Annotated in this window: 162 protein-coding genes and 3 pseudogenes; 65 read left to right on the plus strand and 100 right to left on the minus strand. The window is 40.4% G+C overall.

The window, feature by feature from the left end:
* Positions 1 to 124: 124 nt before the first annotated feature.
* Positions 125 to 1,063 (minus strand): porin, encoded by a 939-nt coding sequence (locus AAEZ18_RS03720; protein WP_350594183.1) that lies wholly within the window; start codon positions 1,061 to 1,063, stop codon positions 125 to 127.
* A 162-nt stretch (positions 1,064 to 1,225) separates the two neighbouring features.
* Positions 1,226 to 2,089: a LysR family transcriptional regulator gene (locus AAEZ18_RS03725; protein WP_011329216.1), complete on the minus strand. Its 864-nt coding sequence runs from the start codon at positions 2,087 to 2,089 to the stop codon at positions 1,226 to 1,228.
* A gap of 90 nt (positions 2,090 to 2,179) precedes the next feature.
* On the opposite strand from AAEZ18_RS03725, the gene AAEZ18_RS03730 reads away from it, so the two are divergent.
* On the plus strand, positions 2,180 to 2,554 hold the full coding sequence (locus tag AAEZ18_RS03730; protein WP_011329217.1) for a MaoP family protein: 375 nt from the start codon (positions 2,180 to 2,182) through the stop codon (positions 2,552 to 2,554).
* Positions 2,555 to 2,660: 106 nt separating this feature from the next.
* Here AAEZ18_RS03730 and rarD read toward each other — a convergent pair whose 3' ends face one another.
* Together rarD and AAEZ18_RS03740 are read right to left on the minus strand one after the other, a co-directional pair.
* Positions 2,661 to 3,581 (minus strand): EamA family transporter RarD, encoded by a 921-nt coding sequence (rarD, locus tag AAEZ18_RS03735; protein WP_011329218.1) that lies wholly within the window; start codon positions 3,579 to 3,581, stop codon positions 2,661 to 2,663.
* A 52-nt stretch (positions 3,582 to 3,633) separates the two neighbouring features.
* Positions 3,634 to 4,089 carry a thioesterase family protein gene (locus AAEZ18_RS03740; protein WP_172459223.1) on the minus strand — a complete coding sequence of 152 codons (456 nt, stop codon included), beginning with the start codon at positions 4,087 to 4,089 and terminating at the stop codon, positions 3,634 to 3,636.
* 203 nt (positions 4,090 to 4,292) lie between these two features.
* On the opposite strand from AAEZ18_RS03740, the gene recQ reads away from it, so the two are divergent.
* The 4 genes from recQ (at position 4,293) to AAEZ18_RS03760 (ending at position 8,860) form a co-directional block, all read left to right on the plus strand.
* Positions 4,293 to 6,116 carry a DNA helicase RecQ gene (recQ, locus tag AAEZ18_RS03745; protein ID WP_192532767.1) on the plus strand — a complete coding sequence of 608 codons (1,824 nt, stop codon included), beginning with the start codon at positions 4,293 to 4,295 and terminating at the stop codon, positions 6,114 to 6,116.
* A 7-nt stretch (positions 6,117 to 6,123) separates the two neighbouring features.
* Positions 6,124 to 6,408 (plus strand): DUF3630 family protein, encoded by a 285-nt coding sequence (locus AAEZ18_RS03750; RefSeq protein ID WP_011329221.1) that lies wholly within the window; start codon positions 6,124 to 6,126, stop codon positions 6,406 to 6,408.
* Between the two features lie 107 nt (positions 6,409 to 6,515).
* Positions 6,516 to 8,225, plus strand: coding sequence for a ShlB/FhaC/HecB family hemolysin secretion/activation protein (locus tag AAEZ18_RS03755; RefSeq protein WP_350594181.1), 1,710 nt, complete (start codon positions 6,516 to 6,518; stop codon positions 8,223 to 8,225).
* A gap of 65 nt (positions 8,226 to 8,290) precedes the next feature.
* Positions 8,291 to 8,860 carry a mechanosensitive ion channel domain-containing protein gene (locus AAEZ18_RS03760; protein ID WP_011329223.1) on the plus strand — a complete coding sequence of 190 codons (570 nt, stop codon included), beginning with the start codon at positions 8,291 to 8,293 and terminating at the stop codon, positions 8,858 to 8,860.
* 90 nt (positions 8,861 to 8,950) lie between these two features.
* On the opposite strand, the gene AAEZ18_RS03765 is transcribed toward AAEZ18_RS03760, so the two are convergent.
* From AAEZ18_RS03765 to AAEZ18_RS03775, 3 genes are all read right to left on the minus strand, one after another.
* Positions 8,951 to 10,009 carry a succinylglutamate desuccinylase/aspartoacylase family protein gene (locus tag AAEZ18_RS03765; RefSeq protein ID WP_011329224.1) on the minus strand — a complete coding sequence of 353 codons (1,059 nt, stop codon included), beginning with the start codon at positions 10,007 to 10,009 and terminating at the stop codon, positions 8,951 to 8,953.
* Entirely contained in the window at positions 9,996 to 10,901 is a 906-nt protein-coding gene (gene rimK, locus AAEZ18_RS03770; RefSeq protein WP_011329225.1) for a 30S ribosomal protein S6--L-glutamate ligase, read from the minus strand. Before rimK ends, AAEZ18_RS03765 begins: the two co-directional genes overlap by 14 nt.
* A gap of 64 nt (positions 10,902 to 10,965) precedes the next feature.
* Positions 10,966 to 11,388, minus strand: a complete 423-nt coding sequence (locus AAEZ18_RS03775) for an ATP-dependent zinc protease family protein (protein WP_086995212.1) — start codon at positions 11,386 to 11,388, stop codon at positions 10,966 to 10,968.
* A gap of 278 nt (positions 11,389 to 11,666) precedes the next feature.
* Here AAEZ18_RS03775 and AAEZ18_RS03780 point away from each other — a divergent pair, with 278 nt between their 5' ends.
* Positions 11,667 to 12,638, plus strand: a complete 972-nt coding sequence (locus tag AAEZ18_RS03780; protein ID WP_350594179.1) for a zinc transporter ZntB — start codon at positions 11,667 to 11,669, stop codon at positions 12,636 to 12,638.
* 162 nt (positions 12,639 to 12,800) lie between these two features.
* On the opposite strand, the gene rraB is transcribed toward AAEZ18_RS03780, so the two are convergent.
* From rraB to AAEZ18_RS03825, 9 genes are all read right to left on the minus strand, one after another.
* Positions 12,801 to 13,136 carry a ribonuclease E inhibitor RraB gene (rraB, locus tag AAEZ18_RS03785; protein ID WP_011329231.1) on the minus strand — a complete coding sequence of 112 codons (336 nt, stop codon included), beginning with the start codon at positions 13,134 to 13,136 and terminating at the stop codon, positions 12,801 to 12,803.
* On the minus strand, positions 13,136 to 13,849 hold the full coding sequence (locus AAEZ18_RS03790) for a 1-acylglycerol-3-phosphate O-acyltransferase (protein ID WP_350594177.1): 714 nt from the start codon (positions 13,847 to 13,849) through the stop codon (positions 13,136 to 13,138). Before AAEZ18_RS03790 ends, rraB begins: the two co-directional genes overlap by 1 nt.
* A 175-nt stretch (positions 13,850 to 14,024) precedes the next feature.
* The gene (gene parC / locus AAEZ18_RS03795) at positions 14,025 to 16,319 is read right to left on the minus strand and encodes a DNA topoisomerase IV subunit A (RefSeq protein ID WP_011329233.1); all 2,295 of its coding nucleotides are present in this window, start codon (positions 16,317 to 16,319) and stop codon (positions 14,025 to 14,027) included.
* Between the two features lie 10 nt (positions 16,320 to 16,329).
* The gene (locus AAEZ18_RS03800; protein ID WP_086995204.1) at positions 16,330 to 17,424 is read right to left on the minus strand and encodes a PQQ-dependent sugar dehydrogenase; all 1,095 of its coding nucleotides are present in this window, start codon (positions 17,422 to 17,424) and stop codon (positions 16,330 to 16,332) included.
* 34 nt (positions 17,425 to 17,458) lie between these two features.
* Positions 17,459 to 19,348, minus strand: coding sequence for a DNA topoisomerase IV subunit B (parE, locus tag AAEZ18_RS03805; protein WP_350594174.1), 1,890 nt, complete (start codon positions 19,346 to 19,348; stop codon positions 17,459 to 17,461).
* A gap of 20 nt (positions 19,349 to 19,368) precedes the next feature.
* Positions 19,369 to 19,938: a YqiA/YcfP family alpha/beta fold hydrolase gene (locus AAEZ18_RS03810; protein WP_011329236.1), complete on the minus strand. Its 570-nt coding sequence runs from the start codon at positions 19,936 to 19,938 to the stop codon at positions 19,369 to 19,371.
* Positions 19,923 to 20,732, minus strand: a complete 810-nt coding sequence (locus AAEZ18_RS03815) for a metallophosphoesterase (protein ID WP_350594172.1) — start codon at positions 20,730 to 20,732, stop codon at positions 19,923 to 19,925. Before AAEZ18_RS03815 ends, AAEZ18_RS03810 begins: the two co-directional genes overlap by 16 nt.
* On the minus strand, positions 20,719 to 21,177 hold the full coding sequence (locus tag AAEZ18_RS03820) for a DUF1249 domain-containing protein (protein WP_058374175.1): 459 nt from the start codon (positions 21,175 to 21,177) through the stop codon (positions 20,719 to 20,721). Before AAEZ18_RS03820 ends, AAEZ18_RS03815 begins: the two co-directional genes overlap by 14 nt.
* Before the next feature lie 44 nt (positions 21,178 to 21,221).
* On the minus strand, positions 21,222 to 21,848 hold the full coding sequence (locus tag AAEZ18_RS03825) for an NUDIX domain-containing protein (protein ID WP_011329239.1): 627 nt from the start codon (positions 21,846 to 21,848) through the stop codon (positions 21,222 to 21,224).
* A 153-nt stretch (positions 21,849 to 22,001) separates the two neighbouring features.
* Between AAEZ18_RS03825 and tolC the strand changes: the two genes are divergently transcribed.
* From tolC to AAEZ18_RS03840, 3 genes are all read left to right on the plus strand, one after another.
* Positions 22,002 to 23,357 (plus strand): outer membrane channel protein TolC, encoded by a 1,356-nt coding sequence (gene tolC, locus AAEZ18_RS03830; protein WP_350594170.1) that lies wholly within the window; start codon positions 22,002 to 22,004, stop codon positions 23,355 to 23,357.
* A 101-nt stretch (positions 23,358 to 23,458) separates the two neighbouring features.
* On the plus strand, positions 23,459 to 24,382 hold the full coding sequence (gene lpxL, locus AAEZ18_RS03835; protein ID WP_193038449.1) for an LpxL/LpxP family Kdo(2)-lipid IV(A) lauroyl/palmitoleoyl acyltransferase: 924 nt from the start codon (positions 23,459 to 23,461) through the stop codon (positions 24,380 to 24,382).
* A gap of 54 nt (positions 24,383 to 24,436) precedes the next feature.
* The gene (locus tag AAEZ18_RS03840; protein ID WP_179806956.1) at positions 24,437 to 25,003 is read left to right on the plus strand and encodes a toxin co-regulated pilus biosynthesis Q family protein; all 567 of its coding nucleotides are present in this window, start codon (positions 24,437 to 24,439) and stop codon (positions 25,001 to 25,003) included.
* Positions 25,004 to 25,070: 67 nt separating this feature from the next.
* On the opposite strand, the gene glnE is transcribed toward AAEZ18_RS03840, so the two are convergent.
* Positions 25,071 to 27,866: a bifunctional [glutamate--ammonia ligase]-adenylyl-L-tyrosine phosphorylase/[glutamate--ammonia-ligase] adenylyltransferase gene (glnE, locus tag AAEZ18_RS03845; RefSeq protein WP_011329243.1), complete on the minus strand. Its 2,796-nt coding sequence runs from the start codon at positions 27,864 to 27,866 to the stop codon at positions 25,071 to 25,073.
* 79 nt (positions 27,867 to 27,945) lie between these two features.
* Here glnE and AAEZ18_RS03850 point away from each other — a divergent pair, with 79 nt between their 5' ends.
* The 6 genes from AAEZ18_RS03850 to ruvX all read left to right on the plus strand — a co-directional run bounded on the left by AAEZ18_RS03850 (position 27,946) and on the right by ruvX (position 32,358).
* Entirely contained in the window at positions 27,946 to 28,839 is an 894-nt protein-coding gene (locus AAEZ18_RS03850) for a DUF350 domain-containing protein (protein ID WP_011329244.1), read from the plus strand.
* A 67-nt stretch (positions 28,840 to 28,906) separates the two neighbouring features.
* Positions 28,907 to 29,386 carry a hypothetical protein gene (locus tag AAEZ18_RS03855; protein ID WP_089368757.1) on the plus strand — a complete coding sequence of 160 codons (480 nt, stop codon included), beginning with the start codon at positions 28,907 to 28,909 and terminating at the stop codon, positions 29,384 to 29,386.
* Positions 29,387 to 29,458: 72 nt separating this feature from the next.
* Entirely contained in the window at positions 29,459 to 30,193 is a 735-nt protein-coding gene (gene rsmE, locus AAEZ18_RS03860; protein WP_011329246.1) for a 16S rRNA (uracil(1498)-N(3))-methyltransferase, read from the plus strand.
* A 54-nt stretch (positions 30,194 to 30,247) separates the two neighbouring features.
* Positions 30,248 to 31,198 carry a glutathione synthase gene (gene gshB, locus AAEZ18_RS03865; protein ID WP_089368758.1) on the plus strand — a complete coding sequence of 317 codons (951 nt, stop codon included), beginning with the start codon at positions 30,248 to 30,250 and terminating at the stop codon, positions 31,196 to 31,198.
* 140 nt (positions 31,199 to 31,338) lie between these two features.
* Positions 31,339 to 31,896, plus strand: a complete 558-nt coding sequence (locus AAEZ18_RS03870) for a YqgE/AlgH family protein (RefSeq protein WP_058374183.1) — start codon at positions 31,339 to 31,341, stop codon at positions 31,894 to 31,896.
* Between the two features lie 12 nt (positions 31,897 to 31,908).
* A complete protein-coding gene (gene ruvX, locus AAEZ18_RS03875; protein ID WP_350594168.1) occupies positions 31,909 to 32,358 on the plus strand; it encodes a Holliday junction resolvase RuvX in 450 nt (149 codons plus the stop codon).
* Positions 32,359 to 32,424: 66 nt separating this feature from the next.
* Here ruvX and AAEZ18_RS03880 read toward each other — a convergent pair whose 3' ends face one another.
* Together AAEZ18_RS03880 and AAEZ18_RS03885 are read right to left on the minus strand one after the other, a co-directional pair.
* The gene (locus AAEZ18_RS03880; protein ID WP_011329250.1) at positions 32,425 to 33,561 is read right to left on the minus strand and encodes a PilT/PilU family type 4a pilus ATPase; all 1,137 of its coding nucleotides are present in this window, start codon (positions 33,559 to 33,561) and stop codon (positions 32,425 to 32,427) included.
* A 9-nt stretch (positions 33,562 to 33,570) separates the two neighbouring features.
* A complete protein-coding gene (locus AAEZ18_RS03885) occupies positions 33,571 to 34,611 on the minus strand; it encodes a type IV pilus twitching motility protein PilT (protein ID WP_041454575.1) in 1,041 nt (346 codons plus the stop codon).
* Between the two features lie 2 nt (positions 34,612 to 34,613).
* Between AAEZ18_RS03885 and AAEZ18_RS03890 the strand changes: the two genes are divergently transcribed.
* From AAEZ18_RS03890 to AAEZ18_RS03925, 8 genes are all read left to right on the plus strand, one after another.
* Positions 34,614 to 35,327 (plus strand): YggS family pyridoxal phosphate-dependent enzyme, encoded by a 714-nt coding sequence (locus AAEZ18_RS03890; protein WP_011329252.1) that lies wholly within the window; start codon positions 34,614 to 34,616, stop codon positions 35,325 to 35,327.
* 17 nt (positions 35,328 to 35,344) lie between these two features.
* Positions 35,345 to 36,166, plus strand: coding sequence for a pyrroline-5-carboxylate reductase (gene proC / locus AAEZ18_RS03895; RefSeq protein WP_011329253.1), 822 nt, complete (start codon positions 35,345 to 35,347; stop codon positions 36,164 to 36,166).
* A 12-nt stretch (positions 36,167 to 36,178) separates the two neighbouring features.
* Complete coding sequence (locus AAEZ18_RS03900; RefSeq protein ID WP_089368759.1) at positions 36,179 to 36,712, plus strand: YggT family protein; 534 nt, start codon at positions 36,179 to 36,181, stop codon at positions 36,710 to 36,712.
* 58 nt (positions 36,713 to 36,770) lie between these two features.
* The gene (locus tag AAEZ18_RS03905) at positions 36,771 to 37,214 is read left to right on the plus strand and encodes a DUF4426 domain-containing protein (protein WP_011329255.1); all 444 of its coding nucleotides are present in this window, start codon (positions 36,771 to 36,773) and stop codon (positions 37,212 to 37,214) included.
* A gap of 7 nt (positions 37,215 to 37,221) precedes the next feature.
* Complete coding sequence (gene rdgB, locus AAEZ18_RS03910; protein WP_041454577.1) at positions 37,222 to 37,821, plus strand: RdgB/HAM1 family non-canonical purine NTP pyrophosphatase; 600 nt, start codon at positions 37,222 to 37,224, stop codon at positions 37,819 to 37,821.
* Positions 37,818 to 38,954 carry a radical SAM family heme chaperone HemW gene (gene hemW / locus AAEZ18_RS03915; protein WP_350594164.1) on the plus strand — a complete coding sequence of 379 codons (1,137 nt, stop codon included), beginning with the start codon at positions 37,818 to 37,820 and terminating at the stop codon, positions 38,952 to 38,954. Before rdgB ends, hemW begins: the two co-directional genes overlap by 4 nt.
* Before the next feature lie 54 nt (positions 38,955 to 39,008).
* A complete protein-coding gene (locus AAEZ18_RS03920; protein WP_179806949.1) occupies positions 39,009 to 40,841 on the plus strand; it encodes a DUF885 domain-containing protein in 1,833 nt (610 codons plus the stop codon).
* 109 nt (positions 40,842 to 40,950) lie between these two features.
* Positions 40,951 to 41,637, plus strand: coding sequence for a hypothetical protein (locus AAEZ18_RS03925; protein ID WP_182676529.1), 687 nt, complete (start codon positions 40,951 to 40,953; stop codon positions 41,635 to 41,637).
* Here AAEZ18_RS03925 and AAEZ18_RS03930 read toward each other — a convergent pair.
* Positions 41,606 to 42,322, minus strand: a complete 717-nt coding sequence (locus AAEZ18_RS03930; RefSeq protein ID WP_350594161.1) for an SIMPL domain-containing protein — start codon at positions 42,320 to 42,322, stop codon at positions 41,606 to 41,608. The two genes, AAEZ18_RS03925 and AAEZ18_RS03930, sit on opposite strands and share 32 nt — an antisense overlap.
* A gap of 112 nt (positions 42,323 to 42,434) precedes the next feature.
* On the opposite strand from AAEZ18_RS03930, the gene AAEZ18_RS03935 reads away from it, so the two are divergent.
* Both AAEZ18_RS03935 and AAEZ18_RS03940 read left to right on the plus strand, forming a co-directional pair.
* A complete protein-coding gene (locus tag AAEZ18_RS03935; RefSeq protein WP_350594158.1) occupies positions 42,435 to 45,101 on the plus strand; it encodes a GNAT family N-acetyltransferase in 2,667 nt (888 codons plus the stop codon).
* Positions 45,102 to 46,055, plus strand: a complete 954-nt coding sequence (locus tag AAEZ18_RS03940) for an ion transporter (RefSeq protein WP_011329262.1) — start codon at positions 45,102 to 45,104, stop codon at positions 46,053 to 46,055.
* Between the two features lie 57 nt (positions 46,056 to 46,112).
* Here the strand turns inward: AAEZ18_RS03940 and AAEZ18_RS03945 are convergent, their stop codons facing one another.
* The 4 genes from AAEZ18_RS03945 to AAEZ18_RS03960 all read right to left on the minus strand — a co-directional run bounded on the left by AAEZ18_RS03945 (position 46,113) and on the right by AAEZ18_RS03960 (position 52,823).
* Entirely contained in the window at positions 46,113 to 50,618 is a 4,506-nt protein-coding gene (locus AAEZ18_RS03945; protein WP_350594156.1) for an EAL domain-containing protein, read from the minus strand.
* 220 nt (positions 50,619 to 50,838) lie between these two features.
* Entirely contained in the window at positions 50,839 to 51,042 is a 204-nt protein-coding gene (locus AAEZ18_RS03950; RefSeq protein ID WP_011329264.1) for a DUF3283 family protein, read from the minus strand.
* 181 nt (positions 51,043 to 51,223) lie between these two features.
* Positions 51,224 to 51,469, minus strand: coding sequence for a DUF1289 domain-containing protein (locus tag AAEZ18_RS03955; protein WP_011329265.1), 246 nt, complete (start codon positions 51,467 to 51,469; stop codon positions 51,224 to 51,226).
* A 220-nt stretch (positions 51,470 to 51,689) separates the two neighbouring features.
* Entirely contained in the window at positions 51,690 to 52,823 is a 1,134-nt protein-coding gene (locus tag AAEZ18_RS03960; protein WP_011329266.1) for a 1-acyl-sn-glycerol-3-phosphate acyltransferase, read from the minus strand.
* 502 nt (positions 52,824 to 53,325) lie between these two features.
* Here AAEZ18_RS03960 and AAEZ18_RS03965 point away from each other — a divergent pair.
* A complete protein-coding gene (locus AAEZ18_RS03965) occupies positions 53,326 to 54,270 on the plus strand; it encodes a D-2-hydroxyacid dehydrogenase (RefSeq protein ID WP_350594154.1) in 945 nt (314 codons plus the stop codon).
* A gap of 137 nt (positions 54,271 to 54,407) precedes the next feature.
* Here the strand turns inward: AAEZ18_RS03965 and AAEZ18_RS03970 are convergent, their stop codons facing one another.
* The 3 genes from AAEZ18_RS03970 to AAEZ18_RS03980 form a co-directional block, all read right to left on the minus strand.
* Complete coding sequence (locus AAEZ18_RS03970; RefSeq protein WP_011329268.1) at positions 54,408 to 55,307, minus strand: GGDEF domain-containing response regulator; 900 nt, start codon at positions 55,305 to 55,307, stop codon at positions 54,408 to 54,410.
* A complete protein-coding gene (locus tag AAEZ18_RS03975; RefSeq protein ID WP_350594151.1) occupies positions 55,291 to 59,061 on the minus strand; it encodes a PAS domain-containing hybrid sensor histidine kinase/response regulator in 3,771 nt (1,256 codons plus the stop codon). Before AAEZ18_RS03975 ends, AAEZ18_RS03970 begins: the two co-directional genes overlap by 17 nt.
* 66 nt (positions 59,062 to 59,127) lie before the next feature.
* Complete coding sequence (locus AAEZ18_RS03980) at positions 59,128 to 60,525, minus strand: PhoH family protein (RefSeq protein ID WP_086997728.1); 1,398 nt, start codon at positions 60,523 to 60,525, stop codon at positions 59,128 to 59,130.
* 444 nt (positions 60,526 to 60,969) lie between these two features.
* Between AAEZ18_RS03980 and rapA the strand changes: the two genes are divergently transcribed.
* Complete coding sequence (rapA, locus tag AAEZ18_RS03985) at positions 60,970 to 63,864, plus strand: RNA polymerase-associated protein RapA (protein WP_350594149.1); 2,895 nt, start codon at positions 60,970 to 60,972, stop codon at positions 63,862 to 63,864.
* Between the two features lie 279 nt (positions 63,865 to 64,143).
* On the opposite strand, the gene AAEZ18_RS03995 is transcribed toward rapA, so the two are convergent.
* On the minus strand, positions 64,144 to 64,431 hold the full coding sequence (locus AAEZ18_RS03995; RefSeq protein ID WP_011329273.1) for a type II toxin-antitoxin system RelE/ParE family toxin: 288 nt from the start codon (positions 64,429 to 64,431) through the stop codon (positions 64,144 to 64,146).
* Positions 64,431 to 64,658: a ribbon-helix-helix domain-containing protein gene (locus AAEZ18_RS04000; protein ID WP_011329274.1), complete on the minus strand. Its 228-nt coding sequence runs from the start codon at positions 64,656 to 64,658 to the stop codon at positions 64,431 to 64,433. The genes AAEZ18_RS03995 and AAEZ18_RS04000 overlap by 1 nt, the downstream gene beginning before the upstream one ends.
* Positions 64,659 to 64,795: 137 nt before the next feature.
* On the opposite strand from AAEZ18_RS04000, the gene rluA reads away from it, so the two are divergent.
* Both rluA and AAEZ18_RS04010 read left to right on the plus strand, forming a co-directional pair.
* A complete protein-coding gene (gene rluA / locus AAEZ18_RS04005; RefSeq protein WP_089368765.1) occupies positions 64,796 to 65,449 on the plus strand; it encodes a bifunctional tRNA pseudouridine(32) synthase/23S rRNA pseudouridine(746) synthase RluA in 654 nt (217 codons plus the stop codon).
* A gap of 92 nt (positions 65,450 to 65,541) precedes the next feature.
* Positions 65,542 to 66,552, plus strand: a complete 1,011-nt coding sequence (locus tag AAEZ18_RS04010; protein WP_089368766.1) for a DUF3530 family protein — start codon at positions 65,542 to 65,544, stop codon at positions 66,550 to 66,552.
* Here AAEZ18_RS04010 and djlA read toward each other — a convergent pair.
* The 3 genes from djlA to AAEZ18_RS04025 are packed head-to-tail and all read right to left on the minus strand — an operon-like array spanning position 66,535 to position 69,061.
* The gene (djlA, locus tag AAEZ18_RS04015; protein ID WP_350549957.1) at positions 66,535 to 67,392 is read right to left on the minus strand and encodes a co-chaperone DjlA; all 858 of its coding nucleotides are present in this window, start codon (positions 67,390 to 67,392) and stop codon (positions 66,535 to 66,537) included. The two genes, AAEZ18_RS04010 and djlA, sit on opposite strands and share 18 nt — an antisense overlap.
* A gap of 17 nt (positions 67,393 to 67,409) precedes the next feature.
* Complete coding sequence (gene murU / locus AAEZ18_RS04020) at positions 67,410 to 68,063, minus strand: N-acetylmuramate alpha-1-phosphate uridylyltransferase MurU (RefSeq protein ID WP_058374205.1); 654 nt, start codon at positions 68,061 to 68,063, stop codon at positions 67,410 to 67,412.
* On the minus strand, positions 68,060 to 69,061 hold the full coding sequence (locus AAEZ18_RS04025) for an aminoglycoside phosphotransferase family protein (RefSeq protein WP_089368768.1): 1,002 nt from the start codon (positions 69,059 to 69,061) through the stop codon (positions 68,060 to 68,062). Before AAEZ18_RS04025 ends, murU begins: the two co-directional genes overlap by 4 nt.
* A 93-nt stretch (positions 69,062 to 69,154) precedes the next feature.
* Here AAEZ18_RS04025 and lptD point away from each other — a divergent pair, with 93 nt between their 5' ends.
* From lptD to AAEZ18_RS04060, 7 genes and pseudogenes are all read left to right on the plus strand, one after another.
* Positions 69,155 to 71,401 (plus strand): LPS assembly protein LptD, encoded by a 2,247-nt coding sequence (gene lptD / locus AAEZ18_RS04030; protein ID WP_041454580.1) that lies wholly within the window; start codon positions 69,155 to 69,157, stop codon positions 71,399 to 71,401.
* Positions 71,402 to 71,499: 98 nt separating this feature from the next.
* Entirely contained in the window at positions 71,500 to 72,795 is a 1,296-nt protein-coding gene (gene surA, locus AAEZ18_RS04035; RefSeq protein WP_011329281.1) for a peptidylprolyl isomerase SurA, read from the plus strand.
* Positions 72,796 to 72,797: 2 nt separating this feature from the next.
* Positions 72,798 to 73,790 carry a 4-hydroxythreonine-4-phosphate dehydrogenase PdxA gene (pdxA, locus tag AAEZ18_RS04040; RefSeq protein ID WP_011329282.1) on the plus strand — a complete coding sequence of 331 codons (993 nt, stop codon included), beginning with the start codon at positions 72,798 to 72,800 and terminating at the stop codon, positions 73,788 to 73,790.
* Entirely contained in the window at positions 73,787 to 74,593 is an 807-nt protein-coding gene (gene rsmA / locus AAEZ18_RS04045) for a 16S rRNA (adenine(1518)-N(6)/adenine(1519)-N(6))-dimethyltransferase RsmA (RefSeq protein ID WP_011329283.1), read from the plus strand. The genes pdxA and rsmA overlap by 4 nt, the downstream gene beginning before the upstream one ends.
* The gene (gene apaG / locus AAEZ18_RS04050) at positions 74,577 to 74,966 is read left to right on the plus strand and encodes a Co2+/Mg2+ efflux facilitator ApaG/CorD (protein WP_011329284.1); all 390 of its coding nucleotides are present in this window, start codon (positions 74,577 to 74,579) and stop codon (positions 74,964 to 74,966) included. The genes rsmA and apaG overlap by 17 nt, the downstream gene beginning before the upstream one ends.
* 12 nt (positions 74,967 to 74,978) lie before the next feature.
* Positions 74,979 to 75,784 (plus strand): annotated as a pseudogene (locus AAEZ18_RS04055) (symmetrical bis(5'-nucleosyl)-tetraphosphatase).
* 252 nt (positions 75,785 to 76,036) lie between these two features.
* The gene (locus tag AAEZ18_RS04060) at positions 76,037 to 78,052 is read left to right on the plus strand and encodes a methyl-accepting chemotaxis protein (protein WP_089368770.1); all 2,016 of its coding nucleotides are present in this window, start codon (positions 76,037 to 76,039) and stop codon (positions 78,050 to 78,052) included.
* Positions 78,053 to 78,108: 56 nt separating this feature from the next.
* On the opposite strand, the gene rfaH is transcribed toward AAEZ18_RS04060, so the two are convergent.
* From rfaH to radC, 4 genes are all read right to left on the minus strand, one after another.
* Positions 78,109 to 78,594, minus strand: coding sequence for a transcription/translation regulatory transformer protein RfaH (rfaH, locus tag AAEZ18_RS04065; protein ID WP_197107650.1), 486 nt, complete (start codon positions 78,592 to 78,594; stop codon positions 78,109 to 78,111).
* A 316-nt stretch (positions 78,595 to 78,910) separates the two neighbouring features.
* The gene (rpmG, locus tag AAEZ18_RS04070) at positions 78,911 to 79,066 is read right to left on the minus strand and encodes a 50S ribosomal protein L33 (protein ID WP_004335545.1); all 156 of its coding nucleotides are present in this window, start codon (positions 79,064 to 79,066) and stop codon (positions 78,911 to 78,913) included.
* An 11-nt stretch (positions 79,067 to 79,077) separates the two neighbouring features.
* A complete protein-coding gene (gene rpmB / locus AAEZ18_RS04075) occupies positions 79,078 to 79,314 on the minus strand; it encodes a 50S ribosomal protein L28 (protein ID WP_041454777.1) in 237 nt (78 codons plus the stop codon).
* A 273-nt stretch (positions 79,315 to 79,587) separates the two neighbouring features.
* Positions 79,588 to 80,262, minus strand: a complete 675-nt coding sequence (gene radC / locus AAEZ18_RS04080; protein WP_011329290.1) for a RadC family protein — start codon at positions 80,260 to 80,262, stop codon at positions 79,588 to 79,590.
* Between the two features lie 143 nt (positions 80,263 to 80,405).
* On the opposite strand from radC, the gene coaBC reads away from it, so the two are divergent.
* The 4 genes from coaBC to AAEZ18_RS04100 all read left to right on the plus strand — a co-directional run bounded on the left by coaBC (position 80,406) and on the right by AAEZ18_RS04100 (position 86,513).
* On the plus strand, positions 80,406 to 81,599 hold the full coding sequence (gene coaBC, locus AAEZ18_RS04085; protein WP_011329291.1) for a bifunctional phosphopantothenoylcysteine decarboxylase/phosphopantothenate--cysteine ligase CoaBC: 1,194 nt from the start codon (positions 80,406 to 80,408) through the stop codon (positions 81,597 to 81,599).
* Positions 81,600 to 81,757: 158 nt separating this feature from the next.
* Positions 81,758 to 82,345, plus strand: a complete 588-nt coding sequence (slmA, locus tag AAEZ18_RS04090; protein WP_011329292.1) for a nucleoid occlusion factor SlmA — start codon at positions 81,758 to 81,760, stop codon at positions 82,343 to 82,345.
* A gap of 161 nt (positions 82,346 to 82,506) precedes the next feature.
* Entirely contained in the window at positions 82,507 to 85,287 is a 2,781-nt protein-coding gene (locus AAEZ18_RS04095; protein ID WP_089368772.1) for an alpha/beta hydrolase family protein, read from the plus strand.
* A 119-nt stretch (positions 85,288 to 85,406) separates the two neighbouring features.
* Positions 85,407 to 86,513: a GGDEF domain-containing protein gene (locus tag AAEZ18_RS04100; protein WP_179806931.1), complete on the plus strand. Its 1,107-nt coding sequence runs from the start codon at positions 85,407 to 85,409 to the stop codon at positions 86,511 to 86,513.
* A gap of 80 nt (positions 86,514 to 86,593) precedes the next feature.
* Here AAEZ18_RS04100 and AAEZ18_RS04105 read toward each other — a convergent pair whose 3' ends face one another.
* Positions 86,594 to 87,778 carry a BaiN/RdsA family NAD(P)/FAD-dependent oxidoreductase gene (locus AAEZ18_RS04105; RefSeq protein WP_011329295.1) on the minus strand — a complete coding sequence of 395 codons (1,185 nt, stop codon included), beginning with the start codon at positions 87,776 to 87,778 and terminating at the stop codon, positions 86,594 to 86,596.
* A gap of 312 nt (positions 87,779 to 88,090) precedes the next feature.
* Here AAEZ18_RS04105 and AAEZ18_RS04110 point away from each other — a divergent pair, with 312 nt between their 5' ends.
* On the plus strand, positions 88,091 to 90,226 hold the full coding sequence (locus tag AAEZ18_RS04110; RefSeq protein WP_011329296.1) for a S8 family peptidase: 2,136 nt from the start codon (positions 88,091 to 88,093) through the stop codon (positions 90,224 to 90,226).
* Between the two features lie 70 nt (positions 90,227 to 90,296).
* Here the strand turns inward: AAEZ18_RS04110 and AAEZ18_RS04115 are convergent, their stop codons facing one another.
* The 7 genes from AAEZ18_RS04115 to rplU form a co-directional block, all read right to left on the minus strand.
* The gene (locus AAEZ18_RS04115) at positions 90,297 to 90,770 is read right to left on the minus strand and encodes a peroxiredoxin (RefSeq protein ID WP_086997685.1); all 474 of its coding nucleotides are present in this window, start codon (positions 90,768 to 90,770) and stop codon (positions 90,297 to 90,299) included.
* A 92-nt stretch (positions 90,771 to 90,862) separates the two neighbouring features.
* The gene (locus AAEZ18_RS04120) at positions 90,863 to 92,788 is read right to left on the minus strand and encodes a methyl-accepting chemotaxis protein (RefSeq protein ID WP_089368779.1); all 1,926 of its coding nucleotides are present in this window, start codon (positions 92,786 to 92,788) and stop codon (positions 90,863 to 90,865) included.
* Between the two features lie 382 nt (positions 92,789 to 93,170).
* Complete coding sequence (locus AAEZ18_RS04125) at positions 93,171 to 93,548, minus strand: DUF3718 domain-containing protein (protein WP_011329299.1); 378 nt, start codon at positions 93,546 to 93,548, stop codon at positions 93,171 to 93,173.
* Between the two features lie 79 nt (positions 93,549 to 93,627).
* Entirely contained in the window at positions 93,628 to 94,119 is a 492-nt protein-coding gene (folA, locus tag AAEZ18_RS04130; protein WP_172459222.1) for a type 3 dihydrofolate reductase, read from the minus strand.
* A gap of 73 nt (positions 94,120 to 94,192) precedes the next feature.
* The gene (gene cgtA / locus AAEZ18_RS04135) at positions 94,193 to 95,350 is read right to left on the minus strand and encodes an Obg family GTPase CgtA (protein ID WP_011329301.1); all 1,158 of its coding nucleotides are present in this window, start codon (positions 95,348 to 95,350) and stop codon (positions 94,193 to 94,195) included.
* A 230-nt stretch (positions 95,351 to 95,580) separates the two neighbouring features.
* A complete protein-coding gene (gene rpmA, locus AAEZ18_RS04140) occupies positions 95,581 to 95,838 on the minus strand; it encodes a 50S ribosomal protein L27 (RefSeq protein ID WP_002957747.1) in 258 nt (85 codons plus the stop codon).
* A 16-nt stretch (positions 95,839 to 95,854) separates the two neighbouring features.
* The gene (rplU, locus tag AAEZ18_RS04145; RefSeq protein ID WP_006794538.1) at positions 95,855 to 96,166 is read right to left on the minus strand and encodes a 50S ribosomal protein L21; all 312 of its coding nucleotides are present in this window, start codon (positions 96,164 to 96,166) and stop codon (positions 95,855 to 95,857) included.
* 422 nt (positions 96,167 to 96,588) lie between these two features.
* On the opposite strand from rplU, the gene ispB reads away from it, so the two are divergent.
* Positions 96,589 to 97,560 (plus strand): octaprenyl diphosphate synthase, encoded by a 972-nt coding sequence (gene ispB / locus AAEZ18_RS04150; protein ID WP_011329302.1) that lies wholly within the window; start codon positions 96,589 to 96,591, stop codon positions 97,558 to 97,560.
* A 103-nt stretch (positions 97,561 to 97,663) separates the two neighbouring features.
* Here ispB and mdh read toward each other — a convergent pair whose 3' ends face one another.
* Positions 97,664 to 98,596, minus strand: a complete 933-nt coding sequence (gene mdh / locus AAEZ18_RS04155) for a malate dehydrogenase (RefSeq protein WP_011329303.1) — start codon at positions 98,594 to 98,596, stop codon at positions 97,664 to 97,666.
* A gap of 226 nt (positions 98,597 to 98,822) precedes the next feature.
* On the opposite strand from mdh, the gene argR reads away from it, so the two are divergent.
* Positions 98,823 to 99,290: a transcriptional regulator ArgR gene (gene argR, locus AAEZ18_RS04160; protein WP_041454781.1), complete on the plus strand. Its 468-nt coding sequence runs from the start codon at positions 98,823 to 98,825 to the stop codon at positions 99,288 to 99,290.
* 15 nt (positions 99,291 to 99,305) lie between these two features.
* On the opposite strand, the gene AAEZ18_RS04165 is transcribed toward argR, so the two are convergent.
* The 25 genes and pseudogenes from AAEZ18_RS04165 to AAEZ18_RS04280 all read right to left on the minus strand — a co-directional run bounded on the left by AAEZ18_RS04165 (position 99,306) and on the right by AAEZ18_RS04280 (position 127,524).
* Positions 99,306 to 100,205, minus strand: a complete 900-nt coding sequence (locus AAEZ18_RS04165; RefSeq protein WP_011329305.1) for a Dyp-type peroxidase — start codon at positions 100,203 to 100,205, stop codon at positions 99,306 to 99,308.
* A gap of 50 nt (positions 100,206 to 100,255) precedes the next feature.
* Positions 100,256 to 101,305, minus strand: a complete 1,050-nt coding sequence (locus tag AAEZ18_RS04170; protein ID WP_086997672.1) for an ABC transporter ATP-binding protein — start codon at positions 101,303 to 101,305, stop codon at positions 100,256 to 100,258.
* Positions 101,306 to 102,937, minus strand: coding sequence for an ABC transporter permease (locus AAEZ18_RS04175; protein ID WP_350549978.1), 1,632 nt, complete (start codon positions 102,935 to 102,937; stop codon positions 101,306 to 101,308).
* Positions 102,938 to 103,942 (minus strand): Fe(3+) ABC transporter substrate-binding protein, encoded by a 1,005-nt coding sequence (locus AAEZ18_RS04180; RefSeq protein WP_089368781.1) that lies wholly within the window; start codon positions 103,940 to 103,942, stop codon positions 102,938 to 102,940. It lies immediately after the preceding gene.
* Positions 103,943 to 104,669: 727 nt separating this feature from the next.
* Entirely contained in the window at positions 104,670 to 106,097 is a 1,428-nt protein-coding gene (locus AAEZ18_RS04185) for an NAD-dependent succinate-semialdehyde dehydrogenase (protein WP_011329310.1), read from the minus strand.
* A 236-nt stretch (positions 106,098 to 106,333) separates the two neighbouring features.
* Positions 106,334 to 106,672 (minus strand): ISC system 2Fe-2S type ferredoxin, encoded by a 339-nt coding sequence (gene fdx / locus AAEZ18_RS04190; RefSeq protein WP_011329311.1) that lies wholly within the window; start codon positions 106,670 to 106,672, stop codon positions 106,334 to 106,336.
* Between the two features lie 11 nt (positions 106,673 to 106,683).
* Positions 106,684 to 108,546 (minus strand): Fe-S protein assembly chaperone HscA, encoded by a 1,863-nt coding sequence (gene hscA, locus AAEZ18_RS04195; protein ID WP_350594145.1) that lies wholly within the window; start codon positions 108,544 to 108,546, stop codon positions 106,684 to 106,686.
* A gap of 52 nt (positions 108,547 to 108,598) precedes the next feature.
* Entirely contained in the window at positions 108,599 to 109,126 is a 528-nt protein-coding gene (gene hscB / locus AAEZ18_RS04200; RefSeq protein WP_041454584.1) for a co-chaperone HscB, read from the minus strand.
* Positions 109,127 to 109,238: 112 nt separating this feature from the next.
* Complete coding sequence (iscA, locus tag AAEZ18_RS04205; protein ID WP_197181820.1) at positions 109,239 to 109,562, minus strand: iron-sulfur cluster assembly protein IscA; 324 nt, start codon at positions 109,560 to 109,562, stop codon at positions 109,239 to 109,241.
* A 9-nt stretch (positions 109,563 to 109,571) separates the two neighbouring features.
* The gene (gene iscU, locus AAEZ18_RS04210; protein ID WP_011329315.1) at positions 109,572 to 109,955 is read right to left on the minus strand and encodes a Fe-S cluster assembly scaffold IscU; all 384 of its coding nucleotides are present in this window, start codon (positions 109,953 to 109,955) and stop codon (positions 109,572 to 109,574) included.
* A 43-nt stretch (positions 109,956 to 109,998) separates the two neighbouring features.
* On the minus strand, positions 109,999 to 111,216 hold the full coding sequence (locus AAEZ18_RS04215) for an IscS subfamily cysteine desulfurase (protein WP_011329316.1): 1,218 nt from the start codon (positions 111,214 to 111,216) through the stop codon (positions 109,999 to 110,001).
* Positions 111,217 to 111,240: 24 nt separating this feature from the next.
* The gene (iscR, locus tag AAEZ18_RS04220; RefSeq protein ID WP_011329317.1) at positions 111,241 to 111,732 is read right to left on the minus strand and encodes a Fe-S cluster assembly transcriptional regulator IscR; all 492 of its coding nucleotides are present in this window, start codon (positions 111,730 to 111,732) and stop codon (positions 111,241 to 111,243) included.
* A 207-nt stretch (positions 111,733 to 111,939) separates the two neighbouring features.
* A complete protein-coding gene (gene trmJ / locus AAEZ18_RS04225; RefSeq protein WP_011329318.1) occupies positions 111,940 to 112,665 on the minus strand; it encodes a tRNA (cytosine(32)/uridine(32)-2'-O)-methyltransferase TrmJ in 726 nt (241 codons plus the stop codon).
* Positions 112,666 to 112,895: 230 nt separating this feature from the next.
* Complete coding sequence (gene tldD, locus AAEZ18_RS04230; protein ID WP_011329320.1) at positions 112,896 to 114,335, minus strand: metalloprotease TldD; 1,440 nt, start codon at positions 114,333 to 114,335, stop codon at positions 112,896 to 112,898.
* Positions 114,332 to 115,159, minus strand: coding sequence for a carbon-nitrogen hydrolase family protein (locus tag AAEZ18_RS04235; protein ID WP_192531540.1), 828 nt, complete (start codon positions 115,157 to 115,159; stop codon positions 114,332 to 114,334). The genes tldD and AAEZ18_RS04235 overlap by 4 nt, the downstream gene beginning before the upstream one ends.
* A 24-nt stretch (positions 115,160 to 115,183) precedes the next feature.
* On the minus strand, positions 115,184 to 119,035 hold the full coding sequence (locus tag AAEZ18_RS04240) for a YhdP family protein (protein WP_350594143.1): 3,852 nt from the start codon (positions 119,033 to 119,035) through the stop codon (positions 115,184 to 115,186).
* Positions 119,035 to 120,507, minus strand: coding sequence for a ribonuclease G (gene rng, locus AAEZ18_RS04245; protein WP_011329323.1), 1,473 nt, complete (start codon positions 120,505 to 120,507; stop codon positions 119,035 to 119,037). Before rng ends, AAEZ18_RS04240 begins: the two co-directional genes overlap by 1 nt.
* Before the next feature lies 1 nt (position 120,508).
* Positions 120,509 to 121,078, minus strand: a complete 570-nt coding sequence (locus AAEZ18_RS04250) for a Maf family protein (RefSeq protein WP_350594140.1) — start codon at positions 121,076 to 121,078, stop codon at positions 120,509 to 120,511.
* A complete protein-coding gene (gene mreD, locus AAEZ18_RS04255; RefSeq protein ID WP_089368784.1) occupies positions 121,078 to 121,557 on the minus strand; it encodes a rod shape-determining protein MreD in 480 nt (159 codons plus the stop codon). The genes AAEZ18_RS04250 and mreD overlap by 1 nt, the downstream gene beginning before the upstream one ends.
* Positions 121,550 to 122,392 (minus strand): rod shape-determining protein MreC, encoded by an 843-nt coding sequence (gene mreC, locus AAEZ18_RS04260; protein WP_350594138.1) that lies wholly within the window; start codon positions 122,390 to 122,392, stop codon positions 121,550 to 121,552. Before mreC ends, mreD begins: the two co-directional genes overlap by 8 nt.
* Entirely contained in the window at positions 122,392 to 123,435 is a 1,044-nt protein-coding gene (locus AAEZ18_RS04265) for a rod shape-determining protein (RefSeq protein WP_011329327.1), read from the minus strand. The genes mreC and AAEZ18_RS04265 overlap by 1 nt, the downstream gene beginning before the upstream one ends.
* A gap of 127 nt (positions 123,436 to 123,562) precedes the next feature.
* Complete coding sequence (locus tag AAEZ18_RS04270) at positions 123,563 to 125,602, minus strand: SUMF1/EgtB/PvdO family nonheme iron enzyme (protein ID WP_350549990.1); 2,040 nt, start codon at positions 125,600 to 125,602, stop codon at positions 123,563 to 123,565.
* A 120-nt stretch (positions 125,603 to 125,722) separates the two neighbouring features.
* Positions 125,723 to 125,779 (minus strand): annotated as a pseudogene (locus AAEZ18_RS19915) (hypothetical protein); the annotation flags it as partial.
* Positions 125,780 to 125,788: 9 nt separating this feature from the next.
* Positions 125,789 to 126,706 (minus strand): annotated as a pseudogene (locus tag AAEZ18_RS04275) (ISAs1 family transposase); the annotation flags it as partial.
* Between the two features lie 113 nt (positions 126,707 to 126,819).
* Positions 126,820 to 127,524: an MSHA biogenesis protein MshI gene (locus AAEZ18_RS04280; RefSeq protein WP_306288429.1), complete on the minus strand. Its 705-nt coding sequence runs from the start codon at positions 127,522 to 127,524 to the stop codon at positions 126,820 to 126,822.
* 304 nt (positions 127,525 to 127,828) lie between these two features.
* Between AAEZ18_RS04280 and AAEZ18_RS04285 the strand changes: the two genes are divergently transcribed.
* Positions 127,829 to 128,737, plus strand: coding sequence for a 1-aminocyclopropane-1-carboxylate deaminase/D-cysteine desulfhydrase (locus tag AAEZ18_RS04285; RefSeq protein WP_011329345.1), 909 nt, complete (start codon positions 127,829 to 127,831; stop codon positions 128,735 to 128,737).
* A gap of 2 nt (positions 128,738 to 128,739) precedes the next feature.
* Here the strand turns inward: AAEZ18_RS04285 and AAEZ18_RS04290 are convergent, their stop codons facing one another.
* The 4 genes from AAEZ18_RS04290 to AAEZ18_RS04305 form a co-directional block, all read right to left on the minus strand.
* A complete protein-coding gene (locus AAEZ18_RS04290) occupies positions 128,740 to 130,095 on the minus strand; it encodes an EAL domain-containing protein (protein ID WP_350549995.1) in 1,356 nt (451 codons plus the stop codon).
* Positions 130,096 to 130,230: 135 nt separating this feature from the next.
* Positions 130,231 to 130,488, minus strand: a complete 258-nt coding sequence (locus tag AAEZ18_RS04295; protein WP_350549998.1) for a hypothetical protein — start codon at positions 130,486 to 130,488, stop codon at positions 130,231 to 130,233.
* Positions 130,489 to 130,685: 197 nt separating this feature from the next.
* Positions 130,686 to 131,420, minus strand: coding sequence for a single-stranded DNA-binding protein (gene ssb / locus AAEZ18_RS04300; RefSeq protein ID WP_350550001.1), 735 nt, complete (start codon positions 131,418 to 131,420; stop codon positions 130,686 to 130,688).
* Positions 131,421 to 131,440: 20 nt separating this feature from the next.
* Positions 131,441 to 132,808, minus strand: a complete 1,368-nt coding sequence (locus tag AAEZ18_RS04305) for an MFS transporter (protein WP_089368797.1) — start codon at positions 132,806 to 132,808, stop codon at positions 131,441 to 131,443.
* A 161-nt stretch (positions 132,809 to 132,969) separates the two neighbouring features.
* Between AAEZ18_RS04305 and uvrA the strand changes: the two genes are divergently transcribed.
* Positions 132,970 to 135,792 carry an excinuclease ABC subunit UvrA gene (uvrA, locus tag AAEZ18_RS04310; RefSeq protein ID WP_182677587.1) on the plus strand — a complete coding sequence of 941 codons (2,823 nt, stop codon included), beginning with the start codon at positions 132,970 to 132,972 and terminating at the stop codon, positions 135,790 to 135,792.
* Positions 135,793 to 135,938: 146 nt separating this feature from the next.
* On the opposite strand, the gene trpS is transcribed toward uvrA, so the two are convergent.
* The 3 genes from trpS to rpe are packed head-to-tail and all read right to left on the minus strand — an operon-like array spanning position 135,939 to position 138,324.
* On the minus strand, positions 135,939 to 136,943 hold the full coding sequence (gene trpS / locus AAEZ18_RS04315) for a tryptophan--tRNA ligase (protein WP_011329353.1): 1,005 nt from the start codon (positions 136,941 to 136,943) through the stop codon (positions 135,939 to 135,941).
* A 32-nt stretch (positions 136,944 to 136,975) separates the two neighbouring features.
* Positions 136,976 to 137,641, minus strand: coding sequence for a phosphoglycolate phosphatase (locus tag AAEZ18_RS04320; protein WP_011329354.1), 666 nt, complete (start codon positions 137,639 to 137,641; stop codon positions 136,976 to 136,978).
* On the minus strand, positions 137,641 to 138,324 hold the full coding sequence (gene rpe, locus AAEZ18_RS04325; protein ID WP_089368799.1) for a ribulose-phosphate 3-epimerase: 684 nt from the start codon (positions 138,322 to 138,324) through the stop codon (positions 137,641 to 137,643). The genes AAEZ18_RS04320 and rpe overlap by 1 nt, the downstream gene beginning before the upstream one ends.
* Before the next feature lie 215 nt (positions 138,325 to 138,539).
* Here rpe and AAEZ18_RS04330 point away from each other — a divergent pair, with 215 nt between their 5' ends.
* Together AAEZ18_RS04330 and AAEZ18_RS04335 are read left to right on the plus strand one after the other, a co-directional pair.
* Positions 138,540 to 138,836, plus strand: a complete 297-nt coding sequence (locus AAEZ18_RS04330) for a hypothetical protein (RefSeq protein WP_182683870.1) — start codon at positions 138,540 to 138,542, stop codon at positions 138,834 to 138,836.
* A 2-nt stretch (positions 138,837 to 138,838) separates the two neighbouring features.
* Positions 138,839 to 139,024, plus strand: a complete 186-nt coding sequence (locus tag AAEZ18_RS04335) for a DUF2970 domain-containing protein (protein ID WP_041454590.1) — start codon at positions 138,839 to 138,841, stop codon at positions 139,022 to 139,024.
* Here AAEZ18_RS04335 and AAEZ18_RS04340 read toward each other — a convergent pair.
* The 9 genes from AAEZ18_RS04340 to AAEZ18_RS04380 form a co-directional block, all read right to left on the minus strand.
* Positions 138,981 to 139,838 carry a Dam family site-specific DNA-(adenine-N6)-methyltransferase gene (locus AAEZ18_RS04340; protein WP_011329357.1) on the minus strand — a complete coding sequence of 286 codons (858 nt, stop codon included), beginning with the start codon at positions 139,836 to 139,838 and terminating at the stop codon, positions 138,981 to 138,983. The genes AAEZ18_RS04335 and AAEZ18_RS04340 overlap by 44 nt on opposite strands.
* Before the next feature lie 53 nt (positions 139,839 to 139,891).
* Positions 139,892 to 141,211: an AAA family ATPase gene (locus AAEZ18_RS04345; protein ID WP_350550007.1), complete on the minus strand. Its 1,320-nt coding sequence runs from the start codon at positions 141,209 to 141,211 to the stop codon at positions 139,892 to 139,894.
* Entirely contained in the window at positions 141,211 to 142,281 is a 1,071-nt protein-coding gene (gene aroB / locus AAEZ18_RS04350; RefSeq protein WP_089368802.1) for a 3-dehydroquinate synthase, read from the minus strand. The genes AAEZ18_RS04345 and aroB overlap by 1 nt, the downstream gene beginning before the upstream one ends.
* 28 nt (positions 142,282 to 142,309) lie before the next feature.
* Entirely contained in the window at positions 142,310 to 142,828 is a 519-nt protein-coding gene (gene aroK / locus AAEZ18_RS04355; protein ID WP_008466255.1) for a shikimate kinase AroK, read from the minus strand.
* 442 nt (positions 142,829 to 143,270) lie between these two features.
* A complete protein-coding gene (locus tag AAEZ18_RS04360) occupies positions 143,271 to 145,361 on the minus strand; it encodes a type IV pilus secretin PilQ (protein WP_089368803.1) in 2,091 nt (696 codons plus the stop codon).
* The gene (locus AAEZ18_RS04365; protein WP_179808009.1) at positions 145,348 to 145,884 is read right to left on the minus strand and encodes a pilus assembly protein PilP; all 537 of its coding nucleotides are present in this window, start codon (positions 145,882 to 145,884) and stop codon (positions 145,348 to 145,350) included. The genes AAEZ18_RS04360 and AAEZ18_RS04365 overlap by 14 nt, the downstream gene beginning before the upstream one ends.
* Positions 145,884 to 146,486, minus strand: a complete 603-nt coding sequence (locus tag AAEZ18_RS04370) for a type IV pilus inner membrane component PilO (RefSeq protein WP_179808011.1) — start codon at positions 146,484 to 146,486, stop codon at positions 145,884 to 145,886. Before AAEZ18_RS04370 ends, AAEZ18_RS04365 begins: the two co-directional genes overlap by 1 nt.
* Positions 146,476 to 147,048, minus strand: coding sequence for a PilN domain-containing protein (locus tag AAEZ18_RS04375; RefSeq protein WP_179808008.1), 573 nt, complete (start codon positions 147,046 to 147,048; stop codon positions 146,476 to 146,478). The genes AAEZ18_RS04370 and AAEZ18_RS04375 overlap by 11 nt, the downstream gene beginning before the upstream one ends.
* Positions 147,036 to 148,115, minus strand: a complete 1,080-nt coding sequence (locus tag AAEZ18_RS04380) for a pilus assembly protein PilM (protein ID WP_011329364.1) — start codon at positions 148,113 to 148,115, stop codon at positions 147,036 to 147,038. Before AAEZ18_RS04380 ends, AAEZ18_RS04375 begins: the two co-directional genes overlap by 13 nt.
* 131 nt (positions 148,116 to 148,246) lie before the next feature.
* On the opposite strand from AAEZ18_RS04380, the gene AAEZ18_RS04385 reads away from it, so the two are divergent.
* Positions 148,247 to 150,757, plus strand: coding sequence for a penicillin-binding protein 1A (locus AAEZ18_RS04385; RefSeq protein WP_011329365.1), 2,511 nt, complete (start codon positions 148,247 to 148,249; stop codon positions 150,755 to 150,757).
* Between the two features lie 89 nt (positions 150,758 to 150,846).
* On the opposite strand, the gene AAEZ18_RS04390 is transcribed toward AAEZ18_RS04385, so the two are convergent.
* Positions 150,847 to 153,192: a bifunctional aspartate kinase/homoserine dehydrogenase II gene (locus tag AAEZ18_RS04390; RefSeq protein WP_086997288.1), complete on the minus strand. Its 2,346-nt coding sequence runs from the start codon at positions 153,190 to 153,192 to the stop codon at positions 150,847 to 150,849.
* Positions 153,193 to 153,197: 5 nt separating this feature from the next.
* Positions 153,198 to 154,436 (minus strand): cystathionine gamma-synthase, encoded by a 1,239-nt coding sequence (gene metB / locus AAEZ18_RS04395; protein WP_011329367.1) that lies wholly within the window; start codon positions 154,434 to 154,436, stop codon positions 153,198 to 153,200.
* A 199-nt stretch (positions 154,437 to 154,635) separates the two neighbouring features.
* Between metB and metJ the strand changes: the two genes are divergently transcribed.
* Complete coding sequence (gene metJ / locus AAEZ18_RS04400) at positions 154,636 to 154,956, plus strand: met regulon transcriptional regulator MetJ (RefSeq protein WP_006793094.1); 321 nt, start codon at positions 154,636 to 154,638, stop codon at positions 154,954 to 154,956.
* 98 nt (positions 154,957 to 155,054) lie between these two features.
* Here the strand turns inward: metJ and AAEZ18_RS04405 are convergent, their stop codons facing one another.
* Both AAEZ18_RS04405 and rpmE read right to left on the minus strand, forming a co-directional pair.
* Positions 155,055 to 156,296, minus strand: a complete 1,242-nt coding sequence (locus AAEZ18_RS04405) for a malic enzyme-like NAD(P)-binding protein (RefSeq protein WP_011329368.1) — start codon at positions 156,294 to 156,296, stop codon at positions 155,055 to 155,057.
* A 544-nt stretch (positions 156,297 to 156,840) separates the two neighbouring features.
* Positions 156,841 to 157,056 carry a 50S ribosomal protein L31 gene (rpmE, locus tag AAEZ18_RS04410; protein ID WP_011329369.1) on the minus strand — a complete coding sequence of 72 codons (216 nt, stop codon included), beginning with the start codon at positions 157,054 to 157,056 and terminating at the stop codon, positions 156,841 to 156,843.
* 256 nt (positions 157,057 to 157,312) lie between these two features.
* Here rpmE and priA point away from each other — a divergent pair, with 256 nt between their 5' ends.
* The 5 genes from priA (at position 157,313) to AAEZ18_RS04435 (ending at position 162,427) form a co-directional block, all read left to right on the plus strand.
* Positions 157,313 to 159,499, plus strand: a complete 2,187-nt coding sequence (priA, locus tag AAEZ18_RS04415; protein WP_011329371.1) for a primosomal protein N' — start codon at positions 157,313 to 157,315, stop codon at positions 159,497 to 159,499.
* A gap of 20 nt (positions 159,500 to 159,519) precedes the next feature.
* Positions 159,520 to 160,047, plus strand: a complete 528-nt coding sequence (locus AAEZ18_RS04420; protein WP_011329372.1) for an SPOR domain-containing protein — start codon at positions 159,520 to 159,522, stop codon at positions 160,045 to 160,047.
* A gap of 79 nt (positions 160,048 to 160,126) precedes the next feature.
* Complete coding sequence (gene hslV / locus AAEZ18_RS04425) at positions 160,127 to 160,645, plus strand: ATP-dependent protease subunit HslV (RefSeq protein ID WP_011329373.1); 519 nt, start codon at positions 160,127 to 160,129, stop codon at positions 160,643 to 160,645.
* 11 nt (positions 160,646 to 160,656) lie between these two features.
* The gene (gene hslU / locus AAEZ18_RS04430) at positions 160,657 to 161,985 is read left to right on the plus strand and encodes an ATP-dependent protease ATPase subunit HslU (protein WP_011329374.1); all 1,329 of its coding nucleotides are present in this window, start codon (positions 160,657 to 160,659) and stop codon (positions 161,983 to 161,985) included.
* 67 nt (positions 161,986 to 162,052) lie between these two features.
* Entirely contained in the window at positions 162,053 to 162,427 is a 375-nt protein-coding gene (locus tag AAEZ18_RS04435) for a gamma-butyrobetaine hydroxylase family protein (protein WP_011329375.1), read from the plus strand.
* Positions 162,428 to 162,454: 27 nt separating this feature from the next.
* Here the strand turns inward: AAEZ18_RS04435 and AAEZ18_RS04440 are convergent, their stop codons facing one another.
* Entirely contained in the window at positions 162,455 to 164,335 is a 1,881-nt protein-coding gene (locus tag AAEZ18_RS04440; protein ID WP_182677559.1) for a methyl-accepting chemotaxis protein, read from the minus strand.
* 334 nt (positions 164,336 to 164,669) lie between these two features.
* Between AAEZ18_RS04440 and rraA the strand changes: the two genes are divergently transcribed.
* Together rraA and AAEZ18_RS04450 are read left to right on the plus strand one after the other, a co-directional pair.
* A complete protein-coding gene (gene rraA / locus AAEZ18_RS04445; RefSeq protein ID WP_011329377.1) occupies positions 164,670 to 165,167 on the plus strand; it encodes a ribonuclease E activity regulator RraA in 498 nt (165 codons plus the stop codon).
* A 1-nt stretch (position 165,168) separates the two neighbouring features.
* On the plus strand, positions 165,169 to 166,218 hold the full coding sequence (locus AAEZ18_RS04450) for a formimidoylglutamase (RefSeq protein ID WP_179808229.1): 1,050 nt from the start codon (positions 165,169 to 165,171) through the stop codon (positions 166,216 to 166,218).
* Here AAEZ18_RS04450 and AAEZ18_RS04455 read toward each other — a convergent pair.
* Together AAEZ18_RS04455 and hutI are read right to left on the minus strand one after the other, a co-directional pair.
* The gene (locus tag AAEZ18_RS04455) at positions 166,215 to 167,984 is read right to left on the minus strand and encodes an EAL domain-containing protein (RefSeq protein WP_502935382.1); all 1,770 of its coding nucleotides are present in this window, start codon (positions 167,982 to 167,984) and stop codon (positions 166,215 to 166,217) included. The genes AAEZ18_RS04450 and AAEZ18_RS04455 overlap by 4 nt on opposite strands.
* A gap of 41 nt (positions 167,985 to 168,025) precedes the next feature.
* Complete coding sequence (hutI, locus tag AAEZ18_RS04460) at positions 168,026 to 169,273, minus strand: imidazolonepropionase (protein ID WP_089368813.1); 1,248 nt, start codon at positions 169,271 to 169,273, stop codon at positions 168,026 to 168,028.
* 120 nt (positions 169,274 to 169,393) lie between these two features.
* Between hutI and hutC the strand changes: the two genes are divergently transcribed.
* Genes hutC through hutH form a run of 3 tightly spaced genes read left to right on the plus strand, consistent with a single transcriptional unit; the run spans position 169,394 to position 173,336 of the window.
* A complete protein-coding gene (gene hutC, locus AAEZ18_RS04465; RefSeq protein WP_350594891.1) occupies positions 169,394 to 170,095 on the plus strand; it encodes a histidine utilization transcriptional repressor HutC in 702 nt (233 codons plus the stop codon).
* Positions 170,096 to 170,127: 32 nt separating this feature from the next.
* Positions 170,128 to 171,801, plus strand: a complete 1,674-nt coding sequence (hutU, locus tag AAEZ18_RS04470) for a urocanate hydratase (RefSeq protein ID WP_089368815.1) — start codon at positions 170,128 to 170,130, stop codon at positions 171,799 to 171,801.
* A 2-nt stretch (positions 171,802 to 171,803) separates the two neighbouring features.
* Positions 171,804 to 173,336, plus strand: a complete 1,533-nt coding sequence (gene hutH / locus AAEZ18_RS04475) for a histidine ammonia-lyase (RefSeq protein ID WP_179808237.1) — start codon at positions 171,804 to 171,806, stop codon at positions 173,334 to 173,336.
* Here the strand turns inward: hutH and AAEZ18_RS04480 are convergent.
* Positions 173,333 to 174,103 carry an NAD-dependent epimerase/dehydratase family protein gene (locus AAEZ18_RS04480; RefSeq protein ID WP_041454596.1) on the minus strand — a complete coding sequence of 257 codons (771 nt, stop codon included), beginning with the start codon at positions 174,101 to 174,103 and terminating at the stop codon, positions 173,333 to 173,335. The genes hutH and AAEZ18_RS04480 overlap by 4 nt on opposite strands.
* A gap of 110 nt (positions 174,104 to 174,213) precedes the next feature.
* On the opposite strand from AAEZ18_RS04480, the gene AAEZ18_RS04485 reads away from it, so the two are divergent.
* From AAEZ18_RS04485 to mutT, 3 genes are all read left to right on the plus strand, one after another.
* Positions 174,214 to 176,241: a methyl-accepting chemotaxis protein gene (locus AAEZ18_RS04485; protein WP_089368817.1), complete on the plus strand. Its 2,028-nt coding sequence runs from the start codon at positions 174,214 to 174,216 to the stop codon at positions 176,239 to 176,241.
* Between the two features lie 418 nt (positions 176,242 to 176,659).
* Positions 176,660 to 179,368 carry a preprotein translocase subunit SecA gene (secA, locus tag AAEZ18_RS04490; protein ID WP_089368818.1) on the plus strand — a complete coding sequence of 903 codons (2,709 nt, stop codon included), beginning with the start codon at positions 176,660 to 176,662 and terminating at the stop codon, positions 179,366 to 179,368.
* 72 nt (positions 179,369 to 179,440) lie between these two features.
* Positions 179,441 to 179,839, plus strand: a complete 399-nt coding sequence (gene mutT / locus AAEZ18_RS04495; protein WP_011329387.1) for an 8-oxo-dGTP diphosphatase MutT — start codon at positions 179,441 to 179,443, stop codon at positions 179,837 to 179,839.
* Positions 179,840 to 180,005: 166 nt separating this feature from the next.
* On the opposite strand, the gene AAEZ18_RS04500 is transcribed toward mutT, so the two are convergent.
* From AAEZ18_RS04500 to pmbA, 3 genes are all read right to left on the minus strand, one after another.
* Complete coding sequence (locus AAEZ18_RS04500) at positions 180,006 to 182,078, minus strand: M13 family metallopeptidase (RefSeq protein ID WP_350594889.1); 2,073 nt, start codon at positions 182,076 to 182,078, stop codon at positions 180,006 to 180,008.
* A 267-nt stretch (positions 182,079 to 182,345) separates the two neighbouring features.
* Positions 182,346 to 182,825, minus strand: coding sequence for a DUF721 domain-containing protein (locus AAEZ18_RS04505; protein WP_011329389.1), 480 nt, complete (start codon positions 182,823 to 182,825; stop codon positions 182,346 to 182,348).
* Positions 182,826 to 182,905: 80 nt separating this feature from the next.
* Positions 182,906 to 184,255 (minus strand): metalloprotease PmbA, encoded by a 1,350-nt coding sequence (pmbA, locus tag AAEZ18_RS04510; protein WP_350594887.1) that lies wholly within the window; start codon positions 184,253 to 184,255, stop codon positions 182,906 to 182,908.
* Positions 184,256 to 184,400: 145 nt separating this feature from the next.
* Between pmbA and yjgA the strand changes: the two genes are divergently transcribed.
* Together yjgA and hemN are read left to right on the plus strand one after the other, a co-directional pair.
* On the plus strand, positions 184,401 to 184,934 hold the full coding sequence (gene yjgA / locus AAEZ18_RS04515; protein ID WP_011329391.1) for a ribosome biogenesis factor YjgA: 534 nt from the start codon (positions 184,401 to 184,403) through the stop codon (positions 184,932 to 184,934).
* A 118-nt stretch (positions 184,935 to 185,052) separates the two neighbouring features.
* Positions 185,053 to 186,426 (plus strand): oxygen-independent coproporphyrinogen III oxidase, encoded by a 1,374-nt coding sequence (gene hemN, locus AAEZ18_RS04520; protein WP_350594885.1) that lies wholly within the window; start codon positions 185,053 to 185,055, stop codon positions 186,424 to 186,426.
* An 87-nt stretch (positions 186,427 to 186,513) separates the two neighbouring features.
* Here hemN and AAEZ18_RS04525 read toward each other — a convergent pair whose 3' ends face one another.
* From AAEZ18_RS04525 to AAEZ18_RS04535, 3 genes are all read right to left on the minus strand, one after another.
* Positions 186,514 to 187,029: a DUF2489 domain-containing protein gene (locus AAEZ18_RS04525; protein WP_350594882.1), complete on the minus strand. Its 516-nt coding sequence runs from the start codon at positions 187,027 to 187,029 to the stop codon at positions 186,514 to 186,516.
* Between the two features lie 13 nt (positions 187,030 to 187,042).
* Positions 187,043 to 187,627 (minus strand): Der GTPase-activating protein YihI, encoded by a 585-nt coding sequence (gene yihI / locus AAEZ18_RS04530; protein WP_011329394.1) that lies wholly within the window; start codon positions 187,625 to 187,627, stop codon positions 187,043 to 187,045.
* Positions 187,628 to 188,377: 750 nt separating this feature from the next.
* Complete coding sequence (locus AAEZ18_RS04535; RefSeq protein WP_011329395.1) at positions 188,378 to 189,010, minus strand: c-type cytochrome; 633 nt, start codon at positions 189,008 to 189,010, stop codon at positions 188,378 to 188,380.
* 267 nt (positions 189,011 to 189,277) lie between these two features.
* Between AAEZ18_RS04535 and yihA the strand changes: the two genes are divergently transcribed.
* Positions 189,278 to 189,946: a ribosome biogenesis GTP-binding protein YihA/YsxC gene (yihA, locus tag AAEZ18_RS04540; protein WP_011329396.1), complete on the plus strand. Its 669-nt coding sequence runs from the start codon at positions 189,278 to 189,280 to the stop codon at positions 189,944 to 189,946.
* Positions 189,947 to 190,150 lie beyond the last annotated feature (204 nt).

The following is a 190,150-nucleotide window of genomic DNA, read 5'->3' on the forward strand; positions in this document are numbered from 1 at the left end:
TTATCTTCCCCTTAGTCAGGGTGATAAGGCATCTTTCAGCCTATCGGGTTTGCCAGCTTCGCTGGGCAAACAAAAAAACCGCACTTAACAAAGTACGGCTTAAAAAGGCAGTGCTAAGCGCTGCTTAAAATTTATATTCTATACCTACACCTAAGTAGTCTTGGTCAACGTTGTTGTCCATATCGAAATTAGAATAAAAACCAAATAATTTAGTGTTTTTATTTAACTGATGATCAACACCTGCCGAAATAGCCGTTTTGTCATCACTGCCTTTAAAATTCATTGCCTGGTACTGCAATTTAAAGGTATTGCTAGCCATAGTGTAAGCCGCACTTAATAAATAACCGTCGGCCTCACTACTGCCATCAACTTTTTCTTGCGTTTGATACATAGCGCCTAATTTAAAATCGGCTACTTTACCTTGTACTGATGCGCGCACTACATCGTAGCCGTTCACTTCACTATCGGCAGCAATAGCGGCATATATTGCGCTCTTTTTAAGGGCTGCGTCACCATAAGTTACTGCCATTGAATAGCCATTTTTAGCACCTGCTGCATCGCTATCCTCTGCAACAAACGTAGCCAAAAGCTTAAAACCTTGGTAAGAATTAGAGGCATAAGAAACACTACTGCCCATTCTATTTTCACCTTTAAAGGCATTTTTAATGTCGCCTTCAAGGTCGTTAAATAAATCAACTTTACCTTGTGACTGCTTAAGCGCGGTATCGTTACGGCCAATAACAACTTGGCCAAACGCGCCTTTTAAACCTATATACTGATTACGAGCAGAGATATTGTCGTCATTATCACCTTTTGAGTCGGCGTCAGAAACATCAACTTGAAATTCAAACTTATAAACAGCTTCTAAGCCATCAGATATTTTTTCAGACCCTTTTAAGCCCAAACGTGATTTGTTACTTTTAATTTCGGTAAAAGACCCCTCACCATCATCCGACGACTGTAGTGTTACGTTCGCTTTACCGTAAAAATCCACTTCAGCAAGCGCATTAAAAGACAAACCACCTAATAAAGCTATACATAAGCTCGACTTTACAAATTTCATGTTATTTCCTCGATAATCACAACAGACTCGTTTTTAATGCAACAGGAGTTTGGCACTGTTAAATGACAAAAATATTACAGCCGTCATATTTTTACACTTTTAAATTCATAAAAACACATAATAGTTGCAATCAAACGTACATATACAGCAAAACCATTGGCCTTACTCAACGGGTAACTTAGGAGTCATTTGGGTTAATAAATTTACTAATGTTTCTATTAACTCTTTTTGCTCATTGTCTCTGTGATAGGCAACAAATATATCGCGCGAGGTGGTTTCTACGTCTTTCACATGAAATAACTCGCCTTTTTCTAAATGCGCTGCAACAAGTACTTGAGGAATGAATGCACTCCCTCCGCATTGCAATATTAAATCAAGTGCTATACGCCCTGTACTTGTTCTAAAGTAAGGTGGGGTTTTGCCAGTAAACTGGCGAGCATGCCACAGTGAGAATGTCGTGCCCCAGTCAACATATACGTACTGGTTATCAAAAAAGTTATCGTAACTGGCAGTATCAAACGCGCTTACCGGTATAATGGGTAGTTCGCAAATTCGCTCAACCACCAGCTCATCAACTTTTGGTGGATCAAATAAAATAGCTAAATCTAAGGTGCGCTCTAATAGCAGGCGGGTACTTTCTTGTTGTGCTTTTACCTCAGCCACCAAAGACACACCGGGCATTGCCGATACAATATTAGTAATACCAAACTGTAAAAATGCATCCCAAATGTTTGGTGTACCCGCTAGGCAAATTTGTTTATGCATATTATCGGCAAGTGCCACATCTACTTTTGCTCTTTGCATGCCAGTAATGATCATTTGTGCATGGGGTAATAAACGCTCACCTGGCGCTGTTAGTTGAATATTATTGCGCTGGCGAATAAACAAATTAACACCAAGCCCTTGCTCTAATTGACGAATTCTAAAGCTTACTGCAGACTGCGTGATATAAAGGTTTTCAGCCGCTTTGCCAAAGTGACGAGTGCGTACTACCTCAACAAATGTTTTTAATAAATCGATATCCAATTTTTTATCCTCACGATAAAAATAACTTGTTTAAAATATTTGCAAACTTGCCGCATACTCCAGCAATTACCAAGGTATGAGGGTACAACAATGAGCAATGATATTTCACTACTTCGCCAAGCATTTGTTAGTCAACGTCAGTTTTTTGATGATCAAAACTTCCCACGCGGATTTGGTCGCAGCGGAAACTTTACCTTATTAGAAGCCAGTATATTAGAGCAACACGGTGTTGTTTTAAAAGGCTTACATAATAAAGCCCTAGAGCCACAAAATGAACATCAGCAACAATTTGTCGCTGTTATTAGTGGTGCTTTAGAGCCAACCAATGCAATTGAGCGCGCTTGGGTTAAATACTTAAAGTTAACAACCAGCAAAGCAAAGTTCCATACATTATTTGGCCGCTCAAAAATAGCGACCCCAGCACCAATAAGCCAAGACTATTACGCCGAGTCAGACAGTATGTAATTGCTTTAACTATTTAATTTTTACATTTTAAATAGTTAAACATACACCAAGCCTAGCGCGAGTACAAAATACATCGCGCTACGTGCTTACTTAAGTTAACTAACTTTTAAACCACGCCTGAGGCCACAATAGCGGCTTTTTTACGTTTACGAGATTGCCTAAAAGAGTCCCAACTAAAAATAGCCAATGCACTCCAAATACAAACAAATGTAACTACTCGCTCGGCATCAAACACTTCACCGTAAAGCATCACAGCTAATATAAACATCAAACTTGGCCCTATGTACTGAAAAAAGCCTAAAGTGGTGTATTGCAAACGCTTAGCAGCGCCGGTAAAGCACAGTAGTGGTAAGGTGGTAATGATCCCGGCACTAATGAGTAACACATTGGTATGCCAGTCATTAGCAGGCAAGCTTGACGTTGCTGTAGGCACCATTAAATACCAATAAATAAGCGCTACGGGCAAGAGTATAAATGCTTCTATTGAAATACCGGACAATGCTTCCACTGGCAGTTTCTTACGCAGTAAACCATATATTGCAAATGATATAGCTAGCGAAAAAGCAACCACAGGAAATGAGCCAAAACTTATTAATTGCAGCAGTACACCGGTAAATGCTAAAGCAACAGCAACCATTTGAAACTTACGTAAACGTTCGCCTAAAAATAACACTCCCAGTAATACATTTAGTAACGGATTAATGTAATAACCTAAACTGGCATCAAGCATATGATTATTATTAACCGCCCATATAAACAAGCCCCAGTTAAACCCCAGTATCGACGAGGTTAAAACCAGCATTAACAATAACTTAGGCTGTACTATAATGCGTTTAATTCTATCCCACTGGCCTAAAATACTCACAATAATAATTAAAAACATCACCGACCACACAACACGATGCGTTAAAATTTCAAATGCAGTAACATGCTGGAGTTGCTTAAAGTATATAGGTGCTAAACCCCATATAGTAAAAGCGATGCAAGCCAAAATGGCGCCCTTGCGCTTCTCGGTATCAATCGGCATAAATAAACACTTAGTTATTCAAAAGGTCGCCAGTTTACTCCGCAAACTTTTATTAGCCAACTAAATACGTACCCGTACCAAATGCTATTTGTACTGCTTGCTCATTATGCAATTCCATCCTACAAACACATACTTTATTGCCCGAGCGAATTAAAGTGGCACTGGCTATAAATTTCTCGCCTTTGCCTGGGCGTAGGTAATCGGTGCGCATATCTATAGTGCCCAAGGTGGCTAGTTTTTGCTGCACAGATAAAATATCAACATCGTTTAGCTTATCTATTACACTTGCTGCAGCTAACATACCACCTACGTTATCGAGCACTGCCGAAATAACGCCGCCATGGAGTATTTTTTGTGCCGGATTACCTATGAGTATATCCTGCCAAGGAAACGATATTTTTGCTTGTTCTGGGCTAAGTGATTCTACCGATATTTTTAAAAACTGATTAAACGGCATATTATTTACAAACAGCGAGCCTACATGCTCTATTAACATTTCTTTATTCATTATTATTCTCTATGTTATATCTGGTAAGAGGAGTAAAGCATAACTAGGATAAAACTAGCAACACAGTTAAATTTATTAGCCGCTTAAAGTCAGCTAATATCCCCCCCTCCTGAGCGAGTAAATTCACACGTTATAAATTTATTCAAAAAACATTCAACACTCGCTAAAGACATCCTGTACAAAAAACACTAAAATACCCCGCAATGAATACATTAACACCACCCTCTAGCTCACTTGTGCGCACCCCTGAAGCTGTACTCAAACAAGTGTTTGGTTATAGTGAATTTCGCGACGGCCAAAAAACGGTTATTGATGCAGCCATTAACGGCCAAGATTCGTTGGTATTGCTGCCAACCGGTGGCGGTAAATCTGTGTGCTATCAAATACCCGCTTTAGTGCTTGAAGGGGTAACTATTGTTATTTCTCCGCTAATATCGCTAATGCAAGATCAGGTAACTCAACTACAAGCGCTGGGCGTTAAAGCCGCATATATAAATAATAGCTTAGCCCGCGAAGAGCAGCAGCAGGTATACCAACAACTCCATCAGGGATTAATTAAACTACTGTATGTTGCCCCTGAAAAAGTGCTGCAGCGCGAGTTTTTAGAGCGCTTATCGCATTTAAAAATCAGCTTATTTGCTATTGACGAAGCGCATTGTGTATCGCATTGGGGGCACGATTTTAGACCCCATTACTTTCGTTTAAACGAATTAAAACAGCGCTTTGCTCATGTACCTATGATGGCCCTTACTGCAACTGCCGATAAAGCCACTCGTTTTGATATTGTTGAGCAATTAAAGTTACAACAACCCTATATTCATACCGGCAGCTTTGATCGCCCTAATATTCGCTACACCATAGAAGAAAAATTTAAACCTATGGTGCAACTGCTGCGCTATTTAAAAGAACAAAAAAGCCAAAGCGGCATAATTTATTGCACCAGCCGTAAGCGCGTAGACGACATAGCCGAAAAGTTAGCCGACGCGGGACTTAACGCCGCCGCCTATCATGCAGGTATGAGTAACGAGCAGCGCCAATTTGTGCAAACCGGCTTTGCCCGCGACGATATACAAATAGTGGTTGCTACAGTGGCCTTTGGTATGGGTATAAATAAACCCAATGTGCGCTTTGTATTGCATTACGATATTCCCAAAAGCATAGAGTCGTACTATCAAGAAACTGGCCGCGCTGGGCGAGATGGCCTTGCCGCTGAGGCTATAATGTATTTTGATCCGGCTGATATAGGCCGCGTAAGACGCTTTTTTGAAGATATTGACGACGAGCAACGTCGCCGCGTCGAAGAGCAGCGCTTTAATGCCATGGCCAGTTTTGCCGAAGCACAAACCTGCCGTCGACAAATCCTGCTTAACTATTTTAGTGAGTATCAACGTGAGCCATGCGGTAACTGCGATATTTGCTTAAATCCGCCCAAAAGCTTTGATGGCACTTTAGTAGCGCAGCAGGCACTATCGTGTGTATACAGAGCAGAGCAACGCTTTGGCCTTGGATATATTGTTGAGTTACTACGCGGTGCAAACACCAGTCGTATTCGCGATAATAACCATCATCAACTCAGCACCTACGGCATTGGCAAAGACAAAAGCAGTGAATTTTGGCTAAGTATTTTACGCCAACTTATTCATCAAGGCTTATTAAGCCAAGATATAACCCAAGGTGCATCACTGCGTTTAACCGAAGCCGCGCGCGCTATTTTAAAAAGCGAATATGCGTTGCAACTCGCAGAGCCTCGCCTGCAAGCTAAGCATGTTTATCAAGATAAATTAGCTCAGTTTAATTACGACAAAAAGCTATTTGCTCGCTTAAGGGCGCTGCGAAAAGAGTTAGCCGATGCCGACGATGTACCGCCGTACGTGGTATTTAACGACAAAACGCTTGCAGAAATGGCGCAGCTAATGCCGACCAACGACAGCGAATTTTTAAAGGTGTCGGGTGTTGGCTTTACTAAATTAAATAAGTATGGCGGTGAGTTTTTAACTGCAATTCGCAACTACCTTGCTACTAACTAAGAGCATTATGACCATAATAGAATATCACCACACGCATCAATGCATTATTATTACGCCGGTAGAGCCGCCCCACGACGAAGACTTTGAACTGTGGAGTCGCTTGTTTTTACACCACGATGAAATAACCATTAATGAGTACTCTGCTGGTGCCGATCGTCATCAACTGCGCTTCACTTATCAGCAGCAAACATTTAATTTAAACTTTGAACACTACAGCCAAAGTATTTGGATTAACGGTGAAGGCCATGACGCTGAACATTTATTAGCCGCACTTACTTTTTACCTAAGTTAATAGCAATTAAATAACTTCAAGCTCTCTACTTTTAACTTACATTTTAGTAACAATGATGTAGGCTGATATTACGGTAGTAATTTGCTACGTAGCAGTAAAGGGTTTGAATGATTACTAAAAAATGGATTTCATCTTGTTGTTTTAGCCTCTGTATTCCAAGCTTTTTTATGTTCAGTTTAGCTGCGCAAGAAACCCCTCATGCGCAAAATGATTGCGCAAGCGAGCAACCAACGCCATCAAGTAGTAATAATTTACGCCGTCAACTAGATCAACCAACGCCACTGTTAAAGCAAAGTAGTAATGCAAAAATTGCCAATATTACTTTGCAGCAACTTAACGTATTTAATACTGAACTCGAAGCCGAAAATAACGCCCTATTTCGCTTTGCTAACCGCGCGCATATTCAAACTGAGCCAGAGGTTATTAAAAGTATTTTATTGTTTGAGAGCGGTGATAATTTTGATCCTAAAATGCTCGCCGAATCAGAACGCTTACTGCGTAAACAAAACTATTTATACGATGCTCAAGTCATTGCCACCGAAAACTGCGAAGGGAACGTTAATGTTACCGTCGTTACGCGTGACTTATGGACACTGCTACCAGAAATAAGCTTTAGCCGCAGTGGCGGAGAAAACAAGTCGAGTATTGGTTTTCGCGAATCTAACTTATTTGGCTGGGGTAAGCGTTTGTCGTTGTCGCGCACTACAGATAGCGATCGTAATGGTTATTTATTTGTATACGACGATCCTAATATTTTATCAACCCGCTATCGTGGGCGTTTAGAGTACGCCGATAATAACGATGGTAAACGCCATCTGCTAGAGCTTACCTATCCGTTTTTTGCTATAGACACCCCTTTTAGCTACGGTATTTTAAGCTATTCAGAGCAACGCGAAGAAGCGCTATATCAGCGCGGTGAAAAGTTTAGTGAATTTGATCAAACGACCGACTACAACAGCTTTTTTGTTGGTCACTCCAAATCATTAAGCCGTAACTGGACCCAGCGCCTCAGCCTGGGCTACGTTGATGAGCAACATACTTTTGCTGCAATAGATTCAACCTTTGCCCCCTTAGCTGTCGATCGCAGTTTAAGCTACCCCTATGTAAGCGGACACTGGTTTGAAGATAACTTTATAAAAGTACGCAATTTCGACAGTATTTATCGTACTGAGGACTTAAACTTAGGTTGGAACATAAAAGCCTTACTGGGTTACTCCGATGAATCTGTTAGTAACGATGATAGCCGCGCGGTTTACTCTTTTAACTTTAAAAAAGCTCACTTTAGTGGCGATAATACCTTATGGCGCTTTAGTGCAGACATTGATGGTTACTGGAATAAAGAGCAGGACAAATTTGAAAACCTGATCTCCACCAGCCAAATACAATATTATTTAAATACCAGCATTGATCAGTCTTGGTATGTAAAAGCTCGGGTGCAGTACGCTAAAAACCTCACTAACGATAAACAACTTACACTCGGCGGCGAAACCGGCCTGCGTGGCTATCCTATGGATTATCAGCATGGAGATCGCAGCTTTTTAGTGAGTTTAGAAAAGCGCTACTATTGGGAATATGATTTACTACAATTATTTAAAGTAGGCGGCGCTGCTTTTCTTGATGTTGGCCGAGCATGGTCTAACACCCCAAACAATATTGAAGATAGCCGCGTTCTTAAAAATGTAGGTATAGGCCTGCGCTTAGCACCAAGCCGTGCTAATGCCGGCACCATGATCCATATAGATATAGCTGCACCGCTAGATAGTGCCGATGGCGTAGATTCGGTACAGTGGCTGGTAAATGTTAAAAATTCTTTTTAAATGGCTATTTCGTCGCACCCTAAAGCGTTAAACTGGGCATATATAATTATTGTGAGACTATAACTTTGGAATTGTTAGCTCTGCTTGGCACCCAATATAAACTGGTCGTTACCCTTATTGCGTTATTACTTTTTCCGATACTGTTAAAAGGTACTAAAAAGCTTCTCGAAAAAGCTATTAAAGGAAAAATAGACCTACACCGAAAATATCGTGCTGAGCTATTACTTAAAATTATCCTCGCATTTGTGATGTTATGTTTAGTGCTGGTATTTTGGGGTATTGAGCTACGCGGACTCCTAGTACTAGGTTCGTCGCTATTTGCTATGCTAGGTGTTGCACTGTTTGCCGCTTGGTCATTACTTAGTAATCTCACCGCTTTTTTACTGATGTTTATTCAAAATGACTGCCGCGTTGGCTATTGGGTACGTATTGTTGATGGCGCAAATAGTATTGAAGGGCGCATTATAGAAATGGGCTTAATGAATGTAGTGCTTGAGCACATTGACGGGCATAGAGTTATTTATCCCAATAACTTATTTGTAACTCGTCCGGTACTGGTTTTAAACAAAGAACCTAAGCCAACAAAAGCACCGGTAATTAGGCGTATTATTGGCCCCAAAAAGCCAAATAAATAGTAATAAAAAAGCCGTTTTGTTATCCCAACTGGGTTAACTAAAACGGCTTTACAATTTATTCTATCTATATTTAGTAGCTTACTATTATAACTAGTTATTTAACTCAGCTGTTTTAAGCTCATCATCTAAATCATTTATTTCATCAATAAAAGTGCCAAGCTGTTGTTCAACCAAGCTATTTGCATGAGCAAAATACGCAATATGAAACACCGCATCACCCTCATTTACTAATGGCATAGTTTGCTGGCCAATAATAATTCCACTGCGTGGTGCTGGTAGCTCAAGTTCAGAGTCGCCAAGTGGGCTGCTAATATAAGCAAGTACTTGCCCCTTAGTAACACGCTCTCCAAGCGATACCTGCGCACGCACAATGCCATCTACATTAGCACGCACCCAACTTGTAGAGCTGGCTATAATAGGCTCAGGAAGCTTTCTAGGACGCTTACCACGGATCATTTTTAAATGACGCATAACATAGTCAACGCCTTGTACACCTGCAGCAATCGCAAATGGGTCAAAACGCAGTGCTTCACCGGCTTCATAAGTAATAACCGGGATCCCTAAGTTAGCGGCTTCGCTGCGCAGTGAGCCATTACGTAACGAGGCATCTATCACTGCGGGTGTACCAAATGCTTTAGCCATTTGTGCGGTGGCTTCATCGGCTAAATTAGCGCGTATTTGCGGTAAGTTAGTGCGGTGAATAGCTCCCGTATGTAAATCAATAATATGGGTACAATGTACTGCCACTTGATTAAAAAACATATACGCCATACGACCAGCCAGCGAGCCACGCTCTGAACCCGGAAAACTGCGGTTCATATCGCGTCTATCAGGTAAGTAGCGCGACTTATGTATAAAGCCAAACACATTTACAATCGGCACCGCAATCAGCGTGCCGCGCAACTGGTTAGGATCTATTTTAGCAAGTAATTGCCGCACCACTTCTACGCCATTGAGCTCATCGCCATGAATAGCCGCACACACCATAAGTACCGGCCCTTCCATAACACCATTAACCACTTCAATTGGAATATTAAGTGGAGAGTGGGTATAAAGTTTTGCCGCTTCTAAGGCCAGCGTTTTACGCTCGCCTACGCCAACACTTTCACCTAATAAGGTAAAAGAACGGTTAATTTTAACCTTTGCCACGAGTTGCTGTTCCTTTACTTGATGCTGTTTTTTCAATGAAATCAATCACCATGCCTGCAATATCTTTACCTGTTGCTATTTCAATGCCCTCAAGGCCTGGTGATGAGTTAACTTCCATCACTAAAGGACCACGTGATGAGCGAAGTAAATCAACACCGGCTACATTTAAGCCCATCGCTTTAGCAGCTGCAACGGCTGTTTTACGTTCTTCTGGCGTAATACGCACTAATGTAGCGCTACCACCACGGTGAAGGTTTGAGCGGAACTCACCTTCTTGTGCTTGGCGTTTCATTGCTGCAATCACTTTGTCACCTAAAACAAAACAACGGATGTCAGCACCACCGGCTTCTTTAATGTATTCTTGCACCATAATGTTAGCTTTTAAGCCCATAAATGCTTCAATAACACTCTCAGCCGCTTTACGCGTTTCAGCCAATACCACACCAATACCTTGCGTGCCTTCTAGTAGTTTAATTACTACCGGCGCACCGCCTACCATTTCGAGCAAGTCTTTTACATCATCTGGTTTACTAGCAAAACCAGTCACTGGCATACCTACACCTTTACGAGATAAAAGCTGTAATGAGCGCAACTTATCGCGAGAGCGAGAAATAGCAACCGACTCGTTTACTGGATACACGCCCATCATTTCAAATTGACGCAGCACCGAACAGCCGTAAAACGTAACTGATGCGCCAATACGCGGAATAACTGCATCAAAGCCTTTTAAGTTTTCACCACGATAGTGAATTTCTGGTAGCTCAGAGTTTATATTCATATAACAACGCAGTGCATCTACTACTTTAACTTCGTGACCACGAGCTTCAGCCGCCTCAATTAAACGACGCGTTGAATACAATTTTTTGTTGCGAGATAAAATACCAATTTTCATAATTTAAACCTTAATAAGTACGTATTATTTTAGAAGCTTAGTCCCTCTAAAAGTTAATACATCCTTATAATAAATGAGATAAAGCCGGGTCAACGACTATACGATTTTCCATGGCTGTACGCCCGAGTAACATTCTAAACTTCATTGTTGCGCGGCTAGTTAAGGTAATTTCTATAGGCCAGCTATATTTACCCGCATGCAATGTTGTTTCTATAAAGTAACGTAACTCTTTTTGCCCGCCAGAGCTGGTTACGTGCTTCTTCTTTTTAACTTTTGCATTGCAAACAACTTGTGTTTCTTCATCTTCTTGCAATGGCTGGGTAATAAATTTAACCCACTTTTCGCCATCAACTTCATACTCTTCTATATTAAGTGCATGAATACATGAGGTGCGGGCACCGGTATCAATTTTTGCTTTTACTTTCTCGATGCCTAGCTCTGGTAAACTCAACCACTCACGCCAACCAACGGTAATCTTTGCTGTCATAAATGTGCCCTTAATAAAAAAGTGTCTTATACGCTACCGGAAAAAAAACACCAACAAAATAAATTTATCAAGTCGACAAATTGATTTGATTGATCTTTATAGCCGACTAGTTTAACAATATAAGCGTAACAAACTAGTCAACTTTAAGGGCCAAAAACCCCCTTGTTCGAAGCGCTAAATAAATTTAACTTCTTAAAAAAGAAAGATAAGTTTAATTTACTAAAGTAAATACACTATAGTAAACGGTATTAAAAACACACCATCTATGAGAAATTATTATGATTAATGGCTTACTTCACGCCCTTGTACTTGATGAGCAAGGCGGTGCGCGCACTATAGAAAACAGCGCCGAACTACATAATTGGCAACCAGAGCAAGGCAAGCTTTGGGTGCACATGGATTATAGCCAAGCTGACGTTGTCACTTGGCTAAAAGGCTGTGAATTTTTAACCGACTACGAATTAGAGTCGCTAACTGCAGACGAAACTCGCCCACGTATCACCCCTGCTACAAACGGCCATATGTTATTTTTACGCGGTATTAATTTAAATCCGGCACAAAGCCCTGAAGACATGGTTTCAATTCGCCTTTTTATTAACGATGATATTGTTATTACTACCCGAAAGCGTCGCTTACTATCTATTCAAGATATTTTAGCTTCATTTAGTAACAATACCGGTCCGCGCAGTATTTCTGAACTCGTCTGCACTATCACCCAAAAACTCACTTCCCGTATGGAAAGTGTTATTGATGCTTTAGATGAAACCCTAGATGAATTTGAAGAAGAAATAGATGAGCCAAGCAAAAAGTTTGATAATCAAGGTTTGTCGCAATTACGTCGGCAAACTATTGCTTTAAAACGCTATTTAAAGCCACAAAAAGAAGCGCTTATTAGCATGGTTAATCATCACTATTCATGGCTCTTCGATGAGGATAAAGCAAAGCTTAATGAAACCACTAATTTACTAACTCGTTACCTTGAAGAATTAGACAGCTCAATAGATCGGGCGCAAATTATTCAACAAACAGTCACTAACCAAGTATCTGAGCAGCTAAATCAGCGTATGTATGTTATGTCGGTGGTGGCTGCATTATTTTTGCCACTGGGCTTTTTAACCGGCTTATTAGGCGTAAACGTAGGCGGCATACCTGGCACAGAAAGCCCTTATGCGTTCACCTTATTCGTAGTATTTTTAGTTGTGCTTACCGGCAGTATTGGCGTGTACTTTAAAAATAAAAAATGGTTGTAACAGTATAAATTAAAATTTTAGGAATGAGATACTAGTGCGGGAGTTGATAAATCGTGTCGCTTTTGACCCGCAGAGCCGCGGTACTTTTAATTTCAAGCCAGATGGCTTTTAAACAAAAAAGGCGAACATTTTACAATGTTCGCCTTTTTATAGCTGCTACGCTTACTCTTGAAAGTAAGTGCCCCAACCGTCGTACTCAACTTCGCATTCAACAGCAAGTGCTGCCAGCTTATCAACGTCTTCCATTATTACGTCAACATCAAGCTCTGACTCTACAACTATGTCAAAACTCCAAATTTTTGCACCGTCTTCAAGCTCAAGCTCTGCTGGCTCTTCCACATCGTAGCCTAATTTAAAAGCGGCTAATGCGGCCTGCTCTAACTTAGGGAAGTCTTCACATACAAAGTGATGTTCTACTTCGTAAAGTATTTCAGGGTCTGAACCATCTTCGAGTAATGAAGATACGATGTCTTCACTTATTTCACGCCAGTTTTCCATTAATTTTCTCTCACTTGAGCATCTAATTCAGTTATTTTAGCAGCCATAATACTGTGCACACTTTTAGCGTGCTCGCGCGCGCTGATGTTTTTATCAAGCGATATGAGGGCTAACATTTCAATATAAATTGTACCATTATCCCAACGATTTAGTTTAATGGTTTTATGCGTTGTGCTCATACATACGGGCACTATGGGTACTTGCGCACTTAAAGCGGTATGAAATGCGCCTGTTTTTAAAGGTAATAAACCGCGTCCGTAACTGCGTGTACCTTCTGCAAACATCCATACTGATAAGCCATTTTTCTTTATTTTTTCAGCGGCTTTAGAAATAGTTCCCGCAGCTTTTGAGCGGTTTGTACGATCAATTAAAATATTCCCCGAAAGCCAATACAACTGACCAAAAAATGGCACCCACTTTAAGCTTTTTTTACCTACGCTCACGCAGTTTTTAGGCACCATTGCAGGAATAGTAAATAAGTCATAACTATTTTGATGATTTGCCACATAAACCGCAGGACCAAGATTTACGCTATCCGGATGATGTTTTAGTACAACTTTAACGCCCAGCATTTTTGCTACTGAGCCAAACCAGCTCGCTATAATATGCACATTATTAGGATGAAATGGCCTCACTATTGATAACAGTAACCCAAAAATACAACTTAATAATATAAACAACAGCATAATAAAAATACGTATAACAGCAAGCAACAGAGCGTCTCCAAATATAATCGCGTTAAGCCAGCGGCTATTATAACGTTATTTTATGATCTACACGAGAAAATAGCGCACAAGTGTACGCTCAATTTTACAACAAACTAAATTTATAACAAAAAAATGGCCTGCATAAGCAAGCCGTTTAATATGAGCGAATGTGAATTAATCGCTACTCATCAATAGCATTTTCAATTGGCTCGTCGTTTTGCGGGCTAAACTCTACAACAGCTTCGTCTACTCTTTGTAGGCCTCGTGGTAGTTTATTACCCCTACGCCCTCGCTCGCCATAATAATGCTCTAGATCACTTGGTTTAAGCGTTAGTTTTCGCTTACCTGCATGCAGCGTTACACTACTGCCCTCAGGCACTACTGCTAATACTTTTACAAACTCTTCGCGGGCTTGTACTTTAGCCCCCGGAATAGAAATTATTTTATTACCTTTACCTTTACCTAATTTTGGTAAGTCGCGCAGCGGAAATAACAACATCCGCCCTTCGTTGGAAATGGCCATACAATAATCACTAGCGACCTCGTTAACCCTAATTGGCGACAGTAATAAACCGCCTTTAGGTACGCTCACCAATGCTTTGCCGTTTTTGTTTTTACTCACTAAGTCTTTAAAGTCAGTAATAAAGCCATAACCTGCGTCTGATGCCATAAGTAATACTTGGTTATCTTCACCCATTACTACGTGCTCAAAGTTAGCGCCTGCACTAAGGTTAAAACGCCCTGTCATGGGCTCACCTTGGCTACGTGCTGAGGGCAGGCTATGCGCATCGGTTGCAAACGCTCGTCCTGCTGAATCTAAAAACACGGCGGGCTGGTTACTCTTACCCCGAGCTGAGGCTCTATATGCATCACCGGCTCGATAACTTAACCCTTGCACATCTAAATCATGTCCTTTGCCAACGCGTGCCCAGCCCTTGTCTGAAAGCACCACAGTGACCGACTCTGATGGGATTAAATCTTTTTCATTTAACGCTTTTGCTTCTAAGCGCTCAACAACTGGCGAGCGACGGTCGTCGCCATATATTTCAGCCGCCTCTTGAATTTCTTTTTTAAGCAACGTTGACATACGACGATCTGAGCCTAGCGTTTGCTGCAATTTATCACGCTCTTTAGCGAGTTCATCTTGCTCACCACGTATTTTAAATTCTTCTAACTTGGCTAAATGACGAAGTTTTAGCTCTAAAATAGCTTCTGCTTGTATGTCTGTTAAATCAAAGCGCTCCATTAATACTGGCTTTGGTTTATCTTCGCTGCGAATAATTTCAATCACTTCGTCAATATTTAAAAAGGCTGCTAATAAGCCTTCTAAAATATGTAAACGCGCTAACACTTTATCTAAACGATATTGTAGGCGTCGACGTACTGTTTCGCGTCTAAACACTAACCACTCGGTTAAAATAGTCAGTAAATTTTTAACTTGCGGACGCCCATCTAGGCCAAGCATATTTAAGTTTACACGATAGCTTTTTTCTAGATCTGTGGTGGCAAATAAGTGCGCCATTAATGGCTCAGCTTTAATACGGTTTGAACGCGGAATAATGACGATTCGAGTCGGGTTTTCGTGATCTGACTCATCGCGTAAATCGGCTACCATTGGCAGTTTTTTAGCGTTCATTTGCGCTGCAATTTGCTCCAGTACTTTACCACCAGAGCACTGATGTGGCAGTGCGGTAATAACTATATCACCCTGTTCTTGCGTATAAACTGCACGCATTTTGATTGAACCACGCCCAGTTTTATATATTTTGTGAATATCGGCTTTTGGGGTAATTATTTCTGCGTCTGTAGGGTAATCTGGCGCATGTACCAAGGTGAGTAATTCTTCAAGCTCAGTTTTTGGTTTATCAAGTAATAAGCAACAGGCACTGGCTACTTCACGCACATTATGAGGCGGAATATCGGTTGCCATACCAACTGCAATACCCGTTATACCATTGAGTAATATATGCGGTAAACGCGATGGCAGTACCACAGGCTCATCCATGGTGCCGTCAAAGTTTGGCGTCCAATCTACCGTCCCTTGGCCTAGCTCTTTGAGGAGTATTTCAGAGAACTTAGATAAACGTGCTTCGGTATAACGCATTGCCGCAAACGATTTAGGATCGTCGGCCGCGCCCCAGTTTCCTTGCCCGTCAACCAATGGATAACGATAAGAAAACGGCTGCGCCATTAATACCATGGCTTCATAACAGGCACTATCACCATGGGGATGGTATTTACCTAGTACGTCACCTACGGTACGGGCTGATTTTTTATACTTGGCATTAGCCGATAACCCCAGCTCGCTCATGGCATAAATAATACGTCGCTGTACTGGTTTTAAGCCATCGCCCACATGGGGTAATGCCCTATCCATAATTACGTACATAGAATAGTTTAAGTAGGCGTCTTCGGTAAAACGACCCATTGTTTGTTGCTCAATTCCTTGCATTAGCAAGGTATCTGTATCACTCATTAAAGCTTACCTAGTTTTTCTTATAGCTTACACGGTAGATCACATTGGCGTAATCATCGCTTACCAATAGACTGCCGTCACCTAATTCTGCAAATGCAACAGGGCGTCCATATGTTGTTTCGTCTTGCATAAAGCCTGTAATAAATGGCGTATATTTAGTTACACGGCCTTGCTCAATGCTCGCTAATGCCACTTTATAACCTGACTTTTTAGAACGGTTCCACGAGCCATGTTCAGCAACAAATAACTGCTGCTTATAGCTTGCTGGAAATTGCTTACCGTTATAAAAATGAATACCCAAAGGCGCTACATGCGCCGGTAAGGCTAGTGCAGGTGAAGTATAGTCGGCAATTTTTTTACCTTTTCCAAATTCAGGGTCAATAATCGCGCCTGCGTGAACATACGGAAAACCAAAATGCTCGCCCTCTTTAGTGACTCTATTTAACTCATCTGGCGGAATGTCATCCCCCATCATGTCGCGACCATTGTCGCTAAACCATAACGCTTGTGTGCTAGGGTGAAAGTCAAATCCTACTGAGTTACGTACGCCTTGCGCCAGTGTAGTAATTTGCTTGGTTTCTACGTTTAACGCAAAAATACGGCCAAAACGCTCGTCTTCAGCGCAAATATTACAAGGTACACCAACCGGAATTATTAGCTCGCCAGTTGGGGCAAAGCGTAAAAATTTCCAACCATGATGGCGCTCTGATGGCAGCGCATCGTAAAGCACCTCAAACTGTGGGTTTTTTAGTTGCGTATCAATATTTTTAAAACGAATGATGCGGTGTACTTCACCAACATATAAATCGCCATCTTTAATTGCTAAACCTGAAGGCATATTTAAGCCCTCTGCAACCAGCATTTTTTTATCTGCTACGCCATCGCTGTTATGATCAATAAGTGCATATACATTGCCTGCTTTACGCGAGCCAACATATACTATGCCTTTTTTTGATACTACAACTTGCCGTGCATTTTCAACATCACTGGCAAATAAGCTAAGCTCAAACCCCGGGGCTACCGTGAGTTTATCTAATATATTTTTAGCCATTACGGTATTGCTAGTTAAACCTAGTAATAGCACTATTTTTAGTACCGTATTCATATATTCTCCTTGTTTATTTAAACGCAGACGCTAATTAAACTTGTGCCTTGTTACCGTGATCCTCTAGCCATTGACGCCTATCTGCAGAGCGCTTTTTAGCCAGTAACATATCCATCATTTCCATGGTTAATTCTTCTTCATCCAAGGTGAGTTGCACTAAACGCCGGGTATTTGGATCCATAGTAGTTTCACGCAGTTGCAACGGGTTCATTTCACCCAAGCCTTTAAATCGCTGTACGTTTACTTTACCGCGTTTTTTCTCAGCTTCAATGCGCGCTAAAATACCGGTTTTTTCGTCTTCATCTAGTGCGTAATAAACATCTTTACCAATATCGATTCTAAAAAGTGGTGGCATAGCAACATACACATGCCCTGCTTTTACTAGTGGCTTAAAGTGGCGCACAAATAAGGCGCACAATAGGGTAGCTATGTGTAACCCATCCGAGTCAGCATCGGCTAATATACATATTTTATTATAGCGCAGCGCTGTTAAATCGTCTGAATCTGGGTCTATACCTAATGCCACGGAAATATCGTGCACCTCTTGCGATGCTAATATTTGCCCCGAATCAACTTCCCAGGTATTTAATATTTTACCACGCAGCGGCATTATTGCTTGAAACTCACGATCTCGCGCTTGCTTAGCCGAGCCACCTGCCGAGTCACCTTCTACTAAAAATAGCTCGGTGCGATCGTTATCTGCGGCACTACAATCGGTTAATTTTCCCGGAAGTGCAGGCCCTGCGGTTACGCGTTTACGGATCACTTTTTTAGCAGCACGTAAACGTCGCTGCGCATTAGAAATACACAATTCAGAGAGTTGCTCTGCAATATCGGTATGCTCGTTTAGCCATAAACTAAAGGAGTCTTTTACTACGCCCGATACAAATGCCGCACATGAGCGCGACGATAACTTTTCTTTAGTTTGACCGGCAAACTGCGGATCTTGCATTTTAACTGAAAGCACATAGCTACAACGCTCCCAAATATCATCTGGGGTGAGTTTTACACCTCGTGGTAATAAATTTCTAAACTCACAAAACTCACGCATTGCCTCAAGTAAACCTTGGCGTAAACCGTTTACATGAGTACCGCCTTGTGCGGTAGGTATTAAGTTTACGTAACTTTCAGCTATTGACTCGCCCCCTTCAGGTAGCCAAATCAATGCCCAGTCAGCACCTTCAATTGAGCTTGAAAACTCACCTACAAAGGGCACATCTGGTAATGTTTCGTAGCCTTTAATGGCTTCAATTAAGTAATCTTTTAAACCCGTTTCGTAAAACCATTCTTGGGTTTCTTTAGTTTGCTTATTAACAAACTTAATGCGTAAGCCTGGGCATAACACGGCTTTAGCTTTTAATAAGTGATTTAGTTTAGTGATTGAATAGTTAGGCGAATCAAAGTAGCTAACGTCTGGCCAAAAACGTACTGTGGTACCGGTATTGCGCTTACCCACCACGCCAATTACGCTTAAGTCTTCAACTTTTTCGCCATTTTCAAATGCCATTCTGTATTGCTGGGCATCTCGTCTAACGGTCACTTCTACGCGGGTTGATAGCGCATTTACAACCGAAATACCAACGCCGTGTAAACCACCCGAAAACTGATAGTTTTTGTTAGAAAACTTACCACCAGCATGCAGTTTGGTAAATATTAGCTCAACCCCGGGAATACCTTCCTCAGGGTGAATATCAATAGGCATACCACGGCCATTGTCACTCACTTCGAGCGAGTTATCTTCGTGTAAGATCACATCTATTCGAGTGGCATGGCCGGCCATTGCTTCATCGACACTATTATCGATAACTTCTTGGCCTAAATGATTTGGCCGCGAGGTATCTGTATACATACCGGGGCGGCGTTTTACCGGATCTAACCCATTGAGTACTTCAATAGCTTCGGCGTTATAATTTTGCTGACTCATAATTTTTATCTTTATATGCGCTAACTAGTTTTATTTAATTTAAGAAAATCGACAATGCTTGCAATAGTGCGCTCAAAGCCAATAAAGCTGTGATCACCACCAAATTCTATTAATTGCTTACAGTGTGAATAATAATTTACTGCGTGTTGAAAATTTAACACTTCATCACCCGTTTGTTGCAACAAGTACAACAACTCAGGGTGCTTTAACTCGCTCAATGTTAATACTTTTAAAGCATCTATATGACGGTTATTTAGTTCATAATTATAATCTTGATACGGATTATAATTTGCCCCAAGTAAAGGCTGTAATAAATTGCCCGGTGCTACCGCTGGGTTAATAACCACCGCAGGAATATGATAACGCTGCGATAAATAGGTGGCAAAAAAACCGCCTAATGAACTACCTAATAACGCGGTATTAGGTGTGATTAACTGCTCTAACTCGATAATAGCTTGCAGAGGTTCGTGGTTTAAACGTGGCACATAATAGTCAACATCATAGTGTGCCATAAGCTCACCAAAGCGCACAGCTTTATATGATTTTTCAGAACTATTAAAACCGTGAATATAAATTACGCGCTTAACCATATCACGTCCGTATTTATATGCACTTGCCCTTGCGATGAGTTTATATAAAGCATTCTATAAGCTGGGCCATTATTTTGCTGTTGCCACGCTTTACTGTGCTTAGTAAATTGCACTGAGCTTGCCGGCGTAGCGTAAATATCAAGCTCTCTAAAACATTGCGTATAATCATTATGCACATGACCATGAATAAGCGCAGCAACATTACCATTATTAACCAACGTATTTAATAGTTGTGGGCCATTTTCGAGCATATGTTTATCTAAATAACCGTTTATTGGCAACGGATTATGATGGCAAAATACCAGTTGCTTGCTAACTGACTGCGCTAAACAATCGGATATTTCATTTAAATGCTCACTTGTCACCCAACCGGCTGGAGTGAGCCCTTTGGAGTTAATAAGTAATAGCTCAATATCAGTGCTTGCGTTATTAGTTAGGTTATTAGCCACTAAGCGTTTTGCCACTTTTATTTGTCCACCACTGATTTGCTCAAGCAAGGCAATTTCGTCATGATTACCTGGTAGCCAAAATACTGGGCAAGTAAGTGTACTGTTGCTTATAAGCTCACTAAATAATAAGTAAGATTCCACACTATGATCTTGTGTTAAATCACCGCCAAATACCACTGCATCTAGTTGTTGTAACGCCATATGTTCAAGCGCTTGTTGAAAATATGTGGCTGTATTTACCCCAAAGTACTCAGCATTTCTATCGGCAAATAAATGGCAATCTGTAACATGAGCAATACGTAAAGATGGCTTATTAAAAGTATAAGTATCATCAAACCAAGCCATTATTTACATCCCAATTTAGCGTGGCTTGGCCATGTTCAACACACGCCACAAGCCAATCATATAAAAAGGCGTTAAGTTGATATTTTTCATCTTTTTGATGCATTTTAGGATTAGGATAACCGTAAGAAGGTTTTATGCGCTGATGATAGTCGTGATGAATAATTTCGGCCACTTTCGCATCATTATAAAGCCTAACGGTTAAGTATAATGGGGTAATGCCTTTTACCATTCCTGATAGCTGTTTAATGGACACATCCATAGTGTATTTAGCCATGTCATCTATTTTTACAGCAAACTCACTGTTACCCAACTTTACCTCGCGAATACTTTGTTTAGTTTGCTCGCTTGGTAATAACTTTAAAAGCCGCACGTAATTATGCTCGCAAAGTGTTAAATACTTTGGAAGGTTTTGAATATATCTTTGGGTTGCTAAAAGTGCTGTCAAAGTACCGCCATTACAATTTATAAATTACTATTTATGTATAAAATTTATGCCCACTTGTTGATCATACCATCACGATTGAGCGCTAACCATTGCAAACAAATAACCGTTGCAGCATTGTCTATTTCCCCACTATTAAGCCGTGCCAGTGCATCATCTAGTGTTAATATATGGGTTTTAATATCCTCCCCTTCCGTTTCTAAACCGTAAACTCCGCTGTTTACTTGGCTTAAATCGGCGCGGGCTAAATATAAATGTAACCGCTCAGTAGTGCCGCCGGGGCTTGAAAGATACGAAAGCATAAACTCGAGCTCGGTTAAATTAAGTCCGGCTTCTTCATAGGCTTCTTTTTTTACTACCGCTGCATAATCCTCACTGCCATCGGTCATACCTGCAATACATTCTAACAGCCATGGCGAATGTTTGCTTTTTATTGCACCAATGCGTATTTGCTCTATTAATAACACTGTATCGGTTACAGGGTCGTAAGGCAGCACGGCAATAGCATCGCCGCGTTCTAAAATTTCACGGCTAATGAGTTGCGACTCGCCACCGGCAAATAATGCATGTTCAAATTGATATAAGTTAATTTTAAAAAAACCATCGTAAAGGTTAGTAATAGGTTTTAATCTCACATCTTGGTGAGTAAATTCGATCAACTTTTTATTGGTCATATAACTACCTCTTACTTATTTTAATAAACTAAAGTGGATTAATATATTCTGTTACACTTACAAACATTGTTTTACTCATTTTTTTTTTAGTTATGAGCCAAAACAGGTTAACATGCCCAATAGTATAAAATTTGTCTAAGGACCGAACCACACATGAAAAAGAACATCCTTGCGGCGCTGGTTAGTTTATCATGCGCAATTGGCGCTACAGCTGCTCACGCTGAAGATTTACTGCAAGTTTTTGAAATTGCGACAGCAAACGATCCTACCGTGTTAAAGGCAAAAGCCCAAGCGGATGCACAATCTTATCAAAGTGATCGTGCGATGAGCGCATTATTACCTCAAATAGGTTTAAGCTTAGGCTACGAAAAAAGTGACTCTACCTCTTTTCGAAGTGTTGCCGATTTATCAAATCAAGTTAAAGTAGAAAGCGATACTGACCAATTCACTCGTGGTGTTAGCTTAAGCCAAACACTGTTTGATTTAGGCGCATGGAATAACCTAGGTATTGCTGATAAACAAGCTCTACAAGCCAGTGCACAGTACGATTTTGCCAAGCAAGATTTAATAGTACGTGTTGCCGATGGTTACTTTAATGTATTAAGTGCTATCGATAGCCTTGAATTTGTTAAAGCTGAAAAGCGCGCTATTGAACGCCAATTAGAGCAAACAAAGCAACGCTACGCGGTAGGCCTAACTGCTATTACCGACGTACACGAAGCCCAAGCTCAGTTTGATAACTCAGTAGCACAAGAAATTGTTGCCGGTAATGCCGTAGAAACAGCACGTGAACTACTGCGCGAAATAACAGGTAAGTACCACGCAAAACTTGACGTTTTAAATACCGAAACATTTTCAACTGTAAAGCCAAATAAACCCTCTAGCGACTTAGTTAAAGTGGCTGAAGAAAAGAACTTAAATTTACAAGTAGCAAAAGTCACAGTTGATATAGCTAAAGATCAAATTGAGCTAGCGAAAGCAGGCCACTACCCAAAATTAACACTTGATGCGCGTTACGGTGATTCTTTAACCAATCGCGACATAAACGGTGTAAGTTTTGATAACCAACCTCGTGTCGATTCGACCACTATAGGTATCAACTTTAGTGTGCCTCTTTACTCAGGTGGTGCCACGGTTGCTGCAACTAATCAAGCACGTGCATTTTACGTCGCTGCAAGCCAAGATTACGAAACTAACTATCGCGCAGTTACACGCACAGTTATTACTTCTTATAATCAAGTGGTTTCAGATATAGCGACCTTTAGAGCGCTAGAGCAAGCGGTTATATCTGCCGAGAGTGCACTTAAAGCAACTGAAGCAGGTTTTGAAGTAGGTACTCGTACTATTGTTGATGTACTTGTTAGCACACAAAACTTGTACAATGCAAAACGTAACCTTGCCAATGTTCGCTATCGCTACGTGGTATCTACGCTGCGTTTAAAGCAAGCAACAGGAACACTGACAAATGCTGACTTAATGGCGATTAATAAAGGTTTAAACGCAATTTAACACAGCTTAGTCTAGTAACTAAAAAGCCAGCATTTTGCTGGCTTTTTGTGTTTTATAGCGCTTAGCGTTAAACTAGCGTTTTTATTATTAGAGAATTTTTTGTGGTTACCTCATCTCCTTTTAAAATATCTTTTTTGGGTCCTCGTTACTGGTTAACTTGGGTGGGTGTTTTCTTTTTATATTTAATTTCGTGGCTACCACAAAAGCTACAACTAGCAATGGGCAAGCAGCTTGGCCGATTAGTGCATAAATATATGAAACGACGCCGCCATATTGCTGAGGTAAATATAAAACACTGCTTCCCAGATATGAGCGAAGCAGACCAGCAAGCATTAGTATTAAAAAACATGGAAAATACCGGAATGGCTATGGTCGAAACTGGTATGGCATGGTGGTGGCCAAAGTGGCGAGTACAAAAAGCTTACGGCTCAATTAAAGGGCTTGAGCACTTTGAGCGCATTCAAGCGTCGGGCAAAGGCGTGTTAATGCTAGTTCCGCATATTTTGCATCTTGAAATGGCGAGCCGTGTAATGGGATTAAAATACCAAGGCTTAGGTTTTTATCGCCCGCACAACAATCCGCTTATGGAATACTTTACTACCAATGGTCGCTTGCGCTCTAACGAATATTTAATTGGCCGAAAAGACGTAAAAGGTTTATTAAAAGCGCTTAAAAACAAAAAAATATGTTACTACTTACCTGATCAAGATTATGGTCGTAAGCATTGTGAATTTGTGCCATTTTTTGCCGTACCAGACACAGCAACAACCACAGGAACGCTAATGTTTGCAGCCAGTAAACACTGTGAAACAGTTAGTTTAGTTAGCCGTCGCGACGAACACGGTAAATACCACTTAGAGGTATTACCTGAACTTGAAAACTTCCCCAGTGGCGACAACAGAGCCGATGTCACTCGTGTTAACCAACGCATAGAGCAAGCAATTAATGCCGCTCCTGAGCAATATATGTGGCTACACCGCCGTTTTAAAACACGCCCCGATGAAAATAGCACTTCTTTTTATTAAAAGTAATGGTATAACAATAGATAATAAAAATAAAAATAAAAATGAGTACCAACTATGTGGTTCTGGATTAAACATTTATCACTGGCTGCGGGGCTAATAATTCTCGCAGTCTACTTTTTATTAGGTGATGGTCCAGTATTTGATTTTAAAGAATCAAACAATGCAGCGGCGCAAGGATTAAGTCGGTTTTACTCTTCAATTCGTAATAAAGTGAGCGACGAGCAAGGTAAGTTTGTATTGCAGCTTAAAAAGCCAGAACAAACTCTTGAGCGTGTTTTAGCTGAGCGCATGCGTATTATTGAACCGATTCCAAAAACCTGGACAGGTAAAATTGAGCCTCGACGCTTTGAAAACGGGTCAACACTAAAAAAGGCGTTATCGCAATATGCCAGTAATGAAGGCATAGAGTTATATTGGTATTTAAGTAAAGATTACGTCGTTAAAGATCATTTTAGAGTCGATAGCAATTTCACTTCTACCTTGTATCAAGTAGGGCGTGCAATTAACGACGACTTTGAAAACGAAGTATACACTTACTTATGTCATAAACAGCGCGCGGCCGTAATTACTGAACTACCTTCTGAATTTGTTCGCACTAACTGCTTACAACTTAAAACTTGAACTTAATAATTAGCACTTTGATACTCATCTGAGTATCAAAGTGACGCGCGCTTAACCAAAGTTCAAGTTAACTTAATTCAAACACAGTTTGCCAGATTGCAGTTACATTTTTAATGTCATCACTAAATTGTGCACGCTCTGCGCGGCGCCCTTGCTGATCTAAACTCAACACATGATAGCGCGAACGGTAATTAATATACGCCTGAATTAATTGCTGCTTTTGCGCCTTGGTAATGCAGCCAAGCTTTGCAGCATCAGTTAAAATTCTGACGTTATCGGAATACACACATAGCTCTTCAAATTGTTGCGCATAATTTAGCACTAAGTACTGAGTAATAAATTCAATATCTGTCATTGCGCCAACATCTTGCTTTAAATCAAATTGCTGCTCATTTCCTGTTGCTAAATGTTCACGCATTTTTTCACGCATTTTTATTACATCGTCTTTGAGCACTTTTTTATCGCGCGGCTGACACAGTATATTTTTACGAATTTGCGCAAAACGCTCAACAAATTCAGCTTGCCCTAAAATCAGCCTAGCTCGCACTAGCGCTTGATGCTCCCACGTCCATGCCTGTGTTTGTTGGTAATGATTAAAGCTCTCTAGGTTAATTGCCAGCAACCCCGATGCGCCTTCAGGGCGTAGTCGTGTATCAAGCTCATATAAAATCCCCGAAGCGGTTCGGGTATTAAATAAATGCATTAAACGTTGCGCCAATTTTAAATAAAATTGCCTTGAATCTATTGGCTTTACACCATTAGTTTGGCTGCTGCCATCGTGGTTATGTACAAAGACTAAATCTAAATCAGAGTCATAACCCACTTCAAAGCCACCGGTTTTACCATAGGCAATAACCGCAAAACCTTTGCTTTCGTCGTTAGTACTAGGTGGCATACCAAAGCGTTTTACACAATTGTGCCATGCAATATTAACGGCCTGATCGACAATAGCCTCCGCCAGTGCCGTTAAATGATCGCTCACCTTCATTACATCCATAACATCGGTGGCATCGGCAGCGGCAATTCGTAACTGATGCGTTTGTTTAAACTGTCGTAACGCCTCCATTTGCATTTCTAAGTCGTCGGGCTCAATACGTAAAAAATATTGCCTAATTTCGTCTTTATAGGCGCTTAAAGGTGTTGGCTTATAAAGTACTGCGGGGTCTATTAGCTCATCAAGCAAAATAGGGTAAAGCGAAATATGCTCACCTATCCATTTACTATAACAACACAATAATACTAACTGCTTTAAGGCACCTGGGTTTTCGTATAACAGCTCTAAATAGGCGGTACGCGAAATTATTTTATTGAGTATTTGGCAAATAACATTAAATGTTTCGGCAGTGGCATTAAAGTCGTTCATTTGTTTGAGTAAAACCGGCATTAATTTATCAAGAATATTACGCCCTCGATTACCCACTTTTGCTTTAGATATACGTTGTTTAAAGTCGTGTAGTGGTGTTTGCCAATCTTCCCTGGGATCATTTAAAAAACTCACATCACCATGATCCCAAGTACTAATAAATGCGCCTTCGCAAGTATCTAGCGGCTCGGTTTCCTCCCCTATTACATGATTAAACTCATTATGAATTTGCCCCATTACATGCTCTAAATAGCTTAACGTAGCGCTAAAGTCGGGCTGATTGAGTAAATAGTTTAAACGTTGCTGATTTAGCTCCTCATCCGGGAGGGTTTGCGTTTGTTGGTCATCAAATATTTGTAGGTACTGCTCTACTTTACGCAGGTATAAGTAGTTTTTTTGCAGATCTTTTGCTTCAAGCTCATCAATTACTTGGCTTAAGCTAAGCTCTTTAAGGGCGTGTAATAATGATTGAGTTTGCAAATTAGCCTCTCGCCCACCACGTACCATTTGTAGTGCTTGTACAATAAATTCAACTTCTCGTATTCCGCCTGCGCCTAGTTTTATATTGTTGGTTAGGCGCTTACGACGTACTTCTTGAGCAATCATCAACTTCATTTTTCGCAGCGACTCAATCACCGAAAAGTCAATATAGCGTCTATATACAAACGGCTTTAATAGCTGGTTAAACTCGCTAAAATAAATGTTAGGCGTGCCAATTAAGCGCCCTTTTAACATGGCATAACGTTCCCAATCACGGCCTTGCTCTTGGTAATAATCTTCAATTGCATTAAAGCTCATAACTAACGGGCCACTTTCACCAAAAGGTCGCAGTCGCATATCTACTCTAAATACTTGGCCGTCAACGGTCACTTGATTAAGTGCGGTTATTAACTTTTGCGCCACTTTGGTATAAAACACTTGGGCTTCGAGCGAGCGACGCCCGCCTTGGGTTTTAATATTGCGAGGATAGGCAAAAATAAGATCTATATCTGATGAGTAATTTAGCTCTTGTCCGCCAAGCTTACCCATTCCTAACACCATTAAAGGCAATGGCTGACCTTGTTCATTTAAAGGCTCACCATTGGTTTTTGCCACCTGTGTATAAGCCCACTGATTTGCACTTTCTATTAGGTTATCTGCTAATTGGCTTACATACTTGATACTATCGGCAATTGGGTTGTCGCAACATAAATCTAAAAAAGCCACTTTAAGCCAGTACTTTTCTCGGTATTGCCGCAGTAATTTATGGCAATCGCGCTCATCAATATTATTTAGGTCTAAGTCAATAAAAGGAGCTGCAATCACCCTATTTTTAATTTCGGTGTTACATAATAACCAGTTTTTTAGCTCAGGTTGCGATGTTAAACAGCGCCATGCAAAGTCACTCAAGGCTAATAACCGTACCAGCGCTAATTCTTGCTTTTGTTGTGGATAAAGCTGTTCGAAGCGTGTTTCGCCAAGTTTTTGTAATTGAATGGGAAGTTGCTTTACGTTACTCATCAATACTCTCTTTTATATCATCAATAACCGTACTAGAATGATTAAAAACCTATTAAGGTAAATACTACTTAGGAAAACCATGTCATATTTGTCATTATCTAACACTAGTTTACTTGCGATTGCTATTAGTTTTATTGTTATTTGCGTGATCATAATGAGCTTAAGAATAACCACTCAACTAAAAGCAAAACAAGCGCTTAAAGATGAGTTAGCGCAGCATGATAACTTTGCAATGGGGATTAGTTTTGCCTCAGAAATATCGGTGGTGATTGCCTCAGTAGCATTTTTATTTGATGAAATAAGCATAAGCACAGCGCAATCGAACCCATTAAAAGTGATCTTTTTAATCGTTTTATTATTTTTATTTATTAAAGTAGGTCACTTAATTCATCGCAAATGGATTTTGCATCGCTTTAATGAAGAAGCCGCTATTTTAAAACAAAATGTCTGCGCCGCACTGGTCGACTCAGGTATGTTAATTGCAAACTGTATTATTACTTTAGGGCTTTACACTTGGACTCACACTCAAGGTTTTAGCAGTTTACTCATTGCCTTTGTAAGTTTTTTTGTACTACAAGGTATGTTTGCTTTTGATAGTAAAATACGTGAATACCACTTTGCCAAAGCTAACCAAGGCGCATCGCTACAAAGTAACTTTGGCCTTGAAAATACCTCTATTGGTATTCGTTACGCGGGTAAATCAATTGGTTTATCGCTGGCCGCGTATGCTGGTTTGTCCAGCGCAGCGTTTCAAAATGGTAAGATGGTCGAAAATTTATTTACACTCGTGATGCATTGCGGTGTAATGTGGGTGCTACTTTACAGTTTAACTTATGTAATAAAAAAGATTTCGTTACCAAATATCGATACTTCGCTGGAAATTGATCATCAAGATAATATTGGTATTGCTTGTATCGAATTTGCGGTTTTTTGTGCTGTAGGTTATTTGCTTATTAGTATGTTTTCAATTTAACACCAAGCTGATTAAATATAATATTTAATCAGCTTGTGAACACTTTGCTTAAGTGTAATGGGGCCTTATGCTATTTGATGTAACCAATTATCTGTTAGTTGATATAGATAATGAGTTTAGCAGAGCATTTGCTGAGTACTCTTTTAATCATGCTCAGAGCCAATCACCCAGCGGGTTAATAGCAGCTGGTAGCCACACCCGGCAGTTAGTAAAAATGATGTTTGATGAACTTATAAAAGATTACTGCTATTGCGACTTTGAAAATGAAATTAGTGTATCAGAGCTCGCTACCTACTTGCATGATCATCATAAAATTAAAGGCGTATTATTTAACCGTGTTGATTACTTACTTGGCGATGATAAACAGCGCTTTATTTATAACTCACTACACAAAAGTCGCTTTTTAGTTAGCCAAGACGAAAATGGCTTTTCGTTTAGCCCAGTAACAGACCCAGGGCATTCAAATCACTTATCGTGCCATACCGATATAGCACAAGCGTCACTAAACCTAATAGAGACTGATGAGCAATTTAATAAAAATAAATAATTGCACCTAGCTCACAGCTTACTTACCATAGCGGCATATAACTTTTATGCACTAACCAATAAGTGACACCACATGCGAGTTCCTCATATTTATCAGGCATCGAGTATTGCCTTAAACACTCCCGTTACATTAGATGACGACGCTGCAGGGCATATTGGCCGAGTATTGCGAATGAAAGTAGGCGAGCACGTGTCTATTTTTAATGGTGAAGGCGGTGAATACCTTAGTGAAATTATTGAGGTGACTAAAAAAAATGTCGTGGTTATGCCACAACAGCTAAATACTCATGATGTAGAGTCGCCCTTAAAAATTCACTTAGGCCAATGCGTATCGCGTGGCGATAAAATGGATTTTACCATTCAAAAATCGGTGGAACTGGGTATTACCGAAATCACCCCTATTTTTAGTCAGCGTTGCGGCGTTAAATTGATGGGCGATCGACTTGATAAAAAACACCAACAATGGCAAAAAATAGCCATAGCCGCCGCAGAGCAATCTGGGCGTAATTTTGTACCTGTTGTTCATCCGCCGGTAGATCTAAAGCAATGGCTTGCACAGCAAAGTGCAGCAATTAAGCTCACTTTGCATCCACGTGCCGAGCACAGTATCAAAACAATTACCGTCCCAAAAGATGGCGTACGCTTTTTAGTTGGCCCTGAAGGCGGCTTTACTGATGAGGAAATGGCGCAAACAAAGCAACAAAACTTTGTAGATATTCGCTTAGGCCCGCGCGTATTACGCACCGAAACAGCAGCATTAACTGTTTTAAGTGCATTACAGCTGCAGTTTGGCGACTTAGCTAATTGAAATAACTAAAAGTACCCACATATATATATTAATATTCATATTAAGGCACAGCGCATGGCAATTAAGTTAGGCATTATTTCAGATCCTATTAGCGGATTTAATATTAAAAAAGACACTGGTTTTGCAATGATGATGCAAGCGCAAGCACGTGGCTATGAAATTTACTATATGGAAATGGATGATCTTTCACTACGCCAAGGTCAGGCATATGCTACAGCTGCAAAAGCACAGGTTTTTGACGATCCAAACAATTGGTACCAGCTTGAGCAAAAAACCACTATTGCACTTGGCGATTTAGACGTTATTTTAATGCGTAAAGATCCCCCTTTTGATACCGAATACATATACGCAACGTATATTTTAGAGCGTGCCGAACAAGCAGGTACACTCATAGTTAACAAGCCACAAAGCCTGCGCGACGCAAACGAAAAGCTGTTTACAGCTTGGTTTAGCGAACACACGCCCGACACTTTAGTAACGCGCAGCCAAAAGCAAATTCGTGAGTTTTTAGCGCAGCATAAAGACATTATTTTAAAACCGCTTGATGGCATGGGTGGCGCGTCGATTTTTAGAGTTAAAGCAGACGATGCTAACATTGGTGTAATTTGTGAAACATTAACCGAGCACGGCAGTCGCTTTGCCATGGTACAAAATTATGTTCCAGAGATCACTCAAGGCGATAAGCGCGTATTGGTTGTTGATGGCGAAGTAATTCCATATTGCTTGGCGCGTATTCCACAAAACGGAGAAACACGCGGTAACTTAGCCGTAGGTGGACGCGGCGAAGCACGTCCTTTAAGTGAATCCGATTTAAAAATTGCACAAGCTGTGGCACCAACACTTAAAGAAAAAGGCCTAATTTTTGTCGGCTTAGATATTATTGGCGACAAATTAACCGAAATTAACGTAACCGCACCAACCTGTGTTAAAGAAATTGAAGCGGCGTACGATATTTCAATTACGGGTATTTTATTTGACGCAATTGAAAAACGACTCGCTAAATAAGTTAGCGTTATTAAAAGCGCTTTCATATTGTAAGGTTTAAGGTATTCATTATTTTTAAATCGTATGAAAGTGCTTATTTTGTTTTAAAAACATGGGTATGTGCCATACTAAAAATTCATTAACTAAAAAGGGTGAAATCTATGCAGTCATTAGAAAATCATTTTTTAATCGCAATGCCGTCGATGCAAGACCCTTTTTTTAAACGTGCTGTTACCTATATTTGTGAGCACAATGAAGACGGGGCTATGGGCTTGGTAATCAACCAACCTATTAATATTACCGTAGGTGAGTTACTCGATAAAATAGAAATTGATAACGACAAAACTCAGCAAGCAGCGCAAGTTAGCGTATATGCTGGCGGGCCGGTTAAAACCGACCGTGGTTTTGTACTGCACTCTCCAAAGCATGGTTACTCTGCGAGCCAAACGCTCAGCAGTGATATCATGATCACCACCTCTAAAGATGTACTCGCTTCGTTAACCACAGCACAAGCACCTGAACAATTTATTATTACTTTGGGCTACTCTGGCTGGGAGCAAGGTCAATTAGAACAAGAGCTATTGGATAATAGCTGGCTGATAATTAAAGCTGATCCGAAAATTATTTTTGACACCCCCGTTGAAAAACGCTGGGAAAAAGCAGTTTCTATGCTGGGCTTTGATATAAGTCAACTCAGCCCTGAAGCTGGTCATGCTTAACAAGATAAACTTATGACAAAAAAAAACTTCAAGCCGCAAGGCCAGCGTACTGTAATGGGCTTTGACTTTGGCACCAAAAGTATTGGTATTGCTATAGGTCAAGAGCTCACTGGCAGCGCATCGAGCCTTAAAGCTGTAAAAGCACAAGATGGCATTCCTAATTGGGATGACATAGCAGTACAAGTAAACGAATGGCAGCCCGATTTAATGGTGGTAGGTTTACCGCTAAATATGAATGGCACCGCCCAAGAGGTAACTTTTAAAGCTAAAAAGTTTGCTAATCGATTACACAATCACTATGCCATACCGGTAGAAACACAAGATGAGCGCTTAACCACCGCCGATGCTAAAGCGCGCTTGTTTGAGCAAGGCGGTTATAAAAACTTAGGCAAAGGCAAAGTAGATAACATGTCTGCGGTGATTATTTTAGAGAGCTTTTTTGAAACAAGTTACGGTGAGTAAAAATATTAGGTGTTAGGCTTTGAATATCAGAGCTTTTAAGCTGATACCCAAAGCCTTCTCTTTAACTTAACTAATATTGCCTTTATCATCAAGGCCATCAATAGTGACCCCTTGTAAAAAGCCCGCCCCTTGCTGCTCATTGTTGCGCAGCTTTATCATTAAGCGCAAATCGTTCGCCGAATCTGCATGGTGCAATGCATCTGCATAATTGATTCGTTGCTGTTTATACAACTCAAATAAGGCCTGATCAAAGGTCTGCATGCCCATTTCTTTCGATTTAGCCATGGTTTCTTTTATACCGCCTATATCACCATTTTTAATTAGCTCTGCAACCATAGGTGAATTAAGCAATATTTCAATAGCAGCAACTCGACCTTGCCCGTCAGATGTGGGGATCAGCTGCTGGGCAATAATAGCGCGTAAATTTAATGCTAGATCGTACTTAAGCTTATCGTGCTTTTCTTTTGGCACTAAATGCATGATCCGATCTATCGCTTGGTTAGCGTTGTTTGCATGCAAGGTAGCCACACATAAATGCCCTGTTTCTGCAAAGCTTAATGCATACTCCATGGTTTCTTGTGAGCGTATTTCGCCTATTAATATTACGTCGGGTGCTTGGCGTAACGAGCTTTTAAGCGCTGACTCAAAACTTTCGGTATCTAGCCCTACTTCGCGTTGAGTAATAATACTTTTACGGTGTTCGTGTACAAACTCAATCGGGTCTTCAATGGTTAATATATGTCCGCGCTGATTACGGTTTCTATAGCCAATAAGTGCAGCAAGTGAGGTTGACTTACCCGTACCGGTTCCCCCCACAAATAGCACTAAACCACGTTTCGACATAATCACATCGGTAAGTGTAGACGGCAGCCCAAGTTCGCCAATTTCAGGTATTTTAGTAACAATACGACGAATAACCATGCCCGCTTTATCGCGCTGCCAAAATGCCGAAACACGAAAACGACCTTCGTCAGTGGCAATCGCAAAGTTGCATTCTTTCGTTGTATGAAACTCGGCTTTTTGTTTTTCACTCATTGCCGATTCAACCAACTCAAGTGATTGCTCATCGCTGAGCGGCTCATCATCAAGCGGGGTTAATTCACCATTAATTTTAGCGCTGATAGGCAGTTGGCTTGAAACAAATAAATCAGAGCCTTTTTTATCTATCATTATTTGTAAAAAGTTATTTAAAGATAAAGCCATTAGTATTCCTTAACCACCGAACTGAGTTTTGTCTTGCGCTTTAGCTTGCGCTGCAATATTGGTAACAATGCCATGATTAACTAAGTTTGTTAAACATTGATCCATTGTTTGCATTCCATGCGAAGCGCCAGTTTGAATAGACGAGTACATTTGCGCCACTTTATCTTCACGAATTAAGTTACGAATAGCAGGTACTGCAAGCATAATTTCGTGAGCAGCTACTCGCCCACCGCCAATTTTTTTAAGCAGGGTTTGCGAAATTACCGCACGTAATGATTCCGAGAGCATAGAGCGGATCATAGCTTTTTCTTCACCTGGGAATACATCTATAATACGGTCAATGGTTTTAGGTGCAGAGGTGGTGTGCAAAGTGCCAAATACTAAGTGACCAGTTTCGGCTGCTGTCATTGCCAGGCGAATGGTTTCCAGATCACGTAATTCACCAACTAATATTACATCTGGATCTTCACGAAGTGCACTGCGTAGCGCATTTTTAAAGCTATGTGTGTCGCGATGTACTTCTCGCTGGTTAATCAGACTTAATTTGTTATCGTGGACAAACTCTATTGGATCTTCAATAGTGAGAATATGGTGATGTTTTGTTTGATTTATATAATCAACCATAGCCGCTAATGTTGTCGACTTACCTGACCCTGTAGGGCCAGTTACTAATACTAAGCCGCGAGGATTATCGGCAATGGTTTTAAAAATATCGGGAGCACCTAAATCATCTAGTGTGAGCACTTCACTGGGGATCGTACGAAATACAGCGGCTGGGCCACGATGAGTATTAAAGGCATTAACACGAAAACGTGCTAAATTAGGCACTTCAAATGAAAAATCCACTTCGAGATTTTGTTCGTAGTCCTTGCGCTGGTTATCGTTCATAATATCGTAAACTAGGTTGTTTACATCTTTGTCTCCTAGTGCTGGTATATTAATACGCCGCACATCGCCGTCTACGCGTATCATAGGTGAAACCCCTGATGATAAATGTAAATCGGATGCTTTGTGTTGCACACTAAACGCCAATAATTCGGTAATATCCATTTATGACTCCACAACTAACTGATAAATATATGGTTACAATAGCAGAACGACTCACATCCGCCTACGCTAGAATTGCAGTAGCGGCAAAAAACGCCCAACGAAATAGTAACGAAATAACCTTACTTGCAGTATCAAAAACCAAACCAAGTGCCGATATTATTGCTGCCTACAAGCATGGCCAACGCCAATTTGGTGAGTCTTATGTTCAAGAGGCTGTAGATAAAATAGCGCAACTACACGCATATAGCGATATCATTTGGCATTTCATTGGCCCTATTCAATCAAATAAAAGCGCATTAGTGGCCGCCAATTTTGCTTGGGTACAAAGTGTTGATCGGATTAAAATAGCGAAACGCTTAAACAGCCAACGACCAGCCGATAAAGCCGCGCTTAATGTGCTTATTCAAGTAAATATTAGTAATGAAGAGGCTAAGTCGGGTTGCCAGCTTAATGAAGTAGCCGAACTGGCCAGTTTTATTAACCAATGTGAACAATTAACTTTACGCGGACTAATGGCTATTCCGGCTAAAAGCGATGATATTACAACGCAAACTCAATATTTTAAGCAATTACAAACTTGCTTTGATAAACTACAGACCCAATATCCTCAAGTAGATACTTTGTCGATGGGGATGAGCAATGATGTTGAAGCTGCAATTAGTGCAGGCTCAACCATGGTGAGGATCGGCACAGACATTTTTGGCACACGAACTTAAAAGGTGATAACAGATATATGTCAGATAAAACAATCGCATTTATAGGCACAGGTAATATGAGCTACGCCATTATTGGTGGCATGGTAAAAAATGGGTTTAATGCAAACAATATTATTGCCACAAACCGTAACCAAGAAAAGCTGGCCAAAGTGGCAGCCGATTTCAAGGTGAAAACCACCAGTGACAATAACGAAGCCCTGCGCGATGCTGACGTAATTGTACTTTCTGTTAAACCACAAATGATGGGCGATTTATGTAAATCGTTTCAAGAGTCGGGTGTCGACTTTAGCGATAAACTGTTTATTTCAGTAGCAGCTGGTTTAACCGTAAAACGTTTGCGCGAAATGCTTGGCCAAGACGTGAAAATGATACGTTGTATGCCTAATACACCTTCGCTACTTGGCCGTGGTGTATCCGGTTTATATGGCGCTGGCGAAACGCCAAGCGAGCACGAATTTGTACAACAAGTTTTTGAATGCACTGGCATTGTAGTGTGGGTTGAGCAAGAATCGCAAATTAACGATATTATTGCAGTTACAGGCTCATCGCCTGCTTATTTTTTCTTATTTATGGAAGCCATAGAAGAGAAAGCCAAAGCACTGGGCTTTAACGATGCAGATGCACGTCGCTTAGTACAACAAACAGCACTTGGCGCTGCCGAAATGGCACTAAGCCAACCCGATATAACCATTTCGCAGTTACGCTCAAACGTAACATCTAAAGGTGGTACTACGCATGCAGCCGTTGAACATTTAAAAGATAAAGGCTTAACCCAAACCGTTGCCGATGCCATGGATGCGTGTATTACGCGTGCACAGCAAATGGAACAAGAACTTTAAGAAGGTTAAATTATGAATGCCATGCAATTTTTAATCAGTACCCTGTTTGATCTATTTTTAATGGTGGTATTACTGCGTTTTTGGCTACAGTGGGCAAAAGCCGACTTTTACAACCCAATGAGCCAATTTGTGGTTAAAGCCACCTCTTTCGCAGTAAAGCCACTGCGTAAAGTTATTCCTGGGTTTGGAGGCCTTGATTTAGCCTCGCTATTGCTGGCATTTTTTGTTGCCGCAGCCAAAATAAGTGTGCTTATGTGGCTTATTTATAAGTCATGGGCTATACAACCTGTACTTATTCAAGCATTAATCACCGTACTAAAAGAAGGTTTAAACTTAGTTTTTTGGGTACTTATTATTCGCGCTATTCTAAGCTGGGTTAGCCAAGGCTACAACCCAATAGAAGCGGTATTCCACCAGCTGACTGAACCTATGTTAAAACCTATTCGTAAAATTCTACCATCGCTAGGTGGCTTAGATTTATCGGTTTTAGTGCTTATTATTGGTATTCAGTTTTTACAAATGCTGCTTATGGATCTGTTAGTTTAAGCGCTTATTTTAGCTAAAGAGGTCACAAGACCTCTTTTTTATGTTTTAGGAGTTAATTATGCAACGGTTAATTAAATTGTTTTTTATTACCTGTTTAGCTTTTACCTTTAATGCCCACAGTGAGCAAGTTTCCGGCGCGCAGTACAAAGAGTTAGGTCAGTGGCAAGTACATTACATCGCTTTTCCTTCAACCTTTGTGCAACCTAAAATAGCCCAAGCTTATGGCCTTGAGCGTAGCGGCTACAAAGGGATTGTTAATATATCTATATTAGCTAATGATACCAATAACACGGCGCAAAAGGCCGTGCTAAAAGGCACAGCTAAAAATCTACTCGGCAATAAACAAACGCTTAACTTTAAAGAAGTAATTGAAGGCGATGCAATTTATTACCTTGCTCAAGTTAACTACACTAACGAAGAAGTTTTACGTTTTGAGATTGAAATACAGCAAGACTCACAATTTCAAAAATTACAGTTTCAGCAAAAATTTTACGTAGATTAAATAACTTATGATAAAAACTTTAGTACTTGCCACAGGCAACCCTGGCAAAGTAAATGAACTTGCAAACATGCTCAGCCCACTCAATATTAATGTTGTGCCGCAAAGCGACTTTAACGTAGGTGAGGTGGCCGAAACCGGTACCACTTTTGTAGAAAATGCCATTATTAAAGCCCGCCATGCTGCCCTAATTACCGGTATGCCTGCTATTGCTGATGACTCGGGATTAGAAGTAGATGGTTTAAATGGTGCGCCAGGTGTGTACTCGGCGCGCTTTGCCGGTGCAGGTGCAACCGATCAAGATAACATAGATAAGCTACTACTTGAGCTGGGTAATAACCCAATTAGAACCGCACGCTTTTGGTGTGTACTGGTATTAATGCGCCATGCTAATGACCCAACTCCGCTTATTTGTAGTGCCAGTTGGGAAGGTGAAATAACCCTAACCCAAAATGGCGAAGGCGGCTTTGGTTACGACCCGGTATTTTTTGTACCAACGCTTAATTGCACCAGTGCCGAGCTTACAAAAGAGCAAAAAAATGCCATTAGCCATCGCGGTCAAGCATTACAAAATTTACTACAGCAACTTAAGCTAAAAGGCGGCCTGTGAACCTACCACCACTAAGCTTATATGTGCACGTACCTTGGTGCGTGCAAAAATGCCCATATTGCGACTTTAATAGCCACGGACAAAAAGGTGAAATTCCTGAAGCTGAATATGTGCAGCATTTAATTGATGATTTAAAAGCCGACCTGCATTTAGTCCAAGGGCGTAAAATTCATAGTATTTTTATTGGTGGTGGCACACCTAGCTTATTAACTGGCGCAGCTTACACACGCCTACTTAGTGAAGTTAAAAGCCTTATTGGGCTTGAAGATAACTGCGAAATAACTCTTGAAGCAAACCCTGGCACTGTTGAAACTGGCCGCTTTAAAGATTATGTAAAAGCAGGTATTAACCGCATTTCTATTGGTGTGCAAAGCATGCAAAACGACAAGCTTAAAGCGCTTGGCCGTATTCATGGCAGCGACGAGGCAAACTACGCCGCAGAGCAAGCCAAAGAAGCGGGGTTAAATAGCTTTAATCTTGATTTAATGCATGGCTTACCTGGGCAAACACTCGATGATGCACTGGGTGATTTAAAGCAAATTATTGCCCTTAACCCGCCGCATATTTCTTGGTATCAGCTAACTATTGAGCCCAATACACAATTTGCTTCTAAGCCGCCTACCCTGCCACAAGACGAAACGCTGTGGGACATTCAAGAGCAAGGCCAAGAGTTACTCGCGCAAGCAGGTTACCTGCAATACGAAATATCAGGCTATGCAAAGCCTGGCTATCAATGCCAACACAACTTAAATTATTGGCGTTTTGGCGATTATATCGGTATTGGTTGTGGCGCGCATGGTAAGGTAACTGATGCAAATACAGGCATAATAACCCGCACCGAAAAAGTTAAGCACCCGCGTGGTTACATGGATCTGATCAAACCTTACTTGTTTAAAAGCTGGCAGGTTGAACAAGACGATTTAGCATTTGAGTTTTTTATGAACCGCTTTCGTCTAGTAGAGCCGTGCCCTATTAACAACTTTAATGCGCTTACACAGCAACCATTACAAAGCCAACAACACGCGCTACAACAGGCAATTAAATTGGGCTTATTAATACAAACTAATAGCCATTGGCAAGTAACACTAAAAGGTCAGCGCTTTTTAAATGATCTGCTAGAGTTATTCGTTTAACGCTAGGTTCTACAAAATTATAATAATAAATTTCTAACATCAAGAGGATAAATAATGCGTAAATTTACTTTTATTGCAGCTGCAGTAAGTGTTGCACTACTTGCTGGTTGCCAGCAAGCTACACAACAAGTAACAACAGCACCAGCAGTACAAGCACAACCAGTACAAAATGAAATAGACAAAGCGAATGCTTTTTTTGAAGATACCTTTAACCGCGACGTAATGAGCAGCCCTGTGTATCAAACTTACATGGGTATTAAGCAAGATTACGACAAGTGGGACGATGGTAGCGAAGCTAAAAAATTAAAAGATTTTGCACAAACCAAAGCTGACTTAGTAACGCTTAATAGCATTAATCGTGCTCAGCTTGATGATGCAACTAAAGTAAGTTACGACTTAAAAAAACAAGATCTTGAAAACTCAATTGCTGACTTCAAATGGCGTTACCACAGTTACCCGGTAAACCAAATGTACGGCACTCATTCTATGATCGCTGCATTTTTAATTAATCAACACTCAATTAGTGATGTAAAAGACGCTAAAGCGTATATATCTCGCTTAAACGGTGTGCCAGCAGTATTTGATCAGTTAATTACTGATTTAGAAGTACGTGCTGAAAAAGGTATTATTGCCCCTAAGTTTGTATTCCCGCATGTTATCGACTCAAGCAAAAATATTATTAAAGGCGCTCCATTTGAGCAAGACGACGACTCTACTTTACTTAGCGACTTTAAACGTAAAGTTAATAAACTAGAGATCAGTCAAAGCGAAAAAGACAGCCTAACCGCTGATGCAGTAGATGCTTTAAAGTCGGCTGTTAAACCGGCTTACTCTAAACTGATTAATTACATAGCCCAACTTGAAAAGCGCGCAGATAACCGCGACGGCGCATGGAAATTTCCTGACGGCGAAGCGTTTTATAACAATGCGTTAAAGCGCACTACTACAACAGACCTAACAGCAAAAGAAATACACGCTATTGGCCTTGCTGAAGTAGCTCGTATTCATGACGAAATGCGCGCCATAAAAGATAAAGTAGGTTTTAAAGGCGATTTAGCTGCTTTCATGCAGTTTATGAAAACCGACAAGCAGTTTTATTTACCAAATACTGATGCCGCTAAAGAGCAATATATTAGCCAAGCAACCGACCTAATTAATAATATGAAGTCGCGTCTTGATGAGTTATTTATTGTAAAACCAAAAGCCGATATGATTGTAAAACGCGTTGAAGCATTTCGTGAAAAAGCAGCTGGCAAAGCGTTTTATCAACAACCGGCACCAGATGGCTCTCGCCCAGGTGTTTACTACGCTAACCTTTACGACATGGAAGCTATGCCTACTTACCAAATGGAAGCACTAGCCTATCATGAAGGCATTCCGGGACATCATATGCAAATTGCTATTTCGCAAGAGCTAGAAGGCGTGCCTAAGTTTCGTAAATTTGGTGGCTACACTGCTTATATTGAAGGTTGGGGCTTATACTCTGAGCTAGTACCAAAAGAAATGGGCTTATACGAAGACCCATATTCTGACTTTGGTCGTCTTTCGATGGAATTATGGCGCGCAGCACGTTTAGTGGTTGATACAGGTATTCACGCTATGCAGTGGAACCGCCAACAAGGTATTGATTACTACGTAAATAACACGCCTAATGCGACCTCTGACGGGGTTAAAATGGTTGAGCGTCACATTGTAATGCCATCGCAAGCAACTGCTTATAAAGTGGGTATGCTGAAGATTTTAGAACTGCGTGAAAATGCAAAGCAGCAACTAGGTGATAAGTTTGATATTCGCCAGTTCCACGACGTAGTGCTTAAAAATGGCCCAGTACCACTTAACGTACTAGAAAACTTTGTTAATCAGTGGATAGCAAGTAAACAAGCTTAACTTGCTATAACTCAGTAACAATATAGAAGGTCGCTTATGCGGCCTTTTTTTGTTTTATAAGCCAATTGTTTAAGCTAGAGTAGGTAATAATAAACTAAGGAGATAAGCCATGGAATTATGCATACAATTACTTAACGCACGCCTTGCTAAGTATCAACTCGACGAGCTTGATAACGACTTTAAGCAGTTAACGCCTGCTCAGCAAGCAAGCCAATTAATGCACTTGTATCAAAGCGCGCAGCGAATGAGTGTTAAATATAACTTTATGCAAAATGTGGCAATCCGTATTTTAACCAGTAACCCTTTACCAACATCGTTTATTAGCCAACTAAGCACCCTAGACGCATTAAGCTTTTTTACACCTGCGCTTAAAGTTAACAAGGGTTTTTTGGCGCAAAATGAGGCCGGTAACACTGTGTTGCATACTGTATTTAAACACCCTGATGCAAATAATTTACCGTTTAACTATGTACGTTCGTTAATGTTATTTGAATCTAACGATGACTTATTCAAAGCGCTGGCGCAGCCTAACCTGCAAGGGTTAACGCCAGTTGCCTGTTATATTGCTTATGCAAATAAACCGACTACGCCAATAAAGCATGAGTTTTCGGCGCTACTCGCATTAATGGAAATGGAGCAAAAGCAAAATGCACAAGCAAAACAGCAATTATTAAATGTATTACAAAGCAATACGGTAAACGAAACCACGCTTTTATTAAGCGCTGCCTATTTACAGCGCTCAATAACTCAAGTGATTAATTTACTTAGTCAGAAAGATAATATTCCACACTCGTAACCACGCGAATATTTTTGATTTGCGGCGTATTAGAGTCACGATCACTAATGCTAAATTGCCCTTGGCGAGCCGTTTTTATTTTACCTAATTTTGAATTTGAGTCTTTGGCAAATTTAGTCGCAACTTCACGGGCTTTTTCGGTGGCCTCTTGTACCATTGCTGGTTTAATGTCGTTTAAACCAGTGAACATATACTCCACACGGGTTTCGTAGTTATCTTGCACTATGGCAATATTTTGCTTAGCCAGCTGACTTACCTTGCTCAGGGCATTTTTTACTTTGTCGGGCGCATTTGAATAAACAATAATATTAGAGCGCACTATATATCTAAATTGTTGATTTTCGCTGCCGTATTCGCGAGCTTGTTTATCTATAATTGATTGGCTGCCAGTGCTAATTTCTTCATCATCAAAGCCGTGTAACTTTAAAAATGCAATTACTGCATCGTTTTTACCCTCAACTCTACCCACTAACGCTTCTAAGTTATTGTCGGCATCACTAAATTGTAGTGGCCAGATCACGGTATCGGCCAGCACTTCTTGCTCAGCCAATCCTTTTACTTGTACGGTACGTTCCATACCTTTGATATCAAGCGCAGCACCTTTTAAAATAAATCCTAAGCTAATTAGGCCTATACTTAAACAAATAGCCGCAATAACAATATTAAAGTTAGATACTTTATTCATTAAAACTCCCTTGTTAAGCGCCTAAAACAACCCTAAACGCTCGAAAATATAATATAAACAGAGTACATTGTGAAATTACAGATAGCAAATATTAATCAGCATAGGAAAAGCCATGAGTCTCAAGCGTATCAGTCAGTTTTTTAACCCAAGCTCAGTAGCCGTTATTGGGGCATCTAACACGCCAACCCGTGCTGGCTACGTAGTTATGCGTAACTTATTGCAAAGTGGTTTTAAAGGGCCAATTATGCCAGTAACACCAAACCACACTGCGGTGCATGGTGTACTGGCATACCCTAGTATTGATGCCCTACCAAAAGTACCTGATCTCGCGGTTATTTGTACCAATAAAAACACCTTAGACCTTATTATTGAGCAACTTGGAAAACTGGGCTGTCATAATGCCATCATCATTGCTGACGGCTTAAGTAACGCACAAAAACAAACTTTAAAAGAGTGCGCACTTAGCCATCAAGTTACGCTGTTGGGCCCAAATTCTTTAGGGTTATTAATTCCTCATATTGGCCTAAATGCCAGCTTTTCACATACCGTAGCGAGCCCTGGCAAACTCGCTTTCGTTTCACAATCGGCGGCAGTGTGCTCAACCATTTTAGATTGGGCAAAAAATAAAGAAATTGGCTTTTCTTACTTTGTGTCAATGGGCGATTGTCTGGATATTAAATTTACTGAATTGCTCGACTTTTTAGGTCGCGATGCTAAAACTACGGCTATTTTGCTCTACATAGATAACATTGAGGACAGTCGCAGCTTTATTTCAGCTGCTCGAGCGGCTGCTTTTAGCAAACCCGTAATTGTAATTAAAACGGGCAGGACCCATGCGGGCGCTATTGCCGCTGAAGCTCAATCGGGAATAGCGCATAGCTCGGATGCGGTATACGATGCTCTATTTCAGCGCGCGGGTATGTTAAGAGTAAACGATTTACGCGAGCTATTTGCTGCAACGCAAACATTAGCCATGCACCCAAAATTATTAAAAATAGAGCAGCTCACTATTTTAACCAATGGTGGCGGCCCTGGCGTAATGGCAGTAGATGAGCTAATACAAAGTTCAGGTAAATTAACGCAATTGAGTGACGAGACATGTGATGCGCTCAATAAAGTAATTCCTCGCTCAGAGAAGGCCTCAAACCCGGTGGATATTTTTGGTGACTCAGCCCCGAGCCGCTATAAGCAGGCGTTAGAAATTCTACTTAAAGCTCCTGAAGTAAAAAACTTACTGATTATTCACACTCCATCTGCGCTAGCACCTAGCGAAGACTATGCAAATATTATTGTTAAAACCTTACAAGCACTCCCAAAAATGGCGCGCCCGTATGTTATTACTAACTTTACCGGTGAAGATGCCGCCTATGCTGCTAGGCGTGTTTGCGCTAATAACGCGATCCCAACTTATCGTACTCCCGAGGGCGCTGTTGGGGCCTTTATGCACTTAGTTAGTTATCGACGCAATCAAAAGCATTTAACCCAAACACCTGAGTCGAATACCGTAGATACAAAAATTAATAAGTCGGCAGCTAAAGCCTTAGTAAATGAATTTTTAGAAGAAGGACAAAGTTATTTACCGACCCATCAAGCGAGCCAAATTTTAAGTCATTACGGTATTGAGTGTATTCAAACCGAAGTGGCTTACACGCCAACAGAAGCAAAAGAGCAAGCCATTGAGTTAGGGTTTCCGGTGGCGCTAAAATTAATTAGCCCAAGCATTCCTTCAAAATCTGAAGTGGGTGGCGTAGTGCTTAACTTAAATGACGCTCAAGAAGTAGAGCAAACTGCTTTTTCGATGTTATTAAGAATAAAGAACACTTATCCCGATGCCGTTATTGATGGTTTTTCGCTACAAAAAATGGCGCCGCGTGCCGGAGCCAACGAGCTGCGAATAGCAATAAAAACAGAGCCTAATTTTGGTCCCGTTATTTTACTAGGAGAAGCAGGCACCGGCCTTGAATACGCACAAGCAGCAGTAGCTTTGCCCCCGCTAAATATGAACCTAGCAAAATACTTAATTGCCGCGGCGCACGATAAAGGCGTACTAAAGGATCGTATTCTACCTGAAAAAGTAGATAAATATCGGCTCTGCGCACTGCTTACTCGCATCTCGCAGTTAGTAATTGATCAGCCCGACATTAGTTCCTTAGAGCTCAACCCTATATTAGCCAGTAATGGGCAATTTTTAGTGCTGGACGCCACCATGACCATTAACCGCTATCGAGTGCAAACGCATCGTAAACGTTTATCTATTCGCCCCTACCCGATTGAATTGGTAGAGGCCGTAACGTTAAAAAATAATACCCAAGCGACGCTGCGCCCAATTAAACCAGAAGATGAGCAAGCACATCAGCAGTTCGATCAGTCTTTAACTAAAGAGGATCGCTATAAACGATTTTTTGGGGAGTTAAGGCAGTTTAATCACGACCAACTCGCTAAAATGACGCAAATAGATTACGACCGTGAAATGGCCTTTATTGTATCTCAAACATATCAAGGGCAGCCTCGCACTCTTGGCGTATCGCGCGTTATTATGGATCCTGATAATTTACAGGCCGAATTTGCCGTTGTAGTGCGCTCAGACTGCCAAGGCCTTGGCCTAGGTCGTATATTAATGACAGCCGCAATTGAGCACTGTAAGCGCCAAGGAGTTAAATCTATTGAAGGGATTACTTTACCAGAGAATACCGGCATGATTGAGCTTGCGCGTAAATTGGGCTTTAAAATAAGCCGCGACTTTGAAGAAGGCAGTATAAATATGGTACTTAAACTATAAATGAACTATATACGAAAACTTAGACAAAAAATTGCGCACACTTTTGAAGCCTCTGGAGAGTATCAGCGCGCGGGGCACATACTTGATGTAATGCTGGTTTGTCTCATAATGGTCAACGTAGTTGCCATTGTCCTTGAGTCTGTATCGAGTATTGCTAAGCAGTACCATGAAGAATTTTTCTTATTAGAAATTGTTTCCATAACTATATTTTCTATTGAATACATAATACGGCTTTGGACCTGTGTAGACAGAGTTAAATATGCAGCTATTGAGGGTTCAAATACCAAACGACGCTTGCACTATATTTTTTCGCCTTTAGCATTAATTGATTTAATTGCTATATTACCTAGCTTATTGATGTTTTTCTTTATGCTAGATTTGCGCTTTTTACGAGTTTTAAGGTTACTGCGAGTATTTAAGTTAACCCGTTATTCGCGTGCTATGCAGTTGCTGTTACAAGCATTTATTGATGAAGGCAGTACACTTTTAGCGGCATTTTTTATTATGGCCGTGGTGCTTATTTTAGCCTCTTGTGGTATTTACTTGCTTGAACACGATATACAGCCCGATAAATTTGGCTCTATCCCTGCAGCAATGTGGTGGGCTATGGCAACGCTAACTACCGTAGGTTACGGCGACGTAGTGCCCATAACACCTATTGGTAAACTATTTGGTGGGGTAATAACCCTAGTGAGTATGGGAATGGTTGCAGTGCCTACCGGTTTACTTGCATCGAGCTTTTCAGAGCAAGTACGCAAACGCCGTCAAGTATTCGAAAATGCAGTACATGAACAGATCACTAACGGCACTCTCAGCGAGGAGCACCTCAGTCACCTTGAAGATCTGCGTTACAAACTAGGGCTGAGTAAACTAGAGGCCAATAAAGCCATAAAAGTTCAGCTTAACGAGCGCAGCGAACACATGTTTTGTAGAAACTGTGGCAAGCGCCCATAAATAGGTTAAAAGTAGTTGTCAGCTTTTAGCTGGCAACTGCACACTAAGGGCTTTCCTTTAATCTTGCTTAAACACGTCGCTCCAATCGCGAGTAATTAAAGGAATAACAGCATTTGTGGGCACAGGTTTACTAAATAAATAACCTTGAAAATAGTCGCAACCAAGTGCTTTTAAAAATACTAATTGATGGGTACTTTCAATGCCTTCTGCCACACATTCTTTATTTAAGCTGTGGGCTAAAGTAAGCGTAGATTGGATAATTGCCTCATCATTAGAATCAACCCCTATATCTTGTACAAAACTACGGTCAATTTTTAATACATCAATAGGAAAGCGCTTCAAATAAGTTAACGATGCGTAACCTGTACCAAAGTCATCCATATAAAGCCTACAACCTAGTTGTTTTAACATATCCATACTCGATAAGGCCTGCTTTGAATCGCGCATTAATATTGATTCTGTTATTTCAAATACAATCGCCTTAGAAGGGATAGCTGCTTTAATTAATGCCTTTTTAATTTCAGGCACCAAGTGTTCAAATTCAAAATCGAGTGCCGATAAGTTAATCGACAAATATAACTCGGGAGCAATTTTGCGCCAAGCCACTAACTCTTCTAAAGCACGGCCCAATGTTTGCAGCATTATTTTTGTAATTAAACCAATACTCTCTGCCGCTAACGAAAACTCTTGAGTGTTCACTAATTGATTTTTTGGCCAGCGTAGCAATACTTCAAAGCCTTCGGTTTTTTGGCTATTAGCACTTATAATAGGTTGATAATAATTACAAAATTCATGCTCTTGATACGCTTTAGTTAACTGCGATTCTAGGTGCAGTGCTTTTTGCACCCGTTGATTCATCTCTTGCTTATAAAACTTATAGCTCCCTTCTAAATTATTTTTAGCGTGGTATAAAGCAATATTGGCAGCTTTTAATAGATCTTTATATTGCTGCGCATCACCTGGATATGTGGCAACACCAATGCTTAAATTAATATTAATTATTTGACCATTAAGGGCAATATTTTTATTAACACAGCCCATTAATTTAGTGCAAACGAGCAATACCTCTTCTATTTGCTGTATATCTTCAACCAACACAACAAATTCATCACCACCAAATCGAGCTACGCTATCGCTGGGGCGTAAGGTACTTTTTAATCGCTCAGCCACTGTTTTAATCAATTCATCGGCAACTTCTCGCCCTAACGAATCATTAAAGTGTTTAAAGCGTTTAATATTAATATGCAGCAAAGCAACCTTGCTGTTATGGCGCTGTGCTTGCTCAATGGCATGTATTACACGGTTATTAAATAATGCCCTATTTGGCAGGCTAGTTAGCTGATCGTAGTTGGCGAGTATATGCAGCTCATTTTCTGCTAATTTTTGTGCATTAATATCGGTTAAAATAACAACGTAACTGGTTAGTCTGTGTTCGTTATCGGCAACTGCACTTATTTTAACAAGCACGTGGCGTTGCTCGTTATTAACCAATGTTACTGTGTCTTCGCAAGAAAAGTGCTCCCCTACATTGAGCTTTTGCATAATGCGCAAGTAATCAAAGCGGCTGCTGCGCGAAATTCCTAAATTAAGTACTCGGCTAGATCGCGGCTCAGCTGGGAAGTTAAACGCAGTTTGCAAGGATTTATTAGAGGCGCGTATATTAAAGTTTTTATCGAGTATAAATACCCAATCGCGAGTTTGCTCAAAGGCTGCTGCGAATAAGCGAGCATGCTCTTCAAACACCATTTCACGGGTCATATTGGTGTAAGTTCCGGCCACTTTTTGCGGTAATTTATTATGCCACTCTACTACTTTGCCAAAATCTTTGTACCAGCGCCAATGCCCTTTTGCATGCCTAAGCCTGTAGGTACAATTAAAAGATCCTTTATCTGTAGATAAAAACTCTAACCACTCCAATCTAAATAAAGGTCTGTCTTGTGGGTGTATTTTTACTAAATAGTCATCTAAATTTACGCATTCAACGCTGTAGCCTAATTCATTTATTAACCGCGGTTGATAAATACTAAGGCTGCTTGACTGCCAGTCCCAAACCCCAGATTCACTGCCCTCTAGTGCCAGTTTTAAACGCGCTTCGCTTTCTTTACTTTCTTTGTGAGCTGCCAATAAAATACGCTGTATTTTATTGCGGCGCATTACCCAAGCAACCACTAAAGCAATTAACAATAATGCATATAGCACCACAAAATAAGGGGCACGCCATAGTGGGTATTTCACTTTTATTTTTAAACTAGCGGGCGACGTATATTCGCCGGTTAATGGGTCTTTAGCCCACACTTTTAATTGGTAGTTACCCGGATTTAATTTTGGAAATAACACTCTGTTGTTACGGGTATAACTTTTTTGCCCGTTATCGAGCTGATACTCATAAATAATCCGCTCTTGAAAACTAAACGACATTGCCGAAAAAGCTATTTCTAAACCTATATCGTCATGATTTAATGTTATTTCTTCAAGTGGTTGCTGTAAATTAAGCGACAAGTTTCGCGACATTAAATTGATCCGAGTAATATTAACGTGATCAATTAACGCTTTGGTGTTTTGATTGTTCATTGGGTGAAAATAGGTAAAGCCTTTTAGGCTACCATAAGCAATACGCCCATCTTTTAAATGTGCCATAGCGCCGCTGTTAAATTCTGCAGAGAGCAGCCCTTCTGACGTAGTAAATTGCTGAAAATGCAGTGTAGTCGGGTTTAAACGCCAAATGCCTTTATGACTACTCATCCAAATCATGCCATCGTCATCAAGCACCATATCGTACAATAAGGTACCCAATTTGTTTTTGTCTAAATCAATAGTATGAACAAGTTCATACGTTAAGGCATCAATGCCAATCAGGCCAAAGTTGGATAACGAGAGCCATAAAATATTATTACGATCAACTTCATACGACAGCACATTTATGGCAACATTTTCATGTTGTTTAGGAACCTTATATATTATTTTTAGAGTTAAACTGTGAGGATTAACTTGATATAAAATCCCACCACTAAAAAATAAAGGCTTATCTGGTTGTGTCGATAATGGTGGTAAAAACCCATGCGCTAAAAAAGGGTCAAACTGAGTAAACTCGCCCTCTAACTGGGTTAGTTGCTGGGTATTAATATTATACATAAGCATGCCATGATCTGAGTGCACATAGTACAAGTTACCATCGGGCATTAAAGTAACACCATGAACCCAGCCGGCGATCAGCTTTTGGTTGCTCGGATTTTGTGTTTGCGGCTCAGTTAATTGCAGGCTAACAGGGTCAAAAATAAATAAACCTCTGTTGGAGTGCAGCCATAATTTATTTTTATAAGGCATTATTTTATAAATAGTAAATTCAGTAGTTAGCAAATCAACTTTAAAATCTTGTAAATACGTTTTGCCTATATTTGTTTTTAAATCAACTTCAGTTAAACCATTATGCGTAGCTAGCCATAGCTTGTCTTTATACTCAGTAATACCCCAAATAGAATGATGCGATAAGCCGTCACCGCCAAGCATGCTGCCCTCAACATTGGTAAACTGATAGTTATTATTGGCTAAATAAAACGCCCCATCTGTTTTAGTGGCCACCCATGTTCCACCAGAATTATCTTTAACCATATCAATAATACTGGTATCGGCTAGGGTATATTTACTTTGGTTAATGCGGGTGTTTTTTATTATTTCCCCCGTTTTTAAATTAAACTTGAACAACCCTTTATCAGTGGCTAAATCAATTTTTTCATGGTCATTTGTAATTTGCCAAATGTTTAAATTATCAAGCAATACACTATTGTTAAATGCCACATCGGGGCGCTCAAACATGCTCGATAAATTGCTAATATCAACTTGGTACAACCCTTTAACAGCGCCCACTAATAGCTGATTATTGTTAGCAATAGCAAATGACTTCACATTATTTTGGTAAATATGCTCAGCCTCTGCGCGTAAATGCTCTAATGGCCGCACTTTTTCACTGGCAATATCAAACACATAAGCACCATGACTAGTACCAATAAATATATAGCCGTTATAATAAAATAGCTTTCTAACTAGGGTGCTTTTGTATTTACTCGGAAGCTCAAAAATAGTGGTTATTTCACCACTTTCAATATCAAGCTTTGCAAAGTCACGGCCTCGGCCAATCCAGAGGGTTTTATCATCTATTGCTAACATGCTAAAAACAGATTGATTAATTATCTGCTCTTCGCTTAGCGGCTTTTCTAAAAACTGTTTATAAGAATCGGTAGCTGGATCATAGCGAAATAGCCCTGCCAGCAGTGAGGCAATCCAAATATGCCCTTGGGTGTCTTGATATATGCGGTCAATAATAGCTTCTTCAAGCTCACCATTAGGCCCGTTAATTGGCATTACTTGGTAGCCATCATAACGGTTAAGGCCACCTTCTGTTGCCAGCCATAAGTAACCGTTATTATCAATAAGCATAGTATTAACATAGCTTTGAGATAGCCCCTCACTAGGAGATAAACGCTTCACTTGTGCGTTTATTTGGCTGCTCATTATTAGCATAAGTGCGAGCAAGCAACTTATTGTTCTGTTAATAGCTTTACCCATTCTTGATCCCACTTATTATGTTGCTTTTGATAGGTATTTGACAGCGACGATATACGATATTGGCACACACCAAAAGCACTACTAAGGAATGATTATATGTTAACATCGAGTTAAAACCAATAGTGCGGTATAAATCAGGTCTACTTTTAGAGATGAATGTATAAATCCTATAAACTAAAGAGGTTTTAAATCAACTCGAGCTGCTCAAGTAAGCACAACATTAGCCTAACATTAGTGCTAAATACCTTTCAAATTGTTGCTTTAAAGAAGCTTGCTCTGCAATAGGGCGGCTATGGAGGGTGTTATATATTTGCTCACGTGTTTTTTTCCCGCGCTTAATTTGATACGCCCAAAAAGAAGCCTCATAATCTAACTGAATTTGATACTTTTGTTCACGAGGTAAATTACATAAATTAAAACTCACAGTAACTCCTATTACTTACTAAAGATGTTTTATTATACTTATAAATAGTTATGAATGCTGCTTTAATAAAGCATCTAGGCCAACAAGCTTAGTCAGCTAAATGCTATATTATGTTTGGGGATTTAATAGCTTATTGGCTCAGATAATTACGAATTTAATCAACAAAGGGCACGCCCCCTAACTAAAAGTCAAAACCTTGCTGATTAATTAATTCGCTAGCGGCAGTAACGTCTAGTTTTTTTTGTATAAAACGCTTGTAGCGCTGCTGGCACAAATTTAATACTTTTTTCTTTTGTGCGTTGGTTAACGAATTCCATAAAAAACGCTCATCGCGGCTACGATAACAACCTTTACAATATCCCCTATTATTAACCAAACAAATACTCTTGCAAGGGCTTGGAATATCAAATATTTCAATTTGTTGCATTGCCCCTCCCCACACTTATAAAGATACAGGTTAAGTATAGCGTTATTTACTCAAAGAGCAGCTTTGTGAGTAATTAGCTCTGGACGTTTAGTAAATCTCTTAACCAGATAAAATGTAGGTATCAGCCGGGGCATAAACCACAGCCCAACATGCGCTGAAGCTGTAATACAAATTTACTTCGCTTTAGCTAAAGTGCCGTAACAAAAAGCAGCTTTAGCTTTTAATGCTCACAACTTTTAATATTTACTTCTGCTTTACGATGATATGGCTTTGCATACATAGCTAATACCAAAGGTTTAAGCTCTTCGGGCACTTTATCCATACGTTTTGCAAACTTTGCAGCGTCGGCTTTATTAATGACTGCTTCTGTACAGCCGCCTGCTATAAAGTTACCTGGGTGCAAATAAAATGAATCTATTATTTGTTTATCTATTGTTTTAGCCAGCTCATCTGCGCTGTCGCAATGTGACTCTATCGGCTGTCCAAAAGCTAAATGAATATGTCCTTTAGATGAGCTAAAACCTTCAACAATACTGGCTATGTCTTCACCTACAGATTTTACATATTGACCATGGTGTTGTTTATGATAAAGCTCTTTTGCTTTAGCAATTGCACAGGGTTCGTATTGATACGATATTGATACCGGCACTATTTTTAGCTCTTTAATATAATCGCCAAATTCTTTTTTTTGCTTACGCCCATTTAGTTGTAGCATTTTTAGTAGTGCCGGATCGGTTTGATCTACACCGTCTTTTGCTCGCCCTTCTTTTTGCGCTATCCAAATAGAGTTTCCTGCTGTTAGTGAGTCATAAATATAGGAAGATAACTGCGTTAATGCTTTAAGCATTTCTTTAGGCGCTTTTGCAGATCGCTTTACTATAAAGCTTTTATTTAATCGCATAAGCTCAGTGATATAGGGTCTTTGCAATAAATTATCTCCTATTGCAATGCGCACTGTTTTCATTTTATGTTGAAACAATCCCCAATTTACTAAAGCCGGATCGAGCACAATGTCACGATGATTCGATATAAATAAATAGGCCTGATTAGGGTCTAGTTTATCCAACCCTGAAAAAGTGACTTCTGACGTAGTGCGTTTTACTAACTTATTTAAATACTTTGCAACTTCATTTTGTACATCTTCAACGCTATTAATTTGGCCCCATTTTTTACGTAGTTGCTGTCTAATTAATGGTCGTGCAACAAATGGAATTGCCGATAAAATGCGTGGTAAATTGTACTTTGCAATTACATCAATAAATGCATTATCGTCAATTAAACGCTTCAGCGAAGTGGCAACTTCATCATCATTGTAAGGTCTTATGTCAGCGTACTTATCTTCTAATTCAATCATTTAGCGCATCTACAAAGTTAAAAACGGCACGCCAAAGCGCACCGTCGTGTCTAATTTTGATTATAACTCAATCAAAAATACGAAACTAGCAATACTAAAGTTCGATTTACCTAGTTCAAATAGAGTTATAGTTTAGTCGGCAAGTTTATAAGTTCGCACACTTGATGCAACTTACATTGCCCTGTTGTTATTTATAGTGAATATTAGTTAAAGCAAATAGCTTTACTAAAGCTGCATGGCGACGGCAGTACAACAAAATAGCCGTAAAGGGTAGCATGTAACAACTAACCTAGTGGGCAGACCACATTTAAGTTGGCCTACGTTTTTACGACTTTAAAATTAACAAAGTGTATGCTTTATAGTACTTTAGTGTATTAATCTTGTATACGTATGCTGCGCTGTATTTGCTTTCATTAGTACTGCAAATATTTCCAACCTCAAATCAAGCAATGCAAGCATTGCAAATAACTCTCTTAAATGGGGTTTAATTTTAGGAAAAAATATGAAAATTACTATTCTCGATAATGCGACTCTTGCTAAAACATCACTTGATTGTATTGCTCAATTAGGTGAGCTTACCGTTCATGAATTAACAAGTGCGGAGCAAGTTGTTGCTCATAGTAAAAATGCTGACGTTTTAATTACCAACAAAGCAGTTGTAAACCGTGAAACTATGAGCCAATTAAAATCACTAAAGCTAATTTGTGTTAGTGCCACTGGTACTAATAATGTAGATTTAGTAGCAGCTAAAGAGCTTGGTATTACAGTAACTAACGTTGCCGGCTATTCAACCCCCTCTGTAGTACAACATACCTTTTCTTTAATCACTAATTTATTAGGTAATACACATCGCTACCAAGCAGACTGCCAACAAGGTGCATGGCAAAAAAGTGAAATGTTTTGCCGCCTAGATTATAGCTTTAACGATTTACAAGACAAAACATTCGCTATTATTGGTGGTGGAACACTTGGTAGCGCGGTTGCAACGGTTGCTAGCGCTTTTGGCGCAAATGTAATTACTGCCGAGCGCAAAGGGACACAGTGCCGTGAAGGTCGTATCCCTTTTGAACAAGCAATTAAAACCGCCGATATAATTAGTGTGCACTGCCCATTAACCGATGAAACTCGCGATCTAATTACACTCAATGAGCTTAAAATGATGAAGCCAAGTAGCATTATCATTAATACTGCACGTGGCGGCATTATTAACGAAGCAGACTTAGCAACCGCTCTTGAGCAAAACTTAATTGCAGGTGCCGGGGTTGATGTGCTGACTAAAGAGCCCGCTGAACTAACTAACCCACTGGCTAATTATAAAGGCAATAACTTACTGCTTACGCCACATATTGCTTGGGCAAGCACAGAGTCAATTGTACGTTTGGTAAATGAGGTAAGTTTAAATATTATGGCGTTTACGCAGCAGCAATCACGTAATCGCTTAGTGTAATACCTTGCTGTAGTGCCCTGCTGTAATGCCCAGCTGTGTAGCTCTAAAAAGCGCTACACTTTTTAAAACGTGTTCATCCGAAAATTAACTATTAAACGCCAATAACGTTGGCGTTTACTTTACAAATAAAAGTTTAATTAGCGGGCAACAACTTGATTACGGCCACCCTCTTTCGCTGCATATAAACCTAAATCAGCTTCTTCTAAAAGTGCCTGCTCAGTTTCAATACTTGCGTTTTCAGTACTAGCTACACCAATACTAATAGTTACATGCTCAGCATTAAGCGATGCTTTATGCGCTATATTTAATGCATTAACAGCATTACGTAGCTTATTTGCAAAGCCTGTCGCTTCAGCTTTATCTACACCGGGTAAAACGGCTGCAAACTCTTCTCCGCCATAGCGTGCAATAAAGTCACTGCCACGCTCACATTGTGCCGCAAGTGCTTGAGCCACCGCTTTTAAGCAGTCATCGCCAGCTCGGTGCCCATAAGTATCGTTGTAACGCTTAAAGTGATCTATATCCATAAGTAGCACTGAAAGTGGTGTGTTGTTGCGCTTACTTTTACGCCATTCACGAGATAAGTTTTCGTCTAGGTTGCGTCTATTGGGTATTTCGGTTAGGCCATCAATCGAAGCTAACATTTCAAGCAAATCATTTTTTTGCTTAATAAGCAGTTGATTACGTACTCTTACGCGCACAATTGATGAACAAAATGGCTTAGTTATATAATCCATTGCACCTAGTTCTAAACCTTTAGACTCGTCATCATGGCTGCTATTTGCCGATATAAAAATAACCGGGATCATTTGCGTTGCTGAATCTTCTTTTAATTTAACCAGTACTTCGTAGCCATTCATTCCTGGCATAACAATATCGAGTATAATTAAATCAACTTGTGTTGTTTTTATAAAAGTAAGCGCTTCGTCACCACTTTTAACTAAAAACACCTCATGCTCATCGCTAAGTGTTTTTTCGAGTACAATTCGATTAAGAGCATCATCATCAACAATTAATACTTTAGCTTTTTTTGACATCCATTGCCCCTAAAACGTTTATAAAAACAACCACCTGTTCTAACTGCATAATAAGCTCTTTCGTTGTTATTTCAACAGCTTTATCGGTTGTTTTAAGATCTTTTTCAGTTTGCTGTGCACATTGCGACAGTCGACTAAAGCCTAAATTACCCGCTACGCCTTTAATACTATGCGCTATACGAATTAAGTCATCTTTATTATTACTTATTTTGAGCTGCGCTAATTGAGTTTTGCACACACTAGCAAATTTACCGATCATAGTGTTAAGCAGTGTTTCGTTTAAACTAAACTGAGTTAAAGCAAATGAGTACTCAAAAAAGCTCGGCTTATAAGGTGCTAAATCGGTTATTGCACCTATAAGCACTTCTGCAACCACAGGTTTAGTTAAATGCTTATTCATGCCACACGCTAAAGAGCGTTCAATATCTGCAGGCTCACAATGAGCGGTTAGTGCAAAAATAGGTAATTGCTCTGCACTATACTGCTGCCTAATTAAAGTTGTTGCTTGGCAACCATCTAAATGAGGCATTTGCACATCCATTAAAATTAAGTCTGGCATTAAATTCGGTAATAATGCCATACCATCAATGGCACTAGTGGCTGTAACCACATTAATTTTTGCTTGGCGTAACACGCTGCTAATTATTTCTAAGTTTAATTGATTATCGTCAATAGCTAACACTAACAGACCCGACACACTTGGGTTTAATTTCGTTGTATTCGTTATTTTTAAAGCTGACTCTAAATTTAAATTAAACAATCGCTGTGCAAGCGCTGACGTTTTAATATGCTGTACAGTTAAACCCATGCTGATCGGCAAATTTAACCTTGGTTGATTACTTACAACAATAAGCGTAATTGCTTTTGCAAATAAAATATCTTTAATTACAGCTACCGCTAATAAAGCAGGTAAATCTGCTGCACCTATAATTAATTGCTTGGCTTTTAAATGCTCCCGAGGAGATTTTAATAATTGCTCTAAATTAGTATAAGTTAGCGTAGGAAATGCATTTATAACCTGAGTTAATTCGTGACTATGCGCTGATAAAATAACTAATGTATTATCAGGTAGCTGCTTACAAGCAGGTACAACATCTAATAAAACACTAAAGTAAAACTCACACCCTTCGCCTTTTTCACTATTTAGCGCTATTTCGCCACCCATTAACAGCACTGCCGACTTTACAATAGCCAGCCCTAAGCCCACGCCATGATGAGTTCGCGTAGATGACTCATCCCCTTGGGTAAAGGCATCGAATAAGCGCCTTTGATCGGCTTTATCTATGCCAACTCCGGTATCTATTACCTTAAAGCAAATATGTTGTTGCTCTGAGGTATCGCTTGGTAATAAATCCATTTTAAGGGTAATACTACCGGTTTTAGTAAATTTAACGGCATTAGTTAATAAGTTACCTAATACTTGCTGTAAGCGAATGCTGTCGCATATAAGGTTGGGGGAAATTAAGGGATCAATATCAATAATTAATTCAATCCCTTTGTTTTCACATAAAGGTGCCGTTAAACTTTCACAAATATCAACCAACTCAACAATGCTAAATGGCGCGAGTTTTAACTGCGCTGCCACACTTTCTACCCGTGCAAAATCCAGCATTCTGTTAAGCATTAACAACAAGCTGTGTGCTGCGTGCTTAGCTTGCGCGGTTTGTTCTAATTGTTTTGGCGTAAGTCCTTGCTCAATAAGCATATCAAGTAAACCAAATACCGCATTTAGCGGTGTGCGGATCTCATGACTTAAATTAGCAATAAATCGACTTTTTGCTAATGTGGCGCGCTCTGCATCATGTTTTGCTTTGGTTAATATACTTATATCTTGAATATGAATAACATAATACAGCGGCTCGGCATTTTCATTCCACACTAACGACACGCTCAGCTGTAACCAATCTGCCAGTTCGCCGTGCGCTAAAGTTAAATGGTATACCCGTTTTTTATTATTTAGTAATTGCGCTAACGTGGCTTTAATTTCTTGCCATTGGGGGTTACTAAACACCCGATTTAAAGGCGCTCCCGCCAATAAATTTTGTTCAGAAGATAGCTCTCTAGCCGCTTTATTCGCTTGTAAAATAGTATGATCAAGCGAAAGTAACACCACTCCATTAGCCGCAAACTCTATCGCACTTCTAAATTTAGTTTCTGATTCTTTTAATGCATGTAGGGTTTGCTGTTGCTCGGTTATGTCGCGGCCAATCCCCATAACGCCTAACAGTTGTTGCTGTTCATTATAAAATGGCGCTATGGTTAATAAGTAAGAGCGTTCTGCGCTATCAATACGTTGTTGAATTTGCGTGCGATTGTGTAGTACTTGTTGCTCTAGCTTACTAATTTTTTTACTATCGCTGCTCTCATTTTCTATTAATTTACCAACTAGCTCAGCTTGCTTTTTACCAATAAATGTTTCAAAAGCTTTATTACAACCTAAAAATAAGCCATCAATACTTTTAAAATAAATAAAGTCAGGAACGTTATTAAGTACAGTATTAAGTAAAGCTAAATGACGCTCTTTGGCTTCGTAGCTGCTGGTTAGTTTTTCAGACTGTAGCTGCAATTTTTTATCTAAATCTTTATTAACGTTCTGTAGGGATTCGACCAGCTGAGTATTTTTAGCAAATATAGCTTTTACCTTTAAAAACCATGGCTGCCAATTTAAAGGAATTTTATAGTTTAACTGCTCGCCAGTTACAGTGTCGTTATGCTCTAGATAACGCATTAAAAAGGTCATCGGCTTGATAAAAATACGCTGGCTCAACCAAAAAAACACGCTAAACATAATGCTTAAAAACACGGTTAAAAATATAAATTCTATCGCTGTTTCGTAAATAATCGGCGCAGATAACTGCTCTATTGGCTCATGGTAGGCAGCATGTATAGGGTAGTTACCAATTGGCTGCATTAAAAACTGATTACCTTTAACTTCCTTAGTATTATTGTGCTCTATTAATACTGCCGGCCAATATTGATTTAACTTAACAGCTTTGTTTATCAACTTTTGTGAGCTGGCAATAACCTCATGATACTGATTTATAAATATATATTCGCCTTGCTGCGGCGATACTTTTTTTAGCCAATTAGAAATAGCTTGTAAGTCATAAATAAGAACTATGTAATCTTGGGAGTTAATATCTTGTTGTCGGCCAATGGCAAAGTAGGCTTTATTAGCAACTTTAATAATTTGGCTAGAGCTGAGTTGCTCGGTTAAAAGTGGTGGTTTAAATTTGCCTTTTAAAATATCAGTTAAAAAGGCACTTTGGCTACGATCTCGCCTGGCAACGTAAGCAAAACCTTGCTCATCAACATAAGCAACTGCACTTAATGACTGTATTAGCGCTAACGTGGTGTTAAATGAAGGGGCTAACATGACGACTTTTTGCCAGCGTAATAAGGCACTTTGCGATTGAGAAAATTCGCCAGCACCTACTATTTCGCCATTTAAATTACTTAAATAACGATAGTAATAGTCATCATACTGATTAACGTGCAATGGCATTGTGCTATCTGCTGAATGCGGCTTAGGTTGGTGATACAAATTAAACATAGCGGTAAATAAATTATTTACCCCAGCCATAGTATGTTCAATTTGCGCCGATACATTAGCAAAATCGCCATGGCGCTTTTCTATCGCACGTTCAACCTTAATATTGTAAAGGTGCAAACATAATAATAAAGCCACAAACAAAGGCACGGCCAAAGCCACAACTAAAGAGCGGTAATAATCTTTTAAGGGTAAAAACTTCAACTGTTTGCCTGTTTTATGGCTCAATAATCAGCTAATAGACTAGCGAGCCATAATGTTAAGCGCAAGTTATAAGTTTTCTTCAGCGAATGAAGCTAGGCGACTACGTACCACACCATTGAGGTTTATTGTTGCGCTACCTTCAAAGTTTTTAAAGCGCTCCACAATATAAGTTAAGCCCGAAGTAACCGGTGTTAAGTAGTTACTGTCTATTTGTGCCAAGTTACCGGTACAAATTAGCTTAGTACCTTCGCCGCAACGGGTAATAATGGTTTTTAATTGTGCCGCCGTTAAGTTTTGGCTTTCATCTAAAATAACTACTGCATTTTGAATACTGCGACCACGCATAAAATTTACCGACTTAAACTGAATATTGGCTTTTTCCATAATATAATTACGGCTTGAAATTGGATTTTCGTCGCCCTTATGTAATACCTCTAGGGTGTCGGTAATGGCCGCTAGCCATGGCGCCATTTTTTCTTCCTCAGTGCCGGGTAAAAAGCCAATTGACTCGGCTATTTCTGGCGTATTACGCGTTACTATTACTTTGTCGTAAATGCCTTTTTCGATCACCATTTCTAGTGCACTAGCAAGCGCCAATAAAGTTTTACCACACCCTGCAGGGCCGGTTAAAATAACCAGTTCTATGCTGGTATCTAATAAAGCATCGAGTGCCATACCTTGGTAAATATTTTTTGGTTTAATACCCCATGCACCTTGGTTCATTAATCGCTCATAACCTATATCTTTTAAGGTTATATGCTCCTCATCGTACGATTTAACTCGCGCTGCAAACTGATCCCCCTCATCAATTAAATACTCATTATAAAATACATCAGGGATTAAGTTTTTAGCCACATGATGCAAGGTCTCACGGCCATATTGCTCAGTATTACATTGGCCAACATGCTGCCAAAAGTCTCCGGCTATTTTTTTGTAGCCGCTGGTTAGTAAGCTAATGTCGTCTATAAGCTGATCGGTGCGGTAATCCTCAACATAATTAAGCCCTGCACCTTTGGCTTTTAAGCGCATGTTTATATCTTTAGTGACTAATATTACTTTGCTATTTGTGTGCTGCTTTTGTAAATGCACTGCACAGTTAATAATGCGATGATCGTTTTCATTGCCTGGCAGGCCAGAAATAGAGTCGGCAAATAAATGATCGTTTACAATAATTAAAGTGCCGTTTGATGCTGTTTTCGCTTTTTTATTGCTAGGAAGGGCTACGCCTTGGAGCATTTGCTCTGGTGTGGCATTTTTTAATATTTCATCTAAACCACGAATAGCCACGCGAGCATCACGGCTTACATCGTGTTTTCTATCTTTTATATGATCAAGCTCCTCTAACACTGTCATCGGAATAACTACATGGTGCTCTTGAAACGATAAATACGCGAGGGGTTCGTGAAGCAATACATTGGTATCTAGCACATACATTTTACTTTTAAGGTTCGAAGCATTTTCCATAGCACTTTCCTTACTTTTTATGATGAGTATGCTATACCAAACTAACTAAGTGCTTTTGAGTAGTGATGGCTCATTAGTTACTTAGGTATAATTTTAGTTTAGTCTATTTGTCATAAAAGTCCGTTTTATTACAAACTCGATTTTGTTTTAATTAAACCTTAAAACTAAAGTAATTGACTGACTAAAATAGTGCATTTTAAAAGTTAATTAAGTAGGTTTTGCTAAGGAAATATTTTTAATGCTGCTAACGCTCAAAGTAATAGCTGCAGAGCTATTTATTATCTTACTGTGTACTTATTTACCCAAAAAAGATCCAGATGTTAGCCGTTTTGTTAGGAATAATTCACACTTACCGAATTAATTAAAAGTGAGGCTAATAGCGCCTTGCAGTGGTGTTGTCTAACAGGTAACATAGCCGCCTTTTTCTTCATAGACGAGACATATATGAATTTTTCCTTAGGTCAGCGTTGGATCAGTGATACAGAGTCAGATTTAGGATTAGGCACAGTTGTTGCCATTGAGGGCCGTCAGGTCAGCATATTATTTCCTGCTAGTGGCGAAAGCCGCGTTTATTCTTGGGCAGAAGCACCCGTAACCCGTGTGTCATTTAATCCTGGCGATGTGATCAAAAGCGTTGAAGAGTGGGAATTAGAAGTTGAGTCTATTGAAGTGCAAGGCGAGCTACTTTGTTATCACGGTACTCGTGTTGATAATGGTGAAGCAGCCAAACTAAAAGAAACCTTTCTAGATCATTTTATTAAGTTTAACAAACCTCAAGATCGTTTATTTGCCGGCCAAGTAGATCGTTTTGATCGTTACACGCTACGCTACCAAACATGGTTACATAAATTTGAACGTGAACAGTCGCCTATAAAAGGCTTAATTGGTCAGCGTGCTAATCTTATTCCGCATCAGCTTTATATAGCCCAAGAAGTAGGTAAACGTTTTGCACCACGCGTACTTTTATCAGATGAAGTAGGCCTTGGTAAAACAATTGAAGCGGGAATGATTTTACATCAGCAAATTATTAGTGGCCGTGCCAGCCGTGTGCTTATTGTAGTACCCGAAAATCTGCAGCACCAATGGTTAGTAGAAATGCTGCGCCGCTTTAATTTACGTTTCTCTATTTTTGATGAAGATCGTTGCGACGAAGCGTTTGCCGACTCGCCAAATGTATTTGATACCGAACAACTGGTACTTTCCAGCCTAGAGTTTTTAACCAAGAAAAAACGTTGGTTCGAACAAGCAACTTTAGCTGACTGGGATTTACTAGTAATAGATGAAGCGCATCATTTAAGTATTAATAATGGCAAGCCAAGCTCAGAGTATCAACGTATGGCCGAGCTTAGCCAAGATATTCCGGGCCTTATTTTACTTACCGCCACGCCAGATCAACTTGGTCATAGCAGCCACTTTGCTCGCCTACAGCTACTCGATCCAGACAGGTTTTACGACTACGACGTATTTAAAGAAGAAGAAGCAAATTACAAAGACGTTGCCGAAGCTGCTAATCAATTACTCCAAGAGCAAGGCCTAGACGAGAGCGCTAAAGCGACTTTAATTGAGCTATTAAAAGAAACCGACATTACCGATATTCTGGCAAAAGCACAGCAAGGTGATTTACCCGCGCGTAAAGAAATACTTAACATGTTACTGGATCGCCACGGCACCGGCCGCATCTTATTTAGAAATAGCCGCAGCGGCATTGACGGCTACCCTAGCCGTATATTACACGCTTACCCTATGCCATTGCCAAAGCAATATAAAACAGCAATGACAGTACTGGGCAATATGAGCGGCATTCAAAACCCCGAACTTAGTGCACAGCGCGCACTATTCCCAGAAAAAATATTTCAAGAGTTTGAAGGCGAAAGCGCCAGCTGGGGAGCATTTGATCCTCGCGTAGGTTGGCTAATCGACACTCTTAAAACCCTTAAGCGTGAAAAAGTACTGCTAATATGTGCTAAAGCCGAAACAGCTATCAGCCTTGAGCAAATACTACGTGAACGCGAAGCAATTAAAGCCTCAGTGTTTCACGAAGGTATGTCGATTATTGAGCGTGACCGCGCCGCTGCATTTTTTGCAGACGAGTACGACAACGCGCAAATACTGCTGTGTTCTGAAATTGGCTCTGAAGGGCGTAACTTTCAGTTTTCACATCATTTAGTGTTATTTGATTTACCACTAAACCCAGATTTACTAGAGCAACGTATTGGCCGACTAGACCGCATTGGACAAACTCAAGATGTGAACATTCACGTGCCATATTTTGAAAACACCGCCCAAGAAGTATTACTACGTTGGTACAACGAAGGCCTAGACGCATTCGAATCTACCTCGTCGACGGGACAAATGTTGTATAAAGAATTCCGTGATGACCTACTTGATTACATTGCAGCGCATAACTGCGACGAAGACGAGTTAGATCCATTACTTGAGCAAGTAGCACAAAAAAATGCGGTACTGCGCAAGCAAATGGAAAGCGGACGCGACCGTTTACTTGAGCTGCATTCATCGGGCCAAGGCGCAGCCGACTCTTTGGTAGCTGATATTGAAAAACTAGACAATCAGTTTGAACTGCCTAGTTACATGATTAACGTATTTGACACCTTTGGCGTAAGCCAAGAAGATAAAGGCGAAAATACCATTATCTTAAAGCCAACCGAGCATATGTTAAACGCCTCGTTTCCGGCATTAAGAGAAGGTGGCATGACAGTTACATTTGACCGCGATACCGCGCTTTCGCAAGAAGACGTGCACTTTATTAGTTGGGATCATCCTATGGTGCAAGGCACCCTAGATATGATTTGTGACGACGATTTTGGTAGCGCATCGGTTGCTTTACTTAAAAACAAAAAACTACCACCAGGCACCTTTTTTGTTGAGCTTATTTTTGTAGCCGAAGCTATGGCACCAAAAGTATTACAAGTAGGACGCTTTTTACCACCTACGCCAATTCGTATTTTACTCGATAAAGCAGGTAATAACTTAGGTGAAAACGTCGCGTTTGACGGCTTTAATCAGCAGCTTTCTGCCGTTGGTCGCCAAACAGCCAGTAAACTAGCTGGCGCATTGCAAAGTGCTATTCACCCAATGATCAGCACCGCAAAAGACATGGCACAAGAAAAGCTTGAAGTTATTCGTGCTGCGTCACTGGCTAAAATGCAAACATCACTAAGTGAAGAGCAGCAACGATTAGTTGCTCTTAAGCAAATTAACCCTAATATTCGCCAAGAAGAAATTACCTTCTACGATAAGCAACGCACAGATTTGACTACCTACATTGAAAAAACCCAGTTAAAACTAGATGCGATACGCTTGATTGTGGTTTCGCACTAACGCTTTGGCGATAAGCTGACAGCCGTTAGTAAAAAATTGCTAATGTGCGAATGAAGAAAGCGCGGTATTTTGAAGTGACCCCATAAAGTTGGATTCATTTCTAAGCAGCTAATAAAGCCTGATTTCGGTAGTGTGTCGAACTCAGGCTTTTTATTTTCAACTTAATGCATGCGTTGTTGTAATAAAAAATTTATTACTGAGCTCACCTTAAAACTTGATAAAAACCCTATAAAACGATTAGTTAAGTGCTATTCAACTCTTTCTAAAATCACTTGTAAATCACAACCACTCTTCTATATCTTGCCCACCCAAAACAGCCATTATTTCAACATCAGTTTCATAAACTCTGTAATAAATACTATCTGAGCCACAAACGGCACGTCGATAACCTTTACGAATATGAGCAACTGATTGGTAGGGATAAGGATTTGCAGCTAGCTTTTCAAACAGAGTAAAAAAAGCATAAAAATAAGTATCTGCTTGCTGCTGTGAATACTCCTTACAGCCATACTGATAAATACGACGTAAGTCTTCTTTAGCATCATTTGAGAGTTTAAACTTTCGCATTACTTAACATTTAGTTTAAATTCAGTCAGGATTTCATCAGCAGATTGATTAGTAAAGCCACTTTTTTCAGATTTAAGCAGTTTACTATTGATAGCTTCAGCCCTTCTTGCACGTCGAATTAAGTCATTCACTAATTCGCTTTTATTCGCGTAATCACCTACATTTTCAATGTGATTACGCAGCCATAAATCATTTTTCTCAGTGAGCGAAATGCTTTGCCTTGCCATAATATATACCTCAAAAAATCATACTGGTGTAATTTTACACCAGTATGAAAAACATGCAATTAAACTTTAATCTTTTTCCTTGAGCCTTAGTGCTCGCTCCACTAAAATGGCGCCCTTGAAAATCACTGAGGTCGGCCGTGTTAATTAACTACAATCCCCCAACAGATCCGTATTTAACTATTCTGTATCAGGATGAGGATTTACTCATCGTTAATAAGCCTAGCGAGTTGTTAACCGTGCCAGGTAAAGACCCTAAACATGCCGATTGCTTAATAAGTCGTGTTAACCGAGTTTTTCCTACCGCTAAAATAGTGCATCGTTTAGATATGGCAACGTCGGGCATACTTTGCTTGGCAATGAATAAAGCTGCGCACCGCCATGTAAGTATGCAGTTTCAGGAGCGCGAAACCGCCAAGCGCTATATTGCCCGGATATATGGGCAACTTGAGGCGCAAACCGGCTCGGTTGATTTACCGCTTATTTGCGATTGGCCTAATCGCCCCAAGCAAATGGTTGATCACGAAAACGGTAAGCCGTCGCTTACGCACTTTAAAATACTTGAACGTGAACCACATGCAACCCGTGTAGAACTAACTCCTATTACAGGGCGCTCGCACCAGTTGCGTGTACATATGCTAAGCCTAGGCCATCCTATTTTAGGTGATAGGCTTTACGCGCACAAAGAGGCACTCGCTGCGGCGCCGCGCTTGCAATTACACGCACAAATGCTCAGCTTAAAACATCCCACTACTGAGCAAATACTTACATTTGAAGCTGCTCCTGATTTTTAGCGCTAACACTTAATATTAAAGTTTAGCCTGTTACGCTAAACTTTTTTGCTGCTGCGCCGATATCTAAATAATGTTTTTTATTTGAGTTGATTATGGTATTGGCGCAGTATTTAAAGGTAATTAAACTAAACGTACTGCTAAGCTGTGCGCTACTTTTGACTGTGCAAGTAACTGCAGCAGAGCATATTGCCCCCCCCTCGTATGCAAGTATTGAAAATAATGATATTCAACACTTACTTCCCAATGATGAAATAAAGCCTATATTAGCTGGCGATACTGAATTTTTAACCTTATACAGCGAGTATATGAGTGCTGATTTTAGAGGCACTGTACTGCTTATACCTGATTGGCAATCAAGCGCGACCAATAATGCCGGAATGAGCTTTTTACGCAAAGAACTGAATAATTTAGGCTACACTACCTACGCAATGACAGTACCTGATATTAACTGGCAGGCCAGTGAAATAGCCACTGCTGCAACTAACGAAAACACTGCAACTGAAAGCACCTCAGCTGAAAATATTCTTGCCCAAAGCTCTGACAATGCAAATACAGCTAATCAAAGCACTGATAATGAAAGTGCTGCTGTTGAAAGTGCTACTATTGAGGATACTGGTGTAAACAAAAGTGCTGAGCCACACCATGTTAATGCCATTGAAAAAGTGAGTGACGCGGTACTCGATAACTATAAAGTAAATTTAATCGCCCGCTATGAAGCACTGTATAATACAGCAATGGCGGAGCCGAATAATATTGTAGTAATTGCCCAGGGGATCAGTGCTGGCGTGCTACTTGAACATTATGCGCAATTTCCCGACTCAAGACTTAATGCATTTATAAGTTTAAGCAGTTATTTACCTAACAGTAAACGTAATCAAGACTTAAGCCAAACTTCGTCTTTAATTGCCCCACCATTACTGGATATTTACTACGCTAACGATAACAACGAGATTTTAATGAACCTTAAAAATCGTCAGCGCTGGGTTAACCGCAACGCAAAATTTGATTATCGCCAACGCCAGTTATTTGGTTTGCGCAATCAGCCCGATCAACATGCACGCCTAAGTAAAGAAATAGACGGCTTTTTACGCCGACTTTTTTAAATACTCGTAAGCAGCTTGAATATCTTGGCTTTTTTTGACCGCTAATTCCATCATATGTTTTGGTAAACCTTGCGATACCAATTTATCAGGGTGATGCTGCGCCATCAGTTTTCGATACGCGAGCTTTATTTCTCGCGCTGTTGCCGAGTCATTAAGCCCTAATAATGCCAACGCTTGTGCGCGGTTTATATTATTATTAGGTGGTACATGATGGCCTGAACCTTCACGGTAACTGCTACTTTGCCCTTGTTGTTGTTTATAACGCTGTTGCTGCTGCCTAAAGCTAAACTCTGCTTGGTAACGCTTTAATACAAAAGCAAAGTGCGCTCTAGATACGCCTAACTGTTTACTCACTTCTTGTAAAAGTAGTTTTTCTTGCTCAGCGAGTACACCATCTGAAAATGCCATTTGAATTTGAATTTCTAAAAATAGCTGTAATAAATCATAACGCTTAGCAAAACGTTCTTTAAAGTCTTGTACTGTTTCTTTTAATGAAAAATCATTTTCTTTACCCGACTGAAATGCATGTTGTGCTTCGCGGCGCTCTTCGCCTTGTAGGCCCATTTCGTCCATAAATAACGTTGCAGCTTTAATATGTACTTCGCTAATGCGCCCATTTGATTTAGCAATATGCCCCATAACTGCAAAACAGCTAGAAAAAAACAGCGCTTGACGCTCGTTGACGTCGTCACCTTTAAATAAGTTTGAAAAGCCACCGGCTTTATCAAAATCTTTTTTTAAGCTTTTATCAAACATATGGCCAAGATATAGGCCAAAAATAGCACCAAATATTTTGCCAAACATAAAACCGAAAATAAACCCGAGTATTTTTCCCCACATCTAAATTATTACCTCTATTAAATTTGTCGTTGATTAAGTGCTGATAATCGCTCAGGAGTACCTACATCATCCCATTGGCCTATGTAGAGTTCGGTAGAGACTAAATGTTCAGTTAATTTTTTAGCTAAAATAGGCCCAAGCGGACGAACACCTTGCTCAAAATCGTTAAAAAAATCGGCTTGATATCGGCCAATTCCAGAAAATGTATATTTTTGACTATCACTCGACAAATGACTGAGTGCAAAATCACCGTTAGGATTATGCGGTGGGTTTTCTATCAGCACTATGTGCGCCTCACCCGCTTGTAAATGCAGTTGAGTTAACGCGCTTACATCGTAATCGGTATATATGTCGCCATTTATAACAATAAAGGTATCGCCTAATAGGGGCAGCGCAGCAATAATGCCACCGGCCGTTTCAAGGCCACCTGCCACTTCTTGGCTATAACGTATATTTACGCCCCACTTGCTGCCATTGGCAAAATAATCTTTAATTTTATCACCTTGCCACGCAAGGTTTATTACTATTTCGGTAATACCCGCCGCTTTAAGATTAACAATATGATGCTCAATTAATGGCTTACCCGCTACTGCCAACATAGGTTTAGGCATATTTTGCGTTAGTGGCATCATACGTTGTCCGCGCCCGGCCGCTAAAATCATCGCCTTCATGTGCGCTCCTTAGCCAAGCGCTCAACCACTTTAGGAGCAATGGTATTTTGTATAAATAAGCCAAGGGCCTGTAGCTCTGAATAATTAGCAGCTACCTCTACAATGTATGCAAGTGTAGGAAGTATATTAGCCAAATAACCTTTTTTACCATCACGTAAATACAAACGACAAAAAATACCTGCCGCTTTTAAATGGCGCTGTAAACCGGTTAAATCAAACCAATATTTAAATTCATTAAAGGTAACATTAGCAATTAAACCTTGGCGATTAAATTCATCGTATCCGTATTTAACTAAATGAGTTAATTCGCTCTCTGGCAGTTTAAAATAGCAATCGCGTAACAAAGATACCAAGTCGTAACACAACGGCCCGCGTACAGCATCTTGATAATCTATGATCGCCCATTGCTGGTTGCAGCGCATAATATTACGACTATGGTAATCGCGGTGCATGGTAACGCTAGGCTGAGCAAGCATGGTATTACTAAGCAGATCACAGCTTGTTTGCCACAGCATTTGTTGCTCTGCTGTTAGTTCACAATCAATGAAGTCATGCATTAACCACTGGCTGAATATGCCAAGCTCAACAGCTATAAACTTTTTATCATAAGCTTGCATAGCAGCGGCTGCAGGTGTTTTTGCCCACTGTACGCTCAGCTTAATTAATTGCTGGTAATACTCGGTGCGGTGCTCATCATCAAGCATGTCTGCTAGGTGCGTGCTGCCTAAGTCACTTAAAATAAAAAAACCTTGCTGCTCGTCACTGGCAATAATAGCGGGCAATAAAAATCCTTGCTGCGTAAATACGCTATTAAGCGAGATATACGGCGCATTATTTACTTTAAGCGGATCGGAATCCATCACTATAAAGCTGTTATTAGCACAATTTAAGCGATAATAACGACGAAAACTCGCATCGGCAGTAATTGCCGCTAACGTGCATTGTTGCTCACTAAAGTGAGTATTTATAAAGAGTTGTAAGCGTTCAAAACGTGTCATTTTATAAGCTATCTATTTTTCACTAATTACTTTGCCATTGTTTTCCTTTATTATGTCTACTTGAAATTAATCACAGCGTATAAAGGTCGATAAATGAGCAAAACCTGGGGCATATTGATGCTAAGCGTACTGAGCGCACCATCGCTTGCCGAAACTGAACTGACACACAAGTTTTGTGGCACTTCAATGCAAACCAGAGCTTGGCAACCGCTTCCTGGCTTAAAGCTAGGTATGGTTGATATTCGCGCTAACGACGTAGAGCTTTTAGGCACACAAAGCGCTGAATTTACTGGTAATGTTGATATTAACACCGTTAATATGAGTTTGTCCGCACAAACTGCACTAATCGATAAACAACGCGGTTTACTCAATGCTACTGGGCCAATTACTTATCGCGACAAAATAAGCGAAGTTAACAGCACTGGCCTCAACGCCGATTTAAATAATTCAGCAATCAGCTTACTTGGTGCACAATATAGCCTAACACAACAGCTAGGCAAAGGTGGCGCTGAAAAACTCACCGTTGATGAGTCTGGCTTAATGCTAATGAATGCAAGCTTTACTGCTTGCCCTGGCGAAGTACCTGTGTGGGCCATTGAAGCCGACGAAATTAACCTTTCTCGCGAAGAAGGCTGGGGCGAAACCTATAATGCGGTTTTACGCATCCTAGATACGCCGGTTTTATATTTACCTTATTTTACCTTTCCGCTTGATGAGCGCCGTAAATCTGGGTTACTTACGCCTAGTTTTTCAAGCTCAGATCGCTATGGTTTAGAAACTATTACGCCTTACTACTGGAATATCGCTCCCAATTTAGATGCCACCATTACCCCGCGTTATATGTCGCGTAAAGGTTTACAACTGCAAACTGAATTTAGATATTTAACCCAAGAGCATGAAGGCTTAGTGGGTATTGAATATTTAAATAAAGATGATTCAGACCCCGATCTTGGCGATCGTTATATGTTTCATTGGCAACAAAAAAGCTATTTAGGTGAAAACTGGCGCGCTAATGTTGATATAACAAACGTGAGTGACGACAACTACTTAACTGATTTAGACTCTAATTATGCCAGTAAAACCGATACTCAATTGTACAGAACAGGCTCGCTTACTCATATGGGCGACACTTGGCGTACCGATATTACAGTACAAAACTTTGAAGTACTGGGAGATCACTTAGAGTCTTATACCGCTTTGCCACAAATTAGTTTTACCCAAACCGCACCTTGGCAATACGACAACTTTGATTTTAGTGTATCGGGAGAAGTGAGCCACTTTACTAATAGCTCAGCTATTATTGATCAAGCTACTCGAATACATATTGAGCCAAAAGCTCGCTTTGATTATAAAGAACATGCATGGTCGTTTTTATCAGAAGTAAGCATATTACAAACAAACTACAAACAGCATGGTGATTTAGAAGGTACTCAATACAGCGAAAGCGTATCGCGTACACTGCCAAAAGTACGTTTGTATACACAACTTAATTTTGAGCGCGAAACCTCCTACTTTATTGATGACGGTATTCAAACTTTAGAGCCACAGCTACAATATTTATATACCCCTAATGAAGATCAATCTGATATTGGCTTATTTGATACTGCCAAACTACAAGATGATTTTTTTGGTTTATTTAGAGACACACGCTTTTCAGGTGTTGATAGAATAGCTGCTGCTAACCAATTTACCTTAGGTGCAACGACTCGGTTATTTGACAAAAAACACCAAGAAGTATTTAATTTTAGCGCCGGACAAATATTTTATTTAAGCGATTCAGCCAAACCTACAGAGCAAGGATTAAACTCAGACACCAACTACAATGCCTTGTTTGCAGCACAAACCATGGTACATTGGCATCGTCGCTGGTATTTATCTGCGGGTATTCAGTATGATACTGACGGTAAACAAATTATTCAGTCTAACGTAACGCTCGACTATAAAGGCGACGATAATGAGCTAGTTCAATTGAACCATCGGTATTCAGATGATGTCTCAGGTAATGCAATTGAACAAACAGGCTTATTTACAAGCATTCCAGTGAGCGACGAATGGCAGTTTATTGCAAGCTATCACCGCGACCTTGAAAATAACCGCAGTATCGAAGTGTTAAGCGGACTACAGTATGAATCGTGCTGTTGGGCATTTCAAATTACTGGCCATCGCCAAATTGTTACCGACTTAAATCAGTCTATAGGGCAACAACAGGCGACTTTTGATTCAAGCATTCGTTTGAATTTTGTTTTAAAAGGGTTAGGTAGTAAAAGCCGTTATGATGCTAAAAAATTATTACAACAAGGTATTTTTGGTTATCGTAGACCGTATTTTCTTAATGACTAGGACACTATTTTTAAAGTTAAAGTAGTATTAATTAACGCTAAAAATTGAGTATTCCCTAGGATCACAACAGTACTATTAGCAAGAGTAGTAAAAAGAATATGAATTTAAAAAAATTATTAACATCAGCAGTTTTAAGTATTAGCTTATGCCAAAGCGCATTTGCAGCTCCGGTTGAAATCGACAAAGTTATTGGCATAGTCAACCAAGGAGTTATTTTAAAAAGTGAAGTGGACACCATAGTTAACCGTGTTAAAAAGCAAGCTGAAGAACAGAGTCAGGAGCTTCCTAAAGACGAAACATTACGTGTCCAGGCCGTAGAGCGATTAGTTAACCAAACACTCATGATGCAAATGGCTGAGCGTATGGGGTTAGAGATTTCAGACAGCCAACTAGATCAAACACTTGCAAGTATGGCTAAAGAGCAAGGCGGTAGCATTGCAGATTTACGTCGTACTATTGAGGGCTCGGGAGAAAGCTTTCAAGCATACCGTGAAGAAATTCGTAAAGAGATCACTACGCAACAAGTTATGCGCGCCAATGTTGATCGCCGTGTTTATGTAAGCGAGCAAGAAGTAGATAACTTACTAAAAATTATGGAAAGCCAAGGTCAAAACGCAGAAGAGTATGACATTGGCCATATTTTAATTGATATTCCTAGTGATGCTAGCGCCGATGAAATTGCGTCAGCTAAAACGCGCGCAGACAAAGTAATTGAATTACTTAATGACGAGCAAGAATTTAAACGCATTGCTATTTCATCATCAAGCGGCTCTCAAGCACTTGAAGGTGGACAACTAGGTTGGATGGGCATTAACGAAATGCCGTCGTTATTTGCTGAAGCCGTAAAAGGTAAAAAGCAAGGCGCTATTATTGGTCCGCTGCGCTCTGGTGCTGGTTTTCATATTATAAAAGTCCAAGATGTTCGTGGTCGTCAAGTTGTAGAAACAACTGAAACTCGCTCACGTCATATTTTAATAAAACCATCTATTATTTTAAGTGAAGAAAAAGCACGTAGTATGCTTGCCGGTTTTGTAAAAGACTTACGCGCTGATAAAGCCGACTTTGCAAAACTTGCTAAAGAATACTCAGAAGATCCAGGCTCAGCCCTTAAAGGTGGTGAGTACGATTGGGCTGATCCAACTAGCTATGTTCCTGCCTTTAGAGATACTTTATTATCACTTAAGCAAAATGAAATTAGCGAACCATTTAGAAGCCAATTCGGTTGGCATATTGTGCAGTTACTCGATACCCGTGTAGCTGATAAAACCGAGCAAGCTAAACGCAACCGCGCCCATGGCATGCTATTTAATCGTAAATTTAAAGAAGAAAGCTTTAACTGGCAGCAAGAAATGCGCGAACAAGCCCATGTTGAAATTTTCCCAATAGACGAATAACTATGACATTACGTATCGCAATTACCCCTGGTGAGCCTGCGGGCATTGGTCCAGATTTACTGTTAAAACTTGCCCAACAAACTTGGGACGCACAGCTTGTTGCCATTGCCGACGCGAATATGCTTAAGCAACGTGCTAAACATTTAGGCTTAAGTATAAAGCTAATAGAGTTTGATCAGCACGCTGCAGCAACGCCTGCACCAGCAGGAAGCCTTTACCTACATCAAGTAGATGTAGCTGAGCCTGTAGAGCTAGGTGTGCTTAACGATGCTAATGGCCAATACGTATTAGACACTTTGCGTATTGCCAGTGAAAAAAACATGGATGGCACTTTTGCAGCAGTTGTTACCGGCCCTGTACATAAAGGTATTATTAATAAAGCCGGTATTTCGTTTAGTGGCCACACCGAGTATTTTGCACAACAGTCGAATACCGCAGATGTAGTAATGATGCTTGCTACGCAAGGCCTAAGAGTAGCGCTGGTAACGACGCATATTCCACTTGCCTATGTATCGCGTGCTATTACAGAGGATCGGCTAATCAAAGTAGCGAGTATTTTAAACCACGACTTACAAACTAAGTTTGGTATAGAAAAGCCGCGTATTTTAGTCTGTGGTTTAAATCCTCATGCTGGTGAAGATGGCCATTTAGGCCGTGAAGAAATAGATACCATTATTCCAACACTTGAAATACTTAACAACCAAGGTATGAACCTGATTGGTCCACTCCCTGCCGACACTTTATTTCAAGATAAATACCTAAATGAAGCCGATGCCGTATTAGCTATGTATCACGATCAGGGGCTACCTGTGCTAAAATACAAGGGATTTGGTAACTCGGTAAATATTACCTTAGGTTTACCATTTATTCGCACCTCAGTAGATCATGGTACTGCTCTGGATTTGGCAGGCAAAGGTACTGCTGATGTTGGCAGTTTTGAATTAGCGATCCGCGAAGCAATTAAGCTCGCCCAAGAAAAAGCACAAAATCAATGACCGATAAAGTACATTTAGGACACCGCGCCCGTAAACGTTTTGGACAAAACTTTTTATTTGATGACATGATCATCGGTAAAATAGTGAGCGCAATCGATCCTAAACCAGAAGATAACCTAGTAGAGATTGGTCCAGGCCTTGGCGCAATTACTGAACCGGTAGCCGAATTAAGCGGCCATTTAACGGTTGTAGAATTAGATAAAGATTTGGCACAGCGTTTAATTGAACACCCATTTTTGGGACCTAAATTAACCGTAAACCAAGGCGATGCAATGACCTTTGATTTTGCAAGCTTGGTGAGAGATGACAAAAAACTAAAAGTGTTTGGTAACTTACCGTATAACATTTCGACTCCGTTATTATTTCATCTTTTTGAATTTGCAGACAATATTGAGCACATGCACTTTATGCTGCAAAAAGAAGTAGTAAAACGCATGGTTGCAGGCCCGGGGAGCAAAACCTTTGGTCGTTTAAGCGTAATGACTCAGTACTACTGTAATGCAATGCCGGTTATAGAAGTACCGCCTGAGTGCTTTAAACCTGCGCCTAAAGTAGATTCGGCGGTTATTCGCTTAATCCCTAAAAAGCCTGAACAACGCACTGCAAAAAGCGTGAAAATTTTAAATAACGTTTGCCTAGAAGCTTTTAACCAGCGTCGTAAAACACTACGCAATAGTTTAAGCAACTTACTAACTGCGGATGAGCTAACCAGCATTGGCATAGATGTTACTTTGCGTGCTGAGCGCTTATCGTTACAACAATTTATTGACATAGCAAATTGGATTTATGACAACAAGCAGTAATATTGGATCGCCTGTAAAGGTATCTGTTGAAACATTTTATGTAGAAGAGCAGTCGCAACCTGAACTCGAAAAGTTTGTATTTGCTTATTCTGTAACCATTAAAAACCACAGTTTGTGTAGCGCTAAATTACTGAGCCGTTATTGGTTAATTACCGATGCAAATGGCAAAGAAATTGAAGTGCAAGGCGAAGGTGTGGTCGGCGAAAACCCAGTTATAGCACCCGGCGAAAGTTATAAATATACCAGTGGGGCAATACTAGATACCCCGGTAGGTACTATGCAAGGGCACTATACGTTACGTAACGAGTTTGGCACTGAGTTTAAAGCGCCTATTAACGTGTTTCGTTTAGCCTGCCCTAACATACTGCACTAGTACACTATACACATGGCTGACTACGCAATAGGTGATTTGCAAGGCTGCTTTAACGAGTTTAACGCGTTAACTTTAATCCAAGTAAAGATCATCTCTACTTGGTGGGCGATATAGTCGCTCGAGGCGCTGACTCACTAGCCTGTTTAGAGTACTTATACAAACACCAAAATAGCATTACAGTTACGCTAGGCAATCATGACTTACACCTGATTGCCTGCTATCTACTTAATAAACCACCCAACCCTAATGATAAATTAGCAGCTGTATTCAATAGCACTAAACTCCCCCACTATATTGCATTTTTACAAACTCAGCCTTTGGCACTTTACCTTAAGCAGTACAATAGCTTTATATCCCATGCTGGGCTCAACCCTGACTGGTCGATAGCACAAGCCTTACAACATGCTCAGTTTGCTCAGCATTGTTACAGCTCGCCTAAAGCGCATGACTTTTTTGCAAACATGTACCAACCTCACCCCATTAATAACCCTAATGAACTTAATAACTATGAAAAGTTTAGATACATAGTTAACTACTTTACCCGTATGCGATTTTTAACTGCCGATAACCAACTCGACTTAAGTGCAAAAGGAGAAGTAACAAGTGGCAATAACTTAACCCCTTGGTTTATGCATCCAGCAATAACAACGGCTAAACAAACGCTTATTTTTGGCCACTGGGCAGCATTAAATGGTAAAACACCTCATAATCATTTATTAGCCTTAGACACCGGATGTGTTTGGGGAGGCGCCATGACCTTAATAGAATTAAAAAGCAAACAAAAAACTGTAGAAAAATCACAACTTTCGTCTAAATAAACTGAAATAAAGTAATACATCTGTTAAGTTTAATGTCGCATGTTGAAACTTTGTAACTACAACCTGTTCACATTAAGTTGGCATTATATTTAGTAGCAAAAATAGCACTCCTATAATTAGAGCTACGCATGGCCATTGCTTAATTAAAAATAATCAACACAGATTAAACAATTAAAATTAACTTTAATTACTTAACTTATTGCAATACAAGCCGATAAGTTTTAACTGATATACTTTAGAATGGAAATCCGTATGAATTTAACAGTGAGCCAGCGTATTTGGGGTGGATTTATTTTCATCACTCTACTGCTTTTAATAATTGGCGGTAACTCTTTAATAAAAATAGCAAATATTGATCGCTCCACCCAAAAAGTAAATCAGTTGTCGCTGCCCGCTTTAAATAAAAGCGCTGAATTACAAGCCGAGTTTATTTTAATGAGCAAAGCTGCTCAAGCTAGTTTTTATACCTCTTCTGCAGAGCAACTAGAACCAATAAAAAACCAAGTGCTCGAACAAAAGCAGTTATTCAATACGCTGCATAGTGAATTACAAGAAGTGGTTAAAAACGATCCACTATTGAGTAAAAGTAGCCAACAAGTTGAAACAACCTATTTAAGTTTTTTAAGCACGGTAGAGGGCTTACTTGCCGACAAAGCTAAACAGCTAGCACTGAATAAAATGTTAAAAGCGCAACTAGAAAGCATAGAGCTTGCCGCCGAAGATGCAAACTCAATTGTACTCGATATTATTGATATAAACGGCTTAGAGCAAAGTAACCCACGCGCTTACCAGGCTGCTAATAATCTTGAAAACAATTTTATGTCTGTAGTAAGCAACAGTACCGACATGCTAACGGTTAAAACGCTTAATACCTTAGATATTGTAAAAAATGAACAAGTATACTACTTCGAAGAAGTGACCCGCACCATAGCGCTAATTAAACCAGCCATAGAGCAAAGCCATAGTGGTTTATACAATAGTCTAAAAGAATACGTAGACACGCTAGAGAGCAACATTGTAGGTAACAATAGCCTTGCTGCGAATAAAAAACGCTTAATCGATGCAATTAGCCTTACTGAACGTGAACTTGCAGAGTCTGAGCAAGCAACTAAAACAGCGCTAAATCAAATTGACGTACTTGTAAAACAAGCCAGCGATGTTGCTTTTTCATTGCAAAAAGGGGTGCGCAGCGACGTAGATTCTGCAAACTTGTGGACTTGGATAGGCATGATAATAGCCACCATAATTGCAATTATCGTGGCAGTCGTTACAGTTAATCGTATTACTAAACCACTGGCTGAAGTTAACCGCATTTTAGATATTGTAGCAAGTGGCGATATGACACAGCGCTTAGATGACAGTGCCAAAGATGAGTTTGGTGAGCTATCTAAAAGCTGTAACACCTTAATTGATAGCCTTCGCAGTTTAATTAAAGGCATTATTTCACGCTCAACTCAGCTTGCAGCTGCATCAGAGCAAACCTCAACAATTACTGGCGAATCAAGTAAAGCAATTCGTAATCAGCAAGCACAAGTTGAACAGGCAGCTACAGCAACAACAGAAATGAGTAGTACATCACAAACGGTAAGTAATAGCGCTCAACAGGCGTTACATGAGATTAAAAATGCCGATAAAGAAGCCGAGCGCGTTAAAGACATTTCAAATCAAAATAAAGCCACTATCGAGCAACTAGCTTACGAAGTTGATGAAGCGTCGAATGTTATTAATAAGCTCCACAAAGACAGCGCATCGATTGGCAGTATATTAGATGTGATTCGCGGTATTGCTGATCAAACAAACTTATTGGCATTAAATGCCGCGATTGAAGCAGCGCGTGCAGGTGAGTATGGGCGAGGCTTTGCTGTAGTAGCAGATGAAGTACGCTCTCTGGCAAGTAAAACACAAGAATCAACCCAAGAGATTCAATCTATGATTGAGTCACTACAAAGCGGTGCAGAAGCCGCTGTATCGGCTATGGAAAAAGGTAAACAACAAGCCGTGTCGTGTGTTAAGCAAAGCGATTTAGCAAGCAGCGCTCTCGACTCGATTACTTTAGCCGTATCGCAAGCGCATAACGTGAGTGAAGAAATATCAACGGCAGCGCAAGAGCAACAACAAGTATCACAAGAAATAAGTGAGCGCTTAGAGTCCATTGTTGCTATAGCCGAGCAAACCGCTGAGGGCGCAATACAAACGACCATATCAAGTTCAGAAGTAGCAAAACTAGCAGAAGAACTTAGGTTATCAGTAGAGAACTTTAAGGTTTAATTACTGCTATAAACATTTATAAAAAGGGGAAGTAATTTATTACTTCCCCTTTTTTATTAAATTTTGCTTATTGCTTGATTACTCACGCTAATTTCTATTTGTTTGTTAAGCAAATTAATGAACAAAATACTGCGCATATCGCCATCAGGCTCTTTATAAATAGCGTCAATATTTTTAAATGACTCATTGTTTACACTCACCAAGTCACCGCTTTTAGGAACTTGCGATTCATGTGAGTGCGAACGCTCTGCTTTAAGCTGATTAATTAACTCAACGGGCACACGCTGATATGCAGCACCATAAGTTACAAAGCCACTTACTCCGCGGGTATTTTTTACCGCAAAAAAGTTACCATTCTCAGCTTCTAAACACACAAATACATAACCAGGAAATAAAGCAGACTGCTTAACAGTGCGGCGTCCTTTAACTAACTTTTCAGTAGTTAACTTTGGAAAAAATGACGCTATTCCTTGGTTTTTTAAATTAACCTGCGCACGCTCTTCTTGGCGAGGTTTACATACAACTAAATACCAACTTTCCATGGCAATTCCTACAGCCTGAGTTGAAGATAAGACAACCATAAACTAAATGAGCGCAGCATTATACTCCTATGCAAACCTTTATGTAAAATAGCCCCACAGTAAATAAGTACTCACTTAGAAAAAGTGATTTAATACGCTGATAATCAAACGAGAAGGTTTTAATTGAGGGGTAAGCGCTGATATATTACAGCTATTAGAAGCAAGCTCTAAGCGAAAGCCAAGGGCAATATTAAACAATTAAGCTATTATTTAACGTAAATCAAAAACAAAAAACCCAGCATAAGCTGGGTTTTTACATTCTAATAGAAAACTAAAATTACTTAATTTTAGCTTCTTTAAAAAGAACATGTTTACGAATCTTTGGATCAAACTTTTTGATTTCCATCTTCTCAGGCATGTTACGTTTGTTCTTGTCGGTAGTGTAGAAAAAACCAGTACCGGCAGTTGAAACTAAACGGATTTTATCGCGCATGATTCAGATCCTTAAACTTTTACGCCGCGAGCACGGATTTCTGTAAGAACCGTGTCGATGCCTTTTTTATCGATAATACGCATACCTTTAGTAGTAGTGCGTAATGTTACAAAACGTTTTTCACTTTCAACCCAAAAACGGTGTGTTTGTAGGTTAGGTAGGAAACGACGTTTAGTCGCGTTTCTCGCGTGTGAACGGTGATTACCAACCGCAGGACGCTTACCTGTAACTTGACATACTTTAGCCATGTCTATATATCTCCAATAACTTAGCTCGAGCTTAATTTTCCCTAAGGCCATGTAGTTGTGCCCTAGAGATAAATCGAAGGGCGCTCTTTATACAGCTTTTACAGGCGAAGATCAAATAACTGATCTCATCCAATCAGCTCATGTGCAAATTTGATAGCGGCTAATTATAAAGATCGAAAGCCCATAGGGAAAGTAAAAACTGCATTTAAATTAAACTAATTTGCCAAAACACACTAAACTGCTCGTTTTTAGTACTCTTCTGTAAAAGTAAAGCTAAATAAGACCTCGTTCAGCAAAAGAAACACAGGTTTCTCCTCCAACAATAATATGATCCAGCACATTTATATCTACCAATTGCAGTGCTTGTTGCAATTTATTAGTAATAAGTTTGTCGGCCTGACTCGGTTCGGCAATCCCGCTTGGGTGATTATGCGCAAAAATAACCGCTGCTGCATTATTTTTAAGTGCCGCTTTTACCACTTCTCGTGGATATACACTGGCAGAATTAATGGTGCCATAAAAAAGTATTTCATCTTTAATTAAGCGATTTTGACTATCAAGATACAGCACCATAAATACCTCCTGCTGCAAACCTCGCATTTGCAAGGTTAAATAATCATATACAGCGTTTGGCGAGTTAAATATAGCATCGCGCTGGCAACGCTCCTGCATATAACGCTGGCTGAGCTCAAGCACCGCTTGCAACTGCACATACTTAGCTGTACCTAACCCTTTTTGCGCACAAAACTCTTCCATACTGGCATTAAATAAATTGTGTAGCGTTTTGTTTTCATTAAGTAAATGTTGGGCAAGCTCAATCACATTCATACCCGGCAAACCGGTGCGTAAAAATATGGCAAGCAATTCAGCATCACTGAGCGCTTTTGCGCCTTTTTCGATTAGCTTTTCGCGGGGACGCTGCGAATTAGGAAGTGAGGTTAGTTGCATTATTCATCCTTGATAAATCGGCTTATATATTAACTGTAATGCAAATTTGAAAATTAGCCTGTTATTTTCATCTTAAAAGCTTAGCTGTACGGGTCAAGATTTGTTATTTTAGCCCTAATATTAAATAAGGCTGATGGACAACCATGATTAATTTAACTAATAAAAAAATAGTGCTGGGAATTAGCGGCGGTATAGCGGCCTATAAATGCGCAGAACTGGTTAGACGCTTAAAAGAGCATGGTTGTAGTGTTAAAGTAGTTATGACTGAATCAGCAAAACATTTTATAACCCCCTTAACTATGCAAGCTGTGAGCGGTGAAATGGTTGCAGACTCCTTACTCGACCCTTCAGCAGAAGCTGCTATGGGCCATATTGAGTTTGCCAAGTGGGCCGATTTAATTTTAGTTGCCCCAGCCACCAGCAACATTATTGCTAAAATGGCGGCGGGCATTGCTGATGACTTACTCACTACCTTATTACTTGCAACTCCGGCTAAAGTCGCTATCGCACCGGCTATGAATCAGCAAATGTATGCTCACCCTGCTACACAAGCTAATTTAGCCACACTTAAAGCACGTAACGTGCTTATTTGGGGCCCAGGAAAGGGTGAGCAAGCTTGTGGCGATGTAGGCGCTGGGCGCATGCTAGAGCCTCATGAGCTAGTTGCTTTATGTATTGCAAAAGAGCAACCTCAGTTACTTGCAGGTAAAACCATTACCATAACTGCAGGCCCGACCCGAGAAGCCATTGACCCGGTACGTTTTATATCTAATCACAGCTCAGGAAAAATGGGCTACGCACTTGCTGAGGCCGCTTTATTACTTGGCGCTAAAGTTAATTTAATTTCAGGCCCGGTGACTATAAAAGCCCCTACTGGCGTAAATTTGATCAACATAGAAAGCGCCGAGCAGCTATTAAACGAATCACTCAACTACGCACCGCGCTCAGATGCGTTTATTGGCTGCGCAGCTGTTGCCGACTACCGCGCAGCAACCGTTGCAGCACAAAAAATGAAAAAGCAAGGCGACGAGCTTACCCTTACTTTAGTTAAAAACCCGGATGTAATTGCACACGTAGCTAATTTACAGCAAAACCGCCCTTACACTGTTGGTTTTGCCGCAGAAACACAAAATGTAGCAAACTACGCAAAAGGCAAACTAAAAAATAAAAACCTGGATATGATTTGCGCTAACGATGTATCACAAAGTGATCTTGGGTTTAACGCTGACAATAATGCGCTAACCCTGTACTGGCATAATGAACAGCTTGAATTACCAACAAATAGCAAAACAGCAATTGCGCTAACAGTGATCCAACAGCTCGCTCAGAGAATATAAAAGAGCTGGAAACAAACTGAATAAAACATTAACATGCTAAACACGCGTTTACTTTTAAGAGTTTAAATTTGTTTAATTCTAAATATAAACGCGCCTTAAACATTTGAATCAAAATGACTAGCTCCTGCTAAAAGATAACTAATAAAAAAGGAATGTTCATGCCTGCGACAAAAAGAAGTAATCGCAAAGAGCAAATACTGCAAGCACTTGCACAAATGTTAGAAACCAGTCCCGGCCAGCGTATTACCACAGCAAAGCTAGCCGCTGAGGTTGGTGTATCGGAAGCAGCGTTGTATCGTCATTTTCCTAGTAAAGCACGTATGTTTGAGGGCTTAATAGAATTTATTGAAGACACGCTTTTATCTCGTATAAATCTTATTTTAGAAAACGAAAAAGAAAGCCAAGCCCGCGTTTATAATATTTTGCATTTACTACTAACGTTTGCTGAAAAGAACCCTGGTATTACCCGTATTTTAACCGGCGACGCATTGCAAGGTGAGCAAGAGCGGTTACGTGAACGAGTGCAAAGTTTCTTTGAAAAACTTGAGACCCAATTTAAACAAGTACTGCGCGAGAGAAAACTGCGTGAAGGTAAAAACTTTCAAAGTGACGAGCTAACCCTAGCCAACTTTTTACTTGCCTATGTTGAAGGTAAAATGAATCAGTTTGTACGCAGTAATTTTAGTACTAAGCCAAGCGCACAATTTGAAAAACAATGGCCGGAGCTACAAAAAATCTGGTTATAAACTCCAAATTCAACACACGTAACCTTGTGAGCCACGCTTGCAAGGTTTTTAAATTTTCACCTTCAGCCTTTCAACTCTGCTTTGCTACCACTTGTCGTATATACTCGAATTATAGACAAAACTCGTTACAATAAAATAACGCTAAAAAACGAGAACCTATAATGAAAACAAAGCTCACCCTTTTAAGCTCTGCGCTTATTGTCAGCGTAGCTAGCACCACAGTTTACGCTAAAGAGTCGCTACAATTTAACGATGTGTTTGATTTTAAATCAGCCAAAGCAACGCAGCTATCTGAAGATGGCCGTATTTTATCGCTCAGTGCAACCCCGTATCGTGGTGATGCCACTGGCCAAGTTTACTCGCTAAGCGGTAATAGCTTAATTGCAGAAGTACCGCGTGGTACTAAACCAGTTATTAATCAAGCTGCTAACTGGGTTGCATTTACCCAAGTACCCACGCTACTAGAACAAGAAACCACGAAGAAAAAAGATGCTCTAAAAAACAACCTGGTACTAGTAAATACCCAAACAGGCGAGCAACAAAGTTTTAGTAATGTGAAAGACTATAAGTTATCAAACGATGGAACTTGGCTTGCCTATCGCTTAAATCAAAAAGCAGCTAAAGGCGATGATGAAAAAGCCGAGGATGAAAGTGCCAGCACTCATGCTAATAAAAACGATAGCGCCATCACACCAGACAAAGATGATAAAACCTATCCACTGGTTATTGTAAATTTAAGCAATAAACGCAGCCACACAATTACAGATGTATTTAACTACAGTATTAGCGCAACTAACCAGCAACTATTAGTTAGCCAGAGTTACAGCGATGGTAACAACAATCAAATAGCACTGCTTAATTTAAATGACTTTGTAAGCAGCATACTCATAGATGAGCCTGGTGTTGTGGCCAGTAAAATAGCCTGGCACCCAACTGAGGCAAGCGTAGCATTTACGTTAGGTAACTATGTTAACGACGACATGCGCCGTCGTAACTACAGCTTACAACTTTGGCAAAATGAGCAGCTAACAACGATTAACTCCCCCAACAAAGATTGGGGAATAGGTAAAACCGCCGCGTTAATATGGTCTAAAAATGGCGAGCGTTTATATTTTGAAAATCGCCCTAAACTAGCCGCTAAAGTAAAAGCTAAAGAGTATAGCGACGAAGCCTCACTATACGACTTTGACACTATACGAGAGCATAAAGGCTTAAAAGTATGGCATAACAACGACGCGCAAATAAAACCGCGTGAACAGCAGCAGTGGAACGAAAAAAACAAAAACCGCCATTACAGCGCGGTGTACCACATAAATTCGCAAAAAGTTATCCAGCTAAGTACTGTGAGCATGCCAGAGGTTGCGCTTAATCCGCAGCGCGATACATCACTGCTTGGTTATACTGATATCCCATACCTTGAGAAAATAATGTATGGCGGCTTTTTTGCTGACTACTTTGCTGTAAATATTAATACAGGTAAACACACTCCCATTGTTAGTAACTACCCGTTTAAACCAAGTTTGGCACCTAATGGCGAGTTTGCCGCCTACTTTAGCGATAACCATATACAGCTAAAAGATTTAAAAAATAATAAAGTCACTACGCTTACACGTGCAATTCAAGCTACTTTTGCTGATGACAAGCACGACTACCCTTCAGCCCAACCAGGTTATGGTTTTGCCGGTTGGAATCAAGATAGCAGCCAACTACTTGCTTACAGTAAGTACGATATTTGGGCGTTTGATGTAAATAGCCAGCAGGCAAAACGTTTAACTAATGGTAAACAAACCAATACTCAATATCGCGTTATTAAACTTGATAAAAGCCAAGTTGGCTTTAAAAAAGACGAAACATTGCTTATATCGGCTATTAACTTACAAACTAAGCAAAGTGAAATAGCCAAGCTTGATTTAACCACCAACACAGTAACTAAAGTGCTCAGTGGTAATAAACGTTTTGATTTAGTTAAAAAAGCAAAAAATGCCGATAAATACCTATTTACTGAGCAAGCGTACCATCAGTTTCCAGACTTTTATCAAACTGACTTTAGTTTCAGTGCTCCGCAACAAGTGACTACACTTAACCCACAAATAAGTAACTTTGCCTGGGGCGAAAAGCCAGAACTCATAAGCTACAAAGGCTTTGATGGCGAAGACTTACAAGGCGTACTAATTAAACCTGCGAGTTACAAAAAAGGCGAAAAAGTACCAGTAATGGTGTATTTTTACCGTTATATGAGCCAACGCATGTACGACTTTCCTAAAATGGAATTAAACCACCGCCCTAATTTTCCTATGTTTACCTCAAACGGTTACGCGGTATTTTTACCCGACATTCGTTTTGAAATAGGCCACCCAGGTAAATCATCAACGCAAACCATGATCAACGCCACGCAAAAGCTCATTGATTTAGGCATTGCTGATAAAAATAAAATTGGTTTACAAGGTCATTCGTGGGCAGGCTACCAAAGTGCCTTTATGATCACTCAAACCGATATGTTTAAAGCGGTTGTATCGGGTGCTCCCGTGTCTAACATGACCAGCGCCTATAGTGGCATTCGTTTAAAATCGGGCTTAGCGCGTCAGTTTCAGTACGAAACAGGACAAAGCCGCATTGGTAAAAACCTTTTTGAAGCGCCAGAATTATACATAGAAAACTCACCGGTATTTTTTGCCGATAAAGTAAACACTCCTATTTTAATTATGTTTGGCGATAAAGACGACGCTGTACCTTGGCACGAAGGGGTACAGTATTACTTAGCCCTGCGCCGTGCGGGTAAAGATGCCACTTTTTTACAGTATGAAGGCGAACCTCATCACTTGAAAAAGTTTCCTAATCAAGTCGATTTTTCAATTCGTATGATGCAGTACTTTGATCATTACTTAAAAGGCAAACCCGCCGCAAAGTGGATGAAAGAAGGCGAAGCATTTATACAAGAGTAAAAATAAATGATAAAAACCCCGATAGATTTAAGTCTATCGGGGTTTTATAATTTATTACTACCCACTTTATAATAAATAGACAATACTGAATTAATTAATAATTATTAAGTCGTTATTTGATGCTACATTTTTGGTATAAAGAATTTCCGCAATACCCTAGAGATCATAAGGATTACTGGCGAACACGCTTAATTGCACATTCTTTATTAATCTGCTGCTGCTACTTTTTAATTTTAACCTTACTAAATGTTTTTTATTTTTCGAGTTACGATATTGCACTTATTGATGCCTTAGGACTTATAGCGTCATTAAGTATTTGTATATGGTTTAATAAAACAGCTCAGGTTAGTAAAGCTGCTTGGGTTGTTGCATTAATGATAGTTGGCTTAATAATGCTCTTTATAGTATCGGCAAAGGGTCATGCTCATTCATTATTTTGGGCAACACTTATTCCGCCTTTTACCTTTTTTTTAGTTGGGCGGAATTGGGGAAGTATATTAAGTAGCATTGCTTTTGGTATTTGTGCCTATCTAGTTTACTTACAGCAACAACTATCAATTACCATAGGTTTATCTGCATTATTTAATTTTATTGAAGTGTCTATTGCGCATGTTTTATTATTTAGGTTTTATGAAAAAACGCGTTTTTCGGCTTACTCTCATCTTTCGAAGCGCAATGCCGAAATAAAACAGCTAGCCGAAACCGATAAGCTCACCGGGCTATATAACAGGCAAAAATTTGATTTTGAATTGTCGCAATTACTGAGTGAAAATAATAATGAGCGAAAATCAAATATAGTGATGATTTGCGACATAGATCACTTTAAAAAAGTAAACGATACTTATGGCCATTTAGCGGGTGATAACGTGCTTAGTGAGTTTGCCAATATTTTACAAAACAAGCTTACAAATAGTGCATTAATTGCACGCTGGGGCGGAGAAGAGTTTACTATTATTCTTCGAGATAGCAGCCTAGATAACGCAATTAACGAAGCTGAAGAGCTCAGAGCGTTTATTGCCACTCATTTAATCGATAATAGAGCGTTAACTATCAGTATTGGTATAGCTAAAGCGCATGTTGACGACACTGCTTTGCATCTTTTAGAGCGCGCCGATAAAGCGCTTTATAAAGCAAAATTACAAGGGCGAGATCAGGTCTGTGTTGCTAGCGACAACTTAACCAAAACTCACTATGAAAACACATTAAGTAAATCCGCTGCTATTTAAAAGTTAGCTCTAAAGTATCAGCGGTTAAACCCAATAAACTAAATTAACCTTGTAACTGCTAACTTATTGTTCCTAAAATATTAAGCATACTGCCCAGCAGCAAAACCGCAGCTCCACGCATACTGAAAATTATAGCCCCCTAGCCAACCGGTTACATCGGTTACTTCGCCAATAAAATATAAGCCTTGTACTTTTTTTGCTTCGAAGGTTTTTGAGCTAAGTTCATCGGTATCTACACCGCCTAGCGTTACTTCCGCTGTTCTGTAACCTTCTGTGCCATTTGGTTTAATTTGCCATGCATGTATATAGTTAACTAACTCGTCAATTTGGCTATGTGTTAGCTGGTTAATATTACAATCAGGAATTGCTTTCCCCTCATGAAGAACTTCAATAAAACGTTTAGGTAAAATAGTGGCTAAGCTATTTTTTAACGACTTTTGAGATTGCGTTTCACGCCAATCGGCTAGCTGTTGTCTTAAATCTGTTTCGGGTAATAAATTAATAGTTACCGCCTGTCCGGCGCGCCAAAATGAGCTTATTTGTAATATAGCAGGGCCCGATAACCCTCTATGGGTAAATAAAATATTTTCTTTAAATGCAGTGCCATCTTCACTAGTAACATCGCATAAAATACTTATACCTGAAAGCGCTTCAAAACGTTCTTTATCGTGCTGATGCAAAGTAAATGGTACAAGTGCCGCCATGGTCGGTAATACTTTTAAGCCAAACTGCTCAGCAATTTTATAGCCAATGGGTGTTGCGCCAAGCTTAGGCATAGTTAACCCACCGGAGGCAATCACTAACGACTCACAATAAAATGTTTCATGCTCGGTTACTACGCTATAACCAGTTTCAGTTTTTGAAACGCTGATTACTTCGTTACGCAACTTTATAGATACACCCGCCCACTCACACTCAGTAAGTAAAATATCAACAATGTCTTGAGCGTTATTATCACAAAAAAGCTGACCTAGTGTTTTGTGGTGATAGGCTAAACCATGACGATCTACCAGTTCAATAAAGTCATGTTGGGTATAACGACTTAAACATGATTTAACAAAATGAGGGTTGCCACACAAATAATTACTAGGGCTGGCATTTTCGTTGGTGAAGTTACAGCGCCCACCGCCACTAATGAGTATTTTTCGACCTGGCTTTTTGCCCATATCAAGTACTGTAACACTACGGCCACGATATCCTGCTTGCGCTGCACACATTAAGCCTGCTGCTCCCGCACCTATTACTATCACATCTACTTGGGTCATTTATTTATCTCATTAATTTTTTTTGATTATAACAAAATTTATGCACCGGCTGGACATCGAATTGATTATTTTCAATTGCACAACAAATAAAAATAAAAGTATTAATACTCAAATTTAAAACTAGTTACTTATGCTTATATTTATAAATATAAAAAGTACAAAGTAACTACAAACCCGCTAATAACAAGGTTATAACCAAATGAAAGAAGCTAATAAGTAATTAATCTTTCAATTAATTTAACAGATCATTTACCTTTGTACCCACTTCGTGGATTTGTGCTACGAAATAACAAATAAAAACTAAGGATAATCATGACAACAGGTAAATCATTTAAAAAGTGTGCAATAGCCTTTACTATCAGCTCACTATTTGCTGCAACATCGAGTATTGCAACTCCTGCACAAGCAATTGCACCATCAATGGCAGAAACAACAGCTAAATTACAAAATCAAACTGGTTTTGAAACACAATTCATTATTAAATATAAAAATAACACTAATGATTTAGCTAGCTTTGCAGCTACAGACACAGATGTAAGCCAATCAAATATGCAAAATAAAGCGCAGAGCTTTGTTAAAAATTACACCTCTAAAAAAGGCAAAGTAAAAGCGAAGTATATTCGTGCCATGGCACTTAATAATCACCATGTAATGCGTGCAAGTAAAAAGCTAAATGCACAAGAAGCACAGCAATTTATGCAAGAAATGCTTGAATCTGGCAACGTTGAGTACATTGAAGTCGATCAAATGCTGCAACCGTTTGCAACGCCTAATGATCCACGATTTGACGACCAATGGCATTATTATGAACAAGCTGGCGGCTTAAACTTACCTACCGCATGGGATACAGCCACTGGTAGCGGTGTTGTTGTTGCAGTACTCGATACAGGCTATCGCCCTCATGTTGATTTAAACGCTAATATTTTACCCGGTTACGATATGATCTCGAATTTATCGGTGGCTAATGATGGCAATGGTCGCGATAGCGATGCCCGCGATCCGGGCGATGCGGTTGCTGCCAATGAATGTGGTACTAACGGTGCACAAAACTCTAGCTGGCACGGTACACATGTAGCGGGTACTGTTGCTGCAGTTACTAATAATGGTGAGGGTGTTGCTGGGGTTGCTTACGGCGCCAAAGTAGTGCCTGTACGTGTACTAGGTAAGTGCGGCGGTTTAACCTCTGATATTGCTGATGGTATTATTTGGGCTTCTGGTGGCAATGTATCTGGGCTACCGGCAAATGCCAATCCTGCAGATGTAATAAATATGAGCTTAGGGGGCAGTGGCTCATGTAGCTCTACAACACAAAGTGCTATTAACACCGCACGTAATAACGGCACAGTAGTGGTAATTGCTGCCGGTAACGATAACGATAACTCAGCAAACTATAACCCAGGCAACTGTAATGGCGTGGTAAATGTAGCCTCGGTTGGCCGTAATGGCGGTCGTGCTTATTACTCTAATTACGGTAGTAATATTGATGTTGCCGCACCGGGTGGTGCGCAAAGTTTTGCTAACGATTCTGAAGGTGTTTTATCCACTTATAACGCCGGTTCGTCAACCCCTTCTAGTGATAGCTACGGTTTTTCGCAGGGTACATCAATGGCAGCCCCCCATGTTGCTGGCGTAGCGGCACTGATAAAACAAGCAAAGCCGAATGCTACTCCCGATGAAATCGAAAATATTTTAAAAACAACCACCCGCTCGTTCCCAGCCACATGTACTAGCTGTGGTACCGGTATTGTTGATGCAGCAGCTGCCGTAGCTGCTGCAAGTGGTGGCACTGCACCACCACCAAGTGGTAATGAACTTCTTGATGGCGAAACTCAAACCGGTTTAAGCGGCGCAACTAACTCAGAAACATTTTATACAATGACAGTGCCCAGTGGCGCAACTAATGTCACTTTCACTATGAGTGGAGGCACTGGTGATGCCGATTTATACGTGCGCTCTGGCAGTAAGCCAACAACCTCTACATACGATTGCCGCCCTTACAAAAGTGGTAACAACGAAGAGTGCTCAATCGATAACCCTACATCAGGTACGTATCATGTGATGCTACGAGGTTATTCTGCCTATTCTGGGATCAGCTTAACTGGTAATATTACAGCAGCTTCGGGCGGGGGCTCAGGCACACCTCAAGCTGGTGGTGGCACTGTAAGCGATGTGAGTGCTAATGCAGGTCAATGGAAGCATTACACACTAGACGTGCCAGCAGGTATGGCTACATTTACAGTAACAACAAGCGGTGGCACAGGCGATGCTGATTTGTTTGTTAAGTTTGGCAGTCAGCCCACGACATCGAGTTACGATTGTCGTCCATATAAAAATGGTAATGCCGAAACCTGTACTTTCTCAAGCCCACAAGCGGGTACGTGGCACTTAAGTGTTAACGCGTATAAAACCTTCTCGGGCTTAACAATTAGCGGGCAATATCAGCCTTAATAAGCAATAATTGCAAAAAGCCGATGTTGCATCAACATCGGCTTTTGTATTTTCAAATCGCTAATTTATTCTATAGCTTTTCTAAAACAGCAGCAGCACGACTAACCACAAATTCTTTTTCTTGCTCTACAAATAAACCGGTTACTACACTATTTTCCACGATCATTGCGTAACGCTTTGAACGCACACCGCCAAACCCTGCCGTATTCATATCAAGGCCTAATGCTTTGGTAAAGCTCGCATCGCCGTCTGCCAGCATGGCTATTTCTTGTGCATTTTGTGATGCCCCCCATGCTTTCATAACAAACGCATCGTTTACCGATACACAATAAATTGCATCAACGCCCTTTGCTTTTATTTTATCTGCCAGAGTAATAAACTCAGGTAAGTGTGCATTTGAACAGGTAGGTGTAAACGCACCGGGGACTGCAAACAATACAACTTTTTTATCTGCAAATAATTCACTGTTAGTCAGTGTTTGCATACCATCGTCGGTTAACTGGCTTAGCGTAACCGAGGGAATAGTTTGACCTTGTACAATCATTATAAATCCTTCATTTTATAAAATAAAACCAGCATACAGCTTAGCACATAGAATTTAGAGCATGATATAAGATGAGCGCTAAAGCTAATTTATTACAACCCCAGGCCCCCTTTAATCGAATGAATTTGTTGTTGTAGCTGATGTCGTATATCATCCACCAACGAGCTCGACTCACTTACTTGCCCCTTCATTTCAGCCATTGACTGACTAAAGTTATCTAATAAATTGCTTTGCTGCTTAGCAAGCTTCATCGCCTCAAACGCTACTTTATTAGCATTTTTTGCATTACTTGCCACCGCTTCCGAATTTAACTTAAGTTCTTGGGCATTTTGCGTTTGCGATTGAGCACCTTGGGTTAATGCTGTTATTTGCGTAGCAACTAGCCGTGAGTTTTCACTCAGTATGGTGAGCTGCCCATTTATCTCGCTCAGCGAGCCTTGCGTTTGCAGTGCCAATTGCCTAACTTCATCTGCCACTACTGCAAAGCCGCGACCATGCTCACCTGCCCTAGCTGATTCTATTGCTGCATTTAGCGCAAGTAAGTTGGTTTGATCTGCAATATTACGTATTACTTCTATAATTTTACTTACGCCTTCAACACCATTAAGTAGCTCTTGTAAGCTTTGTATACTGCGTTCAACCCGTGCCTGTGTATCGGCACTCGCACTTAACATACTTTGCGCAAATCCTAAGCTTTGTTCCATGGCACTAAAGGTACTTTGTGCGTTATCAGCTACTTGTGTATTAATATCATTAACTTGCTCTCCAATCTGCTGAATATCGGTTAGTAAATACTGATTTTGTTCCACTTGCCCATAACTCGTAGTAGTTTGTTGCTCAATCGTCTGTAAGTGTTTACTCATTTGCTGCATAAAAGCATTCACTACTTTTAGCATTTGCGCTCGCTCTTGTGCTTCTATGCGCTGGCGTTCAATTAGCTGATTAAAGTATTGGGCTATTTCCCCAACTTCAGTTTTTGGGTTATTACTGACAATATTTTTAAACTCATTCGTTTCAATTAAAAATGCAAACCCGTCGCGCAACCGTCGAAGAGGATTAAGTACCAGATTACGCTGAACAATATAAACACCGCCAGCAAGTATAACGAGTCCACTAATAGCAACACAAAACACCCAAAATACTTGCTGCTTTAAATTATCTTGTTGTGTTTTTAGTGCTTGCTCTGCATTTATCACTGTTTTAGATAAATTACTAAGCTGCGTGCGCAATTCATCGGCCCCCGTCTGTCGTTGTTGTGCCTGAGTTAATGTACTGGTTAAATCCCGAGGATAGCGATTTGGCCAACTACTTAATTCTGATTTAATATCAGTGGCTAAATCTTCACTTTGCTCGTCAATAAATAAACTATACTCATCTACTTTATCCATCACACCTAAGTTTGGTAGCTGCTCTATTTTTGCTGCTAATACATTTAAATTTTTCACGCTTTGTTGCAAGCTCTGCTCTACACTCTGCTGATAATCTAGCACCAGTTGATAACTAAATAATGATAAGTTAATCACTTCACTATAATACTCATTGGCCAATTTATAATAACTAAGCGTGTTGTTACTATTATCCGAAGCTGAGCGCGCATAATTAATTAACGAGGATGCCGAACCAGCCATTTGCCTTAGCGCATTATCAAGTAAAGCCGTTTCGTTACCAGAGAGCTTACCCAAGGCTCTATATTTACCGTTTATATCATTATTTAGAGTAATTAACTGCTCAGTAAGTTGTGATTTAAGAGCTGCTGGTAATAGCGTTAACTGTTTTTGCTCTACTTGCGAGATTAAACTTGAGGCTTGTGTTAAGTATTGGCTATCGCCTTGTGCTAAGTAATTACTTAGATAGCTCGCTAGATCAACCATAATCGTATTTTTAAGCTGTCTATATGCACTGTCTTGCTGCTCTAGTTTTAGTAAAGTTTGACTGGCCCAAAGTAGAGTCATAGCTAATAAAACACTCGCGAGAGTTAACAAAACAGCCAGTAAGCGGGTAAATGTAGAGGCGCGCATAAATAAATCCCTAAAATCATATGCGCGTAGAATATTGACTATTTATGACAGTTTAATGGCAAATACGACTAATCGTATTAAATTCATGAGCTGTCAAAGCAACAACAAGAATGTTAACCCAAATAAAAACAATGAGTTATTTTTTGTGGCTATTCCTAGATTCCTTTAACTTCAGCACCTATAGAGTCGGCTATAAGTTCATTTCAACACAATAAGTAAGTTAATAAGTAAAAAGGGTTATGTTTTTAATAAGGTTGGCGTTTGTGTTAAAAGGGGGGGATTACAATACTAAAATAGTGCTGTGTTATTTAAAATTATTTATAAAAATATAGGCATAAAAAAACCACGTATAAAACGTGGTTTAATCGTATTTATTGTAAAATTAAAGACCTGCGCGCTCTTTAATTATAGTAATTAAGGGCGATCCTGAATGACCGTTCGATTCAGCCCATGATATATCAGCACCATCTTCTAGCGAGCTTTTAGATAAGTTTTTTACTATATATTCACCGCTGTCTAATGCATTACTTGCCACTGCATGACGCAATAAATTATTGCCGTTACAAAATACTGCGTCGTATATATTACGAACTTTCACTCGTGAGCTTTTAAGCTTACTACGTAAACGATTTTTATCATCCGCTGCAATATACTCACAGATAGAAATCGCTAACTGATCATCTGCTTGTGCAGGGGCAGTATATACAAACGAACCGGCTGCAAGCGCAGTAATAACAACTAGCTTTGATAACTTAATCATGGAAAACCCTTTTTATAATACTTTATTCCTATTGGATTAGTTAATATTGTACCAATATGCTCAGTATTTCGCAATAATGTTAAGGGTTTTTATATAAAGTTACAAACTTATGACTATATTGATTTTTTTCATCCGCAGCCATTTGTATTTCATCTTTAACCTGCCAGGTTGCCACTTTTTCGTAATCAGGAAACTGAGTGTCACCTTCAACATCTAAGTCTATAAAGGTTAAATAAAGTCTTTGTGCACTTTCTAAAAATTGTTGATAAATATTTCCACCACCAATGATCATCACCTCTTCCACATCAGCAACTAAATTTAACGCGGCCTCTGGCGTTGTAACAATTTCTATTCCAGTTGCTTGATACTGGCTATTACGGGTAATAATAATATTACGACGCCCAGGTAAAGGCCGTCCAATAGACTCAAATGTTTTGCGCCCCATAATCACAGGTTTACCTGTGGTTACTTTTTTAAAATGCTGTAAGTCTCCAGGTAAATGCCAAGGCATTGTATTATTAAGGCCAATTACACGGTTATTTGCCATTGCAGCAATCATTGAAATTATCACACTAATTATCCAGTATTTATTATTAAACAAAGAAAAAGGAGCATAAGCTCCTTTTATATGTAATTAATTATAATTAACGCTCGTACACAACTTCTACGTCGTAATCATCTTCATTCCACTCATCCCAATCATCATCATCGTCGCTCTTTTTAGCGGCTTTTTGATGATAGGTGTCCCACTTAAACTCAACCTCTTCGTCTGTAGTTTCAACGAATTTCTCTTTTGGCATGCTTTCAAGCAATGTCATTACGTCATGAATTAGTGGTTGAGTATTTGATTTATTAATAGCAGAAATACTGTAAATATTTTCAGTTTCGCCTAGCTCTTGTGCAATTTTTTCACATAAAGCTTTTGCTTCGTCAGCTGGTAATAAATCTATTTTATTAAATACCAACCAGCGCGGTTTTTCTGCTAATTTAGGACTGTACTGATGTAACTCATTAACAATCGCAAATGCATTATCAACTGGATTTGAGCCATCAACTGGCATTACATCAATAATATGCAGTAATATTCTACAGCGCTCTAGGTGTTTCAAAAATTGAATACCTAAACCAGCACCATCCGATGCGCCTTCAATTAAGCCTGGTATATCAGCGATAACAAATGATTTATTAGCTTCAGGACGGACCACACCTAAATTTGGAATAAGCGTCGTAAATGGGTAATCTGCTACTTTTGGTTTTGCTGCCGATACACTACGGATAAAGGTAGACTTACCTGCATTTGGCAAACCTAATAAGCCTACATCTGCTAGTAACAATAACTCTAGTTTAAGGTTGCGTACTTCGCCTTCTGTCCCTAAGGTTTTTTGACGCGGAGCACGGTTTGTACTTGATTTAAAACGCGCATTTCCTAAGCCATGGAAACCGCCTTTTGCCACCAAAATCTTTTGGCCATGTTGGGTTAAATCCCCTAATCCCTCTTGCGTATCAACGTCCATAATACGTGTACCTACAGGCACCATAATAATTAAATCGTCAGACTTTTTACCAGTACAGTTACGGCTGCGGCCATTAGTACCGCGATCTGCTCTATGGAAGCGTTCAAATTGGTAATCAATTAAGGTATTTAAGTTTTCATCCGCTTGTAGATAAACACTACCACCGTCACCACCGTCACCACCGTCAGGCCCACCTTCTGGGATATATTTTTCACGACGGAAAGACACGATACCGGCGCCACCGTCTCCAGCTTCTACGCGAATTTCTACTTCATCTACAAACTTCATGATTACTCACTTTAGGGATTGGCTTGTTAATAACACTATTATATACCCAAGCCAACTTAATACCAATTGGCATAAATATTTGAACCATTTTACGAATTAGATCGCTCTATAACTTCGTTAAAGAGCCCGCTACTTAAACCCATAGGTATAATTGCAGGCTTGGGTATATATTGTAAAATAATGAAAACAAAAAACCCCGCAAAGGCGGGGTTTTTTAACTATCTTACTGATTACTCAGTTACGATAGTTACGTATTTACGGTTTAAAGGACCTTTTTGTTCAAACTGAACTTTACCATCTGCTTTTGCGAAGATAGTGTGGTCTTTACCGATACCTACGTTTGTACCAGGGTGGAAACGAGTTCCACGCTGACGAACAATGATGCTACCCGCTAGAACTGATTCGCCACCAAAACGCTTAACACCTAGGCGTTTGCTTTCTGAATCGCGACCGTTACGAGTACTACCAGCTGCTTTTTTATGTGCCATTTCTAAGTACCTCTAATTAAGCGCTAATGCCAGTGATTTTAACTTCTGTGAACCATTGACGATGGCCCATTTGCTTACGAGAATGCTTACGGCGTCTAAATTTAACAACCTTAATCTTCTCACCGCGACCATGTGAAACAACCTCAGCTGTTATCTTACCACCGTTTACGAACGGTACACCAATCTCGATTTTCTCACCATCAGCAACTAAAAGTACTGAATCAAATTCTACTGCTGCACCAGTTTCAACGTCTAATTTTTCAAGACGAATCGTTTGACCTTCAGTCACACGATGCTGTTTACCACCACTTTGGAAAACCGCGTACATAATTAACTCCGTCTGTGCGCCCTCAAATCGACGCAACTAAAATATTCTTCGATAGGGCGCGAAGTTTACGCTACGGCGTAATAACTAGCAAGCCTATTTTGTAATTAAAATGAATAAAAAGTAGCTGCATTGAGAGCAATTCAATATTTCCCCTATTTTATATTAAATAGCCCTTTTGCCAAGCGCTTTTTCACGATTAGTGAAAATAATTTGCCTTAGCTAAACACACACTACAACGGATAATAAATAAACATAAATTACAGCACACTTTGTACGCTAATTAATCAGCTATCTCTCGTATTTAAGTGCTAATTAGCGATGTTAACCGTGTTTTTTCAGGGAATCGTCACAAAATATCGAGCTAGTGCTTTTTTTGTTGTACAATCTGCGCCGTTCACACATAAAAATTGGCTCGGAGATCAATGGATATAAAAGCTATCCAGGCGTTAATCGAAAACGATATGAATGACGTCAATCAACTTATACATGCGCAAATGCGCTCAGATGTGGCGTTAGTTAACCAACTTGGCTTGTATATTGTAAACAGTGGCGGCAAGCGCGTGCGCCCAATGTTGGCAATACTAGCGGCCAGAGCATTGGGTTATCAGGGTAAAGATCATATTACACTTGCAACTATTGTTGAGTTTATTCATACCGCAACACTATTACATGATGATGTTGTTGATGAATCTAACTTACGCCGAGGCACGCCTACAGCAAATGCTGAGTTTGGTAATGCTGCCAGCGTATTAGTGGGCGACTTTATTTACACTCGTTCATTTCAGCTTATGGTTGGCCTTGGTAAAATGCAGGTAATGCAAGTGCTTGCAGATGCAACTAACATTATTGCTGAAGGTGAAGTATTACAGTTAATGAACTGTAATGACCCCGACACCACTGAAGCGAGTTATATGCAGGTTATTTACTCTAAAACCGCTAAGCTATTTGAAGCCGCGACAGGCCTTGCGGCCATTATTACTGAGCAAAACCAAGCCACGCTTGATGCGCTTAACCTATACGGCATGCATTTAGGTACTGCGTTTCAGCTCGTTGATGACGTACTTGATTACAACGCAGATGCAGATCAATTAGGTAAAAATATTGGTGATGATTTAGCCGAAGGGAAACCAACTCTGCCGCTTATTTATGCAATGCAACATGGTAATGAGCAGCAAACACAGCTGATCCGTGACGCTATAGAGCACAGTAATGGCATGGATCATCTTGAAGAAATTTTAGCGGCACTTAAACAAACCAATGCGCTTGAATTTACGATGCAAAAGGCCGAACTTGAAGCCGACAAAGCCATTGCTTGCTTAGACTTTTTAGCTGAGTCTGAATATAAACAAGCACTTGTGAGCCTTGCCCGTATTGCAGTTGATCGCGATCACTAACTTTACTGCCTTTATGTGTAGCTAACCTGGGTGCAGGTTAGCTAAATTCCGAGCAATAAAAAAGCCTGCAAACGCAGGCTTTTTTGTCACTTGATTTTGGCTATTACGCCATGAAATCAACACCTTCTTTGATGTCTTTTTTCAGTGTTTCAAGCATGTCATTTTTTGCTTTTGTTTCAAATGCGCTTAGTTCGCCGTAAGAAAGAATTTCTTCTACGCCGTTTTTACCTAAACGTACTGGGTGTGCAAAGTACTCCGCATCGCCATTTTCAACAGCAACGTACGCGTAATCTACAACGTCTTCACCTTGTAGGCCTTTAACTAAAGACATACAAAAACGAGCTGCTGCTGCACCCATTGATAAAGTAGCTGAACCGCCACCCGCTTTAGCATTTACAACTTCAGTACCCGCATTTTGGATACGTGGAGTAAGTGCTGCAACTTCTTCATCTGTAAAGCTCACGCCTTCAACTTGAGAAAGTAGAGGTAAAATAGTAGTACCTGAGTGGCCACCAATTACAGGAACTTTAACAGTTGCTACGTCTACGCCTTTAAGTTCAGCAACAAATGCTTCTGAACGAATAACGTCAAGCGTAGTAATACCGAATACGCGTTTAGCGTCGTAAGTACCAGCTTTTTTAAATACTTCAGCAACAATTGGTACAGTGCCGTTTACTGGGTTAGTAATAATACCTACTAACGCTTTAGGACAACTTGCAACTATGCCTTCTGCTAACGTTTTGATGATGCCAGCATTTACATTAAATAAATCTGCACGATCCATACCTGGCTTACGTGGCATGCCAGCAGGAATAAGTACGATATCAGCATCTTTAAGCGCTTCATTTAACGCATCAGCGCCAAAGCCAGCTACTTTAACCGCTGTAGGGATATGAGATAGATCAACCGCAACACCTGGAACTACTGGTGCAACATCATATAGTGATAATTCAGAACCAGCTGGTAAGCCTGTTTTTAATAATAAAGACAACGCTTGACCGATACCGCCTGCAGCACCTAATACAGCAACTTTCATTGGAATTCTCCGTGATTTGAGGTAGGAAATATTTATGGCTCTAAGATAAAGAAATTAGCGACTAAAAACAAATTTATCCTGCCTATTTTCGTAATATTTTAGACCATAGTTGTAAAAACATTTGGCCTGAATACAGTAAACTGGCAAGTTAAATAAACAACTGCTGCATAATTATTCGTTTTTGTGTAGAATTTGCGGCATGGATAATAAAAAGCAAATAAAAACTATGCAACCACAAGACAAACAGGAAGCGTTAGTAAAAGCATTTAAAGCGCTTTTAAAAGAAGAAAACTTTGGTTCTCAAGGCGATATAGTAGATTCGTTAAAAGAGCAAGGTTTTGACAATATAAGCCAAAGTAAAGTGTCGCGCATGCTTAGTAAGTTTGGCGCGGTACGAACGCGCAATGCCAAACAAGAAATGGTGTATTGCTTGCCAGCAGAAATGGGCGTACCCACAGCAAAAAGCCCGTTGCGCCAGCTTGTTATTGATATAATGCATAACGAAATGATGATTATTATCCGTACCAGTCCAGGCGCGGCTCAGCTTATTGCGCGTTTACTTGACTCATTAGGTAAAGCCGATGGCGTGTTAGGTACTATAGCTGGCGACGACACTATTTTTATTGCCCCAGCTAAAATATCTGAAATAGACTTAACCCTAGAGCGGGTACGTATTTTATTTGATACGGTTTAGTATTTAAAACATGCGTTATAACTGTTTTAAAAACCCAACTGACGGTGCAAAAAACGCAGACCCCATATCGGCTTGAGTAAAATCAAGCCAATGATCATAGCACTCCCCCTCACCTAAACGACTTTTTAATACCTGTTCAAATGCGGTTCCACTGGCCGAGCAAGTAATTGACAGCATTCCTTGCTCGTAAACATCGCCATAAGGCATGCCTTGATTAAGTAATATTGGCTGGCCTTGCTCATCTTTTAATTCACTGCGTTGTGCATGGCTGGTTTCAAGCGCTGGGGCTATAAGAGTGTTGTCTAAGCGAGTGCGACCTATTATTTGCTCTTGCTCATCTAGCGATAGATGCTGCCATACACTTAGATCGTGCTTATAACGTTGCACATGAATATAACTGCCTTGATCCTCAAAGCTACCTGGTTTATTTATTAACGCCGTTGCCCGCTTTTGTCGGCCATGCGGCATTTTGCCACCATAAATAAAACCATTGAAATCGCGACCATCTAAAAATCTAAAATTACGAATTTGTTCCACCAGCTCTACGTCTGGTGCAAATAACTTTAAAATTTGCAGTGCAAATAAATGATTGACGTCTTCGCGGTCTGAACGTATTTGCACAAACAAATCACACGGCTGCACGCTCATTGCGTGTTCATTATGATTTATATTAGGAAAGCTTTGTAGTTCACTGGGGATATACTCTGGCAAAATATGCGGCCAATACTGTGCACCAATAGCCACCATACAAGAAAGCATAGATTCAGAAAACTGATCGCTAAACTCTTCCTCAATAGCGCTTACTTGCTTGAGCTTTGTACGTAATGACTCATCTTGGCCATCAAACACATTAAAAAATAAATGCAAACCGTGTAAGTTTGCTTCAGCACAAATCCCTGATTGCGCTTGTGCCATTGTTATTCCTTAGCTTATAAATAGATAAACACAGCGAATAACAAATTAATTTATGATTCGAAAAAATTCACCGTGTGGGGTTTTATTTTTATTATAACCTGCTCATTTTGAACAAATGACTGGCCATATTGCGCTGCAACTTCTATTTCTTGTTGTGCAATAACTACAGTGTAAACATAAGCCGAACCAATAAAACGACTGCTTAATATGGTGGCGCGTTCACTATGGCTATCTTTTTTATTGTCGCTCATTAGCTCTATTTGATGAGGACGCACATATATTTTTCCTATATTAGCCTGGTGCTGGTGCGCAATAACCGACTCAACTAGGCCAAAAGCGGTTTTATATTCAGTTGCTGTTAACACTTCTGCGCTTAAGTATATGCCCTGACCCAGAAACTCTGCAACCTCCTTTGAGCTTGGTTTAGCAAAAAGCTGTTCTGGGGTGCCCTGCTGAGCTATTTTACCCTGGTGCATAATAGCCAGCGTGTCTGCAAATGCAAAAGCCTCTTCCTTTGAGTGGGTAACAAATACTGCCGACACTTGTTGAGTTTTAATTATGCGGCGAATATCGGCAATTAATTCAAAGCGTACTTGAGTGTCTATATTCGAAAACGGCTCATCAAGTAATAGTAAACTTGGTTTGTAAGCAAGTGCACGCGCAATCGCCACGCGCTGTTGTTGCCCACCCGATAACTGATGCGGATACCTGTCGGCGCAGCCAACTAAATGCACCAGCTTAAGCATTTCATCAACGCGCTGTTGCTTTTGCTCTTTACTCATTTTACTTAAGCCAAAAGCAATATTATGTGCCACGGTTAAATGCGGGAATAACGCATAATCTTGAAACATCATGCCAATATTACGATGCTCTGGCGAGATAAATGTATTGGCGTTACTCACCAGCTTACCATCGATAAACACGCTTCCTTGTTGCGTTTCTATTAGCCCTGCAATTGCTTTTAAGGTGGTGGTTTTACCACAACCACTGGCACCTAACAAACACACTATTTCGTTTTTACCTATGGTTAAATTTAGCTCGTGAATAACCTTAGTACCGTTATATTGATAGCTCACGCCTTGTAAAATCAAACTACTCATTTAACTACGTTGCTCCATAGAACGGTTAATAAAATACAGAGGGATAAATCCAACCAGCACAATAAATAATGCCGATATAGAAGCCAGCTCTAATTGCTCATCACTCACATACTGAAACACATGCGTAGCTAAGCTTTCAAAATTAAACGGCCTAAGTAACAAAGCCGTAGGTAGCTCTTTCATGCATTCAATAAACACCAGCAAAGCCGCAGTAAGCAACCCGCGTCTAAGTAGGGGTAAATGCACCAAACGTAACGTATGGCCTTGGCTTTTGCCCATAGATTGGCTAGCCATGTCGAGAGAGGGGCTAATGCGTAAAAAGCTCGACTCAATCGCGCCATGTGCTACTGCGTAAAAACGCACTACATAAGCAAAAATAATGGTAAATACACTGCCAGTGAGTAACAAGCCTATATTTAAGTCGTATGGCTCAAGCACACGGTTTACAGTATTTTCTAACAGCGTAAGCGGTAATAGCACCGCAATAGCCAGTACTGTTCCTGGTAAAGCGTAGCCGGTGCTAGCTAATCGCCCCGGAATAAGTGGATAATTTTGCTTGGCTATACGTTGATAAAACACCACTAATACACTAAGTAACAGCGTTACTACGCTTACTACTATAGCTACCTTTAAACTTTGCCACGCATAGCTAAAAAACTCACTACTCCATGCTTGATCAAAATAAACAATGGCGTACTTTATTAACACAGTGATAGGTATAACAAAGGCAACAATTAAAATCACACTGCAAAATAGCGTTGCCAGCCAAGCCGACTTGCCTTTTAATATATAAAGCGCTTCACTATTTATACCCGACTGACGCTCAAACACCGCTTGATTACGGCGACTAAAGCGCTCCGTCATTAAGGCTAAAAACAATAGTAATAACATCACGCCCGATATTTTAGCTGCAGCGGTTAACGAGTAATAACCAAACCAAGTATCGTATACGGCAGTGGTTAAGGTGCTTACAGCAAAGTAGCTTACTGTGGCAAAGTCAGCCATGGTTTCCATACTAATTAGCGCTAGCGCAGCTACAATTGCGCCGCGCGATAACACTAAGCTCACCCTAAAAAAACTCTGCCACGACGACAGCCCCATTAACTGGCTAGCCTGTACTAACTTAAAAGACTGCTCACGCAAGGCTGTTTTAAAAATTAAATATAAATAGGGATAAAGCACCAGTGCAAGCATTACAATAGCGCCGGGCAAAGTGCGTATATCAAAAAACCAGTAATCATCCGGCGATTGCCACCCAAACCAGTCTCTGAGAGTATTTTGTACTGGGCCTGCGTAATCAAGCAAGTCGGTATAAACATAGGCAATAATATAGGTAGGCATAGCCAGTGGCAGCATTAACGCCCATTCAAACTGTTTTTTACCCGGGAACTGGCAATAAGCGGTTAGCCAGCCAAGTGGTAAGGCAATAGCACAGCTTAGTACACACACACCTAAAATAAGTAATACGGTATTAGAAATGTAATCCCACAGCACTGTATCCCAAAGATGCGAAAACACCTCTGAGTTACCTTGTAGAGATTCAAATAGCAGAAAAAACAATGGGGTCGACAGTAATAATCCTGTCGACCATGCAAAAAGCTGCCATTTAGACAGCTGAAATTTATAAGTCATTTAAAGATCGAATTTCACCTCATCAATTAGCCTTAACGCTAACGGACGATATTTACTAATTTCATCAAGTGGTAAGCTATCTTCTTTAAAGCTTCCCCAAGATGCAACTAAACTTGATAATTCTACGCCTAGCTTAACCGGATATTCCATATTAATTGAAGCGTACATGTTTTGCGCTTTATTGTCGGTCATATACTCTAGGAGTTTCAAGGCATTTTCAGGGTTTTTAGCGTATTTTGTAATAACTGCACCCGACACATTTATATGCGAGCCGCGATTGATTTGGTTCGGAAAGTTAATATTTACCGCTTGTGCCCATTCTTTTTGGGTTTCATCTTGCAGCATTTTACCTAAATAGTAACTATTGCCAAATGCAAGATCGCACAAACCTTCTTTTACTGCTTTTACTTGCGCTCTATCGTTACCTTGTGGTTTACGCGCTAAATTTGCTTTAACCCCCTCAAGCCATACTTTGGTATCTGCTTCACCATGGTGTGCAATCATTGATGCAACTAAACCCAAATTATACGGATGTTTACCAGAGCGAGTACATATTTGCCCTTTATATTTTGGATCTGCCAAATCTTCATAAGTCAGCTCAGGTAGCGCGCCCACACGCTCTTTTGACGAGTAAACATTACGTACTCGCTTAGTAAGTGCCACCCACTGGCCGTCGCCATCACGAAATGCCGCAGGCACATTGTTATTAATTGCTTCGCTACTAATAGTTTGCGTTAAATCTAAATCTTCAAGTTGGATTAAGGCGCTAAAATTAGACGTTAATACTAAATCGGCTTTGCTGTGTTTACCTTCGCGCTTAACGCGCTCTATTAAGCCTTTATTAGCAAACACTACATTTGTTTTAATACCAGTTTGTTTGGTAAAGTCATCTAAAATTGGTTTTATTAAAAAAGGCTGTCGAAAAGAATAAATATTAACGGACTCAGTTGCAAAAACGGGTGCCGACACAGCCAAACCAACTACAATTGCGAATACTTTTTTCATATTTCCCACCTGAATAATAACTATTATCAATAATTCTACCGTGCCTTACCCAAAAGTGCACACTTTATATAATCTGATCCTGTTAAAATCGCTAAAATAGAAAACCAACGTAAGACATATCCTACAAACGTGACAGCCAATGATGAAAACACAACATGGAAAACCATAACAAACAAAGTAACCAATTGTTTTAATTAAAGTAAATTATTTTAACTATTACGACTATAGCAATTAATTAGCAACCTATACTTCTTTAAAATATCGTACCGCCTATAATTAACTTAACAACCAAGCAGTGATGCTTAACGAGTAAATGGAAACGGACAACTTACTCGACCAACCAATGATTTAGGTTACTAATACAAAACGGATTTTAGGACAGGCTCTAGGAGAGCAGCACAATGGAATGTCTTAAAGGATAGCATCTGGATGATGCGTAAAGGATAGCAACAAAGGATTTACGTTGTTTTACAGGATGTTGAGGAAATAAAGGATACAGGCAGGAGCGCCTACATTACATAGAACTAAAAAGTAATATTGTAATAACAAGGATTTGTAAGAATTTGGAGTTGATTAAGTTCAATTGCAGGATGCAGAAAATTAGAAGATTCCGCAAGCGCGCCTAGAGATAGAGCGCGCTTTTCTTTGCCTAAAATAAATTGCTCAATGTATTTGTACAGCGCCTTGAAGTTGTTTTACTGCAAGCCGCCAAGAGCATATAAACGGTTTAAATTTTAATACACACGTATTTTTCTTCTAGGTACTCATTTAACCCTTGGTGCCCCCCTTCACGGCCAAGGCCCGATTGCTTAACACCACCAAATGGCGCTACAGGGTTAGAAATAACGCCTTCGTTTACACCAATCATGCCAAACTCAAGACCTTCGCTAATGCGATAAACCTGCTTAATATTTTGGCTGTAAAAATAAGCGGCTAAGCCGTAAGGTACGTCGTTTGCTAGGGTAAGTACTTCGCTTTCATCATCAAAAGGAATAATTGTTAATACTGGGCCAAATACTTCTTCATGGTAAATATCCATGTCGGTAGTGACGTTATTTACAATCAACGGGTTTTGAAAGCTGCCACCTAAATCACTGTTATCACCAATCAATACTGCCCCTTTATCTAGTGCGTCTTGTACTAGCTGCTGTACTTTTTCTTTTGCCTTAGGGTAAATAAGCGGGCCGATATCAACATCTGCTGTAAAGCCATTACCGACTTTTAAAGCAGCCACCTTAGGGGTTAGTTTATTTAGTACCGCATCAATAATATTACGCTGAATAAAGATACGGTTTGCAGCAACACAAGCTTGCCCACTATTTCTAAACTTAGCAGCCATTAACCCCTCAATAGCTGCATCGAGGTCTGCATTATCAAAAATAATGAAAGGTGCGTTTCCTCCAAGCTCCATAGAAGTGCGCTTAATAGTACCTGCGCATTGCGCTAATAACTGCTTGCCTACCCCCGTTGATCCGGTAAAAGTAAACTTACGCACTATCTCAGAGTCGGTTAGTATTTTTCCTACTTTTTTAGCATTTTGCGATACTAAGACGTTAAATGCCCCTTTTTCAAACCCTGCTTGATCGGCTAAATAAGCAAGTGCAATAGCGCATAATGGGGTGTGCTCTGAAGGTTTTAATATAAAACTACAACCGGCTGCATAGGCGGGGGCAACTTTACGCGTAATCATAGCAACAGGAAAATTCCATGGCGTGATCCCTGCAACAACTCCTACAGCCTGCTTAAAGCTGGTTAATCTATGGCTATTGTCGGTAGCAGGTATAACATCGCCATAGCTGCGCTTAGCTTCCTCGGCAAACCATTTTATAAAGCCTGCGCCGTAATCAATTTCGCCCAATGCTTCTTTAAGTGGTTTACCTTGCTCTTTGGTCATTAACTCTGCAAGCGTTTGCTTGTGTTTTATAACTAGCTCATACCAGCGCATCAAGGTTTCGCTTCGCTGCGTAGCATTGGTTGCTTTTAATTTAACAAATGCGCTTTGAGCAGCAACTATTGCATTATTTACACCCTGCTCATCAATATCGCTTACATCAACAATGCTTTTTTCGGTAGCAGGATCATCAACACTAAAGTGTGTGTCTGTTTTATAAAATTCACCATTAATAAACGAGTCAGAAAAAATAAGATTACTCAAAATAAACCTCCAAATTACGTTTAAGGTGTTAGCTTTTAATGCGTGACATAGAGCCAAGGCTAACTTTTTAGATAAATCTGCGCGAGGTAAACTCCCGCCTACGGGTAACACTATGTAGATACAAGTCGGGGTTTTATGCCGCGCTTTGTGTGCGCGAGATAAACTCTTGCCTACGGTTTGCAAACAAAAAAGCCGCTGTATTAAACAGCGGCTTTTATTATATTAATCGTTAAAAGCTAGTGCTCTTCATTAACTATATTAACGTTATACTTAGGTATTTCAACCACTAGGTCTTCATCTCTAATAATTGCTTGGCAACCTAAGCGCGACTCTGGCTCTAAGCCCCATGCTTTATCAAGCATATCGTCTTCTAACTCGTCGCTTTCTTCTAGCGAATCAAAGCCTTCGCGGATCACTAAATGGCACGTGGTACACGCACATGACTTTTCACATGCGTGAGCAATGCTAATGCCATTTTTAAGGGCAACATCAAGAACCGTTTGACCACTAGGTGCTTCAATTGCAGCGCCATCTGGACACAATTCTGGATGGGGAAGAAAAATAATTTGTGGCATTCTAATCTCTCTTAAATATTGTCTACTGACTGCCCAGTAAGAACTTTTTTAATTGATGCATCCATTCTGCGTGCGGCAAAATCGCTGCTGGCGTTATCCATTTTTTCAATCGCGGTTTTAATCTCGTTTGGTTGCTGCGCATTCTCACGCACTTTTACCAACTCTGCAATTTCAGCTCGTAAATATGCTAGTTGCGCTTCGTCAAGTAAACCACTGTCACTCGCAAGTGATGCCTCTAGTGCTTCAATTACACGTAGTGCTTCTACTTGCTGCTCTTTGAGCATACGCGCTTGCATATCGCCTTTAGCGTTGCTCATTGACTCTTTTAGCATATTAGAGACTTGGTCGTCTGATAAACCAAATGACGGTTTAATTTGAATATCTGCTTGTACGCCTGTCGATTTTTCCATTGCCGATACGCTAAGTAAACCATCGGCGTCTACTTTAAACGTAACCCGAATATGTGCAGCACCCGCAGTCATTGGCGGAATACCTTTTAAACTAAACTTAGCAAGAGAGCGACAATCGTCTACCAATTCGCGCTCACCTTGTAGTACGTGCAACGACATGGCTGTTTGGCCATCTTTAAAAGTAGTAAACTCTTGGGCACGTGCTACTGGAATAGTGGTATTACGTGGAATAATTTTTTCCACCAAGCCACCCATAGTTTCAAGACCTAGCGATAGTGGTAATACATCAAGTAACAACATATCTGAATCAGGTTTATTACCTATTAACACGTCTGCTTGCAACGCAGCGCCTAACGCTACAACGCGATCGGGATCAATTGACGTTAATGCTTCTTTATTAAAAAACTCACTAACTTGGCTGCGAACTAATGGCATGCGAGTAGAGCCACCCACCATAATTACTTGCAGCACTTCTTCGTTCTCAATACCAGCATCTTTTACAGCACGGCGACAAGAACGAAGCGTTTTTTTAACGAGTGGTATCGCAAGCTCGTCAAGTTTTTCGCGGGTCACTTCAACCATGTGTTTCTCATCATCAAACTCAAGCCCAACATTAACAGTTGAGTATTGGCTTAATGCTTCTTTACAGGCTTTAGCTTTATTAATAAATAAGCGCAGCACCGCTGGAGATAAAGTGGTTACACCCGTTTGCTGCTTTAAGTAATCCACAATCAGTGAGTCAAAGTCATCGCCGCCTAGGCTTGAGTCGCCACCGGTAGCTAATACTTCAAATACACCTTGGTGCAAGCGCAAAATTGATATATCGAAGGTGCCACCGCCTAAATCGTAAACAGCAATAATACCTTCTTGACCCGAGTCTAAACCATAAGCAACAGCGGCTGCTGTTGGCTCGTTTAATAATCGCAGTACGTTAATACCTGCAAGTTCAGCGGCATCTTTTGTACTTTGGCGCTGAGCGTCATCAAAGTATGCCGGTACAGTAATAACTGCACCTAATATTTCTTGATTACCAAAGCTTTGTTCTGCACGGGCTTTTAATGCAGCTAAAATATGGCTTGATGCTTTAACTGGGCTGATTTTTCCAGCAGCTGTTTCTATGGCAAGTGCACCATCGTGCTGGCAAAATTGATACGGTAGTTGCCCATAGCTTTGTTCTATTTCTGCTTGGGTTTTACCTAAAAAGCGCTTAACTGAAATTAGCGTATTAACGGGATCTTGCGTTGCTGATTTTACAGCTTCGCTGCCTACAGTGATCCCACCCGCCTGATAACGCACTACCGAAGGAAGCATTGCTTCACCTAAGTCATCTGTTAAGGTGCGTGCTTCGCCACTTTGTACCGTGGCTACCAATGAGTTAGTTGTACCTAGGTCAATACCTATGGCTAGTTTATGTTCATGTGGTGCCGCGCTCTGCCCCGGCTCAGCAATTTGCAATAATGCCATAATATTTTTTAAACTCGCTTTACCTTGCTTTATAAATTAGCAAGTTAGGTGATTAGTCATCAAATAAACTGTCTTCAATACGCTCTAGTTCGTCACGTAGTTTATAAACAAATTTTAGTTTACGAACATTATCTGCAGCAGCTTGGTATTGCTGCTCGTCGTTACTTGCTAATTGCTGTGCAAGTTGTGCACTGTATTGTTCGTTAAGTTGCTTGATTTGCTTTTCAAAATTAGCGATTGCAGTGTCAGGATCGCTCGCTGACGTTAGCTCTTCTAACTCTTCGCGAAGTTCCATTTGCTGCATTAAAAATGCCGGATCTTGCAAGGTTTGTTGCTCAGCACGAATATCGACACCCAACTCACTTAACATATATTCGGCACGCTTTACTGGGTGCTTTAATATTTGTAGTGCGTCGTTAATTTCTGCGGCGCTTTGCACGGCCATTAATTTATCGCGACTGCTGGCGTTGGCATGGCGATCGGGGTGCACTGCACGCTGTAGCTCTAAGTAGTGCTTGTTAACTATTACTAAATCAATATTGTAGTCAACTGGTATTGCAAATAACTCAAAATAGCGCATAACTTCAACCAATAATATTCAGAAATTAATTTCAAAAATAACAAAGCCCTACGTTTATTGGCAGGGCTTGTTTTATACCCAAGTAACTTAGGTATTCAAAACACGTTTAAATTTAAACGGTAAAGCTTTCGCCACAACCACACTCGTCAGCTTGATTAGGGTTAGTAAATTTAAACCCTTCATTCAAGCCTTCTTTAGTGTAATCGAGCTGCGTGCCGTCAATGTAAACTAAGCTTTTAGCATCAACAATTAAGGTAACGCCTTTTGCTACAAATGTTTCGTCGTCGCCGTTTAGCTCGTCAACAAACTCAAGTACATAGGCAAGACCTGAACAGCCCGTCGTTTTAATGCCAACGCGCAGGCCTAAACCTTTACCGCGATTTGCTAAAAATGATTGTACGCGGTTTGCTGCCGCATCTGTCAATGTCACTGCCATGGAACTCTCTTACTTCGCTTGTTTACTTTTATAATTTGCAATTGCTGCTTGAATTGCATCTTCGGCTAAAATTGAACAGTGAATTTTCACTGGTGGTAACTCTAGCTCTGCACTTATATCAGTATTTTTAATAGTCGCTGCTTGCTCTAGTGTTTTGCCTTTAACCCACTCTGTTACCAGTGAAGATGAAGCAATTGCACTACCACAACCATACGTTTTAAATTTTGCATCTTCGATAATACCATCGGCAGATACTTTAATTTGTAACTTCATTACGTCACCACATGCTGGTGCGCCTACCATACCCGTTGCCACTGACGGATCATTTTTGTCTAAAACACCTACGTTACGTGGGTTTTCTACGTGGTCGATTACTTTATCACTGTAAGCCATAATTCTATCCTCACTACCTGCTAGGTATGTACTCGCACTATTATTAGTGGTGAGCCCATTCAACTGAATCTAAATCAATACCTTCTTGATGCATCTCCCAAAGTGGAGACATTTCACGTAGGCGACCGATAGAGTTTTTCATTAATTCAACGGTGTAATCAATCTCTTCTTCGGTGGTAAAACGACCAATACTAAAACGAATTGAGCTATGTGCTAATTCGTCGTTACGGCCAAGTGCACGTAAAACATAAGAAGGCTCTAAGCTTGCTGACGTACAGGCTGAACCTGACGATACTGCAATGTCTTTTACTGCCATTAGTAACGACTCACCTTCAACAAAGTTAAAGCTGATATTTACAATGCCTGGTACTGATTGGTCTTGTGTACCGTTAAAGTACACTTCTTCCATATCACTCATAATACCGTCAATTAAGCGCTTACGTAGGGCGCTTATATGTGCATGGTCTTTTTCGAAATCTTGCTTAGCAACTCTAAACGCTGTACCCATACCCACTAACTGATGCGTAGCAAGTGTGCCAGAGCGCATACCACGTTCGTGGCCGCCACCGTGCATTTGTGCTTCTAGGCGAGCGCGCGGTTTACGACGAACGTAAAGTGCACCAACACCTTTAGGACCATATACTTTGTGGCCTGAGAATGACATAAAATCAACTTTAAGCTGTTGTACGTCAATTAATACTTTACCTGCGCTTTGCGCTGCATCTACGTGGAACATAATTTTACGTTCGCGACACATTTCGCCAATAGTAGCGATATCTTGAATTACACCTAGCTCGTTATTAACATGCATGATGCTTACAAGTACGGTGTCGTCACGCATAGTGTCGGCAAGTTTTTGTAAATCAAGTAGGCCGTTTTCTTCAACGTCCATATAGGTTACTTCAAAACCTTGACGCTCAAGCTCACGACACGTGTCGATTACAGCTTTGTGCTCAGTTTTAGCGGTAATAATATGCTTACCTTTCTTTTTGTAAAACTGTGCTGCGCCTTTTATTGCTAGGTTATTTGATTCAGTTGCACCCGAAGTGAAAACAATTTCACGTGGGTCTGCATTAATTAAATCAGCAACATCGGTACGTGCTTGATCAACCACTTCTTCAGCTTGCCAACCAAACCTATGTGAACGTGACGCAGGATTACCAAAATTACCGTCCATTGTCAGGCATTGCATCATTTCTTTGGCAACACGTTCGTCAACAGGCGTGGTTGCTGCGTAATCTAAATAAATCGGTAACTTCATTTCTCTCTCCGCTGCAGGTCAACCTTAAAGTTGACAGCTTACTTGAATATTTTCCAACTGCTTAATTGCATCATTAACACTGTTATCTTGGCGTAATGCGATTTCTTTCACATCAGATTTCTCTACCAATTCAGCAAGGGTAATATTATCTAAAAATTCTTCTATTCGTGCGCTTAATTCTGACCACAAATTGTGAGTTAAACAGCGCATACCACTTTGGCAACCTATATCACTTTTTTGGCAACGTGTTGCATCAACTGACTCATCTACTGCATTTATCACATCACCAACAGAAATAGCGTCCGCTTTACGCCCCAATAAATAACCACCGCCAGGGCCGCGAACAGAGCTTACCAAACCGTTTTTACGTAAACGGGCAAACAACTGTTCAAGGTAAGACAAAGAAATTTCTTGTCGCTGTGAAATATCAGCAAGGGCAACAGGACCTACACCTGTGTGCAGTGCAACATCCAGCATAGCTGTAACGGCATACCTGCCTTTTGATGTTAACTTCATAACGCCCTCCGCACAAAAGAGTGCAAATTTTAATTACCAGAGTAAATTAGTCAAGTATTAAAACTTAAAACCAGTTCTTAGCTAAACACGTAATACCTGAGTATTTTACTCAAGTATTACGTCCTATTGTAATTACCTGAGTAATTTAGTCAAGTATTAGCGCGTTATTTAATCGTAGCTTGTTATAACTAATTGCTATAACCATTATTATTTAGGTATCGACTTATTTATAGAGGTTAAAATACCACGTAAAATGTTCATTTCAGCATCTTCAGGGCGAGCACGATTAAACATACGACGTAACTTGGTCATAACCATGCCTGGGTGCTGCTTAATGATAAACCCAGTATTAAACAGTGTCTCTTCAAGATGCCCGTAAAATAACTCAGTTTGTTTTGAGCTAGGGTAAACGGTGTCATCTTCTTCGGCTATTTTAGGTTGCTGATTTAAAAACGCCATTCGCGTTTCGTAGCATAATGTTTGCACTGCCATAGCTAAATTAAGCGAGCTGTACTCTGGATTTGCCGGAATACATACATGATAATTGCAAAGCTGTAATTCATCGTTGCTCAAGCCGCTATTTTCACGACCAAACACCAAAGCTACCGGACCATTCACAGCTTCGCTTACTAGCTTTTCACCACATTCACGTGGCTCAACCATAGGCCAAGATAGTGTGCGAGAGCGTGCACTCGTGCCAATAGTTAACGCGCAATCGGCAATTGCATCTGCAACAGTATCAACAATCACAGCATTACCTAAAACATCACTTGCTCCAGCGGCTAATGCACTGGCATGACTGTCGATTTCACACGCTGGGTCGACTAAATAAAGCTTTGATAAGCCCATGGTTTTCATGGCGCGAGCCGCCGAGCCAATATTACCTGAGTGTGATGTGTTAACTAAAACAACGCGAATATCATCTAAGATCATTGCTGTGCTACTTTGTTTGCTGCAAAAAATTGCGCAAATTCTACCATGTAATTAAAAACACGGCTACGATAAGCGCAGCCGTGAATAGGGTTCAGCTCAAAATACAAACCATGTTTAGGTTTATATACCAGCTTATTTAAAGCACACACTTAGTGATCGCAAGCCAACATCCTTTGCTTATGTCCAAACACTGCGCTGCTTTTATCTTTTATTAAATCAAATAGCAGTACTTAAGCTGTTCCACCTACTGTTAACTTGTCTATTTTCAAACTAGGTTGACCCACCCCAACAGGGACGCTTTGGCCGTCTTTACCGCACACGCCAACGCCTTTATCAAGCGCAAGGTCGTTACCTACCATAGATATTTGCTGCATTACTTCTGGGCCGTTACCTATTAAGGTTGCGCCTTTAATTGGTTGGGTAATTTTACCGTTTTCGATTAAATAGGCTTCTGATGCGCTAAATACAAATTTACCCGACGTTATATCAACTTGTCCGCCACCAAAATTAGGCGCAAACACGCCTTTTTTAACACTACTGATAATATCTGCTTGGCTGTGCTCACCGCCTAACATGTAAGTATTGGTCATGCGTGGCATAGGTAAATGTGCGTACGATTCACGGCGTGCGTTACCCGTTGGGCTAACGCCCATTAGGCGCGCGTTCATTTTATCTTGCATGTAGCCTTTTAAAATACCGTTTTCGATAAGTACGTTATAGGCCGCAGGTGTGCCTTCATCGTCTACGTTAAGTGAGCCACGACGATCAGCCATAGTGCCATCATCAACCACAGTACATAGCTCAGACGCTACTTTTTGCCCTACTTTTCCGCTAAACGCCGAGGCGCCTTTACGGTTAAAGTCGCCCTCTAGACCGTGGCCTACGGCTTCGTGTAATAATACACCTGGCCAGCCATTTCCTAGCACCACTTCCATGGTTCCGGCTGGTGCATCAATGGCTTCTAGGTTCACCTTTGCTTGGCGTACTGCCTCTTCTGCAAACTCCATCCAACGTGGTTTACCCTCTACTAACTCTTTAAAATAACCATAATCTAAACGCGCACCACCACCGGCTCCACCGCGTTCACGACGACCATTTTTCTCAAGTAGTACTGAACAATTTAAACGAATAAGTGGGCGAATATCGGTGGCAAAAGTACCGTCGCTAGCGGCAATAAGTACTTCTTCGTACACGGCCGACATTGAACTTATTACTTGCTCTGCGTCGGGTGCTAGTTCACGAATATAGTTTTCAAGCTCTCGTAACAAATTTACTTTATCAGTATCGCTCATACTTGAAATTGGCTGATGCGGGGCAAACTGCTGCTTTGCAGTTACATCGCTAAATACTTGAATTGATTTATTTTCACCGGCCTCGGCAATACTACGCGCTGCAGTTGCGGCTTTATTAAGTGCTTCAAGGGTGATTGCATCTGAGTACGAAAAACCGGTTTTTTCGCCGCTTACTGCGCGTACACCTACGCCTCGTTCAACATTGTATGAACCTTCTTTTACTAAGCCGTCTTCAAGTACCCATGATTCATGGTGACTTGATTGAAAGTATAAATCAGCGTAATCCACCTTATGTTGATGAATGTAGGCGAGCGTTTTTTCGAGTTCTTCTCGATTTAGCTGGCTGTCGTGTAATAAATGCTGTTCAACCGTATTCATAATAAATGCTCTCTAAATCGTTGATGAGATTGCACTGGCATATCTCGTCGAATTTTGTGTAATTGCTTTAAGTCTAACGTGGCGCTTATAAAGCCTGTGCCCGTGGGCAACTCACTTAATGTATCTCCCCAAGGAGACAGAACTATACTGTGGCCATAGGTTTGGCGGCCATTTTCATGTGCTCCATATTGCGCTGCAGCAATCACATAACATTGTGTTTCTATTGCACGAGCCGCCAATAAAGGTTGCCAATGGGCTTGTCCGGTCACTACCGTAAAGGCGCTAGGGACTAATATAACTTCTGCACCTTGGCGTACAAGTTGAGTATATAAAGTACTAAAACGCAGATCATAACATACTGTTAAGCCTATTTTACCAAAGGGAGAGTCGACAACAACAACTTCATTTCCTGCTTGAGTAAAGTCTGATTCTCGATAGCTGGCTGTTGAATCATCAACTGTTACATCAAATAAATGCATTTTATTGTAGCTGGCAACGAGCTCACCTTGGGCATTAAATAAGTGCGACGCGGCGTAATATTTATTGTCGTTATAAGGTTCTGGCATAGTACCAGCGCTTAACCAAATATTATGCAATTGGCACAGCTCGCTTAACTGCTGCTTATAACGCTCTGCATGCTTAGCCACTTTTAAGGTATCGTTACCCGATTTACTAAACACTAAAAAGGCTTCAGGCAAGCACACTAATAGTGGCCTTGTAGTGGGTAATTGTTGTAACTGATTAACTAGCGTTTGTATGTTTTGCTCAGGATCAACCCCTGAGCACATTTGCAGAGCAATAATTGTCGGAATTGCTTCACTCATAAGGTAGCACTCATTGGCTATTTCTCATTGGGTAACGCTCACCTCAGCGTCTTTTAGTTTAAGCTTTGTTGCTGCTTGAGGCTGATTTTGCGCCGCTTGTGGTAGCGTTACTTCACGACTTTTACGGTCAAGTTCTTGTACTTGCGGGTCGTTCATTTTACCGGTTACTTTAAAGTTTATTTCGGAAATAACGCGCGCCGAGTGAATCACTTTATCTATAGCAAGCGCAGCAAGGCCGGTAACGGGGTTAACCATCCAAGCTACTATTATAGGTATGCTGGAGGTTACTTGCGGCGCAACCGCTAGGTCGTAGTCTATTTCTAGGGTATTTAAATTAGCATAACCTTTAATGGTTAAGTCGGCTGGTACGCCATCCATTTTAGTATCTTGAGTGTAGGCAATGCCTTTATCAAGCTGCATTGTGCCTTGCATGCTGTTATAAAAAAAGCCTTTGGAAAACACATCTCTAAAATCGAGTTTTAATTTACGCACTAGTGAATCTAGGCTCAGTAACGAGAACACCCGCGCGCCACCATCACTAACCTCGGTTAAATGTCCTTCGCCTAAACGCCAATCAATATTGCCCGAAAGACTTGCTACATCAAGGTTATACGGGGCTGCTTGCCATGCAAGATTATAGTTAATGGTTGCGTTTGAATCTTTAATTGCGGTGGTTAAGTCAAACTCATTAAATAATGCGCCTATATCCTCACTTTTAAGCTCACCGCTGAGTTGCGTTTGGCCATTTTGCCACTGCCCATGGGTGCGTAAAATATGATCGTTTTTATCAACCACTAACTCAGAAATAACAAGCCGCTCACCATCACCCAATAAAGACGCGCTTACTTTACCTAACTGATACTGACTCACCTTACAGTCGCCACATTCAAATTCTATTGCGGGTAGCTGAGTAAGCCAGCTTACGTCATCGGCTGTTTCTGTGCTTGCAACTGGCTTAACATTTGTTGGTTCAATAAAGTTAACCCTTAAATAATCGCTATTAATTCGAATCGGCTGGCTGGCTTGCGAGATAGGAATTAGCACCCCTGCACGCAATTCTTTAGCATTTAACTTTAGGTATAAATCGTTTTGGGTAGGTGCTAAGCGCATTTCAAAGTCATTAAATTGCACGTCACTAATATTAAGTTTTTCTATATTAGCAAGTACTTCATGCAGTGGTGGCATAACACTAGCTGATGCTTGCTCTGAGCCTTGCTTAGATACATTTATAATTTGCTCAATTAACTCTAGCCACGGAAGCAAATCGGTTTGTGGTAAATTAATACTAACCGCTAAATCTTTTTTATTAAGCCCTAAATCATTTTTACCGATAACAAAATGAGCATTATTAAAGTGGGTGTTGGCGTTATCTAAAATGGCGTTAAAATAAAATAGCTGCTTTATATTAGCGGTAATTAAGTTAGATATATTATCGCCTTGAATAACTGCATTGAGTGGCCATGCTTGCTCGCTGCTTTTAGCATAGTCACCCGGTAAAGTACTGCTTAAACCAATTAATGACGAGGTTACTTGCGCACGATAATCAAACCCTTGTTCGGTAAAGTTAAGCACTAAACCAATATCGGCTGCACTTTTCCCGCTAAGGTAGTTTTTTAATAACCCTTGGCCGCTCGCAATAAGAGTCTCGGCATCTAGCTGCGCTTTTATGTTTATATTGGCGCGATAATCTTGCTCAATACTTTTGCTGTCATAGTTAATATTGAGTGGCATGCCCAACCATGTTGCAGTGGCATTAGTGAGGGTTATTTCATTGTTTTTAAAATGCAGCTCGCCGTTTAAGTTATCCAGTTCAATGCCTGGTGTTGCAATATAAACAGGTAAGTCTATTAAATTTACTTTGCCGCTCACACTTGCACCATTAGCAAATTTAGAACCAATTAACAGCTCTATATCTGCACTAGCTTCGCCTTTACCTTGCACAATTTTAAAAATTTCAGCAAGCGGGCTGGCAAGTGGCGTGGCCGCAAAAAAGTCGTGCATTTTTTCAAGCTCGGCTTGCTTATCTATTTTAACTACTAGCTCATCGGCATGCATTAAATCGCTAATGCTAACGCGTACACTACTACCCACAGCTAAATTTACTAACTTGCCTTGCTGGCTATAAATATCCATGCGCTCGTTGGCAAAATGTAACTGGGCGCTGGCGTTAGTAACTGCAGGCCAGTCGGGATCAAACTGATAAGTGGCGTTATCTATTTGTGCTAACACATCAAACTGCCCAGAGCCGTCACTAAATGGAAAGCCTGTTAGCGGGCCTGCAAAAAGCACTTGTGCTTTTGACACTTCACCGCCTTTTATAGCGCCATTTAAATAGCTAACTAATTCAGGGCTCATCGCTTTTAAAGGAAAATAATGCCCAGCAATACTCGCGTCGGGTGCAAATGCTTCGGCGTATAAATCTAAACGCGGTTCGTCGCCTAAGCTAAGCTGCATTTCTGCAGCAAAGGTTACTTCATCATTATTAAACCAAATATTGTCACTACTAATGTGCCAAGCATTACTGCGCTTGGCTAAATTGAGCTCTATATTTAATTGCTCATAATCTATATTTTGGCTAAAACTATCACCGGTAATTAGGCTGTTATTTTCACCAAACAGGGTAATTCGCCCGTATTGCTGATTAACCAGAGCACTAACTCGCAGTTCTTGTGCGGCAGGTATTGCGTGCTGCTCTTGCCAGCCAATATTATCGGCTTCAAACCACAGCTGCCATTGCTCACTATTGGTATAGTCTAAGTAAGCTTGCTTTATTTGCCCACTAGGTTGGCGCTGTAAAAATGGCGTTAGGTTATTAAAGTTAGTCAGCTCGGCTAAATCGCTAAGTAGCGCTATATCAACTTGCTGTAACCAAATTTTATTTTGCTTACCCAGCAGTGCCTCAAACTCTAAACTCGGCCAGCTTTTATCATTACTATTAAACGCTAAACCCGTGCTTTTCAACCGCCAGCTTTTTTGTTCAGGAAATAAATGAAATCCCCCTTCGCTTAGGCTCAGCTGTTGTTTCTCTCCAGCCAACTCCCAACGTGCAAAACTAGGTAACCACTGTACTTTAACATCACTCACTAAACCTTGATTAAGCTCTAACCAAGCTTGTAAGTTTATGTTGCTGTGCAGTTGCTGTTTTTCGGTATTAATATATTGCGCTAACCAGTTAGATACATCTACCTCATTAGCTTGCACATACATGTCGCCTGCCATTTTTTCAATAGTATCGCCTTTGAGTGCAATTCGCGCATCAAAACTTCCCACCGAAATACCCGGTAATGCTAAGCTACCGCTACCTAAATGTTGCTTATTTTGATTTTGCCAAACAATATTCTCTAACAGTAACTTACGCTCAGTACCGTCTTCTAAAATAAAGTTAATGCTGGAGTTTTCTATTGCGAAGTGGCCTGTGTCACCCAAAAATAGCTCTTCTATTAACTCTTTTTGTTCAAACGACACTTCGCCTTCATTTTTGGCAAATAAATTAGCTACTTTAATACTGGTATGAAAGCCATTTATTACAAAGTAGTTTGACTTTAATTGCAGCGTTTTTAAGCTTTCCCACAAGTTAAGCTCTAAACTGGTTTTAGCTATAGTGAGTGCAATAGGTGCAGTTTGGTTGTCTTTAAATGATAGGTTTTCGAGCACTAAAGCAGGCCCGCTACCTTGCCAACTTGCTGAAATAGAGCCGATTGATAAACTAATATCAAACTTGGTATGTAGGTAGTTTTCTATATTATCTTTATAGTCGTTTGCATAAGGTAGGGTATATTTTAAAATAGAAACAGTCACGGCCAGTAACACTAAAATTATGGCACACGTTTGCCATAACTTTCTAAAACAAAAAAAACAGACCGCTTTTGCTTTCATTACATCATTACCACATCAAACTGCTCTTGGCTGTATAAACTCTCAACTTGAATATTGACCTGTTTGCCAATAAATAGTTCTAATTCGGCTAAGTTATGATATTCATCGTTTAGTAATGCTTCACATACCGCTGGCGCGGCATAAACCACAAACTTATCTGCATCGTAAGCACGATTAACCCTCACTATTTCGCGCAGTAATTCGTAGCACACTGTTTCTACTGTTTTTTGTGAACCACGACCAGAACACGCAGGACAAACATCACATAATATATGTTCTAAGCTTTCGCGGGTGCGCTTACGGGTCATTTCTACTAAACCTAATGCCGACAAGCCATTAATATTAGCTTTAGCACGATCTTTTGCTAATGCCGATTCGAGCGAATGCATTACGCGGCGTTTATGATCTTCACTTACCATATCGATAAAATCGATAATAATAATACCGCCTAAATTACGCAGCCTAAGCTGGCGCGCAATAGCAGAAGTTGCTTCAACATTGGTATTAAAAATGGTTTCTTCTAAATTACGATGACCAACAAATGCACCAGTATTAACATCAACCGTGGTCATCGCTTCGGTTTGATCGATAATTAAATAGCCACCCGATTTAAGGGTTACTTTACGATGCAGCGCTTTTTGTATTTCGTTTTCAACATCAAACAAATCAAAAATGGGGCGCTCACCCGGATAATATTCAAGCACTTGCGACAAAATTGGCACAAACTCTTCGGTAAATAATTTAAGCTCTTGGTAGGTTAGTTTAGAGTCAACCCTAATGCGTTCCATGTCTTCGCCCACATAGTCACGTAGCGTTCTAAAAGCAAGGGTTAAGTCTTCATGTAAGATACTGGCTTTACTGGTTTTTTTACGGCGTGACACCACTTTTTGCCACAATTTTTGTAAAAATGCAGCATCGTGCCTTAATTCGGCTTCGCTTGCGCCTTCTGCGGCGGTTCGCACAATAAAGCTGCCGTTTTCATCGCTGTATTCAGCAACGATTTTCTTTAATCTGCCACGCTCTTCTTCTGTTTCTATACGCTGGCTTACGCCAACGTGGGTGGCGTCGGGCATAAACACTAAATAGCGAGAAGGTATGGTAATGTCGGTAGTTAAACGCGCGCCTTTAGTGCCCAGTGGATCCTTTACCACTTGCACCATAATATATTGCCCTTGGCGAACTAACTCACGAATATCTTGTACTTTTTTTATCGGGGTATCGTCAACACCTTCAACAATAGAGGCGCTATTTACAATATCTGAGGCGTGTAAGAATGCAGCTTTTTCAAGGCCTATATCAACAAAGGCGGCTTGCATGCCGGGTAAAACACGGCTAATTTTTCCTAAGTAAATATTACCAACAATCCCTAAATTGCCAATTCGCTCTAATTGTATTTCTTGTAGAACACCGTTTTCTATTAGGGCAACACGGCTTTCACTTGGCGTGACATTAATTAGTAATTCTATACTCATGCTAGCCTCTTAAGAATGTTTGTAATAATTGTTCGGTCTCGTATAAAGGTAAGCCTACTACAGCAAAATAGCTACCCGAAATATGAGTAACAAATCGACCGCCTAAGCCTTGAATACCATATCCTCCTGCTTTATCTTGTGGCTCGCCACTTTGCCAGTAGGTATGTATTTCATCATCGCTGAGGGTTTTAAAAGTAACATTAGTACTTACTACGCAGCTAAGCACCTTATCTGTTGTTGCAAAAGCAACCGCGGTTAATACCTGGTGAGTATTGCCCGACAAGCGCTTTAATGTATGGGTAAAGTCATTTTCATCACAAGGCTTACCTAGCGATTGATTGTCAATAACCACTACGGTATCGCTGCCTAGCACTGGGCGATCGGTATAACCAAGTGCTACACCCGACTGCGCCTTTAAACGCGCTAAGCGCTCTACATAATCATAAGGTAGTTCATTGGGGAGTTGGCTCTCGTCGGCATCAACACTAAACTGTGTAAATTCGATTCCTAGTTGCGTTAAAAGCCCTTTACGGCGAGGCGAGGCAGATGCCAAGTATACGGCGTTGGTCATTATCTGATCCTAAAATGTCTACGGTATTTACGCAGTAATAAAAACACCCATACCCAACTCAACATACCTGTAAGCACAGGCCATAAGTATTGCGGGCTAAAGTACACACCCAATAAAAAGTGGTTTAGCCAAAACTGCATTAAGTGATAGAGAGTTAAAAATAAGCCAATTAATAAGCTTTGTTGCCATAGCGAAAAGTTACGGATTTTTTGAAAATTACTGGCGGTAACAAAAATACAGATTGAATAAGTAAGTGAATTAACCCCTAGCGGCGAACCAGAAGCTAAATCTATTAATAAGCCTACAATCCATGCGGTGCCTATATTTAAACGATGTGGCACAGCAAGTGACCAATACATTAATACCAAGAGCACCCAGTCAGGACGAAAGGGTTCAAACGAAAACGGTAACGGCATCAAAGCCATTACTAACGCAAAAAAAATGCTCAGTGCAATTAACAACGAATAACGATTAATCATCGCTAACCTGCTCCTGTTGATTTCGCCACAGCACTACTAATAATCTAATACGATCTAGCTGCGCTATGGGTTCTGCATAAACTTGTGCAAACGGCTGACCTTCATCGCGATTTATTTCAGTAACTACGGCAACTGGGTAGCCCTCCGGAAAGATGCCTCCAAGACCTGAGGTCACTAATACATCGCCAATACGTACATCTAGGCTATGCGGTACATGAGAGAGTTTAACAACATTAATTTTACCTATGCCTTCAACCACTGTACGCACATCGTTACGTAAAATACGTACCGGCGTAGCGTGGGTAGTGTCGGTCATTAATAACACGCGTGAGGTGGTTGAGCCTACTTTGGTAAGCTGCCCTACTACACCCATATCATCAATTACGGCTTGGCTTTCGCTAAGTCCATTGGTGGTTCCTCGGTTTATAACAACTTGATGGCTATACGGGTTTGAATGAACTGACAGTACTTGCGCAATAATTTTACGATTTGACGGTTTAGCCGATGAGCCTAATAAGGCGCGCAATTTTTGATTCTCTCTGCTCAAAAACTGGTACTGCTGTAGCTGCTCGCTTTGCAGCATTTGCTTTTTTTTCAGCGCTTCATTTTCGGTAAGTAATTGATCGCGGGTATGTAAGCTTTTTGCACCAAAGCTAAATACTTCGTAGGGTAAATTAGCCACATAAATTAATGGGCTAACCAGTGTATTTAAACTAGTACTAACGTTTGTTCCACCTTCGGTGTACTTATCGCCAATAATCAGTATGACACTCAAAAGCACTGCGACAAAGAGTCGCAGTTGCAAGGAAACGGTTTGTGCGAACATTGATTTCATTAGTCGTAACTAAATACATCACCGCCGTGCACGTCTATCATTTCAAGCGCTTTACCACCACCACGGGCAACACATGTAAGCGGATCATCAGCAACCACAACTGGAATACCAGTCTCTTCCATTAATAAACGATCTAAATCTTTTAGTAATGCACCACCACCGGTTAACACCATACCGTGCGCTGAAATATCTGACGCTAGCTCTGGCGGTGATTGCTCAAGGGCAACCATTACAGCACTAACAATTCCCATTAATGGCTCTTGTAGCGCTTCAAGAATTTCGTGCGAGTTTAATATAAATGAGCGCGGTACGCCTTCGGCTAAATTACGGCCACGCACTTCAATTTCGATTGGTTCATCGGTTTTAAAAGCAGAACCAATTTGATGCTTAATATTTTCAGCAGTAGCTTCGCCTATCAGGCTACCAAAGTTACGACGCACATAATTAATAATTGCCTCGTCAAACTTATCGCCACCAATACGTACCGACGAGGAGTAAACTACGCCGTTTAACGAAATAATAGCCACTTCGGTAGTACCGCCACCAATATCAACAACCATAGAACCTGTGGCTTCTGATACCGGTAAACCTGCACCAATTGCCGCAGCCATTGGCTCTTCAATTAAATACACTTCGCGAGCACCCGCTCCCATTGCAGATTCACGTATTGCACGTTTTTCTACTTGGGTTGCACCACAAGGCACACATATAAGTACACGTGGACTTGGACGCATAAAGTTATTGTTATGCACTTGCTTAATAAAATGCTGTAACATTTTTTCGGTAACATAAAAATCGGCAATTACGCCGTCTTTCATTGGTCGAATAGCTTTAATGTTACCAGGCGTACGGCCTAACATCTGCTTTGCTTCAGTACCTACTGAAGCAACGCTTTTAGGCCCACCAGCACGCTCTTGACGAATAGCAACCACTGATGGTTCGTTAAGTACTATGCCTTCTTCTTTTACATAAATGAGGGTATTGGCTGTACCCAAGTCGATCGATAGATCGTTTGAAAAAATACCACGGAGTTTTTTAAACATGAGGCTGGATGACCTTTGAAATACGTTCTTATTTAAGCTGCTTTCACTTTAATACGCTAATATAATGAGCGATATTAAGCACAGCTGCCTTTGTAATTTAGTTAAAAAAGGAAGCAAAGCTTCCTATTTATCGTTCGCGAACTAAGCGAAAACCTATGTAGTTAGCTCTAAAGTCGGGCGCTAATATTAATCGCGTTGAGGCACGTGCAAGGCTAGGCGCAAAATTCCACGCTCCGCCTCTAACCGCAACATCCGACTCACCCGAGTTTTTGTTAGTCCATTCCCATACATTGCCTACGGTATCGTATAAACCAAATGCATTAGGAGAAAATGATCCTACCGGTGCAGCACTCTTGTTTGACCATTGACTACCACACCAGCCACAATTCGCTAAATTTTTACCAATATCGTTACCCCAAGGGTATTCTGTTTGACTACCTGCGCGTGCAGCGTATTCCCACTCAACCTCATTAGGTAAACGAAACTGTTGACCTGTTTGCCCTGACAACCAATCAGCATACGCTTTAGCGTCGCTATAAGTTAAACAAACAGCCGGAAAATCACTTGTTTGCTCAAACCCAGGATTACGCCAATTTAAATTAGCTTCCCATACGGGTTCGCCATTTAAATAATAGGCGCAGCCTTTACCTTGCTCAGCTTGTGTTTTGTAGCCTGTATTAGCAGCAAACTGCTCATACTCACCTACTGTCACTTCTTTGCTTTGCATAGCAAAAGAGTTGGCAATTACTTTTTCAATAACTGGGCGCTCATTGGCTAAACCATTGCCATTAATATCGCCCATTTTAAATTTACCTGCCGGAATAACAACTACCGAAGTTTTTACATTAGCGTTTAATACACTAATGTTGTCGCTAACTTTACGAGTTGTTTGCTCTGGTTGCTCACGCGTGTATGTCGGTGCAGCAATCGACTCTGACTTTTTTACTAAATTGGCATGCACGGTTTGTGCTTTATTTAAATCAACACGTACCTGATAAGGTTTATAACCAAGCTTGCGCACTTCAATATTGTGCACACCTCGCGGTAAGCGGGTTACTAAGCGGGTTGAGCCAAAGCTAACCCCATCAATAAACACTTCGTCGTCGTATACGTTTGAGCGTAGCGTTAATTCTACTGCTTGGTTTTTATCGTTATTAGCAATAACCGAGTTGTTTGTTACCATAGGCTTTACTGCATAATCACGCACTGGTTGCTCGTTTAAACGAGCCGCCGAAACGTTGCCATTATCCGCGTGCTTACTGAATGTTAACTGACTATCTGAAAAAGTTGTGCTGTAAGTAGGCTGATATGTTGCCGCCATGGGCGTGCCGTATTCAGAGCAGTAGCGGTTATCAATGCTTAATAAGTTACATAAACGGCTACTGTTAACTTCACCACGCATAGTAACGCTTAAATTAACGTTATAATTGCCTTGGCCACTAAATGCACTTTTTACCACATGACTACTTAAAATTTGTACCTGAGCACCGGCCAAATTACGTTTGGGTTCAACTAAACGCTCTTCAGTTAAGTTAGCAAATATTTGGTCAACAAAACGCTTAGTCGCTTTTTGTAACCCCATTTGCTGTCCGCGTTGCTCACACGCTGCAAGTGTTTCGGTACGCTTACAATTAATTGTGTGATTAACCTCTAACGTGCCTTCGCGGGTAAATTCGTTACGTAAACGCTCTACTCTGGCGGTAGTTAACTGCTCTTTTAAGCTCTCTAAAGTGTTTAAAAGCGTGTGTTTAGCCACACGAATTTGCTCAATGTCTTTACGGTGGGATGCAATTGCCGCCAACTGCATAGAAATATCATCTTTATTTTGCTTGTGATCGGCCACAGCTTTTTGATAACGCGCCTGAGCAGCGGTTATATCAATGCTAGGATCATCAATTAAACGACGGTACATTTCATTCATCGCGTCGAGTGCTTGGTTTTTTTCTTTATCTAACTCGGTTGAACGTGAACGCAAAAGTTGCAACTGGGTTTGCAGTTGGCTTTCTTCTTTTAAATGTTTATCAAGTATTGTTGTAGATTTGTCATAGTCGATCTGTTTTGTACTAATCTCAGATTCAATTCCAGTTACTGTTGCTGTGTCTTGTGCAAATGCACTACTAGCCAACAAACTAGCTGAAATTAACAGAGATAAAGGAGTAATTCGCATATATTCAGTCCCAAAAAGCGGCAATTATTTGGTCGTTATTATTTTTCTAAAATAAAGCCTTATGCTATGTACTTGAAGCACAAAACACAAGCTTTGTTCAATTATTATCTAAGTTTACAACTATTCACGTGTTTCACGCCAGTAAATAACCCGATCATTCCCTCGAAAGTGGCCAAATTGTCACGGCTAGCGCATTTTAATCCCAGACTCTAGCAGGGTTGAGCGGTAATCATCGTCTAGCCCTGCCATTTTCTTTTTCCTCGCCATACTTGCTGACTTAGATGCATCTTGTTTAAAAAGCGCCATGGCTATCTTTCGCATTACATTAAACATTAATGGCCCTTGAAGTTTGCGTATTCTCGATTCATCTTCTCTGAAGTTCATATCAAGCATCCAATGCATGCTTTCAACCTGCCAGTGACTGCGTACCGCATTGAGTGCTTGCGCTGCATTTAAGTCTAATGAACTTATATACCAGCGTGTTTCAGTGGTATCCGACCCTGCCGACTTATCATGAACTTCAGCCCTGACCTTAATAATACTCGTTAAGCCAGGCCAACGATAATCCTTGCCTAACCAGCTTTTATCTATAAGTAACTGCTGGCATGTACGTGTTTCAACACGCCCATGTCCTGAGCTTATTTCGGTATATTCATCACAATTATGCTGAGTTAACCTTTCACGCTCGCACTTGTGCCACCACGCTTCTAGTTCCTTTTGCATGCCTGAATGATTACCTTTAAGTGCAAGAATATAATCTGCTTTTTGTTGGATGATTTGTTTTGCTATTTCTTGTTGGCATCCCATCGCATCTAACGTAATGATACTGTTTTCAATATCGAGCAGGGTGAGTAATTCTGGTATTGCGGTGATTTCATTTGTTTTATTATCAACAGCCGTCTGCCCAAGCACTAACTGGTGTTGGCAACTCCATGCACTGACCGTGTGTAAGGCACTTTTTCTGTCTTTTGTGGTAAATGAACGCCGTGCGGTTTTGCCATCGATAGCGATGATATCTGCACCTGTAGTTTCAATCAGTGATGATATCCAAGATTGAAATGCCCTTTCTATTTCATTTGCTTTTAACCGACACATGACGCGACTCGAATTCAAGTATTAAGTGCAATAATTAACGCGCCACAGCATTAGCATATTTTGCAGTAATACTGGATCACGCCTTACACGTAAGGACTTTTGATAAAAGTTAATCCGGGTTTTCATATCACAGACTCCGGCTCAGTTAATTGATAAGCCGCACCCAATGCGTAGTAATATTGCGTTTCTAATTGCTGTGCTAGGTCTAGGGTTGGTTTAAAATCAATCACTTTAACTTGTAAAAACTCAGCCAACTCTGCTCTAAGTGTTAGTGACGTCAAATCGTCACACTGTAGCTGAATACTGCGAATAGGTGGCTGCTTCAACTGGCTCTCAAAAAAGTCCATAGAACGCTGAATTTCAAGTCCAAATGCCTCTACCAACTCTTGGCTTTGATCTTTATCTGACATACCCAGTAAGCCATTTAAACGCCGAGTAAGTAATAGCTGCCCATCGCGAATAATTAAAATACGTGGCTCAAAGCTGGCATGCTGCACAATGAGCATGTGGGCGTCTTTACTCGTGCCGAGTAGAGTTACAAGAGTCATTTCCTCTGATGTCATAGTCCGTAAAAGAGGCTTTACCTGCTTAAAACTATCTATAAACGGCAATAACTGCAGCTTACTGGTAATAAACACGTTCATTTTTTTACTTTGCATCGGCAATGTAATTGGATAATCAATAAAATCAGCAACAATATTTTCAGGATCAATATCGACTAGATCTTTCGTTGTCCACGGTAGCGATTGAATGATCTCTTCATCACTTAGTGCGGGTTTTTCTATTTGTACAATTTGATAAAGAGAATGAGGAATAACTAAGTTCACTGCGCACACATCACTACTAACCTGTTGCGTACATAGCGTAATTGCAGCAGTATAGTCATGTTTTTCAGTGATCTCTACACTGTGATATTTGTGTATTTTCCAGTGTCCATACTATTTTTTTAAACAGACTGCATTAACGGTATTAGCATATGTTGCTACACCCACAACTGTATTTTTATCTAAACTACGCTTGAACAAGGAAAACAGTGAAAACAGTTTTCTTTTCATATAGCTACTATTATTATTAGTCGATGTACTAACTGCCGTACATTTTCATTACTTTGCCAAGTGATTATCATAAACAATGTTAAATAAACTTAAAATAAATGAAAACAACCAAATACAACAAATAGATAGTGATTTATTAAAGCGCAAAAATATATTTTTAGGCGTTAAGCGCGATGATCTACTCCACCCCCTCATAAGTGGAAATAAATGGCGAAAGCTTAAATACAATTTAGCCCAGATGCAGGCGCTTAAAAAAACTGAATTACTCACTTTTGGTGGTGCTTTTTCTAATCATATTCATGCGTGTGCGGCGGCTGGCAAGTTTTTTAATATAAAAACGCACGGGATTATTCGCGGCCCAGAACTAGACCCTAACAATCCTACACTTTTGTTCGCACAGCAATGTGGTATGCAGCTACACCCAATCACACGTATAGAGTACAAACAACGTAGCCAAAGCGATTATTTAACGCAGTTGCAATCGCGTTTCCCTAATGCCTATATTTTACCTGAAGGTGGGACAAATAAACTGGCGCTTGAGGGTTGTAAAGAGCTTGCCCTGAGCTTACCTAAGCACGACTACTTAGTTTGCCCCACAGGAAGCGGTGGCACCTTAGCGGGGCTTATTGAAGGCAGTTCAGTTAATACAACGGTACTGGGAATTGCGGTACTAAAACAAGCTGACTATTTACGCGATGAAATTAAAGCGCTTAGCCCTAAAGCCGCTTCACAAACTAATTGGCAATTATTATGTGATTTTCATGGTGGTGGTTATGGTAAGTTTTCTGCCGAACTTTGGCAGTTTTGCCAATACATGAAAACTGAGCACCAACTGCCATTAGAGCCTATTTATACTGGTAAAATGATGCATGCTTTGTGGCAATTAATTGCGCAGGACTACTTTGCGCCAGGCAGTAAAATTATTGCGGTTCATACGGGTGGGTTACAAGGATTAGATGGTTTAAAATACAGAGGACTTATTTAAAATTAATGAAATACAGTTTGTGTAAAATCAGGCAACAACTGCGTAAAATAAAACCCCTGCGCGGCATCTACCCCTAAAATAGTAAGCATTTGTAGCTCTTGTTTGGTTTCTACGTCACTAGCAAATACCGCTATATTTAATAACTGGCAAGCATTTACAATGTTTTTTACACAACTTTGTTGATGCGTGCTTGCCTCTATTGAGTGCACTAAATCGTAGGCTAATTTAACTCCTAAAACTTGTGGATAATTAACCAGTTGAATAATATGGTCGCTACTTTTAATACCATCAATAATAATCTGATAATTTAGCTTAGTTATTATTTTTAATACGCCTTGTAAACGTATTTGATATTTAAAAAAGTCTGCTGCATTTATTTCAAATTGTAGTTTATGCTCTATTTTAAAATCGCTTACTTGCGTTATTAGCCATTGCCAAAACGCTTTGTTAAACCAATTTTTAGGATGTAAGCTAATGCTAATAATTGCGGCTGAAGTATCTGCTAGTAATAGCTTTTTAACTTTGATGATAATTGCTTGATCAAATAAAAATGCGTCTTGATCATTATCTAGCTGATTAATGCCAGCATTAGCTAGCAGCAACTCATTAGCGCCACCGCGTACTCTAATCAACACTTCATGTTGCAAAATACGCCCACTATCGAGTTCAAATAAAGGCTGAAAATAAATTACAAATTTATTTTTTTTAATGCTTTTTATTATTTGGTTATTCGAAAATATATTTACTCGGCTATGGCTTATTCCCAAGCGATGACAATGCTGTAATGGGCTTTGCTGCGATAAAGTTAACGCAGACTTTGCTTGTTGATAAACCAGTGTTTGATTAGCACTTGCTCTGTAATTACACAGGCCTATTTTTACATTTTTTGCCGTTAAGTGTTTTTGATGCTTTTTACATATTGTTAGTGCACAAAAATTTAAGCGCTCAATGTACAGCTCTAACTTAATGATTGGAATATGCTTTATGGTTACCGCTAAGTTACCCGCACTTAATAATTTAACTGAAATATAGTTTAACGCAGGTAAGTTTTTTGCAAGTAGAATTTTAAAACTAGCTTCTAGATCAGTACTGGGATCAAAATGACAATGACACTCGATCAGGGCAAATATATTATAAGCTGCAGCCGTACTCTCACTCAAAGGGCGATCATTATCTAAAGTATTAATAGGCGCTGTTTCTGCCTCTATTTTATGCTTTACATTACACCTTGATTTCAATGGCGCTACTAGAGTTGCTAAATGAGTAACCCAGCGAGTTGCCGCTAATATAATTAAATTTAGCAACACAACAAGATGAGCCTTAAAGCGGTTAATAAACTTAAGCTTACCCTTTTGCATAATGCACTCGCTAGTTAAATTACTAGCTAAAGTGTTGTCTAAGATCCCAATAAGCACAAGGTAATAGTAAAAGTTTAGTATTGCATTTATAGCTAATAAATAATGTTTATAAACTTCTCTAAATAACTTAAAGCGTTACGCCCCATTTAGCTCTTGTACTATAAACGCTTTATGCGGACCCGCTGCTGGGGCGCTAGTAATAGAGTGTAAAAATGCCTCAAGAGCTTTTTTTTCTTTGCTCGTTAACGATAAAGGCTGCAGTATTTTAGATGTTTGTAGTGACAAAGGATCGTTAGGATCTTTATTAAAAACAAAGCCGCCGGCATTATAAATATTTAAAACACCTGCAATAGAAGGAAACACGCCATTATGCATCCACGGCTTACTATTCATCACATTTCTTAAGCTGGGAGTTTTAAATTTGCCTATATCGGTTGCTCGCTGTATGAAGTTAACCGCCTTGATATTGGCACACATTTATCATCATTTATCTAAACTAAGCAGAGTAAGTCCTAAAAAAAAACCCAGCAGTTACGCTGGGTTTAGATAATATTAAATGCCTAAATTGACACTCTATATTTATGTATTCCTCAAAATGGTATGTCGTCATCAAAATCAATGGTTGGTTCCATTGGGTTAGACGCGCCGCCTTGTGGAGCACTTTGCGGTTTAGGAGCAAAGCCACCTTGCTGTTGTGGTGCACTACTTTGCTGTGGTGTAAAACCACCTTGTGGCTGCTGATATTGGTTATTTTGCTGTGGTGCAGGAGCAGACTGTGGCTGTGCTGCTGGTGCAGACTGCTGTTGTGGAGCATAACCACCTTGCTGTTGGTTATTCTGCCCTTGGTTGTTTTGGTAACCACCACTTTGTTGGCCGCCTTGTGATTGATTATTTTGATAACCACCACTTTGCTGTCCGCCTTGTGATTGATTACCTTGGTAACCACCACTTTGTTGCCCACCTTGCTGGTCGCCACCACGGCTCCCTAACATTTGCATTTGGCCGGTAAAACCGTCAACTACAATTTCAGTCGTGTATTTTTCTTGGCCTTGTGGGTCAGTCCATTTACGTGTTTGAAGTTTACCTTCAACATAAATTTGTGAACCTTTACGGCAATATTCACCAACAATTTCTGCTAACTTGCCAAAAAATACCACACGGTGCCACTCAGTTTTATCAACCATTTGGCCAGTGTTTTTGTCTTTGTAGCTATCTGAAGTTGCTAAGGTGATATTTGCTACACCGTTGCCGTTAGGCATATAACGTACTTCAGGATCTTGTCCTAAATTACCAACCAAAATTACTTTGTTCACACCGCGTGCCATGGAACTATCTCCTATAAACGTTAGATTAAACCAGCTACTTTACGTGCTTGGTCTAGGTCAAATTCTTTATCATTAATCTTTAAGTAGCTGCGGCTTTCGTCGCGCACTACAGTTGCTTCTATTACGCCAGGTAAAGCAACTAACAGAGAAGCAAGCGACTGTGCCTGCTCTTCTGAATCTAATTTGGTCATTAAGCTAATAACTTTACTTTTGGGTGGGACTTGCATTTTCCACGCAATAATAAGCCATATTAACCCAACAAGTGCCGCTGCCGCAAACACCGCTTGCGTTGTTGTGGTTTGTGCTACATAACCGCCAAGCATACCGCCTAAAAAGGCACCTAAAAACTGGCTAGTAGAATACCCTCCCATGGCAGAGCCTTTTTGGCTTGCTGGTGCAATACGCGATACTAGCGCTGGCATGGTGGCTTCTAAAAAGTTAAATGCAACAAAATACAACAGCATACAAACAGCAATACCTACAATACTGTTAACCCATACCGACATAGCCAGCATGCTCAACATTAACAGTATAACGGAGCCAATAAATGCCTGCTTTTCTTTCTCTTTTTTAATGGCGATTATCATAATAGGCACCATTAATAAAAAAGCTAAAAATAATACTGGGATATATAAATGCCAGTGATTATCGGCCACTAAGCCATCTTTAATAAGCTGACTCGGTAACACTACAAAAATAGTAGTGAGGGTTAAATGTAGTAGTAATACACCCGCATTTAAGCGCGCTAACTGCGGGTGTTTAATTAATTTTTTAATATCGCTAAAGCTGGCGAGGGTATCGCCTTTAGGGGCTTTATTAACCGCATTAGGCACTAGCATAGTCACTATAAATATGCCGATTATAGCTAATATTGCGGTTAACCAAAATACCCCCGAAATACCCCACGAGGCAGCAACGATTGGCCCAAGTAACATAGCAAACGCAAAGCTCATGCCTATGCTCATACCAATAACGGCCATTACTTTAGGGCGTTGTTCATCGCGGCTTAAATCGGAAGCAAATGCCAGTAATGCACTGGCTATAGCGCCCATGCCTTGTAGCGCACGCCCAACTGTAACCATTTGAATTGAATCGGCTAATGCAGCTATTACCGAACCCAGCGCAAACATTAGTAAGCCGCCAACAATAACCTTTTTACGGCCAATTTTATCAGACAGTCGGCCCATAGGTATTTGCAACACCGCTTGGGTTAACCCATACGCGCCAATAGCAAAGCCTATCCAGATAGGCGAAAAGCCCTCCAATGATTGGCCATAAATAGCTAATACAGGCATCAGCATAAATAAGCCGAGCATTCTAAATGCAAACACACTAGCTAGCGATATGGCAGCGCGTTTTTCTCGTGAATTAAGTGAAGATGCGGTCATTATTTGCGTGATCTTACTGTGTGGAAAATTTAGGCTGAGATTCTACCATAAGCTTACTAATAATTAATCGTCATAAGTAAGGATTTTTCATTGATCATAGATTAATAATGTTACGTATTATGCGATACTGGACAAATAATTTTGGTAATAGACGAGATAGCATGGAAAACATTGAAGTCCGAGGCGCCCGCACGCACAATTTAAAAGACATCAGCCTAACCATCCCACGTGATAAGTTAATTGTTATTACTGGCCTATCTGGTTCGGGTAAGTCTTCGCTTGCATTTGATACTTTGTATGCAGAGGGGCAGCGTCGTTATGTTGAATCACTTTCTGCGTATGCAAGGCAGTTTTTATCACTGATGGAAAAACCCGATGTAGATCATATTGAAGGTCTTTCTCCGGCTATTTCTATTGAGCAAAAGTCAACATCGCACAACCCGCGTTCGACTGTGGGTACGATTACCGAAATTTATGACTATTTACGTTTAATGTTTGCCCGCGTGGGCGAACCGCGTTGCCCAACTCACGACCTACCGTTAGCCGCACAAACTATTAGCCAAATGGTCGATACTGTTTTAGCTCTGCCTGAGGGCAGTAAACTCATGTTGCTTGCACCGGTAATAAAAGAGCGTAAAGGTGAGCATGTTAAGCTCCTTGAGCAATTGGCGAGCCAAGGCTACATTCGTGCCCGTATTGATGGCGAAGTATGTGACCTATCGGATCCACCGCCACTTGATCTACATAAAAAACATACTATAGAAGTAGTTGTAGACCGCTTTAAAGTAAAAGATGGCCAACAACAGCGTTTAGCTGAGTCATTTGAAGCTGCATTAGAAATGTCGGGTGGCGTGGCTAACATAGCTTATATGGATGACAGCAGCGCAGAAGAAATGCTGTTTTCGGCTAATTTTGCCTGCCCTACTTGTGGCTATGCCATGACCGAGTTAGAGCCAAGATTGTTTTCGTTTAATAATCCAGCCGGAGCATGCCAAAGCTGTGACGGCCTAGGCGTACGCCAATATTTTGATCCAAACCGCGTAGTACAAAACCCTGAACTAAGCTTGGCCGGTGGCGCAATTAAAGGCTGGGATAAACGCAGTTTTTATTATTACCAAATGCTACAAGCCGTTGCGCAGCATTATAATTTTGATTTAGATGTGCCATATCAGGATTTAGATAAAACCTCGCAAAAAATCATTTTAGAAGGCTCAGACACTACTAAAATAGCCTTTAGCTACCGTAACGACCGCGGCGATTTAATTACCCGTAATCACGAGTTTGAAGGGGTACTTAATAATATGTACCGTCGCTACCGTGAAACTGAATCAAACTCGGTACGTGAAGAACTAGCAAAGTATCAAACCAGCCAGGCCTGCCCTAGCTGTCATGGCTCGCGTTTACGCCAAGAGTCGCGCCATGTATTTATTGGCCAAACTAACTTACCCACTATTACTCATATGAGTATTGGTGAAGCAATGGACTTTTTTGAAGGGTTAAAACTAACCGGACAAAGAGGCCAAATAGCTGAAAAAATATTAAAAGAAATTCGCGACCGTTTATCGTTTTTAATTAACGTGGGTTTAAACTACCTCTCACTCGATAGAAGTGCCGATACGCTTTCGGGCGGTGAAGCACAACGTATTCGCCTTGCAAGCCAAATTGGCGCAGGCCTAGTGGGTGTTATGTATGTACTGGATGAGCCATCAATTGGTTTGCATCAGCGCGATAACGACCGATTATTAAAAACATTGGTGCATTTACGCGATTTAGGTAACACGGTCATTGTGGTTGAGCACGACGAAGATGCCATTCGCGCAGCCGATCACATTATTGATATTGGCCCAGGTGCTGGTGTGCATGGCGGGCATATAATTGCCCAAGGTACTCGCGACGATATTTTAGCCTGTAAAGAATCGGTTACTGGGCAGTTTTTATCCGGTGTACGTAGAATAGAAATACCTAAATTACGCCACCCCACTAATGACAAATGGCTGGAGTTATTTGGCGCTACTGGTAACAACTTAAAAAATGTTGATTTAAAAATTCCATTTGGCTTAATGACCTGTGTAACAGGTGTGTCTGGCTCGGGCAAGTCTACGCTCATAAACGACACCTTATTTAAGCTTGCGCATACTGAATTAAATGGCGCAACAACTGCCGAAGCTGCTGCGTATAAATCAATTTCAGGGCTTGAGCATTTTGATAAAGTGATCGACATTGATCAGAGCCCCATTGGCCGCACACCACGCTCTAACCCGGCTACTTATACTGGTATTTTTACTGGTATTCGTGAATTATTTGCCGGTACGCAAGAGTCGCGCTCTCGCGGTTATAAAGTAGGTCGCTTTAGCTTTAACGTTAAAGGCGGACGCTGTGAAGCTTGCCAAGGCGATGGCGTAATTAAGGTAGAAATGCACTTTTTACCTGATGTGTACGTGCCGTGCGACGTATGTAAGGGTAAACGCTATAATCGCGAAACCCTTGAAGTACTGTATAAAGGTAAAAATATTCATCAAGTACTCGACATGACAGTGGAAGATGCCCACGACTACTTTGATAAAATACCGGCCATTGCACGCAAACTTAAAACCCTGATGGACGTAGGTTTATCGTACATTCGTTTAGGCCAAGCAGCTACAACGCTTTCGGGCGGTGAAGCACAGCGAGTTAAATTAGCCCGCGAGCTGTCAAAACGCGATACCGGTAAAACGCTATACATACTTGATGAACCAACAACAGGCTTACACTTTGCCGATATTGAACAGCTGCTTGTTGTACTTCATCGCTTGCGCGATCACGGTAATACTATTGTTGTTATTGAGCATAACCTCGATGTTATTAAAACCGCAGATTGGGTTATCGATTTAGGCCCTGAAGGCGGAGCTGGCGGTGGTGAAATACTCATTGCAGGTACACCTGAGCAAGTAGCCGAGTGTGAGCGCTCGCATACTGGCCGTTATTTAAAAGAACTGCTTAAATAACGAGTGCAGCTTAGCTGGGTAGCTATTCATTTTTTTGTGTATTTGGTGGTTAACTTCTTTTATTAACCGCCAAATACACTAATAAAACAAAAATGCCGCTTTATAAATAAAGCGGCATTTTTATTGATCATTTTAACTAGCAAGGTTTAGCCGCGAGGAATAAAACCAAGTGCATCGTACACAGCTTTTAACGTACCTTCGGCTTGGCTGCTGGCTTTTTCTGCGCCACGCTTCATGATGTTATTAAGGAGTGTTTGATCTTCTCTGATCTCTTTAAAACGCGCTTGAATTGGCTCAATCATTGCCACTACAGCATCTGCAGTGTCTTTTTTCAGATGGCCGTACATTTTGTCTTCGTACTCTGGCACTAAATCTTCAATTGAACGTTTAGTTGCCACACTTAACAAGGTAAGTAAATTTGACACTCCAGGCTTTTCAGCTCGGTCAAAGTAAATACGCGCTTGTTCGTCTGAATCGGTAACTGCTTTTTTCAGTTTTTTCTCAATCTTTTTTGGCTCATCTAACATCATAATAAAACCATTTAGATTTTCATCCGACTTAGACATTTTTTTCAGCGGATCCTGCAAGCTCATTACTCGCGCACCAAACTCTGGAATATACGCTTGAGGTATTTTAAATACCTCGCCATACAGGTTGTTAAAACGTGTTGCGATATCGCGGGTTAGTTCAAGGTGTTGCTTTTGATCTTCCCCTACCGGCACTTGCTCTGCTTGGTATAATAAAATATCGGCCGCTTGTAATACTGGGTAAGCAAATAAGCCCACGTTAATATTGTGCGCGTGCGTTGCCGACTTATCTTTAAACTGGGTCATACGATTAAGTTCGCCCATTTGTGCATAACAATTTAATACCCAAGCAAGTTGTGCATGCTCTGGTACTTGCGATTGCACAAATAACGCGGCTTTTTCTGGGTTAATACCACAAGCAGTATAAAGCGCTACACCATCTAAAACGCGCGAGCGAAGTAATTCAGGGTCTTGACGCACAGTTACTGCGTGAAGATCTGCAAGCATAAAGTAGCTATCATAGTCTTCCTGTAACTTTAGCCACTGGTTAATAGCGCCAACATAGTTGCCTATTGTCATACCACCGGTTGGCTGCACGCCACTTAAAACTACTGGTTTACTCATGATTTTCCTTTATTTTGCTTAATTAACAGCACTTAGCGCTGTGTAAGAACAGGTATTATATCTAAGAAGTTATCGCATAGGTACTGTGGATTATAGTCCTTAAGGTTTTCACCTTGATTATAACCATAGCTCAGTGCAATAACGTCAATTTTAGCTGCATTGGCAGCTAGTATATCGCTTTTAGAGTCGCCAATCATAATCGCTTTACTGGGCTCAACATTTAGTTTATTACAGGCAAATAACAACGGCTCTGCTGATGGCTTTTTAGCCATGTCATCACCACAAATTATTAGCTCAAAATGACTCGTTAAGGCTAACTTATCCAGTAATTTTTCGGTAAATAAACGATCTTTATTAGTGATCAATGCCTTGGGCATACCACGTAGGGCAGCAAGCCCAGTTTCAACATGTTGGTAAAGTACGCTATATTCACCTACTTGCTGTTCGTAATGTTGGTAAAATAATGTAAATGCTTTATCGCTAAGTGCTTTATCTAAATGCTCACTTATTTGCATTTCGCCACTCAGTGCGCGTTTTACTAATACTTCTATACCATTGCCAACCCAGCTTTCTACTAAGCGCTGGCTAACAATCGGAAATGCTAAGTCGCTCAAAGTAAGATTAAGTGCTATGTATAAATCGTATACACTATCTACTAAGGTGCCATCTAAATCAAACAGGGCTAGGTCGTACTTCATTATTTAACACTTCCTAATTGCTCACGCATTTGATCGATAACTTCTTGGTAATTTGGCTGGTTAAAAATGGCTGAACCCGCTACAAACATATCAGCACCCGCCTCTGCAGCAGCGGCAATGTTATCGACTTTTATTCCGCCATCAACTTCTAAGCGTATATTGCGACCCGATTCTACAATACGTTGTTTTGCTTGGCGTAGTTTTTCTAAAGTATGCGCAATAAAGCTTTGCCCACCAAACCCTGGATTAACCGACATTATTAAAATAACATCAATTTTATCCATCACATGATCAAGAAAGCTCAAGCTAGTGCCTGGATTAAACACTAAACCAGCTTGGCAGCCATGATCTTTTATTAATTGTAATGTGCGGTCAATATGCTCACTGGCTTCTGGATGAAAAGTAATAATTGAAGCGCCTGCCTCGGCAAACTGAGGAATAAGGCTATCAACCGGTTTAACCATTAAATGCACATCAATAGGCGCTTTAATACCGTAATTTCTAAGCGCTTTACACACCATAGGGCCAATGGTTAAGTTAGGCACATAGTGATTATCCATCACGTCAAAGTGAACCACATCGGCACCCGCAGCAAGTACACTATCAACATCTTCACCTAGTTTAGCGAAATCAGCAGATAAAATAGAAGGGGCTATTAAGTATTTTTTTTCTGGGTTCAACATAGTTAATCCGACAATGAATAATATATTGCGTTAATGTAACTTAATTAATGATGTTACCCAAGTAATCGCGACAAATATAATGGCTTAATAAAAATAAAGATTATTGATAAGCCTTTATTTTTATTCGACTTTAGAGGCTAATGCTAAAATTTAAGTTTGTTATTTAAGCAATTTTTGTTATGCTTAAAAAAGGATCAAATTATTAGGTTTAAATCATGCGTGCTTTTAAAACAGGGATATTAATGGCGTCAGCATTTTTGTTTGTTGGAGCGTTAAATTTTATCTCAAGTTCTGAGCAAGATTTAACGGCAATTAACAATTGCCAGCAAAAACAAACAACTTCTACAGATACAGCTGTAAGTGCTTGCCTTAAAATAGTAGATGAATCGTCTTGGTCTTCATGGATAACAGGCGATAGCCGCAGTGCACAGTTTCATTATTTAGATTTATTAGAGTTACTTACAAGCTCTGGTGATTCTAAAAAGCTTCCCTCTTTAAAACCATCATTTTAAACATGCGACAATTTTTTAGCGCCTTACAAAGTGTACTTGCTGCATTTTTTGGGGTGCAATCTAACCATAAACGCCACGCAGATTTTAAACACCACTCGCCAGTTAGCATTATCATAATAGCTATTATGCTTTTTATTGTTTTTATTATTTCGATTTACGCGATTGTTGTTTCGGTGCTAAGTACATAGCCATTAGTTCGCTCACTTTATTACGCGATCCACCTTTGGGGCTAATAGTGCGCTTTACCTGAATTTGATCTAATGTTGCTTGGCTATAAATTTTACGCGTCCATACCGTATCATGGTTAGAGATAAGCACTGGAGTGTCATTTTCAAACGCCGCTTGCTCGGCTAAATTTGCTAAATTTGCTTGATCATCTAAATTAAAACCGCCCTTAGCATACGAGGTAAACGAGGCTGTTTTACTTAAAGGCACATACGGTGGATCACAATAAATAACTGCATTTTTAGGTACTAGTTTAAAAATGTCATCGTAATCAAGGCAGGTAAACGTAGCCTGTTGCGCTTTTTTAGCAAAAAAGTACATTTCTTTTTCGGGAAAATAAGGCTTTTTGTATTTACCAAAAGGTACATTAAAAATACCCTTTAAGTTATACCTACAAAGCCCGTTATAACCATGTCTATTCATATATAAAAACAGCATTGCGCGTTCGTATATATCGCTACTTTGATTAAATTGCACGCGGTATTCGTAGTAAGCGTCGGGATGATTATTTAAATCCACAAACAGCTTTTTAGCATCACTTATAAACTCATCGGGCGAGTTTTTAAGTTCTTTGTATAAATTAATTAAATCGGCATTAATATCATTAAGAATGTAGTGTTTAAAATCGCTATTTAAAAACACTGAGCCGGCACCAACAAAAGGTTCAACCAAAGTATCAGCCTGCTGGCTAGCTTGCTTTAGTCGCGCGTTAATATCTTCAACTAGACTGTATTTTCCGCCAGCCCATTTAAGGAAGGCTCTACTCTTTTGCTGCATTGGCTCTTTACTTCAATCTGGTGTTGCGCGATTTTACACTAAAGTTGCTTAGTTTACTGATCAACTAATACAATTTCTTGTTTTATTTTGCTTATTTTTTTATAGAAAGGCTTATTTATTTTAGCCTCTGCAGGCAAAGCGCTCATAGCTAACTTTGCAGCATCCATATTAGTAAAACTACCTACAGTTACCACCCACCAAGTTTTATTATTTCTTTTAGTTTGATAGGTATGCGCTACTTTTTGTAGTTTATGCTGGCTAATAAATTCAGCACTGACTTGTTGCTGAGTAATCGCTAATAATTGAATAACTGTATTTGTGTCGGGCTGTTGTAAGTACCATGCATTACCTGTGAGTATTTTGCTCTCAACCTGAGCTGAAATATTACTGTGTGGCTGCGTTGCTAATATCTTTGGCTCTACCGATGGTGTATTTTTAGAGCTGGGAGTTGTTTGCTTCGCAGTCAGACTTTGCATAATTGCAGGCACATTATTATGCGGTGTTTGTAGCTCAACTGTGCTTGCAGGTAAGTTAGGTGACGCTGCAATAGCGCTATTGTCGCTAGCTATCGCTAATGGCTGCTGTATTTGCTTAACCGAAATTGCCGTTGTGAGCACTTCAGGCTCAGCTTGCTGATAATATTGTTGCCACCATTGGGTCATGTCTGATTTATATAACAAGCCAATTATTAAAAACAGAATAATTAACATCAAAATTAATAAATGCAAACGCCAAGATACTTTATCTTTTACAACAACATCCGCTATGTGTTCTGTTGCTTGCCAGCTCAGTAATAAATTGGGATTACCCTGTGCCGCGGCTATAAAAGCTTGGTAAACTGGGTCTTCATCATAAGGCAGGTCGCTAAAATACCAACGCATTAACTGCTTACTTTCACTTTGGTTTAATGGCTCTAAGTGAATGTTTATTGCCGCTGCAAAGGCCAGTTTTGACTGCGCAGCAAGCATAATATAAAGCGTACTGGGGGAGTTTTTAGCCAGTAGTTCTAACTCTACCTGTAATTCTTCTGATAAGTGCCTGGCGTTATCTAGCACCCATAAACAAGGGCCACAAGCTTGCTGTTGTAATAATTGATAAAAGTTTTCGGATAGGCTCAAGCTATGATCAATTAAAGGTGCATTAAAGCTTTGCTCTAATAGCTCGCTCATTAATTGAATGTCTGTCATTTGCGCTGTTACTTGCACAAATGCTTTATTAAAATCGTTATATTTATCAGTAATAAAAGTTTCGAGTAGGTAGCTTTTACCTAGGCCAGAGGTGCCTAGTAAAACAATCAGGTTTTGTCCGTACTCAAATTGCAGTGCGATTCTATCCACCAATGCCGCACGGCTTGGTAAAATTTGTGGCTGCATTATTGCTCGATTAACGCTCGAACTTGGTCATCTGAAACATCATCCACTAATGCACATTGTCCAAATTGGGTGGGCAGAATAAAGCGGATAGTACCCTTTTTATTCTTTTTGTCTTTACGCATATGCTGCAAAAAATGCTCGCTGGTCATTACCGGCGGGATCTGCGTGGGTAAGCTATATTGCGCAATTAAACCAGAGATACGAGTAACGTCCTCAGCGGTTAAATCTTGGCGTGTATATGCTAGTTTTGCAGCAAGTACCATACCTGTTGCTACTGCTTCGCCATGTAGCCAAACACCGTACCCCATTTGCGCTTCAATTGCGTGCGCAAAGGTATGACCTAAGTTTAATAGTGCTCTTAGGCCTTGCTCTTTTTCGTCTTGAGCTACAATTAGCGCTTTAATTTCACAGCACCTATAAATTATATGCTGTAAACAGGCTTCATCTAATTGCTGTAAACGCTCAACATTTTGCTCTAAGTAAGCAAATAGCTCAGTATCGTAAATCAAACCGTATTTAATCACTTCAGCCATACCGGCTGCAAACTCGCGCGCAGGTAAAGTATGTAATGATTGTGTGTCGATAAAAACAGCTTGTGGCTGATAAAATGCCCCAATCATATTTTTACCTAGTGGATGATTTACCGCTGTTTTTCCACCTACCGACGAATCAACTTGTGATAATAGTGTCGTTGGCATTTGAATAAAGGGAATGCCACGCTGATAACATGCAGCAACAAAACCAGTTAAATCACCAACAACGCCGCCACCTAATGCAATTAAGCAGGTGTCACGACCACAGTTATTTTCGAGTAAGAATGCCGATATTTTTTCAAACCAGGTAAGCGATTTATATTGCTCGCCATCAGGAATAATAAAGTGCAGTGGATTCAATGTTGCTAACTGCGCTAATAAGCCCTGTAAATACAAAGGCGCAATAGTGTCGTTAGTAATGATGATAGGCCGACAATCACCAATGTGATGAACTAGGCGGCCATTATCTTGAAGTGTAGATTGACCAATATAAATAGGGTAACTTCGCTCGTCTAAATTAACAGATAATTCAAGCATGCTTAGCTATTTCCTTTAATATTAGTAATTAAAAATCCAATTTCTCGATGATTTGGTTAGCAACAACTTTAGCGCTTTGCTCATCAGTGCGTACAACAAAATCAGCCACTTCTTTATATAACGGTTCGCGTTCTTCTGCTAAACGTTCTAATACATCACGAGGTGCTTCTTCTGTTTGCAGTAATGGGCGACGCTTGTCGCGTTGTGTGCGTGCAACTTGTTTTTCAATCGGTGTCTCTAGGTATACTACAATACCGCGAGCCGAAAGCTTGTTTCTAACTTCTTTACTCATTACTGAACCACCACCGGTTGCAAGTACAATACCCTGCATTTCGGTTAGATCGCCAATAACAGATTCTTCACGAAGTCTAAAGCCTTCTTCACCTTCAAGATCAAACACCCAGGCAATATCTGCACCGGTACGGCGTTCGATTTCTTGATCAGAATCAACAAATTCAAGGTGTAATTGGTCAGCGATGTGACGACCAATCGTACTTTTGCCAGCCCCCATGGGGCCAACTAGAAATATATTACGTTTCTCAGCCATATCTTTTAGTACAAACGAACTCTAAAATTTGAAATAAAACCCCGCCTAACGACCTGGCCCCAAAATTAAGGAGAGGATTATCTCAGTAATCGGTTGGGTATTTCAAGTCAATTAGCATAAAAAGCCATATAACGAGCAATTAATCTAAATAATCATCCATTAGTTAACAAAACATTAGCTTATTTTAGGGAGTATTTATTTTTCATGGTTAAAATTTGTGCAACCCAAAGTTATATTTATCAAATTACTGATAACTTTACTACGTAATGTTATGTAAAACTCACACAGTAAAGCGCAAAATAACACTAGAGTGCACCCGAAGGGCAGCGCATGTTGGTTTTATGCTGCTATCGCATATTTTGGGAAGTAACCACACTGCATATTCTCTACTTAGTAAACTAAGTAGAGTGCTGCAAAATCAATATTCAAATATAATCACGCCCTAATCAACTTGTATCTTAGGAGTGACGAAAATCAGTAGTTCACGCTTTTCGTTAAACTCACTGGTACTTTTAAACAGTCTTCCAATGTATGGAATGTCGCCCAATAAAGGAACTTTTTTGGTCGAATTAATAATTTGCTGTTGAAAAATACCACCCAAAACAACTGTTTGGCCATTTTCTACCAGTACCTGCGTTTCAATTTGTTGCGTATCAATTGCAACCGCAGGGCCTGTTCCGGTCTGTACTGTATCACCTCGGGTATCTTGAGTGATAATTAAATTCAAAATAACTTTGTTATCAGGTGTTATATGCGGTGTTACTTCTAAGCTAAGTACTGCTTTTTTAAAGCTTACTGTTGTCGCACCACTAGAGGCTGATTCAACATAAGGTATTTCGGTACCTTGTTCAATCCTCGCCTTTTGCTGGTTAGCCGCAGTAATTCGCGGACTAGCAATAATTTCACCTTTATTTTCTTCTTCAAGCGCAGTTAGCTCTAAATCAATTAACGTACCATTAGCTAGTTTAGCAATATGCATACCTATGCTAGCTGAAGGATTGGCAACCGGCAGGTTTACATTTAATCTATCAGACAAGCTTGGAATATTACCATTAGAGATGTTTTCAGCCCCCTCTAGGGTGCCTGAAATACCATCGGTTCCCTGCTGATCACTAAAGCCCCAACGTACCCCTAAATCTTCTGTAACGTTGTCGCGTACGGTTACCATGCGCGCTTCAATTACAACCTGCTTTACGGGTATATCTAGCGTTTCGACCATGCGGCGTACGCTTTCGATACTTTTTGCCGTATCTTTCATTAATAATGTATTGGTACGCTGATCAACCGACACACTCCCTCTTGGGGTTATAATGCTGTTAGTGTCCGTTTTTAGTAAATCTGCAAAATCTTCGGCCTTTGCATAATTTAAGCGAATGTACTCGCTGTACAAAGGCTCTAAATCTTCTACTTGTTGCTTTGCTTTTAAGTCTTTTGCTTCACGTGCTGCAAGCTCTTCTGATGGGGCTACCATTAAAATAGAGCCATCCATACGCTTATCAAGACCTTTTATTCTGAGTACCACATCAAGCGCTTGATCCCATGGCACGCCATCTAAACGTAGCGTTATATTGCCCGTTACAGAATCACTGGTTACTAAGTTAAAGTCGTTGTATCCGGCTATAATTTGCAAGACTGCACGTACCGAAATGTCTTGAAAGTTCAGGGTCATTGGTCGACCTTGATATTCTTTACCACCATCAAGGTAAGCATTTTGGGTTTCGTCTTTCTCAACATTTAAGGTAAAAATATTATCTATTTGCTGATAAGTAAACGTAAATGCTGCGTTTGGCTCAATAACAATTCGGCTCAGGTTATCTTCTTTAAAGGTTTCTATATTGCTTACGATAGTACCAAAATCAAGTACATCTAATTCGTATAATAAATCATCTAAAATATCAGTGTGATGAAACTCTGCAATAATTTTACCGCCACTTTCATGTACTTCTATTGCGGCTTGAGTATCTTGCAAAAATACCAATACTTTAGCTTCGCCCTTTTCACCACGGCGAAAATCAATAGATTGAATACGATTAATGTAACTACCGCCAATGCTATCTGCAGCATCATCAGTCGTTAGCGCTTGCTCGGTTAATGGATTATCAGAGATACGCAGCGAGACCAGATTATTATTAACCTGGGTTTCATAAATTTTCAAACGCTCAAGATGTACCGTTACTTTTAAACCGTTACTTGTCATTACGCTGGTTACATTATTTATTCCAGCCAAATTAACAGCAACATCGGCTAACCCTTGATCTAACTGTGCATTGGTAAACAGCATTTCTATACGCGCTGGGCTATTGAACACTTGAATACTTGGTTGCTGGGTTAATTCTTCATCAAATACCAGCTGTAGTTCGGTTTCGCCTTTTAATAATGGATTATAGCGCACGTCATAAAGTAGCGGCTCAGCTACCGCAGTTTTAGCTATTAATAGTGCAAAAATCACTAATAAAGCTGACAATACACGATGAAGCGAACCTACATCCTTATACATATTTGTATGACCTTTTTTGTTATTAATTTGCGCCATCAATTGTCGCCTCTAACATTTCTAATTTAGTCTGACGCTCTTTCCAACAGCCAGATCCATCAGGGATTAATTCTATTAACTCAATATAGTCACTACTCACTTTTTTTACTTTTCCGTCGTAAGTGCCCAAGTAACTCCCTACGGTTACTCTATGCAGCGTTGCATCAGCAGCAGTAATAAGTGCCCATGTTTGGCTATTAGAACCTAGCGTGCCTTTCATCGCTAGGTTATCTAGCGGATATTTTTCTAATGGCTCACGAACTCTATCTGGATCTGGGTGCAAACAATTTTTAATTTGCGTTAACTTATTTTGTATAATTTCAGGTTGTGGAGCTACAAATGGGCTGCGCAATTGACCTGCATTGTATTCAAAATACTCAAACTGAATGAGCTCTGGTATTTTCTCCACTCTGGGGGTTGTACTTGCTTTTACCTGATCAATAAATTCTTTTTGTTCAGAAGTGTCACTATTACAGCCACTCAATAACGTTGTAAAAATAGCCACTAAAGGGAGTTTATTCATTATTTAGCCCCCTCTTCGTAGCGATAAGTTTTTGCAATCACACTAAATGTTAACTGCTTTTCTCCAGATGATAAAATAGAAAAGTCATGTAAACTAACAATTCGCGGTAATTGAGCCACTTTACCTACAAACTGACCAAATTCATGGTAGGTCCCTACCACTTCTATTTTTATTGGCAGTTCGGTATAAAATTCTTTTTCAACTTCAGGCAACCAACCAATTTTTAAAAAGGTTAAGCCACTGGTAGTACCCACATAAGATAAGTCATCTAATAAGCCTGGGGTTTCATTAGAGGTTGGTAGGCGTTTTAATAGCTGAGAAAACTTATCTTCCATTTCAATCATTTGCAGTCGATAAATATCTAGTTTACTGGCTACCGCATATTTGGTGCGATAAGTAGTGCGCAGCTCCACCTCTGTGGCTACCGCGTTGTGATAACTGTCTATTTCATCTGAAACTAATAAGCTATAGCTAAAAAACAACACTAAACCCGCAATAAAAGCACCGCAAATAACCCTAACAACAACCGGCCATTCACCTATATTATCAAGTTCTATTTCATTCCAATCTATATCTTTAAATGCTTTAAAATCAAGGTTCATCATGTACCTCGCCAATTTTATCGAATGGTTTTACATAAAACTCCATATTAAAATCACTCAACAAACGCGACGATTTATCGCCAGCAACAATACCTTGCATTACTGGGCGCTCTAATAAATAAGAACTTTGCACTTCGCGTAGCAAGGTTGAAAGGCGATTATTTGATTCGCTTTTTCCAAGTACATGAATTTGATTACCGCGTCGCTCTAGCTTAGTTAAATAAACCCCTGCAGGAACTATTTTTGCGACTTCATCCATAATTTGCGTGCCTAAATTACGACTCCTTTGCAGGTTTTCAATTAAGCGCATACGCTGCTGCAGGTTTTCTTTTTTCTTATCTAGCTCTCTAATGTCTCTTATTTCTTTATCTAGCATACTTATTTCTGCACTAAGGTAATTGTTTTTTAGATTTTGACCCTCTTTTAAAGCGCCATAAAATGAGCTCAATAAATACATACTCAAAAAACACAAAACAACAACTGCAATTAATGAAGTAATAAACTTCTTTTTTGAGTCTTCACGCTGTTGTTCACGCCAAGGCAGTAAATTTATATGTGGCATGATGAAAAGCTCCTCAAAGCGAGTCCTGTTGCAATAGCAAATTGCGTGCGATGACGCTGTAATACATTACGGTCAACTCTAGGAGATATTTCCATATTTACAAATGGCTCGGCTACAATTGTGTGTATACCTAACTCTTCGACTAATAAGCGCTCAAAACCGCTAATCATAGCTGTACCACCGGTTAATACAATATAATCTAGCTGATCTTTGCCCGTGGTGGTTAAAAACATTTGCACCGCGCGGCGCACTTGTTGTAGCAAGGCTGTTTGAAAAGGTGCAAGTACTTCAAAGGTATAATTTGGCGGTAAGTCGCCGGTTGCTTTACCAATTTCAGCTTCATCAAAGCCTTTATTATAATAAGTAACAATACTATTAGTGTATTGATCGCCACCAAACACTTGGTCGCGGGTATAAATTGTATCACCCGCTTGCACTACACTTACGAGTGTTAATACCGCGCCAATATCGACAATTGCAACGCACTTATTAAATGCATCACTTGGTAACTGTTGATAGTACACATCCATTGCTCGGCTTAATGCGTAGCTTTCTACGTCAACCACTTTAGCAACTAAGTTAGCCGCTTCTAACGCGCCAACACGTGCTTCAACGCTTTCAGTACGCGCAGCCGAAAGCAATACATTCATTTTACTAGGATCGGCGGCATTGGTTGATAGCTTTTCAAAATCAAGATTAACTTCATCTAATGGATAAGGAATTAAGCTGTCTGCTTCAATTTCAATTTGCGATTCTAATTCAGCGTCACTTAAGGTGACATCCATGAAAATCACCTTGGTGATCACGGTCTGGCCTGAAACAGCCACCGCAGCTTCTTTTAGTGATTTAGGTAATTTTCGTTTTAATTTAGTTATTACATTACCAATTGCTTCAATATCTTGAATAGTACGCTCACTCATGGCGCCTTTTGGCATAGGTTCAATTGCAAGTGCTTCTAATCGAAGCCCAGTGTCTGTTTCACTTAACAGTACAGCTTTGATAGAGTGCGATCCTATATCAATGCCTACCATCATCGGCGATGGCTTTTTAAATAGTTGACTTAGCATGTTTGCAACTTTGCCTTTGTTTTAATAATAAACAAGTTATAATTCTTATCTGAAAAAATACTATTCATTTTTTAATCAATATATACTAGCAGCCTCAACTTGTAATTGGGAGTCCATTTAGGGAAATATCAGTGATTTTATTAAAAAGAACTTTACAATTTTTTATCATTTGCACATTATTTGGACTGATCACTTTGTTCAGCCTTTATTATTACGTTAAACCTGATATCCCAAGTGTGCAAGTTTTAAAAGACGTGCAATTACAAACTCCTATGCAAGTATTCACTAAAGATGGTCTGTTGATCAATCAATTTGGTGAAAAACGACGAATTCCGGTCACAATAGACCAAATACCACAACCCCTCATTAATGCATTTTTAGCCACCGAAGACAGCCGCTTTTATGATCACCTTGGTATTGACCCAATAGGTATAGTGCGCTCTGCGCTTGTACTTATATCTACCGGAGAGAAAAAACAAGGCGCTAGTACTATTACTATGCAGCTAGCACGTAATTTTTTCTTAACCCGCGAAAAAGCCTACATTCGTAAAGTAAAAGAAATTTTTATCGCGATACATATTGAAAACTTATTAAGCAAAAACGAAATTCTTGAGCTGTATTTAAATAAAATTGAATTAGGTAATAGGGCGTTTGGTATTGGTGCAGCAGCGCAAGTTTATTACGGTAAAGAACTAAAAGACTTAACCCTTGCGCAAATGGCAATGATTGCCGGCCTGCCAAAAGCACCTTCAGCGCTTAATCCTATTCGCAATCCAGTGCGTGCTAAAGCGCGTCGTAATGTCGTACTTGGTAGAATGTTGTCTGAACGTTATATAACCCAAAGCGAATATGAAGAGACTATTAATCAACCTATAACGGCCGTTTTTCATGGCGCTGAAATAGATTTATACGCACCTTATATATCTGAAATGGTGCGTGCAGAAATGGTTGCTAAATACGGTATTGATAAAGCGTACAACTCTGGCTTTAAAATATTTACCTCGGTAGAATCCCACGTTCAACAAGCTGCGCAAACGGCTTTAGTAAATAACTTACATAGTTACGATATGCGCCACGGTTTTAGAGGTCCAGAGCGTTTATTATGGGATGCGCAAACACAACCAGCATTAAGCCAAGCACAAATTCTTAACCAGCTAAAAGACGTAAAACAGCTTGGCGACTTACAAGCAGCAGTGGTATTGGCGGTTAACGAAAAAACAGCCGACGTTTTACTAAAAAATGGTGAACTGGCAACACTTACATGGGATAACTTAAAGTGGGCACGTAAATATATTACGCGTTACCGCCAAAGTTTTGCTCCTAAAGCTGCAACTGAAATATTAGTACCAGGTGCACAAATATGGCTACGTAAAAACGACGATAATAATTATTTATTGAGTCAAATTCCTGAAGCCTCTAGTGCCATTGTGTCTTTAGACCCTCAAGATGGCCGTATTAAAGCAATTGTTGGTGGTTATAGTTTTGAGCAAAGCCAGTACAACCGTGCAGTGCAAGCTAAACGCCAAGTCGGCTCAAACATTAAACCCTTTATTTACTCTGCAGCTCTGGAAAAAGGCTACACTTTAGCATCCATTTTAAACGACGCTCCAATTAATCAATGGGATAAAAGCCAAGGTATTGCATGGCGCCCAAAAAACAGCCCTGCAGTTTATAATGGCCCAATTCGTATTCGCCGCGCATTGGCGCAATCTAAAAACGTTATTTCGGTTCGTCTTCTACGTGGTGTAGGCTTGCAACGTACTGCCGATCATTTACTTAAATTTGGTTTTGATAATAAAGACATTAACCGCAGTGAATCCTTAGCGCTTGGTAGTGCTTCCATTTCTCCATTAGAACTTGCTCGTGGTATGAGCGCGTTTGCTAATGGCGGGCATTTAATAGAACCGTATTTTATATCTGAAATTCAAGATGCCTTTGGTACAGTGTTATTTAAAGCAAACCCAGCCCTAGCCTGCGATGAGAACACGCAGCCCCTCGCTATCGAAAATAACAGCAGCCTAACGATAGAAAATACTGAGCAAGGTGAAAAAGCGCAGCAAACAGTGCAATGTGCCCCACGTATTATTTCTAAACAAAATGCTTTTTTAATTGCAGACGCTATGAACAGCGCAATTTGGGGCGGCGGAAGCTGGAGCAATAAAACAGGCTGGACGGGGACTGCATGGCGAGCACAGCGTTTAGGGCGTCGTGATTTATCGGGTAAAACAGGTACCACAAACGATTCTGTTGACACTTGGTTTAGTGGTTTTAACCGCAATGTACTCACCTCAGTATGGGTTGGCTTTGACAACCCTGGCAATACTCTAGGTCGTTCTGCTTATAACAACAACCTTGATAGTGGTCAAATAACAGGGGCTGAATCGGGCGCTAAAACAGCTCAACCGGCATGGAATGAATTTATGAGGGCAGCTCTTGATGGGCAACCAGAAGCGCCAATTGAACCACCTGAAGGATTAGTTTCTATTCGTATTGATTTAGCGACTGGCTTATTAAGCCACAAAAATGATTATACTAGCCGCTTTGAATACTTTGAAAAAGGCACTACCCCAACTAGTTATGTGCTTTCGCAGCCAAGCGATATTTTTGAAGAAAACACCAAAACAGAAGAAGAGCTATTTTAACCATAAGCACATCTCTCATTAGCTAAATGGTTAATTACGCTAAAAAACGGCAACCTTCTTAGGTTGCCGTTTTTTGTTTTATTTAATTATTACTTTAAGTTTTTTATCAGCCAATATAAGTCAGAATGAACGCCTGCTGCAGTCACTTCCTTACCAGCACCTGGGCCTTGTATAATCAAGGCATTATTGCTGTACCACTGGCTGTTAATAACAAAAATATTATCACCCGGGGTTAAGTTTGCTAATGCGTCATTGGGCGTAACATACGCTAACCCTACTTTGGCCGTTACGCTATCGTGCTCAATACTCAGTAAACCTGTATAACGAAGTACCGCGTTTTGTAATTTTGCATTGCGTGCATGCTCTTCAATAAAAGTGTCGAGCTTATGTTTATTAGCTAAAAAGTCATCCCAGCTACCTAGTGCTAGCTCATCGGGCATTAACGGCGCTAAGGCAATGTCGTTAAGGTCTAATTCAACCCCTAACTCTCGCGCTAAAATAAGTAGCTTACGCTGCATATCTCGCCCCGATAAATCTTCGCGCGGATCGGGTTCAGTAAAACCCATTTGTTGCGCTTCAAGTAATAACTCAGAAAATGCAGTTGCGCCATTATACATACTACATAACCACGATAACGTACCCGAAAAAACACCTTCTATACGTGTTATTTTATCGCCACTGTTTTGTAAATCTGCAAGGGCAAAATTAATTGGTAAACCGGCACCCACACTAGCGTTATAGCGCCAATATAAATTGCGCTGCGCAATATTGTGCTGCAACGCTTTATACCAAGGAGTTGGCGCGGTACCAGCATACTTATTAGCACTAATTAAATGACAATCAAGCGCAACAAAATCTGGGTATAACTGACTAAATTGCTCGCTGGCGGTTATATCTATAACCACTTTATGCTCGTAATCAAGCTGGCCAATAGCGGTTAATAAATCTTGGCTGCTATAGTCAACAGCCTCTAACTGCCATTGGTTCTTCCAGTGCTGTACATTTATGCCGCTGGGATTAAATAGCAGTTTTTGCGAACGTGCTAATCCCACTAACTTAATATTAAAGTCGGTTGATAAACGTGCTAGCTGCGCCGATAGTTGGCTAACAAATACATCCCCTACGTTACCAAGCCCTGCCACTATTAAGGCAATTTCTTGGCCTTTAGTGATCAGTTTATCGTGCAGCACATTAAGCACATCACTATCAATAAGCTGATCCGTCAGTAGCAATACATAACCACTATCTTGATGCACAAAGCGAGGTTCAATATTATGCAAATTGAGCAACTCGCGTGCCTGAGTACTCAATAAGTTTATATCTTGCTCAGGAGCAACTAGCGCGCAACCATGTAGGTTAGACTCGCTAATATTGGCTCTTCCTGCAAAGTAACTAACTACTTGATGGGTCGCTACTGCCGGTACTATTAGGTAAGTTTCACCCGCGCTACTAAAATGATGCAAACTATGTTGAATAAGCTGGCTAACCTGAGTTACCTCACCCTCAACTAGCCCTTCAACACTAAGTAAATCTATATTTTCTAATGTAGTAATAAAGCGTTTTTGTTTTACACAGCCCTCTTTCACTACATTTGTTGAGCTTGCTTGCACGTCAAAACTACTGCGCACCGCAAGCTTTATATCGGTATTTTTAAGTGGCGATAATGTTTTAGCGTGTAAAACGGGGTTACCTAATCTTGCCAATAAGTTAGCTTGCGCTCTACATACCTTAGCGTATTTAATGGCCTTGTTAACTTTACGTGGGTCGGTACTAAATATCCCTTGTGTATCGGTCCAAATATATACTTGTTTAGCATTGCAATAACTTGCCAATAAGGTTGCACTGTAATCACTACCATTGCGACCAAGAGTGACCGTATCGCCTTGGGTATTAGCCGCAATAAACCCTGTTACCACGTTAATTTTGTGCTGGCTAATAAGCTCACTACACTGCTGTGTATTTTGGCTATGCAATAATTGTCCATCACTTAGCGTAAACAAGCCTCTTGCGTCTTGCATGCATGCAGCAACATTAAGTTGCTGTAAATACGCAGCGAGCAAACGAGCTGACCACAACTCACCATGGGCGAGTAGCGCCGCTTCTTGCAACTGCTCAGTACTCGCTAATTTAGCAACTAAACTTAGCTCTTCATTTAGAGTGGTTAAAGCGCTGCGCTTTAAATCGCCCTGCAGTAGCTGCGTTATTAAATCACTTTGATGATTGTTTAATTGCAATACAATATCAGCGAGCGCTTGAGTATCGTGCTGCTGATAACTTTGCCACAGTTTTACTAATGTATCTGTGGTTTTTCCTGCAGCCGATACCACTACACAATCACCGGGCTGAGCTTGCCCTATAATTATTTTTGCAACGCTTTTATAGCGCTCGGCTGAGCTTAAACTCGAACCACCAAACTTATGAATATTATTAGTCATATTAATTACCACAACGCCGGGTGAGCAGCGCTCAATTTAACATTACTACTTGCGCTAGCACCTGCTTTACCTGCGTTATTGTGCTGACCTGGTTGCACTAAATTAAATACCCGATCAAAGTCTGCTAATAAATCTGCTACATCTTCAATACCTACCGACACACGAATAAGCGTATCGCCAACGCCAGCGGCTAAACGAGCCTCGGCTTCCATTCCTGCATGCGTCATTGTTGCTGGGTGGCATATTAAGCTCTCTACGCCACCTAAAGATTCAGCTAAGCTAAATGTTTTAAGGTTTGTTAAAAATGCAGCTGCGTCATTCACATCGCCTTTAATGTCAAAACTAACCATGCCACCAAAACCAAGTTGCTGTGCTTTAGCCAATTCATGTTGTGGATGCGACTCTAGCCCCGGGTAATATACTTGGCTAACAAATTTTGAGCTTTCAAGGTACTTAGCAATAGCTAAGGCATTTTCTTGATGCTGTCGTAAGCGTACATTTAAAGTACGCAAGCCACGCAAAGTTAAGTAACTATCAAACGGTGCCCCCGTTATACCAATATTATTTGCCCACCAAGCCAGTTCTTCACCTAGTTCGTCAGTTGCAGCAATAACCGCACCGCCAACCACGTCTGAGTGGCCATTTATGTACTTAGTGGTTGAGTGCACCACAATATCAACGCCAAATTTAATCGGGTTTTGTAATGCAGGCGATAAAAAAGTGTTATCTGCGGCTACCAAAGCACCGCATTGTTTCGCAATATCGGTTACTGCTTTAATATCAGTTAAACGTAAAATAGGGTTACTAGGGGTTTCTATCCAAATTAACTTAGGTTTGATTACTAAAATTTGCTGCAAACTTTCTGGTTTAGTTAAATCTAACACTTCGAGTTTTAATAGGCCGCGCTTTTGTAATGAGGTAAATAAGCGATAGCTGCCGCCATAACAATCATGGGGGATCACTAACGTATCGTCACTATTAAGCAGCTGAGTGGCTAAATGTACGGCAGCCATTCCTGTTGCAGTAATAATGCCGCGAGCACCACCTTCGAGTTCGCTGAGTGCTTGGGCTAAAGTATCACGATTTGGATTACCACTGCGGCCATAGTCATATTGACGTTTTGTATCAAAGTCGGCAAACGAATAAGTGGTTGATAAATACAGCGGAGGCACAACCGCGCCATGGTGCTTATCAGCATCGACACCACTGCGAACTGCAATTGTCGCTTTATTTTTTTCACTCATATTTATTACCTGCTTTATTTAGATGTTTAGACGTCTAAAACAGTAATTCATTCAACTTAAGAAGTCAAAACATTTAAACACCTAGCCATCTGTGCAACAAGTATTTGACTAATTTGTTTAAATCGATAGAATTTCACGCATATTCGCGCTATTTTTTAGTAGGGTGAGCAATTAATAATCTGAGGCAACGATACATCTTATGGCAAAATGGAATGGCGAGTATATTCACCCATACGCAGAACACGGGAAAAAATCAGAGCAAGTTAAAAAGATCACCGTTTCGATCCCGCTAAATGTATTAAAAGTACTAACCGATGAACGCACCCGTAGGCAAATTAATAACTTACGCCATGCAACTAATAGCGAGCTATTATGTGAAGCATTTTTGCATGCGTTTACTGGGCAACCGTTACCTAACGATGATGATTTACGTAAAGATAACGCCGAAAAAGTGCCTGAAGAAGTGAAAAAAATAATGCAAGAAATGGGCTTAGAAGTTCCTGTTTTAAACGAAGACTAAACAGCGGCTTTTAAACAAAAAAACCTCAGCCATGCTGAGGTTTTTTTATGGCTATAAATTACACTGAAGTAACTTAATACCGAGCAACATAATGCTGCTTATTCCATATAGTTTGCTGGCAGCTCTATTTGCGCTACGCCTGAAGCAATGGCTGCTAATGCAACTGCTTTAGCAATACGCGGCAATAAACGCGGGTCCATAGGCTTAGGAATAATATACTCTGCACCAAACGCTAGCTTATCTACACCGGCAGCTTTTAGTACTTCTGGTGGAACCGGCTCTTTGGCAATACTACGAATAGCTTCAACTGCTGCAATTTTCATTTCATCGTTAATTTCACTGGCACGCACATCAAGTGCACCACGGAAAATAAACGGAAAACACAACACGTTATTAACTTGGTTAGGGTAATCTGAGCGCCCTGTTGCCATAATTAAATCGCTACGTGCGCCGTGTGCCAATGCCGGATCAATCTCAGGGTCTGGGTTCGAACAAGCAAATACGACTGGCTTTGCCGCCATTAATTTTAAATCATCGGCCGATAATAAGTTAGGGCCCGACACACCAACAAATACGTCAGCATCTTCAATTACATCTTGTAATGTACGCTTATCGGTATTGTTAGCAAATAACTGTTTGTACTCGTTTAAATCATCACGGCGAGTGTGAATAACACCTTTACGATCAAGCATATAAATATGTTCACGCAGTGCACCACACTTAATTAATAACTCCATACAAGCAATCGCTGCAGCGCCGGCACCTAAACATACAATAACTGCATCTTCAATATCTTTGCCTTGCACTTCCAGCGCATTTATCATGCCTGCAGCCGTTACAATAGCCGTGCCGTGCTGATCATCATGAAAAACAGGAATACTACAGCGTTCAATAAGCGCCTTTTCAATTTCAAAACACTCTGGTGCTTTAATATCTTCAAGGTTAATACCGCCAAAAGTATCAGCAATATTAGCCACAGTATTTATAAAGTCTTCGGTGGTGCGGTGTTTTACTTCAATATCAATTGAGTCAATGCCTGCAAAACGTTTAAACAACAACGCCTTGCCTTCCATTACCGGTTTTGACGCTAAAGGCCCTAAATTTCCTAAACCTAAAATAGCAGTACCATTGGTGATCACTGCAACCAAATTACCTTTACCTGTGTACTTATAGGCATTTACAGGGTCAGCAGCAATTTCACGCACCGGCTCAGCTACACCGGGGCTATAAGCTAAAGCGAGATCATGAGCCGTTTCTGCAGGCTTGGTTAGCTCAATGCTGATTTTACCTGGAACGGGGTGAGAGTGATAATGTAGTGCTTGTTCACGAAAGTCCGACATAACGCGATTATATCCTGCAATTTAAGTTAAAGTGAGAGGGAGTAAAGCGACACTTAACATGCCTTAAAGTACGATACCCTTATTATTTTTAAATTCCAAGCAATATCAGGTCTATCCTGTTATATGCTAGATCTGTTAATTTTAAGCGAATTTTCAGCAACTTCGATAAAAACATCGCTACTATTCATAAATATAAATTGTGCTAAAAGGCACTTTTCAAGCTTATTTTAGTTAAAAGTATTATTCACAAAACAGCGTTTTTAAAATGTGAATAAAATCAGCTAAAAGCGATTATTTATTCTGCTTTAACAACACATAGCTTCATGTTGGCTACTTTTAGAAACCGAGTTTAAAATTAAGCTATTAAAAATATAGAGAATATTAGGTCATTTGTCTGCAAAGGTTTATGCATACCGAGAATAAGAACAGGAAATAGTTATGCAAAAGCAATAAACTTAAAACTAGCGAGGTTAGGGGGAAGTTAAAGGATTTTTAGGCATAAAAAAAGCATCCTAAGATGCTTTTTTTAACTAAATAGCAATAATTACTTTTTGCTACCAAGTGCACCGAAACGCTTGTTGAAACGATCAACACGTCCGCCAGTGTCTAAAATCTTTTGCTTACCAGTGTAAAACGGGTGACACGCAGAACAAACGTCTAGGTGAATATTTTTACACAGAGTAGAGCTAGTTTCGAATTCGTTTCCACATGAACAAGTTGCAGAAATTACTTCGTACTTAGGGTGAATACCTTCTTTCATAGAAACCTCTAGTTAAGGCCGCATCGCTCTCCAAACCCGGAGTCTGGCACCATACGTCGTTAAAACAAATTTATTGGTGGCGGATTTTATCCAACAACCATCAAGCACACAAGCATTAATTAGTATTTTTGCTAAAAAAATAACCATTTTGAGTAAACAAGGTTATTTGGTAGTAGGTTTTTAGCTGTATTTTTAGTACATTAGGGCCAAGTATTAGCACGCCCTCCCCCATTATTTTTTTAACAGTTGAGTTACTATGTATTTTGTTGAAGTTGCTATAAAAGTTCCACTACCGCGCACCTTTGATTATAAAGTAGATAGCCAGCTTGGTGAAGCTTCTGCGCCATTAAAGCCCGGAATGCGGGTGTTAGTACCCTTTGGTAATCAACGTAAAGTAGCCGTGGTTTTAGCGCTTAAAACAACAACCGAAGTGCCTGAAAACAAAATAAAGGCAATTTTTGAAATTATCGACGATACGCCAATTTTATCTGCAGAGCACATAGAGTTACTGCGCTTTACTGCCCGTTATTATTGCTACCCGCTGGGTGAAACCATTCATATTGCATTGCCAAGCGCACTACGCCAAGGCGAATCGCCTGATAAAACCAGCATTAATATGGTAGCCCTAACGGAAAAAGGCGCGCTGCTGCCGTCATTAAAAGCTAAGACTCAACTTAATTTACTAAAGCAGCTATCGCAATCAGGCAAGTCGTCATTAACCGAGTTAAAAGCTTTGGGCTTTAGTAAAAAAACCATTGATAGCTTAATAGATAAGGCACTCATAACACAGTCAATTGAGCATGATAACCACTGGCAAAGTGTAGCCCCAACAGTGGGTAGCAAACCAACACTTAACAAAGAGCAAGCGGTTGCCTGCACCACAATTAATCAAAGCAGCGGTTTTAGCAGCTTTTTATTAGAAGGTGTAACCGGTAGCGGCAAAACAGAAGTGTACTTACAATGTTTAGAAGAAGTACTAAAGCGCGGCGAACAAGCACTAGTATTAGTGCCCGAAATAGGCTTAACCCCGCAAACCGTTAACCGCTTTCGCCGCCGCTTTCCCGACACCCCCATTATGCTTTGGCATTCAGCTTTAACCGATAATGAACGTTTACAAACCTGGCGTTTTTGCGAAAAAGCCAGCTGCGCCATAGTAATAGGCACACGTTCGAGTATTTTTCTGCCATTTTTAAAGCTCGGCATGATAGTGGTTGATGAAGAACATGACTCGTCTTTTAAACAGCAAGACACGCTGCGCTACCATGCCCGTGATTTAGCTGCGTATCGTGCATATCAGCATAAAATTCCGCTTATATTAGGCAGTGCAACACCGGCACTCGAAACCCTGCACAAAGCAATTAATAATAAATACCAACTACTGAGCCTTACTGAGCGCGCGCAAACCGCTACCGATAACCAATTTAAATTACTCGATATGAAAGGCCAGCCCGACCAAGCAGGCATTGCCCATGCCAGCCTTGCTACCATGCGCCAACATTTAAAACGTGGCAAACAAGTGATGGTGTTTTTAAATCGTCGTGGATTTTCGCCCACGTTAATTTGCCATGAATGTGGCTGGTTAAGCGAATGCAAGCGTTGCAGCACCAGTGCCACTTTTCATAAAGCTATTGGGCAAATGATTTGCCATCACTGTGGCGATCAATATCATGTTCCACACCAATGCCCCGACTGCGGTAGCACGCAAATTTTTCCTAATGGTAAAGGCACTGAGCAAATAGAAGAGTTTTTATCGAGTGAATTTCCACAAACCCCTGTTACACGTATCGACCGCGACTCTACTCGTCGTAAAGGCAGCCTTGAAAAAGCACTGGATGAAATAAACCTAGGCGGCGCGCGCATTTTAGTGGGCACGCAAATGTTGGCTAAAGGGCATCACTTTGCCGATGTAAGTTTAGTGGTTATTTTAGACGTAGACAGCGGCTTATACTCCTGTGATTTTAGAGCAACTGAGCATTTAGCCCAACTTGTTACGCAAGTGGCCGGGCGTGCTGGGCGCTCAGGTGAGGCAGGCCAAGTGTTATTGCAAACACACTTTCCTGAGCACCCACTATTACAAGATTTGGTTAATAATGGTTATCAGGATTTTGCTCGCTTTGCACTGCGTGAACGTGAAGATGCAGACCTACCACCAATCACAAATATGGCCATTGTTCGCGCCCAAGGACACAATATAAAACAAGTCGTCGATTTTTTGACAGATTTGGTTCCAGTAAGCGGGGTAACTGGTATACAATTGCTTGGTCCAATACCTGCTCCTCTTGAAAAAGTAGCAGGTATGTATCGTTTTCAATTACACATTCAAGCGCAAGATCGCCGCGTATTGCACCAATATCTTGCGCAAATGGTTGATTATCTAAGCACTAGCAAACTTGCACAAAAAGTACGCTGGAGCCTAGACGTAGACCCTATAGACATGATTTAGGTTAAGGCCAAAATAAAGCTATGGCACAGCACGATTACATTAACAAAAAACCAGCAAACCGCAAAAAAGCGAAATCAGCGCCCGCTAAAAAACCCTTTCCAATACTGTTAGTTTTAATTGTTACTTTATTGGTGGCAGGTTTTGCTTATGGCTTATGGTTTATTAAAAATAACGCCGATCCTGAGCTAGTCGAAAAACAAGCTAACCCTGTACCTACAACTCCTGTAGAAGTTGTTGTACCACGTACGCCTGCGTTTATTAAAGAAATTAGAAACCACGAAATTCAGGTTGAAGTAAAAGAACTTGAACAAAAAGGCCCTTACGTTATGCAATGCGGTTCGTTTAGAACCTACCCGCAGGCTGAATCGCTAAAAGCTAAAATAGCCTTTGCAGGGCTTATTTCTGAAATAAAAGAGACCACAGGCAGCAGTGGCATTTGGTATAAAGTACGCTTAGGCCCCTATAAAACCAAGCGCCAAGCTGAGAGCGATAAAAATAAACTTAAACGTGTAAAAATAGTCGGCTGCGGAATTTGGGGCTGGACTTGAAAATAAACCATTCACCCATATAACCTCTTCATAATCGTTTTTTACGAGTTGCCCCTGCAGCTCGATGATGAGGAATAATATGACTACTATCGTAAGTGTACGCCGCGGCAACAATGTTGTAATTGGCGGCGACGGCCAAGTTTCGCTTGGTAACACAGTAATGAAGGGCAATGCCCGTAAAGTTCGACGCCTCTATAATGGCAAAGTAATTGCTGGCTTTGCCGGCGGTACTGCTGATGCCTTCACCCTTTTCGAACGCTTTGAAAGCAAACTAGAAATGCACCAAGGTAACCTCACTAAAGCCGCGGTTGAAATGGCCAAAGACTGGCGCAGCGATCGCGCTTTGCGCAAGCTCGAAGCACTGCTTGCTGTAGCCGACGAAACAGCCTCTTTAATCATTACCGGTAATGGTGATGTAGTACAGCCAGAAAATGACTTAATTGCCATTGGCAGTGGCGGTAACTTTGCCCAATCGGCAGCAACTGCCTTACTGGAAAACACCGATTTAAGTGCTCGCGAAATAGTAGAAAAAAGCCTAACCATTGCAGGCAATATCTGCGTATTCACTAACGACTTTCAAACTATCGAAGAATTGTAACAGGAACCGCTATGTCTGCTATGACCCCAAGAGAAATTGTTCACGAGCTAGATCAGCACATTATTGGTCAAGCAAAAGCTAAAAAAGCCGTTGCTATTGCACTGCGTAACCGCTGGCGCCGGATGCAGCTAAGTGATGATTTACGTAATGAAGTAACACCTAAAAATATTTTAATGATTGGCCCAACGGGTGTTGGTAAAACCGAAATTGCGCGCCGTTTAGCTAAGCTTGCTAACGCGCCATTTATTAAAGTAGAAGCAACTAAATTCACCGAAATTGGCTATGTTGGTAAGGAAGTTGAAACCATCATCCGCGATTTAGTCGATGTTGCGATTAAAATGACGCGTGAGCAACAAACTAAAAAGTTTAAGCATCGCGCTGAAGAAGCAGCCGAAGAGCGTATTTTAGATGCGCTTTTACCACCAGCTAAAGATCAATATGGCGAAAGCCAACGCGATGACAGCTCTTCAACTCGTCAAACGTTTCGTAAAAAGCTACGTGAAGGCCAATTAGATGACAAAGAAATCGAAATTGATTTAGCTCAAGCACAACCAAACGTAGAAATTATGGCCCCCCCTGGTATGGAAGATATGACCAACCAGTTGCAAAGCATGTTTCAAAACATGGGTGGCGATAAGCGCACTAAGCGTAAGTTAAAAATTAAAGAAGCCTTTAAATTATTAAGTGAAGAAGAAGCCGCTAAGCTAGTTAATCCTGAAGAACTAAAAGAGCAGGCTATTTTTGCAGTTGAACAAAATGGTATTGTATTTATTGATGAAATAGACAAAATTTGTAAACGCGGTGACTCATCAGGTCCAGACGTTAGTCGTGAAGGCGTACAGCGCGACTTACTACCATTAATTGAAGGTTGTACGGTTAGCACTAAGCACGGCATGGTTAAAACTGACCATATGCTATTTATTGCTTCGGGCGCATTTCAAATGGCTAAGCCATCAGACATGATCCCTGAGCTACAAGGTCGCCTTCCTATTCGTGTAGAGCTTGAAGCACTTACTGCTGATGACTTTAAACGTATTTTAACAGAGCCGCATGCATCGCTTACCGAGCAGCAGCGTGAACTGCTTAAAACTGAGCAAGTTACTATTGAATTTAGTGATGATGCAATTGAGCGCATTGCTAAAGCCGCTTGGCAAGTTAACGAAAAAACCGAAAACATCGGTGCTCGTCGCTTACATACGGTAATGGAAAAACTAATGGAAGAAATTTCATATGACGCTTCAGAGCAAGCCGGAACATCACTGGTAGTTGACGCCGCTTATGTTGAAAAACACTTAGGTGCGCTGGTTGAAGATGAAGATTTAAGCCGCTACATTCTTTAATTAAAATTAGCTGCATAAACAGTTATACTAAAAGCCTCCGCACTGGGGGCTTTTTAATGAGATAAAAATGAAACACGTAACAAAAGTACATTACCACAGCGTTAGCAAAAATTTAGATGTTTACTTTGATGATGACAGCCAAGCCGTATTTAGTTGTGAATTTTTACGTGTGCACTCTCCTTCTGCAGAAGTGCAAGGACATGGCTCAGGGCCAATGAAATTAGTATTCAATAAACAATCCGTTGGTATTAAAAACATTGCTCATGTTGGTCATTACGCACTGCGTTTAGATTTTGACGATGGCCACAATAGCGGGTTATTTAGCTGGCAATATTTTGCAAAACTACAGGCGCAGCAAGCAACTCTATGGGATGAGTATTTAAAGCGGGTTAGTGAACACAATAACTCTAAAGACAGCGTACCCATAAAGTTTATTCCTTAAACTATACGGGTACTTTATTGCTAAGTTTTAAACCTTAAATTTGTCAATTGCAGCAAAAAGCACTCGTGCTTGCGCTGATACTTCTTCGCTTGTTTGCGCATTGTTAGCAGCGTGCCCTGAGGTGTTTCTGGCAATATCACGAATACTCACCACATTTTTATTTACTTCAGATGCTACTTGGCTTTGTTGATCAATTGCCACAGCAATTTGGGTGCTCATTTCCATAATCGTTTGCACATCTTCGGTTATTGCTCCGAGTAACTCACCAGCTCTATTTGCTTGCGATGCACTTTCATCACCTTGTGAGCGGCACTGATGCATAATACTCACCACTTCTTGAGTGCGCTGTTGTAGAGTATTTATTATACCTTCTATTTCACTTGTAGATTCTTGTGTTCGTTGAGCCAATGAGCGCACTTCATCTGCAACCACAGCAAACCCTCTGCCTTGCTCACCCGCTCTAGCGGCTTCAATAGCAGCGTTTAACGCTAACAAGTTAGTTTGATCGGCAATCGCACGAATAACATCAAGCACAGAGCCTATTGTTTCACCGTCTTTTTCTAATAAAGAAACGACACTTGACGCATGCTCTAAAGAGTCAGACAACCCTCTAATATGCGCGACGGTTGACTCAACCTCACTACGACCTTGTTGCGCACTTAAATTAGTTGATTCTGCTTTTTTAGCAGCAGCTTCGGTATTATGTGAAATATCTTGAATGGTCGCCTGCATTTCGGTCGCCGCAGTGGCCACCATATCGGCTTCATGTAATTGATCTTGCATACCCGAGCTGGTTGCGGCGGTACTTTCTGATAAATTTTCAGTCGCGATATTTAACGCATTTAAAGCCCCACTCACCTCATTTATAAGGTTATTAAAGTCACCAATTAAACTATTAAAATCTTTCGACATAATCGTAATTTCGTCATTGCCAATTTGCTCAATGGTTACTGTTAAATCATTATTGCGTCGAATCTTGTTTATAGATTGGTAAATACGCTCTACAGGTACAATGATAGAGCGACTGGTTAAGTAAACCAGGGTTAAAACTATAATACCCGATATAATAAACACCATAATAGCGACCGACTGTGCTTTAGCTATACTGGCTTCAACTTGCAATTTAGTATCTGCTACTAGCTGCATTACCAACTGATCACTTTGCTCTACACTTTGTTGCATGCGCCCAAGTGCGCCAGAGTCTAGATCAACACCTAATTCAAGCTGCGTTTTTACCAATGTTTGAAAAGCACTTTGATAATTAGACAGTAGGTTTTTTAAATTACTTTTAATGTTTTGACTTAGTGATGAGCTCGTTATTTTTTGCTGTAACGTATCAACATGATCTTGAAAACTTGCTAAATATTTTTCATCCAAACGTAACATAAAGTCTTTTTCGGCACGTCTTAGCTGTAGCATTAGGGTCAATAGCTGGTATTCATCTTGTTGATTGAGCAAACTTTCTACTTCATGTACAGCACTTCGCAGTTGCCCATAAAGCCCATCGTCTTGATGTAAGCCAATACTTTTTTGCAGTCGCACAACCTCATTAAAATCACTATAAAAGCTTTTTATTAAACGCATATAGAGGGTTATCTGCTGTGTATCAATCTCTGAATCTTGCATTTGCGATTGTAATTGAATTATTTGTTTATTTAATTGTGCGTATTCTTGTTCAAATAATGAGAGTGCTTGTGGCTGTTTATAAAACAAAAAGGTTTTTTCATGTGCACTTAACTGCAACTGATGAATGTTTAACTGCTCGGCCTGTTGCGTGATGTTAGTTAACTTTAACGTGGTTTGTGAACCTGTGATAATTACATATAAAAAAGCCAGCATGGCCAAAGCAACAGTTAAAGCATTTAGCTGTAAACGCCGCTTAATGGTCAAGTTTTGCAAAACAATCATTGTTACACCTTTAAAAATTTAATGAGCAACTCTGTTACTTACACTTAAATAACTTAAGCTTTTAACAAAGAAAGAAATACCGAAAAACACTAAAACACCTGCACTGCTGAGCACTTTTTAAAGTGACGTTATTTAGCTTAATTAACCGCGCAATTATTTAGTTGCGGATTATATGCCAGCAATAACTTAAGGCCTATACATTGTATAGGCCAATGATTACAAATTATTTATTAGCCGCCTATTTTGCCTAAATTTACTGCGATTAAGTCGTTGTTATTGCATATAAGGAGGGTATACTGAAGCATAAACTAATGTATCTTTTGAGGATAAAATAATGGATTACAGCACTTCTGACTTATGTGACCACTTTGCCGATGTGGTTGACGTGCTTGAACCTATGTTCATCAACTTTGGTGGCCGACACAGCTTTGGTGGCCGCATTAAAACGGTTAAATGTTTTGAAAATAATGAACTTATCCGTGAATTACTTTCTCAAGATGGTACAGACCTAGTGCTACTTATTGACGGTGGTGGCTCTACTCGTCGTGCGCTTATCGATATTGAACTGGCCGAACTTGCACTTGAAAACAACTGGCAAGGTATTATTGTTTACGGGGCTGTACGCCACGTAGACGAAATTGAAGAGCTTGATTTAGGCATTCAAGCTATTGCCTCTATTCCGGTTGCAGCAGATAGCCAAGGCGCAGGCGAAGACGGCATTGGGGTTAACTTTGCTGGCGTATCGTTTTTTGATGATGACTTTATTTATGCCGACAGCACCGGCATTGTATTATCTGCAGAAGAGCTAGAACTGGAAATCGTAGAAATATAACGTGGCGCACTATTTAAACGTTTACGATGAAAGCGCGGTTAAGTCGTTTTGCACTAGTCGCGCTAACGAAACCAAAGTATGGCAGTCAATGTCATTACTCGATACCGACGTAAATATACAACAAGCGCTTAGCGATGCCGCACAATTTGGCATGCGCTACGTGTTACTGGGTATTTGTGAAGATATTGGCCCAAAAGCAAACTTAGGAGCCGGGGGTGCAGAGCAAGCATGGCCGGCTTTTTTACAACGTTTTTTAAACCAGCCTTATAATCAATTTATTGCCACGCAAAAAGTACTGTTACTTGGCGAAGTGCACACAGCTGATTTAATGGCGCAAAGCGCTCTACTCGACAACCAAAAACCTGCCCATTTAACACAGTTGCGTGAGTTATGTGAGCAACTTGATCAACGCGTAGAAGCTATATTAAGTTTAATATTTAAAGCGGGGCTTGAACCCATTGTTATTGGTGGTGGCCATAATAATTGCTTAGGTATTATAAAAGCGTTAGCTAAGTATAAAAACACCGCTATTAACGCTATAAATTTTGATCCCCACGCCGACTTTCGAGAATGCGAAGGCCGCCACAGTGGTAATGGCTTTAGCTATGCGTACAGCGCGCAGTGTTTAAAAAGTTACCATGTTATTGGCTTGCACGAGCTAAAAAACAATCAAGCTATTATAGATGCGTTAGCCGCTGCTAATTTTACTTTTAATAGCTATCAGTCAATCGCCGTTAAACGTGAAATTAATCTAACTCAAGCAGTGAGCAATGCGCTGAAGAGTTTTGATGCAGCGCCTCTAGGTGTTGAGGTTGATTTAGATAGCATTGCATTTATGCCTGTAAGTGCTTATACCTGTAGTGGTTTTAGCGTAAGTGACGCTGAGCACTTTGTGCATTTAGCTGCAAGCAACCGCCACTCTCACTACTTACACTTATGCGAAGCAGCTCCCATTCAACATCCCAGCGGGATTAAAGCCGGTAAAGTGCATTGCGGACAAGTTATTAGCGCACTAGTGAATAGTTACCTGCAAGCCAAAGAGTGTGCTTAATTACTTTGCTGCTGCGCTAATTGCCACTGCTTTAACCAGCTCATTAAACCAACACTGCTTAATGGGTGGCCAAAATAATAGCCTTGTGCAGCATAGCCTTTTAGGCTTTTTACAAATTTAAGCTGATCTAGGGTTTCAACCCCTTCAAAAATAACCTTAGTACTTTGTTGATTATGCATTTGTACCATACCAACAACTAGGCTGCGAATATTGTTTTGATTACTAAAATCAGCAGTTAATGCTGGCGCGACTTTAATGTATTCTACCGCTAAACTAGGTAACTTAGAGAGCGAAACGGGGTTATCGCCCAAACCATCAACACACACTTTTAAGCCTATATTATTAAGCCGCGCAATCATGGCTCGCCCTTTGTCATCTAGGTTAGTAAAAATATGTAGCGGGCACTCAACAATTAAATCGCCAGGCCTTAAGTTATGCTCTTTCATAGCACTCGTTACAAATTCTACAAACTCTTCATTGAGCATTTCAGGGCCAAATACATTAATGCTCAATGGCACTGCAAAGCCCTCCATACGCAATGCCATTGCAAGTTCAGCAGCGCGCTCTATAACAAATATAGCCAGTGGGTAAGCAAGCCCTGCAATTCTAATATCATCAATAAAACGACTCGCTGAAAGTATGCCTTGCTTAGGATGCTGCCAACGCAGTAATAGTTCTAAAAATTCAATTTGGCCATTATCATTTACAATAACCGGCTGAAAATACAGCTCAAACTCATTGGTGAAATCAATTTCTGCAAGCTCTTTTAATCGTGCTTGCTGCTCTAACTGCTCGATCATCATTTGTTGATGATAAGCAACCACCTGTTGTTTTGGCTGGCTATCAAGTGCTAAATAAGCCGACTTAATTAAATTATCAAAGTCTTCATCTTGCTCATTACAATGCACATAGCTTGCTCTTGCGGTCACTTCTATAGTGCAGTTAGCCACATTAAAAGGTTTAAGTGTAGCGCCAAATATTTCGATAATTATTTTTTCATGCAAGTGTTTATGGCTGGCTAAGTTACAAATAAAGGCAAAATTAAGCCCTCCTAAATGGGCTAGTTTTTCATCGTCCTCTAACGATACAATGCCATCATTATTGAGTAATTCTTTTATTCTATTCGCCGACTGAGCAAGCAGTAAATCACCAAAATCACGCCCAATATGCTGATTAACTTGCTCAAAACCTTCTAAACGAAGAATTACCAACGCCCCTAGTGACGGTGCTTTATTACGCCACGTATTATAACCTTGACGTAATTTTTGTTTATCGGCAAAAGAGGCCAGCGGAGAGCTTTCGATGTAATGTTCAGGTGCTGCTTGCTGCTGCTTCAAGGGCGCTTGATTAAGTGTCTCATTATTAGTAATAAACCCAGTTAATGATAATAACAACACCGCACTAACAATCCAAAACAGTGCAATGCCAAACGCTGCAATGGCTATAAGTAATGCTATAAACAACACCGCAGCAAGTGCACTTAATATAATTAACAGCTTGTTTTTATGTACAATTGCATGCCACAAATTAAAGCCAAAACCTAATGCGAGTAAAGCGCTAAGCCATGCAGCACCACTGCTTAAAATAGCCAACCCTATTAACCCTGTGCATAAGTAGCTTAATCTAGATGCTGTATTTTTTACGCTCAGCAAGGTAGCGATCATCGCCATAAGTAAGGCGCCACTAAAAAAAACCGGCAAGCCACTGTCGCTAATCAAGCTCAAATTAGCACTACTGGTACTGGCTAAAAAATTAAATAAAAGCATAAATATTAAGGCCTACTTATCGGTCTGGGGTAAAGGTGTGACTAAATAAGTTTACCCATAATCCATAAGTTTAACAGTTTATTTACCCCAAACTGGTAACTTAATTGTGCTGGATGGCTTATTTGCCAATGTGCAATGTCGGCCCTCGCACCTACTTTTAAAACTCCGCGGTCTGTTAATCCTAAAGCTTTAGCAGCATTACGAGTTACTCCAGCAAGTGACTGCTCGGGTGTTAATCTAAATAATGTGCATGCCATATTCATCATTAATTGTAGCGAACACAGCGGTGAGGTGCCCGGATTAAAGTCGCTAGCAATCGCTATAGGCACTTTATATTGATTAAGCAAAGCTATTGGCGGAAGTTGTGTTTCTCTTAAAAAGTAAAATGCGCCAGGCAACAATACTGCTACTGTGCCGGCCTGTGCCATCGCTTTTACGCCATCTTCATCTAGGTATTCAATATGATCAGCCGATAGCCCGTTAAATTGCGCCACCAGCTCAGCACCGTGTTGATTAGAGAGCTGCTCGGCATGGCATTTTACTGGCAAGTTATGTTTTTTTGCCGCCTCGAACACCCTCTTAGTTTGGGTATAGCTAAAGCCTACATTCTCACAAAAAACATCAACCGCATCAGCAAGGTTATTAGCCACTACCTGATCAAGCATATCGTTACATACTAAATCAATATAGTCATCGCTACGCCCTTTGTACTCTGGTGGTAGCGCATGCGCCCCTAAAAAGGTGGTTTTAATATTAATAGGGTGATGCTCATCAAGTAAGCGCGCCACTTCTAATATTTTTACTTCGTTGGCAGTATCGAGTCCATAACCCGACTTTATTTCAACAGTTGTCACGCCCTCTGCCAGTAACGTATTTAACCTATCTTTGGCGGCTACAAATAACTGCTCATGATCGGCAGCGCGGGTGGCTTTAACTGTACTAGTTATACCGCCACCTTGGGCAGCAATTTGCTCATAACTCACCCCTTGTAAGCGCTGCTCAAACTCCTCTGCTCTAGAGCCTGCAAATACTAAATGCGTGTGGCAATCTATTAACCCTGGGGTTAACCATTGCCCTTTTATACTCAAGGTAGGCGTTGCAAACACATCAAAACTAGGTAAGTTTTTTTGCTCACCTAGCCACATAATTTTTCCATTTTTGATTGCTAAGGCTGCATTTTCTATCGCGCCATAAGGCGCCTCTACAGCAGTATCCATAGTGGCAATGTTGGCATCGGTAAGCAGTAAATCAATATCTTCTAATTCATAACCTGGTGTTGCACTTTGCATATTGCGCGCCCTTGTGTTTTTTATAATGACTAAAATATAGTCTAACAACCCGCCTTGTATATACAAGGCAATTATGCCATCTTAATCTTATAGTTTATTTTTAATACAATTAAATACACCATGACAACGCCTAAATTTGCACAAATAAAACAGTTTATAGTTGATAAAATTAGCAGTGCTACATGGCAAGAAAACCAGCGTGTGCCTTCTGAAAACGAGCTAAGCAATCAATTTTCTGTAAGCCGTATGACCGCTCGACGCGCATTAAGCGAGCTAACCGAGGCGGGAATTTTAACTCGCAGCCAAGGGTTAGGCACCTTTGTTGCTAGCTTTAAATCGCAGTCGTCATTGCTTGAAATTAAAAATATTGCCGATGAAGTAAAAGAACGCAATGGTAATTATAGCTGTACGGTATTGGCCCTTGAGTCGCTACCCGCAATCACTAGTATTGCCATTGCACTGGGTATTAAAGTTAACAGCACTGTGTATCGCAGTGTATTGCTGCATAACGAAAATACTAAACCACTGCAAATAGAGGAGCGCTTTGTAAATCCCACTTTTGCCACGCAGTACTTACAACAAAATTTTACGCTACTTACTCCACATGAGTACTTATCGAATGTAGCCCCGCTTACCCAAGCAACGCATACGGTGGAAGCCATTATGCCCAATAAACAAATGTGCCAGTGGCTTAACTTATCGAGTCAAGAACCTTGCCTGCAACTCATTCGCCGTACTTGGTCAAGCAACGGCATTGTGAGTTATGCCCGACTTGTTTCACCTGGGAGTAAGTATCGTTTAGGTGGTCACTTAACTTTTTAAAATAATAATTAAAAACTACAACAGGAGTAAATATGAACAATCGACTCGACAACAACCGCACAATACGCGCCCCTCACGGCGATAAAATTAGCGCTAAAAGTTGGCAAACCGAAGCCGCTAAACGCATGTTAATGAATAACTTAGACCCTGACGTTGCAGAGCATCCCCATGCATTAGTTGTTTATGGCGGCATTGGTCGCGCTGCACGTGACTGGCCAAGTTACGACAAAATTATAGCAACTCTCGATAGACTCGAAGATGACGAAACGCTACTCGTACAATCGGGTAAACCTGTAGGGGTATTTAAAACCCACAGTAATGCGCCGCGAGTACTCATAGCTAATTCTAACTTAGTACCGCACTGGGCTAATTGGGAGCACTTTAACGAGCTCGATAAAAAGGGCTTGATGATGTACGGGCAAATGACCGCGGGATCTTGGATTTACATTGGCTCACAAGGCATAGTGCAAGGCACTTACGAAACTTTTGTGGCCATGGCTAAACAACATTTTGCTGGCAGTGCTAAAGGTAAATGGGTATTAACTGGCGGGCTTGGTGGCATGGGCGGCGCACAACCTCTTGCTGCAACTATGGCAGGCTTTTGTGCATTAGTGGTGGAATGTGATGAAACCCGTATCGATTTTAGAATAAAAACCGGTTACGTAGATATTAAAGCCAACAACCTTGAACACGCGCTACAACTTATAACTAATGCGTGCGTAAAAGGTGACGCTCTTTCAGTCGGGTTACTTGGTAATGCTGCCGATGTGTTTAGCACTTTAGTTAAAAGTGGCGTTACTCCCGATGTGGTCACCGATCAAACCTCAGCACACGATCCGCTAAATGGCTATTTACCGCAAGGCTGGAGCATGGAACATGCAGCTAAAATGCGCGAACAAGACCCAAAAGCGGTTGTAACTGCAGCTAAGCAATCAATGGCTGTGCAAGTAAGAGCTATGCTCGCGCTGCAACAAGCGGGCGCTGCTACCACTGATTATGGCAACAATATTCGGCAAATGGCATTTGATGAAGGAGTAAGTAACGCGTTTGATTTTCCGGGGTTTGTCCCTGCGTATATTCGCCCTTTATTTTGCGAAGGCATTGGCCCATTTAGATGGGTGGCACTGTCGGGCGACCCCGAAGATATTTATAAAACCGATGCCAAAGTTAAAGAGTTAATCCCCGATGACGCACACTTACATAACTGGCTTGATATGGCGCGTGAACGTATTCAGTTTCAAGGCTTACCGGCGCGTATTTGCTGGGTAGGATTAAAAGACAGAGCCCGTCTTGCACTCGCTTTTAACAACATGGTTAAAAATGGCGAGCTTAAAGCCCCGGTTGTTATTGGTCGCGACCACCTCGACTCTGGCTCGGTTGCTAGCCCTAACCGCGAAACCGAAGCTATGCTAGATGGCTCTGATGCGGTATCTGATTGGCCATTACTCAATGCACTTCTTAACACAGCCAGTGGTGCAACTTGGGTATCGCTACACCATGGCGGTGGCGTAGGTATGGGCTTTAGCCAACATGCAGGCGTAGTTATTGTGGCTGACGGCAGCGACGAAGCAAAACAGCGTATTGCCCGCGTACTGTGGAACGACCCTGCAACTGGAGTTATGCGCCACGCGGATGCAGGCTACGATATAGCAAAAAATTGTGCAAAAGAGCAAAACCTAGACTTACCAATGTTAAACGAGGAATGATCATGCTTGAACTAACTCTCACCCCCGGCTCGCTTGATTTAAACACACTAAGAAAAATTAATAATTCACCGGTAAAATTGAGCCTTATAAAGCATGCCGAGTCGCAAATAGCTGCCAGCGCACAAACAGTGCAAAACGTAATTAACGAGCACCGCACTGTATATGGTATTAATACCGGTTTTGGCTTATTAGCTAACACCAAAATTGCCGATAACGAACTAGAGCTATTACAACGCTCTATTGTACTTTCGCATGCGGCAGGTATTGGCGAGTATATGGATGACAGTACCGTACGCTTAATGATCACCTTAAAAATTAATTCACTGTCGCGTGGCTATTCTGGTATTCGTTTGCAGGTCATTGAATTTTTTATCCAGTTGCTTAATAGCCAAGTATACCCTTGCGTGCCTAAAAAAGGCTCGGTGGGTGCATCGGGCGATTTAGCACCGCTTGCTCATATGTGCTTGCCGTTACTAGCCGAAGGCCACATGCGCCACCAAGGGCAAATAATGAGTGCCGAGCAAGGGCTTAAAATTGCGGGGCTAAAACCACTTACCTTAGCCGCTAAAGAAGGCTTAGCCCTTTTAAACGGCACCCAAGCCTCGACTGCTTTTGCATTACAAGGGCTATTTAGAGCAGAGGATTTATACGCACAAAGCTGCGTAATTGGCGCTATGAGTATTGAAGCGGCCATGGGCAGCCGAGCACCATTTGATGCGCGTATTCATGAAATTCGAGGCCAACAAGGGCAAATAGATACTGCAGCTATATTTAGAGCCTTGCTAGGTCCACAATCACAAATTAGTGAATCACACGTAAATTGTGAAAAAGTACAAGACCCCTACTCTTTACGCTGTCAGCCACAAGTGCTTGGTGCTTGCTTAACCCAAATTCGCCAGGCGGCAGAAGTTTTATTATGTGAGTCTAACGGCGTAACCGACAACCCGCTGGTATTTGCTGATGTGGGTGATATTATTTCTGGCGGTAATTTTCATGCAGAGCCGGTGGCAATGGCCGCCGATAACTTAGCAATTGCCATTGCTGAAATTGGCGCACTTGCCGAGCGCCGAATTGCTTTACTAATTGACTCTAGCCTATCTAAATTGCCGCCTTTTTTAGTTGAAAATGGCGGCGTAAACTCAGGCTTTATGATCGCCCAAGTAACTGCCGCAGCCCTGGCATCTGAAAACAAATCACTTGCCCACCCAGCTTCTGTAGATAGTTTGCCAACCTCGGCGAATCAAGAAGATCATGTGTCTATGGCCACTTTTGCGGCAAGGCGCTTGAAGGAAATGGCCGATAACACCCAAGGCGTACTTGCTGTTGAATGGTTAGCGGCCGCGCAGGGGTTAGAGTTTAGAAAGAAGCTTACAGCTGCTGCTAAAGTAGAGCGTGCTAAAAGCTTACTGCGCGAGCATGTAAGCTACTACGATAAAGACCGTTACTTTGCCCCCGATATTGAAGCTGCAAATGCGTTATTAAACGCAGGCAAGTTATGCAACTTTATTGAGGGTGACTGCTTAGTATCTTATTAAATTGCGTATTGGTAACTAAACCCTAACGCCTCAATGGCTGAGCCAAGCACTTTGCGCTCAGCCGTATCTGTTCCCGTAAAGCGTGGCATTTCGCCGCCATGTTGTTGGCACTTTTGCGCATAGTAATCGCGCTTACAAGGATGCGACGGGTTAACCACATTATAAATACTCTGCCCTTGATGCCAATGCTCAAGCACCGCAAAAATAGCGTTAATCACATCTTGCTGATGCACCATATTAACGACTTGCTCGGCAGAGGTATTTAGCTCTTTACCTGCAATAAAACGCCCCGGCTCTCTATTGGGTCCAACTAAACCGGCTAAGCGCAGCACTTTACCGTTTTGCTCTAGTACTTGCTCTTCAGCTTCATATAGCTTTATTTGTCGCTCGTTTGTACACGAAATATCGCTGCTTTCGCTATATACACCTGGTTCTTGATCGTACACTCCCGTTGATGAGCAAAGTAAAAAGCCCTTAGCATTCAGTTTTTTTGCCAGTGTAAGTGCTGCCGTTAATGTTTGCGCATAATTGTTTTCACTATGGCGACTACGTGGAGGAATAGCGCACACCCAGTAGGCATTTTGTAAATCAATTTGATGCGTTAACTGGCCATTTTCTAGCAAAAACTGACGCTCAAAATCATGCTCATGCACTGCTGAGCGGTGTGTACCCTGCACTTGCCAACCTGCTTGCTGCGCATTAACGCATAAAGCACTGCCTAGCCAGCCCGCGCCTAGTACCACTAAGTTGTTACTCTGATGATTCAATTTATATGACCCCGTTTATTTAAATGTATAATTCTTAACTCATTTCATAGAGTTCTAAAATTAAATATGCTTAGATATCTGTTACAAAAACAATAACAACATGTGCACTTATGCTAAATAACTTATCATTAAGAAAAAAAATATTATTATTGATTGGCGGAACAATTACTATTTTACTGCTCATTGCCTCTACTTTTTTTGTTAACCATATTGCCAAACTATCCAGAGTTAATATAGAGCGTGAGGCTCAAAGCTACTTACAAAGCGAGCAATTATCAATGCAAAGTTACTTTGCTACATACGGTAAAGTAGTTGCCACCTTTATTAATAATCCGCATTTGGTGAATTTTTTTACCGCGTGGGATAAGCGCGATCAAGCCCTAGAAAATGCCAACGGCTACTTGGCTATAAATCAAGACTTTGTACGCATAAGTGCAAATGATGAAAATATTTTATCTGCTTTTTTTGCCTCAGCCACTACCGGCGAGTACTTTAAAGAAAACGAACGTACTGCATATTATAATGGCGAACCTTACTACGCGTACAAACGAGGTTGGTGGCAAGAAGCAATGCAAATTAATAAGCTTTACGTAGGCCCTATTTCGGTAGACTTAACCACCGGCGATGCCTCAGCAGTTGTACAACAACCTGTTTATAACCCACAAGGCAAATTAATTGGTGTGGGCGGCGTTGACTTACAACTTAATAAAATTAACGACATGGTCGAAAACATTCGCTTTAACGGCCAAGGCTATGGCTTTTTATTAGATGATCAACAAAAAGTTGTGCACTTTTCAAAAGCATCTGGGCATAAACTCTCTGTCACCGACGAAGGCCCTAACGGTAAAGACGGACTCGATGCGCTTGAACAACAATTTAATAATACCTCAGGGTTTAAAACACTTAACAGTGCAATGCAAAATAACCTCGCGGGTAGCCAAACTGTTATGCTTAAAGGCGAGCAATTTTATGTGGTTTATAACCGCCTACAATTAGAGCAGCCTCATTTAGATTGGTATGTGGGTTTATTAATTCCAACCAGTATGATTGAAGCCCCGGTAAATGCTGCGGTTACAACCACTACAACCGCCGTTATCATTATTTTAGTGATTATTTTAGCAATGATTTTATGGGCCACCCATATGATTTCAAAACCAATCACTACACTCACGCATATTATGCGCGACATTGCTTCTGGCGAGGGTGATTTAACCCAAAAAATTAATATTGATAGCCAAGACGAAGTAGGCCAACTGGCTAATCATATGAATACCTTTATTGATAAGTTGCGAGCGATGATGCTAGACACCGCAGCACAAGCTGAGCAATTAAGTGCCGCTGCCGATCAGCTTAAAACGGTATCGCAACAAACGAATTCAGAAATTCAGCAAGAAAAACAACAAGTAGATAGTGTTAGTGCCGCAGTGACAGAAATGGCCACTACCGTGCAAGAAATATCACGTAACGCACAGCAAACAAATACCGCAGCAGAAGAAGTACAAGCAATTACTGCCGATGGTGCAAGCCGCTCAAGCCAAGCACAAAGTGTAATGAGTGCGCTGGCTGAACATATTGGCGAAGCCTCTAAGGTGGTTGCCGGGCTTGAGCAAGAAAGTAATAACATAGGCGCATTGGTTGATGTAATTAACTCAATTGCCGATCAAACCAACTTACTCGCGCTTAATGCAGCCATAGAAGCGGCCCGCGCCGGAGAACATGGCCGCGGCTTTGCCGTTGTTGCCGATGAAGTTCGCTCGTTGGCGAGCCGTACACAAGAGTCAACCGACGATATTCGCAATATGATTACCCGTTTACAGCAAATTGCTCAGCAAGCCTCTAGTATGATGCTACAAGGGCAAAAACAAACCGAGGACTCTGTGTTGCAAACAAAAGAAGTACTTAGCTCACTACAAAGCATTGCCCTGTCGGTAACTAAAGTACAAGATCAAAGTCATCAAATTGCCACCTCTACCGAGCAACAAACGGTAGTAGCAGAAGATATTAATACCAGCCTTAGTGCTATTAATAGTTTAGTTAATAGTACCGCAGAGCATGCACATACACTTGCCAATGAAGCACATGATTTAAGTGACCTTGCAGGGGCATTAAATAAAACGGTAAACCAGTTTAAACTATAAACGCCGGCTACTTATATTTAAGCGCTTGAGGATAAACTTTAAGCGCTTATCCCCCCCTTGTTTTTAATTTATTCAGCACCATATCTTTGAGTGACTGTTGATATTTCAAAGTGGAAACTTACTTAATATCACTAGCTTTGCTAGCAGTTTTCACCTCGTATAAAAATATATAGCAATTTTATGTACTAGATTAAGTTTTTCTGTTTTTAATCCATATCTTTTTAGTGAGATGGTTTGTTGTTTAGCAGAGTCTGGTATAGTAGCACACGTAATAAACAGTGCTTTTTGAACGGTTTAATACAAAATTGCTAATTAATGTGTCCTCGGTGTTACTTTAAAGAATACATTAATTATCAATTGTTAAAAATGGGTTAGCCGATGTACGGCTGGCAAAAAAATACATTGTAACGGTTTTATCATGATATCTAATTTATTTACCAAGATTTTTGGTAGTCGCAATGACCGCACTATTAAAAACCTAAGAAAGACGGTCGCACTGATCAATGCACTTGAAACGCAATTAGAAGCGCTTTCTGATGACGACTTAAAAGCGAAAACAGCAGAGTTTAGAGAACGTTACGATAACGGACAAAGCCTTGACGACTTACTGCCTGAAGCATTTGCTGTGGTACGTGAAGCATCTAAACGTGTAAATGGCATGCGTCACTTTGACGTACAGCTACTCGGTGGCATGGTACTGCACCAAGGCCGTATTGCAGAAATGCGTACCGGTGAAGGTAAAACACTCACAGCTACATTACCTGCTTACTTAAATGGTTTAACTGGTAAGGGCGTACACGTAATTACCGTGAACGACTACCTAGCTAAACGCGATGCGGAAACTAACCGTCCGTTATTTGAGTTTTTAGGTTTAACAGTAGGCTGTAACGTACCGGGTATGATGCCACAGCAGAAAAAACAAGCTTATGTTGCCGATATTACGTACGGTACTAATAATGAGTTTGGTTTTGACTACCTGCGTGACAACATGGCATTTAGCATAGATGAGCGTGTACAACGTCCATTATTTTATGCTGTTGTCGATGAAGTGGATTCTATCTTAATTGATGAAGCCCGTACGCCCCTTATTATTTCAGGCCCTGCTGAGGACAGCTCAGAGCTATACACTGAAATTAATACCATGGTGCCTTTACTTGAACTACAAGAAAAAGAAGACGAAGAAGGTATTGAAGGCGATGGCGATTTCACTATTGATGAAAAGTCTAAGCAAGTTCATTTAACTGAACGTGGCCAAATTAAAGTTGAAGAGCTACTTACTGAGCGCGGCTTAATTGCAGAAGGCGATTCGCTTTATTCTGCAGCCAGCATTACGCTACTAAGCCATGTTTATGCAGCGCTTCGTGCTCATAAGCTTTATCAAAGAGATGTTGATTACGTTGTAAAAGAAAACGAAGTTATCATTATTGATGAGCACACTGGTCGTTCAATGGAAGGTCGTCGTTGGTCAGAAGGTTTACACCAAGCTGTTGAAGCTAAAGAAGGCGTAAATATTCAAAACGAAAACCAAACGCTTGCATCTATTACCTTTCAAAACTATTTCCGCTTATACGAAACACTTGCGGGCATGACAGGCACAGCCGATACGGAAGCATTTGAGTTCCAGTCTATTTACGGCCTAGACACTGTTGTTATGCCAACTAATAAGCCGATGGTTCGTGATGATCGCGCCGACTTAGTGTACCTAACGCAAGAAGAAAAATACGAAGCTATTTTAGTTGATATTAAAGACTGCCAAGAACGCGGACAACCTGTACTTGTAGGTACTATTTCAATTGAAAGCTCTGAGTATTTATCGCAATTTTTACGCAAAGAAAAAATTAAGCACAACGTACTTAATGCTAAATTTCATGCGCAAGAGGCTGATATCGTATCAGACGCTGGCCTACCAGGCACAGTAACGATTGCCACTAACATGGCTGGCCGTGGTACCGATATTGTACTTGGTGGTAACTGGCACAGCGAAGTTGAAAAGCTTGAAAACCCAACTGATGAACAAATTGCTGAAATTAAAGCTGCATGGAAAATACGCCATGACGCAGTAATTGATGCAGGTGGTTTACATATTATTGGTACTGAACGCCATGAATCTCGTCGTATAGATAACCAATTACGTGGTCGTTCTGGTCGTCAAGGTGATGCCGGTTCAAGCCGTTTTTACTTATCGATGGACGATGCGTTAATGCGTATTTTTGCTGGCGAGCGCATGACCAACATGATGCGTAAACTAGGTATGCAACGCGGTGAAGCTATTGAACATCCATGGGTTAACCGTGCGATTGAAAATGCACAGCGTAAAGTAGAAGCACGTAACTTTGATGTGCGTAAGCAATTACTTGAGTACGATGACGTAGCAAACGATCAACGCCGTGTGGTTTACTCACAGCGTAACGAACTACTTGAAGAAGGCGATATTTCAGAAACTATCACGGTTATTCGTGGTGATGTGCTGAGTAATATTATTGATCAGTACATTGCACCGCAAAGCTTGGCTGAAATGTGGGATGTACCTGGCCTTGAAGAGCGCTTAAAACAAGACTTCTTAATTGAATTGCCAATTACTCAGTGGCTAGCTGATGACAATAAACTCTATGAAGAAAAACTTCGTGAGCGCATTGAAGAGTCGGTTGGGCAAGCATATAAGCAAAAAGAAGAGATGGTAGGCGATTCAGTACTACGTCAATTCGAAAAAGCGATTATGTTACAAAGCCTAGATCAGCATTGGAAAGATCACCTGGCAGCAATGGATCATTTACGCCAAGGTATTCATTTACGTGGTTATGCGCAAAAAAATCCAAAGCAAGAGTACAAGCGTGAATCGTTTGAGCTATTCGCTGAAATGCTAGAAAACTTAAAAATAGATGTAGTAAGTATTTTAAGCAAAGTACAAGTACGCGCCGAAGAAGATGTTGAAAAAGTAGAAGAGCAACACCGTAAAAGTGAAAACGCTCCTCGCGAATATCAGCATGAAGAAGTTGAGCATGTAGGCGGCGAAGCACCACAAAGCGCAACTGTAATGGCACGTAGCGAGCCAAAAGTAGGCCGTAACGATCCTTGTCCTTGTGGCTCAGGTCAAAAATTTAAGCAATGTTGTGGTAAATTAAAATAATCCAATAGTGTAATAAATTTCGTAAAAAGCGGCGCTTGCGTCGCTTTTTTTATGGTGTTTAAGGGAGATAAAATGACTAGTATAATTGTAAATGTGGCTGTTGGCGTAATTAAAAAAAATAACGCTCTGTTTATTTGCAAGCGGGCAAATGATCAACATCAAGGAGGTTTGTGGGAGTTTCCTGGTGGTAAAATTGAAGCCGGTGAAAGTGTATTTAGAGCACTTAAGCGTGAACTTCAAGAAGAGATTGGCATCACTATTTTTAGTTCCAGTGAATTGCTAACAATAAAACACGATTACGATGATAAAACGGTAAAGCTGAACGTACATGTGGTGAGTAACTTTAGTGGTGAAGCACATGGCGCAGAAGGGCAAGATAATGCTTGGGTAAGTATTGACGAGCTAGATAACTACGAGTTTCCAGCAGCTAACGTCGATATTATTAGCGCTATAAAAGCGAAATATATTTAACGCTTAATATTTGGCTATACTCTTTTAGTAAAATAATAATAACAATAAACCGCCATTATTAGGCAGCTACAAAAAGGCCAGCAAGTTAACACTTGCTGGCCTTTTTAGTTAGATACTTTCTAGTTAGGTACTTTCTAGTTAGGTACTTTTTAGTTAGGTAATTAAATTACCAAATTTTTACGCGGTCCTCTGGTTTAATATACATTTTGTCGCCTTCTTTAACGTCAAATGCTTTATAAAACTCAGGCATATTCGATAAAATACCAATTACGCGGTAATGACTAGGCGAATGCGGGTCGGTCATTAAGCGGTTACGCAACGCTTCATCACGATACTTACGACGCCAAATTTGTGACCAGCCCATAAAGAAGCGCTGATCGCCAGTGTAGCCATCAATCACTGGAGCCTTAGAGTTACCTAAAGATAGCATATACGCTTTATGCGCAACCGTAAGGCCGCCTAAATCGCCAATATTTTCGCCTAACGTCAATTCACCATTTACGCCAGCATCAGTAAAAGGTTTGTATTCATTATACTGAGCAACTAAAGCCGCGGTTCGCTGTTCAAACTGTTTAAGGTCTGACTCGCTCCACCAGTTACGTAAATTACCGTCGCCGTCGTATTTAGCACCTTGGTCGTCAAAACCATGGCCTAACTCATGACCAATTACCGCGCCAATAGCACCGTAATTTACTGCATCATCTGCTTCTAAGTTAAAAAATGGCGGCTGTAAAATAGCTGCTGGAAACACAATTTCGTTATTTACTGGGTTGTAGTATGCATTCACAGTTTGTGGTGTCATGTGCCACTCTGAGCGGTCTACTGGTTTACCCAATTTGGCAATCATATCGCTGTAAGCCCATTCGCTATAACGAATGTAGTTACCGACTAATTCATCAGGGTTAATCTCTAGTGCTGAGTAGTCTTTCCACTTATCTGGGTAGCCAATTTTAGGTGTAAACTTGTCTAGCTTTTGTTGAGCGGCAATTTTAGTTTCCGGGCTCATCCACTCTAAATTTTCAATCGCAACACCGTAGCCTTTAATTACGTTATCAACCAACTCTTCCATACGCGCTTTCGCTTCTGGTGGAAAGTTCTCTTTAACGTACACTTTACCTAAAATCTCACCTAGCACACTGTTTGAAGCATCAACCGCTTGCTTCCAAAGTGGTGCTTGTTCTTCTACACCACGTAAAGTTGTACTGTAAAAATTAAACTTAAGGTCCACTAACTCTTTATCGAGTAACTGAGCGTAATTACTTACAAAGTGAAACTTAAGGTAATTTTGCCATGTTGCTAAATCGGTGTTTTTATAAATAGTCGCAAATTTTTCAAAGTAGCTCGGCTGGCTAATAATTAACTCTTCGGTGTTTATGCCTATCGCTTTAAAGTAACTAGCAAGATCAAAGTCACCCATTAGTTTATTTGCTTGTGCAAGGCTCATTTTATTATAAGACTTGGTTGCATCACGGCTCTCTACTCGACTCCACTGCGCCTCAGCAAGGTTTTTTTCCAGCGCCAATACACTTTTAGCCACAGTCTCTGTATTTTCAACCCCTGACTTGGCTAAAATTTTAGCAATGTAAGCTTGATAAGAAGCACGAATTTTAGTGAACTTTTCATCATCTTTTAAATAATAATCACGATCGGGTAAACCTAACCCAGCTTGATACGCATACAATGCATTTTCGCTGGAGTTTTTAGCGTCATTATTTACATACCAACCAAATGGCAAGTCGCCGCCTTTAATCTGTAATTGCGCCATTAAAGTAACTAAATCTTTTTTACCTTTAACGGCGTCAATGCTTGCCAATGATGGCTCAAGTGGCTGGATGCCAAGTTCTTCGCGCGCTTCTTCTGCCATGTAACTATTATAAAATGCCGCCAACTTTGCTTCATCACTGCCTTTTTCAACATTGCTATTTGCTGCCGCACTTTCAAGTACTGTTTTCATCGCCTTTTGCGACTCGTCATATAATTGCGAAAACGAACCATAGTTAGATTTATCGCCAGGAATTTCGGTTTTAGCTAACCATTGACCATTTACATGGTAATAAAAGTCATCTTGAGCACGTACCGATTTATCCATATTTTCCAGCTCAATACCTAAGGCAAAAGGAGCTGGAACTGGAGCGCTAACCGCGGGAGTCTCGTTTACTTTAATTTCTTGTTGTTCACCACAACCAACCAACCCAAGTGCCAGCGCAATACCTGCGGCGGTCATTGTTATTTTAATCATAAGGATTCCGTTTGTTAGTTAAAATAAATACCTATTTCATTAATATTCAAATACCAGCAGCATAAAGCTGCGTAATGACATTTTATGTACTTTTACTTAATGAAATAAGCATCAACTGCAACCTAGTTAATAGGCGTATTAAGTAGCTATCATAAACCCCATTGGGGTAACAATAAAATTGAATATGTAACAAAGTATTTTAATGCGATGAGTGACCCACATAGTGCTATCAATAACTATGTGAGCTTATAAACGAGTTATTAGCAGCTAGGTTTTACGCTTTGCGTGCAGTGCTAAACGCTCTAACTTTTCTTTTAGCGAAGGGGGGGCTGAGGCGGCTATGGCATTTAAATAATCGGCTGTTTGTTCGCTCATTTTACGAGAATTAGTTATTGGGGTATTAATGGTTTTACTTACTGCGCCTAAGCGTTGTGTTGCTTGTGGATTAGCGGTAATTTTTATTTGCCCAAGCTCTGCCATGCCCGCGGCTCTAAAATGCGAGAGCATATCCATTTTTAAGTAATTTAGTCTAAGCGCAATAGGCGCAGATACCGCTTCGATCATTAAAGTACCATCGCGGTAGTTACTCACGCGGCATTTATCACCCAGTTTGGGGCCTAAAAAGTCTTTAAGTAAGGTTTGCTGGGTATCGAGTGCTTGGCTTTTACCTGCATAAGCCGACAAGCGGTTATTCAGTCCTGCCATAATGTCAGTTAATGGTTTTGGCGCATACCTGTCTTTAGCCATTTAACACCTCGTAAAAACTCAATAATGCGGTTACTCAAATCGAAATAACCCTCGACTTGAGTATACACTGAGCGCAGTGACTAAGCGCCCGCTATTTGCATTTGTTCAATTAACACAGAGCCAGTTTGAATGCCACCACGGCGCTCTATGTCGCCACCAATAGCTGATATTCCTTTAAACATATCTTTTAAGTTACCGGCAATGGTAATTTCGCTTACTGGATATTGAATTTCGCCATTTTCTACCCAAAAACCAGCCGCACCACGCGAGTAATCACCGGTTACTGTATTTACGCCCTGCCCCATTAGCTCTGTTACTAATAAGCCTGTGCCCATGGTTTTAAGTAGCGCGGTTAAATCGTTATGTGTTTGCTCAACTAACCAGTTATGTATACCGCCAGCGTGCCCTGTTGGTGTCATATTCATTTTACGCGCAGCATAGCTTGCAAGTAGGTAAGTTTGTAACTTGCCACCTTGAATGATTTCTCTATCAAAGGTTTTAACACCTTCGCTGTCAAACGGCGACGATGCGAGCCCTTTGAGTATATGCGGACGCTCGGCAATATTTACGCAATTGCTAAATACTTGTGTACCTAGGCTATCGAGTAAAAAACTCGATTTACGATACAGCGCACCACCACCAATGGCCGACACTAAATGGCCAAATAATGAATTAGCAATGTCAGCTCTAAATATTACTGGTACTTTCATGGTGCCTAATTTTTGGCTATTTAATTTAGCTAAAGTTTCGGCTGCGGCTTCAAGTCCCACTGCTGCGGCATCATTTAAACCAGCTTGATCGCGTGCTACGGTGTAAGCAGAGTCGCGTTGCATTTGCTCGCCATCTTTACCAATTACCATAGTACTTATGCTGTGGCGAGTACGCGGAAAACCAGCAATTAAACCATGGCTATTGCCATAAACACGCAAACCTTGGTGCGATGAAAAACTTGCGCCGTCTGAGTTAACAATGCGCTCATCCGCATTTAACGCTGCTTGCTCTGCAGCATGACAAAACTCAATACCTTGCTCTGGGCTTACATCCCATGGATGGTATAAATCGAGATCTTTGGGTGCAAACTCAAGTAGCTCTTTATCTGCAACACCGTTAAAAGGGTCGTCTGAGGTGAATTTTGCAATATCAATGGCTTTTTCAACCACAGTGCGTAGCGTTTTAGGGCTTAAATCTGCGGTAGACGCAGAGCCTTTATTATTACCTACATACACACTAATGCCTAAACCGCCATCTTGGTTAAACTCAATGGTTTCTACTTCGCCCATGCGAGTGCTAACCGACAGCCCTGAAGTGCTAGACATAGCCGCTTCTGCCGCTGTGGCACCGAGTTTTTTCGCATGCTCGAGCACTGCTGCTACCGCATCTTTTACTTGAGATATTTGAGAATAAATTGGATCGTGTTGTTGGCTTTTCATAAATTAAGTCCTGAGCCTTGAAGGCAATGTTGCACACATTTTTTATATTTAAATGCTAACACACTCAATGCATCACATCAGCTAATATTCCTCTGTATGATAATCATGTATAATGGCAGAAGTTATTTTTATTTAAGAGCACCCCATGGCGAAGAAAAAAAGCAAGCCTGCTGATATTGAAGAAGAAATTGAATATGTCTCAAAAACCGAACTGAAGCGTGAAGCACAAGAATTTCATCAGTTAGGGACTGAAATTGCCAAAATGGGTAAAAAGCAGCGTGAGCGCTTGCCATTAAATGATGATTTAAAAGCCGCAATGGTTGTTGCCGATAAAATTAGCAATAAAAGCGATGCTTATCGTCGTCATTTAAACTACATAGCTAAAACACTGCGCACCGTAGAGAACATCGATGCTATAAGATCAATTATCGATGTTATGCTTAATAAAAATAACCAAGCTGAAGTGTTGGTCAAAAAAATTGAGCAATTACGTGCAGACCTAATTGAACAAGGTGATGACCTAATCAATGAGACTATAGAGCAGTTCCCATCGCTTGATCGTCAACAAATGCGCCAGCTAGTTCGTAATGCAGCTAAAGAAGCGAAAGATGAAAAACCTGGTAGAGGTTACAAAGAGCTATTTCAATATTTGAAAGATGCCCATCAAGTTACTTACTAACAGATTAAAAAATATACTTTAAAAAGGTGCTACGGCACCTTTTTTTGTTGTAGATCAACCCGCCCTGCTAAACATTTTTTTATAATCAGCACCTAAATAATATACCAAGGTGCGCGTGATGATTAAACTTCCAAAATGGGATCAAACCCTAATAAATAAATATAATGTGTCTGGCCCACGTTATACATCGTACCCCACGGCACTATCGCTAACTGAGGGCTATCAACAGCAAGACTTACTCAGTGCGATTGAGTCATCAAACAGCCGTGCATTGTCTTTATATATACATATTCCGTTTTGTAGTCAGCTTTGTTATTACTGTGGCTGCAATAAAATTATTACTCGCCATCAGTCAAAAGCCGACACCTACCTTGATTTTTTAGCCATAGAAATTGCAGCTCAAGCACCTCTATTTAAAGACTACACCCTAGAGCAACTACATTTAGGCGGTGGTACTCCTACCTTTTTAACTACGCAGCAAATGAGCCGTTTAGTTAAACTTTTGGAGCAGCACTTTAATTTTACCGACGCCACTGAGCGTGGTATTGAAATTGACCCTCGATCGCTTGCCGATAACATGTTGGTTGATTTAAGTAACTTAGGTTTTAACCGCGTATCATTTGGTATTCAAGACTTTAATGATGAAGTGCAGCTAGCAGTAAACCGTCCGCAAAATGCAGATACAGTAAAGCAGTTAATCACCCAAGCCCGTGAATTAGGGTTTAAATCGATTAATGCCGACATGATTTACGGCCTCCCATTGCAAACGCCACAAAGCTTTAAACAAACCATAGAGCAGTTGCTTGAGCTTAGCCCTGATCGTGTTTCGGTATTTAATTACGCCCACCTTCCAGAGCGTTTTGCAGCACAACGTAAAATTAAAGATGCCGACTTACCCAGTGCACACAATAAGCTAACTATGTTTAAAAACACCTTAGAGCAAATGACTCAAGCCGGTTATCAATTTATTGGTATGGACCATTTTGCTAAAGTTAATAACGAACTCGCTGTGGCACAAAATGCGGGGCAATTACACCGTAACTTTCAAGGGTATACTACCCACGGAAACTGCGATTTATTAGGTTTAGGGGTTTCATCTATATCGCAAATTGGCACTGCCATTTTACAAAATCAAAAAGAGTTAAAGCATTATTATCATAGTGTAGAAACGCAAAGCGGCTGTGCCATCACCAAAGGCATGCACTTAAGTGCCGATGATGTAATACGCGCTGATGCAATTAAACAGCTTATATGCCAGTTTGAGTTAGATATAGAGGCATTTAGTGCCAAACATGCACTTAACTTTAACCACTACTTTGCTGATGCACTAACGGCAATTGAGCCTTTAATTGCTGATGGGATGGTCACTATTGAAAATAATATGATTAGTGTCACTGCTAGAGGTAATTTATTTATTCGTATTATTTGTATGTGCTTTGACGCTCACTTACAAAAACAGCTAAATGCAACGCGTTTTTCTCGGGTTATTTAACCCTCAGCCCGAGTAGTAAATTTAAAACGAAAAAGCAGACCTGAGGTCTGCTTTTGTATTTTGTGCTTTAAATTATTTAAACGCTGATTAATTAAATACCACGTTTTCGCTGCCAGGGGCGGCTTTAAACTCAATAATAATTTTAGCGCAGTCAGCTATAATCTCATCTTTATGTGTCTCTTCGGCACGCCAGCGAGCTGTATCTAACTTAAATATTTCTTTTTTGGTATATTTTTTACGCGCATCATGAGTCGGCATTTCTTTAACTACTTGGTACATTTTATAAATGCCCGAGTATTTTGTCGTTAAATCTTGCTCGTCTTCAAAACCATATTGCGACATAAGTACCCAAATACGTAAACAGCCTTCTGAAAACTCACACTGCTGTTCATGCATTGCACGCGCGATTAAATGAATGCTGTCGGCTAATTTGGCGTTACGCTTTAAACGCGACTGCTTAAGATTTTGCTGTTGCTCAGCCTGCTTTTTAACAATCAGTTTTTTTTGCGCGCTTAACTTATAAAGCAACTGACCCGCATAAAATGCTAAGCCCACTATAATAGCAGCACCTACAAATAAGGCTAAGATCACCGCTGTACTCATTTAATAACCCTTATTACTTGTCTTCTTCGTCTAACCATTCGTTAGCAAGATCGTTCGATAAATACTGATCGAAGTCTGAATTACTTTCTTCGCTAAAGTCATCTTCAAACTCTTCTTCATCTTCATCCTCGATACCAAGCAATTTACACAATGCTTGATGACGAGCAATACGACTATTAAAGTACTTAGCATCTTTACCCGTTAGCATTTCGCCATTTTCATGACGCTCTACTAATTTAAGTAAGCGCTCATCATTTTCAAGTGCTTCTAGCTCTTGCTCAGGCGTAAACTCTGGCTCTGCTGACTTTTTAAGCTCAACAGTTGGCTTTAAGTTACGTTTTATTTCTACTTTAGGTGCAGCTGCAACAGCTATTAATGGCACAGGTTTTTTACTGCCAATGCGTTTATCTTTAGTTCCCGTGTTACTTTTTTGGCTATCATCATTTAATAGCTCAGGGGTATTACGAGATCCAGGCTTAGCACCTTTGGTTTTTTTAACACGTTGCTCTTTTAATGCACGCATTTCTTTAAGCTTATCTTGGCTTAAACGTACTGGTCCATTTGCTGGGCTTTTGCGTGACTTTTTAGTTCTACTCATATCTTGATCATCTCACTTAAGAGGTTTTGGGCGAGGCGCAAATCAATGGGCATCGCAATGCTGGCCTAGCCAGAAGAATTCAGTTTGCGCTTTAGAGGCTGGGTTTCTCTATTTAGCGCTTAAAACAGCTTACTGCTCGTTTTTAAACGGTGGCTATTGTAACAGGACAAATAAAAAGGCGGTAGAGAAAACATCTCTACCGCCTACTAATCTGAGCGCCATTATCTGGACACTTCTCCCTTCGACTTTTTAGTCTTTATTATTGTTATTATTTTTACCTATCCCTATTATTATTATTTTTACCTTCCGTGTAGCATTCCATTTTGTTTTTATTATTAAACTTCCATGAGTTTTTATTATTTTCGGTCTTCCTAACGCTTTTTTGTTATTTCCTTTGCTAGCACCAATTTGTGCTATGTAGTCGTGTCGCGCTACTGTCCTTATAGCTTATTCCATTTTGTTATTGTTTTTTGCGACAGGGGTTAATGTACCTGTTAATAATTTTGTTACAACTAATTTATATATCTTTTATTAAAAGGATTATAACAAAAAACACAAAAACCATTACATTACATCAAGTTAACAATTTAATGGTTTTTAAAATAAGACTTATCTCACAGCTATGCATGGTCAATGTCTTACATGAATAAAGACTATAAAAGTAATTTTAAGCACAAAAAAAGCAGCCTAAGCTGCTTTTTTGTACATATTGTAGTTTATTACATTAATAATAATTAAATAAATACAACTTTAGTGTAAGCCACCTAAGTACTGCGAAAGTACTTCAATGTCTTTATCTGTTAATTTCTTTGCAATATCTTGCATCACACCATTTAAATCATTTTGGCGTGTGCCATCACGAAATTTTTCAAGTTGCGCTTTAACGTAACCTGGATGCTGAAAAGAAACTTTTGGAAATTTTGCAAGTGACGAGCCATTACCACGAGGGCCATGACATGCAGCACATCCTGGAATACCACGATCTGCATCACCTGCTTTGTAAAGTATTTTACCGGTTTCAACTACGTCTTTAGGCGTAGCTTCTTCGCTCATGTTTAGTGATGCAAAATAAGCCGACAAATCTTTCATATCCTGTTCGCTTAATGGCATAGCCATTGCGCTCATAACCGGATCCATACGACCTTTTTTGCCACCTGAGGTCATACCTAGTTTTAAGTCTTGAAGTTGCTTATAAATATAATCGGCATGTTGACCCGCAAGCTTAGGATAGATATTAATCGGTGCATTACCGTCTGGGCCGTGACAAGCCGCACACGTTACTGATTTTTCTTTACCTGCGTTTACATCGCCTTCAAATGCTGTTGCGTTGCTTGCTGACAACGCACCAAGCAATATAGTTAAAGATAGTGCTATTTTTTTCATGGTGAATTCTCTGTTTCCGACCCTGTATCATCTACAATATGGATGTTGTGATTTTTATATTCTACACGATAATAAATTCTCTGGCACGTTTTCTACTCATATTAAACTTATAATTTATAGGGTTTTGCCTTAGGTTAAGCTTTAACTTGGTTTAAATGTGCTGTATATGGTGGTTTAACAGCTTTTTAATAACTCCTTTATAGTATAAAATACGCCCCATGAGCGAATTTAGCTCAATGTGATCATTTTTAAGTTTTAGGAGAGCCCGTGCTCAAATCTCGTATCAAATATAATACCGCGTCTTTCGTTACAAGCGCTCCAGACATTACTAAATTACCTGCTGATACGGGAATTGAAGTTGCGTTTGCCGGTCGCTCCAATGCAGGTAAATCAAGTGCTCTTAATGCACTTACCGACCAAAAATTAGCGCGTACCAGTAAAACTCCTGGACGTACTCAGCTAATAAATACCTTTGAACTTGCTGATGTTGATGACATGCGCCTTATCGATTTACCAGGCTATGGCTTTGCTAAAGTGCCAATTGAAATGAAAAAGAAATGGCAGAAGTCGCTAGGCGAATATTTACAAAAGCGTCAGAGTTTAAAAGGTATTGTAATTTTAATGGATATTCGTCATCCATTAAAAGATTTAGACCGTGATTTAATTAATTGGGCTATTAGCAGTGAAATTCCTGTTTTAGCGCTATTAACTAAAGCAGACAAATTTAAACAAGGTCCGCGTCAATCACAAGTACTTAAAGTTCGCCGTGAATTAAGCGCCCTTGATGGTGATATTACGGTACATGCATTTTCATCACTAAAAGGTACTGGCTTGCCAGACGTTGCCAAAAAACTTGATGAATGGTTTTTAGGCCCAGTTGTAGCGGTACCACCTGCTGAAAAAATACTTAACGATGACACTAACCCTACAAGTTAATTTATTCTGCAAGGCTTAAAAGCTTACACATTCGATAAATAGCCGAGCTTATCTGTCTCGGCTATTTCAGCCTATTGCATTAATAGCATACACTTCTTGCCGCGCGCACATTGCAAACCTTAAGCCGTTATTATCCGCTATTACCCGAGTTTAGGATAAATAAAACGGCTCCCCGGCAGATGTTATAAAACAACCCTGTTTATC

Origin of the sequence: Pseudoalteromonas sp. 19-MNA-CIBAN-0066, from assembly GCF_040308705.1 — a bacterium.
Classification (GTDB): Bacteria; Pseudomonadota; Gammaproteobacteria; order Enterobacterales; family Alteromonadaceae; genus Pseudoalteromonas; species Pseudoalteromonas nigrifaciens.

What these genes read in the sequence shown, in the direction of transcription:
- AAEZ18_RS04525 (WP_350594882.1), bottom strand. Translation starts at nt 187,029, where the DNA reads ATGAGTACAGCGGTGATCTTAGCCTTATTTGTAGGTGCTGCTATTATA.
- AAEZ18_RS04485 (WP_089368817.1), top strand. Translation starts at nt 174,214, where the DNA reads ATGCTAAATAACTTATCATTAAGAAAAAAAATATTATTATTGATTGGC.
- AAEZ18_RS04440 (WP_182677559.1), bottom strand. Translation starts at nt 164,335, where the DNA reads ATGATTGTTTTGCAAAACTTGACCATTAAGCGGCGTTTACAGCTAAAT.
- AAEZ18_RS04110 (WP_011329296.1), top strand. Translation starts at nt 88,091, where the DNA reads ATGACAACAGGTAAATCATTTAAAAAGTGTGCAATAGCCTTTACTATC.
- rfaH (WP_197107650.1), bottom strand. Translation starts at nt 78,594, where the DNA reads ATGGAAAGTTGGTATTTAGTTGTATGTAAACCTCGCCAAGAAGAGCGT.
- rimK (WP_011329225.1), bottom strand. Translation starts at nt 10,901, where the DNA reads ATGAAAATTGGTATTTTATCTCGCAACAAAAAATTGTATTCAACGCGT.
- AAEZ18_RS03800 (WP_086995204.1), bottom strand. Translation starts at nt 17,424, where the DNA reads ATGAATACGGTACTAAAAATAGTGCTATTACTAGGTTTAACTAGCAAT.
- AAEZ18_RS04105 (WP_011329295.1), bottom strand. Translation starts at nt 87,778, where the DNA reads ATGACCCAAGTAGATGTGATAGTAATAGGTGCGGGAGCAGCAGGCTTA.
- rpmE (WP_011329369.1), bottom strand. Translation starts at nt 157,056, where the DNA reads ATGAAAGAAGGTATTCACCCTAAGTACGAAGTAATTTCTGCAACTTGT.
- metJ (WP_006793094.1), top strand. Translation starts at nt 154,636, where the DNA reads ATGGCAAAATGGAATGGCGAGTATATTCACCCATACGCAGAACACGGG.
- AAEZ18_RS04025 (WP_089368768.1), bottom strand. Translation starts at nt 69,061, where the DNA reads ATGACACGTTTTGAACGCTTACAACTCTTTATAAATACTCACTTTAGT.
- AAEZ18_RS03775 (WP_086995212.1), bottom strand. Translation starts at nt 11,388, where the DNA reads ATGACAGCAAAGATTACCGTTGGTTGGCGTGAGTGGTTGAGTTTACCA.
- AAEZ18_RS04175 (WP_350549978.1), bottom strand. Translation starts at nt 102,937, where the DNA reads ATGACTTATAAATTTCAGCTGTCTAAATGGCAGCTTTTTGCATGGTCG.
- AAEZ18_RS04165 (WP_011329305.1), bottom strand. Translation starts at nt 100,205, where the DNA reads ATGGCACAAGCGCAATCAGGGATTTGTGCTGAAGCAAACTTACACGGT.
- AAEZ18_RS04375 (WP_179808008.1), bottom strand. Translation starts at nt 147,048, where the DNA reads ATGCCACATATAAATTTACTGCCTTGGCGTGAACAACAGCGTGAAGAC.
- hutC (WP_350594891.1), top strand. Translation starts at nt 169,394, where the DNA reads ATGACAACGCCTAAATTTGCACAAATAAAACAGTTTATAGTTGATAAA.
- AAEZ18_RS04235 (WP_192531540.1), bottom strand. Translation starts at nt 115,159, where the DNA reads ATGAGTGAAGCAATTCCGACAATTATTGCTCTGCAAATGTGCTCAGGG.
- aroK (WP_008466255.1), bottom strand. Translation starts at nt 142,828, where the DNA reads ATGGCTGAGAAACGTAATATATTTCTAGTTGGCCCCATGGGGGCTGGC.
- murU (WP_058374205.1), bottom strand. Translation starts at nt 68,063, where the DNA reads ATGAAGGCGATGATTTTAGCGGCCGGGCGCGGACAACGTATGATGCCA.
- rplU (WP_006794538.1), bottom strand. Translation starts at nt 96,166, where the DNA reads ATGTACGCGGTTTTCCAAAGTGGTGGTAAACAGCATCGTGTGACTGAA.
- AAEZ18_RS03965 (WP_350594154.1), top strand. Translation starts at nt 53,326, where the DNA reads ATGAAAATTACTATTCTCGATAATGCGACTCTTGCTAAAACATCACTT.
- AAEZ18_RS03885 (WP_041454575.1), bottom strand. Translation starts at nt 34,611, where the DNA reads ATGGATATTACCGAATTATTGGCGTTTAGTGTGCAACACAAAGCATCC.
- AAEZ18_RS04500 (WP_350594889.1), bottom strand. Translation starts at nt 182,078, where the DNA reads ATGATTAAAATAACAATGACCGCCGCAGGTATTGCGCTGGCACTTGGG.
- AAEZ18_RS04390 (WP_086997288.1), bottom strand. Translation starts at nt 153,192, where the DNA reads ATGACTAATAATATTCATAAGTTTGGTGGTTCGAGTTTAAGCTCAGCC.
- AAEZ18_RS03815 (WP_350594172.1), bottom strand. Translation starts at nt 20,732, where the DNA reads ATGGCTTGGTTTGATGATACTTATACTTTTAATAAGCCATCTTTACGT.
- AAEZ18_RS03970 (WP_011329268.1), bottom strand. Translation starts at nt 55,307, where the DNA reads ATGTCAAAAAAAGCTAAAGTATTAATTGTTGATGATGATGCTCTTAAT.
- trmJ (WP_011329318.1), bottom strand. Translation starts at nt 112,665, where the DNA reads ATGATCTTAGATGATATTCGCGTTGTTTTAGTTAACACATCACACTCA.
- AAEZ18_RS04180 (WP_089368781.1), bottom strand. Translation starts at nt 103,942, where the DNA reads ATGAAAAAAGTATTCGCAATTGTAGTTGGTTTGGCTGTGTCGGCACCC.
- AAEZ18_RS04505 (WP_011329389.1), bottom strand. Translation starts at nt 182,825, where the DNA reads ATGGCTAAAGACAGGTATGCGCCAAAACCATTAACTGACATTATGGCA.
- AAEZ18_RS04370 (WP_179808011.1), bottom strand. Translation starts at nt 146,486, where the DNA reads ATGAACCTTGATTTTAAAGCATTTAAAGATATAGATTGGAATGAAATA.
- AAEZ18_RS04270 (WP_350549990.1), bottom strand. Translation starts at nt 125,602, where the DNA reads ATGCGAATTACTCCTTTATCTCTGTTAATTTCAGCTAGTTTGTTGGCT.
- AAEZ18_RS04170 (WP_086997672.1), bottom strand. Translation starts at nt 101,305, where the DNA reads ATGAGTAGTTTGATTTTACAAGGCGTGAGCTATCAATATAACGGTACT.
- hutI (WP_089368813.1), bottom strand. Translation starts at nt 169,273, where the DNA reads ATGCAAAGTGCAACACCAGGTTATGAATTAGAAGATATTGATTTACTG.
- iscA (WP_197181820.1), bottom strand. Translation starts at nt 109,562, where the DNA reads ATGGCAGTGACATTGACAGATGCGGCAGCAAACCGCGTACAATCATTT.
- AAEZ18_RS03920 (WP_179806949.1), top strand. Translation starts at nt 39,009, where the DNA reads ATGCGTAAATTTACTTTTATTGCAGCTGCAGTAAGTGTTGCACTACTT.
- iscR (WP_011329317.1), bottom strand. Translation starts at nt 111,732, where the DNA reads ATGAAGTTAACATCAAAAGGCAGGTATGCCGTTACAGCTATGCTGGAT.
- AAEZ18_RS03880 (WP_011329250.1), bottom strand. Translation starts at nt 33,561, where the DNA reads ATGGCTTTATCTTTAAATAACTTTTTACAAATAATGATAGATAAAAAA.
- iscU (WP_011329315.1), bottom strand. Translation starts at nt 109,955, where the DNA reads ATGGCTTACAGTGATAAAGTAATCGACCACGTAGAAAACCCACGTAAC.
- ruvX (WP_350594168.1), top strand. Translation starts at nt 31,909, where the DNA reads ATGACAAAAAAAAACTTCAAGCCGCAAGGCCAGCGTACTGTAATGGGC.
- secA (WP_089368818.1), top strand. Translation starts at nt 176,660, where the DNA reads ATGATATCTAATTTATTTACCAAGATTTTTGGTAGTCGCAATGACCGC.
- AAEZ18_RS04360 (WP_089368803.1), bottom strand. Translation starts at nt 145,361, where the DNA reads ATGGCGCAAATTAATAACAAAAAAGGTCATACAAATATGTATAAGGAT.
- hutU (WP_089368815.1), top strand. Translation starts at nt 170,128, where the DNA reads ATGAACAATCGACTCGACAACAACCGCACAATACGCGCCCCTCACGGC.
- lptD (WP_041454580.1), top strand. Translation starts at nt 69,155, where the DNA reads ATGAGCAAAACCTGGGGCATATTGATGCTAAGCGTACTGAGCGCACCA.
- aroB (WP_089368802.1), bottom strand. Translation starts at nt 142,281, where the DNA reads ATGCTTGAATTATCTGTTAATTTAGACGAGCGAAGTTACCCTATTTAT.
- proC (WP_011329253.1), top strand. Translation starts at nt 35,345, where the DNA reads ATGTCAGATAAAACAATCGCATTTATAGGCACAGGTAATATGAGCTAC.
- AAEZ18_RS04265 (WP_011329327.1), bottom strand. Translation starts at nt 123,435, where the DNA reads ATGTTTAAAAAACTCCGTGGTATTTTTTCAAACGATCTATCGATCGAC.
- cgtA (WP_011329301.1), bottom strand. Translation starts at nt 95,350, where the DNA reads ATGAAGTTTGTAGATGAAGTAGAAATTCGCGTAGAAGCTGGAGACGGT.
- AAEZ18_RS04120 (WP_089368779.1), bottom strand. Translation starts at nt 92,788, where the DNA reads ATGCGCGCCTCTACATTTACCCGCTTACTGGCTGTTTTGTTAACTCTC.
- AAEZ18_RS03960 (WP_011329266.1), bottom strand. Translation starts at nt 52,823, where the DNA reads ATGATTGAATTAGAAGATAAGTACGCTGACATAAGACCTTACAATGAT.
- rraA (WP_011329377.1), top strand. Translation starts at nt 164,670, where the DNA reads ATGGATTACAGCACTTCTGACTTATGTGACCACTTTGCCGATGTGGTT.
- radC (WP_011329290.1), bottom strand. Translation starts at nt 80,262, where the DNA reads ATGCAACTAACCTCACTTCCTAATTCGCAGCGTCCCCGCGAAAAGCTA.
- hemN (WP_350594885.1), top strand. Translation starts at nt 185,053, where the DNA reads ATGATTAAACTTCCAAAATGGGATCAAACCCTAATAAATAAATATAAT.
- mdh (WP_011329303.1), bottom strand. Translation starts at nt 98,596, where the DNA reads ATGAAAGTTGCTGTATTAGGTGCTGCAGGCGGTATCGGTCAAGCGTTG.
- rarD (WP_011329218.1), bottom strand. Translation starts at nt 3,581, where the DNA reads ATGCCGATTGATACCGAGAAGCGCAAGGGCGCCATTTTGGCTTGCATC.
- gshB (WP_089368758.1), top strand. Translation starts at nt 30,248, where the DNA reads ATGGCAATTAAGTTAGGCATTATTTCAGATCCTATTAGCGGATTTAAT.
- tldD (WP_011329320.1), bottom strand. Translation starts at nt 114,335, where the DNA reads ATGAATACGGTTGAACAGCATTTATTACACGACAGCCAGCTAAATCGA.
- AAEZ18_RS03730 (WP_011329217.1), top strand. Translation starts at nt 2,180, where the DNA reads ATGAGCAATGATATTTCACTACTTCGCCAAGCATTTGTTAGTCAACGT.
- AAEZ18_RS04010 (WP_089368766.1), top strand. Translation starts at nt 65,542, where the DNA reads ATGGTATTGGCGCAGTATTTAAAGGTAATTAAACTAAACGTACTGCTA.
- slmA (WP_011329292.1), top strand. Translation starts at nt 81,758, where the DNA reads ATGCCTGCGACAAAAAGAAGTAATCGCAAAGAGCAAATACTGCAAGCA.
- AAEZ18_RS03900 (WP_089368759.1), top strand. Translation starts at nt 36,179, where the DNA reads ATGAATGCCATGCAATTTTTAATCAGTACCCTGTTTGATCTATTTTTA.
- yjgA (WP_011329391.1), top strand. Translation starts at nt 184,401, where the DNA reads ATGGCGAAGAAAAAAAGCAAGCCTGCTGATATTGAAGAAGAAATTGAA.
- AAEZ18_RS03755 (WP_350594181.1), top strand. Translation starts at nt 6,516, where the DNA reads ATGATTACTAAAAAATGGATTTCATCTTGTTGTTTTAGCCTCTGTATT.
- AAEZ18_RS04000 (WP_011329274.1), bottom strand. Translation starts at nt 64,658, where the DNA reads ATGGCAAGGCAAAGCATTTCGCTCACTGAGAAAAATGATTTATGGCTG.
- AAEZ18_RS03850 (WP_011329244.1), top strand. Translation starts at nt 27,946, where the DNA reads ATGTCATATTTGTCATTATCTAACACTAGTTTACTTGCGATTGCTATT.
- ssb (WP_350550001.1), bottom strand. Translation starts at nt 131,420, where the DNA reads ATGGCACGCGGTGTGAACAAAGTAATTTTGGTTGGTAATTTAGGACAA.
- ispB (WP_011329302.1), top strand. Translation starts at nt 96,589, where the DNA reads ATGGATATAAAAGCTATCCAGGCGTTAATCGAAAACGATATGAATGAC.
- trpS (WP_011329353.1), bottom strand. Translation starts at nt 136,943, where the DNA reads ATGAGTAAACCAGTAGTTTTAAGTGGCGTGCAGCCAACCGGTGGTATG.
- AAEZ18_RS03840 (WP_179806956.1), top strand. Translation starts at nt 24,437, where the DNA reads ATGTGGTTCTGGATTAAACATTTATCACTGGCTGCGGGGCTAATAATT.
- mutT (WP_011329387.1), top strand. Translation starts at nt 179,441, where the DNA reads ATGACTAGTATAATTGTAAATGTGGCTGTTGGCGTAATTAAAAAAAAT.
- AAEZ18_RS04060 (WP_089368770.1), top strand. Translation starts at nt 76,037, where the DNA reads ATGAATTTAACAGTGAGCCAGCGTATTTGGGGTGGATTTATTTTCATC.
- AAEZ18_RS04455 (WP_502935382.1), bottom strand. Translation starts at nt 167,984, where the DNA reads ATGCTTTTATTTAATTTTTTAGCCAGTACCAGTAGTGCTAATTTGAGC.
- tolC (WP_350594170.1), top strand. Translation starts at nt 22,002, where the DNA reads ATGAAAAAGAACATCCTTGCGGCGCTGGTTAGTTTATCATGCGCAATT.
- AAEZ18_RS03995 (WP_011329273.1), bottom strand. Translation starts at nt 64,431, where the DNA reads ATGCGAAAGTTTAAACTCTCAAATGATGCTAAAGAAGACTTACGTCGT.
- AAEZ18_RS04095 (WP_089368772.1), top strand. Translation starts at nt 82,507, where the DNA reads ATGAAAACAAAGCTCACCCTTTTAAGCTCTGCGCTTATTGTCAGCGTA.
- hscB (WP_041454584.1), bottom strand. Translation starts at nt 109,126, where the DNA reads ATGCGCTATTTTGAGTTATTTGCAATACCAGTTGACTACAATATTGAT.
- AAEZ18_RS03780 (WP_350594179.1), top strand. Translation starts at nt 11,667, where the DNA reads ATGATTAATGGCTTACTTCACGCCCTTGTACTTGATGAGCAAGGCGGT.
- AAEZ18_RS04330 (WP_182683870.1), top strand. Translation starts at nt 138,540, where the DNA reads ATGCGTGCTTTTAAAACAGGGATATTAATGGCGTCAGCATTTTTGTTT.
- AAEZ18_RS03930 (WP_350594161.1), bottom strand. Translation starts at nt 42,322, where the DNA reads ATGAATAAAGTATCTAACTTTAATATTGTTATTGCGGCTATTTGTTTA.
- hslU (WP_011329374.1), top strand. Translation starts at nt 160,657, where the DNA reads ATGTCTGCTATGACCCCAAGAGAAATTGTTCACGAGCTAGATCAGCAC.
- fdx (WP_011329311.1), bottom strand. Translation starts at nt 106,672, where the DNA reads ATGCCACAAATTATTTTTCTTCCCCATCCAGAATTGTGTCCAGATGGC.
- AAEZ18_RS04295 (WP_350549998.1), bottom strand. Translation starts at nt 130,488, where the DNA reads ATGAATAGTAAGCCGTGGATGCATAATGGCGTGTTTCCTTCTATTGCA.
- AAEZ18_RS04250 (WP_350594140.1), bottom strand. Translation starts at nt 121,078, where the DNA reads ATGACCAACGCCGTATACTTGGCATCTGCCTCGCCTCGCCGTAAAGGG.
- AAEZ18_RS03945 (WP_350594156.1), bottom strand. Translation starts at nt 50,618, where the DNA reads ATGGGTAAAGCTATTAACAGAACAATAAGTTGCTTGCTCGCACTTATG.
- AAEZ18_RS04115 (WP_086997685.1), bottom strand. Translation starts at nt 90,770, where the DNA reads ATGATTGTACAAGGTCAAACTATTCCCTCGGTTACGCTAAGCCAGTTA.
- AAEZ18_RS03750 (WP_011329221.1), top strand. Translation starts at nt 6,124, where the DNA reads ATGACCATAATAGAATATCACCACACGCATCAATGCATTATTATTACG.
- AAEZ18_RS03940 (WP_011329262.1), top strand. Translation starts at nt 45,102, where the DNA reads ATGAACTATATACGAAAACTTAGACAAAAAATTGCGCACACTTTTGAA.
- pdxA (WP_011329282.1), top strand. Translation starts at nt 72,798, where the DNA reads ATGACATTACGTATCGCAATTACCCCTGGTGAGCCTGCGGGCATTGGT.
- AAEZ18_RS04405 (WP_011329368.1), bottom strand. Translation starts at nt 156,296, where the DNA reads ATGTCGGACTTTCGTGAACAAGCACTACATTATCACTCTCACCCCGTT.
- AAEZ18_RS03980 (WP_086997728.1), bottom strand. Translation starts at nt 60,525, where the DNA reads ATGGAAAATGCTTCGAACCTTAAAAGTAAAATGTATGTGCTAGATACC.
- AAEZ18_RS04380 (WP_011329364.1), bottom strand. Translation starts at nt 148,115, where the DNA reads ATGCTAAGTCAACTATTTAAAAAGCCATCGCCGATGATGGTAGGCATT.
- argR (WP_041454781.1), top strand. Translation starts at nt 98,823, where the DNA reads ATGCAACCACAAGACAAACAGGAAGCGTTAGTAAAAGCATTTAAAGCG.
- glnE (WP_011329243.1), bottom strand. Translation starts at nt 27,866, where the DNA reads ATGAGTAACGTAAAGCAACTTCCCATTCAATTACAAAAACTTGGCGAA.
- AAEZ18_RS04435 (WP_011329375.1), top strand. Translation starts at nt 162,053, where the DNA reads ATGAAACACGTAACAAAAGTACATTACCACAGCGTTAGCAAAAATTTA.
- uvrA (WP_182677587.1), top strand. Translation starts at nt 132,970, where the DNA reads ATGGAAAACATTGAAGTCCGAGGCGCCCGCACGCACAATTTAAAAGAC.
- AAEZ18_RS04345 (WP_350550007.1), bottom strand. Translation starts at nt 141,211, where the DNA reads ATGCAGCCACAAATTTTACCAAGCCGTGCGGCATTGGTGGATAGAATC.
- rpmA (WP_002957747.1), bottom strand. Translation starts at nt 95,838, where the DNA reads ATGGCACATAAAAAAGCAGCTGGTAGTACTCGTAACGGTCGCGATTCA.
- hslV (WP_011329373.1), top strand. Translation starts at nt 160,127, where the DNA reads ATGACTACTATCGTAAGTGTACGCCGCGGCAACAATGTTGTAATTGGC.
- rraB (WP_011329231.1), bottom strand. Translation starts at nt 13,136, where the DNA reads ATGGAAAACTGGCGTGAAATAAGTGAAGACATCGTATCTTCATTACTC.
- coaBC (WP_011329291.1), top strand. Translation starts at nt 80,406, where the DNA reads ATGATTAATTTAACTAATAAAAAAATAGTGCTGGGAATTAGCGGCGGT.
- AAEZ18_RS04365 (WP_179808009.1), bottom strand. Translation starts at nt 145,884, where the DNA reads ATGAATAAACTCCCTTTAGTGGCTATTTTTACAACGTTATTGAGTGGC.
- hscA (WP_350594145.1), bottom strand. Translation starts at nt 108,546, where the DNA reads ATGGCATTATTGCAAATTGCTGAGCCGGGGCAGAGCGCGGCACCACAT.
- parE (WP_350594174.1), bottom strand. Translation starts at nt 19,348, where the DNA reads ATGAGTCAGCAAAATTATAACGCCGAAGCTATTGAAGTACTCAATGGG.
- AAEZ18_RS03925 (WP_182676529.1), top strand. Translation starts at nt 40,951, where the DNA reads ATGGAATTATGCATACAATTACTTAACGCACGCCTTGCTAAGTATCAA.
- AAEZ18_RS04535 (WP_011329395.1), bottom strand. Translation starts at nt 189,010, where the DNA reads ATGAAAAAAATAGCACTATCTTTAACTATATTGCTTGGTGCGTTGTCA.
- AAEZ18_RS03810 (WP_011329236.1), bottom strand. Translation starts at nt 19,938, where the DNA reads ATGGTTAAGCGCGTAATTTATATTCACGGTTTTAATAGTTCTGAAAAA.
- AAEZ18_RS04320 (WP_011329354.1), bottom strand. Translation starts at nt 137,641, where the DNA reads ATGAAGTACGACCTAGCCCTGTTTGATTTAGATGGCACCTTAGTAGAT.
- rpmB (WP_041454777.1), bottom strand. Translation starts at nt 79,314, where the DNA reads ATGGCTAAAGTATGTCAAGTTACAGGTAAGCGTCCTGCGGTTGGTAAT.
- AAEZ18_RS03905 (WP_011329255.1), top strand. Translation starts at nt 36,771, where the DNA reads ATGCAACGGTTAATTAAATTGTTTTTTATTACCTGTTTAGCTTTTACC.
- rsmA (WP_011329283.1), top strand. Translation starts at nt 73,787, where the DNA reads ATGACCGATAAAGTACATTTAGGACACCGCGCCCGTAAACGTTTTGGA.
- pmbA (WP_350594887.1), bottom strand. Translation starts at nt 184,255, where the DNA reads ATGAAAAGCCAACAACACGATCCAATTTATTCTCAAATATCTCAAGTA.
- yihI (WP_011329394.1), bottom strand. Translation starts at nt 187,627, where the DNA reads ATGAGTAGAACTAAAAAGTCACGCAAAAGCCCAGCAAATGGACCAGTA.
- priA (WP_011329371.1), top strand. Translation starts at nt 157,313, where the DNA reads ATGTATTTTGTTGAAGTTGCTATAAAAGTTCCACTACCGCGCACCTTT.
- parC (WP_011329233.1), bottom strand. Translation starts at nt 16,319, where the DNA reads ATGAGTGATACAGATACCTTGCTAATGCAAGGAATTGAGCAACAAACA.
- AAEZ18_RS04420 (WP_011329372.1), top strand. Translation starts at nt 159,520, where the DNA reads ATGGCACAGCACGATTACATTAACAAAAAACCAGCAAACCGCAAAAAA.
- AAEZ18_RS03955 (WP_011329265.1), bottom strand. Translation starts at nt 51,469, where the DNA reads ATGCAACAAATTGAAATATTTGATATTCCAAGCCCTTGCAAGAGTATT.
- AAEZ18_RS04290 (WP_350549995.1), bottom strand. Translation starts at nt 130,095, where the DNA reads ATGCAAAAGGGTAAGCTTAAGTTTATTAACCGCTTTAAGGCTCATCTT.
- AAEZ18_RS03825 (WP_011329239.1), bottom strand. Translation starts at nt 21,848, where the DNA reads ATGACCAATAAAAAGTTGATCGAATTTACTCACCAAGATGTGAGATTA.
- mreD (WP_089368784.1), bottom strand. Translation starts at nt 121,557, where the DNA reads ATGATTAATCGTTATTCGTTGTTAATTGCACTGAGCATTTTTTTTGCG.
- surA (WP_011329281.1), top strand. Translation starts at nt 71,500, where the DNA reads ATGAATTTAAAAAAATTATTAACATCAGCAGTTTTAAGTATTAGCTTA.
- AAEZ18_RS04305 (WP_089368797.1), bottom strand. Translation starts at nt 132,808, where the DNA reads ATGACCGCATCTTCACTTAATTCACGAGAAAAACGCGCTGCCATATCG.
- AAEZ18_RS04340 (WP_011329357.1), bottom strand. Translation starts at nt 139,838, where the DNA reads ATGCAGCAAAAGAGTAGAGCCTTCCTTAAATGGGCTGGCGGAAAATAC.
- rng (WP_011329323.1), bottom strand. Translation starts at nt 120,507, where the DNA reads ATGAGTATAGAATTACTAATTAATGTCACGCCAAGTGAAAGCCGTGTT.
- AAEZ18_RS04215 (WP_011329316.1), bottom strand. Translation starts at nt 111,216, where the DNA reads ATGAAGTTACCGATTTATTTAGATTACGCAGCAACCACGCCTGTTGAC.
- AAEZ18_RS03740 (WP_172459223.1), bottom strand. Translation starts at nt 4,089, where the DNA reads ATGAATAAAGAAATGTTAATAGAGCATGTAGGCTCGCTGTTTGTAAAT.
- AAEZ18_RS03935 (WP_350594158.1), top strand. Translation starts at nt 42,435, where the DNA reads ATGAGTCTCAAGCGTATCAGTCAGTTTTTTAACCCAAGCTCAGTAGCC.
- recQ (WP_192532767.1), top strand. Translation starts at nt 4,293, where the DNA reads ATGAATACATTAACACCACCCTCTAGCTCACTTGTGCGCACCCCTGAA.
- AAEZ18_RS03870 (WP_058374183.1), top strand. Translation starts at nt 31,339, where the DNA reads ATGCAGTCATTAGAAAATCATTTTTTAATCGCAATGCCGTCGATGCAA.
- AAEZ18_RS04125 (WP_011329299.1), bottom strand. Translation starts at nt 93,548, where the DNA reads ATGATTAAGTTATCAAAGCTAGTTGTTATTACTGCGCTTGCAGCCGGT.
- metB (WP_011329367.1), bottom strand. Translation starts at nt 154,436, where the DNA reads ATGAGTGAAAAAAATAAAGCGACAATTGCAGTTCGCAGTGGTGTCGAT.
- rapA (WP_350594149.1), top strand. Translation starts at nt 60,970, where the DNA reads ATGAATTTTTCCTTAGGTCAGCGTTGGATCAGTGATACAGAGTCAGAT.
- djlA (WP_350549957.1), bottom strand. Translation starts at nt 67,392, where the DNA reads ATGTGGGGAAAAATACTCGGGTTTATTTTCGGTTTTATGTTTGGCAAA.
- AAEZ18_RS03855 (WP_089368757.1), top strand. Translation starts at nt 28,907, where the DNA reads ATGCTATTTGATGTAACCAATTATCTGTTAGTTGATATAGATAATGAG.
- mreC (WP_350594138.1), bottom strand. Translation starts at nt 122,392, where the DNA reads ATGAAATCAATGTTCGCACAAACCGTTTCCTTGCAACTGCGACTCTTT.
- rdgB (WP_041454577.1), top strand. Translation starts at nt 37,222, where the DNA reads ATGATAAAAACTTTAGTACTTGCCACAGGCAACCCTGGCAAAGTAAAT.
- AAEZ18_RS04240 (WP_350594143.1), bottom strand. Translation starts at nt 119,035, where the DNA reads ATGAAAGCAAAAGCGGTCTGTTTTTTTTGTTTTAGAAAGTTATGGCAA.
- AAEZ18_RS04285 (WP_011329345.1), top strand. Translation starts at nt 127,829, where the DNA reads ATGTTAAATAAACTTAAAATAAATGAAAACAACCAAATACAACAAATA.
- AAEZ18_RS03720 (WP_350594183.1), bottom strand. Translation starts at nt 1,063, where the DNA reads ATGAAATTTGTAAAGTCGAGCTTATGTATAGCTTTATTAGGTGGTTTG.
- apaG (WP_011329284.1), top strand. Translation starts at nt 74,577, where the DNA reads ATGACAACAAGCAGTAATATTGGATCGCCTGTAAAGGTATCTGTTGAA.
- rpmG (WP_004335545.1), bottom strand. Translation starts at nt 79,066, where the DNA reads ATGCGCGATAAAATCCGTTTAGTTTCAACTGCCGGTACTGGTTTTTTC.
- hutH (WP_179808237.1), top strand. Translation starts at nt 171,804, where the DNA reads ATGCTTGAACTAACTCTCACCCCCGGCTCGCTTGATTTAAACACACTA.
- AAEZ18_RS04100 (WP_179806931.1), top strand. Translation starts at nt 85,407, where the DNA reads ATGCTACATTTTTGGTATAAAGAATTTCCGCAATACCCTAGAGATCAT.
- rsmE (WP_011329246.1), top strand. Translation starts at nt 29,459, where the DNA reads ATGCGAGTTCCTCATATTTATCAGGCATCGAGTATTGCCTTAAACACT.
- rpe (WP_089368799.1), bottom strand. Translation starts at nt 138,324, where the DNA reads ATGTTGAACCCAGAAAAAAAATACTTAATAGCCCCTTCTATTTTATCT.
- AAEZ18_RS04335 (WP_041454590.1), top strand. Translation starts at nt 138,839, where the DNA reads ATGCGACAATTTTTTAGCGCCTTACAAAGTGTACTTGCTGCATTTTTT.
- AAEZ18_RS03890 (WP_011329252.1), top strand. Translation starts at nt 34,614, where the DNA reads ATGACTCCACAACTAACTGATAAATATATGGTTACAATAGCAGAACGA.